Origin of the sequence: Cellulomonas sp. S1-8, from assembly GCF_026184235.1 — a bacterium.
Lineage (GTDB): Bacteria > Actinomycetota > Actinomycetes > Actinomycetales > Cellulomonadaceae > Cellulomonas.
Window position 1 is genome coordinate 4,011,743 of record NZ_CP110806.1, and the last position, 230,686, is coordinate 4,242,428.

Here is a 230,686-nt window from a genome sequence, read left to right on the forward strand (position 1 = left end):
CCGCGAGGTCGCGGGGCGTGCCGACGTGCTCGAGGACCGCGTAGTCGTCCTCGCCGCCGCTCGGCACGCCGTCCTCGATGACGTTGCCGATGCGCCGCGCGAGGGTGACCGCGTGCTCCTCGGCGTCGGCCGCGTCGGCCTGCAGCGCCTTGACCTGCGCGGCGAGGGCCTTGGTGTGCGCGAGCAGCGCGTGCTTCTCGTCGCCCGACGCGGTCGCGACCTGCTTGCCGAGCGACTTCTGCTCGGCCCGCAGCGTCTCGTAGCCCGTCTGCGCGGAGCGGCGGCGGGCGTCCGCGTCCAGCACCTCGTCGACGAGGTGCGGGTCCTCACCGCGCGCCACCTGGCTGGCGCGCACGACGTCCGGATCCTGACGGAGCAGCTGCAGATCGATCACCCCACGACCCTACCGACCCCGCAGAACCCTTTCCCGCGGGGCCCGCGACTCCCCACGAACTGCGGGGAACGCCCCGCACCCGTAGATTCGCCCGCATGTCATGGGTGGAATGGGTCGCGGTCGTCGCCGCTGTTCTGGCGCTGGTCGCCGTGTGTCTCGGGCTGTGGGTCTTCCAGCAGCAGCGCCGGCTGCGGGTGCACGTCAGCGACACCGCGGCCGCGGCGCCGCAGGCCGAGGAGCGCGCCAGCGGCAAGGTCGTCGCGTTCATCGCCAACCCCTCCAAGCCCGACGTGGTCGCCCTGCGCGCGCAGGTGCGCAAGGCCACGTCCGAGCAGTACCTGCCCGAGCCGATGTGGATCGAGACGTCCGTCGAGGACCCGGGCGTCGGGCAGGCGCGCAAGGCCGTCGAGGACGGCGCCGACCTGGTCGTCGCGGTCGGCGGCGACGGCACGGTCCGCGCGGTCGCCGAGGCCCTCGCCGGCACCGGCGTGCCGATGGGCCTGATGCCCCTGGGCACCGGCAACCTGCTGGCCCGCAACCTCGACATCCCGCTGAGCGACCCGCTCGCCGCGCTGCAGCTCGCCCTCGACGGGCGCGACATGCCCATGGACGTCGGCTGGTTGCACGTGGAGAAGTGGGAGGCGGGCACGGACGACGACGACCACCCCGCCGCGGACGACCAGGACGACGAGGACAAGCAGCGCGACCACCTCTTCCTCGTGATCGCCGGCCTCGGCTTCGACGCCGCGATGGTCGCCGACGCCGACGACCAGCTCAAGGCCAAGGTCGGCTGGATCGCCTACTTCGTCGCCGGCGTGAAGCACCTGCACGGACGACGCCTGCGCATCCGCCTCCACCTGGACGACCAGCCGGCGCGGGCGCTGCGCGCGCGCAGCCTGCTCGTCGGCAACTGCGGACGCCTGCCGGGCGGCATCACGCTGCTCCCCGACGCGGTCATCGACGACGGGGTGCTGGACATCGCGACGATCGACACCCGCGGCGGCATCGCCGGCTGGGCGCAGCTGATGGGCGAGGTCGCCCTGCAGGGCGTCGGCGTGCGCAGCGAGCTGCCCAACAAGATCGGCCGCATCGACCACGCCCGCGCGCGCACGGTCCGCATCGAGGTCCAGGGCGGCGAGCACGTGCAGGTCGACGGCGACATCGTGGGACGCGCGAGCGAGGTCACCGCGCGCGTCGACCCCGGTGCGCTCGTGGTGCGGGTCGCGCAGGCCTCTTCCTGACGCGTCGGACCGGACGTCAGTTCGTGTCGCCCTCGCGCAGCCGCACGAGCCACGCGCGCGCCTCGACGAAGTCGGCGTCGGCCGTGCCCACGTGCACCAGCGGCTCGACCGCGTCCGCGCGCGGGTAGGACCCCAGGAACCGCACGTACGGGCACCGGCGGTGCAGGCCCATGAGCACCTCGCCCATGCGCTCGTCCGTGACGTGCCCCTCGGCGTCGATCGAGAACGAGTAGCGACCCAGCGCGTCGCCGATGGGCCGGGACTCGATGCGCGACAGGTTCACGCCGCGCACGGCGAACTGCTCGAGCATCGCGAGCAGCGCACCGGCGTCGTTGTCCGGCAGGTGCACGACGAGCGTCGTCTTGTCCGCACCGGACGGCGCCGGGACGTCACCCGGGGGGCCGACGACGACGAAGCGGGTGAGCGCCGACGGGTTGTCCGCGACGCGCTCCGCCACCGGCTCGAGCCCGTACGTCGCGACGGCCGCGGGCGGCACCAGCGCCGCGTCGAACGCGAGCGCCCGCGCGTCCGACCCCGACCCGACGGCCTCCGCGAGCAGCGCCGCGGGTGCCGTGTTGCTCGTCGCCGGCACGTGCACCGCGGCCGGGACGTGCGCCGCGAGCCAGCGCCGGCACTGCACCCACGCGTGCGGGTGCGCCGCGACGCGCCGCACGTCCGCGAGGCGCGTGCCCGGTGCCGCGACGAGCGTGAACTGCACGGGCACCAGCACCTCGCGCAGCAGGACGAGGGGCGACCCCGACGCCAGCGAGTCGAGCGTGGCGGTCACGCCGCCCTCCGCGGTGGACTCGATCGCGACGACGGCACGGTCGGCCGTCCCCGCGCGGACCGCCGCGAGCGCCGAGCCGACGTCCGTCTGCGGCAGGTAGACGGCGTCCTCGGGGGACGCGACCTGGCGCAGGGCCTCCTCCGTGAACGTGCCCGCCGGCCCGAGGTACGCGTAGCGCAGCACGGTCATCGACCCTCCCACCCGCGGGCACTGCCGCCCGTCGGCTCGTCGCGCCGCACCCGTGCGCCAGGGGCGTCGGACGGGGCGGGGCCGCGCGCGCGGCCCCGCCGAGCGTAGTCCGCGCCCGTACGCTGGGGCAGTGCCCCGGTCCCTGCGCGCGCTCGCCGCTGCCCTGCTCGCCGCGCTCGCGGTGCTGCTGGGGGCCCCGGCGCAGGCCCTCGACCCCGCCGTCCCCGAACCGGTCCCCGGTCCCGTCGTGCTCGTCGGCGTCACCGGGCTGCGCTGGGACGACGTCGGCTCGCTGACGACGCCCGCGCTGTGGGAGCTGTCGCGGGCCGGGTCCGTGGGGGCCGTCGCGGCGCGGTCGGTGCGCGGGCGGGCGTGCCCCGCGGACGGGTGGCTCGCGGTGTCGTCGGGCAACCGCGCCGCCGACCTCGTCGCTGACGACGGCACGTGCCGCACGCTGCGCGACCCCGGGGAGTCGGGCGAGGTGCCCGGGTGGGACGACTACGTCGCCGCCGCGACCGCCGAGTCGTACGGCGCGCAGCCCGGCATGCTCGGCGACCTGCTCGCGGCCACGGGCACCCCCGCGACGGGCATCGGCCCCGGTGCGGCGGTCGCGCTCGCGACGTCCGACGGCCTGCCCGTGGGCACCCACCTGCGCGTGCCGGACGAGCAGCGCGCGCTGGCCCGCGCGGTGCGCGGCGCGGCCGGGACGTCGACCCTGCTCGTCGTCGACGCGGGCGTCATCCGCGACCCCGGGTACGCGACGGTCCCGCGTGCACCGTCCGCGACCCCCACAGCCGTCCCCGACACCGGCCTGCCCGGCCTGGGTGTCGGCCCCGACGACCTGCCGGGGTCCGAGGCGATCGTCGAGCCGACGCGCGCGCAGCAGGCCGTCACGGTCGACGCCCACATCGAGGCCGTCCTCGACGGGCTCGCCGGGTACGACGCGACCGTGCTCGTGGTGTCGCTCGCGGACTCGGGCCGCGTCGCGCTGCAGCTCGCGGTGGCGACCGGCCCGCGACCGCTCGGGGAGCCGTTCGGCCAGGACCAGCTGACGTCCGGCTCGACCCGGCAGCCCGGCGTCGTGCAGGTCACCGACGTCACGCCGACGCTGCTCTCGCTGCTGATGCTCGACGACGAGGCCCCGGCGCTGCCCGGGGCGCAGATCGTGCCCACCCCCGGTGCGGCCACCGGCGGTGCGCGCGTCGCCCGGCTCCTCGACGTGCAGCAGGAGGCCACGGAGATCACGCGCGTGTCCGGGGGGTTCTCGACCCGGCTCGTGCTCGCGCAGGCCGTGCTGTTCGTGGCCGCCGCCGCCCTGCTGGTCGCGCGCGGACGGGCAGACCGCGCACCGCTGCGCCCCGCGCTGCGCGCGTTGCAGGTCAGCGCCCTCGCCCTGGGCGCCGCCCCCGTCGCCTCGTTCCTCGTCGGGGTCGTCCCGTGGTGGCGCGCGGACCGGCCCGCGACCGCGTTCTGGCTCGTGCTGCTCGGCTGGGTCGCCCTGATCACCGCGGTCGCCCTCGCCGGCCCGTGGCGGCGGCACGTGCTGGGGCCGGCGGGCGTGGTCGCCGGCGTCACCGTCGTGACGCTCGCGCTCGACGCCGTCACCGGGTCGACGCTCGTCGTCGACTCCCCCATGGGCGCCCACCGCATCATGGCCGCGCGGTTCTACGGCATGAGCAACCAGGCGTTCGCGCTGATCACCGCCGCGGGTGTGCTGCTCGCGGTCGTCGTCGCGGACTGGCACCTGCGGGCCGGTCGGCGGCGGCTCGCGGTCGCGTCCGTCGTCGCGATCGGGGCGGTGCTCGTCGTCGTCGACGGCGCACCGGCGTGGGGGGCGGACTTCGGTGGCCCGCCGGCGATCATCCTCGCCTTCGCGATGCTCGCCGTCGCCGTCAGCGGTCGGCGCGTGTCGTGGCGGCTGGTGCTGCTCGTCGGGGCCGTCGGCGTGGCCGTCGTGCTGGGTTTCGCGGCCCTCGACTGGATGCGACCGCCGGCCGAGCGGACGCACCTGGGCCGGTTCCTCGACACCGTGATCGCCGGCGGGCTGTGGGACGTGGTGTGGCGCAAGCTGTCGGTGAACCTGCGCGTGCTCGGGTCGTGGCGCTACCTGGTCCCTGCTGTCGGCGGCGTCGCGCTGACGTGGCTCGTGCTCGCGGGGCCGCGCGCGCGTCGCGGCGGCCTGATGGGCGCCGGGTCGCCGCTAGCGGGGCTGCAGCGCGAGGTGCCGTTGCTGCGTCCCGCGGTCGCGGCGACGGGCGCCGCCCTGGGCGTCGGCTTCCTCATCAACGACTCGGGGATCGTCGTGCCCGCCACGGGGATCGCCCTCGCGGTGCCGTGCCTGGTCGCCGCCGCGGCGCAGTGGCGGCTGGACACGCGGGCCGACGGGGACGCGGGCCCGGACGACGTGGGCCCGGACGCCACGGGAGCCGACGAGGCGCCCGCCCCTCCGGACGACGTGGGTGTCAGCGCGCCGACGGGTCCCGCGGCGCCACCGTCTGCCTGACGTTCGACGCGGCCGCGCGCGCCCGTCGGGCGTTCACGGCGAGCTGCACGTCGCGGTACTGCGCCGCCCGGTGCAGCTGCCCCTTGAGGTCGGTGCCCGACGGCCGGTGCCGCAGGTCGCACGGCACCTCCAGGACGCGGAAGCCGAGGCGCAGCAGGTCGATCGTCATCCCGGCCTCGACACCCCAGCCGCGGGCCAGGGGCGTCGCGGCCTCGAAGGCCTCGCGGGTCAGGCAGCGCATGCCCGACAGCGGCTGCGTGGGCGTCCACCCCGTCAACGACGCGATCGCGCGGCGCGCGGCGCCGACGACGATGCCGCGACCCCCCGCACCCGGCTGCGGGGGCAGGAGCGCGATCGTCAGGTCCGCGATGCCCTCGAGCACCGGCGGCACGAGCGGCGCCGTGTTGACGGCCGTGTCGGCGAGGTCGCCGTCGACGAACAGCAGGTGGCGGGGCGGCCGGTCCGGCGCGTCGCGCATCGCGACGACCGCCGCGCCCGTCTCCATCGCGGCAGCCTTGCCGCGGTTGTGCGAGTGCCGCACCACCACGGCCCCGGCCTCGCGCGCGACGTGCTGCGTGTTGTCCTCCGACCCGTCGTCGACGACGAGCACGAGGTCGACGTGCGGGATCGCGCGCGCCGAGCGGACCGTCGCGGCGATCCGTCGGGACTCGTCCTTGGCGGGGATGATCACGGCGACGCGCTGGCGCTGCTTGTGCCCGCGGGCGACGCGGGCCTTGCGCTCGGCGGCCGCGTCGGAGGGTGCGTCGGACGTCGCGTCAGGGGTCGCGTCAGCCACCGGTCGGACGGCCTCGCTTCCCGTGCGTGTCACGGTCCCCACCCTATCGACCGCCGGTGACAGGTCGCCTCACGGGAGCACGGTCATCCGGGTGGTGTCCGCACCGCGGTCCTCGTCAGCGCAGCGTGACCTGGCGTGCGACGAGGCCCGCACGTGCGCGTCGTGCGTTCGCGTCGAGCGGCGAGGTGTCGGCCATCGCCGCCTCGAGGCGCGGCTTGAACTCGGCGACGGGCTTCTCCAGGTCCTCGGCCTCGGAGCCGCGGGCCAGCTCCCAGACGGGCACGACGATGCCGGCGGCGCGGAAGTAGCCGATGAACTTCGCGTCGTCGAAGCCGGACTCGCGACGCCCGTGCAGTCGCGCCAGGCCGTCGAGCACGACCTGCTCGTCGGCGGGCTGGGCCCACCGCAGGTACTCGCGGGCGCCCATGCGGCACCAGTACGCGGACTCCGCGGCGGCGAGGCGGTGCGTGTCGATGATGCCCGCGTCGGCCTCGTCCATCGCCGCCTGCAGGTCGGGCGTGACCTCGATGCTCGGGTCCAGCCAGTAGCGGAAGCTCTCGTGGACGGTGACCTCGAACGGCACCGACAGGTCCAGCACGTCCTGCAGGCGCGGGCCGGGGGTCGGCAGGCCGATCGTCTCGACCGCCGTGCCGGGCTCGCCGTCGAGGGCCAGGAGCAGCGCCATCGCCACGTCGCGGCTCGCGTCCCCCGAGTGGGTGCCCGTCTGCAGCGCGACGAGGATGACGCCGTCGCTGCGGTGCAGCGCGGCCCAGCTGTTGGGCAGCACGGTGGTCACCACGACGTCGCGGGCGCCGTGCTCGGCGGTCGTGCGGACCATCGCGGTCGCGGCAGGGACGAGCTCGCGCAGCGCGACCCAGTCGGGCTCACCGGGGAGCCCCTCGAACGGGCGCAGCACGAAGTCGGGCGTGTTCTTGGCCATGGGTGCACCCTACCGACAGGCCGCTCGAGGAGCCGCTCACGGCATGCTTCTTCCGCTGCGCCGCCCGCCGCAGCACAGAGGAGACCCCGTGGATGCACCGCGAGCAGTGCTCGTCGTCAACGCGCGCTCACGCCGTGCGGGGGCGGTGCACGACCGGCTCGCGCCCGCGCTCGAGCGGCGCGGTGTCGTGGTGGACGCCGTGCACGCGGTGCACGACCCGGCGCGCGACCTCGCAGCCGTCGTCACGCAGGTCCTCGCCGCCGAGCCCGCGATGCTCGTCGTCGCAGGTGGGGACGGCACGCTGGCGAGCGTCGTCGACCACCTCACGGGGCGGCGGACCGTGCTGGGCTACCTCCCGCTGGGGACGACGAACAACACAGGGCGCAGCCTCGGCATCCCGCTGCGGCTCGGCGCCGCGCTGGACGTCGACGCGCACGGGCGGACGGTGCAGGTCGACCTGGGCGACGCCAACGGCGACCTGTTCACCAACCTCGTCAGCGTCGGCGTGTCGTCGGTGGTCGCCGGGCGCACCCCGCACGCGCTGAAGCAGCACCTGGGCCGCGGTGCGTACGCGTTGACGGCCGCGCGCACGCTCCTGACGCACGAGCCGTTCGAGGCGCACGTCGATGTCGACGGGCAGCGCTGGACGGTGCGGACGCACCAGCTCAACATCGCGAACGGGCGCGTCCACGCGGGCGTGGCCGTCGCGTCCGACGCGACGATCGACGACCGGCTGCTCACGGCCTGGGCGCTCGGCGGCGCGTCGCGCACGTCGACCCTCGCGGCGACCGCGGCACAGGCGCTCACGCCGTGGCGCCCCGGGACGCGCAAGGGGCACCGGACCGGGGTCCGGGTGCGCGTCGTGACGGACCGGGTGCTGCGCCTCGACGTCGACGGCGAGCTGACCGGCGTCGTCGGCCCCGACACCCCGCTGGAGGTGCGCGTGTCGCCCGCCGCGCTGCGGGTGCGCGTGCCCGTGGTGAACACCGTGTGACGTGCGGCGCCACCGGGTGCGCGGCGGGGGCGGACTGCGGGAGGATCACCGGTATGGACCCGCGCGCCGGCACCCTCGCCCTGCCTTCCGACCTCGTCGACCTCGACGCCCTGCTCGCGGCGTACCACGACCGTGAGCCCGACCTCGACGACCCCGCCCAGCGGGTCGCGTTCGGCACGTCCGGCCACCGGGGCTCCGCGCTCGACGGCGCGTTCAACGAGGCCCACATCGTCGCCATCACCGCCGCGATCGTCGAGTACCGGCGCGGGCAGGGCACCGACGGCCCCCTGTTCATCGGCCGTGACACGCACGCGCTGTCCGAGCCGGCGTGGACGACGGCCCTCGAGGTGCTCGCCGCGGCCGAGGTCGAGGTGCACGTCGACGCCCGCGACTCCTGGACGCCGACGCCCGCGGTGTCGCTCGCGATCCTCACGCACAACGGCGCGGCCACCGCTGCCGGCGTCCGGACGCAGGGCCCCGGGCTGGCCGACGGGATCGTCGTGACCCCGTCGCACAACCCGCCGCGCGACGGTGGCTTCAAGTACAACCCGCCGCACGGCGGCCCCGCGGGGTCGGACGCGACGGGCTGGATCGCGGACCGCGCCAACGAGATCCTGCGCACCGGCTGGCGCCAGGTGCCCCGCGTCCCCGTCGAGCGCGCGCTGGCCGCGAGCACGACGCGCAAGCACGACTACCTGTCGTCGTACGTCGACGACCTGGCCAACGTCGTGGACCTGGAGGCGATCCGCGCCGCGGGCGTGCGCATCGGCGCCGACCCCCTGGGCGGTGCGTCGGTCGAGTACTGGGGCGCGATCGGCGAGCGGTACGGCCTGGACCTCACGGTCGTGAACCCCGTCGCCGACCCGCGGTGGGCGTTCATGACCCTGGACTGGGACGGCAAGATCCGCATGGACTGCTCGTCGCCGTACGCGATGGCGTCCCTGCTGGAGCGCATGCAGCCCGGACCGGACGGCCGCGCACCGTTCGACATCGCCACGGGCAACGACGCCGACGCCGACCGCCACGGCATCGTCACGCCCGACGCGGGCCTCATGAACCCCAACCACTACCTCGCCGTCGCGATCGCGTACCTGTACGGCGGCGCCCGGCCCGGCTGGCCCGCGGGCACGGCCATCGGCAAGACCCTCGTGTCGTCGTCGCTGATCGACCGCGTCGCCGCGTCGCTGGACCGGCGCCTGCTGGAGGTGCCCGTCGGGTTCAAGTGGTTCGTGCCCGGGCTCGTCGACGGGTCCGTCGGGTTCGGTGGCGAGGAGTCCGCCGGGGCGTCGTTCCTGCGGACCGACGGCACCGTGTGGACCACGGACAAGGACGGCCTGCTGCCCGCGCTGCTCGCCTCGGAGATCCTGGCGACCACCGGCAAGAGCCCGTCGCAGCACCACGCCGAGCTCGTCGACCGGTTCGGCGCGTCCTGGTACGCGCGCGTCGACGCGCCCGCCACCCGCGAGCAGAAGGCGACCCTCGGGGCGCTCTCCCCCGAGCAGGTCACCGCGACCGAGCTGGCCGGCGAGCCCATCACCGCCAAGCTCACGCGCGCGCCGGGCAACGACGCGTCGATCGGCGGGCTCAAGGTGACGACCGAGAACGCGTGGTTCGCTGCGCGCCCGTCCGGCACCGAGGACGTCTACAAGATCTACGCCGAGTCGTTCGTCTCCCCCGAGCACCTGGCGCAGGTGCAGGAGGCGGCGAAGGACGTGGTCGCCCAGGCCCTGCAGGCCTGACGAGCACCTACGCAGCCCTCCCCCTCCTCCCCTCCCCTCCTCCCCCGCGAGAGAGCAATCCAGTCCGACGCACGAGCTGGATTGCTCTCTCGCGCACGTCGGGGGCGGGCGGCTGCGGGCGCTCTCCGACTGGATTGCTCTCTCGCGCACCTGCGCTGGGGGCGGGACGGCGAAGCCGGGCCGGCCTCTCAGCGGGGGTGAGGGACCGGCCCGGCGGCTCGGGTGGGCGTCGCTCGGGGTGGGCGTCGCTCGGGTGGGCGTCAGGCCGCGAGGCGGCCCAGGCCCGTGAAGTGCCAGCCCGCGGCGCGCCAGTCGGCGGCCGGGAGCTTGCCGCGCGCGTCGATCACGCGCGGGGAGCGGGCCAGTCCAGCGAGGCGCTGCGGGTCGGCACCGACGAACTGGTCCCACTCGGTGAGGACGAGCAGCACGTCGCAGTCCTCCACGGCCTCGTCGACGCTCGTGCCGTAGCCCAGCGTCGGGAAGGCGCGCCGTGCGGTGTCGCCGGCCTCGGGGTCGAACACCGTGACCTGCGCACCGCGCAGGTGCAGCGCGGCCGCCACGTTGAGCGCGGGCGAGTCGCGCACGTCGTCGGTCAGCGGCTTGAACGCCGCCCCCAGCACGCCGACGCGCTTGTTGAGGACCGAGCCGCCGCACGCCTCGAGGGCGAGGTCGACGACGCGCTCACGCTGCCCCATGTTGATCTCGTCGACCTGCTGCAGCAGGCCCGCGGCCCGGTACGCACCGAGCTCGTTGGCGCGGTGCATGAGCGCCCGGATGTCCTTGGGCAGGCAGCCGCCACCGAAGCCGAGACCGGCGTCGAGGAACTGCCGGCCGATGCGCACGTCGTGCCCCAGCGCGTCGGCCAGGACCGTGACGTCGGCACCGGCGGCCTCGCAGACACCCGCGATCGCGTTGATGAACGAGATCTTGGTCGCGAGGAACGCGTTGGCGCTGACCTTGACGAGCTCCGCGGTGGGCAGGTCCGTCAGGACGACCGGCGAACCCTCCGCGATCGGGCTTGCGTAGACGGCGCGCAGGACGGCCTCGGTCTGCGGCGAGGCGCCGCCGATCACGATGCGGTCGGGGTGCAGCGTGTCGCCGACGGCCTTGCCCTCGCGCAGGAACTCGGGGTTCCAGACGAGCTCGACGTCCAGGCCGGCCGGCGCCGTCTCCGCGACGAGGTCGCGGAGCCGTGCAGCCGTGCCGACCGGGACGGTCGACTTGCCGACGATGACGGCGTCCTTCGTGAGGTGCTGCGCGATGACGCGCGTCGCGTCCTCGACGTACGCGAGGTTCGCGGCGTGCGACGTCCGCTGCTGCGGCGTCCCGACGCACACGAAGTGCACGTCCGCGCCGGCGACCGCCGAGGCGGCGTCCGTCGTGAACCGCAGGCGTCCGGTCTGCAGGTTCTTCTCCAGCAGCTCGGGCAGCCCGGGCTCGAAGAAGGGCACCTTGCCGGCGGCGAGGGCCTCGACCTTGGACGCGTCGACGTCCACGCCGACGACGTCGAAGCCGAGCTCGGCCATCGCGACGGCGTGCGTCGCACCGAGGTAGCCGGTGCCGAAGACGGTGATCCGCAGGTCCCGCGGGGTGGTGGCCGCGTCGGCGGCCGGGGTGGTGGTGCTGCGCTGGGTGCTCATGTGTCTCTTCTTTGCGTGAGTGCGGTTCAGGGACCGGGGACGAAGCCGGCGGACGGGTCGGTGATGCCGTCGACGAAGGCCTGCTGGGAGTCCTCCCGCGAGGTGATGCGCCAGTCGTTGGTCACGCGCTTGCCCTCGCTGACCGTCGTGACGGTGTGGTGGAACCAGGCGAACCCGATGACGTCGGCGTTCTGCGGCCGCGCGAGCCCGTCGAACAGGTCCGCCACCCAGGCCGCCTTGTTGCCGCCGGACTCGGACGCACCGATCTCCGCCAGGAAGATCGGCTTGTCCGTGATCGCGCGCAGCTGCTCCAGCGAGCTGTCGAACGTCCACGAGAACGTGGGCGTCTGGGCCGACTCGTACGGCGGCCGGTAGTAGCCGGACAGCCCGACCCAGTCGACGTACGCGTCACCGGGGTACAGGCTCTGCGTGTACTCCAGCGGCTGGTTGAGCTTGGGCAGCTTGTTGGCGATGTTCGGCGCCCAGACCCACACGGCGTACTCGTTGGCGCCCTCGGCCTCGAAGATGTCGTGGACGTGCCGCCACATCCTCACGAAGTCGCCGCGGTTGTTGCCGTTGACCTGCGCACCGTTGCTGCCCTGCTCGGACCACGGGTACCAGGACCCGTTCATCTCGTGGTTCAGCCGGATCGCGACGGGCAGGCCCAGCGTCGCGACGTCCCGCGCGTACTGCCGCAGGTAGTCGTCGAAGGCGCCGTCGATGATGCGCGGCAGAGAGTAGTCCGGCTCGGTCGGCTGACCGTTCGACGCCTCCATGGGACGCGACTCCCACGTGACCATGGGCAGGGCGCCCTTGGTCCACGCGCGCTCGACCGCGTCGGGACGGAACGGCGTGTCCCACCCCTGGAAGTAGCCCGCGACGTCCGGCTCGACGCCGACGGCGGCCGCGACCTGGTCGTACTCCGACCACGAGAACGGCGACTGGGCCGTGTACAGGCCGAAGTACCGGTCGGTGCGGTGCACGATCGCGTCCCGGGCGGGGGCGGTCGGCCGGACGGGCTGGGCGGCCTCGGCACGCGCGGCCGCGGCCGCCCGTGCGAACTCGACCTGGGCCTGCGCGGTCGCCTCACGGATCGCGGCGCCCTCGGCCGCGCCCTGCGCCGCGGCCAGCTCGCGCTCGAGGGCGGCCTTCGCCTGCGTCCGGGCCTCGGCTGCGGCGCGCTCGGCGGCGGCCTTCGCCTTGCCGCGCGCGGCGGCGGCGGCCTTCTCGGCGGCGGCCTTGGCCTGACCGCCCTGCTGTGCCGCGCCCTTGTCGGCGGCGGCCTTCTGCTGGGCGGCCGCCTTCTCGGCGGCGGACTTCGCCTGGCCCGACGCCGTACCGGCGGCGCGCTCGGCGGCCGCCTTCTCCTGCGAGCGCCGCAGGTCCGCGAGCTCGTCGTCGCGGTCCGCGAGGATCGCCTCGAGGTCGGCGTTCTCCTGCTGGAGCTGCTTCTCGGCCGCCGTCATGAGAGGGCCGGGGGTCGAGCCGGAGGGCGAGAGCCAGACGACGCCGGAGACGACGCCCAGCGTGAGTGCGAGCGTGAACGCGGCGAGCCTGCCGGCGAGTCCGAGGCGGCCGTCGAGCGTCCACCAGTGCTTTCCGGTGCGCTCAGACATACGCCACCGCCATGAGGGCGAACATGGTGATCCCGATCAGGTAGGGGACGGCGACGAGCAGGTTGCGCCGCCGGGGTGCGGGCGCGGTCTGCGCCGGGGTGCGGAGCCGGGTCGCGGCGCGCAGCGCGACGCGACCACCCGACCCGTGGGGGGTGGAGGCGCGCGGCTCGGACGGTCCGGCCTGCGTGGGCAGGACGGGCCGGTCGACGACGTCGACCGGTGCGGAACCCTGGGTGGTGCCTTCCAGCTCCGCCATGAGGTCCTCGTCGCCGGCGTCCTTCTGGCCGGCGACGTAGGCGCCGGAGCGCGTCCCCCAGCCGGCGACGTGCGCCATGCGGAAGAACCCGATGATCCGGATCGGCATGAGGAACAACGTCGAGACGATGATGAAGACCGGCAGCCGCAGGAAGTCCGAGGGCTTCTCCTGCAGGTGGCGGATCTGACGGATCGCCATGGACAGCACCGACGAGACGACCATGAGGCCGATGACCCAGGCCAGGCCCTGCATCCCCGTCGTGGTCTCCAGGATCGCCTGGTACAGGTTGATGCCCGTGCCGGAGACCGCGCGGTAGACCCACCCGGCGACGGTCCCGAACAGCAGGAACGGCAGGATGATGTCGACGAGGAAGAAGATCGCCAGCACGGGGGCGTGGCCGAGCATCCACGGCATCATGCGCAGGGTGTTGTACTGGCTGCCGCGCGACCAGCGCAGCTGCTGCTTGTAGAGCTTCTTGATCTCGAGCGGGGCGTCCGTGAGGACGAGGCTCGTGTGCTGGTAGACCGTGCGGTAGCCGGCCTTCAGCGTGAGGTTGGTCAGGGTGCGGTCGTCGGAGACCTCGAGGAACACGCCGAGGAACTTCTCCGTCATGAACTTGTCCATGACCTGCATGAGGATGTGCCGGCGGAACGCGATGGTGCGGCCCGGCAGGCAGCCGACCTGACCCAGCACGGACTGTGCGGGCATCGAGTACAGCGCGCGGGTGTTCTCGAGCCAGTCGGCCCAGCGCGTGATCCAGGACCGGTTCGGCTCGAGGATCCGCTGGCGCGTCGTCACGCCACCGACGGAGGCGTCGGCGAACGGCTTGACGAGCTCGGCGAGCGCACCGTCGGTCCACACGGTGTCCGAGTCGACGAGCACGGTGATGTCGCCGCGCGACATCTGGGTGCCGATCTTGACGGCGTTGCGCTTGCCCGGGATCGGCGTGTGGACACGCTGCACCACGGGGGCGAACTCGTCGCACACGGACTCGAGGCCCGGGTTGGGCGCGCCGTTGATGACGACGATGACCTCGTCGGGCTGCTGCTCGACGATGCGGCGCAGGACGTCGCGGAAGAGGTCGAGCGGTTCGTCGACGACGGGGACGACGACGCTCGTGCTGATGGCGTAGGGGGCGGTGACCGGTCGGTAGCGCCGCGAGAGCACGACCTTGAGGATCCAGAGCGCCCAGACGACGCTCGAGAACAGTGCGAAGAGGTAGATCTCGCTCTGGCCCTCGAACATGTGCCGGAGCTGAAGGATGAAGATGAACATGGGTCTCCTGTGCGGACCTGACGTCGGATGGTGGAGCGCAACGACGTCATCGGCGGTGCAGCAGGGGATTCCGGTCGGTGGCGCGAGGGCGGGGACGACCCGTCCTCGCGATACGCCGTCGTCGGGTGCCACGTGGTCGCGTCACTCGCCGGTGGCACCACCTTGCCCGGGGGATCACGGGAAAGAGAAGGGGTTCGGGCGAAGCGCTTGAAACGCTTCATTCGGACATTTGTCCAGATGGCGCCCGACAAATCGGGTCATGGAGCAGGTCAGGGTCAGCGAGGGCGTGCGCCACGACGGAGCGCCCTGATGACGGGGCTGTGACCAGCATCTCCTCGTCGGACGGGCCGCCGCGCGCCCGCGCCGCACCCGGTTCGTCCGCACGAGCGACGAACGTCCGGTGTGCCCCGACGTGCACCTCTCGCACCGTCTCGCCCGACCTTGGCAGGCCGGGTCCCGCGCGCCGGCGGCGCGGCGGGGCGGTCCCCCGTCAGCGGGTCTCGACGAGGCCGCCGCGACGGCGGATGTGCACGCCGGCACCCGCCGGACGCCGGCGTTCCGTCGTGTCGGGCCCGGGTGCGAGAGTGGGGCCATGCTCCAGACCTACCGGGACGTGCTCGTGCGCCCCGGCGCCGCCGCCTTCTCCGCCACCGGGGTGGTCGCGCGCCTCCCGATGTCGATGGTCGGCATCGGGACCGTCCTCATGGTGTCCGCCGTGTACGAGTCGTACGGCCTGGCGGGGCGGGTGGCCGCCGTCCTGGTGATCGCGCAGGCGATCTGCGGGCCGCGGCTGGCGCGGCTCGTCGACCGGCACGGGCAGGCGCGCGTCATGCGGCCGGCGCTGCTGGTGTCCGCGGGCAGCACCTCGGCCCTCGTCGTCGCGGCGACCCTGCAGGCACCGGCCGCGTGGCTGTACGTCACCGCCGCCCTGGCGGGCGCGACGATCGGCTCGTTCGGGTCGCTCGTGCGGGCGCGGTGGACGCACGTGCTGGGCGACGACCCGCGACGCGTGCACACCGCCTACTCCCTGGAGTCGGCGCTCGACGAGCTCGTGTTCATCATCGGGCCCGTCCTCGCGACCGTGCTGGCCACGAGCATCGCGCCCACCGCCGGGCTCGTCGTGCCCGTCGTGGCGATGGTCGTCGGCGGGCTCGCGTTCCTCTCCCTGCGGCGCACCGAGCCGCCACCCGCCCCGGCCCACGAGCCGCGCCCTCGCGGGTCCGTGCTGCGCCGTCCCGGCATGGTCGTCATCGTGCTGGTGTTCGTCGCGATCGGCTCGATCTTCGGCGCCACGGACGTGGCGACCGTGGCGTTCGCCGAGGAGTCGGGCAGCAAGGGCCTGGCCGGGGTGATCCTGGCGGTCTTCGCGCTCGGGTCGCTCATCTCCGGCCTGCTGTACGGCGCGCGGCACTGGGCCTCGCCGCTGCACCGGCGGTTCGCGATCGGCGTGGTCGCGCTGGCCGTGGGCGTGTGCGCGTTCTTCCTCGCGCAGTCGCTATGGGTGCTCGCGGCCGTCATGTTCGTCGTCGGGTTCGCGATCGCCCCGTCGATCATCACCGGCAACGCGCTGGTCGCCGCGCTCATGCCGCCGGGGCGGCTCACCGAGGGCCTGACCTGGGTCAGCACGGGTCTGGGCGTCGGGGTCGCCGTGGGGTCGTCCGTGGCGGGCGTCCGCATCGACGCCGCGGGGTCGCACGCCGGGTTCCTCGTCGTCGTGGTGTCGGGGGCGGGGGCGCTCGTCGCGACGCTCGTGGCGCTGCCGTCGATGCGCCGGCACGCGGCGAGCGAGCCCACCCGGGACGACGCTCCGACGGACCGTGACGCCCTGTCGTCCGAGGCCGAGCCGGTGAGCGCCACCGGCGGTGCCACGGTCGCGGCCTGCGAGCTCGCGACGGACCGCACGGCCGGCCGGCTCGACGACGCCTCGCGGTGAGCGTGGACGCACCGGACCTGCCGGACGACCTCCTCGACCGGCTCGTCCGGGTGCTCGCGCCCGTCGGCGTGCCCGTGGCGGTCGAGCCGCTGACCGGTGGGCTCTTCGGGACGACGTGGCGCGTCCGGCTGGCCGACGCGCGGGACGTCGTCGTGAAGGTCACGTCCACCGACCCGCGTCGGCTGCTGACGTACGAGCACGACACCGCGCGCGCCGAGGCGCTCGTGCTGCGGCTCGGTGCCGACCACCCCGACCTGCTGCTGCCGCGGCTGCTGCACCTCGACACGTCCGGCGACGTGCTCGACGGGGACGTCCTGGTCACCGCGTTCGTCGAGGGCACGCTCGCGGAGCAGGCGGACCTCGCCGGTCCGGACGACCCGCGCGCCGCCCGGTACTCGTCCGACCTGGGCCGGTGCCTGGCGCGGCTGCACCGCGTCCAGGGTCCGGCGTTCGGCCCCGTGCACGCCGTGCACGTCCGCGGCGGGGACGACGACCCGCCGGCCCGCCGCCTGCACGGCGCGACGTGGCCCGAGGCCTTCGGTGCGATGGTCGGCGCCGCGCTCGACGACGGGGTGCGCTGGGGCGTGGCCCTGCCCGCCGCCGACGTCCGCGACGCGCTGGCCCGCCACCACGACGCGCTCGCGCACGTGCGTCGTCCGGTGCTCGCGCACGCGGACCTGCGGCCCGGCAACGTGCTCGTCGAGCCCGCGTCGGGCGCCGTCGTCGCACTCCTGGACCCCGAGCGCGCCGTGTGGGCCGAGCCGCTGTACGACCTCGTCGCCACCGACCAGGACGGCGTCCACGACGTGCCGACCGGTGTGCTCGCCGGGTACGCCGCGCAGGCCGGCGCAGCGCCCGACCTCGACCGCCCCGACGCGCAGGCCCGGCTGTGGCTGTACCGGCTGCTGTTCGGGCTGCTCCTGCACGTCGAGCCGGAGCCGCGCGGCTACGAGGGCCCGGAGGCCGACGCCTTCCGCCACCGCACCCACACGCAGATCACGACGTCCCTCTCATCGCTGGCCGACCTCTAACCCCCGAGCCCCCCGGCGAACCACGGGTCCTGTCGCTCATCCGCGTCCGTGCGCCGCCTGATCCGTGGTTCGTCGGCCGAGACCGCGTCAGGGGGTCGGGTGCCGGGCGTCGTAGTGCCAGAACGCGCGCTGCGAACGGACCAGCACCCACAGCAGCACGACGCACACCACGCCGCCGATGACCGCGGCCCCGCCCTCGCCGACGCGCGTCGACAGCGCCCCGAGCGCCAGCTCCCCCAGCCGCGGTCCGCCCGCGACGACGACCACGAACACACCCTGCAGCCGCCCGCGCATGTCGTCGGGCGTGGCCGTCTGCAGGATCGTCTGACGGAACACCGACGACACCGCGTCGGACGCACCCGCCAGTGCGAGGGTCGCGACGGCCAGTGCCAGCGCGACGGGCAGCAGACCGTCCGGCGTCGTCGGGCCCGCGACGACGAGCACGACGCCGAACGCGACGATCGACACCCCCCACGCCGTGATGGCCCCGACGATGATCCGCCCCTGCCAGCGCACGCGCGCGAGCCCGCCGGAGAACAGCCCCGCGACGATCCCGCCGAGCGCGATCGCCGCGGTGAGGACGCCCGTCGTCGTCTCGCCCCCGCCCAGGTACAGGACGCCGACCGCGGGGAACAGCACGCGCGGCATCGCGGTGACCATGGCGACGATGTCGACGAGGAACGTCATGCGCACGTTGGGCTGCGTGCCCAGGTACCGCAGGCCGTCCACGACGGACCCCAGGCCCAGGCGGGCGCGACGGTGCGCGGACGGCTCGGGCGGCACCGGCGGCAGCCGCAGCAGCGCGGTGAGCGCGAACGTGAACAGCACCGCGTCGACCGCGTACGCCCACACGTACCCGATGCCCGCGACGAGCAGCGCACCCGTCAGCGGCCCGAGGGTCAGCGCGACGTTCCACCCCATGGTCTGCAGCGCGTTGGCCGCGGGCATCAGGCGCGGCTCGAGCAGCCGCGGGATGATCGCCGACCGCGCCGGGGCGTTGACCGCGCCCGCCGCCGACTGCACGGCGACCAGCGCGTACAGCAGCCCGACGTGCTCGTTGCCGACCGCGGCCTGCGCGACGAGCCCGAGCACCGCGACCCACGACACCACCGACGCGACGAGCGCGACCGTACGCCGGTCGTAGTGGTCGACGATCGCCCCGCCGTACAGCCCGAAGACGATCAGCGGCAGCAGCGCCGCGATGCCGAGGACCCCGACCGCCAGGGTCGATCCCGTCAGCGCGTAGACCTGCAGCCCGACCGCGACGACCGTGAGCTGCGCGCCGAGGTTCGCCACCGACAGGCCGAGCCACAGCCGCCGGAACGCCGGGTTGGTCCGCACCGGGGTCAGGTCGACGAGCAGCGAACGCACCGCAGCACCCTACGTTGCCTGGGTCAACCCGCCCGTTCCCGCTCGGGGCCGCACTGGATTGCTCTCTCGCGGGCACGAGGGGCGGGCTGATGACTGGATTGCTCTCTCGCGGGCACGAGGGGCGGGCTGATGACTGGATCGCTCTCTCGCGGGAGGGCGATCCAGCCCGTCAGGCCAGGGCGGCGAGGGCGTCGGCGATGACCTCGTCCGGGGGGCCCGTGACCAGCAGGATCGTCCCGTCCTCGTCGGCCTGCAGGGGTTCGAGCGTCGCGAGCTGGGACTCCAGCAGGCTGGGCGGCATCCAGTGGCCCGACCGGTGCACGATGCGGTCGCGCAGCGCACCGGGCGCCACGTCGAGCAGGACGAACCGCACGCGACCGTCGGCCTCGCGCAGCACATCGCGGTAGGGGCGTCGCAGCGCGGAGCAGGCGACGACGGTCGACGTGCCGTCCGCCGCGTGCCCGCTCATGGCGTCACGCACGGCCCGCAGCCAGGGCCACCGGTCGTCGTCGCCGAGCGGGACGCCGGCGCTCATCTTGGCGACGTTGGCCTCGGGGTGCAGCGCGTCACCCTCGAGGAACGGCCTGCCCAGCAGGTCGGCGAGCGCCTGCCCCACGGTCGACTTGCCCGTCCCGGAGACGCCCATGACCACCACGTGTTCGACTCGCACGGGCCCAGCCTGCCATCCCCGCCGCGTCCGGGACATCGGCGGGGCGGGGACGGCGGGGCGGTCAGGCGGGGCGGTCAGTGGCGGGGGGTGTCGGGGTTCGCGTCGTCGGCGTCGACCAGGGGGCCGTCGGTGGGCTCCCAGGTCGCCGAGGTGTCCTCGGAGCCGGTGCTGCTGAAGGTGGCCTTCGCGGTCGAGACCGCCTTGTCCTTCAGCGCGCCGCCCTGGGTCTTCGCGAAGTCGGTGGCCGCCTGCTCGGCCTCCTGCACGTACCCCTGCACGCGCGGGTCGTGCCACGTGTCCGACGCCCAGGTCTTGATCTTCTCGAACTGCTGACGGCCGGCACGGGTGCCGAGCAGGTAGCCGACTCCGGCGCCGGCGACGAACGCGAGCTTGCCCTTCATGGGGTGTCCTCCTTCGCACCGGCCGCTGCGGGCCGGTGGTCGTGTGGTGCGTACGCGGGCGGGCGAGCGGCTCGGAGCGGCGCGCGACGAGCGGCGCCTCACCGGGCCACGTCGCCGAGCAACCGAGCGTAGGACGGCCCGGGCGCGCCCGCGCGGCGAACCCGCGCGGGGTCGAGGTCGTAGGTTCGACCCGGGCCCCGCCGCCCTCCGACCTGCCCGTGAGGTGACCCATGGATCCGCTCGTCGCCGCGGTCCTCGCCGTGCTCCTCGTCGTGGTCGTGACGTCGATCGCGCCGCGCGTCGGCGTCGCCGCCCCGCTGCTGCTCGTCCTCGCTGGGATCGGCGTGAGCGTGCTGCCGTTCGTGCCACCCGTCGAGGTCCAGCCCGAGTGGGTGCTCGGCGTCGTGCTCCCCCCGCTGCTGTACTCGTCGGCGACGAACGTCCCGGCGATGGACTTCCGGCGGGACCTGCGCACGATCTCGGCGTTCTCGGTCGTGCTCGTCGTGGTCTCGGCCGTCGTCGTCGGGCTCGTGCTCGACGCCGTCGTGCCGGACCTCGGCCTCGCCACCGCCATCGCGATCGGTGCCGTCGTCAGCCCGACGGACGCCGTGGCCACGTCGATCGTCCGGCAGGCCGGGGTGTCCCCGCGGATCGTCACGGTCCTCGAGGGCGAGTCGCTGCTCAACGACGCCTCCGCGCTGGTCCTGCTGCGCTCCGCGATCGTCGCGGCCGCCGGGACGGTGTCGCTGTGGGGGGTGGCGGGCGACTTCGTGTTCGCGGTGGTCGTCGCGGTCGTCGTCGGCTACGTCGTGGGCCGGCTGCACGTCTGGGCCCGCGGCCACCTCACGCAGACGACGTCGAACGTGGCGTTGTCGTTCGTCGTGCCGTTCGTCGCGTTCCTGCCCGCCGAGCACCTGGGCGCGTCCGGGCTGGTCGCCGCCGTGACCGCCGGGCTCGTCACGGGCCACGCCGCGCCGCGCGCCCTGCGTGCCCAGGACCGGGTCACCGAGCAGGCCGTGTGGCGCACGATCGAGCTCCTGCTCGAGGGCGCGGTGTTCCTGCTGATGGGGCTCGAGGTGTTCGCGCTCGTCGAGGACGTGCGCGCCGCGCACGGCAGCGTGTGGGTCGCGCTGGGCCTCGGCGTGCTCACCGCGACGGTGGTGGTCGCGCTGCGCTCGGTGTTCGTCGCGTGGTCCGTCTGGGAGCTGGCGCGCCGCTCGCGCCGGGCACCGCAGGTGCGCGACTGGTTGACGCACGCGCAGGAGCGGCTCGACGCGGGCGGGTCGGTGCCACCCCCCGCGGGCCGGACCCGCGGGCCTGTCGGTCCGGACGTCGCCCACGGCGCGGAGGCCGCCGGGCGCCGCGTGCGTCGCAAGATCGCCGACATCGACTACCTGACGGCCGAGCGGTTCGGGCCGCGGGAGGGCGTCGTGCTCGTCTGGGCCGGCATGCGGGGCGTGGTGACGCTCGCCGCCGCGCAGTCGCTGCCGTCGGGCACGCCGCAGCGCTCGCTGCTCGTGCTCGTGGCGTTCGTCGTCGCTGCGGGCACGCTGCTCGTGCAGGGGTCCACCCTGCCGTGGGTCACGCGGCGCCTCGGCGTGACGGGCCGGGACGAGGACGACGCCGCGGCGTCGGTCGCGCTGCACGCCGAGCTGCACCGGGCGGCGCGCGCACGGCTCGACGACCCGACGCTGCGCCAGCCCGACGGGACCCCGTACCCGCCGACGGTCGTCGAGCGGGAGCGGGAGCGGATCGCGGCCCTCGACGTGTCGACGTCGGAGGACTCCGAGCTGCACGCCCGGGACCTCGCCGCCGACCTGCGGCTGCGCGTGGTCCTGCTGACGGCGCAGCGCAGGGAGCTGCTGCGCCTGCGGGACCTGGGGACGTACCCGTCGGGGACGCTGCGTCAGGCGCTGGCGGAGCTCGACGCGGCGCAGATCGGCATCGAGCTGCGGTCCTGACGCGCGGTCACGGCCACGGCAGGTCGGCCCACCACCCGCGTGCGACGGTCTGCCAGCCCTGCAGCAGCTCGATCAGCGCGGCGCGCGTCTCCGGGTCGAGGTGCAGCAGGCCCAGGACGACGGCCGCGGCGACCGCGAGCGTGAGGACAGCCAGGCCCAGGTCCCGCCAGACCTGCCCCCGATGACCGGCGGCATGCCGGACCGCGTGGGGGGCGTCGGTGTCGCGGGTGTGCTGCGGTGGGCGGGACCACGACCTGTCGCGGGCGTGGTGCGCCGTGCCGCGCGCTGCGCGGCCGGGTCCACGGCGGTCGACGATGGTCGCCATTCCGGCAAACTAGACATTTCGTGCGGCCGTGGCGACCACCGAACGGGTGTGTGGTGGTGAGATCACCTGGACGAGTGACCAGAGCGTTCGCGATCAGTCGAGGTCAGCGACCAGGAGTCTGCTTGCCAGCCTCTAGCCGCCTCTACCCCGCTCCGCGCCGGCCGCACTCTCCATCGATCTTGACCTGCCGCGCTCTTCGCATCGATGGCAACACCTGATGGAGGTCGGCCAACGACCGTCCGCACGCCGGAGCCGCGTCCCTATCTAGCCACCTCGGCCCGGCTCAACGGAAGGCGAGCCGGTCCGGTCAATGGACGACCACGTAGCGGTACCCTGCCCATCAAGACCAGTGGCAGCTCGCAGCACGTTGCTCCAGAAATGAGTACGCGGGGCGATTCGAGTCGTGAGCCATGTGTGCGCTGGTGGATGCGTGCCGTCGAGAGTAGGGCGTAACCATGACTAGACCGCGCTACGGCGATCTGTATTTCGGCCTGTCCGACTCGCGCAACGAGGCGAACCAGGATCGCGACTCGTTCCTCCAAACTTATGTCGACCTGAACGGCTCTACGAAGCGAGTAGTCCGAGGAGATAAATTTCTCGTCCTCGGACCGAAGGGCACCGGTAAGTCCGCGCTCGCCTGGTACCTACAGTTCGCAGAACCTGAGGGGGCTCATCTTGCCCTTGTGCGCGACGCTTCGAGTCTGCCTCTGGCCGAGGTTCCACGCCTTCAAACTGGCCAGGAGCCCGGACCAGAGCGCACTGTCGTTGCCTGGAAATTCATCCTTCTCTGCAACTATCTAGAGCTTCTGATGCGCGATCAGGGATGCTCAATCAATCGGAACCCAGAAGTGGTCCGAGTCGCCCGCCTGTTGCGGGATTTTGGATTCATGGGTGACGCGTCAGGGCGAGCCCTGCTCAAGTTCTCGACAACGACCGTAACTATACCGGTGCCGAAACTGGGAACTATTTACAAGCGCGAGAGCAGCTCGGCACTCAACATCTTTAACCTCATTCCCTATCTTGAGATGTGGGTTGCCGAGGCAGAGTCGGCGGTGCGACACATTCTACTCATTGATGGCCTCGACTCAATATTCCTAAATGACGCCAAGTACGACGAGAGCCTTTCCTCGCTCGTTCAGGCCGCATACACTCTCAACCAGAAACTAATGGAGAACCGGGCCACTGGTAGTGTTGTACTTCTTCTGAGAAACGATATATTTTCACGCATCGCCCTGTCGCTCCCTGACTCGCAGAAGATGCGTGACGACCTCGCGCTCGAACTAGACTGGCGTGTGCTATCGGGAAAAGCCGGCGTGGGAGCGCCTCTTATGCGCCTCGTCAATACCAAAGCGGGTCGCGCCCTGGGTGTGGACAACTTCGAGGTGCTCAAATACTTCCCCGATTCCATCGAGGTTGGCTCACGAGAACTCGGCGTCCGCAAGATACCAACCTTTCAGTACCTGCTGAATATGACGCGCCACACGCCTCGCGACATGCTGCGCCTATTCGAGGAGATCCGTCGGGTCGAAGCGTCAGGAATCTTTGAAGAGAGCGGGGACCGACTCCGTCAGGAGGTCATTCATGAAGGAGTGCTTCAATACTCGACGAAATACTTCGTCGGCGCGATCAGTAACGAGTTTGCTGGGTATGCGGGCGGGCCGGAAAGGGCGGCCGCTGCACTCACAGCACTCAAGGCGATAAACAAGCAGTCGTTCGACGGCGATGAGTTTCGAGAGAGCCTAGCAAGCGTGGCCTCTGGTATCGAGGTGGATCACCGTGATCTATTGCGTTTGCTATTTTACGCAGGAGCTATCGGCAACTCGATCGGCGGCTATCGAGAGAAGAGCTACATGCAGTTCTACCACCGACGAGACGAGTCAGAGATTTATCTCCAAGGCAACTTCATGCTCCACAACGCGCTGATCCACGCATGGGGCCTGCGTCGAACGCTCGGAAATGAGCCCGAGAGTCAAACTGGCGCTATTCCGCTCATCGATCGGGGCGCAGCGAGACCGCGGCGCCGGCGCCGAAAGTGGGAAGAGCGCAAAAAGTAAACCGCTCCGCGCGTGCCCCTTCTCAGGCCCCCACGTACGCCGCCAGGTGCTGCCCGGTGAGGGTGCTGCGGTCGGCGACGAGGGCCGCGGGCGTGCCCTCGAACACCACGCGCCCGCCGTCGTGCCCCGCTCCGGGGCCGAGGTCGATGATCCAGTCGGCATGCGCCATGACGGCCTGGTGGTGCTCGATCACGATGACGGACTTGCCCGCGTCGACGAGGCGGTCCAGCAGGGCGAGCAGGTTCGCGACGTCGGCGAGGTGCAGTCCGGTGGTCGGCTCGTCGAGGACGTAGGTGCCGCCCTTGTCACCGAGGTGGGTGGCGAGCTTGAGGCGCTGCCGCTCACCGCCGGACAGCGTCGTCAACGGCTGACCGAGGGTCACGTACCCCAGGCCGACGTCGACGAGCCGCTGCAGGATCGCGTGCGCGGCCGGGATGCGGGGCTCCCCGGCGGCGAAGAACTCCTCGGCGACGGTCGCGGGCATCGCGAGCACCTCGCTGATGTTCCGCCCGCCGAGCGTGTACTCGAGCACCGCGGCCTGGAACCGTCGGCCCTCGCACACCTCGCACGTGGTCGAGATGCCGGCCATCATGCCGAGGTCGGTGTAGACGACACCGGCACCGTTGCAGACCGGGCACGCACCCTCGGAGTTGGCGCTGAACAGGGCGGGCTTGACCCCGTTGGCCTTGGCGAAGGCCTTGCGGATCGGCTCGAGCAGGCCCGTGTACGTCGCGGGGTTGGAGCGGCGCGACCCGCGGATCGCCCCCTGGTCGATCGCGACGACGCCCTCACGCCCGGCGACGGACCCGTGGATCAACGAGCTCTTGCCCGAACCCGCGACGCCCGTGACGACGACGAGCACGCCCTGCGGCACGTCCACGTCGACGCCCTGCAGGTTGTGGGTGGCGGCGCCGCGCACCTCGAGCACCCCGGTCGGCGTCCGGACGTCCGGCTTGAGCGTCGCGCGGTCGTCGAGGTGGCGCCCGGTGAGCGTGCCGCTGGCCCGCAGCGCCTCGACGGTCCCCTCGAACACGACCTGGCCGCCCGCGGTGCCGGCACCGGGACCCAGGTCGACGACGTGGTCGGCGATCGCGATGGCCTCGGGCTTGTGCTCGACGACGAGCACCGTGTTGCCCTTGTCCCGCAGGCGCAGCAGCAGGTCGTTCATGCGCTCGATGTCGTGCGGGTGCAGCCCGACCGTCGGCTCGTCGAAGACGTAGGTGATGTCCGTGAGCGACGACCCGAGGTGCCGGATCATCTTGGTGCGCTGCGCCTCGCCGCCCGACAGCGTGCCCGAGGGGCGGTCGAGGGACAGGTACCCCAGCCCGATCTCGACGAAGGAGTCGAGCGCCGCGGACAGCACGGCGAGCAGCGGCGCGACGGACGGCTCGTCCAGGTCACGCACCCATGCGGCCAGGTCGGTGATCTGCATCGCGCACGCGTCGGCGATGTTGAGCCCGCCGATGCGGGACGCGCGGGCACCCTCGTTGATCCGGCTGCCCTCGCACTCGGGGCACGTCTGGAACGTGATGGCCCGCTCGACGAACGCCCGGATGTGCGGCTGCATCGCGTCGACGTCCTTGGCGAGGAACGACTTCTGGATCTTGGGGATCAGCCCCTCGTACGTGACGTTGATGCCCTCGACCTTGATCTTCGTCGGCTCCTTGTACAGGAGCGCGTGCAGCTCCTTGTCCGTGAAGTCGCGGATCGGCTTGCTCGCGTCGAAGAACCCGCAGCCGCGGAAGATCCGGCCGTACCACCCGTCCATCGTGTAGCCGGGGACGGTGAGCGCCCCCTCCTCGAGGGTCTTGCTGTCGTCGTAGAGCGCCGTGAGGTCGAAGTCGTTGACCTTGCCCATGCCCTCGCAGCGGGAGCACATGCCGCCGATCTGCTCGAACGACACCGTCTCGGCCCGGGAGTGGCCGCGGTCGACCGTGATCGCGCCGCTGGCGCGCACGGTGGGCACGTTGAAGGAGTACGCCTGGGGCGAGCCGATGTGCGGGTCGCCGAGCCGGCTGAACAGGATCCGCAGCATCGCGTTCGCGTCGGTGACGGTGCCGACGGTCGAGCGCGAGTTGGCGCCCATGCGCTCCTGGTCGACGATGATCGCGGTGGTCAGACCCTCGAGGACGTCGACGTCGGGGCGGGCGAGCGACGGCATGAAGCCCTGCACGAAGGCGCTGTAGGTCTCGTTGATGAGGCGCTGGGACTCGGCGGCGATGGTGCCGAACACGAGCGAGCTCTTGCCGGAGCCGGAGACCCCCGTGAAGACCGTCAGCCGGCGCTTCGGCAGCTCGACGCTGACGTCCTGGAGGTTGTTCTCGCGGGCGCCGTGCACGCGGATGAGGTCGTGGCTGTCGGCACGGCTGACGGGCGTGGGCGTGCTCATCTGACCTCCAGGGCGGGAGCGGGCAGAGCCAGCGTAGGACCGACCGCCGACAGGGCGACGCGGACGCTCGCCTCGCCTCAGGCCCACGCGCGTGGCACGCTCCGGTGCACGCACGCCTGCGAGGAGAGGAGAGCACATGCCCGCATCGGCGGACGACGCGAACGGCACCCTGCGACCGGTCGACGCGCAGACGGCCCGGCTGTCGCTGCTCGACTCGGCCGCGCAGGCGGCCGGTCTGGGCACGTTCCAGTGGAACCTCACCACCGGGGAGCTGACCTGGGACGCGACGCTCCTGGAGGTCTTCGGCTACGACGAGAGCACGTTCGGCGGCACGATCGAGTCCTTCGACGCGCGGCTGCACCCGGGCGACGTCGGGCCGGTCTCGGCCGCGCTGGAGTCCGCCGTCGCGACGTGCGGCGTCTACGAGGCCGAGTTCCGCGTGCTGCGGCCCGACGGCACGGTGCGCTGGCTGACGGCGCGCGGCCGCGCGCTCGCGGGCCCGTCCGGGCAGGCCGCGCACCTCATCGGCGTCACGACGGACACCACGGCGCTGCGGGAGCGGGACCTGCGCGTCCGGCAGATCCTCGAGGACATGTCGACCGCCTACTACTGGGTCGACGCGGGCTGGCGCTTCGGTTACGTCAACGCCGAGGCGGAGCGCCTCCTGGCCCGCACGCGCGAGGACCTGCTGGGCGTGGTGATCTGGGACCTCTTCCCGGGCGCCGTCGGCACCGCCTTCGAGGAGCGCTACCGCGCGGCCGCACGCACCGGCGAGCCCCAGGTCTTCGACGCCTACTACCCCGCGCCGCTGGACGGCTGGTACGAGGTCCGGGCCATCCCCGAGCGCGGCGGCGTCGCCGCGTACTTCACCGAGATCACCGAGCGCCGGCGCGCCCTCGACCTGGCGGAGCAGGAGCGCGCGCGGTCCGACCTGCGCGCCAGGGTCGCCGACGAGCTCGCCGACGCCGTCGACCCCGTGCGGGCCCTGGAGTCCGTGCTGGCGCACCTCGTGCCCGACGTGGCCGACTTCGCGATCGCGAGCATCCTCGACGAGGGCACGGGCTCGTGGCGCGCGCGCCTCCGCGACGTCGCCGCACGGCACTCCGAGGCGGACCTGCAGCCCGTCCTCGACGAGTACCGGTCGTTGCGGGTGCCGGCCCTGGCCCGCACGTCCCTCGTCGCGGAGGTGCTGGCGACGTCCCGGCCCGCGGTCCGGTACGGCTCGCCGCCGCTGCACGACATCGTGCAGGACGGCCCCGCACGCGACCTGCTCGAGCGGCTCGCACCCGAGACGCTCATGGTGCTGCCGCTGCGGGGGCGGGGGCGCACCCGGGGGCTGATCACGCTGGACCGCAGCGCCGCGCGCGGCGAGTTCACCGACGCCGAGGTGACCGCGCTGCGCGACGTGACGGCCCAGATCGGCCTCGCGCTCGACAACGCGCACCTGAACTCCGCGCAGCGCGACCTCGCCGAGGAGCTGCAGCGCAGCCTGCTCACCGAGCTGCCCGAGCCGGACCACCTGCACCTGGTCGCGCGGTACGTGCCCGCGTCGACCGGCACGCAGATCGGCGGTGACTGGTACGACGCGTTCCTGCTGCGCGACGGCTGCACCTGCCTGGTGATCGGCGACGTGACGGGTCACGACCTGCACGCGGCGGTCAAGATGGCGCAGATCCGCAACGTCCTGCGGGGCGGCGCGCACGCGGTCGCGCAGCCGCCGGCGGCGATCCTCTCCGCGTTCGACTGGGCCGCGCACGACCTCGCGATCGGGGCGTTCAGCACCGCGATCCTCGCGCGGATCGAGCAGCCCGACGAGCTGGGGGCGCGGGGCATGCGGCTGCTGCGCTGGTCGAACGCCGGCCACCCGCCGCCGCTGCTGGTGCACCCCGACGGGCGCGCGGAGCTGCTGCGCCGGCCGAGCGACCTGCTGCTCGGTCTGCGCAAGCACACCGTGCGCCAGGACCACACGCAGCTGATCGCGCCCGGGGCCACCGTGCTGCTCTACACCGACGGTCTCGTCGAGCGTCGCGGCGAGCGTCTGGAGGTCGGCCTGGAGCGGCTGCGCCGGTGCGCGGAGCGGCTGCACCACCTGCCGCTGGAGGAGTTCTGCGACGCGGTGGTCGAGGAGCTCGCGAGGACGAGCGAGGACGACGTCGCGCTGCTGGCGGTCCGCGCCTTCCCCGAGGACGAGCCGCGGCCGGCGGAGGCGGGCCCGGAGCAGGTCCCGGGGGACCACGCGCCGTCGGCCTCCTGAGACGCTCGCTTGAAGGATCAACCTTCTGGGCGTAGCCTTCAGTTGTAGTAACAACTTTCATCTGGAGGCCCCGTGCCCACCCCGACCTCGCCCACTGAGCTCATCGAGCCCGCCGACGAGCGCGTCCTGGCGCCCAGCACCGCGATGGACGCCGTCACGCTGCACGTCGGCGACCTCGAGGCCATGTCCACCTACTACGCGGCCGCCATCGCGCTCGAGCCGCTCGAGGAGCGCAGCCGAGGGCAGCAGGTGCACCGCGTCCTCGGCCGCGGCACCACCCCGATGCTGCGCCTCGTCCACACCCCCGGGCTGCCCGCCGTCGACCAGCGCCAGGCCGGCCTGTTCCACACCGCGTTCCTCTTCGACGACGCCCCGAGCCTCGCCGCGACCGTCTACCGCGCCGCGCAGGACCCGCGCAGCCGGTTCGTCGGCTCCAGCGACCACCTCGTCTCCGAGGCGTTCTACTTCACCGACCCCGAGGGCAACGGCATCGAGCTGTACACCGACCGCGACCGCGACCTGTGGCTGCACCGCGACGGCACCCTCGTCATGGGCACCGAGCCCCTCGACCCGAACGCCTACCTGCGCGCCCACGTCACGCAGGAGGCGCTCGACGCCGGCCCCGCGCTGGCCGGGCGCGTCGGCCACGTGCACCTGCAGGTCGGGGACATCGCCGTGGCCGAGGCGTTCTACCTCGACGCGCTCGGCTTCGAGGCCACCGTCCGCGGGTACCCCGGTGCGCTGTTCGCGTCCGCGGGCGGCTACCACCACCACGTCGCGATGAACGTGTGGAACAGCCGCGGCGCCGGCCCGCGCGCCTCGACGCTGGGCCTGGGCGACGTCGCCGTCACCGTCCCGGGCCGGGCCGACCTCGACGCCCTGGCCGGCCGCCTGCGCGCCCGGGCCCTGCCGTACGCCGACGACGGCCGCTCGATCACGCTGCGCGACCCGTGGGACACCCAGGTGACGGTCTCGGTCCCCGGCACGACGACGGCCGACCTCCTGACCCGCTGACCCGGTCGCCACCCCCTCAGCCCGCCGAGCTCCGGCCCGTCGGGGTCAGGCGCGGTTCGAGGCCGCCGTCAGCCGGAGCGCGAGGTTGCGCGGGATCGCGCGGCTCGCCCCGGCGATGAGGCGGTTGCGCCAGCCCGAGACCACGGCCGCGGGCGGGGCCGTGCGGTCCAGCGTGCGCAGCGTGACGTCGACGACGGCGGCCGCGTCCTGCACGCCCCCCGGCGAGTTCGACGGCCCGCCGTAGCCGGCGAAGAACTCGGTGCGCGTGACGCCCGGCGACAGCGCGAGCACCCGCAGCCCGCTGCCGGCCGACTCGAGCCACAGCGCCTCGGTGAGGTGCAGCACGTACGCCTTGGTGGCGGCGTAGACGGCGGACGACGGCAGGGGCAGGTACGCGACGATGCTCGCGACGTTGACCAGCACACCCGTGCCCGCGTCGCGCAGGCCCTCGATGAAGACGCGGGTGACGTCGGTCAGGGCGACGACGTTGAGCTGGACCATGTCGTTCACGCGCTGCGGGTCGGAGGTGTGGAAGTCGCCGTGCAGCCCGAAGCCGGCGTTGTTGAACAGGCTCGTGACCCGCAGCCCGCGACGCTCGACCTCGGCGGCGAGCCGGTCGGCTGCACCGGGCTCGACGAGGTCCGCGGTGACCACGTCGACCCGCACGCCGTGCGCCGTGCGGATCTCGGTCGCGAGCGCCTCGAGCAGGTCGGTGCGGCGGGCGACGAGGACGAGCGCGGAGCCCCGGGCGGCGAGCCGACGGGCCAGCTCGGCGCCGATGCCGGAGCTGGCGCCGGTGACGAGCGTGGTCTGGGTGCGGTAGTCGACGGCGGCCATGCGGGTCTCCTCGGTGCGTCGGGCGGTCGTGACACTGTAGGCCGCTCTGGCACCTGGTGCCACCTTGGCCTCCGGTGCCGCTCGCGGGTAGACTCACCTGCATGACCGACGCCCCTGCCACCCGGCTCGTCGAGCGCAGCCGCCAGGCCGCCCGCGCCGAGGTCGCCCGCACCGGCGTCGCGCTCTTCCTCACCCGCGGCTTCGACGCCACCACGATGGACGACGTCGCCGCGGCCGCCGGCGTCTCCCGACGCACCCTCTTCCGGTACTTCGGCTCCAAGGAGGAGGTCGCGCTCGGGCACCTGGGCGGCCTGGGCGACGAGCTCGCCGCCGCCGTCCGCGCGCAGCCCGCCGACGTCGACGTGTGGGTCGCCCTCGTCACGGCCTTCGAGCAGACGCTGCCCGGCGCGCTCGCCACCGACGACGGCGCCGCGCGCGCGCTCGCCCAGCTCGTCGAGACGACGGCGTCCCTGCGCGCCGCGCACGCCGAGAAGCACCGCCGCTGGACCGACGCGCTCACCCCCGCGGTCGCGGAGCGGCTCGGCGACGCACCTGACGCGGAGCTGGCCGCGCGGGCCGTCGTCGGCACCGTCCTGGCGTGCCTCGAGGCCGCGACCCACGCGTGGCTGTGCACGGACGACGACCGCGACGTCCACGCGCTCGCGCTCGCCGCCCTCGCCGCGGTCCGCAGCACCGTCTGACCACCCGACCGTCCCCACCCCCCGGGAGGCACCCGTGCCCCACCTGCGCACCGACGGCAGCCGCCTGACCTGGACGGGCGACGGCGAGACCCTCGTCGTCGAGCCCTGGGGCACCGACGCCGTCCGCGTCCGCTCGTCCGTCACCGGCGACGTCGTCGACACCGACTGGGCCCTGCTGCCCGCGCCGACGACCCAGCCCCCCGCCCTGCCCCCGACGATCGACGGCGACACGGCCACCCTCGTGCAGGGCCGGCTCACCGTCGAGCTCACGACGGGTCAGCACCGGGACTGGCAGGTCGGCCACCACGTCGCGTGGTGCCGCGTGACGTTCCGCGACCGCACCGGCCGGGTGCTGCTGCGCGAGCACGAGTCCGGCGGTGCGCTCAAGCTGCGAGCCCGCGACTTCCGCGCGCACGTCGGCGGCGACCACCGGCTCGTCGCACGCTTCGAGTCCGACCCCGACGAGCACCTGGCCGGGATGGGGCTCTACCAGCAGGAGCTCGTCGACCTCAAGGGCAGCACGTTCGAGCTGGCGCACCGCAACTCCCAGGCGTCCGTGCCGTTCGTCGTCTCCAGCGCCGGCTACGGCATGCTCTGGCACAACCCGGCCGTGGGGACGGCCACCTTCGGGCGCAACCGCACCGAGTGGGTCGCCGACAGCACCCGCCAGCTCGACTACTGGGTCACCGCAGGCGACACCCCCGCGCAGATCGCGTCGGCGTACGCGGACGCCACCGGGCACGTCCCGATGATGCCCGAGCACGGCCTGGGCCTGTGGCAGAGCCGGCTGCGCTACACCACGCAGGACGAGCTGCTCGACGTCGCGCGCGAGCACAGGCGTCGCGGGCTGCCGCTCGACGTCGTCGTCGCCGACTTCTTCCACTGGCCGCACCTGGGCGACTACCGGTTCGAGGACGAGTTCTGGCCCGACCCCGCGGCCATGACCGCCGAGCTGCGCGGGCTCGGCGTCGAGCTCATGGTGTCCGTCTGGCCGCAGGTCGGGGTCGACTCGGAGAACTTCCCGCAGCTCGCAGGCGAGAACCACCTGGTTCGCACCGACCGCGGCCTCGAGGTGCAGATGGCGTTCGGCGGGCCGAGCATGTTCGTCGACGTCACCCACCCCGGCGCCCGCGCCGCGCTGTGGGAGCTGTGCCGGCGCAGCTACCACGAGCACGGCGTGCGGATCTTCTGGCTGGACGAGGCCGAGCCGGAGTACGGGCGCTACGACCTCGACAACTACCGGTTCCACGCCGGCCCCGGCGCCCAGGTGAGCAACCTGTACCCCCAGCTGTTCTCGCGGGTCTTCCACGACGGGCTGACCGCCGCCGGCGAGCAGGACGTGGTCAACCTGGTGCGGTGCGCGTGGGCCGGCAGCCAGCGCTACGGCGCGCTCGTGTGGTCGGGCGACATCGCGTGCACGTGGCAGGCGCTGCGCCGTCAGCTCGTCGCCGGGGTGCACATGGGCGTCGCGGGCATCCCGTGGTTCACCACCGACATCGGCGGGTTCCACGGCGGCGACGTGCGTGACCCGGCGTTCCACGAGCTGCTGGTGCGCTGGTTCCAGGTCGGCACCTTCAGCCCCGTCCTGCGCATGCACGGCGACCGGCAGCCGAGTCGCTCGGTGACCGCAGCCGACGGGTCCGCGCGCATGGACGCCGGAGCCGACAACGAGCTGTGGAGCTACGGCGCGGACGTCGAGCGGGTGCTCGTCGGCCACCTGCGCGTGCGAGAGGCGCTGCGCCCGCGCCTGCGGGCTCTCATGCGCGAGGCGCACGAGGACGGGCAGCCGGTGCTGCGCGGCCTGTTCCACGAGTTCGGCGACGACCCGCGCGCGTGGCAGGTCACCGACCAGTACCTCCTGGGTGCCGACCTGCTCGTCGCCCCGGTGGTGCACCCCGGGGCGACGTCGCGCACCGTGCACCTGCCGGCCGGCGCGACGTGGACCGACCTGCGCACGGGCGAGCGGCACGCCGGCGGGGCGGACGTCGAGGTCGACGCGCCGCTGCACGTCGTGCCGGTCTTCGGACGCGACGGTGCCGGGGGCGAGCTGGGCGACGCGCTGCGCGCGATCGGCTGACGGGTCAGGCCGGGTCGTCGGGGGGTGCCGACGCCGCGAGCCGGCGGGCGAGCACCGCGCACACCACGATCTGCAGCTGGTGGAACGCGATGACCGGCAGCGCCACGCTCGCGGCCACCGCGGGCGCGAAGAGCACCGCCGCCATCGGCAGCCCCGTCGCGGCCGACTTCTTCGACCCGCACATCAGCAGCGCGATCCGGTCCCCGCGGTCGAGGCCCAGCGCCGCTCCCCCGCGCCACGTCACGACGAGCATCACGGTCAGGACGACGGCGCACACGACGAGCAGCACCGCGAGCGCCCCGACGGTCAGGTCGTCCCACGCGCCCTGGGCCTGCGCCTCGCTCACCGACGTGAACACCACCAGCAGGATGGTCGAGCGGTCGGTGACGCGCGTCAGCGGCCCGTGGCGGCGCAGCCACGCACCGATCCACGGCTGCACGCACTGCCCCACGACGAACGGCAGCAGCAGCTGCAGCAGGATGCCCGTCACCGCGCTCCCGTCGAGGCCCGCGCCCGTCGCGCCCAGCAGCACGGCGACCAGCAACGGTGTCAGCAGGACGCCGAGCACGTTGGAGATCGTCGCCCCCGTGATGGCCCCCGCGACGTTGCCGCGGGCGATCGACGTCATCACGACGGAGGACTGCACGGTCGACGGCAGCACCGACAGGTACAGCAGCCCGCGCTGCAGGTCGGGGGCGAGGACCGCGTCGGGCAGCAGCTGCACCGCCAGGCCCAGCAGCGGGAACAGCAGGAACGTGGCCGCGAGCATCGACCCCTGCAGCCGGAACCGCCGCAGCCCGTCGACGACCTCCCGGGTCGGCATCCGCGCGCCGTACAGGAAGAACAGCAGCACGATCGCGACGGTGCGCACGGTGTCGAGCAGCGCGCCGACGTCGTCGGACACGGGCACCAGCAGCCCGAGGACCAGGACGGCCACGATCATGACCGTCAGCGGGTCGAGCCACCGCAGCCAGGCCGGTGCCCTCATGCGGTCCGGCCCGAGGGCGAGGCGTGCGGCGTCACGGCCACATCCTCACCCACGAACGGCGCCCACCGCGGCGACATGGTCACGCAGACGCACCCGACGTCGGGTGACGAGCAGCACCTCCGGCGGCTCGACGGACCTCATGAGCCGCCGAAGGTGCTGCTCGATCGCGCCGTACCGGGGGCCCCTACGATCGGGGACGTGCAGGCACATCCAGCGGGGGTCGAGGGCGCGATGACGAGCGACGACGCGAGCCGGTCCGACGGCCGACCCGGGCGCCCGCGGCTCGCTCCCGAGCACGTCGTCGACGTGTTCGTCTACGTCGTCGTCCTCAACCTCGCGGTGCAGTACGCGCCGCAGGTCATCACGGAGTCGTTCTCGATGTCCCTGCTGGTCGCGGTGCTGCTCAAGCTCGTGCTCGAGGCCGTGCTGGCCGTCAAGACGTGGGCGCGTCGGCGGTTCGCCGCCGCGCAGACCGCGGTCGGCAAGGTCGTCGGGGCGCTGACGCTGCTCGTGGTCCTGCCGGGCTCGAAGCTCGTGGTGCTGGAGGCCACCGACCTGGTGTTCGGTGACGCGGTGAGCCTCGGCGGGTTCTTCCTGGTCACGGCCCTGATCGTCGTGCTGCTGCTGGCGCGGCTGGGGGTGCGCAGGCTGCTGCTCGCCCCGGCGTGACGCGAGCCGTCGGGTCAGTCGCGTCGCACCACCCAGTGGGCGGGGCCGGGCTCGGGGTCCGCGTCGACGGGGACGGGCTCCCCCGCCACGAGCGTCCGCACCAGGTACGGACGGGCGGCCTCGACGAGCTCCGCACCCGCCGGCGCGGACGTGGCGGCGGACGCGAGCACGACGTCCCACGCCAGCGGGTCCCGCAGGAACCGTCGTGCGTCGTCGCGCGTGGCGGGGTGCGCGAGGAGTGCCGCCACCAGCTCGCCGTCGGTCATCGCGGCGACGGCGGCCGCGTCCGGGACGCCGTCCCACCGGCGCACGAGCTGCCGGACGACGCCCACGGCCAGGACGTTCAGGGGCGAGCGGTGGTACGCGACCTCGGCTGCGACCAGCCGGTCGAGCACGCGGGCGCTCGCCGGCGTCGTGCGCACGGCCCCGTCGACGACCTCCAGGGTCCGCAGCAGCGCCGCGGGTGACGGCATCGGCCGGCCGTGCGCGCGTGCGCTGCGCACGTAGGAGTCGAGGTGGTCCAGCGTCATCAGCCCCGGCCGCGGCGCGATCACGCAGGCTCGTCGGCCGTCGAGGGTCGCCTGGACGTCGTCGACGTCCACGCCGTGCTCCCCCAGCACGTCCCGCAGCCCGTGCACCCGCTCGACGCCCAGCGCATGGTGGTCGATCCCGTCGATCCCCTCCAGCGTGTGGCTCAGCGGGGCGTGCCCGACGTCGTGCAGCAGGGCGGCCGCGCGGGCGACGGCGTCGTCCTCGGCCATCCGGGCCGCGAGCCCCAGGAGCCCCAGCGAGTGCTCGAGGCGGGAGTACGTCTGCGTCGTGACCGTCGCGACCGCGCCCGCGTGCGCGACGAGCCCGAGGCGACGCACCGGCCACGTCCGCAGCAGGGCGGCCTCGAGCGGACGCAGCACGGTGACCGTGCCCCACAGCGGGTCGACGTGCCGCCCGCCGAGCCCGACGGTGTCGGCGACGGCCGCGCGCCGTGCCCGCTCAGCCACGGCCGGCCGGGCACTGGAGGGCTGGACGTCCACGGCATGCCTCCGGGGATCAGGTCCCCCCGCGGGTCGGGGGTCGTGGTCGTGGGTCGTGGCGATGCTAGGCGCGAGCAGGGCGGGGGGCACGGCGACGCCCTCCGGTCGCCCGCCGGGACGCCCACCGCTAGCGTGTCGTGCCCGCGGACGACGACGCCGCGGCCGGCCGGGCGAGGGGGTGACGATGCCGCGACGCGATGCCGCGGACGTGGTGGGCGCGCACTCACCCGCGACCCCGAGCAATGCCCGGCAACCGCGCCGGAACCCCTCGCCACCGCCATTCCCCACTGGGCCGCGACCGTCGTTCCACGCCTTTCCCGGCGTCCCTTTCCTCGACGCCCCCGGACGGAGCCACGGATGACCACGACCGCGTCCCGGCGGGCGCCCGCACCGCGGCGGCCGACCGCTCTCGGCCGCGCATTCTCCGGTGCATTCCCGAGGGGGTGCCGGGTATGACGACGCCCCGGGTCGCGGTGTCGGTGATGGCCCATCCGCGGCGCGCCGCGGCCGCGGCCGACATCGCGCGCGCGTGCGGCACGCTGCCCGCGCGCGTCGTCCTCGACCCCGAGCCCCACGGGCCGCCGAGCACGGTCCGGACCGCGCGCCTCGCCTGGCTGCCCTGGCAGCGGGACGCGACGCACCACCTCGTGCTCCAGGACGACGTCCTGCTCCGCGCGGACTTCGACCGTCACGTCACCGCGGCCGTCGCGGCGCGGCCCGCCGCGGCCCTCAGCCTCTTCACGGAGTGGGGCTCGTTCACCTCGCACGCGCTGCGCATCGCCGCGTTCGGCGGCCACCCGTGGGCCCGGCAGCCCGACACCTACCTCGGCACGCAGGCGCTCGTCATGCCCGCCGGCCACGCGCGGGCGTTCGCCGAACGGCTGGCCGCGGTCGACCTCGCCGTCCCCGACGACCACGCCGTCCACGCGTACACCCACGAGGCCGGTCTGGAGCACCTCGTGAGCAACCCCAACCTGGTGCAGCACGAGGTCGGCACGAGCATGGTCGGCAACGTCGCGATGGGCGCCCGGCGCGCCACCGTCACCCTCCCCGACGACGTGCCGCTGCCCGCCGACTGGTGGCAGGGCGAGGCCCTGACGGAGCTGACGCGGATCCCCAGCGTCTTCTGGCGCGACGCGGGGCCGTCGTCCTACGAACGTCGCCCGACGCCCGGCGCGCCGTGGACGGTCGCGCCGGTCCGGCCGACGTTCGGCCACCGGCAGGACGAGGTCGAGGCGCGCGTGCGTGCCCTGCTGCGCGCGGACGACGCCGGGACCGGGGGCACCGCGGTGGGCGCCGCGCTCACCGGTGTCGCGGTGACGATGACCGCTCAGCTGGCGGTCGCGCGGTCGCTGCGCCGACGCCCGACCTCGGCCGCGGCGGAGGCGTGCGCGGCCGACGCGGCGCGCACGATCGCACCCGGTGGTCTGCGCACCCTCACCACCGCAGGCCCGCACCCCGTCGACTGGCCGCGCGTCTCCGACGCGTTCGCGCGCCTGGCGCGGCGTGTCGAGACCGAGCTGCTGCCCGGGCTCGACCTGGAGCACCTGGCCGCCGACCACACCGCGGGCGTCGCGGCGGCACGGGCCCGGTGAGCGGCCGCGCGCCGCGCGCGGGACCGCCGCTCAGCCGTCGGCCGCGGGCCCGTCGTCCTGGCCCAGGGTGACCACGAGCCGGTTGCCGTTCGCGGCGCGGACGTACGGCTCGGACCCCGGCCGCCAGGACAGCGCCCGCACGGTCCGGTCGACCAGCTCGACGTCGTCGAGCGAGGCCAGCTCCTGCATGCCGTCCAGCGCGTCACGCGTGTAGAGGACCGACCGGGACTGCTCGTACCCGGGCCACAGCGCCTGCGGCGTCGCCGTGATCTCCCCCGCGAGCGCGCGGGGGAACGCCTCCCGGAACAGCTCGTACGCCTCGTCGAGCAGCAGCGGCATCAGCTGGGCGACCGTGCGGTCGTGCGGCAGCGGGAAGTCGCGGCGGGCGAGGACGTCCCCGGTGTCGATGCCGGCGTCCATGCGGTGCAGGGTGACACCGAACTCGTCCTCGCCGCGCAGCACCGCGAACGACAGCGAGGTCAGCGCCCCCCGGTACCAGGGCAGGGGCGCGAGGTGCAGGTTCATCACGCCGGAGGCGAAGAGGTCCAGCGTCCGCTGCGGCAGGATGCGGGGGTACCCGATCGCCACCGCCGCGGCCTCGACGGGGCCGTCCAGGTCGTCGACGGCGATCACCGGGACGCCCGCCGCCTCCGCCGCGCGCACCAGGGCGGGGTCGACGTCGGGCTGCGCGGCCGACGGCGCCACCACGGCCTGCAGCTGCGCGCACCCGGTCGTCCGGACGAGGTCCACGCAGCGCGCCGTCAGCGCGGTCACCCCGAGCACGTACAGGCGGGTCGGGTCCGCCTCGGCGCTCATCGGCCGTGGCTCGCGGCGTCGCGAGGGGCGGGCGGGCGCGCACCCGCCGCGGCACCGGCCGGCACCGCCGCGAGCCGGTCGAGATGGGCGTCGACCTTCGCGAACGCGTCGAGGTACTGCTCGACAACCCCCCGGTCGTCCGGCCACCGGTAGAAGGTGGGCAGCGAGAGCGCGTTCGCCTCGAGGAAGCACCCGCGCGGGAAGCGCTCCGCGACCTCCTCGTCGGGCATCGGCGACGGCTCGTCCCCGGCGGCGGCACGCCAGGGGGCGTCGTCGGCGGCGAACAGCGGCAGCCGGGCCAGCAGGCGGCCCGACGGGGCGTCGACCTCCACACCCTCCGCGCGCAGCGCCTCGACGACACGGTCCCGACCGACCGCGACGCCCGCGTCGCTGAGGTACGGCTTGTACCCGTACCAGGCGCCCATGTCGCGCCGGTCGGGCACCTCGACAGGGACGACGGTCGACGACGCGACGAGCGCGTCGTTGAGGTGGCCGAGCGCGTCCTGACGCTGCCGGGCCAGGTCGTCGAAGCGGCGCAGCGACTCCAGGGCGACGATGGCGTTGAACGGCGACATCCGCAGCTTGAGCCCGTACCCGGACTCCCAGAACGCGCGCAGGCCCGCGTCGCGGACGTCCGCCCTGGCACGGTCCCGGTAGTGCCCGGCCAGGATCGCGCGGTCCGCGATCCCGTCGTCGTCGGTGACGAGGATCCCGCCCTCCCCCGCGTACACCGCCTTGTTCGCCTGCAACGAGAAGATCGCGACGTCGCCCCACGTGCCGACCGGACGTCCGTCGTAGCGGCTGCCGTGCGCGTGCGAGCAGTCCTCGATGACGGCCAGGCCGTGCTCGGCGGCGACGGCGAGGATCTCGCGCAGCGCCGCCGCGCGCCCCCACTGGTGCACCACGACGACCGCCCGCGTCCGCGGGGTGATCGCGGCGCGGACCGCCGCCGGGTCCAGGCACCGCGACCCCAGCTCGACGTCGGCGAAGCGGACGCCCGCCCCCAGCGCACGGGCCGGGCTCACGGCTGCGTGGTAGGTCAGGACCGGCGCGATGACCTCGTCGCCCGGTCCGACGCCGACGGCCATCATCGCCGCGAGCATCGCGGACGTCCCCGAGTTGTAGGCGATGCTGTGCGTCCTCCCGGGCGTCAGGTGGTCGCGGAACTCCCGCTCCAGCTCACCGATGGGCCCGGCGTTGCCGCGGATGCCGATGTCGTCGGTCCGCTGCCGGGCCAGGCGCTCCAGCTCCCCGGGCAGGGGCGCCGGCGGCCAGGGCTCGTGGGGGTGGGGCGTGGTGACGGCAGGCTCCCCGCCGACGAGGGCGAGCTCGTTGCTCCGCACGGCGTCTCCTTCTCTCAGCCGGGTCTCTCGGCCGGTTCGCTGGGCTGGTTCTCTGGGCTGGTTCGCTGGGCCGGTTCGCTGGGCCGGCTCTCTGGGCTGGTTCGCTACGCCGGGGCAACCGCGGACGGGGTGTGGGCCGCGGACTGGTAGATCTCCTCGCAGGTGCGCACGACGGCGATGTGGTGCCGCAGGTGCGACAACGCGCGCTCGGGGTCGCGGGCCACGTCGAGGAACGAGCTGAGGACGACGGCCGGCGAGTCGGTGCACCGCTCGGGGCCCTGGTACTCGTCGAGCAGACGGCCGTCCTCCGCGTGCACGGTGACGTGCGCGGCACGGACGTCGACCGTCGCGACACCGAGGGTGCCGTGCACCTCGAACGTCTCGCGCTTCTCGTGCGCGTGCCGGGCGACGAACAGGTGGCAGCCGACCTGGCCGTCCCCGAACTCCAGCGAGGCCGACACGAGGTCCTCGAGGTCCTGCTCGCGCGAGCCGGGGTAGCGGAAGTGCTTGCTGGCCCCCAGCACCTCGGCCGGCCCGAAGACGTCGGTGAGCACGTCGAGCGCGTGGTACCCCATGTCGAGGAGCACGCCACCCCGCGCGTGCTCCCACTCGGAGCGCCACCCGCTGGTCGGTGCGGCGAACGCCATGCTGTAGCACCACTCCGCCCAGTACGGCTCGCCGATCGTGTCCAGCACGTGGCGCAGGTAGCGGAACTCCGGGCGGATCGGCCGCTGCGTGAGCGTCACGATGCTCCTGCCGCTGCGCTCGGCGAGCTCCAGCAGGGACGTCGCGGACTCGACGTCGGGCACCAGCGGCTTCTCGATCAGCACGTGCGACCCGGCCTCGACGCACTGCCGGATCACCTCGTAGTGCTGCCCGTGCGGGAGCGTCACCAGGACGACGTCGGGCACGTGGTCGGCCAGCAGGTCGTCGACGCGGTCGAAGAGGCGGGGAGAGTGCCGCAGCAGGCGCGGCAGGCCCCCGTCCGCCGGGTCGACGAGACCGGTCAGGCGCACGCCCGTGAGCGTGTCGAGGGCCTGCACGTACTCGGAGCCCTGGTGACCCCGGTACCCGATGCAGGCCATCGTCGTCGGTGACGACAGCATTTTCGTGCCCCCTTTGCGGTCGTGCTCACCTGAAAGAGCGAGGCCGTCCACTCGCGTGTAACGTCCCTTTTGACCGATCGTCCAGGAGGCTAACACCATGGAAATACGGCAGCGACCCGAGAGCGTTCTCTTCGCACCGTGGGGCAATGGGATGGGACATCTGATGCGGATGGTCGTCCTCGCCGTCGAGGCGGAGAAGACGGGCTGCCGCGCGACCATTGCGGTGATGGACGACGAGCAGGAGGACGCGGTCCGCGCGCGCGGCGTGGACTGCGTGCGGTACCTCGACTGGTCCGAGGCGCTGGACCCGTGGCTCGTGTGGTCCGACCCCGGGTACTGGCTCACCGCGATCGGCAACGACCGCGTGACGCTGCGCGAGACGGGGGCGGACCTGGTCGTCGTCGACAGCCGCCTCAGCATGACCGTCGCCGCCGGGCTCGAGGACTGCCGGGCGGTCGCCGTGGTCCAGGACATGGACTTCCCCGACTACGTCTACCCGGGGCGGGGGCGCCGCGAGGACCTCTGGGACGGCGTGAGCGTGGCGCTGAGGGAGGCGCTGCGCGCGCACGGGATCGACTGGACCCACGACGACCCCCGTGAGGTCGTCGTCGACGCCGGTGTCGTGGTCCCCGGCACCCCCGAGTCGGACGACGTCCCCGCGCGGCACCGGGGGTCGGCGCGGTTCGTCGGTCCCCTCACGGGGTACGCCGACGCGCCGTCCGACGACGGGCTGCCGGAGCGCGGCGCCGTCCTGCTCTACAAGACGCTGTCCACCCGGAGCGACCTGGGTGCGTTCCGCGCGGCCTTCGAGGACCTCATGCCGCGGGTGCACGTGGCCACGGGGTCCGCGCGGGAGGCCCAGGCCCTCGCCGCGGCACCCGAGCTCGCAGGTGCTCACGTCGCCGAGTCGTGGAACGTGACGGGCCCCCACGCGGCACGTCTGGCCGCCGCGGTGATCCACGGCGGGCACGGCACGATGCTGCACATGGCCCAGGCCGGCGTGCCGTGCCTCGTCGTGCCGGACCTCAGCCCCGAGCGGTACGCCAACGCGTGCAAGGCCGGCCGGTTCGGGTCGATGCGCGCCGTGCTCGACGGCCTCGACCCCGCCGACCTGACGTGGTCGGCCCAGTCGTCCTCCGACGGCGCCGCGGACTTCGCCGCCGTCCGGCGCGAGCTCGACGCCCTCCTGCAGGACGCCGGGGCACACGCACGGGCCGCGCACCTCGCCACCGCCTACGCCGACCACACCGTCGAGCGCGCCTGGCGCGAGGTGCTCGACGTGGCCACGGTGCCCCGCACGGCGCGTCTGCCCGTCGACGCCACGGCCGCCGCAGGCCCCCGGGACGCCGGGTGACCGACGGCGTCACGCACGTCGCCGCCCTCGTGGTGATCGACGGCGCGCTGCTCATCCAACGACGGGCCGCGACCCGCCGCTTCCTGCCGTCCGCCTGGGACGTCGTCGGCGGTGCGGTCGAGCCGTCGGAGAGCCTGGAGGACGCCCTGCGGCGCGAGGTCCGGGAGGAGACGGGGCTGGAGGTCGTGGGCATCGGGCCGTGGGTGTGCGACGTGCGGTTCGACGAGGACGGGCTCGCGCGCCGCGAGCGCGGTGCGATCACCTACGTCGCCGCGGGCCTGCCCCGCCCCGAGCCGGGCAAGGCAGACGCGCTCGCCCTGGTCACGCGGTTGGAGGCGTTCGTCGAGGACAACCGGAGCCGCGGCTACGGGGACCACCTCGCGCGCACCGCCGGGGCCGGTCTCGCGTGGCTCGCGGCGGCGTCGAGCGGCTAGCACCGGGGGTCCCGGCCCGCCGGGGGGCCTTGCGCGGATCCGACGAAACGCTCATGGTGGAGGGCCAGGCGCGCGACGACGGGCGCCTGACGTCGCACAGCCCGGGGGGGCGGACATGGATCCAGCACGTGCACGCAAGGTCAAGGTCGGACTGGCGGGGCTGGCGGTGCTGGGGCTCGGCGCGGCCCTGACGAGCGCCCAGTGGACCGACCAGGTCTTCTTCCAGGCCGACGTGGCCACGGGCGTCTTCAACATCCAGGGCGCCGTCCCGGACGACCCGACGGCGCCGGCGCTCCCCGCCGACCCGGAGTGGCTCGAGTCGGCCACCTGGGGTCCGCCGCAGGACGCGACCACCGTCGCCGCCCTCGAGCTCGACCTGGGCACCCTGCAGATCGCGCCGGACGAGACGGTCACCTTCACCGGCTACGTCCGCAACGACCCGACGAGCACCTGGACGGCCGACGTCACGGACCTCACGGTGGCGGGGGACTTCCTGCCCGACGGGATCACGGCGGGCACGCCCGAGTACGCCGACCCGATCGGTGCGGCCGAGCTCGACCCGGGCGCCGTCGCGACGTTCACGGTGGACGTCACGGCCGGTCCCGCCGAGGTGACGCCCGGGGACGGCGGCGTGGTCCAGGGTGCAGCCGGGAGCATCGTCGTGCTCGTGAACGGCGAGTCCGTCGCGCCGTTCGTCGGCATCCCCTGACGCGCCGCACGACGACCGTGCCCCGCGTCGGCGGCAGGCTGCCGCGTGCGCTGATCGTGACCGGCCTGGCGCTCGCCGGGTCGGTCGCGGTCGCGCCCGCGGCGGGCGCCGCCGCCGTGGACGTCCAGCCGGCGCGGCTGACGTTCGCGGCCCTCGCCGCCGGCGAGGTCGCGTACGCCACGACGCAGCTGACGGCGGTCCCGGCGGACCGGGTCGTCGTGGTGCGGGCCACCGTCACCGGCACCGGGCCGCTCGCGTCGTCCGTCACGACGAGCGTCGAGTCCTGCGCCGCCGCCTGGACGGAGGCCGGGTGCGCCGCCGGTGCGGCGGTGCTGGTCGACGGCTGGGTACCGGCCGACGGCCGCAGCGAGGCGCTGGACGTGCCGGTCCCGGCGGGCGGCACCGCGTACCTGCGGGTGGGTGTGCGCGTCGCGGCGGACGCACCGCCGAGCACCGCGGGCGTGCTCACGTACGCCCTCGACCTCGTCGGGCCAGACGCCCCCGGCCCGTCGCCCGCCCCCCCGGGAGGGGCGGGAGGGGCGGGCGTGGGCGCGCTGCCCACGACCGGCACCGACGTGCTGGCCGCGGGGGTCGCGGCCGCCGCCCTGGTCGCGCTGGGGCGGGCGCTGCGTGCGGCCGCGCGCCGCCGTACGGGGGCGGCGCGGTGACGGGCGCGCGGACGACGACGCGTGCGCGGGCCGCTCTCGCGGCGGCGGTCACGCTCGGTGTCGCGCTCGCGCTGACCGCCCTGGCCACCGGTCCGACGTCCGCCCGCTGGACGGACGAGGTCCACGCCCGCGGCCTGGTGGCGGTCGTCATCCCCGTGGCCGCGGTCACGGAGGTGACCACGGGGGACTCCTACGCCTGCGCGGTCGTCGAGGGGCGGGGGTGGTGCTGGGGCAACGGCCAGGGCGGCGTGCTCGGCGACGGGACCGCCACGTCGCGCATGACGCCCGTCGCCGTGGGCGACGGGACCGACGCGATGGCGGGGCTCACGGTCACCGACATCGACGCGTCCACCCGGCTGACCTGCGCGGTCGCGGGCGCGCGTGCGTTCTGCTGGGGTGCGAGCAACCTCGGCGACTACGACACCTTCAGCCCGTGGATGGCCGGTCAGCAGAACGCCCCCGTCGCCGTGTACGACGGCACGCCCGCCACGGACCCCGGACCGTACGCCTACGACTCCCCGCTGGCCGGCGTGGCGGTGCAGGACATCGACGCCGGCGAGTGGCTGAGCTGCGCCGTGGGCCTGCCGGGCACGGGCGCCTGCTGGGGCGTGGTCACGGGACTCTCGTGGCCCGTGCCCGGCCCGAACCCGGCGTGGCGGGACAACGCGCCGATCCGCATCCCGACCGTCGGGCAGGACCCGCTCAGCCAGCTCCCGGACGGGTCGGCCCTCACCCGTGTGTCGGCCGACTTCGAGACCGGGTGCGTGCTCGCCGCCGGCACCGGGTACTGCTGGGGCATGAACGCCGAGGGCCAGGTCGGCAACGGGCTGACGGGCGTCCCGGAGCCGGCGCCGCACCTCGTCTCCGCCGGCCAGATGGGCCAGGGCGGCGTCACCGACATCGCGGTCGCGGTGTTCCACGCCTGCGCGGCGTCCGGCGGGTCCGCGTACTGCTGGGGGCTGCGCTCGTCCGGGGCGATCGGCGACGGCGGCGGGCCCAACGGGTCGCAGACCACCCCGTCCGCCGTCCTGCTGCCCGGCGGCACCACGGTCACGGACGTCTCCACGGGGGGCGGCTCCTCGTGCGCGCTGACGTCGGACGGCGAGATCTGGTGCTGGGGCTCCAACAGCGACGGGCAGCTCGGCTCGACGAGCGTCCCCCCGGGCACGACCAGCGAGCTGCCGGTGCTCGTCGACCGCGCCCTGATGCCCCCGGGTGTCACGTTCACCGCGGTGAGCATCGGCACCCGCCACACCTGCGCGATCGGCACCGACGACCAGGTGTACTGCTGGGGCCTCGGGACCGCGCTCGGGTACGTCGGGGCGTCGAGCACCAACCGCCCCCAGGTGCCCGTGACCGCGGCCTGGGCGCCGTGAGCGCGCTGCGCCGGCTCGGGGACGCGCTGCTGAGCGTCGCGGCCGCGGCGGGCGTCGTCGGGCTGGCCCTGTTCGTCGCGGTGCAGGCCGGCGCCGTGCAGTCGCTCGTGGTGACGTCGGGGTCGATGCGCCCCGCGTACGACGTGGGCGACGTGATCCTCGCGCGGGAGGTGCGGGCCACCGCGTTGGACGTCGGGGACGTAGCGACGCTCGACGACGGCACCGGGCGGCTCGTCACGCACCGGGTCGTGGCCGTCGAGCCGGGTGCGGGCCCCGGGGTCGTGACCGTGGGCATGCAGGGCGACGCCAACGCGTCCGCCGACGCCGCGCCGTACGTCGTGGACTCCGCCCTCGTGCCGCTGCTGCGGGTGCCGGCGGTCGGGCCGGTGGTGGCCGCCGTGCAGCGGCCCACGGTGTACGTGCCCGGGCTGGTCGCGGTCCTCGCGCTCGTCCTGGTCGCGCTGCTGCCGAGCGGCCGGCCCGACGCGGGTGACGGCACGGCGGAGGGCGCAGCGGTCGTCGGCGACCTGCAGCGCCTGGACGGGCGTCGGCCGTCCTGACCGGACGCGGCTACCGTCGGACCCCCCGCCACCTGGACGAAGGAGTGCCATGCGCGCGACGCCCCCGATGGGCTGGAACAGCTGGGACTGCTACGGCACCACGGTCACCGAGGCCGAGGTGCTGGCCAACGCCGCGTTCATGGCCGAGCACCTGCTGCCCTACGGCTGGGACACCGTGGTCGTCGACATCGACTGGTCCGACCCGACGGCCCGCTCGCACGGCTACAACGCCGACGCCCCGCTCGCGATGGACGCGCACGGCCGCCTGCTGCCGGACCCCGGGCGGTTCCCCAGCGCCGCCGACGGCGCCGGGTTCGGCCCGCTGGCCGCGCGCGTCCACGCCCTCGGCCTGCGCTTCGGCATCCACACGATGCGCGGCATCCCCCGCCGGGCCGTCGAGGCCGGCACCCCGGTGCTCGGGACGGACGTGCGCGCGGCCGACGTCGCCGACCGGGCCAACGTCTGCGAGTGGAACCCCGACATGGTCGGGCTCGACCACACCCACCCCGGTGCGCAGGCGTACTACGACTCGACGCTCGACCTGTACGCCGGCTGGGGCGTGGACTTCCTCAAGTCCGACGACATGCTCTGGCCGTACCAGGCGCAGGACATCGAGGCGTACGCCCGCGCGATCGCCCGCACCGGCCGGGACATCGAGCTGAGCCTGTCCCCCGGCCGCGACCTGTCCCTCACGCGCCTGGCGCACCTGCGGGAGCACGCGACGATGTGGCGCATCTGCGACGACCTGTGGGACGACTGGGACCAGGTCGTCGCCAACTTCGCGCGCTTCGCCCGCTGGGCGCCGCACGCGTCACCCGCCGGGTGGCCCGACGGGGACATGCTCCCGCTCGGCCGCATCGGCCTGCGCGCCGAGCGCGGCGAGCCCCGCGACGACCGCCTCACGCCCGCCGAGCGGGTGTCCCTCATGACGCTGTGGCTGATCGCCCGCTCCCCGCTCATGATCGGCGGGGACCTGCCCACGACCGACCCCGCGACGATCGCCCTGTTCACGCACGCCGACGCGCTCGCCGTGCTGCGGTCGTCGGGCAACCGCGAGGTGTTCCGCGAGGGCGGGCTGGTGGTGTGGTCGGCGCAGGGCGACGGCGGGGAGCAGTACGTCGCGGTGTTCAACCTCGACGACGCCCCGCGGTCCGTCACGCTCGACGCCGCGGACACCGGGCTGCCCGCGGTGCTCGACGGCGAGCTGCGCGAGGTCTGGACCGGGGAGGCCGTCGGGACGTTCCGGGCCCGGGCCGGGGACCCGGCCGCGCGCGGCGTGGCACCGGGCAGCACGGCCGTGCCGCTCACGCTCGCGCCGCACGGCGCCGCGCTCCTGCGGCACGTCGCGGACCGGCCCGGCCGCGCCGACGGCCTACGCTGAGACCACCTCCGAGGGAAGGACGCCGAGCGGCGGTGCCGCTCGTCCCCATGACGCAGACCCTGCTGGCCGTCGACGGCAACTCGCTCCTCCACCGGTCGTTCCACGCCCTGCTCGGGTCGCAGCTGCACACGCGCGACGGGCGCCCCACGTGGGCCGTCAAGGGTGCGCTGTCGCAGATCCTCGGGGCCGTGGACCGCGCGGGCGCCGACGCCGTCGTCATCGGGTTCGACGACGCGGGCAACAACCACCGCAAGCTCACGCACCCGCACTACAAGGCGCACCGCACCGCCAAGCCGGACGACCTGGTCACGCAGCTCGCGCTCGCGGTCGACGTGTTCTGGTCCGCCGGTCTGCACGTCGTGATCCCGGACGGCCTCGAGGCCGACGACGTCCTGGCGACCGCCGCCGCGACCGCGACCGCCGCCGGGTGGCACACCGTGGTCTGCACGTCGGACCGGGACGCGTTCGCGCTGGTCAACGACACCACGTCCGTGCTGCGGATCATCAACGGCGGCGTCGAGGCCTCCCCCGTCCTGACCCCCGAGCGGCTGCGCCTCATGCTCGGCATCGACCCGTGGCAGTACCGCCAGTACGCGGCCATGCGCGGCGACGCGTCCGACAACCTCACGGGTATCCGCGGGATCGGCCCGAAGACGGGCGTCGCGCTGCTCGCCGCATTCGGGTCCGTCGAGGCCGCGTTCGCGGACGTCGACACCAACGAGGGCCGCCGCGTCGCCGAGGTCATCGGCAAGGCGTGCGTGACCAAGCTCGCGGACCCCGACGGGCGGGCGGCGTTCTGGCAGAACGTCGAGCTCATGACGATGCGCACCGACGTGGACCTGGGGATGGACCTGGGCGCCGGGTCAGGGCCCGGGGTGCTGCCGATCGACGCGCGGCAGGTGCACGACGCGCTCGCCGCGGTGGAGTTCGGCTCGCTGCAGTGGTTGGCGGCGCGGATGCTCACGTCGGGGACGGCGAACGAGGCCGTGCAGCCGGCGGTGACGGCGCCGGATCGCACCGCAGTGCTGGCGGCGGCGGCCCCGGTGGCGGCCGTCGAGGAGGAGCTCACGCTCTTCTGAGCGACCGGAGCGACGGCGACTCAGCCCGGTCTCGCGGACGGCGAGTCCACAATCTGCGGACGCTGTGCTCCACAATCTGCGGACGCTGTGCTCCATAATCTGCGGATGCTACGCTCTATATTCTGCGGAAGTTGCGAGAACTCGCAGGTCAGGAGCATGGCATGGAGTACACACCCCGCGTCGCGGATGCGCAGCTCGCCGACGCCCTGCGCACTGCTGGGGCGGTCCTCGTCGAGGGCCCCAAGGCCTGCGGCAAGACGGAGACCGCGAAGCGGGTCGCCGCGACGGTGACGTACCTCGACACCGACTCCCAGGCGCGGGCCGCGATCGACATCGACCCCGAGCTGGTGCTGCAGGGACCCTCCCCGCACCTGCTCGACGAGTGGCAGGAGTACCCGCAGCTCTGGAACCACGTCCGTCGCGCCGTCGATGCGGCGGGCGAGCCCGGCCAGTTCGTCCTCACCGGTTCGTCCGTGCCCACCGACGACGTGCGCCGGCACTCGGGCGCCGGACGGTTCGCCCGGCTGCGGATGCGCCCCCTGTCCCTGTACGAGGCGGGCCACTCCACCGGCGGGGTGTCGCTCGCGGCGCTCCTGCACGGCGAGCCGGCACGGTCGCCCGCCGCCGACCTCCCGGTACCGCGCCTTGCCGAGCTCGCCGTCGCGGGCGGGTGGCCCGCGCGCCAGGGTGCGCGCGTCCAGGAGGCCGCGGCCTACGTCCGCGAGTACGTCGCATTCACCTGCGAGGTCGACGTGCCGCGGATCGGCGGACCCCGACGGGACCCTGCCCGGGTACGGCGACTGATGATGTCACTCGCCCGCAACGTGGCGACCGAGGCCCCGATCGCGACGCTGTCCGCCGACACCGCCGGGAAAGACGCGGCCATCGACCGCGAGACCGTCGCCGACTACCTCGACGTCCTCGGGAATCTCCTGCTCGTCGAGGACCAGCCGCCGTGGGCACCGCACCTGCGCTCGTCGTCCGTGCTCCGCAAGTCCGCGAAACGCCACTTCACCGACCCGTCCATCGCCCTCGCCGCACTCGGGGCAGGCCCGGAACGACTCCTCGCGGACCTCAACTACTTCGGCTTCGTCTTCGAGTCCCTCGTGGTGCGCGATCTGCGCGTCCTGTCCGGCCCGCTGCACGGCGAGGTGCTGCACTACCGAGACAGCTCCGGGCTCGAGGTCGACGCGATCGTCGTGCTGCCCGACGGCACGTGGGGCGCGTTCGAGGTCAAGCTCGGCGCCGGTCACGTGGAGAGCGCCGCCGCATCGCTGCGCAAGTTCGCCGCGACCGTCGACCAACGGAAGTCGGGGCCACCCGCGGTGCTGGGTGTCATCACGCCGGGTGGGTACGGGTACCGGCGTGAGGACGGGGTCGACGTGGTGCCGTTGGCGGCGCTGGGGCCGTGACTCCAGCGGACCTCAGTTCGCCTCGCACTTCCCCCGGCGCCAGTACCCCATGAACGCGACGGCCTTGCGGTCGACGCCGCACTCGCTGACCAGGTGGCGGCGCAGGGTCTTGATGACGCCGGCCTCGCCTGCGAGCCACGCGTACAGGTGGGCCTCGGCCGTGAGCGCGGCGCCGGTCGTGTAGTCGATCGGCACCTCCCACAGCATGTCGTGGTCGACGTCGACGTCCTCGAGCTGGACGTCGGGGGTCGGTGCCTGACCCGGCAGCAGGCGCGCGCACGCGGCCTGGACGGCCGGGACGAGCAGGTCGCCGTGGGCGCGGCCGTCGCGGCCGAGCCAATGCACGCGCACGCCGTCAGGGGCGTCGAGCGGGAGGCGGTCGTCGGACCAGGGCATCTCGATGAGGACCTCGCCGCGGGCGTCGCGCGGCAGGCGCTCGACGATGCCGGCGATGGCGGGCAGCGCGGTCTCGTCGCCCGCGATGAGCAGGCGGTCCGTGCGGGCCGGCGGGACGAAGTCGACGCCGCCGTGCGGGCCGTGGTGGTCGGCGTTGGGGCCCATGACGACCAGGTCGTCGCCGACCTGCGCGGTCGTCGCCCAGCGCGACGCGGGGCCGGTGTCGCCGTGCAGGACGATGTCGACGTCGAGCTCGCGGGGCGTGGGGCGCACGCCGCGGGCCGTGTAGGTGCGCATGGGGTGGCGGCGGTCGTCGGGCAGCGCGCGCCACGAGCCGTACCAGTCGCCGGTGCGGCCCATGTCGATGAGCTCGGTGTACGGCGAGCCGTGGACGGGCAGGAAGAACTTGATGCGCTGGTCGAACCCGTTGTCCGCGAAGCGGTCCAGGTCGTGACCCGTGAACGTCACGCGCAGGACGCTGGGGCAGAGCCGCTGCAGCGCGGCGACCTGCACGTGGAACATGCGGAACGGGGACGCCGCGGGTGCGGACGTCTCGACGGTCGTCGTGCTCTGCTCGGTCACGGCGTCAGCATAAGGTGAGGCTTACCTGATTCCGCAACCCCCTGGGCGCGTCAGGTGGCACACACTCCCGGCAGCACCTCGTCGCCGAGCGGGTCGACACCCGCGCCGGACCCTGCGCCCGACCCGGCGTCCGCCCCCGGTGCCGGGTCCGGCGGCGACTCGCCCTCGCCCGCCGGGGGCGTCCGCTCGGCCCCGTGGCCGGGCTCCCCCGTCCCGCCCGCGCCCGGGTCAGGCTCACCCGTCGTTGCGGGGGGCGGCACCAGCGCCGCGGGCGGCGTGTCCGACGCCAGCCGCTGCCAGATCTCGTCGGCGGCGGACGTCCACTCGACGCGGTTCTTGTCGCTCGCGGCGGTGGCCACGGGCACGTCCGTGAACACGACGCGCGAGCGGTCCAGCCCTCGCAGCGAGTACCCGAACGCGGCGAGCCGCACCGGGTCCGCGAGCAGCGGGTCCGCCCGGAGCGCCCCCAGCGTCGCGCGCGCGACGCCGTACAGCTCGTCGGCGTCCCCGAGGACGTCCTTGCCGAGCAGCTCGCGCACCGCGGCCTGCACGAACGCCTGCTGCCGGGTGATCCGCGTCAGGTCGCTGCCCAGCTCCAGGCCCATGCCGGTGCCGTGCCGCGCCCGCAGGAACCCGATGGCCTGCCACCCGTCGAGCCGCTGCTCACCCGCCGGCAGGTGCAGGTCGCCGTAGTCGGGGTCCTCGTCGACGGGCTCCGGCAGGCACATCCGCACGCCGTCGAGCGCGTCGACGACGTCGATCACACCCGTCATCCGCACCACCAGGTGGTGCGTCACCGTCACGCCCGTCAGCGCCTGGACGGTCCCGATGGTGCAGGCGGCGGCATGGTCGACGTCCTGCTCGGCACCGGCGCCGATCGAGAACGCCTCGTTGAACATCGTGGACCGCGGTCGCGACGTGCCGCCGTCCGGCAGCAGGCACTCCGGCACGTCGACCAGCGAGTCGCGCGGGATCGACACGACCTCCGCCCACGACCGGTCCCCCGCCACGTGCACGAGCATCGTGGAGTCGGACCGCATGCCGTCGGCGGCGCCGGCGAGCGCCGCGTTCTCGGCGTCGCGCAGGTCGGTGCCCATGACGAGGATGTTCATCGCGGCGCCCGCGAACGGGTCGTCGGGCGCGTGCGTGGTGGCTACGGGCTCCGGCGTGGCGAGCACCAGGCTGCCGGCGTCGCTGACGTCCAGCTGCGACCGCAGGTCCAGGTAGACGGCCCCGGCGACCGACGCGAACGTCACGACCACCGCGGTCAGGACGAGCGCGGGCCCGCGCGCGGCGGTCACCGGCACCCGCGCGTGGCGGGGGCCTGCCCGGTCGTCGTCGGTGCTCACGCTCGTGACGCTAGGGCTCCGGTCGGGGTGCGCGGGGCCGGTCGTGGGGCGGGTGCGTGAAGGTCTCGCGGAGGGCGGATGTGTCAGTCGCTCGGCGCCGCCGCGCGCAGCCGCTCCAGCAGCGGGCCGGCGGCCTCGTCGAGGAACCTCTGCTGCAGCGCGTCGCCCACCTGCACGACCGCGACGTCCGTGAAGCCCGCCTCCCAGTAGGCGCTGACGGCCTCCACGATCGCGTCGAGGTCCGGCCCGCACGGGATCGCCTCGGCGACGTCCTCGGGGCGCACGAACTGGCTGGCGGCGTCGAACGCCTCCGTGGTCGGCAGGTCGGCGTTGACCTTCCACCCGCCGCCGAACCACCGGAACTGCTCGTGCGCACGCGCGACGGCCTCGTCGCGGTCCGGACCCCACGAGATCGGGAGCTGCCCGATCTTTCGCGACGGCCCGATCGCCTTGATCGCCGGCTCCAGGCCCTCGCGCGCCTCGTCCCACCGCCGCACCAGGTCCGCGTCCGGCTCGACGGCGACCAGGTGGTCGGCCAGGCCGGAGAACCGCACCACGGACTGTGCGCCGGACACCGCGACGGCGATCGGCACGGGCACCTCCGGGATGTCCCAGAGCTTCGCGGAGTCGACGCGGAAGTGCGCGCCGTCGTAGGTGACGCGGTCGCCCGTGAGGAGCGCGTGGATGATCTCCAGCGCCTCCTCCAGCATGTCGTGCCGCTCGCCCACGGCCGGCCAGCGCTCGCCGACGACGTGCTCGTTGAGGTTCTCGCCCGAGCCGATCCCGAGCGTGAACCGGTCCTGCGAGAGCAGCGCCATCGTCGACGCCTTCTGCGCGACGACCGCCGGGTGGTACCGGATGGTCGGGCAGGTCACGTACGTCATGAGCTGGAGGTGCTCCGTCGCCTGCGCGACCGCACCGAGCACGCTCCACGCGTACGGCGAGTGGCCCTGCTCGTCGAGCCACGGGAAGAAGTGGTCCGACGACACGGCGAAGTCGAAGCCCAGCCGGTCGGCGTGCTGCGCGTACCGGACGAGCTCGCGGGGGCCGGACTGCTCGGTCATGAGGGTGTACCCGAATCGCGTCACCCCCCGAGCCTCACCCCGCGCCGCGGATCCGGCATCCGGAGGCCGGCGTGCCGGCCGCCGTCAGACCGCCGACGTGCCGAACGCGAGCCCCAGCAGGTACGTCACCGCGGCGGCGCCGAACCCGATGCCGAGCTGCCGCAGCGCCCGGCGCCCCGGCGACGCCCCGGACAGCAACCCGACGACCGACCCCGTCCCCAGCAGCGCGACGCCCACGAGCCCGGCCGACCACGCGACGGCCGTCACGCCCGACGCCCCCAGCAGGTACGGCAGGACGGGGACCAGCGCGCCGGAGGCGAAGAAGCAGAAGCTCGCGACCGCCGCCCCCCACGCCGTGCCGACGGACTCGTGCTCGTCGCGCTCGGGCGCCGGGCGGCGGTCGGCCGGCGGGTCGTCGACGCCGTCGACCGCGATCCCGTCGGCCGGCCCGTCGCCCGGCCCGTCGCCCGGCCGTGCGGGCAGCGTCGTCGACGTCCGCAGCAGGGAGGCGTCGAGCGCCTGCTGCGCGTCGTACTGCGCGAGGGACGCCAGCACGACGTCGGCGCGCGCGTGCGCGTCGGCGGCGCTCATGCCGCGCGCCCGGTAGACCAGCGCGAGCTCGTTGCCGGACACGTCGAGGTGGGTGAGCGCGGTCGCCGCGTCGGCGTCGGGCCGCGACGCCTCCAGCAGCTCGCGCTGCGAGCGCACCGACACGTACTCCCCGGCCCCCATCGACAGCGCCCCCGCGAGCAGCCCGGCGAGCCCCGTGAGCAGCACCGTGCCCGTCGCGACGCCGCTCGCACCGATGCCCAGGACGAGCGCCAGGTTCGACACGAGCCCGTCGTTCGCGCCGAACACGGCCGCGCGGAACGTCCCGGAGATCTGCTGCCGCCCGCGCATCGCCAGGCCGCGGACGACCTCCTCGTGGATCTGCTCGTCGGCGGCCATGCGCGCCGTCGCCTCGGCGTCCTGCCCGTACACCGACCGCGCCTCGGCGCGCTGCGCGAGCGCGTACACCCACACCGACCCGAAGCGGCGGGCGAACCAGCCGAGCAGCCGCGTGCGCCAGTCCCCGCGCAGCGGCTTGCCCGCGTCGTCGCCGAGCAGGTCCAGCCAGTGCGCCTCGTGCCGCCGCTCGGCCTCCGCGAGCGCGAGCAGGATCTCGCGCTCCTCGCCCGTGCGACGCGACGCGAGGTCCCGGTAGACGGCCGCCTCGGCACGCTCGTCGGCCAGGTTGCGGCGCCAGCGGCGCACCTGCGCGGCCGTGGGCGGCGCGTTCGCGGCGGGTGCGCCCGGCGCGGCGGGGACGGGGGTGGGCATGCGGCTCCGATGCGACGACGGGGAGGGGTGCAGCCGAACGCTAGAGGGCGGCGCGAGGTTGCGATAACGGGCGGCGCGGGAGTGCCGACGGCCCGCGCCGCACGTTTCGGGCGTCCGAACCGCGGGACGCCGACGGCTTCACCCGCGCGGCGCGAGCACACGGGGCGTCGGGCACCAGATACTGGCGGACATGACGGCCAGGGGGTCGCCGCCCGGGGACGACCGGCGCGGTGGCGGGGTGGTCGGCACGCCGGCGTGGGCGTTGCCGCAGGGGCCCGTGAACGCGGTCGTCCGCTCGCGCCTGCTCGACCGCCTCGACCGGCTCGAGCGGGTGGCGATCATCCGCGCTGCGACCGGCTACGGCCGCACCGTGCTGGCAGCGCAGTGGGCGTCCGCGCAGCGCGCCGCCGGCCGCCCCGTGGCGTGGACAGCCCGCCCGTGGCACCAGGACGATCCGTGGTCGGTGGTGCGCGACGCGCTGACCGTCGCGCTGCGGGCGCGGGGCGTCGACGTCCCCGACGCGGCGTCGCCGGGTGCGCTCGCGGCGGCGGTCGACGCGGCCGCCACGCTGGTGGTGCTCGTCGTCGACGACGCCGACGAGCTGGACGATCCCGCCGCCGTGACGGCGGTCGCCGAGCTGCTCGCGACGGCACCGGCGCTGCGCCTCGTCCTCGTCACCGGCCCGCGGTACCCGCTGCTCCCCGCCGGTGCGCAGCACCCGGTCCTGGCGGCCGTGGGCAGTCCGCTGCCCGTCGTCACCGTCACGGCGCGCGACCTGGCCTTCACGGCCGAGGAGCTGCGCGCGGCGGCCGCCTCGTGGGGCCATCCGGTGGACGACGCCCGCCTGGCGGGCCTGGTGGCCCTCGTCGGCGGTTGGCCGCGCCTGGCACGCGAGGTCCTCGACGACACCCGTCCGGACGACGACCAGCTCGCGACCGCAGGCGCGTACGCGTTCGCGCGGGACGTCGTCCTGCCGTCGCTCGGGGACGCGCCGCTGCTCGAGACGGCGATGCTCGTGGCCGCGGACGCCGACCCGACACCCGAGACCGTGCGCCTCACGCTCGACTCCGCGGGGCGTCGGTCGACCGACGACGCCGTCGCCGTCCTGCTGGAGCTCGAGAACGTCGGCTGCCTGCTGCGCGACCGCACCGCGGGCAGCCCCAGCCGGTGGCACTACCCGGTGCTGCTGCGCGAGGCCCTGCGGCAGGAGCTGGACCGGCGCGACCCCGCGCTCGTCGCCCGGGTGCACAGCGCGCTGGCCCGTACCGCGCTGACCGCGGACCCTCCCGACCCGCGCCGCGCGGTCGAGCACGCCGCCGGCGCCCGCGACTGGACCCTGCTCGAGACCTGCTGGCTCGACTACGGCCCGTACCTGGTCGCGGCGGGCGGCCCCACGGTCGACGCCGCGTACGCCGCGATCCCCGACGAGGTCGCCGAGACGTCGACCGTGCTGACCATGGCGCGGGCGATGGCGCGCCGCGGGCGGGACGGGCGCGACGACGTGCGCGCGGTGGTCCTGCGGCTCATGAAGGAGCTCGGGGTCCTCGCGCTCGACGGCGCCTGGCGCAGCCGCACGCCTGCGGGCCGCTGGATCGGTGCGGCGTCCGCGCTCGTCACGGCGCGCAGCCGCGGTGACATGGCACGCGCCATGGCCGTGCTGCGCGACACCGAGGTCGCCGCGGCGCGGGCGGGACGGGCAGGCGACACGGCGAGCCGGCCGTACTGGTGGTTCCTCGTGCAGGCCGCCCGCACGGCCCTGGTCGACGGTGACCCGGGCGGGTCGCTCGAGCTGGGGACGCGCGCGTACGAGCTGGCGAACCCGGCCCTCGCGCCGGACGTGCGCTCGGCGGCGGCCGCGCACGTCGCGCTGGCGCACGCCCTCGACGGCGCGCTCCTCGACGCGGACCGGTGGCTCGTGCGCTACGTCGAGGCGCTGGATCCCGACTGGGAGGAGGTCATGCGCGACGACGCCGCCGCCGTGGCCGAGGCGCTGCTCGCCGTCGACCAGCTCGACCTGGCGGCTGTGGACGCGGCCCTGTCCCGGCTCGACATCGAGGTGCACGCACCCGACCCGACGTGGCCGCTGGTGCTGCGCGCGCGCGCCCGCCGGGCCGTGCTGTTCGGTGACGCGGAGACCGCGCTCGCGCAGCTCGAGCACGTCGAGCGCACGCAGCCCGTCTGGGTGGAGCAGCCCGCGTGGGTGCGGGGGACGGTGCTGCGCATCCGGACCGAGCTGCTCCTCGCGCTCGGCGAGCTGCACCGGGCGTCGGACCTGCTGGACCAGGTCGACCCGTCGGCCGCGTGGGCCGACGTCCCGCGGACGCGGTGGCACCTGCTGACCGGGGACCCGCACGCGGCCGTGCGCCTGGCCGCGCGCGGCACACGCCGGCGCGGCAACAGCCTGGCCGACCGCAGGGACCTGCTGGTGCTCGAGGCCTGGGCTGCGCACGAGAGCGGGCAGCCGGATCGCGCCGTCACGGCCTTCCGCAGCGCGCGACGGCTCGCCGGCCCGCAGGGTGCGCTGAGCAGCTTCGCGCAGCTGCCGGGCGCGGTCCGCGAGTCGCTCGTCGACGCGACGGACCTGCCGTTCGACGACATCGCGCTGGCGCGGCTGGCCGCGACGGGTCGGGTTGGGGACGACCCGGTGCGCCTGGTCCCGCTGACCCCGCGCGAGCGCACCGTCCTGACGCTGCTGAACGACCACGGCACGACCCGCGACGTCGCGGACGCGCTGGGCGTGTCCGTCAACACCGTGCGCAAGCAGGTGCTGGCCACGTACGCGAAGCTCGGCGTCCACGACCGCGAGGCCGCGCTGCGTCGCGGGCACGACCTGGGGATCCTCGGCACGCACGACCCGCCGCGCTGAGCCGCCGACCCGGCGGGCTAGGGTCGACCGCGAGGACGAGGAGGTCCGCGTGACGCAGCAGCAACCGATCCGTTTCGGGGTCGTGGGGTCGGGGTGGCGGGCCGAGTTCTTCGTGCGGGTGGCACGCCTGATGCCGGAGCAGTTCCGGTGCGTGGGCGTCGTGACGCGCACCGCGGAGCGTGGGGCCCAGGTCGAGGCGGCGTGGGGCGTGCCGACGGTGCGGACCGTCGAGGAGCTCGTCACGGGCGCCCTGCCGGGTGCGGGCGCCGCGCCGGACCGCCCCGAGGTCGTCGTCACGGCGACGCCGTGGCCCGTGACGCCCGACGTGGTCCGGGAGGTCGTCGACGCGGCCGTCCCCGTGCTCGCCGAGACCCCGCCCGCCCCCGACGTCGCCGGGCTGCGCGCCCTGTGGGCCGATGTGGGTGCGACGGGGCTCGTGCAGGTGGCGGAGCACTCGCCGTCGATGCCGGCGCACCGCGCGCGGCGGGCCGTGGTCGAGGCCGGGACGATCGGCGAGCCGACGAGCGTGCAGATCTCGTCGACGCACCTCTACCACGCGGTCGGGCTGGGGCGGTACCTGCTCGGCGCGGGGCGCGGCCCGGTGACCGTGCGCGCGCAGGCGTTCACCGCACCGTTGCTCGACCCCGTCGGGCGCGACGGGTGGACGGGCGCGACGGCGGCCGCGCCGGTGCGCGCGATCCTCGCGACGCTCGACCTGGGCGACGGGCGCACGATCCTCTACGACTTCACCGACAACCAGTGGTACAACCCGCTGCGCACCAACCGGGTCCTGGTGCGCGGGTCCCACGGCGAGATCGTCGACGACGCCGTGACGCGCTGGGTCGACGAGCGGACCGTGCTGACGTCGCGGATCGTCCGCGGGCAGTCGGGGATCGAGCAGAACCTCGACGGGTTCGACCTCGAGCACCTGTCCCTCGACGGGCGGGTGCTGTACCGCAACCCGTTCGCCGGTGCGCGCCTGGCGGACGACGACCTCGCCGTCGCGCACCTGCTCGCCGACACCGGCGCGTGGCTCCGCGGCGACGCCCCGCCGCCGTACCCCCTGGCCGACGGTTGCCAGGACCACCTGCTGGGGCTCGCGATCGAGGAGTCCGCCCGCACGGGCGACCCGGTGACGACGGCGGCGGAGGCCTGGTCGGACGCGGTCTGACGCGGCGGGCCGCCGCCACCGGACGTCCGCGGCCGGACCAGCCCACCCCTCGAGACGCGGTTCCATCGAGACCGGGCTGAGTCGTCGTCCGGGACTCTGAGCACGACTCAGCCCGGTCTCGGTGCCGGCGCGTCCCGAGGAGCGGACGCCGACCGGCCGAGGCGTCAGGCCGAGGCCGACCAGGCGGCGGTCAGGCCGTCGACGAGGGGGGTCGTCGGGCGGCCGAGCAGCGTGCGCAGCGTGTCCGTCGCGTCGGCGAGCGCGCCCGTCGCGATGTTCCGGTCGAGCGCGACGACGAATCCGGCGGTGCCCTCGTCGAGCCCGGCCGCGAGCAGACCCGCGCGCTGCTCGTCGGGCGTGACGTCGCGGTAGACCACCGGCCGGCCCACGAGGTGGGACGCGACCAGCGCGAGCTCGTGGTGCGTCCACGCGTGGTCGCCGGTGAGCTCGTACGTGCGGCCGTCGTGCCCGCCACCCGTCAGCACCGCGACGGCACCCGCGGCGAGGTCCGCGCGCGTCGCCGACGCCACGCGCCCCAGCCCGACCGACCCGACGATCTCGCCCGTCGCGGCCGCCTGCTGCAGCGTCCGCACGTAGTTCTCGGTGTACCAGTTGTTGCGCAGCACGGTCGTGACCAGGCCCGATGCCGCGAGCAGGTCCTCCGTGGCCTTGTGCTCCGGGGCCAGGACCAGGTCCGTGGCGTCCGCGTGCGGCGCCGACGTGTAGACGACGCGTCGTACCCCTGCGGCCTTCGCGGCGTCGATCGCGGCACCGTGCTGCTCGACGCGCCGGCCGACCTCCGAGCCGGAGACGAGCATGAGCGTGTCCGCGCCCGCGAGCGCGTCCGCCAGCGTGCCGGGGCGGTCGTAGTCGATCTCGACGACGCGCGCACCGCGCCCGGCGAGGTCGGCGACCCGCTCCGTGCGGCGTCCGCCCGCGACCACGTCGACACCGGCGTCGAGCAGCCCCTCCGCGATGAGACGACCCAGGTGACCGGTGGCTCCGGTGACGACGACGGACATGCGTTCCTCCTGCGACGTAGGCGACGCCGACGGCACCGCTCCCGTGACGGAACCACCCGCCGCCCCGATCCCTTCCCACCAGGCGGGACACGCGCCGGACGAGGTCGACGGGGGTGGCGGGGGGTGGGGTGGGTCAGGGGCGGTGGTCGGACCTGAGGAGGGCCGGAGCCGGGGCGTCGTCGTGGTCGGGGACGGGGTCCGGGCCGTCGACGAACAGCTGCCACACCGGACCCGTGACCAGCCAGATCACCAGGACCACCGACGCGCGGCCGATCCACCCGAGCAGCACCGCGCGCTGCTCCGGCTCGGACGCGATGAGCATGAGGACCCCGAGGATCGCGACGGCCACCGCCCACGCGAGCAGCACGCGCAGCCACAGCTGCCACTCGTGCACCAGGCGGGCCCGCCCGTGCTTCGGTGCCCGCTCCGGCTGCGGGCCGTCGAACCAGCGCCACGCGACCCACGCGTCGACGTGGTGCACCGTCCACCTCCCGAACGCGACGGTGTAGCCGAGGTAGACGGCCGCCAGCCCGTGCGTCCACTGCGGCTCGGACCCGCGCAGCAGGTCGCCGACGGTGGCCACGAGCAGGACGACCTCGATGGCCGGCTCGCACAGCAGCAGCACGGTCGACAGGCGCCGGCGCCGCAGCACGTACCGGGCGACGATCGCGGCGGCGAGGAACACCCAGAACGCGATCTCGCACGCGAGCACGAGCGCGCCGACGGGGTTGTCGAGGATCCACGAGAGCGGTGACATGCCCCGAGCGTGGCGTCGCCCCCTGCGTCGCCGCGTCCGGCGGACGGACCGACCCGTCCGGCAGGCCTCCTCCGTCCGGACGAGAGCCGTGGGCGCGGCGCGTGCTGGGATGGGCACATGCTCACCGCCCTGCGCAGCCGCTTCGACGTGCAGGGCTGGCTGGCGCGCGAGTCCCCGCAGTCCGCGCGGTGGGACTCGGTCGGCCTGCTGCTGGTCGGGCTGTTCCTGCTGGTGGTCGACGTGCAGATGGTCGGGGCGGACACCTCGCTCGTGGAGCTGCCCGGCGGGGTCCGGCCGTGGCAGGCGTTGCTGCTGCTGCTCGGCACGTCCGTCCTGCTGGCCAAGCGCCGTCGCCCCGTCGCGGTGCTCGGGGCGGTCGCGGTCCTCACCGTCGCGGACGCGGCCCTGGGCGGCAGCCTCGGCATGTACCTCGTGCTGTTCGACGCCCTGTTCACGGTGGCGGTCCGGGCGACGCCGCGCGCGCGGTCCGCGGTGCTGCGGGTGCTGCTGGGGCTCGTCGGCGCCGTGCTGGTCGCGACGACCGCCGTGGGCATGCGCGCGCAGGACGTCGTGCAGCTCACGCTCGTCGCCGTCGCGCTGCTGCTGCCGCCGTGGTGGTGGGGTGCGGACGTGCGCCGCTCGAGCGAGCTGGCCGCCGAGCAGTCCCGCCGGGCGGACGCGGAGGGCGCGCGGGCCGACCTGGCGCGGGCGCACGCGGACGACGTCGCGCGCATCGCGGCCCTCGACCGGGAGCGGGCCGTGCAGGACGAGCGGGCGCGCGTGGCCCGGGACCTGCACGACGTCGTCGCGGGGCACCTGTCGGCCGTCGCGATCCACGCCGAGGCGGCGCTCGCTGGCCCGCCCGCGGAGGCCCGGGACCGCGCGGCGCTGGCCGCGGCACGCGCCGGGTCGCTCGACGCGCTGGCCGAGATGCGCTCGATGATCCTGGTGCTGCGTCAGGGTGCGGACGCCGACGCCGCGACGGCCCCGGCGGGTCTGGCGCGCGTCGCGGACCTCGACGTGGACGTCGTCGGGGACGTGCCCGCCGGGCTGCCCACCGCGGTGGACCAGGCGGCGTTCCGGATCCTGCAGGAGGCGGCGACCAACGCGCACAAGCACGGCGCCGGGCGGGCGACCGCGCGGTGCACGGCCGACGACGAGGCGCTGGAGCTCGTCGTCGAGAACGCGGTGGCGTCCGACGCCGCGACGGTGGACCCGGCCCTGACGTCGTCGACGGGCCTGCAGACGATGCGCGAGCGGGCGACCGCGCTGGGCGGGTCGTTCACCGCCGGACCCGACGGCGCGACGTGGCGCGTCCACGCCCGCCTTCCCCTGCAGCGCGAGAGTGTGGAGCCCTGATGACGCCCAGCGGCAACAACCCTTCACACTCTGTCGGCTCCGCGCGCGTGCGCGTGGTGGTGGCCGACGATCACGCTGCCATTCGGGCTGGGTTGCGGCTCATGCTCGAGCAGTCCGGGCGGGTCGAGGTGGTCGGGGAGGCCGCGGACGGCGACGTGGCCGTGCGGCAGGCGCGCGCCCTGCGGCCCGACGTCGTCCTCATGGACGTGCGGATGCCCGGCACGGACGGCATCACGGCGACCGCGACTGTCGTCGGCGAGCGGCTCGCCGAGGTCGTCGCGCTCACCACCTTCGACCTCGACGAGTACGTGCTCGGCATGGTGCGGGCGGGCGCCGCCGGGTTCCTCCTCAAGACGGTGGGGGCGCACGAGCTCGTCGACGCGGTCTGCCGGGTGGCGGCCGGCGAGGGCGTGCTGGCACCCGAGGTCACGCGTCGACTGCTCGACGCCGTCGCCGCCCACGTCCCCGACCCGGCCGCACCGACCCCGCCGCCCGTCGTCGACGAGCGCCTCGCCACGCTCACTGCCCGCGAGCGTGACGTCCTCGACGCCCTCGGCGACGGGCTGTCCAACGCGGACATCGCCGCGCGGCTCGTGGTGTCGGAGACGACCGTGAAGTCCCACGTCAGCCACCTGCTGGCCAAGCTGGGCGTGCGGACGCGGCTGCAGGCGGGGGTGCTGGCGAGGGACGCGCGGCCCTGACGCGACGCACGCCGGGCCGGCACCGGCGACCCGCTCGACGCGCGCCGCGCCCCTCCAACCGGTAGGAAAGGGCGACATGGTGCGCGTCGGATTCCACAACTCACACGAGCAGGTCCATCCCTCCGCGTTGCTCGCGGCGACCCAGCTGGCCGAGCAGCGCGGCTTCGACGCCGCGATGTGCTCGGACCACTGGGCCCCCTGGCAGTCGACGCAGGGGCACTCCGGGTTCGCGTGGACGTGGCTGGGGTCCGCCCTGGCGACCACGCAGCTGCCGTTCGGCGTGGTCAACGCGCCGGGCCAGCGCTACCACCCGGCGATCATCGCGCAGGCCGCGGCGACTCTCGCGGCGATGTACCCGGGGCGGTTCTGGGTGGCGCTCGGCTCGGGCGAGAACATGAACGAGCACATCACCGGTGACGGCTGGCTGCCCAAGCCCGTGCGCGACGCCCGCCTGGTCGAGTGCGTCGAGGTCATCCGCGCGCTGCTCGACGGCGAGGAGGTCACGCACGACGGCCTGGTGAAGGTCGACCGGGCCAAGCTCTGGACGCTCCCGGACGTGAAGCCGCTGCTCATCGGCCCGGCCGTCACCGAGGCGACCGCCGCCAACCACGCGCGCTGGGCCGACGGGCTCGTCACCGTCAACCAGCCGGACGAGAAGCTGAAGCGCGTCATCGGCGCGTACCGCGACGCGGGCGGCCGGGGCGACATCTCCCTGCAGGTCCACGTGTCGTACGCACCCACCGACGCCGACGCGCTGCGCCTGGCGCGCGAGCAGTGGGCAGGCAACGCGATCGGCCCGCCCGTCGCGTGGGACCTGGACACCCCCGAGGCGTTCGACCAGATCGCCGACAAGGTCAGCGACGACCTGCTGCGGTCGTCCGTGCTCGTCGAGCACGACCCGCACCGCCTGGCCGACCGGCTCGTCGCACTGGCCGAGCTCGGCTTCGACGCCGTCTACCTGCACCAGATCGCGACCGACGTGGTCCCGTCCGACGACAAGCACCCCGACGCGGAGGCCACGGCGACGCAGCCCGCGTCGTCGCTCGAGGCGTTCGTCGACATGGCCGCCGAGCACCTGATCCCCGCCCTGAAGGCGGTGCACGCGTGAAGATCCGCGACACCGGCGACCTGTGGTGGAAGTCCGCGGTCATCTACTGCCTCGACGTCGAGACGTACATGGACTGGGACGACGACGGCATCGGCGACCTGCCCGGCCTCGTGCAGCGCATCGACCACCTGGCGGAGCTGGGCGTCACGTGCCTGTGGCTCATGCCGTTCTACCCGACGGCCGACCTCGACGACGGCTACGACATCACCGACTACTACGGCGTGGACCCCCGCCTGGGCGACGCGGGCGACCTCGTCGAGCTGGTCCGCACCGCCAACGACCGCGGCATCCGGGTCATCGCCGACCTCGTCGTCAACCACACCTCCGACCGGCACCCGTGGTTCCGCAGCGCGCGCCGCTCGAAGGACAGCCCGTACCGCGACTGGTACGTGTGGCGCGAGGACGCCCCGCCGGACACGTCGGCCGAGGTGGTCTTCCCCGACCAGGAGAAGGGCATCTGGACGTTCGACGAGCAGGCGGGCGCCTGGTACCGGCACCGCTTCTACCGCCACCAGCCGGACCTCAACACCGCGAACCCGCAGGTCCGTGACGCGATCGCGAAGGTCGTGGGCTACTGGGCGCAGATGGGCCTGGACGGGTTCCGCGTCGACGCGGTGCCGTTCTTCCTGCTGGACGCCGCCAAGACCAAGGGCGACGAGGTCGACCACCCGCACGAGTTCCTGCAGCAGCTGCGCGCGTTCCTGTCCCGCCGCACGGGCGACTCGATCCTCATGGGCGAGGTCAACCTGCCGTACGACGAGCAGCGCCTGTTCTTCGGGGACCACTCGGGCGACGGCGAGGACGAGGGCAAGGAGCTGAACCTGCAGTTCGACTTCGTCCTCATGCAGCAGATGTACCTGGCCCTCGCGCGTCAGGACGCCGGCCCGATCGCGGCCACGCTGGAGTCCCGCCCCGAGATCCCGTCGGACGCCCAGTGGGCGACGTTCGTGCGCAACCACGACGAGCTGACGCTGGACAAGCTGTCCGACGACGAGCGGCAGGAGGTGTTCGACGCCTTCGGCCCGGACCCGGACATGCAGCTCTACGACCGCGGCCTGCGCCGCCGGCTGCCCCCGATGCTCGACGGGGACCCGCGCCGCGTCCGGATGGTCTACTCGCTGCTGTTCAGCCTGCCCGGCACGCCGGTGCTGTTCTACGGCGAGGAGATCGGCATGGGCGAGAACCTCGCCATCGAGGGCCGCATGGCGGTGCGGACGCCGATGCAGTGGACGTCCGGCAAGAACGGCGGGTACTCGAAGGCGGCACCGTCGAAGCTGTCGGGGCAGGTCACGGAGGGTGCGTTCGGACCGGACCACGTCAACGTGTCGGACCAGCGCCGCGACCCGGACTCGCTGCTCAACTTCGTCCAGAAGCTCGCACGCCGCTACCGCGAGAGCCCCGAGCTGGGCTGGACCAAGCGCGTCGAGATCCTCGACCAGCCGCACGCCGCGGTCCTCGCGCACCGCTCCACATGGCAGGACGGGTCCATGGTGGCGCTGCACAACCTGGGCCCCGACGCGGTCCGCGTGCCGCTGCACCTGCCCGACACCGACGACTCCTGCAGGCTCATCGACCTGCTGCAGGACGACGACCACGTGCCGGACGCGCGGGGGCGCCTCGAGATCGAGCTCGACGGGTACGGCTACCGCTGGCTGCGGGTCGTCCACCCGGACTCGCGGCGGCTGCTGTGAGCCCCACCCGGCGGCGCGCGGCGGCTGAAGCGTTTCGGCTCATGGTCCGTCCAGCAGGCGCTCAGGAAGGTCGCGTACCGTTCCGGAGGCCGTCCCCCGTTCCGGGCCGGTCTCCCGACCCCCGGAGGATCTCCGTGCGACGCCCCACCACCGCCCGCACCGCGCTGCGCGCCGCAGCCGCGACGCTGGCGCTCAGCCTCACGCTTGCCGCCTGCTCCGGCGGCGGCGGGAGCGACGACCCGACGACTCCGGCATCGGAGGACACCGCCGCGGCGTCCACCGATGCGCCCGAGGAGGCGCCCACCCCGACCGCCGAGGACATCGCCGCGCTCGAGGCCGTGACCGTCGACGGTGCCCCCGGCGCCCAGCCGACCGTGACGCTGGGTGCCACGCCGTTCAGCGTGACGGCCGCCGTGGCCCGCGTCCTCGACGAGGGCACGGGCGAGGAGATCGCCGACGGCGACCTCGTCGACCTGCACTCGCTGTGGATCAAGGGCCTCGACGGCAGCCAGCTCTCCTCGACGTGGGAGTCCAGCACCCCCGAGCAGATCGTCGTCAGCGAGGCCTCGCTCGCCCCCGTGCTCACCGACATCCTCGTCGGCGGCAAGGTGGGCACCCGCTTCGTGTTCGCGGTCCCGTCGGGCGAGGACGAGTCGTCCCTCGCCGTCGCCGAGGTCGTCTCCAAGCGCCCCGGCCGCGCCGACGGCACCGCCGTCGCCCCCGCGGACGGCCTGCCGACCGTGACGCTCGCCGACAACGGCGCGCCGTCGATCGAGACCGTCGCGGGTGACCCGCCCGCCGCCCTGACCGTGCAGCCGCTCATCGAGGGCGCCGGACCCGCGGTCACCGCCGGGCAGACCGTGCTCGTGCACTACACCGGCTGGCTGTGGGACGGCACGCAGTTCGACTCCTCATGGGAGCGCAGCACGCCCTACCCGGTCGAGAACATCGGCCAGGGCCAGGTCATCGCCGGTTGGAACGAGGGCCTCGTCGGCCAGAAGGTCGGCAGCCAGGTCCTGCTCGTCGTGCCGCCGGACAAGGGGTACGGCGCCGAGGGCTCGGGCGAGACGATCCCGCCCGACTCCACGCTCGTGTTCGTCGTCGACATCCTCGCGGCGTCCTGAGCACCCGCACCTGAACCACCCCTCGGGGTCCGCACCGCTCCGGTGCGGACCCCGAGGTCGTTCAGCGGAGGTAGTAGTTCAGCGTCGTCGTGCTCGTGTACGGCGTGTGGTTCGGGCCGTGCGTGTACAGGCCGGCCTGGCCCCACTTGGACGTGAGCGTCGTCGCCCCCGACTTGTAGGCCGAGTGGTCACCGTTGACGTAGCTGACGCGGTGGCCGATGACGAGCGGTGACAGCGCGTTGGTCGCCGTCGCGTAGGACTGGCTGGACGAGAAGCGGTAGCTGCCGTCCGTCCAGTACTTCGCGGTGTAGTTCATCCACCGGTTGTTCGACGTCGACTGGCTGTACCAGGCGTACGAGTGGCAGTTGTACTTGGCGGTCGCGCTGCGCACCCGCGTGGCCCGCGGGTACGAGCTCGCCATCTGGTTGTTGATCTGGGTGATCTGCGACGACGTGAGGTCGCCGCTGACCGTCAGGGTCGCGACCGTGCTGCCGTTGGGGGTCTTGACCGAGCTGTTGGTGTAGCTCGGGGCGTCGGGCGTGACGCCGCCGCCGACCGTGGGCAAGCGGGAGGTCGAGCCCGCCTCCAGCCGGTACGTGCGCTGCAGGTCGCCGTCGAGGCCCTGCAGCAGGTCCTTCCACTGCGACGGCGCGAGTGCGCTGACCAGACCGCCCTCGAGGAACGTCGCGACGCCGGCCGACTCACCCGACAGCCGGTCGAGCGCGGCCGGGTCGTCCTGCGCGAGCGCCCGCAGCGCGACGAGCGCCGACCCGGACGTGTCGTAGTGCGTGCCACCCGCGATGCGCTGCTTCTGGCGCCACTTCTCGACGACCACGCCGACGGCGTCCGCGCGCCGCTCGACGTCGCCCTGGCCGAGCACCTCGGGCTGCGCGAGCACCAGCTCGACGAAGCCGACGTGCAGGGTCGAGATCGCGTCGGTCGCCGCGACGGCGGCGAGGTCCGCGGAGCCGTACGTCGCCAGGACGACGTCGAGCACGTCGGGCCGTCGGATCAGCTCGTCGATGACCGGGCTCTTCGCCCGCAGCGCGTCGAGGCCCTGCTGCGGGGTCGAGTAGGCGACGTAGTCGCCCACGTACGGGTAGTCGAGCGCGGCCTCGAGCAGGGCCGCGGTCGTCATGCCCGCGACGTCGGCGTCGGGGACGTCGAGGGCCGCCACCAGGTCCGCCGGGGCGGCGTCCGCCCAGGCGTCGGGCGCGGTCTGCGGGGTGAGCGCGTACTCGATCCCCGCGTCGGTGGTGCCGTACCAGGACTCGCCTGTCGTCGCACCCTGTGCGGGTGCGGCGCCGACCAGCACGCTCGCTGCGAGGACGACGGCGGCCGCCGCCCCGCCGACGGTGCATCTCGTCTTGCCACTGCTCATGTCGGAACCCCCTGTGCCCGGACCTCGTCGTCCGTCCGGACCTCGTCGTCCGCGACCGCCGACCGGCGCCCGCCGGCCCCAGCGTAGAGGCGCGGTGACCTCAGTGAGGGTGGTTTGTGACTCCGACTTGCGGCCGTGGGGACGACGTGCCGCCGGCCCGTCCAGGGACGCACGTCCTGTTCCTCCCGGCCGCCTCGGCCTACGCTGGCCGGACGATCACCTCCAGCGCGGGAGGGTCCTCATGGACCAGGCATCGTCGGTCGCCGTCCGTACCGTCGCCCTGCTGGGCGCGTCGGGATCCGGCAAGACCACCCTCACCGAGGCCCTGCTGCTGCGGGCCGGCGCGATCCCCCGCGCCGGCCGCGTCGAGGACGGCAGCACGGTCACGGACCACGAGCCCGAGGAGATCGCCCGCGGCATCTCCCTGGCGCTCGGCGTCGCGCACCTGCCGTGGCAGGCCGACGACGGGCACACGTACGACCTCACCGTGCTCGACACCCCCGGCTTCCTCGACTTCGCCGGTGCCGTCGACGCGGCCCTGAGCGCCGCCGACCTGGCCGTCGTCGTCGTCAGCGCCGTCGACGGCGTGCAGGCGGGCACGCACCTGGCATGGCGGGCCGCGGCCGACGCGGGCGTGCCGCGCGTCGTCGTCGTCACCAAGGAGGACAAGGTGCGCGCCGACTTCCACCGCACCCTGGCCCAGCTGCGCGCGGCGTTCGGGGACACGCTCGTCCCGCTCGAGCTGCCGTTCGGCGACGAGGCCGCGTTCACCGGTGTCGCCGACGTGCTCTCCGAGGAGGGCTACGTCTACGACGCGGACGGCCACCACCACAGCGAGCCGCTGCCGTCGGGCGTCGCGGAGGAGGAGCACCGCCTGCACGAGGAGGTCACCGAGGAGATCGTCGCGCACGACGACGAGCAGCTCGAGCGGTACCTCGCGGGCGACGTGCCGTCCGCCGCGGACCTCGGCCGGACCCTCGCGCAGGAGGTCTGCGACGGCCGCGCCGTGCCGGTGCTGGTCGCGTCCGGGACGACGGGTGTCGGTGTCGACCGCCTCGCCGACCTGCTGTGCGCGCTGTGCCCCGGCCCCGACGCACGGGCCCGCACCGTGCTCGCGGGCGCCGTCGAGGTGCAGGTCGCGCCGGACCCGCACGGCCCGACGCTCGTGCACGTCTTCCGGACCGTGGCCGACCCGTTCGTCGGGCAGGTCACGGTGTTCCGCGTGCTGTCGGGGACGGTGCGGCCCGGCGACCGGCTGGTCAACACCACGACGCGCACCGAGGAGCGGGTGCCCGGGCTGTTCCGGCTGCGCGGCAAGGAGCACACGCCACTCGACGCGGCGGTCGCGGGGCAGGTCGCGGCGGTGGCGAAGCTCACCGGCACGCCGACGGGGTCGCTGCTCGCCGCCCGCGGCACGCCGGGCGTGGGCATGACCGCAGCACCCGCACCCGTGCGGCCCGGCGTGTACGCGCTCGCGCTGGACCCCGTCACGCAGTCCGACGACGACCGGCTGTCCGCCGCCCTCGCCCGCCTCTGCGCCGAGGACCCCACCCTGACCGTCGACCGGACGGGCGACCGCACCGTGCTGCGCGGCCTGGGCGACACGCACCTGGCGGTCGCGCTCGAGCGCCTCGCGCGCGTCTTCGGTGTGCACGTCACCACGGCGCCCGTCCCCGTCGGGTACCGCGAGACCGTCGCGCGGCCCGTCGCCGCCGAGGGCCGCGTCAAGAAGCAGTCCGGCGGCCACGGGCAGTACGCGGTCGTGCACCTGCGGGTCTCCCCGTTGCCCCCCGGGTCCGGCTTCGAGTTCGTCGACTCGGTCGTCGGCGGCGCGATCCCCCGGTCCTACCTGCCGGCCGTCGAGCGCGGCGTCCGCGAGGCGATGGCCGCGGGCGGCCCCCACGGCTACCCGGTCGTGGACCTGCGCGTCGAGGTTCACGACGGCCGCGCGCACGCCGTCGACTCCTCCGACATGGCGTTCCGCACGGCCGCGGCCGCGGGGCTCAAGGAGGCGCTGGCCACGGCCGGGACGGTCGTCCTCGAGCCCGTGTGCCGCGTGCAGATCACCGTGCCGACGGCCGCGCAGGGCGACGTCATGAGCGACCTGTCCGCACGCCGCGGCCGCATCACCGACACCATGTCGCTCGACGGCGGCGAGGTGGTCGTCGAGGCCGTCGTCCCCGAGGCCGAGCTGCGGCGCTACGTGCTCGACCTGCGCTCGCTCACCGGGGGCCGCGGCGGCCTGACCGTCGCACCCGACCACTACGCACCCTGCCCGGACCACCTCGCCCCGGTCTGAGGGCCGGCCGGATCGACCTCTCGCGGCGGGGTGGCGGCCCGACGCACCGGCGCGTGCCGGCGCGTGCCGGGCGTCAGCTCCCGGCGGGGCCGCTGCTCGCGCGGACGACGAGCTCGGGGACCAGGGTGGTGCCGACGACCGGGCCCTGCGCGACGACGAGCTGCGCGGTCAGGGCGGCGATCTCGGCGGTCGGCTGGCGCACCGTCGTCAGCGGCACCGCGGCCGTCCGGGCGAGGTCGACGTCGTCGTGCCCGACGATCGCGACGTCCTGCGGGACGCGCACCCCCGCCGCGAGCAGCTCCTGCAGGATGCCGACCGCGAGCACGTCGTTGCCCGCGAGCACACCGTCGGGCCGGCGCGAGGCGGGCTGCGCCGCGAGGTCCGCACCGATGCGCCGTCCCTCGTCGAGGTCCAGGCGCGCGACCTCCACGACGCGCAGCTCGACCCCGTGGGCCGTCGCGACGCCGCGCGCCCCCGCGAGCCGGTCGGCGACCTGCGTGACCCGTTCCGGGCCGGGCACGGCGACGAGCCGTCGGCGCCCGCCGTCGACGAGGTGCTGGGCCGCGAGCCGGCCGCCCGCGACGTGGTCGAGCGTCACCGAGGGCAGCACACCGGTGGGGTCCGCGGCGTCGACGAGGACGACGGCCGTGCCGCGGCGCTGCAGGTCGTGCAGGGTCGACAGGTCCGCGTCGCAGGGCGTGACGACGACGCCGTCGAGCCGCAGCTGCTCGAACAGGCCGAGGAGCGAGCGCTGGCGGTCCGCCGAGCCGTGGCTCGACGCGACCAGCGCGGTCATGCCCTGCGGGTCGAGGCGCTGCTCGACCGCCCGGACGACCGACGCGAGGAACGGGTCGGCGGCGTCGACGACGCACACGCCGACCAGCTGGGACCGGCCGCGGCGCAGCTGCTGCGCCGGCAGGTGCGGGACGTACCCGAGCTCGTCGACCGCGCGCTCGATGCGGGTGTGCAGCTCGCGGGACATGCGCTCGGGGCGGTTGAGGAAGTTGGAGACGCTCGCGGCGGAGGCGCGCGCGTGCCGGGCCACGTCCTGGATCGTCGCGCGCCCCACCCTGCCCACCCCCTCGAGCCACGTCGGCACAGCGGCACCGGACCCCTGCGGGCCGGCGCACCGCGGTTGACGTGCAGGAACGGCGGCGCGCCAGTCTGCCACCGGGTGCCGTCGGCCCGCGCGTCCAGTCCACGGCCCCCCGCGCATCCGGGGGAAGGAAATGGGCAGATACGCGCCCACTTCCCCGGGCGGTGTCGGATTTCTTCGCCCACTGTGCGGTTCACGCGCCGGGCGAGGGCGGGTACCGCGGGGCGGATGATGGGGGCGTGGCGGAGATCGCGGAGCTGGCGGCGGCGGTGCGGGAGTTCTCGCAGGAGCGCGACTGGGAGCAGTTCCACGACCCCAAGTCGCTCGTGCTCGCGCTCGTCGGGGAGGTCGGGGAGCTGGCCGAGCTCTTCCAGTGGGTGCCTGCCGACCAGGCCGTCGAGCGGTTCGCCGCCCCCGACCGGCGGGCCCGCGCGGCGCAGGAGATGGCCGACGTGCTCGTCTACCTGGTCCGCCTCGCGGACGTCCTCGGCGTCGACCTGGGCGCCGCGGCCCGCGCCAAGCTGGCGGACTCCCACACCCGCTTCCCCCCGGAGCACCACCGCGGCGTCGCCCCCCACAAACCCTGACCCCCGTCGTCGAGTGGCGGGTCAGTCGGGGGTGGCGATGGCGTCGAGGACGCGGAGGCGGGCCGCGCGGGCTGCCGGCCACGCCGCGGCCAGCACGCCCACCACGAGTGCCAGGGTCATCATCACGGCCAGGCCGTCCCACGGGACGACCAGCGTGTCCAGGCCCTCCTCGGCGTAGACGCGCGGCAGCACGGACGCCAGCCCCACCCCGACGACGAGCCCGACGACCGTGCCGAACACGGCCGTCAGCACCGACTCGACCGTCACCACCCCGGCGAGCTGCAGCCGCCCCAGCCCGACGGCCCGCAGCAGCCCGATCTCCCGGGTCCGCTCGATCACGGACAGCGCGAGCGTGTTGACGATCCCGAGCACGGCGATGACGAGCGAGAGCCCCAGCAGCGCGTAGAGGATGACGAGGAGCTGGTCGACCTGCGCGGCCATCTGGTCGACGAACTCGTCGCGGTCCTGCACGGACACCACGACGTACGGCGCGACGGCGGCCGCGACGGCCGTGCGCAGCTCCGCGGGCGTGACCCCGGACGCGGCGTCCACGAACACGGTGTCCGTGGTCTGCGCGAGCCCGGGCGCCATCGCGTCGAGGACGTCCTGCGTGACGACGACCGACCCGCTCATGACCCGCGTGTCGATGACGGCAGCCACCTCCAGGGTCCGCTCGGCGGTCGCGGTGGTCACGGTCAGCTCGTCGCCGACCGCCCAGCCGTCCCCGGCGACGCTCGCGTTGACGACGGCATGGGTGTCGTCGAGGTCGTCGACGTCGCCGTCCAGCACCTCGACGACGAGAGCCGAGCCCAGCACGTCGGGCCGCAGCCCCACGACGACCGCGCCGTCGCCGTCGCCCGGGGCGACGCCCGGCGCCGGCGACGCGCCGCCGAACGTGAACGCGATCGCGTCCGCGCGGCCGACCTCGGGCAGCGCGTCGACGTCGGTGACGGCACCCGCCGGGATCGCGGAGGTCGCGGACCGCAGCACGAGGTCCGCGTTCGTCGCGCTCTGGACGACCTGCACGAGCGAGGCCTGCGCGGTCGCGGCGATCACGGACACGGCGCCCACGAGCGCCATGCCGATGACCAGCGCACCCGCGGTCGCCGCGGTGCGCCGGGGGTTGCGCACGACGTTGCCCTGCGCGAGCCGGCCCACCGGCGGCAGCGTCCTCGCGAGCGGCACGGCGAGCACCCGCAGCACGGCGTGCGCCAGCGTCGGCGACGCGATCAGCACCCCGACCAGGACGACGGCCGCGCCGCCGCCCAGCAGCGTCTCGGCGGCCGCGGCGCCGGGACGCAGCGCCGCGTACGCGACCCCGGCGACGCCGAGCGCCACGACGACGCCACCGGCCAGCCCGCGGCGGTGCAGCGACCGCTCCGGCACGCTGGTCTCGCCGCGCATCGCCTCGACGGGGGCGACCAGCGCGGCCCGGCGCGCGGGGACGGCGGCGGCCACGGCCGACACCAGGGTGCCGAGCACGAGGCACGTGACCACGGTCGTCGCGTCGAGCGGGACGTCGCCGACGAGGTCCATGCCCACGCGCTCGAACACGACGCGCAGCACGCCGACCAGCGCGACGCCACCCGCGACGCCCAGCGCCGACCCGACGAGCCCGACGACGGCCGCCTGCCCCACGACGACGCCGAACACCTGCGCGGGTGACGCCCCGACGGCGCGCAGCAGCGCGAACTCGCGGACCCGCTGGCGCACCGACATCGCGAACGTGTTGGCGATGAGGAACCCGCCGACGAACAGCGAGACGACCGCGAAGATCAGCAGGAACGACGTGATGAACCCGAGGCTCTGGTCGATGTCGGCGCTCAGCTCGTCGCGCAGGGACTGCCCGGTGACGACCTGGGTGCCGGCCGCGTCCGCCACCGTGCCGTCGTCGAGCGCGGCGGCCACGCGGTCGGCCAGCGTCTGCTCGTCCACCCCGTCCTGCGCGTGGACGGCGATGCTCGCGACCGTGCCCTCGGGCGCGAAGGCGGCCGTGACCACGTCGACCGGCAGGTACACCAGCGTCGCGCCCGCCAGGGGGCCGCCCGCGTCGACCTCGCCGACGACGGTCACGTCGCGCACCTCGCCCGAGATCACCACCCGGGTCGCGTCCCCCAGCGCCAGCCCCGAGGACTCGAGCGTCGCCGACTCCACGGCGATCTCGTCGGCGGCGACGGGCCCGCGCCCGGCGCGCAGGTCGAGCCCCGGGTCGCGCTCGTCGAACGCGACGCCGAACGACGGCGCCTGCGTGGACTGCACGGCCGTGCCGTCGGCGCCGACGAGGACGATCGGCCCGGCCAGGTCCGGCAGCGCGACCCGCACACCGTCGAGGCCCGACAGCTCCGGGGCGAGCGCCGCCGGCACGGGCGTGCGCTGCTCCCCCAGGGTCGTGCCGCCGCCCGTGTCCCCGCCGCCGGGCAGGACCCCGTCGCCGCGGACGTACACGGCGGCGGGCGCCTGGGCGTCGACGATGCCGTGGAACGTGTCGGACAGCATGGTCCGCAGCGCGAACGTCCCGGCGACGAACGCGACACCGAGCGCCACGGCCAGCACGGACAGCGCGAACCGCACCGCGTGCGCGCGGACCCCGCGCAGCGTGACCCGCAGCATCAGCGCACCTCGGTGGGGGCGGAGCCGGCGGAGGCGCCGGCGGGGGCGGCGGACGGGCGCCGGGTCAGCGCCCCGAGCCGCTCGAGGACCGCCGCGGGCGTCGGGTCGGCGAGCTCGTCGACGATGCGGCCGTCGGCGAGGAACAGGACGCGGTCGGCGTACGACGCGGCCGTCGGGTCGTGCGTCACCATGACGACGGACTGCCCGAGCTCGTCGACGCTGCGCCGCAGGAACGACAGCACCTCGTGCGCGGACACCGAGTCCAGGTTGCCCGTCGGCTCGTCGGCGAAGACCACGGCGGGCCGGGTGACCAGCGCCCGCGCGCAGGCGACGCGCTGCTGCTGCCCGCCGGACAGCTCGCCCGGCTTGTGGTGCAGCCGGTCCGCGAGTCCGACGGCCTGCACGACGGCGTCGAGGTGGTCGCGGTCGACGGGCCGGCGCGCGATGTCCAGGGGCAGGGTGATGTTCTCGAGGGCCGTGAGCGTCGGCACCAGGTTGTACGCCTGGAACACGAAGCCGATGCGATCGCGTCGCAGCCGCGTGAGGCGCCGCTCCGACATCGACGACACCTCCTCGCCGTCGACGACGACCGTGCCCGCGGTGGGCCGGTCGAGACCCGCGAGACAGTGCATGAGGGTCGACTTGCCGGACCCGGAGGGGCCCATGGTCGCGGTCAGACGGCCGCGCTGGACGTCGAGGTCGACGCCCGCGAGCGCGTGCACCGCGGTCGGGCCGGAGCCGTACGTGCGGACGAGGCCCCGGGCCGTGGCGATGGGGGCGTCGAGCCGGGCGCTGTCGGTGGTGGTCACGTGGATCATCGTGCCGCCGCGGCGCCGGGCACGACACCCTGGACGCGCCCGGAACCGACCCTGAGCGTGCGGGCGTCCGCACTCAGGGTGCCCGGCCGGACGAAAGGCCTGGTCAGGGGGCTGTGACGCCGTGCTACCGCGACGCCGACACACCGAGGCGACCCCGGGTCCGGTAGGGCTACCTCCCGGGACGGACCGGGGGTCTCCCCGGTTCCGCCGGGTGCGGTGCACGCAGCAGGCTGGTCCCGACGGGCCGCACCGCGCGGCCCGCCGACCCGGAGGTCCCCATGTTCGTGCTCCGCCGCACCGCACGCGTCGCCGGCGCCGTCGTCCTCGGCGGGGGCCTGGCGTTCGCCGCGCAGCCGACGCTCCTCAGCGAGCTGGCCCGTCCGCTGGTCGCGACGCTGCTCGGGCTCGGCGGCTGAGCCGCTCGTCCGCGCCTGTTCCGCCCGACGTGAGCGCGAACGTCCCGCCCGGCGCGGACGCGAACGTCCCGACCGTCACCCCCACGACGGTGGCGCGCTGCTGCAGCAGCGGCACGGCGGGCGCCGCGCACGCGCGGGGGACGGTGGGTGGGGCGGGCCGGCCGAGGCCGAGCAGGTCGAGCGCGCCCCGCACCAGCGCCTCGAGGTCCGCGACGTCGGGACCGGGGCCCAGGGCGTTCATCGGGGCCGGCTCGACGGTCAGCGTGGGCGGTCCGCTCAGCAGGACGCCGACGACCTGCCCCAGGTCGCCCCCGTCGACCACCGAGCCGGGGGTGTACGCGGGGGGCGCGACGAACGCGTACCCCGACGACGTGCCGGCGCCGCGCGCGTACGCCTGGCCCACGGGGTCCGGCGCGTACCAGCCGCGCCCCGTCGTGGGCTGCCACGCGGACGGCGCGACGGGGACCATCGTGCAGCACGGGTAGGTGAGCGTGACGACGCTGCCGTACGGGCCGGCGACGCGGACGACGACCGTGCTGCCGCCGCCCTGCAGGGAGTCCGCGAGCGCCGCGAGCGCGGTGTTCACGGCGTAGGCCGGCACGGTGCCGGCGGGGATCGCGCCCGTCACGGGGTCGACGGTCCGCATGCCGCCCGCGCCGTCGGGCGGGTCCGCGAGGACGGCCCGCAGCCGCGCGAGCCCGGCCAGCGCCGCGGCGGCCTGCCGGGCGGCCGCGGGCGACCCGGCGTCGGCGGCCGCGACGGTCCACGTGAGGTCGGCCAGGAGCGCCGCGTACGCGTCGGGGAACCCGCCCGACGGCGTCAGCGCCACGAGCCCCGGGGCGTCGCCCGGCACGACCCGGGCGCTGACCCAGTCGTAGGTGGCGGCGTTGAACACCTGGTTCGGGTTCTGGTACCACCAGGCGAAGTCCCCCTGCGCCGGGTACTGCACGAGCTCGACCGCCGCGTGGTAGAGCAACCAGGTCTGGGCGTTGATCGCGTCCCGCACGTCGGTGTACGCGGGCAGACCGGACGCCCCGGCGCAGATCGTTGCCGACCTGCCCCGGGGCGCCGACCCGCGACCCGCGCCCGGGAGGGCACCCGGGCCGGTCGCGGCGTCCGTCACGACGACGGGGCCCCGGCGACGAGCCAGATGAACGGCGCGCCCACCTCCCAGGCGTCGAGGCTGCGGAACAGCGCGCTCTTGACGTTGCGGAGGATCTCCGTCTGCTGCGCGGTGCGCCGCGGACCGGGCGTGACGATCGCCTGCGCCGTCGGGTTGACCAGCACGGTGGACATCGTGCTCGGCGCCGGCACCCCGTTGCGCTGGATCTGCAGGTTCGCGTGGCCGGTGGCCGTGTACCCCTGCAGGTCGAGCCGGGTGGTCCCGATCGAGACGATCAGACCGACCGCACCCCAGACGTCCGCGTAGTCGAGCGCGTGGATGCACGCGCTGGCGTCGGCGTAGAGGGCGTTGCCGTGGGCCGGCGACGGACCTGCCATGACCGCGCCCTGTGCGATGTTGATGGGCATCGTCCTACCTCCTTCTAGCGGGTGACGCCGGGGTTGGCGACCGCAGCACCGATGACGTACGCGGTCTTCTGGGCCTGCGGGACGCTCGTGACCTCGGGCGAGGCGGAGAACGTGACCGTGAACGAGCTGTCGTCGGAGCCCTTCTCGAAGGAGCTGCCGTACGCGCCCTGGCTGAAGCTGCCGAGCTTGATGAACCCGAACAGCGTCAGGTTGCCGCTGACGTGCTCGTCCCACGACTGCTCGAAGCTCGAGAAGTCGGCCTTCTCGTAGTGGATGGTGATGGTCGGGTAGTTGGCGATCAGGACGTTCGTCAGCAGCCCGAACCCGCCGCCGTCGGCGACGGGACCCAGCGCGTACGGCGGCGGGTTGAGGAACGTGAAGCCCGTGACGTCCTTGCCCTCGTTGGCGACGGCCTGGGCGACGGGGTCCGGGGAGTAGAACCCGACGTTCGTCGCCTGCTGCCACGGCGTGGGCGCCACGCCGACCATCGAGTAGCCCGCGTAGCTGATCGTCACGGAGCACTCCGTGCTCGTCCCCGACGACTTCGCCATGTCGTAGCTCGCACCCGCCTCGGTGCTGAACTCCAGCCACGAGCCCACCGAGAACCCGACCTGCCCCTCGACGTCGACGTTGACGCTGCTGCCCGACGACTGGGTCGTCGTCATCGAGATGTCGATCGTGCGACCGGTGTTGCTGAGGTCGTTGTTGATCTGCGCGATCGACGAGGACACCGACCAGCCGACGTTCACGCCCGGCACCAGGGCACCGGTGTTCGGGTCGAACGTCGAGATGCCGCCCGTCGCGGCGCTCGGCGACTGCGTGTTGGCCTTGAGCTGCCGCAGCACCCACGCGCCGTTCTGGATCTGGTCGGTCAGCCCGAGGACCGGCTGCATGATGCTGAGGTACAGCGACACGTCCGTGAGCACCTGGTCGGCGCCTGCCGGAGCGGCCGGCAGCAGGGTGCGCAGGTTGCGGGCCTGCGACATCTGCGTGTACGTCACGGGGGTCGCCGTCCCGCTCCACAGGGTCCCCAGGACGTGACCGATGACGTAGTCGATGTTGGTGGTGACGTTGGCGGCGGTCCGCTGCGCGTCGGTGATGGTGCCGAACTGCGTCTGGTAGTCCGCGACGACGGTGCCGCCCTGGACGGACGCGTCGGACTGCGCCTTGGTCAGCCGTGCCTGATCCGCGGTGCTCAGCGTGAACACGAGGGCGTTCAGCACCGTGGAGTAGGCGTTCGCGAAGCTGCCGCCGGTCGACAGCGCGACCGTGCCGTCGATCTGCCCCGGCGTGACGAGCGCGTTGACGTACTGGTAGGTGGCGTCGTTGAGCACCTGGTTGCCGTTCTGCCAGTTCCACGAGAAGTCGCCCTGTGCCGGGAACTGCACCGGGTACAGCGTCGACTTGAACGTGTCCTGGACGGCGGCCATCGCCTTGGACTGGAGTGCGGAGTAGAACTGCGTTCCACCCGTGGTGTCGACCATGTCGGTCCCCCCTGCATCTGCCGGGACCCCCCCTGACGGCGACCCCGTGCACCTCCCACCGTCGTGACCGACGACGCGCGCGACATCGTCAAGACTGATGTGGCGTCGCCTCACAGGTCGTGCAGGTGCCGCCGGGCGGCGTCGATCGCCGGCACCGCGCCGAACGCGTGGGCGCGCGCGACCGCCGCGAGCTGCGAGGTGGTCCCCGTCTTGTCCAGGACCGCGCGGATGTGCGAGCGCACGGTCGGCAGCGCCACGTGGTCCGCACGGGCGATGTCCGCGGCCGACATCCCCCGCATGAGGGCGCCCAGCACGTCGAGCTCGCGCGGCGTGAGGGACGCGAGCGCCGCCGCGTGCGCGACACGGCGCCGCAGCCGCGCCAGCAGCCCACGCCGGTCCGGCCACGTCGCCGGGTCGCCGAGCAGACCGTCGAGCGCGCGCACGAGGTCCGGGAGCGGCTGGTCGCCGTCGAGGGCCGCGACCGCGCCCCGCTCGACCGCCGCGGTCAGCACCCGCAGGTCGGCGCGCCGCCCCACGACGACGACGGGTGCCTCCGCGCTGCGCAGCGACGCCGGCGGCGGACCCGGCGGCAGACGTCCGCGCGCGTCGACGACCAGCACCACCCCCGCCTCGTGGTCCTGCCGGACCTCGTCGTCGAGCAGCTCCCAGTGCTCCGTGCGCACCGCTCTCCAGCCCGTCGCCGCGAGCGCCGGTGCGAGCGCCGCACCCAGCACGACGTGCTCGGACACCACCACGACCGTTCTCGACCGGGCACGCGGTCCCCCCCTGCGTGTCACCCTGCGAACGTCTCGCGCTCCCCGGTCGATCCGTCCGAGGCGCGGCGCGGGAGCCGGCAGGGCCGTCCCCTCCTAGGCTGGTGCCATGGCCCGGTACCTCGACGTGCACCCCACGGACCCGCAGCCCCGGTCGATCGCGCAGGTCGTGGCGATGCTGCGCGACGACGCCGTCATCGCCTACCCGACCGACTCGATGTACGCGCTGGGGACGCGCCTGGAGAACCACGACGGGGCGGACCGCATCCGCCGCATCCGGCACCTCGACGACACCCACCACTTCACGCTGGTGTGCGCGGACTTCGCGCAGCTCGGGCAGCTCGTGCACCTCGACAACAGCGCGTTCCGTGCGATCAAGTCCGCGACGCCCGGGCCGTACACGTTCATCCTGCTGGCGACGCCCGAGGTGCCGCGGCGCCTCGCGCACGCGAAGAAGCGGTCCGTGGGCGTGCGCATCCCCGACGACCCGGTGGCCCTCGCGATCCTGCGGGAGCTGGGCGAGCCGCTGCTGTCGTCGTCGCTGCTGATGCCGGGCCACGACTGGCCGATGACGGAGGGCTGGCAGATCAAGGAGGAGCTCGACGACGTGCTCGACGCGGTCGTGGACGCGGGCGACCGCGGCACCGAGCCGACGACGGTCGTCGACTGGACGTCCGGTGCGCCGGAGGTCGTCCGCGTGGGCGCGGGCGACCCGTCACGGTTCTGACGCGGGAGGCGTGGTGACCCGGTCCGCGTCAGGACGCGCGTGGTGACCCCGGGCGGCGGCGCGGCACCCGGGCCCACGTCCCCCGCGGGCGTCGCGGCCGCGGCCACCGCCGCCCCCGACCTGGCGACCCTCGACCACGCGGTGACGACGTGCCGCGCGTGCCCGCGGCTCGTCGCGTGGCGCGAGGCGGTGGCGGCCGACCCACCGGCGCGGTACCGCGGGCAGACGTACTGGGCGCGCCCCGTCCCCGGGTTCGGTGACCCGCGGGCGCGCGTCGTCGTCGTCGGGCTGGCGCCCGCCGCGCACGGCGCCAACCGGACGGGCCGGATGTTCACGGGCGACCGGTCCGGGGACTTCCTGTTCGCAGGCCTGCACCGCGCGGGCCTGGCGTCGCAGCCCACGTCGACGGCCGCGGACGACGGCCTGACGCTGCACGACGTGCGCGTCACGGCACCCGTGCGCTGCGCTCCCCCCGCCAACGTCCCGACGCCCGACGAGCGCCGCACCTGCGGGCCGTGGCTGGCCCGCGAGCTCGCGCTCGTCGCGCCGCGGGTCGCGGTCGTGCTCGGCGGGTTCGGGTGGCAGGCGCTGCTGACGACGCTCGCCGAGCAGGGCTGGACGGTGCCGCGACCCCGCCCGGCCTTCGCGCACGGCGCCGAGGTGACGCTGCACCACGCGGCCCAGGCGCGGGATCTCACCCTCCTCGGGTGCTACCACGTGAGCCAGCAGAACACCTTCACGGGGCGGCTCACCCCCGCGATGCTCGATGCGGTGCTGCACCGCGCCCGGGAGGTCATCCCATGAGCGGACCCGGGTCCTCCTGAGGGGGGACCCGCCGCACGGCCCTCACGCTCTACGCTCGCGGCCGTGAACGTGCTGGTGACCGGAGGAGCCGGATACATCGGGGCGCACGTCGTCGACGCGCTGCTGCGCAGCGGCCGCGGCGTCGTGGTGGTCGACGACCTGTCGACGGGGCGCGCGGACCGGGTGCCCGGCCTGCCGCTCGTCCAGGTCGACCTCGCGACCCCCGGGTCGCCCGACGTGCTCGTCGAGACGATGGACACCTGGGACGTCACCGCCGTCGTGCACCTCGCCGGCCGCAAGAAGGTCGGCGAGTCGGTCGCGCGGCCCGCGTGGTACCACGAGCAGAACGTCGGCGGCACGGCGCACGTCCTGCGCGCGATGGCGTCCGCCGGCGTCCCGCACCTGGTGTTCTCGTCGTCCGCCGCCGTGTACGGCAGCCCCGCCGTGGCGCTCGTCGACGAGGACACGCCGACGCACCCCATCAGCCCCTACGGCGCGACCAAGCTCGCGTGCGAGGACCTCGCCGCGCGCGCCGTGACCGACGGCGTCGGGTCGTTCTCGCTGCGCTACTTCAACGTCGCCGGCGCCGGCTCGTGGTTGCTGCGCGACGACGAGGAGGCGAACCTCGTGACGACCGTGCTCGGCCGCCTGGCGCGGGGCGAGGCCCCGCAGGTCAACGGCGACGACTACCCGACGCCCGACGGCACGTGCGTGCGCGACCTGGTCGACGTGCGGGACGTCGCCGACGCGCACGTCGCTGCCCTGCGCGCGCTGGAGGGCGCGGCCACGCCCGCCGCGGAGGTCCTCAACGTGGGGACCGGGTCCGGGGTGTCGGTGCGCGAGGTCGTCGACCGGCTGTGCGCGCTCGACGGGCACGGCCTGCCGGTCGAGGTGCTGCCGCGGCGTGCCGGTGACCCCGCGACGGTCGTCGCCGCGGTGGGCCGCGCGCGCGACCGGCTGGGCTGGCAGGCGTCGTACGGCCTGGACGACGTGCTGCGCAGCGCCTGGTCGGCGGCCCGCGGCGAGCAGGCGGGCGCCGAGCAGGCGGGCGCCGAGCAGGCGGGCGCCGAGCAGGTCAGTCGTGCGCGCTGACCTGATCGGGCTCGGCGAGGGTGTCGGCGGCACCGAAGCGGGCGACCGTCAGCGCACCCCCCAGGACCAGCGCGAACGCGACGGCGGCCAGCACGCCGCGACCGGGCAGCGCGCGGTCGCCGACGAGCAGCAGCCCGAGCGCCGCGCCCAGGCACGTCTCGGTCGCGACGGTCGCCGCGGTCACGGGCACGACGGGGGCGCGCCGCAGCGCGAGCGCGGTCAGCGCGAGCGCCAGCACGCCGCCGAGGCCCCCGGCCCACAGCGCGGGGTCGAGCAGGAGCCGCGCGGGCCGGGACAGGTCGACGACGTGCGCGGCGAGCGCGAGCAGCGCGTACCCGCAGCCGGCGGCGACCGCGAGGACGAGGCCCGTGCGCGGCGACGGGGGGCGCGCGGCGACGCGCCACGCGACGACGCCCAGCATGAGCGCCGCGGCCAGCAGCCCGAGCGGCACCCCCGCCGCGGGCGCCGCCACGGGTGCGGGGGCGACGCTCAGGGCCAGGCCCACGAGCCCGACGCCCAGCGCGACCAGACCCCACGCGTCCCGTCGGCCGAACCGCGCACCGAGCACCAGGACCGCCAGGACCGCGGCCACGGCGAGCCCGGAGGCACGCCCGGCCTGCACGAGGAACAGCGGCAGGGTGCGCAGCGCCACGAACGACAGCCCGAACCCGAGGACCACCAGGGCCAGTGCCGCGAGGTACGCGGGCGACCCCAGCAGCCGACGCACCAGCGTCGCGCCGAGCCCCGCGTCGTGAGGCAGCCGCCGTGCGGCGACGGCCTGCAGCACGACCGCCGCCCCGGAGCACAGCGCGGCACCTCCCACGGCCAGCAGACCCGTCACCCGCAACCTCCGTCGTGTGGACCCGCGGCCACGATGTCACCCGGTCGGGGACCAACCTTCCGGGCCGCTGGGACGTCTCACCTTATGGGGGTCACGACCGCCGCCGGGCACACCCGGCACGAAGGGCAGGGGAACTGGTGGGAACGGTCATGACCAGGCAGGACACGCCACCGGAGGCGCCCGACCGGCGTGCGGGTCGGCGCGCGGCGTGGCGGTACGGGGGGGTGGTGGCGGCAGCCTTCACGGTCCTCGTGGTCGCGCTCTCGGTCGTCGTCGCGCTGTCGACGCGCGCCCAGCGCCGCCAGGACCCCGAGCTCCTCGGGCCGTCCTGGCTGGACGGGTGGTACCAGTACGACGCGGCCTGGTACCTCGGGATCGTGCGCGGGGGCTACTCCTACTCGCCCGGGCAGCAGTCGTCGGTCGCGTTCTTCCCCGCGTACCCGCTGAGCGTGGGCGCGCTGGGCGACGTCCTCGGCGACCACCAGGTGGCGGGGCAGCTGCTGACCGTCCTGTGCGGCCTGGTCGCCGTCGTCCTCTTCGCGCTGTGGGCGCGGCGGCGGCTGCCGCGGCGGTCGGCCGTCATGGCGGTCGCGGTCCTGCTGCTCTACCCGTACGCGTTCTTCCTGTACGGCCCGATGTACGCCGACGCGCTGTTCCTGCTCAGCGCCGTCCTGGCGTTCGTGCTGCTGGAGCGGCGCTGGTACCTGGCCGCGGGCCTCGTGGGCGCCGTCGCGACCGCGGGACGGCCCGTGGGCGTGGCGGTGGCCGTGGGGCTCGTCGTGCGGACGCTGGAGATCCTGGCGGAGGACCGCCGGGCCGCGCGGGAGGCCGCGTCGGAGGCCGGGTCCGAGGTCGCGTCGGTGCCCGCGTCCGAGGTCGTGTCCGAGGCCGGCGGCGCCGTCGAGGCGGTCGCACCGGGCGGCGTCGACGCGGCGCCGGTCCGCCCCGGGTGGCGCGACCTGGTCGCGGCCGTCCGGGACGTCCGCCTGCGGCACGTCGGCGTGCTCGTGTCCGGGCTGGGGCTCGTCGGGTGGTGCGTGTACCTGTGGCTGGCGTTCGGGCACCCGCTGGCGTTCGTCGAGGTCGAGTCCGCACCGGGCTGGAACCAGGGCGTCGGGCCGCGCACGTGGTTCAAGATCGTCTATGCGGGCACGCTCATCAAGGGCCCGTACGACGTCGCGCTGCTGCTGACCCTGCAGGCCCTGGCCTGCCTGTGCGCCGTGCTGCTGCTGCGCCGCGTGCAGCGGCTGTTCGGGTGGGGGTACGCGGCGTTCACCGCCGTGGTGCTCCTCATCCCCATCATCGGGACCAAGGACTTCATGGGCACGGGCCGGTACGTGCTGGTCGCGTTCCCCGTGCTTGCCGCGGCCGGGGACTTCCTCGCGACCCGCAGCCGGCGCTGGGTCGCACCCGTCACGCTGGTCGTCTGCGGCATCCTTCTCGTGGTGCTCACGTTCTTGTTCGGCAGAGGGGTGGCAGTGTCATGACGTCCACACGGGGGCCGGGGCCGCTGGCCCGCATCTCCGTCTTCTTCCCGATGTGGAACGAGGAGGAGTACATCGAGCGCGCCGTGACCGCGGCGTCGGTGACGTGCCGCGAGCTCGTCGAGAGCGGTCAGGTGATGGACTACGAGGTGATCGTCGTCGACGACGCCTCCACTGACCGCACGCCTCAGATCGCCGCCGCGCTGGCGGCGGACGACGAGCACGTGCGCGTCGTGACCCATCCCGTCAACCGCAAGCTGGGCGGCTCGATGCGCTCGGGGTTCGAGGCGGCCAAGGGCGACGTCGTGCTGTACACCGACGCGGACCTGCCGTTCGAGATGCGCGAGCTGGTCCGCGCGCTGCGCGTCCTGCAGACGTACGAGGTCGACATCGTCAGCGCCTACCGCCTGGACCGCACGGGCGAGGGCCCGCGCCGCGCCGTCTACTCGTTCCTGTACAACGGCCTGGTGCGCGCCATGTTCGGGACCCACGTGCGCGACGTGAACTTCGCGTTCAAGCTCGTCCGGCGTGAGGTGCTCGACCACGTCGCGCTGCGCAGCGAGGGGTCCTTCATCGACGCCGAGCTGCTGGTGCGCGCGCAGAAGGCCGGCTTCCAGGTGCTGCAGATCGGCGTGGACTACTTCCCGCGGACCCGCGGGGTGTCGACGCTGTCGTCGCTGGGCGTGATCCGCACGATGCTCTCCGAGATGTGGACGCTGCGGCGCGAGCTGCGCACCCTGCCGGCGCGGCCCACGAAGTGAGCCGGCTGCTCGTCGTCACCGCCGACGACCTCGGCCTCACGCCCGGGGTCAACGAGGCCGTGCGCCGGGGGCACGTCGACGGCGTCGTCACCGCGACGTCGCTGCTCGCGGTCGGCACGGCGTTCGACGACGCCGCCCGCCTGCTGCGCGACCACCCGACGCTCGAGCTCGGCGCGCACCTCGCGCTCGTCGGCGAGGACCCCCCGCTGCTGTCCGCACGCGAGGTCCCGACCCTCGTCGACCGCGACGGCCGGTTCCCCCTGAGCTACCGGACGGTCGTCGCGCGCGGGCTGGCGGGGCGCATCGACCCGGACGACGTCCGGCGCGAGCTCGGCGCCCAGCTCGAGCGCGTGCAGGGCGTCGGCGTGCCGGTCACGCACCTCGACACCCACCAGCACACGCACCTGTGGCCGCTCGTGGGCCGGGTCGTCACCGAGCTCGCGCTCGCGGCGGGCGTGCCGGCGGTGCGGCTGCCGCGCAGCCGGGCGGTCGGCGCGACGGGCGTCGGCGTCGGCGTCCTGAGCCACGGCCTGCGCCGCCGCCTGGCGCGCGCCGGCCTGACCACGACCGACGACTACGCGGGCCTCGACGAGGCGGGCGCGATGGACGAGACCCGGCTGGCCGCGACGCTGCGGGCCGCGGCCGCCCGCGGCGCGCGCACGCTCGAGGTCAACGCCCACCCGGGGGTCGCGGACGACCCGCAGGCCGCACGGTTCGCGTGGGGGTACCGGTGGGCGGACGAGCTCGCCGCGCTGACGTCGCCGGGCACGCGCGCCCTCCTCGACGCGTGCGGGTACCGCCTGACAGGCTTCGCCGGGCTGGGCGCGTCGGACGCCCACGACGCGGAGGGACGGGCATGACACGACGACCGGACGCTGCCGGGAGGAGCGCCCTCGCGCTGTACGCCGACGCCCCCTGGCAGGAGCGCGCGCACGTGCACGTGCGGTGGTGGAGCGCGCCGTTCCGCCGCCTCGAGCGCCTGCTGCCCGCCACCGGCCCCGTCCTGGAGATCGGTTGCGGGCACGGGCTGTTCAGCGCGTACGCCGCGCTGTCGGGGCCGGGCCGACGGGTCGTCGGTGTGGACATCGACGCCGACAAGATCGCCGCCGGGGCCGGGGCCGCCGCCCGCGTGCCGAACCTCGAGCTCGCCGTGGCGCCCGACGGCGCCGTCCCGCCCGGGCCGTGGGCCGCGGTCGTCGTCGTCGACGTGCTGTACCTGCTGCCGGCCGACGCCCAGCGCAGCCTGCTGGCCGCCGCCGCCGCGCAGGTCGCGCCCGGTGGGCGGCTCGTCGTCAAGGAGATGGGGGCCTCCCCCGCCTGGAAGGTCCGCTGGAACCGCTGGCAGGAGACGCTGTCGGTGCGGGTGCTGCGGATCACGGCGGGGTCGACGACGTTCACGTTCGTGCCCCCGGACGTCATGGCCGGGTGGCTGCGCGACGCGGGCCTGACGGTGACGGCCACCCGCCTGGACGCCGGGCGCGTGCACCCGCACCACGTGCTCGTCGGCGAGCGCGCGGCGGTCTGAGGGCGCGAGGGCGCAGGTCAATCGAGCAGCGCGGCCGCCACGACGTAGCCGTTGGCGAGCACGTGCAGCGCGACCGTCAGCCAGGCGTTGCGGTACCGGGACCACAGGTACCCCGCGACGACCCCGAGGGTCAGGCCCTGCACGACGACCGCGCCCGCGACCTCGACGAGCGGCCCCTGGCCGTGCCGCGAGCCCACGTGCATGAGCGCGAACACCAGCGCGGCCACCGCGATGCCGCCCCAGCGGCCCAGCAGCGCCTCGAGCCGGGTCTGCAGCCACACCCGGTACAGCAGCTCCTCGCCGACGCCGGCCGTCAGCGCCGTCGCGACCGCCGCCGCGACGAGCAGGTCGGTCGGGTAGGCGGAGTAGTCGGCGTGCCGCAACCAGGGCGCAGCCTGCGCGAGGGCGGTCCACACGAGCACGACGACCGCGGGCGCCCACCAGCGCCACGCGGCACGCGGCCACGCCGTGCGCAGCGACCCGCGCGTCGCCAGCACCACCAGCCCGGGCAGCGCGACCACGACCACGATCTTGACGAGGTGGTAGGCGGCGGACGCCGCGACGTCGGTCGCGGCGACGACCACGGGGAACGCCGCCGCGCAGGTCAGCAGCGCCGCGACGGCCACCACGACCCGGCGGGTGCCGGGTCCGCCCGGCGCGATCACCGGCGCGAGCGTCGGCGCCCGCGGCGGCAGCACGCGGACCAGCACGAGCGCGACCGCCGTCGGCAGCAGCAGGTGCCAGTACGGCACGGTCGGCGCCCCGGGGTCGGCCGAGCTCCGCAGCCCGTCGGGCGCGACGACGAGCAGGAGCACGAGCGCGGCACCGGCCACCGCCGCGAGGCCCGCCGCGAGCGCGGCCCCCGTGCGCGGCAGCAGAGGCCCTGCCGTGGGGACGGTGGCAGGTGTCGGGACGGTGCCGGGCGTCGGGACGGACGCGGAAGACGGTGCGGGCATGTCCCGCACGGTGACAGCGCCGGGGGCACCTGCGCGTCGTGCGAACCGACGAGGGACGTCGCGCGGCTCCTCCGGATGGACGAGCCGTCAGCCCGGCAGCGCCTTGCGCAGCAGCGCCGTGAGCTGCCGGCGTTCCGCGTCGGTGAGGTTCGCGGCGGCCGCCCTCGGGAACTCGAAGGACTCCTCGAAGACGCCGTACAGGTCGTCGCCGCTCGGGGTGCGCACGATCTGCCGGGAGCGCCGGTCCTGCGGGTGGGGTTCGCGGTGGACCAGCTCGCGGGCCTCGAGCCGGGAGACGATCTGGGTGATGTTGGACGCGTCGCAGCGCAGCTCCTCGGCGAGCTCGCCCATGCTGCGGCGGGTCTCGACGCGCCCGAGCACGCAGGCCTGGGCGGTGCTGAGGTCGTGCTCGCCCGCCGCGGCCTCCCATGCCTGGTTGTAGGCGTCGACGAACGCGAACATCGCCTGCTCGACGTCGGTCCCCGCGGTCGCGGGCACGGAGGGTACTGCCATGAGGCGATCGTAAGCCTGCACGCGAGTCACGCTCCGATCAAGTGCTTGATTCACTCAAGGAACTCTGCCACGCTCTCCATGAGTCAATCAAGTAAGTGGTGCCGGGCACGCGCGGCGCCCTGGTGAGGAGACCTCATGAGCACGCTGTTCGACCCGGTCACCGTGGGCAGGATCCCGCTGCCGTCCCGCCTGGTGATGGCCCCGATGACGCGCAACAGGGCGACCCCGCAGGGCGTCGTCACCCCGCTGACCGCCGAGTACTACGCCCAGCGCGCCGGCGCCGGCCTGATCGTCTCCGAGAGCATCCAGCCGAGCGTGCGGGGCCAGGGCTACATCCTGACCCCCGGCCTGCACAGCGCCGAGCAGGTGGCGGCCTGGCGCCTGGTCACCGACGCGGTGCACGCGAGGGGCGGCCGCATCGTCGCGCAGCTCACCCACTGCGGCCGGATCGGGCACCCGTCGCTGTACCCGGACGGCGAGCTGCCGATCGCGCCGTCCGCCGTGGCCTCCGGTGAGCAGCTGATCGGCTTCGAGGGCCCGCTGGACCACCCGACGCCGCGGGAGATGACACCCGCGGACGTCGCCACCGCCGTCCAGGAGTTCGCGCACAGCGCCCGCAACGCCGTCGAGGCCGGCTTCGACGGGGTCGAGGTGCACGGCGGCAACGGCTTCCTGGTGCACCAGTTCCTCGCCGACAACACCAACCTGCGCACCGACGCGTACGGCGGCTCCGCCACCCACCGCGCCCGCTTCGCCGTCGAGGTCGTGCGCGCGGTCGCCGACGTCGTCGGCGCCGACCGTGTCGGCATCCGCGTCTCGCCGGGCAGCCCGTACAACGGCATGGTCGAGGCCGACCCCGTCCCGGTCTACACCGCGCTGCTCGACGAGCTCGCGGGGCTCGGCATCGCGTACCTGCACGTCATCGAGATGGGCACGCGCGACCTGACCGAGCAGCTGCGGTCCGCCTGGCCCGGCACGCTGATCCTCAACCCGCACGTGACCATGGCGGTCTACCCCGCGACCGCCGAGGCGGCGCACGAGGCGATGGCCGCCGGCGTCGCCGACGCGGTGTCCCTGGCGGCCCTGTGGCTGGCCAACCCGGACCTCGACGCGCGCATCCGGGCCGGCGGTCCGTTCAACACGCCGGACCCCGCGACGTTCTACGGCGGCGACCACGTCGGGTACACCGACTACCCGGCGCTGGCGGACATCATCCCGGTGGGGCGCGCGTCGTCGGCGGGCGTACCGCTCGACCGCTGACCCGGCGCGCCGTCGCACCGGTCGCCGGAGAGGCCGTCCCTGACGTCCGGGGACGGCCTCTCGAGCGCCCGCCGCGGGAGGTCAGGCGGTCGCGCGGGTCAACGCCTCCGGGATCGGGGTGTCCCCCGCGACCAGCTCCCACTGGTGGCCGACGGCGCGGTCGTCGAGCAGCACGGCCGCGACGACCGCCGCGACGTCGGCCCGCGGGACGTCGCGGCGCGCGACCTCGTCGCCCAGCGTGACGCGCCCCGAGCCCGGCTGGTCGGTCAGGCCGCCCGGCCGCAGGATCGTCCAGCCCAGGTCGGTGGCGCGCAGCGCCTCGTCGGCGTCGCGCTTGGCGACGACGTACGCGGCCCACACGGCCGGCATGTCGTCCGTGATCGGCGCGTCGACGCCGATCGCGGACACCTGCACGAACCGCCGGACGCCCGCCAGGCGGGCACCGTCCTGCGCCTTCAGCGACCCCTCGAGGTCGACGCTGCGCTTGCGCCCCGCGTTCCCGTCCGGCCCGGCGCCGGCCGCGAACACGACCGCGTCGGCCCCGACCATCACCGACGCGAAGTCGTCCGCGTCCGACGCCTCGATGTCGAGGAGCGCGGGCTGCGTGCCCAGGGCCGCGAGCGCGTCGGCGTGCTCGGGGCGGCGGACCAGGGGCACGACCTCGTCGCCGCGGGCGACCAGCAGCGGGGCGAGCAGGCGGGCGATCTTGCCGTGGCCACCCACGACGACGACGCGCATCAGGACTTGCCGCCGGTGACGAGGATGCGGTCACCGGTGATGTACGACGACTCCTGCGACGCGAGGAAGACGTACGCGGGTGCGAGCTCGGCCGGCTGGCCCGCGCGGCCCATCGGGGTCTCGGCACCGAAGTCCTCGACCTTCTCGACGTCCATGGTCGCGGGGATCAGCGGCGTCCAGACGGGGCCGGGGCACACGGCGTTGACGCGGATGCCGTCCTCGGCGAGCTCCTGCGCGAGGCCCTTCGAGAAGTTGAGGATCGCGGCCTTGGTCGAGGCGTAGTCGAGCAGCGCGGGGCTGGGATCGAACGCCTGGATCGAGGACGTGTTGATGATCGACGCGCCCGCGCCCAGGTGCGGCAGCGCGGCCTGGGTGATCCAGAACATCGCGTAGACGTTGGTCTTCAGGACGCGGTCGAGCTGCTCGGTGGTGACGTCGGCGAGCCCGCCCGGCTGCCCCATCTGGTACGCCGCGTTGTTGACGAGGACGTCGAGCCCGCCGAGCGCCTCGGCGGCGCGGCCCGGCAGCGAGCGCGCGAGCTCCTCGTCGCGGATGTCGCCCGGCAGCGCCACGCCGCGGCGGCCCGCCTTCTCGACCCAGCCGAGCGTGACGCGGGCGTCCTCCTCCTCCTCGGGGAGGTAGGAGATCGCGACGTCGGCACCCTCGCGGGCGAACGCGATGGCGACGGCGCGGCCGATGCCGGAGTCCCCGCCGGTGATCAGGGCACGACGCCCTTCGAGGCGCCCGGAGCCGCGGTACGACTCCTCGCCGTGGTCCGGCTCGGTGTCCATGTCGTCGGTCAGCCCGGGGTGCGCGATCTGCTCGGCGCCGTGGCTGCTGGGGTCGGGCTGCTGGGTGGTGGGGTCCTGGGGGGTCGTCTGGTCGGCCATCTCTCCATCGTGCGGTCGGGGAGCGCGACCGGCATCCGGAAAAGGGGTGAGGGGCTGGTCGACCCCGGTATAATCGAGTTATACTCGCGTGATGAAGACGGCCATCTCGCTTCCCGACCACGTCGCGGCCCGCATCGACGCCAGCGCGCGGCGGCACGGGATGACGCGTTCCGAGTTCTACCGCCGCGCCGCCGAGCGGTACGCCACCGAGCTCGAGCGCTCCGACGTGACGGCGCGCATCGATGCGGCCATCAGGACCGGCGGCCAGCCCGCCGCCGACTCCGCACCCTTCCGCAGCCACGCAGCCGACGTCATCACCCAGGACGAGTGGTGATCGACCGTGGCTCCGTCTGCTGGGTCGACTTCGGCGAACCCCGGGGCAGCGAACCCGGCAAGCAGCGCCCGGCGGTCGTGGTCCAGGCCGACGACTTCAACCGTTCGGCCATCGGCACCGTCGTGGTGGTCCCTCTGACCTCGAACACGTCGCTCGCAGCGGTGCCGGGCAACGTGTTCGTCCCGCGCGTCGCCTCGGGACTCGCCAAGGACTCCGTCGCGAACGTCTCCCAGGTCACCGTGGCGTCGCGCGAGTACGTCACGTACCCCGTCGCCTCCTTGCCTGCGGACCTCGTCGCGGCGATCGACGACGGCCTGCGCCTGGTGCTCGCGCTGTGACGTCGCGGCACGGCTCGGCGGTGTCGGTGGGTCGCCGTAGCCTGCCGGTGTGATCCTGCTCGACGACGGCACCGCGACCAGCTCGACCCTGACGTACTCGGCCAGCGACCTGACGGCCGCGGCGCAGTGCGAGTACGCGGTGCTGCGCGCGCTCGACGCGCTGCTCGGACGCGGGCCTGCGGCGGAGCCGGACACCGACGTCGTCCTCGCGCGCGTCGCGCACCTCGGCGACGAGCACGAGCAGCGCGTGCTGCGAGGGCTGGTGGCGCAGTACGGCGTGTGGAAACCGGGGGCGCGCGGCGGGCTCGCGCAGGTGCCGGCGACGCGGGACCCGGGGTCGCGCACCCACCTGGCGGCCGCGCACGCGGCGACGCTGGACCGGCTCGCGTCGGCGGACGTCGTGCACCAGGCCGCGTTCTTCGACGGCCGGTTCGTCGGACGCGCCGACTTCGTGGTGCGCGACGACGACGGCGCGTGGTCCGTGCGGGACGCCAAGCTCGCGCGCAACGCCCGGCCGACGGCCCTGCTGCAGGTCGCCGCGTACGCCGACCAGCTCGCGCTCGCCGGGCTGCCGGTGGCGCGGCAGGTCGAGCTGGTGCTCGGTGACGGCGTCGTCACGCGGCACGCCGTCGCTGACCTCGTCCCCGTGTACCTGGAGCGGCGGGCACGCCTGCAGGAGATGCTCGACGCCCACCGCGCGCAGGACGCGCCCGTCGTGTGGGACGACGACCGCTGGGCGTCGTGCGGCCGGTGCGGCGTGTGCACGGCCCAGCTCGAGGCGCAGCGGGACGTCGCGCTCGTCGCCGGCGTGTACGAGCGGCAGCGGCCGCTGCTCGTCGCCGCGGGCTACCCGACGATCGACGCGCTCGCAGCCGCACCCGACGGCCTCGAGGTCGACGGGCTGAGCCCCGAGGTCGTCGAGAAGGTGCTGCTGCAGGCGCGCCTGCAGGTCGAGCAGGAGGCGCGCAACCCCGACCCGACGCACCCGACCGACGTCCCGTGGGCCGTCCCGCACCCCGACCGGATCGCCGCGCTGCTGCCGCCCGCGGACCCGGGCGACATCTTCTTCGACTTCGAGGGCGACCCCCTGTGGTTCGACGCCGCGATGGCGGGCGAGCCCGACGCCTGGGGCCTGGAGTACCTGTTCGGCGTCGTCGAGAACCCTCCCGCAACCGGTGCCGAGGCGCCGTTCGTCGCGTTCTGGGCGCACGACCGCGCCGCCGAGCGCGTCGCCCTGCGCGACTTCCTCGCCTACCTCGCGCGGCGCCGCGCACAGCACCCCGGGATGCACGTCTACCACTACGCCGCGTACGAGAAGACGACGCTGCGCAAGCTCGCCGGGCGGCACGGCGAGGGCGAGGCGCAGGTCGACGCGCTGCTGCGCGAGGGCCTGCTCGTCGACCTGTACGCCGCCGTCAAGGCGGGCGTCCGCACCGGGCAGCGGTCGGCCTCGCTGAAGAAGCTCGAGCCCCTGTACATGGCGACGGGCCGCGGCGACGGCGTGACGAACGCGGCCGACTCGATCGTCGAGTACGCCGAGGCGGTCGCCGCGCGCGACGCCGGACGCCTCGACGACTGGACCGACCGCATCAAGGCCATCGAGGTCTACAACCACTACGACTGCGACTCGACGCTCGGGCTGCGCGACTGGCTGCTCGCCCGCCTGGACGAGGCCGGGCTCGCCCCGACGCGCGCCGTCGTGCTCGACCCCGAGGCGCAGGCCCGCGCCGCCGAGCTCGCCGCCCCGGACCCGCTCGAGGACGAGCTGCTGGCGCTCGCCGGGCTCGGGCCGGGCGAGGGCGTCGTGCGCACGCCCGCGCGGCAGGCCGTCGCGCTCGTCGCCGGGGCGCTGCGGTACCACCAGCGCGAGGACAAGCCCTACTGGTGGGGTCACTTCGACCGCCTCGGCGCGCACCCGTCGGACTGGGCCGAGCGCCGCAACGTGCTGCTCGCGGACCGCCCCGGAGCGGTGGAGGTCGTCACCGACTGGCACCTGCCGGCGGGCAAGCAGGTCGAGCGGCGCGTCCTGCGGCTCACGGGCAGGCTCGAGCCCGGCAGCGACCTGCGACCGGGCGCCCAGGCCGTCGGCCTGTACGACCCTCCCCTGCCGGAGTGCGTCAAGACGTCGCTCGACGCGCCGCGCGGCTGGTGCGAGCGCATGACGGTGCTCGAGGTCACCGCCGAGGTCGACGGGACCCGACCGCGCGACGTGCTGCTGGTCGAGGAGACCCGGCCGCGCGGATCGGCGGCGTTCACCGAGCTGCCGATGGCGCTGGCACCCGCCGGGCCGATCGCGACCGCGCCGCTGCGCGAGGCGATCCGCGGGCTCGCGCAGCGGGTGCACGACGCGGCGACGTCCGGCGGCTCGGCGGCGGACGACGACGTGCCGCTGCCGCGGGCCGCGGTCCTCGACCTGGCGCGCCGCACACCGCCCCGCACCCGCTCCGGCGGGCCCCTGCCGGCGGCCGGCGGCGACCTGGTCGACGTGCTCACGCGCGCCGTGCTCGACCTCGACGACTCCTACCTCGCCGTCCAGGGACCGCCCGGGACCGGCAAGACGTACACGGGCGCCCGCGTGATCGCCGCGCTCGTCGCGCGCGGGTGGCGCGTCGGGGTGGTCGCGCAGTCGCACGCCGTCGTCGAGAACATGCTGCGGGGCGTGGCCGGCGCGGGCGTCCCCGCGGGTGCGATCGCCAAGAAGGCGCCCGCGGCATCCGACGGGCGCGCCGCCGACCCGGCGGCGCCGTGGACCTGGGTGCCGGACGCGGGCTTCGGGGCCTTCTGGGCCGCGCACCCCGGCGGTGCGCCCGGGGCCGGGGCCGTGCTCGGTGGGACGGCGTGGGACCTCGTCAACGCCAAGCGCCGTCCCACCGAGCCGCTGGACCTGCTCGTCGTCGACGAGGCCGGGCAGTTCGCGCTCGCGACGACGTTCGCGGTGGCCGGGGCGGCCCGCAACCTGCTGCTGCTGGGCGACCCGCAGCAGCTCCCGCAGGTCAGCCAGGGCACGCACCCCGAGCCGGTCGACCGCAGCGCGCTGGGCTGGCTGACGGACGGTTCCGACACGCTGCCCGCAGACCTCGGGTACTTCCTGCCCGTGACCTACCGGATGCACCCCGACCTGTGCGCGGCGGTCTCGACGCTCGCCTACGAGGGCCGGCTCGTCGCCTCACCCGGCGCGGCCGCGCGCTCGCTCGACGGCGTGCCCCCCGGTGTGCACGGCGTGCTCGTCGACCACGATGGCAACGCCGTCGCGTCGCCCGAGGAGGCCGACGTGGTCGTGCGGCTCGTCGCGGACCTCGTCGGCCGCACCTGGCGCGACCCCGGGGCGACGCCGGCGGAGCGCCCGCTGACCGCGGCGGACGTGCTGGTCGTCGCCGCCTACAACGCGCAGGTGTGGACGGTCCGGCGCGCGCTCGACGCGGCCGGGTTCACCGCGACCCGCGTCGGGACCGTCGACCGGTTCCAGGGGCAGGAGGCGCCCGTCGTGCTCGTGACGACCGCTGCGTCCTCCCCCGCGCAGGTGCCGCGCGGCCTGGACTTCCTGCTCGACCGCAACCGGATCAACGTCGCGGTGTCCCGTGGGCAGTGGGCGGCGTTCGTCGTCCGCTCGGCGCACCTGACGCGGACCCTGCCGTCCCGCCCCGAGTCCCTCGAGCGGCTGGGGGCGTTCGTCGGGCTGACGACGCGATCGGTCGTGCCGGCGCCCCCGGGCACGTAGCGTCGGGTCCCACGACGGCAGATCCGGCGACGACGACGACGAGGCGGAGGAACGATGAGCGTGGACGAGGAGTTCGAGCGCGTGCGCACGGCGCTGCGCACCGAGGAGCAGGCGCTCGCGCGGGAGTTCGAGCGGATCGACGCCGAGGCGCGGGCCGCCGTCGACGCGAGCGTCGAGCACGTGCGCGAGGAGCTGGCCACGCAGGCCGACCGCATCCGCGAGGCCCTCGAGCAGCAGCGCCAGGAGGTCGAGGCGCGCAACGAGCAGGTCCGCGCAGGCATCGAGGCCGAGGCGCACGCGCACGACGAGGTGGACGCGGACGGTTCGTCGACCGAGGACGTCGAACCGACGACGCACGTCGAGGAGACGACGCACGTCGAGCAGCCGAGCGGGGACGAGGGGGCGACGCACGTGGAGGAGACGCACGTGGAGCGGACGACCGACGTCGAGCACAGCCACCACGAGCAGCACGGTCAGCACGACGACGACGCGCACCTCACGCACGTGGACGGGCCCGAGCACGTCGAGGTGGACCACGTGACGCACGGCGGGGACTCGCCGGTCGAGACGATCGGGGACGTCGAGCGCGGGGACTGACGCGGGTCAGCGCGGGTCGCGCAGGACCAGCGCGTGCGAGAGCTTGTCGGTGAACGTCTGGCGCCGCGCGTCCCACAGCGGCCACAGCCACCCGAGGTAGAGCGGCACGCTGTTGACGAACTGCGCCATGTCCCGCACGAACGCCCACCACATGCCCAGCGGCTCGTCGGTGTCCTCGTGCACCAACCGCAGCCCGACGATCCGCTTGCCCCACGACTGCCCGGTGCGGCCCTGCAGCGCGATGCGGTTGACGAACCACAGCACGAGCGTGATCAGCGCGCCCACGCCGAAGGCCGTCACCCCGGTCTCGGTCGGCACGGTGGTGGGCCGACCGGTCACGTCCACCCCGAAGGTCGTCGTGGACTGCATGTACAGGAGGCCGACGAGGTACGGCGGGATCACGAAGAGCTGGTCGAGGGTGGACGCGAGCACGCGCCACCCCCAGTGGGCGGGGTCCCCGGTCGGCGCCCACGCGGCGGCCGGCAGGCCGGTCCCGCCGAACACGGCGGCCGACCCGAGCCGCGGCAGGTCGCCACCACCCCACGGGGACGCCACGCCCCCCGCCGTCGAGGTCAGGGCGGGAGCGTCCACGGGCTCGAGACCGGGGATCGGCTCCCCCGGCAGCCACGGGCTGGTCGCCGCGGGCGCCCACGAGCCGCCCCCCGCGCTGCCCCCGGCCGTCGCGGTGGCACTGCCACCCGACCCGGCGGACGCACCGACGGCCGTCGGGCGCGGGCGCAGGGCGGACTCCGGCAGCGGACGGGTGTGCTCGGTCCAGTCGTGCCCGTCGAACCATCGCTCCACGTCGGCGGTCACGCCGTCGTCGTACCACCCGGGGGCCGGAGCCTGTGCTGTCGTCACGTCCTGGAGCATCGGCACGTTCACCCGTGAGCGTGAGCCTGCCCGCCCACGCCGTCCCGGACGTCGCCCCGTCCCGCGGGACCCGGGTCGCACCGGCAGACTGGGGGCAGGTCGCCGCCCGACGGCGCCACGGACACGGACGGAGGGGACCGATGGGTCTCGACGACCTGGTGAACAAGGCGAAGGGTGCACTGTCCGGCCGCGAGGAGCAGGCCAAGGACGCCCTCGACAAGGCGGCCGCGGCCGTGAAGGCCCGCACCGACGACGGCACCGACTCGAAGGTCGACGAGATCGTCGACAAGGCCAAGACCTACCTGGACGACCAGAAGAAGCCCTGACCCCGGCACCCCACCGAGCGGGCGCCCCGCCCCACGCCCCGCCGAGCGCGGCACTCGACGGCCGAGCGCGGTACTCGTTCGTGCCGCGGTCGGCCGTCCTCTACCGCGCTCGGCGGGGTGGGGCCGGGGGTGGGGCCGGAGGGCGGGGCGTCAGGTGAGGGACTCGCCCGTGTGGTCGGGGAGGGCCGTGGCACCCAGCGCCGCGACGACGAACACCGCGGCGAACACCGTGAACAGCAGGGTCGTGCCGCCCAGCTCGCGCAGCTGCGGGACCGCGAGCGGTGCGAGGACGGACGCGGTGCGACCGATCCCCGCGGCCCAGCCCGCGCCGGTGGTGCGCACCCGCGTCGGGTAGAGCTCGGGGGTGACCGCGTAGAGGGCGCCCCACGCCCCCAGGTTGAAGAACGACAGCAGCAGCCCTGCGCCGACGATCTGCACGTCGCCGGACGCGGCAGCGAAGAGCCCGGCGGCGACCGCCGACCCGGCGAGGAACGCGGCGAGCGTGTTCCGCCGTCCCCACGTCTCGACGAGCACCGCCGCGGCCGCGTACCCCGGAAGCTGCCCGAGCGTGATGATCAGGGTGTACCCGAACGACCGCACGAGCGTGTGCCCGTCGGCCGCGAGCAGCGACGGCAGCCAGATGAACGCCCCGTAGTACGAGAAGTTCACGGCGAACCACACGACCCACAGTGCGGTGGTGCGACGGCGCAGCGCGGGCGCCCACAGGTCGGCGACGCGCGCCCGGGCAGGCGGCGCGGCGACAGGTGCGGCGGCGGGGTCGGCAGCGGCGAGGTCGGCAGCGGCGGGGTCGGCAGCGTCGACGGCGGGCGCAGGTGTGTGGCCGTGCGACGCCGGTGCCGCGGGCCGGCCGGCCGGGACGTCCGCGTCCACGCCCGGCAGCCCCCCGGCGCCGTCCCGCACCTGCGCGCCCGTGAGCCCCCCGTGGCCGAGGGCCGGGGACGCCTCGAGGTCGGCGACGACACGGTCGGCCTCGTCGTGCCGGCCCTGCGCCTGCAGGAAGCGCACGGACTCGGGCAGCCCGCGGCGTACGACGACCGCGTACAGCGCGGGCAGGGCGCCGAGCGCGAGCGCCCACCGCCAGCCGTCGTCGCCGACCGGGACGACGAGGTACCCGATGACGGCGGCGAGGATCCAGCCGACGGCCCAGAACGACTCGAGCAGCACGACGGCCCGGCCGCGGATGCGCGGCGGCGCGAACTCGCTGACGAGGGTGGACGCGACGGGCAGCTCGGCACCCAGGCCGAGCCCGACGACGAACCGCAGCGCCATGAGCACGGCGATGCTGCCCGCGAGCGCCGACGCCCCCGTCGCGACCCCGTAGACGAGCAGCGTGAGCGCGAACACCTGGCGGCGGCCGATCCGGTCGGCGAGCAGCCCGCCGAGCGCGGCGCCGACCGCCATGCCGACGAACCCCGCGGACGCGACCCAGCCCAGGGACGTCGCGTCGGTGCCCCACACGACGGCGAGCTGCGCGATGACGAACGAGATGAGCCCGACGTCCATCGCGTCGAACATCCACCCCACGCCGGACCCGACGAGCAGCCGGACGTGCCGCCGCGTGACGGGCAGCCCGTCGAGGCGGACGGCCGGGTCGCCGGCGTGCGCGGACGGGTCGCCTGCGCGCGGGGCGACGGGGACGTCGGGTCCGGTCACGGGACCTCCAGGGGCGCGGGCATCGAGCCGGGGGGCTCGGCGCCGTCGGGCGCGACCGGTCGGTCGCGCGGCGTCGTCGTCGGCACCGCTGGGCGATCGTCCACCCGGCGGCGCCGTCACGCCAGGCCACGCCGACGCCCACCTCCGCCTCACGACCCCGATGGATCGGAGACTGGATTGCTCTCTCGCGGGCACAGGGTGGGGCTGGGTCGACTCTCGCGGGCACAGGGTGGGGCTGGGTCGACCCTCGCGCGCACGGGGTGGGGCTGGATCGCTCTCTCGCAGGCAGGGGGTGGCCTGGCGGGGACGGGGTGGGTCAGGGGCGGGACGGGAAGATGCCCTGGAGGGCGATGCAGACGTTGATCCGCAGGTAGGGCGGCATGTTCTCGTGCGGCTGGCCGCCGCCGGTGGGGACGACCGCGCTGGGGGACATCGCGACGAGCGCCGCGGCCGGGCCGTACAGCCGCTCGCTCGCGCGGCCGCGGCGCGACTGCGCCCAGGCGGCACCGGACGGGTTGGCCCTGGTGCCGGGCGCGTCGACGGCGGGGACCGGGTGGGTGTGGGCGGGCATCTGGGCGTTCGTCAGCGTGACGCTCGCCGCGCCGGCGCGTCCCCCGAGGGCGAACGCCTGCAGGCCCGGGCCTGCGCCCGTGGCGACGGGGCTGTGGTCGACCAGGTTGGGCAGCGCGAACGTGACGCGGCCGTCGCCGCCGTAGTAGGTACCCAGCAGCGAGAACAGGGCGGTGTTCTGCTGGATCGGCAGCAGCTGCCCCTGGCAGAACGCCCAGTTCCGCGGTGCGAAGTTGCCCGCGAAGATCCGCAGCTCACCGAGGTACGGCTCGTACACGTCGTCGCCTCCTAGTCCCGGCTCGGGTAGACGCCCTGCGTCGCGATGACGAACGACAGCACCGTGTACGGGGGCATGTTGGGGTGCGGCTGCGAGCCGCCGGCCGTGCCGGTGGGCGCGGCGGCGACCTGCGGGCTCGGGGCGTACTGCGCGCGGTCGGCCGCGGCCCACGTCGCGCCCACGGGCGACGGCGTGGTGGCGGCCGACGACGTCGCGAGGGCCTGGTGCGTGTGGGGGGGCAGCTGCGAGGGCAGGAGCGTGACGTTCTCGGCTCCGCCCGTCTCGCCCACCGGCCGGGAGTACCCGGCGTGCACGGGGGCGCGGCCCCGCAGGTCCGGGAGGGCGAACGTGGTCTGCCCGTTGCCGCCGTACTGCGTGCCGAGGATGGAGAACAGCGCCTGGTGGGTGGCGATGGGCAGCAGCGCACCGTCGCAGACCCGCCAGTACGGGGGCAGCTGGGTGCCGGCCCACAGCCGGACCTCGCCCATCGTGGTGTCGTCGTCCCCCCCGGTCGGGTAGATGCCCCAGACGCAGAAGCCGAACGTGAACGCCACCACGGGCGAGCGGTTCTCGTGCGCGTTCCCGTCGCCCGCGCTGCCGAGCGCCTGCGGGGCGAGGGCGGCGGACCCCTGCGGTGCGGCGTAGGGCGCGGCGTCGGCGGCCACGGCCGCGACGCCGCCGTCGGGTGCGGTCGCCGTGGCCTGCGCGCCGGACGCGAGCAGCCCGTGCTGGTGCGCGGGCAGCTGCTGGCTCGTCAGCGTGACGGTCTCCTGCCCACCGACCTGCCCGAGCACGCGCGGCTCGCGGCCCGGGCCGGCACCGGCACCCAGCGGTGTGCGGCCGCGCAGGTCGGGCACGGCGAACGTCTGGACGCCGTCGCCGCCGTACGTGGTGCCGACGATCGTGTAGGCGACGTCGTACTCGGCGATCGAGAGCAGACGCCCGTCGCACGGCACCCAGCCCTCGGGCACGTACGCCGCACCGAACATCCGGACCTCGCCGACGAACCCGGTCACGCGGCACCTCCTGCGCGGTTGACGACGGCCTCGAGCGTGCGGCCGTCGGCCGTCACGGGGCCGAGGTAGACCCGCAGGTCGCCGTCGGGGTGACGCAGCGTGCGGGTCGCGGCGGGCAGGGCCTCGCCGTCCGAGACGAGGACGAGAGCGAACTGGCTCGCGGTCGCGGCCCGGCCGGCGAAGCCGTCGACGGCGTCGAGGACGAGCCGCGTGCCGGTCTGCGTGTCGACGAAGGTCTGGCCGACCATGCGGCCGAGCAGGTCCGCGTCGAGCGGCAGCTCGGGGAACAGCACCTGCACGCCAGCCGCGGCGCCGAGCGAGACGGCACCGGCGACGCCGGCACCGGCGGCGAGCACGGTCCGCCGGGTCACCCCCGTGGCCGCAGCCGTCCGGTTCGTGGTCACCGCTCACACCTCTTCCGGGGGGGTTCGCCGCACGGGGGCGCCCCGGCCGGTCGGCGTGAGCCTAGGAGTTTCACCCTGCCCATGGGACCTCCGACCCGGGTGAAAGTCCCTACAGTTCGCAACATGTTCCCAGGTCAGAGGGCCTTTTTCCGTCCGGTTGCTGCTGGTGTGGGGGTGTTCGTGGTGGTCACCACGGGCGCTCTGGCCGTGCCCGCGCAGGCCGCGGCGACCGTCGTCGCGGTCACGACGACCCTCGACGCGCCGGTCGGACCCGGGTGCGACGACGGCGTTCCCCTGACGACGCTGCGGGAGGCCCTGTGCTCGGCGGGTGACGACGCCGAGGCGGTCGTCGAGCTGCCCGCGGGCACCTACACGCTCACGGCGGGCGCGCTGGGCCTCGATCCCGGTGACCCGCTGGACGTGACGCTGCGCGGGGCGGGGGCGGCCACGACGGTCGTCGACGCGGCCGGTGCGTCGCGCGTCCTGGACGTCGACCCGTCGTTCGCCGGCGGCGTCGACCTGACGGTCGAGGGCGTGACCCTGCGCAACGGCGTGGGCCAGGCCGGCACCGGCGGTGGCGGCGCGATCATCGCGGGCACCGGCGACCCGGGCGCGGTCGACTCCCTGACGCTGCGCGACTGCGCCGTCACGGGCAGCCGCAACGCCCCGGGCGCCACGGGGACGTCCGTCGACGTGGGCGGTGCGGTCTCGATGACGGGCGGCACCCTGCTCGTCGAGCGCTGCACGTTCACGGACAACGTGGCGGTCGGCGCCGCGGGCGGCGCGATCGGCTTCACGGGCGTGGGCGGCACCGAGTCCGTCACGGTCGTCGACTCGGTCCTGGCGGACAACGAGGTGGACGCGACGACGGCGGCCGCCACGGTCGGCGGCGGTGCGCTGGACGTCGCCTGGGGCAGCCCGACGACGACGATCAGCGGCACGCGCCTCGCGACCAACACGGTGCGCGTCGGCGGCTCCCCGGTCGCCGGCTCCGCGGTGCGCGTCGCGGCCGGGACCGCCACGCTCACCGGCGTGGCCGTCACCGGCAACCAGGCCGTCGACGCGCCGGGCGCGATCGCGGCCGTGCACCTGGCAGACGGCACGGTCAGCGACTCGCGCTTCGTCGGCAACGTCGCGACCGTCGCGGGCGTCCCGACGCGCGTCGGTCTGAGCGGCGCGTCCAGCGCCGTGCGCACGTGGTGGGGCTGCACCGACCTCGCGGCGGACTGCGACGCGGCCGGCGGCGCGGTCACCGCGCCCCACGCGACCGTCGCGACCACCGTCGACCCGTCGTCCGCGACGGCCGGCCAGTCGGTCACGGCGACCGTCGGCGTGCAGCTCTCCGACGCCTCGGCGCCGAGCGCCGCGCTGCAGGGCGCGATGGCGGGCGCGCCCGTGACCTGGGCCGGCGCGACGTTCGCGACGACCGACGACGTCCTGGGCGCGGACGGCACCGCCGCGGCGACGTTCACGGCCACCGGCGCGACCACGATCACCTCGACCGTCGACGGCGTGGGGTCCGACGCCGCGCTGGCCGTGTCGGTGCCGCCCGCGATCACGGGCGGCCCGACGGACGCCACGGTCCCCGAGGGCGGGACCGCGACCTTCTCGGCCTCCGCGAGCGGCACCCCGACCCCGACCGTGCAGTGGCAGCGGCGCGCCGACCCGTCGTCCGACTGGGCGGCGGTCACCGGCGCGACGGGGACGGTCCTCGTCCTGACGGACCGGGCCCGCGCCGACCACGGCAGCCAGGTGCGCGCGGTCTTCACCAACACGGTGAGCACGGCCACGACGTCGCCCGCGACGCTGTCCGTCACGCACGGTCCCGTCGACGTCGTCGGTCCGGACCACGTCGCCGGGGGGATCGGCGACGTGGTGACGTTCACGGCGAGCGCGTCGGGTCACCCCGCACCGACCGTGCAGTGGCAGACGTCGCCCGACGGCACGTCGTGGACCGACGTCGACGGCGCGACGTCCTGGACCCACACCCGCACCCTGGGGGCGGACGACCACGGTCTGCACGTGCGGGCCGTCGCGAGCGGCACCGACGGCGACGTCCCCACCGCTGCGGCGCGGGTGACGCTGCAGGTCGCCCCCGCGGTCACGACCCCGCCCGCCGACTCGACGGTGGACGTCGGGGCGACCGCGACGTTCACGGTGGAGGGCACGGGGACGCCCGCCCCGACGGTCCGCTGGGAGCGGCTCGCGCCCGGCGCGAGCACCTGGGCGACGTTCGGCGGCGCCACCACGACCGTCACGCTCGACGACGTCACGGCGGCCCAGGACGGCACGCAGGTGCGGGCCGTCCTGACCAACCCGCACGGCACGGCGACGAGCGACCCGGCGACCCTGCGCGTCTCGTACGGCCCGACGTACACGCTGCAGCCGCAGCCCGTGACGGGCGCGGTCGGGGACGTCGCGACGTTCACGGCAGCCGCCGCCGGGTACCCGACGCCGAGCGTGCAGTGGCAGACGTCGGCCGACGGCCTGGGGTGGTCCGACGTCGTCGGCGCGACGTCGTGGACGTACACGCGCACGCTGACCGAGGCGGACGACGGCCTGCGGGTCCGGGCGCTGGCGTCCGGGTGGTCCGGGTCGGCGGCGTCGACCGCCGTCCTCGTGACCGTCCGCTACGCACCGACGGTCACGGACCCGGCCGACACCACCGTCGACGCGGGCGGTGACGCGACGTTCACCGTCGCCGTCACGGGCTCCCCCGCGCCGACGGTCGCCTGGCAGCGCCGCGCCGCGGGTGCGACCGCGTGGACCGACGCGGGCGGGTCGGGCACGTCGCTGCAGCTCGACGACGTGACGGCCGCCGACGACGGCACGCAGGTGCGCGCGGTGGTCACCAGCACGCTCGGCACGGCGACCAGCGCGGCCGCGACCCTGACGGTCCGCTACGCCCCGACGTTCACCGCGCAGCCGCAGGCCGTCACGGGCCTGGCGGGCGACGCGGCGACGTTCACCGCGGCCGCGTCGGCCAACCCGGCCGCGACGCCGACGTGGGAGACGTCGAGCGACGGGGTGACGTGGACGCCCGTCGCCGACGCGACCGCGTGGACGTACACGCGCACGCTGACCGACGAGGACCACGGCCTGCTCGTGCGGGCCGTCGCGACGAACACGCTGGGGGTCGCCGCCTCGGCGGCGGCGCTCGTCACGGTCGAGGCCGTGCCCGCCGTCACCGCGCAGCCCGCCGACGCGACCGTCGACCTCGGTGGGTCGGCGACCTTCGAGGTGCAGGTCAGCGGGCGTCCGACGCCCGACGTGACCTGGCAGACGGAGGTCGACGGCGACTGGGTCGACGTCCCGGACGCGACCGGCACGACGCTCGTCGTGGCCGGCACGGACGCCGCGCACGGCACCCGCTACCGCGCCGTCGCGACCAGCACCCGCGGCACCGCGACGTCCGACCCCGCCACGCTGCAGGTGCTCGTCGCACCGACCGTGACGGACCCGCAGGACGTCGCGACCGCCCCGGGCGAGGAGGTCACGTTCACCGTGGACGTCACCGGCCGTCCGCTGCCGGACGTCACGTGGGAGGCGTCGTCCGACGGCGCCGCGTGGGCGCCCGTCGGCACCGGCACGACGCTGCGGTTCACGGCCACGCCCGCCGACGACGGGCTGCTGCTGCGGGCCGTCGCCACCGCCACTCTGGCGGGCGGCCCGGTCACCGTGACGAGCGCCCCGGCCGAGCTGGTCGTCGCCGCCGTGCCCGTGTTCCTCGCGGGCCCCGGCGCCCTGACGACCGTCACCGCGGGCGTCCCGACGACGCTGGAGTGGACGGTCCTCGCGGCCGACGCGACCGCGGCGTGGGACGTCTCGCGCGACGGCGGTGCGACGTGGGCGCCCGTCCCGGTCGGCTGGACCGCCGGCACGCGGGCGCCGCTCGGGGCACGCGCCGCCGGACCGGCCGTGACGACCGTGCACACGCTCGCGCTCACACCCACGGTCGCGGACGAGGGCGCGCTCGTGCGGCTCACCGTCACCTCGCCCGGTGGTGCGGCACGCGCGAGCACCGTGCTCGACATCGCGGCCGTGCCCGACCCGGGCACGGGCGGCGGGACGGGCGGCACCGGTGGGACCGGTGGGACCGGCGGCACGGGCGGGACCGGCGGCGGGGCGGGCACCGGCGCGACCGGCGGCGCGACCGGCTCGACCGGCGCGGCCGGGACCGGCGCCACCGGCGCCGACGCGGCCTCGCTGTCCGCCACCGGCACCGACGCGCTGCGCCTGCTGGCGCTCGGCGCCCTGCTCGCCGCGGCGGGCGTCGTCGTCCTCGTCGCCACGACCCGGCGCCGCGAGCAGCGCGCCTGACGGACGTCGGCCGGCGCGTCGTGCCGCTACGACGCGTCGGCCGGCAGCACCTGGAAGACGGGGTGGTCGGCGGCGACGGCCTCGAACGCCTCGACCGGCTCGTGCCGGTCGACGCCCACGTGCGGGCGGGTGCCGGGTGCGACCTGGACGATCCGGCGGATGACCGGGGCGCGCTCCTCGACCGGCACCTCGACGAGCCTGACCCGGCGCGCCCGACCGTGCCGCAGCACGGCGTGGCCGTCGGCGGCGCGGACGTTCCACACCCAGGCGCACTCGCCGAGCATCGACACCAGGTACCAGCGTCCGTCGACGTCGGCCATGCCGAGCGGGAAGCGCGTGGGCTTGCCGCTGCGTCGGCCCGGCACCTCGAGGGTCACCCAGCGGGCGGGGGTCAGCCACGTCCCGTGGAGCGCGGAGTAGAACCGCGCCGCCCGCCGCGCGAACGCGTCGCCGCGGCCGCCCGCGTAGTGCCGGCGCAGCCGTTCCGCGCGCGCCTGCTCGAACCACCCCATCGCAGCCCCCTGCTCGTGTCGTCGTCGTCGACGCCGTCGTCGATCCTCGCGTGCCGCGGTGCGCCGGTCGAGGGGCGCAGGTCCCGGCGGGCGGGACGCGTCGCAGTCAGCCCAGCAGGCGGGCGACGAGGCGCGTCGCGGTCACCCCAGCAGGCGGGCGACGAGGCGCGCGCCGGCGGCGGGCGTGTCGTGCGCGGCGCCCAGCAGGCGGGAGCCGAGGGGCGCGACGTTGAGGACGGCGACGATGCCGAGGGTCGTGTCGCGGTCGTCCTGCGTGGTGCCAGGGTCGGGCTCGCGGCCGTCGCGGGCGTCGCGGGCGCGCCGCAGGTCGGCGACGTGGTCGGTGAGCGCGTCGAAGGCGCGGGCGTGGACGGCGGCCAGCTCGCCGGACTCGTCGGGGTGGCGCAGCGCGTAGGCGAGCAGCTCCAGGGACAGCAGCAGGCGCGGGTCGTCGGCGCTGCGGGCGAGGGCGGCGGTGAGCGCGTCGACGTCGACGCCGTCGGGTCCGACGCCGGGGACCGTGTGGGTGGCCGGGTCGCCGGCGGCGGCGAGGTGGGCGCGCGCGACGGCGAGGAACAGCTCGCGCTTGGAGCCGAAGTGCGCGTAGACGGCGCCCTTGGTGTAGCCGGCCTGCGCGGCGACGTCGTCGACGGACGCACCCTCGTAGCCCTGGGCGGCGAAGACGCGCGCAGCGGAGTCGAGCAGGTCGGCGCGGGTGCGGTCGACCTTGCGGCGGCGGCGGTCGTCGGTCGCGGCCGCGGCGCCGGTGAGGGACTCGGAGACGTCGGCGAGCTCGCGGGCGACCTCGCGCAGGCCCTGCGCGACGGCGTCGCCGACGTCGGGGACGCTCTGGCGGGCCTGGGCCCCGAGCGCGCGCGTGAGCTGGGTGGCCGCGTCGGCGAGGGCGCGGCTGGCGGCGGTGAGGCGGTCGCGGTCGTCGGCCATGGCGCCAGCGTACGCGACGACATACCGCTGGGTTGATACCGATTGGAACCCGGAGTACCGTCCGTCACGTACCAGTGAGTATGACGAGGAGGCGGACATGGGCGGGACGGACGTGCTGCGGGTCCGCGGACTGCGCAAGCGGTACCGCGGACGTCGCGGCGTGCAGGCGAACGACGGCATCGACCTCGACGTGCCGGCCGGCCAGGTCGTCGGCCTGCTCGGCCACAACGGCGCCGGCAAGACGACGCTCGTGCACCAGGTCGTGGGGCTCGTCCGGCCCGACGCGGGCACGATCACCGTCACCGGCGTCGACGCGGTGGCCCACCCCGACCAGGCGCGCCGCCTCGTGTCGATCCAGGCGCAGGCCAACGTCCCGATCAGCGGCCTGACGCCACGGCGCGCCGTCGAGCTCGTCGGCCGCATCCGCGGCGCCACGCCCGCCGACGTGCGCACCCGCACCGCCGAACTGCTCGACGCCCTCGACCTGCGCCCCTGGGCCGACACCCCGGCCGAGAAGATCTCCGGCGGGATCGCCCGCCTCACCGCGTTCGCCATGACGGCCGTCGTCCCGGGCCGGCTCGTCGTGCTCGACGAGCCCACCAACGACGTCGACCCCGTGCGCCGCCGCATGCTCTGGGAGCAGATCCGCGGGCTCGCCGACGCCGGCCACGGCGTCCTGCTCGTCACGCACAACGTGCGCGAGGCCGAGCGCGTCGTCGACCACCTCGCGATCCTCGACCACGGCGTCGTCCTGGCCACCGACACCCCCGCCGGCCTCACCGCGCGCCTGCGCGGCACCCTCACCCTCGAGGTCGACGCCCCGGCCGGACCGGTGCGCTGGCACCCCGCCGCCACCGACGCCACGTCCGGCCACCTGCGCTCGACCGCGACCGTCCCGGCCGACGCCGCCGCGGACGTCGTGCGCTGGGCGCAGGACGAGGTCGATGCCGGACGCCTCGAGCGCTACGCCCTGACCCCGGCGTCCCTCGAGGACGTCTACGTGAAGCTCGTGGGAGCGGGCGCCGACGAGCAGGAGGTGAAGGTCGCATGACCACGCTCACCGACGGAGGGCGCACCGCGCTCCGCGAGGGAGGTCGCACCGCGCTCCGCGAGGGCACGCGCCAGACGCTGCTGCTCGCGCAGTGGCAGCTGCGCCGGCAGCAGCAGTTCCTGCCGCTGATGGTCGTCGTGCAGGTGTTCATGGCCGTCGCCACCGTCGTGGGCTACGGGCTGCTCGTCGGCGACCCCGACCCCCTGACCGCCCTGTACCTGGCCACCGGCGCGCCGACGGTCACGCTCATCACCGTCGGCCTGGTCATGACGCCGCAGATGGTCGCGCAGGCCCGCACCGAGGGGTCGCTCGACTGGATGCGCACGCTGCCCGTGCCGCGCGTCGCGTTCCTGCTGTCCGACCTGCTGGTCTGGACGCTGATCGCGCTGCCCGGCATGGCGATCGGCATCGTCGCCGGGGCGCTGCGGTACGACATCGCGCTGTCCCTCGCGCCGTGGTTCCTGCCCGCGACCGTGCTCGTGTCGCTGACCGCCGCCGCCGTCGGGTATGCCATGGCCACGGTGCTGCCGCCGCAGATCGCGATGCTGGTGACGCAGATGCTCGTGTTCGTCGTCCTGCTGTTCTCGCCCGTCTCCTACCCCGCCGAGCGCATGCCCGCGTGGCTGGCGAGCGCGCACGAGTGGCTGCCCATCGAGCCCATGGCGCAGCTCGTCCGTGCCGGCCTCGCGCAGGACGTGTTCGCGATGCCCACGCGATCCCTCGTCGTGCTGATCGCGTGGGCCGTCGCGTCGCTCGTCGCGGCGTCGGTGGCGCTGCAGCGGCGCGCCTGAGTCGCCAGGCTGCCGCTGACAGGCTGCCGCTGACAGGCTGCCGCTTACAGGCTCCCGCTGCTGCTGCCCATCGGGCGGACCGGCGGCACGACCAGCACGGGGCGGTCCTCCGCCGAGACGTCGGCGCCCGTGTCACCGGGCACGTCGTCGGGCGCGGGGTCGGCGGTCGGCTCGGTCGCGCTGACGGGGTCCGGGACCTCGTCGGGCATCGGGGTGACGGTGTCGTCGGGGACGGACATCGGTGGCCTCCCTGGGCGTCGGTGACCTCGATCGTGGCACGCGTCGCGTCCGGTGTCGCCCGGGAGCACGGAGCACCTGTCACGTGCTGAGCCGACAGCCCTTCCTGCCGTGCTCCGCGTCGGCGGGGCGACCACCCCGCCGACGCGGATCTCCGACCTCACATGCTCGGATACACCTCGTACGTCGTGTCGGCCGGGAGCGGCGCGAGGAACGTCACCTCAAAGCGAGCCTGACCGCCGACGGGCAACCGATCGACGAACGTGAGCTCGGAGCCGACGATCTGACCCTGCGCATTGCGGGCGATCACGTCGACCTGCACGGAGGCCTGCTCCTCCACGAAGGACCCGGAGAGGTTGCCACCGACCTTCGTCGACCACTCGTCGCTGGCAGCCGCCACATCGGCGACCGCGAAGGCTCCGAGCTCCGACTCGTGCAGCGCGTCCGCGACCTCGGGCCCCCGGACGTCCAGGTGGTCCAGCACGTTGGAACCGACGTCGAAGAAGCTGCCGGTCAACGCGACCCGACCCGGCAGCAGGTTCACGTAGCTCGACCCGGTGTCGAGGATCGTCCCGTCGGCACCCACCGCCTCCACATCGAAGCCCGCCAAGGGGTAGACGTGTTCCGGGTTCGGGTTGTCGATGATGACCACGTACCACCAGATGGTGGGGTCGTAGGTGTTCTGGCCGAAGGCCACCTCGACCACCGAGACGTCGCCGACCGCCGGTGCAGCAGGTGCGTCCGCGACCTCGTCCTCCTCGTCGACCGTCGCCTCCTGCGTCGTGGTGCCTCCGAGCTGCTCCGTCGCCGTGCCGTCGAGGTCATCGACGAACTCGTCGATCGCGCGGCCGTAGGCGTTCTGCGTGACGATCACGAGCACGAGCGACACGAGCGAGATGATGACTGACGCAATGGCCATGCCCTTGCCCGGACGGCCCTTGCGCGCGGCGCCGACCAGGCCGACGATGCCGAGGACGAGGCCTCCGACAGCGAGCAAGGCGGCGAAGTTGTTGATGATCGGCACCCAGCTCAGCAGGAGCGCCACGAGCGAGACGACCAGTGCGGTGATCACCAGACCCTTGCCCCCAGGCGGCGGACCTGCCGGGTTCACCGCGTAGGCCAGGCCCGGCGGCGGCGCGGCGACCGGAGGCGTGCCGTACGGCGGCGGCGGGGGAGGGCCCTGCGGGACCTGCGGCGATGCCATCCCGGAGTCGTTCGTGCTCATGCTCTTCGTCACCTCTGCACATCGTGGGAAACAGAACGTCACCTGGTGCATCGGCCGCCCCGGCAGCTCAGGTGAGGCGCTGCGACCTGGGCTCTCGTCACACCTCCCTGGGGGGACGGCGTCATCCTCACGGCGTACTCGCGCCGACGCCACGGATGGTCCTCGCGGGCGTCCCGGGGGGCAGGGGTGCGTCCGTACGTTCGAGTCACACCCGAACGAGGAGGACGCATGATCCAGGCCGATGGTCTGACCAAGCGGTACGACACCAAGACCGTGGTCGACGGCATGACCTTCACGGTCCAGCCCGGCAAGGTCACGGGCTTCCTGGGCCCCAACGGCGCCGGCAAGTCGACGACGATGCGCATGGTGGTGGGGCTCGACCGCCCCAGCGCCGGCCGCGTCACCGTCAACGGCAAGCCGTACGCGCAGCACCGCGCGCCGCTCGGCGAGGTCGGCGCGCTGCTCGACGCGAAGGCCGTGCACGGCGGGCGGTCCGCCCGCGCGCACCTGCTCGCCCTGGCCACGACGCACGGCATCGCGCCGCGGCGCGTCGACGAGGTCATCGAGCTCACCGGCCTGACGTCCGTCGCCCGGCAGCGCGCCGGCCGGTTCTCGCTCGGCATGGGGCAGCGCCTCGGCATCGCCGCCGCGCTGCTCGGCGACCCGCAGACGCTCATCCTCGACGAGCCCGTCAACGGCCTCGACCCCGAGGGCGTCCTGTGGGTCCGCACCCTGCTGCGCGGGCTCGCCGCCGAGGGCCGGACCGTGTTCCTGTCCTCGCACCTCATGTCCGAGATGGCGCTCACGGCGGACCACCTGATCGTCATCGGACGCGGGCGGATCGTCGCCGACGCGCCCGTCTCCGAGGTCGTCGCCCGCGCCGGCACGTCGACCGTGCGCGTGCGCACCCCCGACGCCGCGCGCCTCGCCGCGCTCCTCAGCCGCGACCCGGGCCTCGAGGTCCGGTCCACCGGCGCCGACCTGCTCGACGTCACCGGCAGCACACCCCCCGCCATCGCGGCCCTCGCCGCCGGGGCGGGGATCGTCCTGCACGAGCTCGCGCCCGTGCAGGCGTCCCTCGAGGACGCCTACCTGCAGCTCACCGGCGGTGAGGTCGAGTACCGCTCCGCCCCGACCGACGCGACCACGCACCCCCGACACACCGCAGGAGCCCCCCGATGACCACCGCCTCCTCCCCCGCCACCGTGCCCGCCGTCCGCGCCCGGACCCGGACCGTCGTGCAGCCCGTCACGTTCCCCCGGCTTCTCGCCGCCGAGTGGGTCAAGCTCCGCTCGTTGCGCTCCACGTGGTGGGCGCTCGCGCTGGCCCTCGCGTTCTTCCCGCTCCTCGGCGCCATGCGCAGCGCGAGCATCGCCACGATCGCCGACGACGCCCCCGCCGGCTCCTTCGTCGGTCCCGTGTACGTGACGTCCGGGGTCAGCCTCGCGCTCCTCGTCCTGTGCGGGCTCGCGGTCGTCGTCATCACCGCGGAGTACCGCACCGGACAGATCCGCTCGACGCTCACCGCCGCCCCCGCGCGCCTCCCGGTGCTGTGGGCCAAGCTCCTCGTGGTCGTCGGGGTGGCCTTCGCGACGGCCGTCGTCGGCACCGTCATCGGCTGGGCCGCGTCCGCGCCCTGGTTCGAGGACGCCGGCATGACCGTCGACCTCCTCGACCCCGAGCACGCGCGCATCATGCTCGGCGTGCCGCTGTACCTCGCCGCGATGACGGCCCTCGCGTACGCCATCGGTGCGATCGTCCGCAGCTCCGCCGCCGGCATCGCGTCGGTGCTGGGCCTCGTGTTCGTCGTCGAGCCCGCGTTCGCCTACATCCCGTTCGAGCCGCTGCAGCAGTTCGCCGCCTACCTGCCCACGGCCGCCGGTGCACGGCTCATCACCTCGGACTCCCTCGGTTCCATCGTCACCGGGTCGCAGGTCACCACCCTGAGCCCGTGGGCCGGGTTCGGTGTCCTGCTGGTCTGGGTGACCGTGCTCCTGGTCGTGGCCTCCGTGCTGCTGCGCCGCCGGGACGCCTGACGTGACCTGCGAGGATGCGACGGTGACGACGAACCAGGGCGGGACGTCCGCCGATCCCGCGGCGCCGGGTGGCGCCGCGGGGGACGTGCCGGGCGTCGGGGCCGTCGACGGGCGCGTCGAGCCGGGCGTCGAGCCGGGCCTCGAGCCGGGCGACGGGCCGGGCGTCGAGCCGGGCGTCGAGCCGGCCCGCGGGCTGGCCGGCGGGCCGGTCGACCCGACGGTCGACGGGCCGGCCGTCGGGCCGGCCGCGCGCATCCTCGTCGTGGCGCGGGGGGTGCTGCAGCGGCTCGTGCCGCCGCCGGCCGTCGTGACCGCGCTCCTCGTCGTCGCGTTCCTCGGGTACGGGTTGCTGACGGGGCTCGGTGCCGAGTCGATGTACTACCTCACCGACTACCTCAGCGACACCCAGGTCAGCCGCATGGCCACGGCGTCGGTCGTCCTGACGCTCGCCGGGGCGACCGCCCTGGTGTGGCGGCACCGGCGGCCGGTGACGGTCGCGGGGGTCGTCGGTGCGCTGGCCGTCGTGTCGCTGCTCGCAGCCGGCGGCACCAACGGGTTCGAGCTGGCCATCGCGTGCGCCCTGTTCGCGGTGGCCGCCGCCCGGCCGCCGCGGGTCGCCTGGCTCGTGGCCGTCGCCGTCGTCCTGCCCGTCGTGGTCACGGCGCGGCTCGCGCCGCTCGTCGCCGTCGTCGGGACCCGCGTCCTGGGCGGTGATCCCACCGACCCGGCCGCGCGCCGCACCGCGGTCCTCCCGGACTTCCTCGCCGAGCTGCTGCCGCCGTCGTGGCTGGTCACGGCCCTGCCGGTGATCGTGCTCGCGCTGCTCGGCATGGCGTTCGGGTCGCTCGCACGCACGCGACGGCTGCGGCTCGCGGCCGACGCCGAGGCCGCCGCGGCCCGCGCCGCCGAGGAGGCGCAGCGGGCCCGCCTCACGCAGGCCGACGAGCGCGCCCGCGTCGCGCGCGAGATGCACGACGTCGTGGCGCACTCCATCACCGTCATGGTCGCGCTCGGCGCGGGCGCCGCCGCGGCACTCGACCGCGCACCCGATCAGGCGCGCATCGCACTCGACGAGCTCGTCGAGACCGGGCGCACCGCGCTGGACGACGTCCGTCGGATCCTGGGGGTGCTGCACGCGGCGGAGGACGAGGCGCTCGGTGCTGGCGCGGGCGTCGGGGGTACGAGCCTCGCGGGCGCGTCGGGGTCGTCCCGGGGGACCTCGGGCGGGGGTCCGGGCGCGACGTCGCACGGGGCCGTGCCGATGGAGCCGCAGCCGGGCGTCGCGGACCTCGCGCGGCTCGTCGAGCGGTTCCGCACCGCGGGCCTGCCCGTGCGGACCGGCGGACTGGCCGTGACCGGCCTCGACGGCCTGGGCAGCACCGTCCAGCTCGCCGTCTACCGGATCGTGCAGGAGTCGCTCACCAACGCGCTGCGTCATGCGCCGGGCACGCCCCAGGTCGACGTGGACGTGCGCCGTCGGCCGGACGCCGTCGAGGTCGTCGTCACCGACCAGGGGCCGGGCGAGGCCGTCGCGCCGTCGCCCGGGACCCGCCGCGGGATCGTCGGGATGGGCGAGCGGGTCGCCGCGTTCGGCGGGACGATCGAGGCCGGCCCGTACGGTCAGGGGTGGCGCGTGCGCGCGCTGCTGCCGCAGCCGAGCGGCGGACCGTTGCCGAGCGAGGCACCGTTGCCGAGCGAGGACGCGTCGTCGAGCGAGGCGCCGCAGTCGACCGAGGGAGAGGCATGATCCGCGTCCTGCTGGTCGACGACCAGGCGCTCATCCGCATGGGGTTCCGGCTGCTGCTGGAGAGTGCGGGCGACCTCGACGTCGTGGGCGAGGCGCAGGACGGTCAGTCGGCGATCGAGCAGGCCGCGGCGCTGCGTCCGGACGTCGTCCTCATGGACGTGCGCATGCCCGGCGTCAACGGCATCGACGCGACCCGCCGCATCGTCGAGGCCCACCCCGACGCGCGCGTCCTGGTGCTGACGACGTTCGACCTCGACGAGTACGCGTTCGCCGCGCTGCGTGCGGGCGCGAGCGGGTTCCTGCTCAAGGACGCCGCACCGGCCGAGCTCGTGACCGCCGTGCGCACCGTCGCGTCGGGCGAGGCGGTCGTGTCCGCGCGCATCACCCGCCGCATGCTCGAGCTGTTCGCCGGGCACCTGCCCGCCCCGGGTGAGAACGTCGACCCCGACGCCCCGCACCCCCGCCTCGCCGACCTCACCCCCCGCGAGGTCGAGGTGCTGCGGTCCGTCGCCGACGGTCTGTCGAACGCCGAGATCGCTAGGCGCCTGTTCCTGTCCGAGGCGACCGTCAAGACGCACGTCGGTCGCATCCTCGCGAAGCTCGGGGTGCGCGACCGCGTGCAGGCGGTGGTGGTCGCGTACGAGACGGGGCTGGTGCGGGCGGGCGAGTGAGGGGTGACCTTCACCGTCAGGTCGATCGCCGCGAGCCCGTCGCGCAGGGCGTCGTCGGGGTGGTCGGCCGCAGCCGGTCGCGGCCAGACGGGCCGGACTGTCCCTCGTCGCAGACCTCGTGCTGGGTGCGTCGCAGCGTTCGGGACACCTGAGGTCCCGAACGCTGCACCTCAGTACCCGTACGGCGACCGCGGCGGCGGCACCTTGTCGTACCTCGCGCCCTCGGGTGTGCTCGGGATCATCGCGAGGCCCATCATCACCAGGCTCCCGATGCTCGGGATCAGGCAGACGAGCTGCAACCAGCCCGAGAGGTTCGCGTCGTGCAGGCGACGGGCGTTGAGCGCGAGCGAGGGCACGATGCTCGCGATCAGGACGCCGGCGATGATGACGCCGACCATCACCGCGAACGGTCCCGGGTCGTCCGACGCGGCCCCCCGCTCCGTCGTCGCAGTCCCGAGGACCGCCGCGAGCAGCCCGCCACCGAAGAGCACGATCGTGAAGAAGAGGGCGACCCACCAGTACTCGCTGCGGCTCGCGCGGCCGCTGAACGTCGCGTAGCGGCCGTAGAAACGGCCGACGGCCTGGCCGAACGTGGCGCCGGGCAGCGGGGCGTCGTCGGCTGTGGCGGGGGCCGTGGCGAAGGGCATCTGCGTCATGGGAGCGACGGTAGAGCAGCAGACAGCCGCCGCCCGGGCCGTCGGCACATCTGTGGACAACCCTCCGCGAGGGGCGTCACCCTGCCGATCGGACCGGACGTCGCTCGCCCGTCACCCGGCCACCGGCTCCCGCGTGGCCGCCCGACGGGCGAGGTCCCCCAGCCCGTCCGCGTCGAGCCCCGGCCAGCCGTGCAGGATCCGCCGCCACGCGTCCGGGACCGCGCCGGCCCCGTGCACCGCACCGGCGACGGCACCCGCGATCGCCGCCACCGTGTCGGTGTCGCGCCCGCCGCGCACGGAACGCTCGAGGACGTCGACGAGCCCGTCCCCGTGGTGGATCGCCGACCACGCACCCTGCAGCGCGTGCACGACCCACCCGTTCTTGTCGAAGTCGGACGGCTGCGACGCCTCCGCCTCGGCGATCCGCGCCGCCCAGACGTCACGGCGCTGGGCGGGCAGCGCATCGAGCTGCCCACCCAGGTCGAGCGCGCCCCCGCGAACCGCGTGCCGGACCGTCAGCGACCAGAGCACGCACGCGTCCCCGGTGTCCGGGTCGGCGTGCGTGAGGTCGGAGACGGCGCGCGCCGCGCGGGCGAGCGCGTCCTCGCGACCGTCGTCGAGATACCCGAGCGCGACCGGACCCGTCCGCATGAGGCTGCCGTTGCCCGCCGCGCCGCGCGGGTCGGCGGCGAAGTGCGCGGCGGCGGCATCGCGCGCGGCGGACGCCGTCAGGGTCGGCAACGACGACAGCAGCGCACGGGTCTGCACGCCCACGTCCTTCGCCGTCCGCGCCCAGCCGGCCCACGCCGCGACGACGGCGTCGAGCGACGCCTCGTCCTCCAGCGCCCCGCCGTCGGCGAGCACGCGCGCGATCGGGACGGCCATCGACGTGTCGTCGGTCCACTCCCCGGGCGCCCAGTCGAAGCTGCCGCCGCCCGCCATGTGCACGGGCTGGTCGTCGGGCAGCGGCGGGCCGAACTCGTAGCCCGCGCCGAGCGCGTCGCCGGCCGCTGAGCCCAGGACGGCGCCGACGGCCCGGTCGAGCTGGGCGGGGGTGAGGGTCACGGGGGGCCTCCGGTGGGCGGGTAGGAAGAGCAGAGTCCATGGTCGACCCTCTCTCGTCTCGGGACGCGAACTAGGCACCAACGATGGGCGGGCGGCAGACGCGCTCGCCGTTATCCACAGGAACGGGACGACCCCGCCGCCGAACCGCTTCGAACCGGTACGTTCCGGGCATGCGCATGCGTGGACGAACTGTCGTGGTCGTTGTCGCGGCCGGACTGATGACCGGGTGCACGGCCGACGCCGCGCCCGTGGCCACGGCATCGGCGGAGCCGAGCGTGACGGCGTCGGAGTCGCCCACGGCTACTCCGACGCCCACGCCGACAGTGGACGTGACCGTGCCGCCCGAGCGGCCGGAGGCGATGGGGACGGCGAGTGCGGACGGGGCGGCGGCCGCGGCGAGCTACTTCATCTCGCTCTTCCCCTACATCAACGCGACCGGAGACCTCACGGAGTGGGACGCTCTGGCATCGCCGGAGTGTGACTTCTGCGCCGGCGTGCGTGCGAACGTCACGGACCTTCACAGCCGCGGGCACCGCAACATCGGCGACGCGGAGATCCTGGCCTCCACCGGCACAGAAGTCGACGCAGGTCGGTGGTACTCCGCTCGCTTGCACGTCGTTATCGCCGCGTCCGTCGATCTCGACCGCGATGGAGCGATCGTCGATGAGCACCCTGAGGAGAACCGCGAGATCGACGTCGTGATGACGTGGTCGGACGGCTGGACGATCGACGAAGTCGGCCCGGCCGCGACGCCGACAACGTGAACGCCGCGCGAGAGCGGCCCGCTCTGCGAACGATCCTGTTCACGTCAATTCTGGTGCTGGTCGGCATCATCGTCGCCTCACCCTCGTCGGCTGGCGACAAGCCAATATTCGGGGGCGAGCTTTCCGATGACGCGGCCCACATCTCAGCTGGTCGCTCAGAGGAGCTCGCCCGGCGGAATCTCGTCGTCCCGCCAGAAGAGCGCCTGGTCGACTACGAGCGGGCGCCCTACTGCCGCGAAGCCGCCGGGATGTGGGTCAAGGGCTTCGCTGACGGGAGCTGCCCTGATGGCGCCGACCTGGCGCGCACGTCGGTGCAGTGCGAGGAGGGCGACACCCTCGTCATGCCCATGTGGAGACACGAGCGAGCCACGCCTACCTCGCCGTGGGGTCCGTGGGACGACATCGATCCCGGAGGGTGCGGTGTCGATCTGCTCCCCGTCCTGACCGAGGCGGACTTCCGCCGCCTCCCTCTGCCCGCCCCGGTTCTGACCATGCAGCCTGACCGCGGCTGGGTTCTGATCAACATCGAGACCATCGTCTACACCGACCCCACCCCCGTCACCCTGCGCACCGACCTGCTCGGCATCGGCGTCACCGTCGAAGCCACCCCCACCCGCTGGACCTACGACTTCGGCGACGGCCACGACCTGGTCACCCGCAACCCCGGCCAACCCCACCCCGACCACGACGTCTTCCACGAGTACGAATCCCCCGGCACCACCACCATCACCCTGACCGCCGAATGGACCGGCCGCTACCAGATCGACGGCTCCCCCATCTGGCGCGACATCAACGGCACCGCCACCACCACCGCCACCACCGCCCCCTTCACCATCGAAGAACGCACCAGCCGCCTGGTCTCCGGCCTGTGCACCGACAAGCCCAAGCCCCCCGACTGCTGACGGCGCCATGTCCGGGATCTGGATCGGTGGCGATTGCCCGACAAGCGCGCCCGTCTATCGAATTGTTCACTGGTACAGTGAACAACTATGGGAACGACCACCTCGCGCGCAGCACACGCACTCGTGCGTTCACTCCGCGCCGCCGGTGGCAGGCACCTCGGCATCTCGGTCGTGGACCGGACGGCAGGACCCGTCGTGAGCGTGACCCACCCCGGCGGAGTCCAGGACCTCACGCCGCTGTGGGCAGGCGAAGGGTTCCCTGCCGACGTCCGGACCGCTCTGCAGACCACGACGGACGTCGCCACCCACTCCACCCCCGTGGTCGTAGCCCGGCGGGTCTCCCCGGGTGCCCGTGCCCTGCTGTCGGAGAGCGGAGTGAGCTGGGCCGACGAGGCCGGCGCGCTCGAGCTCACCGCGGGCACGATCTTCATCCGGACGCCGGGCAACCCCTCCGATGCACGGATGACCCCGCCGCAACGCTTCACCGCGGCAGCCGGGGCGATGGCGGAGATCCTCCTGCAGCGAGCAGCCGAGGGCGACCAGCGCGTCCCCACCGTCGCCGAGCTCGCCGACGCTGTCGGTGCGTCCCGCGGGGCCGCGTCCCGCGCACTCACGTTCTTCGACATGCAGGGGTGGACGTCGAACCTCGGGCCGCAGCGCGGTCCGACGGCTCGGCGCGAGCTGACCGAGCGCGGAGCGATGCTCGACGCGTGGGGCGCCTGGCACGCCGCGGGCGACGACACGGTGGTGCACGCCCATGCGGTGATCCGTGACGCGGACGTCTGGCTCAGCGATGTCGTCGCGCGCCACTGGCCGGCCGGGGCCTGGGCCGCGACGGGACTCGTCGGGCTCGAGCGACGCGCCCCGTTCGCCACCACGACCAACCCCATCGACGTCTACCTCGACGCCACCGCCTACGACGACGACCTCGACGCGCTGTTGCAGGTCGCCGGCCTCACACGTACCGACAGCGGGATCCGCGTCCGGATCCTGCGCGGCGACCGCTACGTCCTGCGACAGGCCTCCACGACGTCCACCGACTCCCCCTACCCCCTGGTGAGCGACGTCCGCCTCTACGGCGACCTGCTCAGACGAGGCGGCGTCCGGGCCGACGAGTTCGCGATGCACCTGCGCGAGATCCGGATCGGCTTCTAGTGCGCTCGCGGCAGACGCGGGAGCGCGCCGAGCGGGCCCTGGTCCGGTTCGCGCTCCGTCTCGGCGCCAGGCGGGACTCGCTGGTCGTCGTCGGCGGACTGAACCCCGAGCTGCTCGCTCCGGTTCCCGACGCCCCGCACCAGGGAACCGCGGACATCGACCTCGTGATCCAGATCGGCATGGTGTACGACCGCGACGAGCTCGACTTCGGGTGGCTGGAAGCAGCGCTCCTCGCCGCTGAGTTCCTGCCCCTGAGTGACGGGCAGGCCTGGCAGTGGGTGACGACGGTGGACACGGCCCCCGTGCGCGTCGACCTGCTGACCGATGCTCTCGATCACCGGGGGCAGCAGCTCGCCCTGCCCGGCTGTGATCGGACGACCGTCATGAACGTCGCCGGACCCGGCCCGGCCCTCCGGGACCCGGTGCTGCGTCGGCTCCCCGTGGCGCCGTCGGACGCCGACGTGCGCGACACCCCGTTCGTCGACGTGCCGTTCGCGAACCTGGGCGGGTACCTGCTCGCCAAGTCTGCCGCCGTGCTGGGACGCACAGCGGACCGCGACCCGTACGACCTCGCGTTCGTCGTCGCCCACAACAGTGCAGGCGGCCCGCAGGCGGCAGCCCGCGCGGCACACGCCGCGCTGCCACCCAGACGGGATCGCGAGTTCAGTGCGGGGTTCCGTGCCGCGCTCGCTCGGTTGACCGACCCGCTCGGCGCGGCCGCGCGGACCTATGCCGAGCAACGCGTGCTCGACGGGGACGGGCTGCCGGTCGACGTGCTCGCCGCCGACGCTGCAGCTGCCGCGTCGCAGTGCCTCCGGGAGTTCGATCGTCTCAGTGGGACGACATGACGACGTCGACGTCGCCGGCCTGGAGCACGAGCTGCTGGCCGTGACGTTCGAGCCGCACCGGGCTCGGGTGTAGGTGCACGCCGGACCGCAGCTCGTCGCACGACTCCCTTGCTTATCCACAGGAGCGAAAGGCCGCGCGCCGCCGAACCGCTTCGAACCGGTACGTTCCGGGCATGCGGATACGTGGACGGATTGTCGTGGTGGTGGTCGCGGTCGGGCTTGTGACCGGGTGCACGGCCGACGCCGAGCCCGTGGCCACGGCTTCGGCGGAGCCGACCGTGACGGCGACGGAGTCGCCCACGCCTACTCCGACGCCCACGCCGACGATGGATGTGACTGTGCCGCCCGAGCGGCCGGAGGCGATGGGGACGGCGAGTGCGGACGGGGCGGCGGCCGCGGCGCGCTACTTCATTTCGTTGTATCCCTACGCGTACGCAACCGGTGATCTCGCAGCATGGAACGAGTTGGCCGCCACGGGTTGCGCCTTCTGCGACAGCACTCGCGACGGCGTGACGAGGGTTCACCAGGGAGGTGGTCGCGTCGAGGGCGGAACCATCACCGTCGAATCTGCCGACGGAACGGAGGTCGACGCCGGACGGTGGTACTCCGCCACCGTCGTCGCGACAGAAGCCCCCTCCGCCGAGCATGACGTCAACGGGACCATCCTCAGCGAGTCCCCAGGTGGTGTGTACGAGTTCGCGGTCGCCCTCACTTTCGCCTCCGGCTCCTGGATTGTCGACGCCGTTGATGTCACGCCAGTCCAGTGATCCGCTCTCTCACCGCGGCGTTTCTCACAATCGTCATGCTGGCGGCCCCTATGGGAGTCGTCGCACCCGGACGCGGCGTCGGCGGCGAGGCGCAGGGTGGTGCCGTCCGCATCACGGCCGGCCGATCCGAGCAGCTCGCTCGGGAGAACATCTCCGTCCCTCCCGAGCTGCGGTTGTTCAACTACGAGCGCGCCCCGCGCTGCCGCGAGGTCGCCGGCCGGTGGACGAGGGGCTCAGCCGACGGCACCTGCCCTGATCTTGCAGACACCGCAGGCGTAATGCGCGAGTGCGAGGACGGCGACAGCATCGTCTGGCCCATGTGGCGCCAGTACCGCCCGACGCCCGCCGCTGCGTGGGGTGACTGGGAGCAGATCGACGAAGGCGGCTGCGGTGTGGACCTGCTTCCTGAACTCACCGAGGCGGACTTCCGTCTCCTCCCCCTGCCCGCTCCCGCTCTGACCATGCAGCCCGACCGCGGGTGGGTCCTGATCAACATCGAGACCATCGTCTACACCGACCCCACGCCGGTCACCCTGCGCACCGAGCTGCTCGGGATCGGCGTCACCGTCGAAGCCACCCCGACCCGCTGGACCTACGACTTCGGCGACGGCCACGACCTGGTCACCCGCGACCCCGGCCAGCCCCACCCGAACCACGACGTCTTCCACGAGTACGAGGCCCCGGGCACCACCACCATCACCCTGACCGCCGAGTGGACCGGCCGCTACCAGATCGACGGCACCCCCGTGTGGCGCGACATCAACGGCACCGCCACCACCACCGCGAGCACGGCCCCCTTCACCATCGAAGAACGCACCAGCCGCCTCGTCTCCGGCCTGTGCACCGACAAACCCAAGCCCCCCGACTGCTGACAGCGTGAAGACGCCGGCTGAGCTCGCCGCACGGACGTCGGCGGTCTCAGGTGCCGTCCGTCACCGCAGCAGCGCGCGCAGTGCCGGTTCCGCGAGGGCGAAGTCCGGGCGGCGGCCGGCGAGCATCGGCCCGTAGAGCACCGACTCCAGGACGCGGATGTAGAGGAAGGCGCGGTCAGCGAGCGGGTCGCCCTGTGCGACAGGGACCCGCGGCACCGGCGCTTCGAGGGATCTCGGCAACCGCCGGTCGGTCAGGCCGGATGCCGAGCCGTGCGGCGACGACGGCGTCGGCTCGCGCCCACAGATCTCCGGACCACCGATCCGGACGAACAGCTCACGCTGCACGTCGACCGCCCGCGCGTGGACACAGCCGTGGGGCGCCAGGAGGATGCGATGGGCCGCCTCCGGCTCCTGCTGGGCGAACCAGCGCAACGCCTCGGCGTCCTGGAGCCGCCGCGCGAAGCGTCGGGACACCTCGATGACGCCGTCGACACCCGCTGGGTAGCGCTCGGCCAGAGCGAGATCGACGCTGCGCCGACCGAGCGAGATCAGCACGTCGCCGAGGAGAGCGTCGCGGCTGCGCACGGTGCGGTAGAGCGTCGCGCGGCTGACGGCGAGCTCGCGGGCGAGCATGTTCATGTCGAGCATGCCCCGACTCAGGAAGTGCCGGATGCCGCCGTGCACGGCAGTCGCGTGGCTGAGGACGCGGACGGTGCTCACGGGGGCGGATGGTTCTCGGTCATCTGCGACGGCGGTCTCACGATCCTCACCGGACCTTCCGCGGGCGATGCGGCTGTGGCGATGATGCCGGTACGCCAGGTGTATCAGATGTGCATGACTCGGTTCCAGCACGTTCTGACGCACGCGGCGGCGACGCCTGTCGCACCCACCGGAGGTGATGACGATGTCCCGCAGAAACCACGTCGACCCCGTTCCGCCGACCCGTCCCACGTCGTCCCGTCGCCGACGCGCGCTCCTGCTCGCGACGGTGCTGCTGACCTGGGCCGCCACCCTGAGCCCGGCCTCACCCGCGCTGGCGGCGGGCTACGAGCGCGGCCCTGCGCCGACGACGGCCACGCTCGATGCCGCGCGCGGCCCGTTCGCCGTCTCCCAGGAGCGTGTGTACTCCTGGCGGGCGTCCGGCTTCGGCGGTGGCGACATCTACTACCCGACGGCGACCGACCAGGGGACGTTCGGCGTCGTCGCGATCGCGCCCGGCTACACCGCCGGTCGGTCCACCATGGCGTGGCTCGCGTCGCGCATCGCGTCGCACGGGTTCGTCGTCATCAACATCGACACGACCACCCGCTCCGACCAGCCCACGAGCCGCGGGCGCCAGCTCCTCGCCGCGCTCGACCACGTCACGGGCGCGAGTGCCGTCCGCGACCGCGCCGACGCCAGTCGCCAGGCCGTCGTCGGCCACTCCATGGGCGGCGGCGGGGCCCTCGTGGCCGCGACCAGCCGTCCGACGCTGCAGGCCGCGGTCCCGCTGACGCCGTGGAACCTCACCAAGAGCTGGTCGAGCCTGCAGGTGCCCACGCTCGTCGTCGGGGCCGAGCGCGACTCCGTGGCGTCGGTGCGTACGCATGCCGAACCGTTCTACGAGAGCATGCCGGCGGCGCTCCCCAAGGGGTACCTCGAGCTCAACAACGCCAGCCACTTCGCCCCCGTCACGACCAACTCGACCATCGGTCGGTACACGGTCGCGTGGCTCAAGCGGTACGTGGACGACGACCTGCGCTACCACCCGTTCCTCTGCCCGGCGCCCGCACCGAGCTCGGCGATCGAGGAGTTCCGCGCGACCTGCTGAGGAGGGCCAAGCCGAGGGCGAGCAGGGTGCGGCCCTACTACGCTCGCTCCCACATGTCCTCCACCGACCCCAACCGCCTCATCGCCTGGGACCGCGAGCTCCGCGCGGTCCACCACCGCCTCCGCGACAGCCTGCAGATCGCCCGGGACGCCGTCGATGACGCCGGCCCCCTGTCGGCCGACCTGCGCCTGTTCTGCACCGGCTTCTGTGCCGCGCTCGACGGCCATCACCGCCGCGAGGACGACACGATGTTCCCCGAGCTCCTCGCCGCCCACCCCGAGCTCCGGGACGTCCTGTCCCAGCTGACGCGCGACCACCACATGCTGTCCCACCTGCTCGGCGAGCTGCAGCGGGCCGTCGACGCCGGGCACGACGCGGCCACGCTGCACCAGCACCTCGACGGCATCGAGGCCGTCATGGAGACGCACTTCCGGTACGAGGAGAAGCGCCTGCTCGCACCGCTCGCGGACCTCGTCGTCGAGCACGAGCCGCGGGCGATGCTGGGGCCCCTGGCCTGAGGCCGAGGCAGGCGGCCCGCGTCGGGCCATCCAACAACGCCGCCCCTACCGCCCCGGCGTTCTCGTGTACGTGAGGAACTCGCCGTCCTGCCCGGCGTCGGCGGCGAGGCCGAAGCCGAGCCGCTCGTACAGGGCACGTGCACGCGTGTTCGTGCGCTGCGTCTCGAGCCGCACCTCGTCCGCGCCCGCGTCGGACGCCTCCGCGAGGACCTGTCGCACGAGCGTGGCGCCCGCCCCGCCGCCCCGGACGTCCGGGGCGACGAACAGGTCGTTGAGCTGCCACGTCGTCGACAGCCGCAGGGACGAGTGACCCGGGTACACCTGCGTGAACGCGACCGCGCGGCCGTCCTCCACGACGGCCCACACGAGTGAGTCGGCGCGCTCCACGCGGGCCCTCAGGAAGGCGCGGGCGGCATCCGCGTCGCCCTGACGTCCGTAGAAGGCGCGGTACGCGACGAACAGCTCGGCAACCTGCGCCACCGTGGCGGCGTCCGTCTGCGCCGTCACCCGGACGACGCCCTCCGGCATCGCCTCGCTCGCGACCCGCGGGCTGGGCTCCCACGTCGGCAGCCCCGGCACCACGATGTACCCCTCGGTCGACGACCCCAGCACGACCATCCGCTCGGGCTCGGTCTCCCACAGCCACGCCAGGTACGCGCACACGATCGCGTCGACCTCGTCCTCGAGCCGCTCGAGGACGGCCGCACGCTCGGCGGCGACGACCTCCGCACGCACCTCGGCCCAGCGCACGTTCCCACCCAGGCCCAGCACGTCGCCCGCGACGCGTTCGACGTGGTCCAGCAGCGCGACCCACGCCGCGCGCCGGACGTCGAGCCCGCGCCGGTGCTTGCCCTTGTACGGCAGCACGCGCCCCAGGCCGAAGAGCACGACCATCGCCGGGTGCGGGTACACCTCGATCGCGACGGACACCCCCGGCGCGGGCCGCACGGCCGGGTCGACGTCCCACCCGTGCCGGTCCGCGAGGGTCTGCGCGCGCGGCGGGTCGAAGTGCGGGTGGCTGCGGTTCGAGGAGTGCGCACCGGCGTCGAACCGGCCGAAGTGCCGGGTCACCAGCACCTCCCCCACGCGCCGGCCGGTGAGGTTCGGGACGACGAGCGGCGCGTCGATCGCCGCGACCACGCGCTGCCCCGCGGTGTGCTGCTCCAGGACGTCGGCGATCTCGTCGTCGGTGCGCACGGACGACGAGTGGACCAGGCGCCCGGCGTCGTCGAGGACGGCGATGCCCGTGCGAGCCGTCCGGCCCCAGGCGAGGTCGAGCCCGACGTAACGCACCATGGGACCAGTGTCGTCGGGGACCTGTGGATGACGCGCACGCGCGTCCGGTCTGCCCCGATATGTTGCCCGCCATGGGGCACCTGCGGCTGGACACCGACGCGCTGATCTCGGCGGGCGCGGACCTGCGCCTCGTCGCGCGGGAGCTCGACCACGCGACGACGCGGAGCGACGTCGTCGCCGACGCCGTCGGGCACGACGGCCTCGCGGCCAAGGTCCGGGACTTCGCGCAGGGGTGGGACGGGCGACGTGCCGAGATGCTGGAGGAGATCGCCCGCCTCGCGGACGCGTGCACCGGCATCGGCGAGAACTTCGAGCGGCTCGACACCGAGTTCGCCGCCGCGCTGCGGGGCGACGCGTGAGCCGCCCGTACTCCTGGTACCCGCTCGCGACGAGCGACCCTGTCCCTGGCGAGCCGATCGTCGTCCGCGCGGGCGGTCGGCACTACAAGGAGGTCGCGACCGCCATCGCCGACGCCGAACGGGTGCTGCGCGCGCTGGTCGACGCACAGGACGCGGTGTCCCAGGCTGTCGAGTCGATCCGCGACCGGACGCACGCCGTCGCCGACCACATCAAGAAGGCCTATGCCCGGTACGACGCCGTCGGGTCGGCGTTGGTCGCGTACGCCGACGAGCTCGACGGCGCCCAGTCCGACTCGCTGGACGCACTGCGCACCGCTCAGTCGGCGCAGCAGTCCCTCGACATCGCCGACGACGCCGTCCGCCGCTGGACGATCCTCCTCGACGACGCGGCCGACCTGGGCGAGGACAGCACGACGCAGCGACGCGCGCTCATCGCTGCACGTGCCGACCGCTCCGACGCCGACAGCACCCTCACCCGCGCCCGCGCTGCCCTCGAGGAGGCGATCGCGCGGCGGGACGCGGCCGCTGACGTGGCGATGACCGACATCGACACCGGGACCGAGGACTCGCTGCACGACACCTGGTGGGAGGACTGGGGAGCCGACGTCGCGGGGGTGGTCTCGACGTGGGCGGGGCGGATCGCGACGGCCGCCGGGCTGCTGTCGCTGGTCCTCGGCTGGGTGCCGTTCCTTGGGCAGATCTTCATGGTGGTGGCTGTCGTCGCGGGGGCAGCAGCGCTGGTCGCGGACTTCGCGCTCGCTCTGCGACGGGGCGACGGGGAGGACTGGTTCAACGTCGTCGTCGGACTCATCGGGATCGTGTCGTTCAGTGCGAGCCGCGTCCTTGCCAAGATGGTCAGGGGGTTCGACGTGAGGGCGCGCGCGGCCTTGGTGCAGGCAGGTCGGCAGACCTACCGCTCTCTCCTCAGCCGACTGGGACGGATCTTCTCGCGTCCGCAGAACGCCTCCACCGGTGAGAGATCGGCGGAGCTGCTCTGGGCCAGTGCAGGACCTCGGATGACGGGCGGCGCCTGGAACGACGTCATGGCGCTGCGAGGGACAGATCGGGCGCTCGCCCTCGCAGGACACGGTCGTCTGGTGGGGCTGAACCAGGTCCTACGGGCACAGCTCTGGGACGCGTTCCCCTTCCACCCTCGCGCATTCTTCACGCTTCTCGGCCCCACGATCCGGGGCACCGCCCTCGAGACCGGAGCAGCGGTGTTGTACGCCGGGGACGGGGTCATGGCCATGACCTCCGTGACCAAGGAGGTCGTGAGCCACGTCACCGGCCCACCGCGGCCGGCTGCAGAGCGGCTCGAGCTGTGAGGCGGGCCCACTCGAGAGGAGACGTCAGGTGAATGACCGACGCGTGGCCGCGTTGCGCTGGGGTCTGCCCACCGAGTGGGTCGGCTGGGTTCACGGAGACGCCGCGAGCGCCGGCGTCGATGTGGACGGACTCCGCGAGGAACCTCGCATCGCGGCGGCGGTCCTGGCTGCAGTGGGCGAGTTCGAGTCGATCGCCTCCGAGGATCTTCCCGGTACGACGTTCGCTGCACTGTGGGTACCGGGAGAAGGCATCCGCAGACCGCTTGCCACGGCCGCTCTCGGAGTTGCCGCGCCACCCCTGACCGGGCGCCCCGACATCGAGGCTCTGCTCGAGTCCGCTCGCAGCGAGGTCACCGTGCCCACCTGGACCAAACTGCTCGATGTGGCGGCCTTGCCGTCCCGCGTGACGGCAGGTGAAGCAATCCTCCGGATCGTCGACAAGGCACCCCGCCTCACCCGCCGCCTGTACCGCGAGTGGACCTGGGTCATCCTCCCGCCGGACACCGGCCGCATGGTGCTGTGCCAGGTCGGGTCATCGTCCATCGCCCACTTCGACCAGATCGCCGACATGACGACCGACATCGCCAACTCCGTCGAGGTCACCCTGGAGCCGGCATGAGCGTGCCCGTCGACGGGACCGTCGCCGTCCTCCTGCCCGACGACTGGGCGGTGCTCGACCTCGAGGACGACGAGGCGCGGGTGGGTGCTGTCGAGGAGCTGGTCCGACGCCAGCTCGGCGCCGCACCCGACCTCGTCCCGCTGCGTGTCGCCATGCGGCAGGAGCTGCTCCGCAGCACCGAGCGGGCCGCGCGCGCCGGCGGCGTGCTGATGGCGCTGGCGGTCGGGTCCGGTGGTGCCCCGCCCGTGCCCGCGTCGCTGACCGTGTACCGGGTGCCCGGCAGCCTCGATGCGCGCGGGCGCGTCGCGATGACGAGCGTCCTGGCGAGCGACGAACCAGGTCACACCCTCGACCTCGGCGAAGGTCCGGCGGGCACGGTCCTGCGCCGCGTCCGCCCGACGGGCGCGGCCCTGGGCCTGACGGGCGACCGCGAGCTCCCCGCGCTCGTCGCGGACTACTGGGTCGAGCCGACCCCCGGCGCGCAGCTCGTGTACCTCGTCTTCTCCAGCCCGCTCGTCGACGTGCGCGACGAGCTGCTCGGCCTGTTCGACACCGTCGTGTCGTCGGTCCGCGTGCTCGTACCCGCCGGGCGCGACCCTCGCGCCGGCATCCCCGAGGAGGACCTGTGAACCAGCAGTCGACCAGCCGAGCCCTGCGCGTCGTGGGTGTGCTGATCCTGGCGGGGCTCGCGTGGCGCAAGAGCCTCACGTCCGACGAGCCGTGGTGGCCGGCGGTGCTTGCCACGCTCGTACTCGTCGCGGTCATCACCGCCGGGGTGTGGTGGTGGTCCCGGCGCGACGACGGCGTGCGCAAGGTGGCGGTGGGCGCGCGACCCGGTTGGCGGACCCAGGCGGTGTGGTCCGACACGACCCTCGGCACGGCGCTCACGCAGCTCGGGGCATCGGCCGGGAAGGTCCGCAGCGGGACTCGACTGACGTTCGCGTGGTCCGCGTCGGACGTCGAGCTGTGGCGCGGCCAGGCCGTCGTCGCGACGCTGCCGTGGGACCAGGTGTGGACGATCACCCGCACCACCGGGTACGCGGCGTCGACGGGCAACCCGGCCGTCGAGATCGTCACCCGCGAGACGGTGCGGATCGTCCTCGTGCCCACGCGTCGACCCGACGGGGGCATGCTGCCCGCGAGCGCCGCGCAGGTCGAGGCGCTGGTCGCGGAGCTGCAGAGCGCCCGGGAGGCCGCCGAGCACGCGACGCCGACGCAGCCGGGGAGCGCATGACGCGGCACCCGGCGGGCGTCGCATCGCCCCCGGGCGACCGACGTCGCGGGGGCCCGGAACAGCTGTGCGCCGCACCGACGTCCCACCGTCGACCTCAACACACGCGCCGGACCTGCCGATCTGTAACCCTGTGACCATGTCCAGCGACGAGCTCCCTCGCGCGCCCTCCGGGCGCGTCCCGCGGTGGGTCGTCGACGAGGCCGCCGGGCAGGTGCCGTCGTCGAACGGGTGGGCCTCGCCTGTCGTCGTCGAACCCGTTCCCGCACCGCGCCGCCGCAGCCTGTGGGTGCGGCTCGGCGTCGTCGCGGTGGTCGCCGGTCTGGGGTGGTGGTTGGCCACCGCCGTGCTGCCGGGCATGCTGCAGGAGGCCGACGCGCCGTGGCTCGACGGGATCGTCGTCGGCCGCGTCCCGGAGCCGACGCCCGAGGTCGCCGCGCTGGCCGACGAGATGTTCCTCACCGACGAGGGTCGCGACCTGCTCTACTCGTCGCGGCCGGAGCTGCTGGGCGCCGAGGAGTTCGCCGGGCGGTGCGCCCGGGAGGGCGACGACGCCGCCGCTCCGACGGGCGGCGCGGTGGGCTGCTACCACAGCACCGCCGGCGGCCTGCAGGTCGGCGGACGCATCGTCATCTACCAGCCCGCCGACGCGCGCCTGCGGGGGTTCGTCGTCGAGACCGCCGCGCACGAGCTGCTGCACGCCGCGTGGAACGAGCTCAGCCCCACCGAGCGCACCACGGTGACGGCGGCGCTCGAGGGCGTCGTGGCCGGCATCGACCCCGCCGACGACCTGCACGCGCAGCTCGACGGGTCCGTCGGCATCCACGCGGGCAACCGCGCGACCGAGCTGTTCTCGTACGTCGGCACCCAGGTGTGGGCGCCCGGCGGTCTGGACCCGGCGCTGGAGGCGCAGTACGCGCGGTTCGTCACCGACCGGGAGGCGCTGGTCGGCGTGCACACCGCCTTCCAGCAGCAGATCGACACGCTGACGTCCGACGTCAACACCGCGCAGGAGGCCCTGAGCCAGCGGCTCTTCGACCAGCAGGTCGCCACCGCCCAGCTCGACGCTGACACCACACGGCTCGCGCAGTACCGCAGCACCATCGAGCAGGAGGAGGCCCGGCTCGCCGCACTGCCCGCGTCCGAGCGCGCGCGCTCGCTGCTCGCGTGGACGTGGCTCGACGGCACCCCGCTGCCCGAGGCTCCCGCGTCCGAGCTCATCGCCTCCGCCCGCGCGCTGCTCGCCCGCGACGAGGCGGCGCTCGCCGCACGCGCCGAGGCGCTGCGCGTCAGCGGCGAGGAGATCACGGCGGAGGAGACGCGGGTGGCAGGGCTGCGGGCCGACGCGGAGGCGTTGTTCGCGCAGCTGGCCCCTGCGTGAGCTGCGCGGGGGCTCGTGAGCGGTCCGCCGACCTGTACTTCGACGCGACGTACTCCTCCACCCACGCGCGACTGCTGCGCCACTGCCCGCTCTCGGTCCGTTGCGCCTTGAGGCGCCCTCGCTGCGCAGCGTTACGCAGGGCCACGTGGCTGAGCTGGGGCGTCGCGAGCGACGCGAGGGGCACCAGGCGCTCCGGGCCGGCAAGGGCGGGGACGACGAAGCGCAGGATGTTGTCGAGCACGGCGCGGGCGATCTGCTCGGCGAGAGGCCCGTGGTTGCCGGCGTCCGCCTGGCGCAACGCCCGCAGGTACCGGTCGCGCTCGCGCTTCTGGATGATCGCCGGCGCGTATCCCAAGCGGCACAGGACGAGGTTCATCAGCAGTCGTCCCGTCCGGCCGTTCCCGTCGATGAACGGGTGGACCTGCTCGAAGCCGACGTGAGCCGCGGCGATCGCCTCCATCGGGTGCGACGCGGACTCTCGCACCGCCTCGACGCTGTCGAGCCAGTCGCGCAGACGCGGTTCGACCAGGGCGTGGGACGGCGGTGTCATCCCGCCGGGGAACGCGTGGGTGTCGTGGCGCCGGAAGCTGCCCGGTCCCTCGTCCGGTCCGGCGTCGGGGTGCGGTGCGACGTCCCAGACGGGCGTCAACGCCATGCGGTGGACGTGGCGCACCTCGGTCAACGTCACCAGCTCGCCGTCACCGAGCCGATCCGGCGCGACCGCCTGTCCGTAGACCCACCGCGCGGCATCGGCGTAGCCCTTGACCTCCATGTACTCGGCGAGCCGGCGGTCCCCCACGGCGCGGCCTTCGTGGAGGAGCAGCTCCACCTCCCGCAGCACCAGCGTGTTGCCCTCGATGGCGGTGGAGTTGTGGGCGTCGTGGACCCACAGCTCGTCCCAGATCGCGCGGGCGTCCGCAGGAGAGGGCAGACCACCGAGGCGATCGCGGACCTCGGAGATCGCCTCGTCGAGCGAGCGGTACACGGCCTCGCGGCTCATCCGGCCGGGCCCACCGCGGCGAGCAACCATCGGCCTCCTTGGTTACTACGTTCGGGTCTCTTGAACGAAAGCACTGCAACCGAGAGTTTGCAACGTTCAGCTCGATTGAATCGAAGCAGAGCAAACGGTCGTCGGGTGACCCACACGGCTGACGGCTGACGTCGGACCCCCTCGCTACAGTGCGGATGGCCTCGGTGGTCCCGCTCCAGGACGGACCGATGCGTGCCGACACCCCAGGTGTCGGGATGCGGATGCGCCCCGACACACCGAGAGGACGCCTGTGACCGACCGGGATCACCACAGCGACGTGGGCGAGGCGCTGACGCTGCTCGTGGAGGGCCTCGCCCCGTACGTCACGGCGGGTCTGACCGTCCTGCTCCCCGAGGGCGCGAGCTGGACCGAGCTCCTGCGTCGCAAGGACGCCATCGCGGGCCGTCGTGACCGGGAGTACCACGAGCGGGACCTCGCCCTGCTGCTGCGGGCGATGACGGAGCGGCTCGGTGAGCTGGGCTACCCGTTCAGCCGCACGCTCTCGCGGCAGGGCCAGGCGTACGCGAGCGAGCTGCGTGACGTCCGCAACCGGTGGGCGCACCACGAGCCGTTCACCGCCGCCACCGCCTTCCGCGCGCTGGACTCCGCGGAGCTCCTGCTCCGGGAGATCGGCGCGGACCAGGCCGACGCCGTCGGTGCGCTCAAGTCCGGCCTGCTCCCGCCCCCGGACGCCGCGGCGACGACGACTCCCCTCGACACCGCCGACGACGACGGACCCGCGGCTCCCTCCGGCGGCACGACGATCCAGATCACGGCCCTGCCCGTCCTCAGCTACGCGATGGCGCACAGCCGCATCGGCGTCATCGACGAGATCACGGTGACCGGCGTCGCGGCCGAGGCGCGCGGGGCGTCGCTCGAGGTCGACGTCGTGTGCGCGACGGGGTCGCTCGGCGGGCCCAAGGTGCACCTCCTCGACCTCGCCGCGGGGCAGCCCACGATGCTGCGCTCCGTCGACCTCGTCCTCGACCCCGCGCGCATGCTCGCGGTCGACGAGCAGCAGCCGGGGCAGATCCGCACGGTGCTGCGCGACGCGGCCGGCACCGTCCTCGCGACCGGGTCCGTCGACGTGCAGATCCTCGCGTCGAACCAGTGGATGGCGCGCCCCCCGCACCTCGCGCTGGAGATGCTCGCCGCGCACGTGCAGCCGAACGCCGCGGCGATCGCGCCCCTGATGGTCGAGGCGTCGGACCTGCTGCGCGCTGCCACGGGGCGTTCCGCGCTCGACGGCTACCAGTCGGAGGACCCGGAGCGCGTCGACGCGACGGCCGCGGCGATCTACGACGCGATCCGGGCGCGCGACGTCCGGTACGCGGAGCCGCCCGCGTCGTGGGGCGACGTCGGGCAGAAGGTCCGGACGCCCGCCGAGGTGCTCGAGGGGCGCCTGGGCACCTGCCTGGACACGACCGTGACGTACGCGGCGGCGCTCGAGCAGGCCGGGATCAACCCGACGCTGTGGCTCTTCGCAGGGCACGTCCTCGTCGGCTACTGGCGGCAGGAGTCGACCCTCGGCATGGTCGCGACGCCCGACGTGGCGGACATCGTCAACCTCGTCGACCTGGGCCTCATCGGCCTCGTCGAGACGACGGCCCTCGCCGGAGGCGTCGAGTCGAAGACGTTCGACGTGGCACGTCGTGCGGGCAAGAACCGGCTCGCGGGCGACCTGTCGCAGGCCGTCGGCGTGACCGACGTCCGGCAGGCACGCCTCGCCCGGATCTTCCCGCTGCCCAGCCGCTCGGTCGGGGCGGACGGGCAGGTGGTGGTGCACGAGTACGCCGCCGGCGCCGGTCCGACGATCGAGGCGTACCGCGGTGCGCCGTCGCAGGGCACGGCCGACGACCGCCGGGACGTGCCCGCGCGCGTCAGCCGGTGGAAGAACTCCCTGCTCGACCTGAGCCTGCGCAACAGGCTCATCCACTACACGGACCGGGCCGGCTTCCGCCTCGAGGTGCCCGGGCAGGCGCTCGCGCGCCTGGAGGACCAGATCAGCGCGGGCGTGACGATCACGCTCGTCTCGTCGGACGCCGTCGCGGAGATCGACGCGGCGCGCGGCATCCGGTTCGGCCGGGACCTCCCCGAGGACACCCGCGAGGTCCTGCTGGCCGACAAGCGCGCCGCGTACATCGACATCACGTCGGCGTCGTACACGAGCAAGCTGCGGTACCTGACGTACAAGGCGAAGACGATCGTGGAGGAGACGGGCTCGAACAACCTGTACCTCGCGTTCGGGATGCTCAGCTGGCGGTTCAACGACCGCGACCTGCGCTCGCCTCTCGTGCTGGTGCCGGTGCAGCTCTCGACGACGAGCCGCGGCCAGACGTACCGCATCAAGCTCGACGAGGCGGGCGCGTCGACGCCCAACTACTGCCTGCTGGAGAAGCTGCGCGTCTCGTTCGGGCTCGAGATCCCGGGGCTGGCCGAGCCGGGTGAGGACTCGTCGGGCATCGACCTGCCGGCGGCGTTCGACGCGGTCCGGCGGGCCATCGCCGTGGCGGGCCTGCCGTTCCGCGTCGAGGAGACGGTCGACCTGGCGATCCTGCAGTTCGCCAAGTTCCCGCTGTGGAAGGACCTGGACCAGCACTGGGAGACGCTGACCGAGAACGCCCTGGTGCACCACCTCGTGCACACCCCGCTCGACGCCTTCATCGACCCCACGCCCCCGCCGCAGGACGTCGACCTCGACCTGCTCGGCGCCGCCGTCCCCGTCCCGGCCGACAGCTCGCAGCTCGAGGCTGTCGCCGACGCCGTCGCGGGGCGGACGTTCGTGCTCGAGGGTCCGCCCGGGACGGGCAAGTCGCAGACGATCACGAACCTGCTGGCGCGCGCGCTGGCCGAGGGGCGTCGCGTGCTGTTCGTCGCCGAGAAGCGCGCGGCGCTCGACGTCGTCAAGAAGCGGCTCGAGGCCGTGGGGCTGAGCCACCTGTCGCTCGACCTGCACGACAAGGGCGCGCGGCCCGCGGCGGTCCGGGCGCAGCTCCGCGCCGCGCTCGAGCTGCGCGCCACGCCCGACGTCGACGCGCTGCGGGCCGGTTCCGAGACCGCAGCCGCCGCCCGCCGACGCCTCGCCACGTACGCGGCGCGGCTGCACGAGCAGAACGCCGCCGGGCACTCCCTGTACTCGGCGCGCAGCTTCGAGCTCGCGTCCGAGCAGGCGATCACGCCGCTGGACGTCCCCGCCGCGCTCGTCGCCGCGGGCACTCCGGAGCAGCTCGACGAGGTCCGCAGCCTGCTGCGTGACCTGCCCGAGGTGGCCGATCTCGCGCGGCCCCGGCCGCGGCACCCGTGGCGGTTCGTCGACGTGCGGCCGGACGCACCGTTCGACGTCGCCGCCGTGCACGCCGCGGCGCTGCGCCTGGACGCCGCGATCGGTGGTGCGCTGGACGGCGGCCTGGAGCTGCCTCGGCTCGGTCGGCTGCGGTCAGCGGACGACGCGACGGCGTGGCTCCGGCTCGCCGACACGCCCCGGTACCCGCTCACGAGCATCGCCACGGTGCTCGACTCGACCTGGCGCCCGTACCTGCAGCGCGTGCGCGCGGGGGCCGACGCGTTGGCGGGCGGGACGGGCGCGTGGCGGCAGGTCGTCGCGCCGGCCGTCATGCAGCGTGACGTGGCCGCCATCCACGCGGCGGCGCTCGCGGCTGACGCGTCCGGGTTCTTCGGGCGCAAGAAGCGGCGCCGGGCGGTGCTCGCGCAGTTCGCAGACACGCTCGTCGTGCCGCCGTCGGAGGTGCCGCTCAAGCAGCTGTCGGACCTGACCGCGGACCTGGCGACGACGTACGCCCAGGTCACGGAGCTGCGCGCGCTCGTCACGCAGACCCCGCTCCCCTTCGCCGCCGACGGCTGGAACCCCGGCGACCCAGCGGCTGCGGCCTGGATGCGCGACAACGTCGACACGCTGACGTGGCTCGGTGAGGTGCTGGCCGTCGACGGCTCGGCGCTGCGCGACGACCTGCGCGCGTACTACTCGGGGACGCCGCAGGGGACGTCCGCCGCGGTGATCGCTGAGCTGGCTGACGCCTGGTCGGCGTTCGACGCCGCGGTGGCGGTGGACCGCTCGACGCTCGAGCGGTGGGCCGGGGACGACGGGTTCCTCACGGTCTGGTGGGTCACGCGCACCGACCGCCGTCTGGAGTCCGCCGCGACCCTCGAGCGGTGGGCGGACCTGGTCCGGCACGTCGAGCCGCTGCGCCGGCACGGCATGGACGCCGCCCGCACCGAGATCCTCGACGGCCGCGTCGCCCCTGACGACGCCGTCCTCGCCTTCGACCGCGGCGCCGCCCGCACGTCGCTGGCCGAGCGCGCCGAGGCGACCGCGCTCGGCGACTTCGACGTCGCCGCCCACAACCGGACGATCGAGCGCTTCACGCAGGCGACGCGCGCCGTGCGGGCCGAGCTGCCGCAGGCGATCCCCGACCAGGTCCTGGCGCTGCGCCGGTTCGATGTCACCTCCGGCGCCGGGCAGATCGGGGGGCTCGTCCGGCAGCTCAAGCGCGAGCGCGGCGGCATGACGGTGCGCGCGCTCATGGAGCACTACGGCGAGCTGATCACCGAGATCATGCCGTGCACGCTCATGAGCCCGGAGTCGGTCGCGCGGTTCTTCCCCGCGCGGCCCGGTCTGTTCGACGTCGTCGTGTTCGACGAGGCCTCGCAGATCCGCGTCGCCGACGCGATCGGGGCGATGGGGCGGGCGTCGTCCGTGGTCGTCGTCGGCGACAGCAAGCAGATGCCGCCCACGCAGGTCGCCGAGACGAGCGCGAGCGTCGAGGACGAGGAGGACGTCACGGTCGAGACCGTGGTCGACGAGGAGTCGATCCTCTCCGAGTGCGTCCAGTCGCGGGTGCCGAGCAAGTGGCTGTCGTGGCACTACCGCAGCCAGGACGAGTCGCTCATCGCGTTCAGCAACCGGCTGTACTACGAGGACCGCCTCTCGTCGTTCCCCGCACCTCTGCCCGGCGACACCCGGCAGCACCCCGCCGGGTACGGGATCTCGCTGGTCCGCGTCGACGGGAAGTTCGAGCGCTCCGGCAAGGGCAAGGCGCTGCGGACCAACCCCGTCGAGGCCGACGCGATCGTCGCGGACGTGCGGGCACGCTTCGCGGCGTCACCGGGCCGCGCGCCGTCGCTGGGTGTGATCACGTTCAACGCCCAGCAGCGCGACCTCATCGACAACCTGCTGCGCGACAGCGGCGACGACCGGATCGTCGCCGCGCTCGACGAGGCCGACGGCCTGTTCGTCAAGAACCTCGAGAACGTCCAGGGCGACGAGCGCGACTGCATCCTGTTCTCCGTCGCGTTCAGCGCGAACGACCGCGGTGTGGTGCCGCTGAACTTCGGGCCGCTGTCGAAGCCCGGTGGGGAGCGGCGGCTCAACGTCGCCGTCACGCGCGCCCGGCGGCAGGTGGTGCTGTACGCGAGCTTCGCGCCCGAGGCGCTGCGCGCGGAGGAGTCGACGCAGGTCGGCACCAAGCACCTGCGCGCGTACCTGGAGATGGCGGCACACGGCGTCGAGGTCGCGGCGGCGGACGGCCGACGACGCGGGATCGTGGACCACCACCGAGACGACCTGGCCGCCAAGCTGCGGCTCGCCGGGTACGCCGTGCGGACCGATGTCGGGCTGTCGGACTTCCGCGTCGACGTGTCGATCGCTGCTGCCGACGACCCCGACCAGCCGCTGGTCGCCGTCCTGCTCGACGGGCCGACGTGGCACGCGCGGCGGACCGTGGCCGACCGGGACGGGCTGCCGGTGGAGGTGCTGCAGGGGATCATGCGGTGGCCCGGGGTGGAGCGGGTGTGGCTGCCGGAGTGGGTGCAGCAGCGCGAGGAGACGCTGGCGCGGTTGGCGGGGGCGGTGGAGAGGGCGCGGGAGGTGGTGCGTGCGGCTGCGGCGGCGGTGGAGGGCGCGGACTTCGGGACGCCCGAGGTCGATGACCTGCAGGTCGGGACGGCGGACGCCGAGCCCTGGGGCGACGTCGTGGACGGGGTGATCGACGATGTGGTCGACGACGACGCGCCCATCACGGCCCTCGACGCCCCGGCGCCCGGCCCTCGCCGCCATCCCGCGGTGCGCGACCACGTGGAGTGGGCACCGGGTCGACTGGGGACGGTCGCGACGCTCGACGGGCTCGCGTCGGGCCGGACCGCGGCGGAGGTGCGCGCCGCGATCGTCGACGCCATCGCCGTCGAGGGGCCGATCCACCCCGACCGCCTGACGAAGATCGTGGCGGGCGCGTACGGGCTGGGGCGCGTCGGGGAGGAGCGGAAGGCGGCGATCACGCGGCTCGTGCCGGTGGAGAACCGGACTGCCGGGGACGACTTCTACTGGCCGGCGGGGGTCTCGCCCCAGGCATGGCTCGACGTGCGGCGTGCGGCTTCCGGGGTGAGCCGGCCCGTCGAGGAGGTGTCGCTCGTGGAGATCGCGAACGCCATGCGCGTGGCCGCCGAGGAGACCGGTGGGGCGTCGGCGGACGAGCTCAAGCGCCGGGCGCTGCTGATGTTCGGTGGGAAGCGGGTGACCGAGGCGATCGGGAAGCGGCTGGATGCGGGGCTCGAGGTCGCGGTGGAGTGGGGGCGAGTGCAGGTGCGGGGGGCGGGGATGTACGTGAGCGGGGGGTGAACGCGTGCGCGCCATGAGGTCCCTCCTGCGTGCAACCGCTGGTCCATCTGGGTGGCCTGTGGATGCCCGGTCTCGGGCCGGATCCGATTGCGGCTACGGTGCGGGCGTCCGTTTTGTCCGATCGGCAGGGGGCCGTAGTGACGTCTGCTGTCGTCGAGGAGCGCCCGGCGGGTGCTGCGCCGCCGCGTGAATGGTGGCAGGTCTGGGCGCAGCGTCGCGCGCAGTGGTGGGCGGGGCGTCCGGTGCTGGCGGCGCGGTGGGTCAAGGTCCGGGCGGTCGGGCTGTGGGTCGCTCTGGTGTGGGTGCTGGGGCTGTTCGTGTTCGTGCCGGAGGTCCGGTTCGGGCTGCGGGCGTGGCTGGGGTGCGTGTGGGTCGTGGTCGCGTGGTACTTCCTGGCGCGCACGAAGTCGTTGACGTGGACCGGGTACCTGCGTTTCTTCACGGCGTGCGTGGTGTGGTCCTTCGTGGTCGGGCTGGTCTCGAGGTGGTTGACCACGGTGGTCCTCGATCTGCACGTCTCGCAGGACGGTCCGTCCGTGATGATCGCCGCGATCACCGAGGAGACCCTCAAGCTGGTGCCGTTGGCAGTGGTGGCGCTGCTCGCCCCGCGGCGGGCCGCGCGATTCGCGGTGGTGGACTGGTTGCTGCTGGGGCTGGCCGGCGGGACGGCGTTCCTGCTGGTCGAGGAGTCCCTACGGCGTCTGGCCCTGGCGATCGGCAAGGCAGGCATCGGGTTCTCCTCCCAGCGTCTGCCCGAGGATTTCGACCAGTTCGGGCTGTGGCCAGTCCCGGTCGCGGTCAACGACCGGGTCCAGGAGTTCGCCGGGCACGGGATCGTGACCGCGGTCGTGGCCGCGTGGGTCGGGCTGGGCATCGCAGCGGTGCGCGCGGTGCGAGGACGCGACGATCGCGTGGCGCTGGGGGTGCGGGTCGGTGCGGTCCTCGTGCCGGTGATCGCGTTGCTGGTGGCGGTCGCGGACCACGCGGCCTACAACGGCGGTGACCGGGCCGGGCGGTGGCTGGACCCCCAGCTGACGCACGTGCCGTGGTTGCTGCGTGCGACCTGGTCGGCGTTCGGGCACGGGAACCACCGACCGGCGCTGCTGGTGGTGCTGCTGGTCCTCGCGCTGGTCGTCGACGCCGGCCGGCTGGCCCGGCTGCCTGCCGCGGCGCTGGTCGTCGTGCCGCGCCCTGGGTGGGTCGATGCGTGCGCCACGCGGGTCGGGCAGTGGACGCGCACGTGGCCCGATCCCCTGCGCGCCTGGGCGCACGCGGTCGGGTTCGCGGTCCCCGGCGCGCTGTGGGTGATCGCACGTGACCTGCGCACCGCCGTGGCCGGCTTCGCCAAGGGACCAGCCCAGTCCCGACGCGCGGCGGCACAGCAGGGCGCCACAGCGCTGGCAGCCCAGCGCGCGGCACGTGAGCTGGGCTACGAGACCATGGCCCACCCCGTGGACCCGTCGCGGCGCCGGACCCTGGCTGCTGGGGCGCTGCTCGCGCTGCTCGCAGCCGGCCTGGTCCTGGCACCGCTCGCCGCGTCCCGGATGGAGAGGGTCTACGAGCTCGGGTTCTGGCTGGCGGGGATCCTGGGCCGCGTCGATGACTGGTGGCACGGCCAACCCCTATGGATGCAGGTCGCCATCGGCGTGGGCATCGCCGCGCTGATCGCGCTGTCCGGGGGGTCCCTGGCCCTGGCCATGGGCATCTCCGGGGTCCTGACCTGGGGACTGGACAAGTCCGCCGGCATCGCGACGTTCGTCCGCGACCCCGACCAGGCCACCCGCGACTACCTCCTGACGGCCACGCCCACCCAGCTCGCCCTCGACACCCTCGGGTTTGTCCTGACATTCGGTCCCGGAGCCTTCGGCGGCGCGGTCCTGGGCAGGGGTGTGCGTACCGTCGCCGACGACGTCGTCGCCGACCCCGCCGCGTGGCTCGCGTGGCAGCGTGCCTTGCTGCGTGAGGCCCCCGAGGCTGGGGAAGTGAGCGTCGAGGCGGTGCTCGGAATGCGAGCCGCTGTCGGAGATACAGCGGGTCTTGCGGCTGACCCCAGCGCGGCTCGAGCGTGGGTTCGTCACAGGGCGGATGCCGTCAGCAGCCTGGAGCGAGCCACTGGCACTACTCCTGCCAAGGCGCCGACACTGCGCCAGTTCGCTGATCAGGATCTCGCGACCCCGACGCCTGGGGATGGCCCGGTCGTCTTCGCGGCACGACCGGACCTCACCGCCGACGAGCTAGCGCAGCTGACGAGTTACGTGGACGGCGCCAACGCTGCGCGTCTCGAGGGGATGCTCTCCCCATCTGGCCGCGTCAGCACTCAGGGCGCTTTGCGCGTTGAGGCGTCCGCTGCGGCTGCGGCTGAGCGCGCCAGGGCAGTTGCCTCGGGCACTCCGTACGCAGGGCAAGTCGGACATGTGCCGGACACGACGTGGACGGGCACGGCTGTCGGTCGTGAGTGGCACGATCAGCTCCAGCGCGTCAATGCGAGCCTGGGAGGATCGTCGCGGGGATACCCGCTCGGCTATCGCCCCACGATCTTCCAGGTCAAGTTCATCGACGGGCGCTTGCACCCGCAGATCATCGGAGGCTGAGACGTGGATGAGATCCGCTGGAATGTGCTGCTAGGGCAGTTGGGGATCGTGACAACCCAGCTTGCTCAGGTTGCGCCCGCGGTCTACCCGCTGTCCGCCCCGGGCATGGGCGCCAATGACGAAACTCTCGCCGGCGCGGAGCGCCGCCTCGGGCACCCCCTCGACCCGCAGTACCGCCAGCTGCTGGGCTACGGAGACGGTTGGCCGGCAGCGTTCCTCGACGGGGACATGCTGGGGACTCGAGACCTCGGGCATGGCCCGCTGTGGGATCGCGGCGTGACGGCACTCGATCTGTTCTACGAGTCCGGTCCTGTCGACGAGCTGCCTGACCGAGCTCAGCTCTACCCAATATTTGTGGCGCCGTACCAGCAGGACGTGATGGCGCTGCGACTTGATGGGCCGCTGACGAACGGTGGTCACGAGGTTCTGTGGTTCGCGAACGAGCTCGTCGACCGCTGGCCGAACGTCCACGAGTGGTGGCTCGGCTGCACCGAGATCGCCCGCCAGACGCTCGCGTACGTGGTTCGCCAGCAGCAGCAGTAGCGGGTACGCCACCACGCGGATCCGGCGGTGTGATTGCGGGTCGCCGCGGGGGTGGCATCCACGGGGCCCGCTGCTCGCTCTGGCTGAGGACGAAGACGACGACGTCCGGGCGGCTGGCACGGCGGCGCTCAGGGCGCCGCGGGAGGCTTCGAAACGAGAGCGGTCTGGGCCAGACTGCGGAGATGCTGCAGCGACGCGCAGCGGACCGCCAATGATCGACGAGGATCTCGCGGACACCGTGTCGAGCGCGCTCGCGAACGGGCTCATCGGACTCGTGAGTTCGCAACGAAGGGACCGTGATGTCCGAGGTCTTGTACACGACCCGCTGGAACGACCTGACGCGTCGACCTGTCGCGGGGCACGGCTGGCTCACCCCCGACGAGGCGCGACGCCGGTACACCGACGAGGCGCTGGGTCTGGAGATCGTCGACGCGAGCGCCCGTGACGAGGAAGGCACACCACGGCCGCTGTGGGTCATCGGGGCCTACGGACGGTTCCGCGTCCAACTGTTCACGCCCGGTGGTGCGGTGGCCCGCTCCGTCGACTGGGACCTCGTCGACGGGCGCCTGTGGCGTTGGGTCACGGTGGAGTACGTCTACCCCGACGACCACACCCCGTACCTGGAGTCCCACGCGACACTGGAGCTCACGACGACAGCACGCCCTGACGGTGCCGCCTCGTTCTCCGTTCGCGACGAGGCGTCGGGCGAGACGCATGTGACGCAGTTCGCCGACGTCGCCACGGACGGCTACTGGCTCGACGTGCCCGTGTTCGGGGAGTGGGGGCCGATCGTCAACGCCACCCTCGGGGCGACCCCGGGCGCACCGTCGTGACCAGCGCTGTCTAACGCTCGTCGGCACCAGCTCCGCGGTCACCTGTCCAGCCCGGGAGCGTCGAGCTCGAGGGGCGCTCCAGACCCTTTGCCGTCGCTGGGCGAAAGCCCGCAATGGGTTTTCGGCTACGACGCCGACGCCGGCGTCATCGTCAGGGAGAGCGTTCCGCACAACCCGCCCGGAGGGCTTTGATGCAGCAGGTGCTGTACACCACGCGGTGGAACCGTCTGACGCGCAAGCCGACGTTGGGCCATTCGTGGCTCACGGAGGAGGACGCGCGGCGCCGCTACGACAACGGGGAAGGGCTCGAGATCGTCGACGCGGCCGTACGGGACGCCGACGGAACGCCGCGGCCCGTCTGGTTCGTCGGTGCCTACGGTCGGTTCCGGGTGCAGCTGTTCCTTCCCGGCGGGTCTGTCGCTCGGAACGTGGACTGGGACCTCGTCGAAGGTCGGCTGTGGCGGTGGGTCACAACCGAGTACCTCTACCCCGACGAGGACACGCAGCACCCGATGTCGGAAGCCACCACTGTCGTCGAGACGACGACCCGACACGACGGCACCGCCTCCGTGACAGTCAGCGACGAGTCGGGGCAGACGCACGCCACGCAGTTCGCCGACGTCGCCACAGACGGCTACTGGCTCGACGTGCCCGTCTTTGGAGAGTGGGGGCCGATCGTGAACGCCACCCTCGGGGCGACCCCGGGAGCACCGGCGTGACAGCGTGACGAGCGCTGTTGAACGCTCGTCGGCACCACCCCCGCGGCCACCTGTTCAGCCCCGGGAGCGTTGATGATGTACTGGCTTCACCCGGTCGTAGAAGGCGACCTCGGCCCTGTCGACTACGACATCACCCGCGAGCGGCAGTTGCTTGCCGAGCTCGTCTACGAGTTCGATGACTGGTGCGGCGATGACATCGTCCAGACGTCGGGGCCTCAGATCCCACAAGGTCGGTGCTGTCCTGGGCCCTGACGCGGTCATGGAGCACGTGACGAGCAATGCGAGGGCTGCACGATTCCTGGAGTCACGGACGATCGAGCTGGGTATCCGCGGTGACGTTCGACTGGTCCCGTGAACGGAGGGGATCCGACATGCTCGACCTGACCGTCGCCATCCCGGCCGGGGCGTACCGGATCCCCGAGAGCCGTCTCTCGGCGGCGCTGCGGGCGCAGTGGCCGCACACCGTCGTCGTCCGCGCGACAGGGCGCGTGGCCACCTACAACACCGGACAGTGGCAGGTCTTCCCGGAGGTCGGCGCGCCTGTGCTCGCGCTCCTGCGGCTGCACACCGCAGGTGACGCCGTGGACATCGAGGTCGCGGACCGACACGTGGCGGCGCAGCTCGTGTCGATGCTGACGTGCTTACCCGGCTTCCCCTCCAGTGGTGAGGCACTCCTCTTCGAGTGGGCACCGTCCGGTCCGGCGGCGCTGACGGCCGCGATGAGCCCCGAGGAGGTGCTTGCCCTTCGATGAGGGCCGAACCGCTCCTGCTGCGGTTGCTCGAGTTCGTCGTCGGGCGCGCTCACCGCAGGTGACCGGAGGCTGACGCCCCGAAGGCTGCAGCTCGCTGGTGATCAGGTCATCGGAGGAAGGGCGTCGTCGAGCTCACGACCAACAGCCGGGCCGCTGCCGAGTTCGTCGAGGCTCGCACGACGGCGATCGGCGTTCGTGGATATGTCCGCTCACCGGATAGGCGACGAGGAGTACGTGATGGCTGATGTTCTCGTAGCGATTCTCGAAGGGCCGGTGTTCGATGTCGCCGATCTGGAGAGCGGAGCACGCCAAGAATGGCGCACCGTCGATTTCACGGCCTCGACAGGCGAGAGGCGGAGTTCTTCGACAGGTCAGCTGGAGGTCGAGAAGGAAGGCCGGAGCGCGCGCATCGTCATGCTCGTCGGTGGCGAAGGCCTGGGCATCGAGGGTGATGACGACCTTGTTGCCGACGTCCTCGCGTGGCTCGCGCAACGCGTCCCGGTCCTGGACGGTGCTCTCGTCGTCGTCACGGACTGGGCTGCCGAGCCGCTAGAGCTCACCCCTGGCACAGAGGTCGACGAACTACGATCCTGGCGCCTCTGAGTGATCTCGCGCGAGCGCGCACAGCCGGCCAGGAGGGCGACGAGCGCGACTCGTCACGTCCCGACCCTTGTGACGACCGCGTCACGCGTTCAATCTCTCGTGATCGATTGACGAGTGTTAACATGCGTCATATGCGAACTGAGGCTCCGGCACTGGTACCGATCTTCCGGTCGGCTCTGCAGGCACGTCTCCTCCTGCACATCTTGACCAGCGACAAGCCCGCCACCGCCGCGGACCTGGCGCGCGTCCTCGACGCACCCGAGCCCACGGTCTCCCGCGAGGTGCGTCGCCTGCTCGACTCCGGTCTGATCGCCGGTGTGCGGATCGGCCGCGCGACCGTGGTAAGCCCCGCCGTGGACAACCCCGCCACCGCGCCCCTGCGTCAGCTGCTGATCGTGACCTATGGCCCCGCCCGGTTGATCGAGCAGGCTCTGGCGGGCGTCGACGGCATCGAGGCCGCCTACGTGCACGGGTCCTGGGCCGCGCGGTACCAGGGCGAGGCGGGCAAGGCGCCCGGCGACGTCGATGTCCTCATCGTCGGCCAGCCCTCCCGCGCTCAGGTCGATGTCGCTCTCGACGGCCTCGAGCACCGGCTGGCACGCGAGGTCAATGTCACCTACGTGAGCCCGCAGCGCTGGCGCGACGCGGACGAGCCATTCATCGCGGCCGTCCGTGAACGTCCCCTTGTCGAGCTGCACGTGGGCCGCCACGAACAGGCGGCCGCCTCGTGAACCCGTGGGCTCAGGGCCGCGCGACGGTCGACCAGCTGATTGCCGCCGGCACCGTCGAGCGAGTCCCAGCCGATCTCGAGGCGGCGCGAGCGCTCGTGAACAAGTCGCGGGTGCACCTGCAGTCGGCCGCGCTGCTCGCCGACGCCGATGTCGATCTCGCGTACGACGCCCTGCACGCAGCGAACCGCAAAGCACTGACCGCTGTCCTGCTCGCCCAGGGCCTGCGCCCCACCCGGGCAGGAGGACACATCGCGGTGTACGACGCTGTCCGGGCCCAGCTCGATCCGCCGATGGGCAACACTCTGGCGCCGTACTCGAGGATCCGTCGCGCACGCAACGCCGGCGACTACCTCGACCAGCTTCCGGCCACGGGTGACGACGTGCGAGGCGATCTGCCGCTGTGCGAGGCGATCGTCGACGCCGCCGACAGGGTCCTGGGGAAGATGCCGCCCTACTGAACGGCTCGCGGCGGCGGCTCCCGCGGGCGCCTGACTACCGGTCAGGGGTGCGAGGACGCTGCGAGCAGCGTGCGGGCTCGCTCGTACTTCGCCACCAGACGCCGGCGCGTGTCCTCGTCGAGCACGGCAAGGCGCGCCGGGTCGGTGTTGTCGGCCAGGTCCGCGTGCTTGACGGCGATCGCGATCGGGTCGCGGTTCACGCCGGCGAAGTAGTCCTCGACGCTCTGCCCGGGCACCTTGCTGAGGGCGACGACCGCCGCGACGACGTCGTCGGGAATGCCCGCGGCACGTAGGTGGTCGGGCGTGATGCCGGCGTCCTCGACGACGTCGTGCAACCACGCCGCGGCGATGACGCGCTCGTCGCCGCCTGCGGCCGCTGCGTGCGCGGCGACGCGGGTCGGGTGACCGATGTACGGGGCGCCGACCTTGTCGACCTGGCCGCGGTGGGCGTCGGTGGCGATCTCGCGGGCGGTGGTGACGAGGTCCGTCATGGCGTCGTCCTCTCTGCGGTATGCCGCGTGCGTGCGGGGCCCCGGCGGCCGGCGGTGACGCCGACCGGAGGTCAGGCCGGCAGCACGTACCAATACATGAGCAAGTAGTGCAGGGCTGCGGCGACCACGACCATCAGGTGCCAGATCTCGTGGAAGCCGAACACCCCGGGCACCGGGTTGGGCCGCTCGACGACGAAGATCACGAAACCGACGCTGTAGATCACCCCACCGGCGGCCATCAGCGCGTAGGCGCCCCACGGCAGGGAGACCCCCGCGCCCACGAGCAGCACCGGCATCCAGCCCAGCACGATGTACAGGGTGTTGGTCAGGTGCTTGGGCAGGTCGCGGCGCAGCGAGCGCAGGACGATCCCCGCGGCCGCGACGAGCCACACCGCCCCCAGCACCGTCCACCCGTAGGTGTTGCGGAACAGCACCAGCACCAGCGGCGTGACGGACCCGGCGATCAGCAGGAACACCGAGTCGTAGTCGAGCGTGCGCAGCACCTCGTCGACCCGCGGGCTGCGGTCCAGGCCGTGGTGCAGGGTGCTCGACGCGAAGAGCATGAGCACCGAGAAGCCGTAGACGCCGAAGCCCACGATCTTCCACGGGTCCCCCTGGGCGCCTGCCTGCGTGATCAGCAGCGCCGACCCGACCAGCGCGAAGCACGTCGCGGCCAGGTGGGAGACGGTGTTGATCCGCTCGTCGGTGACGTGGACGCTGCCGTCCTTGCTCAGTGCCCTCGTCTCCACCCGGCCAGCGTAGGTGTCGGCCTGACGGCGCACCTGGGACCGGTCCCGTCACGACCACACGCGATAGCAGTCGCGCTATCGTCACACCATGAGCGACTTCCACGGCGCCGAGCTGCGAGCCCGTCGGACGCGCCTCGGGCTCACCCAACGTGAGCTCGCGGCTCGGTCCGGGGTCGCTCAGCCCGCCATCGCGGCCGCCGAGACCGGACGTCGCGGCATCGGCCCCGAGGGGTGGGCCAGGCTCGAGGCGGCACTGCGCGTCCGCCCGTCCACCGTGCTCGACCGCCACCGCGCGGCGGTCCGCGCGGCCGTCGCCCGGCACCACGGTCACGACGCGCTGGTCATCGGCTCGGTCGCCCGAGGTGAGGACACCCCGGACTCCGACGTCGACCTCATGATCACCTTCGACGACGGAACCGACCTCGTCGACGTCCTCGACCTCACCGACGAGCTCGAGCAGCTGCTGGGGACGAAGGTGGACGTCGTCTCCGGCCGCGTGGTCGGGGCAGTCAGCGCACATGCCCGTCGCGACGCGGTTCCTCTGTGATGACGTCGGACAAGGTCGCTCGTCTTCTGGGCGACCTCGTGACCATGGGTGAGGACGCAGCACACGTCGTGAGCCTCGGCCAGGACGCCTACCTCGCGGACGACGCCCAGGGTCGGCTGCTGCGCAACGCGGGAGAACGCATCGTCATCAAGGTCTCGACGGTCGTCGAGAGACTGCCCGACGACTTCAAGGTGGACCACCCGCACGTCGAATGGGTCAAGATCCAACGGATGCGCAATCTCATCGCGCACCACTACGACAGGGTGCAGGCAGACTTCGTGTGGGCGACGCTCGCGCACCGCATCCCCGGGCTCATCGAGAACGTGGTGGGACGCCGGAGCTGACGGCCGCTTGCGGACCGCTGTGCCGCCGTCACCTTGATCGGACTGGGCCTCACAGGCCAGATCGACGCTGAGCGTCCGGTGTTCGGTGTTTCTCCGAACAACGAACGGGCACCCTCGGAGCGATGCGGCGACAGCTGCCTATCAGCCGGAAGCACGAGAAGAGGACCGTGCTTCCGGTCAGGTCACACCGGCCCGCGCGGCCGATGTGCGCGCCCTGAGGCGGCCGCGATCGTGGTGAATCACCATTCCACCGCCACCACGGAGCACATCATGACGATCCCCGCGGTCAACGCGATGCCGCACGGCCGGCACCCCACCACCCGACGCGAGGTGCGCGCCCTGCCGGAACCCCGGGCCGTGCGCCGGACTGTGCGGACCGTCCAGTGAGCGCGCCGCCGATCACCTCGTCCCCCGGCGCGTCGGCCGGACCGGTCGCGGCGGGCGTCTCGACGGGCCTCGCCGCCCCCATCGCCCGCATCGAGCGCTCGCTCGCCCCCGACATCGCCCGGGGCGCGATGCTCCTGTTCATCGCGCTCGCCAACGTGCCGCTCTACCTCTGGAACCGGCCGCTGGACGCGTACGGCCACATCGCCGACGGCACCGTCGTCGACCGCGCCCTGCACGTGGCCGAGCAGCTGCTCGTCGCCGACCGCGCCCGGCCGATGTTCGCGATCCTGTACGGCTTCGGGATCGCGGTCATGGCCGACAACCTGGCACGCCGGGGCGTGGCTCCCGCGGGCGCTCGCCGCGTCCTCGCCCGCCGCAGCCTCGCCCTCATCTGCCTCGGCGTCTTGCACGCGCTGCTGCTGTTCTTCGGCGACATCCTCAGTGCCTACGGCGCGACCGGACTCGTCGCGCTCGCCGTGGTCCACCGTTCTGACCGGGTGCTGCGCCGGTGGCTCTGGGTCACCGGCACCTACGTGCTCCTGGTGCAGGCCCCGGTGCTCGCCCTGCTCACCTCCGGGGTCATCCCGTTCCCCGCCCCACCGCCTGGTGAGCCGCTCTACGGCAACACCTACCTGGAGCACCTGGTCATGGGCGTCACGAGCGCCGCGGTCCAGATCGGCATGGCAGCCCTGCTCCTGACGTTCGTGCCGCTCGTCGTCGCCGGCATGCTCGTGCACCGCCTGGGCTGGTTGTCCCGACCCGCCGAGCACCTCCCCCGCCTGCGCCGGACGCTGGCGATCGCGATGACGGTCAACGTCCTCAGCGCGACGCCCGTCGCGCTGATCGCGCTGGGCGCGTGGCACCCTGACGCCCTCGGCCGGGCGGGGGCCGTCTACCTCACGATCGCCGGCGGCATGGTCGGCGGGCTCGGCTACGTGTGCGGCTTCGCCCTGCTGGCGCACCGGTGGGCTGCGCGGGGTCGACGAGGCTTCCCCGGAGCCCTCGCGGCGCTCGGAGAGCGGTCGCTGAGCGGGTACCTCGCGCAGTCGTTCCTCATGGCGCCGCTGCTCGCTGCCTGGGGCCTCGGCCTCGGTGAGGGGCTGGGCTACGCCGGGGCGTACGCGGTGGCGACGGCGGCTTGGGGTGTGACCCTGCTCGGGGCGGTGGCTCTGGACCGGGCAGGGCGGCGGGGGCCGTTCGACGCGCTCCTGCGACGCGTCACGTACGGGCGGGGGCGCCAGTAGGCAGTCGACGCGTCGGCATGCGCACGTGGTTGCTGTTGTTGCAGATAGACCTACCATGGGACGCATGGCGACACACGCGCTCTCCACGACTCTCGACCCTGCGGATCCCGCCGTCCGTTCCGATGCCAGGAACCTGGCGGATCGGCTCGTGAGCGACACCCCGGTCGAGGCCGCCGTGCGCGCGATGCTCGACGACGTGGCACACGGCGCCCGGGTCGTGGTGCTGCGCGCCGAGGACGAGGTCACTCCAGCCAAGGCGGCAGAGATCCTCGGCGTGACGCGGCAGTTCGTCGACCGTCTGTGCGAGGGCGGCGTGCTCCCCTTCCGCCGCCTGCCGGGCAGTCGCCACCGCCGCATCCGGGTGCAGGACGTCGTGGACGTCGCCGCCGAGCGCGAACAGCGCCGGGCCGGCGCTGACGCGATCCGCGCAGCTCTCGAGGCGTAGGTAGGTGGCCCGGCTGCCACGGGTCTTCATCGACACGAGCGAGCTGTTCCCGTTCACGATCATGGACGTCCTTCTCACGCCGGCCGAAGACATCCTGTTCACCTGGGTGTGGACCGACGAGGTCCTCACCCAATGGGAGGACGTCATCGTCCGCGAGGCCCGGCACACCGGGCTCATCGAGGAGGTCGTAGGCCGGCGGTGCTGACGGGTCTTCCGCGTGCGGCGGCAGCGAGGCATGCGGCCTAGCGTCACCGCACGCTGCTGGGTTTCGCCCGGGTGCTCCCTTGCCCGAGGCGATCTTTGCTGGTGAGCTCCGAGCGTGGAGAAAACGGCGCGTCTCGCATGATGCCCACCGCGGACGACGTCCAGTTCCGCCTGGACGAGTACGACGAGTTAGGCGAGGGCGAGCACCTGCGACGACATCCTCCGAGAGCACCCGGGCACGTCATCATCGCCCGCGGCCGCAGGTACGACGCAGGCAGCATCGAAGCCGCACTGAGCGGCGCCCAACAGAGTCTTCTGTCGGCGCGACCGAGCACGAGGCTCCCGCTCCTCGAGGCCGCGGGCTTCACGGTGCTGACCCTCGCCGGGTGGACTCTCGAGGATGAGCGCCGCTGGCGCGCCAGCGTCTGGCAGGAGCTGCAGAAGACCAGCGGCGTGGTGTCCACGCGCTGGCTCAAGGAGAGGAACGTCCGCACAGGTGGTCGCGGCATCTCGATGGACAAGAGCAGGACGTCCGCGCTCACGCCGACCGGTCTAGCCGTCAGCGTCCGATCGACGGGCAAGCATTACTCGGATATCAGCGACGAGCACGCCATGGTCTACAGCTACCCGCGGACCCAGCGACCTGGTCGTGACCGGTCGGAGATCGAGGCGGTCGCCGCTCTCATCGGTGCGGAACTGCCGCTGTTTGTGATTGAGAGTGCCGGGGCGAATCGACGCGTTCGGCTGGGATGGGTGACGGCTGCGGACGACGCGGCGCAGAGCTTTCTCTTCGAGTTCACGGAATTGGCGCCGCCTCGCCTGCAGGTCGAACTAGACCCTGACCGACCATTCCAGACCGACCGTTCGCGTAGCCGCCGTGACACAGTGGCGTCCCGCTGGGAACGTGACCCGCACTTCGCGTTTCGCGTACTGCATCGCTACAGCGGGCGATGCGCCATCACTGGCGTCCCGGTGAAGCAGGTCCTCGATGCGGCCCATGTCATGCCGGTCGCGAAGGGCGGACCAGACGATGATCGCAACGGCCTGCTACTGACCGCGACGCTGCACCGTGCCTTCGACGCGGGGCTGTGGGCCCTGCACCCCTCGAAGCTCAGGATGGAGTTCGGAACCGGCACCAGCGCCGCGGATCTCCGCCTGACGTCAGTTCACCTGCGCGCGGATGTCCCGCCTCCGCACGAGGAAGCCCTCGAGTGGCGCTACGAGTGGTTCTGTCGGCAGAACAAGATGCAGTCAAGCGACACGCAGCCGTAGCCCGGAGACATGGGCACCGCTCACAGCCAAGGCGCTTGGCCAGATCGGAGCTCAGGTCACGGACCGTGGCACGACTCGGGGAGGCGTCCGTCTTCACCTGCCACCCGTCGGATCGACGGCTACGGCGCGACTAGCATCCCTGAGAGCGCCCGCGTCGTCAGTCGGCCAGCGGGGGCCACTGATGCATGGCGAAGGGGCACGATGTCGCAGCCGCAGGGCTTTCAGGACAAGGTCGCGTTCATCTGGAAGGTCGCCGACAAGCTGCGCGGCAGCTTCAAGCAGCACGAGTACGGATCGATCATGCTGCCGCTCCTCGTCCTGCGACGCCTCGACGCCGTCCTCGAGCCCACCAAGCAGCAGGTCTTGCGCCACGCCGCGAGCTTCGGCGACAAGAAGCTCGGCCCGGGTGAGGACCTCATCCTCCAGGGCATCGCGGGCGCGGCGTTCTACAACACCTCGCCGCTGACGTTCCGCACGATCCTGGCCGACGACAAGAACGTTGCCGACAACCTCCACGCCTACGTGTCCGGCTTGTCGCCCGCCGCGTACGAGGTCATCGAGCGGTACGACTTCGCAGGCAAGGTCGCCCGCATGGAGGCCGCCGGGATCCTCTACGGCGTGCTGTCGGACTTCGCCGACCTGCGCATCGGCCCGGACGCCGTGTCGAACGAGGCGATGGGACACATCTTCGAGGAGCTGCTGCGCAAATTCTCCGAAATGAGCAACGAGACCGCCGGCGAGCACTACACGCCGCGCGAGGTCATCCGGCTCGTCGTGGACCTGCTCCTGTCGGGGCAGTCGGCCGAGGCGATCGAAGGCGTGACGATGCCCGTGCGGACGGTGTACGACCCCGCCGCCGGGACCGGCGGCATGCTCACGGCCGCCATGGATCGAATCCGTGCGCTCAACGACACCGCGCGGGTGCAGGTCTACGGGCAAGAGCTCAACCCCGAGACGTGGGCGATCGCCCGTTCCGACCTGCTGATCCAGGACGTCGGCGCGGACAACATGGCGTTCGGCAACTCGCTGACGCAGGACGCCTACCCGAACGTAAAGTTCGACTACATGCTCGCCAACCCGCCGTACGGCGTGGACTGGAAGAGCTATGCCAAGCCGATCCAGGACGAGGCCGCCGCTCTGGGCTTCGCCGGGAGGTTCGGCGCGGGCCTGCCCCGCGTCTCGGACGGGTCGTTCCTCTTCCTGCAGCACATGCTGTCGAAGATGAAGTCCGGCTCCCGGGTCGGCATCGTGCTGTCCGGCTCGCCGCTGTTCTCCGGCGCGGCGGGCTCCGGGGAGTCGGAGATCCGACGGTGGATCATCGAGAACGACTGGCTCGAGGGCATCGTCGCCCTGCCGGACCAGATGTTCTACAACACCGGCATCTCGACGTACGTGTGGATCCTCACCAACGCCAAGCCCGCGCACCGTGCTGGCAAGGTCGCGCTCGTCGACGGCCGCGCGATGTTCACGAAGATGCGCAAGTCGCTCGGCGACAAGCGCAAGTTCCTCTCCGAGGAGTCGATCGACGAGCTCGTCCGCCTCTACGACGAGCTGCCCGAGGACTCCCGGGTCAAGGTGCTGCCGAACGAGACATTCGGGTTCCAACGCATCACCGTCGAGCGGCCGATGCGTCGCCGCTGGGAGGTCACCGACGAGGTCCTCTCCCTCCTGCCCGACGACGCGCGCGACGCCATGGGGGCGCACGCCGGGACGTCGGCCGCGACCGAGAAGGAGTTCGCAGGGTGGCTCACGGGACTTGAACCCGCGACCCCTGCACTCGACGGCAAGATGCTCCGCGCGGTGCTCAAGGCCGCGGCGGTATACGACGAGGACGCGCCGCCCATCCTCAAGAAGGGAGAGCCGGAACCCGACCCCGACCTGCGCGACTTCGAGAACATCCCGCTGCCGGCCGGGTACATCACCATGAGGGACGAGCAGCGGGCGAAGGCGCTCTACGAGGCGGCCGAGACGCACCTGCAGGAGGCGATCCACCCCTACGTTCCGGACGCGTGGATCGACCACAGCAAGACGAAGATCGGTTACGAGATCCCCTTCACACGGCAATTCTACGTGTACACGCCGCCGCGACCCGTCGAGGAGATCGGCGGCGAGATTCGTGCGCTCGAGACCCAAATCCAGGACTGGATGAGGGGCCTGGGTCTGTGAGACTAATGGCGTCCCAGGCCGCCGAGATCCGCCTCGGCAGACAGCGGGCACCCCAGTACGAAGCGGGAGATCATCTCGTCCCGTACCTGAGATCCGCCAACATCGCGGACGGAACCGTCTACGCGGACGACGTGAAGTCGATGAACTTCTCACCGGCGGAGCAGGCGATCTTCAGCCTGTGCGACGGCGACGTCCTCGTGACGGAGGGTAGTGGGAGTCGCGACGCCGTTGGAGCCTCGGCGGTCTGGCAGTCCCAGGTGCGGGGTGTTGTGTGCTTCCAGAACACGCTGCTTCGGATGCGCCCGCGGCCCAGCATCGCCGACGGACGATTCATCGCATGGTGGGCACGCCACGCTCACGCGTCCGGTCAGATGGCTGCTGTGGCCAACGGTGCCAACATCCTGCATCTCGGCTCCGACGGACTGCGTCGTCTGCAGATTGATGTGCCGCCCATCGATGAGCAGCGGCGGATCGCGGACTTCCTCGACGACCAGGTCTCCCGAATCGACCGTGTGATTGAAGCGAGGCGCAGGCAACTGCATCTCGTTCGGGAGTCTCGGCGCTCAGAACTCGAGGCATTGCTTGGAGCGGCAGGCGAGGGCAGGACTCTTGCGACGCTCACCGATCCAGCGCGGCCGATCCAATACGGGATCGTGCTGCCTGGCCCCGACTTTCCAGGTGGAGTTCCCATCATCAAGGGTGGAGACATCGGTGCGCAGAGGCTACATCCGGAACTCTTGCGACGTACGGCCCCGGAGATCGACCGTGCCTACTCGCGCAGTCGAGTTCGTGAAGGCGACGTCGTCATAGCGATCCGCGGGAGCGTCGGCGAGGTTGCCACTGTCCCGGACACTCTCGCGGGAGCAAACCTGACACAGGACTCAGCACGGATCGCCCCTCAGGGGGTATGTGGCACCTGGCTTCTTCACGTACTCCAGACGCCAACCGTGCAGGCCCGCATCGCTCGGATGATCGTTGGTGCGACGGTCAAGGGCATCAATATCGCCGACCTACGAAGGGTCATAGTTCCTACGCCAAATCTCGATGAACAAGCCCAACTCGCGAAGGCGGCTCAGTCAATCGACGCGAGAGGGTTGTCAGCGGCGACTTCTCTTGAGAGTTCGGCGGGTCTTCTCAATGAGTACAAGCAGGCGCTCATCACTGCCGCGGTCACCGGTCATTTCGACGTCCCGACAGCCTCGGGCAGGAGCCTCCCCGCATGAGCGTCCACACCGAGCAGGCGTTCGAGTCGAGCATCGAGAACCACCTGCTGGATAACGGCTGGGCGAAGGTCCCCCCTCTCGGCTACGACCGCGACCTCGGCCTGTTCCCCGACGAGCTCCTCACCTTCATCGAGCAGTCCCAGCCCAAGGCGTGGAAGCAGCTCGTCACCCGACTCGGCGGCGACGGCATCGCCCGCTCGAAGGTCGTTCAGCACGTCGCCGCACAGATCGACCACCGCGGCACCATCAGCGTCCTGCGCGACGCGATCAAGCTCAACGGCGTCACCTTCCACACCTGCTTCTTCAAGCCGGCCAACACCCTCACCGAGGCACTTACTACCCGGTACGAGGCGAACCGCACCGCGATCGTCCGGCAGCTCCACCACAGCGAGTCGACGACGGCGGACTCCCTCGACGTCGTCCTCGTTGTCAACGGCATCCCCACGGCGACCGCCGAGCTGAAGAACACGCTCACCCAGCAGGGCGTGCAGCACGCGATGCAGCAGTACCGCACCGACCGCAATCCGGCCGATCTGATCTTCCGTGCGCGGGCGTTCGTGCACTTCGCCGTCGACCCGCACCGCGCCTACATGACGACGAGGCTGGAGCGGGACAAGACGCGCTTCCTACCGTTCAACCAGGGCACGGGTGGCCCCGGCGAGCAGGGCGGCGACGGCAACCCCACCAACCCGGAGGGCTACGACAGCGCGTACCTGTGGGAGCAGGTCTGGCAGCGGGACGCGTGGCTCGACATTATCGGGTCGTTCGTCCACGCCGAGGACGGCAAGATCCTCTTCCCGCGCTACCACCAGTGGCACGCGGTCCGCTCGATCATCGACGCGACCCTGCGCGACGGCGCCGGCACCAACCGGCTCATCCAGCACTCGGCCGGCTCGGGTAAGTCGAACACCATCGCCTGGACCGCTCACGCGCTCTCGCGTCTGCACGCCGAGTCCAACCAGCCGATCTTCGACAAGGTCGTAGTCATCACCGACCGTGTGGTCCTCGACCGTCAGCTGCAGGACACGGTGGCAGGGCTCGAGCACACGCCGGGCACGATCGTGCGGATCGACAAGCACTCTGATCAGCTCAAGGAGGCGCTGCAGGGTCACGCTGCCCGCGTCATCATCACGACGCTGCAGAAGTTCCCTGTCGTGGCCGCGATGGCCGCAGACGTCGTCGGCAAGTCGTTCGCGTTGCTTGTCGACGAGGCGCACTCGTCGACGTCGGGCGAGTCGATCAAGCAGCTGCAGGCTGTGCTATCCGCCGGCGAGATCGCGGAGCTGGAAGCGGAGGAGGCCGACGAGGACGAGGGCGTCGACCTGGGCACCGACGTGATTGCGCACTCCGCGGCTGCGCGCCGTGCGAGCAAGAACCTCACGTACGTCGCGTTCACGGCGACGCCGAAGCCGAAGACGCTCAACCTCTTCGGCCAGCGTGTTCCGGGCCAGGACGGCAAGGACATGTTCGTGCCGTTCCACCTGTACTCGATGCGGCAGGCGATCGAGGAGCGGTTCATCCTCGACGTGCTCGCCAACTACTCGACGTACTCCACCTACTTCAAGCTCGCCACAACTGCCCCGGACGACCCCGAGGTGCCGGTCGACAAGGCACGTGCCGAGCTCGCACGGTTCGTGTCGCTGCACCCGACGAACCTGCGCGCCAAGGCGGAGATCGTCGTCGAGCACTTCCGCGCCAAGACCCGAGGCAAGGTGAACGGCCAGGCCAAAGCCATGGTCGTCACCCGCTCGCGGCTGCACGCGGTGCGCTACAAGCAGGAGATCGACCGGTACATCAAGGAGAAGGGCTACGACACGGGTCCGCGCCCTCTTCGGGCTCTCGTCGCCTTCTCCGGGACGCTCGCCGACCCGGACGTCCCTGAGGTCGCCTACACCGAGCCGATGATGAACGGCTTTGGAGAGGCCGAGCTGCCGACTAGGTTCGGCGGCAAGGACTACCACCTGCTGGTCGTCGCCGAGAAGTACCAGACCGGCTTCGACCAGCCGCTGCTGCACACGATGTACGTCGACAAGAAGCTCGCCGGGGTCAGGGCCGTGCAGACGCTCTCCCGGCTCAACCGTACGCACGCCGGCAAGGACGACACGTTCGTCCTCGACTTCGCCAACAGCGTCGAGGAGATCCAGGACGCGTTCGCACCGTTCTTCGAGTCCTCCACCGCCTTCGCGGCGGAGCCGAACGACATCTACAACCTGCAGCACACCCTCATGGCCGCTCACGTCCTCGACGTCGACGAGATGGAGCTCGCCGTCGAGGCCCTCCTGTCCGGTCAGCAGTCCAAGCAGCAGGTTGTCTACGCCCAGCTCGGCAAGACCGTCGGTCGCTTCCTGGAGCTCGACGGAGACGACCAGGATGCCTTCCGTGACGCCCTGACCGCGTACCTCCGCGCGTACGCATTCCTCGCGCAGATCATGACGTGGACGGACCGCGAGCTCGAGCGGCTCTACCTGTTCGGCAAGGCGCTGATGACTCAGCTCCCCCGTTCCGAGTCCGACCCCATGCCACTCGTGTCCGACCAGGTGCAGCTCACGCACCTCCGCACGGCACTGACAGCCGAGGAGGAGAACGCGGCGCTCGCCGAGGGCTCCGACGACCCTGGCGAGGTGCTGCCCGGGGGCGGGATGGGCGGCCAGGATCCGATCCTCGACAAGCTCTCCGAGCTTGTCGAGCAGCTCAACGACAAGTTCGGCGTCGGCACCACGGACGCCGACAAGGTGTGGTTCAACCAGCAGCGCCTGGAGGTCCTGGCCGACGACGAGCTGCGCGTGGTCGCGCTGAACAACGACCGCGACCACTTCGATCTTGTCCTGCGCGACAAGCTCCCGCACCACGTCGCCGCCCGCCACGGTGAGAACGCCAAGATGTTCGACCTGTTCTTCAACAAGCCGGGCTTTCAGAAGATGGTGATCGAGTACCTCGGCGGCGTGTACGAGGAGTTCCGCGAGACGTCCGCCTGATCCCTCCCGGGCTCGAACGCGAGGTATCAGGCGATGCCCTGCACTCTGACGCCTCCTGCCGGACGCACACCGCCGTGCGAGCAGTTCGGTCTCTCCGACGCATCCCACGACCGATGTCTGACCCTCGAGGTTCGATCGTGACATGACCTCCTGCCAGCCGCTCCGGGCCATGCCATGACAGGCCATTTGAACGGACCCCTGCTCGCCGCCATACGCACCCTCCTCGACCACATCGGACTGCGCGCCGCGCACCAGAGGTCACCATGACCCGGCGTCGTAGTCGCGGTCCGAACGACCCCACCCATCAGGTCCGGGACGCGCGTCGGCGCTTCCGGATCTCGATCGCATACACGGTCGCTCTCGCGGCAGGCCTCACAGCGGGAATCGCCGTCCTCATCTCGACGGTCCCCTCCCGGAACGTAGACACGTCGTGGTCTTCCGCACTCCCGCGCTTGGGGCTGAACGAGGCCGTCACGCTCATCACTGTGTTCCTCGTGGTCTACGGCCTCGGAGTCGTACGGGGTCCGGCGCACATCCGAATGAACGACATCGGTGACACCGCCACCTCGATGACCGACCAGCAGCTCCGCGAGATCGCCGTCGTCGCAGGGTGGGGCGGCACGACGGTCGCCCTCTGGGCGGCGGTGGACGCGCTCGCGGGATGGGAGGCAGAAGGTCTCACCGCGGGCGATTCCGTCGGGCGGCTCTTAGCAGCGGTGATGGCAGGCTCGTTGATGGCGTCGCTCGCTGCGCTCGTGCCCGCCCGGTACCCGCCGCGCATCCAAGCCTTAGTGGACACGGGTAAGCGCATGAACGAAGTGGAGATCCTCCACCAGCTGCGCGAATGGGATCTCGCGGACGAGGAGATCGCTGAGGTGCGTTGGAGCTCCCGGTCTAGGACCACCAAGCTTGTACTTCCCGTCGTAGGGCAGACGCTTGCGGTGTGCGCGATCGTCATCGGACTCCTCGCCGCGCGACATCCCGCCGCGGCGCCGAACATCATTGCTCTGGGGCTCCTTTCGTTCGCCTTTGCCGTGATCGGTGCGGTCACCCTGATGGCCCCGTTCGCGTTTTTCCGCGCGGTCCCACGGGCACCTATCCTCGGCACGTTCTCAGTCCTCTACCTTCTCCTCAACGTCCTGCTCTCCGTCGCGTACATCGCCGTTCAGTGGGGTCGACCGGTGTCGCTGACGCTCTGGTGCACCCCGATCGTCGTCGTCGGGCTGCGCCTCGGGCTCAGCCTCCTCGTCCGTCGATCGGCGCCCTATGTCGCCCATGGCGGCTGGTCGGTTCTCGACCGCCGCTGGTGGGTGGCCGCGTTCCTCGAGACCTCGCAGCCTGCGCGCGTCGCGGCTGCTGGGCACGACGCCGACGATCAGCCGGTCCGCGGCTACATGTGACCCACGGTCCGCGTGAAGCGTCTTGCTCACTGCGACGGCGTGCGGCCATGCCGTCCTCGTCTCCCACCCTGACGCCCTTACGCGCCGCCGACTGCTGACTGCTGACTGCTGACTGCTGACGAACCTCGTGTCATTGACCACTGCTCGAGCGCGGAAGGGCCGAGCGCGACGGCAACCCTGCCAGCCAGAGATAGATGCTGAGCCCGGTTATCTATCCCTATACCCTGATCGATGCATAAGATCGCGTCGTGCACACCGCTGCAGACACACATCGACCAGCCCCCAGGGACGGCCGGTGGCCTCCGCTCACCTGGGAGGAGCGACCGTGGCGCTCCACCCTGCCGCCAGACCTGCTCTCCCAGTCCGCGCGCGACGTCGTCCGACAGCCGTACCGGGCAGCGGTGACACCCGTCGTCGCCGACCTCGACGTCCGTCTGCCGCGTGCGGCAGCTGCCGCCGCCGAGGACGCGTCTGCGGTGATCCGCGACTTCGACGCCGACGCGGCCGGTGACGTCGCACCGTTCGCCGCCATCCTGCTGCGGTCCGAGTCCGCGTCCAGCTCCCAGATCGAGAACCTGACGTCCGGCGCGAAGCAGATCGCCCTCGCGGAGATCGGCGAGGAGTCCCGCCGCAACGCCGCGCAGATCGTCGGGAACGTGCGGGCGATGCAGGCGGCGATCGCACTGTCGCGGACGATCGACGGTGAGGCGATCCTGGCGATGCACCGGGCGCTGCTCGAGGACGCCGAGCCGCAGACGGCCGGCCGCTGGCGCACCGACCAGGTGTGGATCGGCGGCACGGGCTACTCGCCTCACGGTGCCGCGTTCGTCGCCCCGCACCCCGACCGCGTCCCCGCAGCGGTCGACGACCTGGTGGCCTTCGCCGAGCGCGACGACATCCCCCCGCTCGTGCACGCCGCCCTCACGCACGCGCAGTTCGAGACCATCCACCCCTTCCCCGACGGCAACGGCCGCACCGGGCGCGCCCTGATCCACGCCCTCCTGCGGCGTCGCGGCCTGACGAGGTCCGTCACCGTCCCCGTCTCCGCCGGCCTGCTCGTCGACACGTCCGCCTACTTCGACGCACTCACCGCCTACCGGCAGGGCGAGCCGGCGGCGATCGTCCTCGAGCTCGCTCGCGCGACCCACGACGCCGTGGCGAACGGCCGCGTCCTCCTGGCGGACCTGCGAGCGGCGCGTGACGAGTGGCGGACGAGGATCAGAGCGAGATCGGACTCGTCCGCGTGGCCCCTGGTCGAGCTCGTGCTCCGTCAGCCGGTCCTCAACACCGCGACCGTCCAGCACGAGCTCGGCATCTCCCACACCAACGCGATGCGGGCGATCGAGCGGCTCGTGACGGCAGGCGCACTGGCGGAGGTCGGCGGGCGCCGCCGGTCGGTGCTGTGGCAGTCGACGCAGGTGCTCACCGCCCTGGACGGGTTCGCGGCCCGGGCGGGGCGGCGGGGGCTGGGGCAGCCATGAGCTCGCTGCCCTCACGACGGCGGCGCGCACCTCGCACCTCGTCACCCGGCAAGTTTCTCCGGAGTATTGCGCGTCACCCTTGTAGTGCAGGGCAGTCCAAAACTAGCGAGGAACCTCCCACGCCCACGCGTCCCGCATCCGGACCAGCGCCGCCTCCCCACCGACCTCCTCGACGTACCCGAGCGGCCCGACCACCACCAGCAGCCCCCGCGCCCGCGACAGCCCCGTCTAGGGCATCGTCCGCGCTCGCGCGACGTTTTCGCGGACTGCACCTGACCACCGGGTCGATCTCGTGCCGTCCCGCGCCTGACCCCTGCCACCACGTCCCGTAGGCGCGCGTGACGTGCCCGCCCTTGACCTCGACGGCCGCAACCCCCAGCCCCGGCCGGACGACGAGCAGGTCGACCTCCCGCTCCGTCGCTCCGTCCTGCAACGCGGTGCCCGCCAGCAGGACCGCGTCGTCGGGGAGGTGGTCGCGCAGGCCTCCCACACGCGCTGCTCGGCGCCGTCGTCGTCGGGGAAGGCGGCGTGCTCGGGGTACGTGCGCGGCACGGGGGTGGCCTCGTCGGTGAGCGGTCCCCCTCGCATCGACAGGTCGGGCGGGGGAATGAACCTCGGGGTGAGGTGCGGGGCATTCGCCGACGACGGTGCGGGCGGTTGTCCACAGATCGGGCCGCCCATCACCGCGCGATGCTGTGAACCGGTACTTTCCCGACATGCCCACACGTGGATCGCGACGACGCTCACTCGCTGTGCCGGCAGTGATGCTGGCGCTGGGGATGGCGTTGGCGGGGTGCACGGACGGCGGGAACGCCAGTCCGACGACGACGCCGACGGCCACTGCTTCGCCAACACCGAGCCCGACGCCGTCGCCGACACCGGAGGCACCGGCGCTTCCGGAGCGGCCGACGGCGATGGCGACGCCGAGCGCCGATGGTGCCACCGCGGCAGCCGAGTACTTCCTGGGCGACCTCTACCCGTACACGTACGAGAGCACGAACCTCACCGCATGGGACGAGCTATCCGCGGACACATGCGAGTTCTGCATATCGGTTCGGGATGACGTCGCGGAAATCGCCCGCACGGGCGCGAAGTCTCAGCAGGGCGAAGTCACGATCGATCAGTCGTTCGGAACCGAGGTGTCACCCCGAGAGTTCTACCGCGTCGAACTCCGCTTCACCCAGGGAGCATCCGTCCGCACAGACCGCAATGGCGCGATCCTCGCCGAGAGCGAAAGGTCAGTGGTTGACGCGCTTGTCGTCATGACATGGGCGGAAGGCTGGCAGATCGATGCAGTGGATGTCTCGGCGGTCGCAGGATGATGCCTCGAGCGCTCGTAGCGGTCGCGCTCGGCGTGCTGATCGCCGGCGCGGCGCCCCCGTCGGAGGGATTCATCCGACAGTCCGGTCTGTCCGGCCAGGCGGCCCATCTTGACGCCGCTCGCGGAGAAGACGAGCGACGTGATCATGAGAACCTCCGAGGGACACCGGCCTATGAGCTCAAGCAGTACCGCCGTGCACCACGCTGCAACGTCGCCGGGCCGGTTGCCACGACACCGCTGAACGGCCCGTGCCCCCCGGCCGACGGCGCTGTCGGAGTGAACAACTGTGGCGAGGACGCCCCCCTCGACCCGCTGTGGATGCGCGAACGCGCCCAACACACCGACGCCTGGCCCGAGGGCAACTGGCGACTCGTCGACAACGGCGGCTGCGCCGCCGACATCCTCCCGGTCATGACCGAGGAAGACTTCCGCCGCCTGCCCCTGCCGGCACCGGTTCTGACGATGCAGCCCGACCGCGGCTGGGTCCTGATCAACATCGAGACCATCGTCTACACCGACCCCACCCCCGTCACCCTGCGCACCGACCTGCTCGGAATCGGGGTCACCGTCGAGGCCACCCCCACCCGCTGGACCTACGACTTCGGCGACGGCCACGACCTGGTCACCCGCAACCCCGGCCAACCCCACCCCGACCACGACGTCTTCCACGAGTACGAGGCCCCGGGCACCACCACCATCACCCTGACCGCCGAATGGACCGGCCGCTACCAAATCGACGGCTCCCCCGCCTGGCGCGACATCAACGGCACCGCGATCACCACGGCCGCCACCGACCCCTTCACCATCGAAGAACGCACCAGCCGCCTCGTCTCCGGCCTGTGCACCGACCGGCCCAAGCCCCCCGACTGCTGACGACCGACGACATCACGGGTGCGCGGCGTCAGTTGCTCGGAATGCGGATCGCGGAGCGCACCAGCGCGACGCCGGCGACGATGCCCATCACCACGACGGCGAGCACCGAGACCGCCAGGGACACCGTCGGGTTGACGAGTGCGAGCACGAGCGCGGCCAGGCCGAGGGCAACGACGACCGCCCCCGCGCGACGCTGTCCGCGACGCGCGGCCATGAGGGCCCGGTCGAGCGCGGGACGCTCGTCCAGCCGCAAGCACGCGCCTGCGCGGCGTCCGGCACAGGCGTTTGGGCAGGCCGTTGCCGATCAGCGTGACGACCAGAGCGACGGCCACCGCCAGGACCAACAGCAAGCCCGTTACGCCCGGGCAGGACATCCGCAGGCCGATTCCGACTTCGTGCGCGCGCCTCCACATACAGAGGGCATGCGGCTTCCCCTCGCTACACCCGGCCGTCTTGCTTGCTGGCATGTCAAGCCTGACCACCGTGAGGATGCCTCGCGCTCTGCGCGACCGGCTTGCGATACGCGCCCGCGCCAACGACACCACGCTCGCCGGCACACTGGAGCAGCTACTGGACGCGACGGAGGAGCAAGAATTCTGGGCCGCGGTTCGCGTCAGCAACGCTCGGGTCGAGCACGTCCCCGGGGCCCCGGATGCGCTGCGCGACGGACTCGACAACGCGGACGACGACGCCCTCGGCGCGAACGGCTGGTGAGGCGCGCGACATTCTGCCGTGCGCGCACTACTCAAGCGCCTGTTCGGCAGAACAGGCTGCTCACATCTACTGCATCGCCATGCCGGTGTCCGTCGTGACCCACACCTCGACGCTCGATCGAGCGTCACGCGCCAGCTCGCTGGCTCCACCGGCCAGCGCCTGGTCCAGCACCGTCAGCACCAGCGACACGTTGCCCAGGGCGTCCTGAACGCGCCCTGAGCCCAGCACCTGCGCTGTCGCGACGCACTCGGCCCCCACCACAGTGGTCGATTCCGACGTCATCAACACGAAATCCTCGACAGCGGACCGGTCGACCTTTAGATCAGACATCGCCGACTCCTCCTTGCCACCATCACGGCGCGTCCGACGGGCTCTGCTCAGGCACGAGAACGTCGTCGCTGTCGAGCGCCAACAGATCCTCCAGGCGGGGCGCCGGATCGAACAGTGCCCGCGCGATCGTGACACCTCCACAGGACTCGTCGGTCACCTCATCTCCCGAGGGCAGAGTGAACGCCTCCTGCGGACTCCCGACCCCGACGATGCGCCGATGGTCGTCGTCTCCCAGTTCGAGCTCGTAGACGTACGCCTGCGGCCAACGTGCGGACTCTTCCTCAGCCGACTCTGGCGCCACGGCAAGCGGACCCACGCAGCCGACGACCTTGGCACTGCGCCCACCCGCGTTGACGTCGACAGCCAGAGGAGCGAACGGCTGCGGCCCGAGCACGACTTGCGCCGTGCCGTCTTCCAGCCATCCACGGGCGAGCTGCCCGAACCACCCCAGGTAGTACGAGCTCCACGTGCTGGTCATCGAGCTGTCCGAGTAGTTCGCACTGTTGGCAGCTGCGGCATACGCCAGCTCACCGGCGCGCACGGCTCGGACCCATGGGTCGGCTTCGATCTCCCCGCTGGGTGGCCCGGTGTCCCACACGATGTCCGGCGTCGGCACGGGCCGCGGGCCGCGGTCGGTGCACCCGCCGACCAGCAGCACGACGACGAGCGGCAAGGTCACGTTTCGCTGAGGGCGCTGGCTCCCCCGGACCCGGTGCTCCGCCGGTGACATCACCCTTGCTCCCTCACATGGTCCATAGCGTTCGCTCGCATCGCGTCAACCGTCAGGTTGTACCGGTGGACGTACTCGCGGGCAATGCGGTGGGCATCCGTCGACGAGGTATCCCCCGCGTGGACGCCCTCCTTGTCCCACGAACCGGCTTGCCTGAAGTCGTGGATCGACTGCTCGAAGAAGTCATCGAGAGACTCGACGCCCGCAGGGATGTTTGACCGCGTGGCCGACTCAGGCAGGGGCTGGTTGGTGAGCGCCGCCTCGGTCAACTGATGCAGCTGGTTCAAGGCCTGGTCCACACCGATCGAGGCCATCGGCCGCACCGGCGAGAGAGCGACCCCGGCGTCGATTGCGTTCCGGGCAGCATCCAGGCGAGCCCGCGTCTCGGCGTCGCGCTCGAAGCGCTGAACCTCGGCCGCGGACACGGTGGCTCCATCGACAGCACCCCAGACGGTCGCCAGGCGATCAAGCACGGTTCCAGGCGAAGCCCTTCCGGCGTGCGCGGCTTCGAGTGCCTGTTCCTGGAAGGAGAGAACCGAGTCGCTGATGATCTCCCGGCCTGCCGACTCACTCACAGCGCTCCGAAGAACTGGGCCCACCCAATCATGCTGGAGGACCGCCGTCGCCACGTCGCCATCGAGATAGGGCACGTCGACCTCCTCCCAGAGCGTCTTGGCCACGACGCCGCTCGGGACGCTGCTGGCGATCCCGACTTCGACGATCCCCGGGAACTGCGCACTGATCGCGCGCGCAAGGTTCTCCGCACCGGCCGGCGAGACATGCCCTGGCCCGAGGGTGGGGTTCTGACTGAGTGCCTGGAAGACGAGGGTGTTGATAGCCGCAACCTGCTTGGCTTCGGCGCTCACGTCAGCGCACGGGCTTTGCACGTCGACCCAGAGCGCACCGAGCGCCGAGAACCCGTCGGAGGCGCTCACCGACCAGTCCCTTTCCCCGAACCAGTGCCCGACTCGTGTGGTGCCGAACATGACACCCAACGTCGAACGCTGCTGATCGCCGCCCGTCAGCCAGTCTCGCGCTGCCTGCGGGTACGTCCCGAGCGTCGCCAGCACGTGCACCGCCGGATCGTGGACGGGGACGCCGGTGGTGATGTTCCCGTGGCTCGCCAACCCGTCACCGAGCGAGCCTGGCCCTTCCCGCCAGGCCCCGCCGAGCTCTCGTTCGACAGCGTCGAGCTGGTCAGCCATCGCGACGGTGAAGGACTCGCCCATGCGGGCACCGGACGGGTCCGCGAACAGGTACCCGATCACGCTGAGGGCGCCCCTCGTCGACTTCGCCACGCTGACCATCTCGACGGCGAAGGCTTGCGCGGCGGCCGTCGTCCACGCCTTCGACGCGGTCGCGAGGCCCGATCGCACGGCGGCGGCCGAGTCGACGACGGCAAAGTTGCGCTGGCCTGCGCCTACCAGTCGCGCGTGCCCGAGGGCCACCAGCAAACGCGCGACGCCGGCTCCACCCACGGCTGCGAACACTGTGGACATCGCCTCGGCGTCGTCGTTCCACGCCTCGAGAAAGCCGGTCAGCAGGGCTGCCGCTGCCGCGTCGTGTGGGTCGTCCGCCACCGTCTCGACGGCATCGACGAACCATCCCGCCAACACCCGCCGCTGCTCCGCGGTCACCGTGCCCGCCCCGGCCGCCGCCAACGCCTGCACAAGCGGCACGTCGACCACCGCGTCCACACCGGTCCCCGGCGCGTAAGCGGCCATCACGTCTACCCCCACCAGCCGCGTCGCAGTGTCCCGGTCCAGGTCCTCCCGCTCATCGCAGCACACCGTGAACGCCCGCAACCCGGACGTAGCCTGCCCGACCGCGTCCCGCCACACCCGCAGCTCAGCGGCAGCCTCCGGCACGGCCGCATGCGTCGGTGCGTCCATCCAGGACCACGGCACCACCGCCACACCACCAGCCAACGCAGCCGCCGCGTACCGCTCGCGGGCGGCCACCGCCCGGATCCGCGCCGTAGCGACCTCGTGCCGGGCGACCATCACCCGCCGCTCCAACGCCCGCAACGCCGCCGCATACCCCGCCAGCACCTGCGCCACCTGCCGGCACCCACCCGCAGCGTCGTCCATCCCCGACGCCACCCGCACCGACCGCTCCCCTAGAGCCGACGCCCAGCTCCCGACCGACGCCCCGACCAGCGCGTCCCCGGCAGCCCGCACGCTCACAGCACGCGAGGTGAACCTCTCGGCGCGCGCCACGTACCCGGCCACGAGCCCGTCGACAGCCCCGACGTCACCCGCCTCCGGCAGGCGCTCCAGCACCCCGAGATCCACACGCACCCCCTGCGACAACCGGACGAACAGGGCACACCGTACCGACCAGCACCGCCCGCCCGCTGGCGTCGTCCACAGGCCCGTCCAGGCCCCGACGCCAGCTCCCGGCGTCCTCCAGCCCGCGTCCCCACGCCCGCCATGAGAACGGACCTGCGCACACGAGCACGTGCAGGTACGTGCAGACCCACACCACCTCCGCCGACCTCGCGCGGTCGACTACACCCCTCGACGATCGGCCCGCGTCACGCCGGCGCGAGCACCGCGATCCCGTACGCGGACGCGGCCACTGCGAGCCGGTCGTCGTACGTCACCAGCCCCTCGAGGTCGTCGCCCAGCTCGAGCGCCGCCGCGACGTGGATCGCGTCGAGGGACCGCAGCGTGGTGGGCTCCAGGCGCCCGGCGACCTCGAACACGCGCGACGTGACGGACAGCAGCACCAGTGCGTCGAGCACGCGGTGGGCCTGCACGGCCGCGTGCGGCGCGGCGCGGCGGACGGCACGCATCAGCTCGGTCCGGACCAGGTCGCACGCGACCGGTGTCGAACCGTGCGACCGCCACCATGTGCGCAGCGCGGCCGTCTCCGACTCCTCGACGACCAGCTTCACGAGCGCGGAGGTGTCCAGGTAGTGCGCCACCGTCAGCGCTCGTCGTCGCGCAGGTCGGCAAGCGTCTCGGAGAGCGACGGTTCACCGGGCTCCGGAGCCAGCGGGGTGGGCGCGTCTGCGAGGTCGGTGCGGGCGGGGCGAGCGGCACCGCTCTGGAGCAGGCGCGCCAGAGGCGACGTCGGCAGGGGCGACAGCTGCGCCGTCGGGCGGCCGCGATCTGTCACCGTCAACGTCTCCCCCGCGGCCACGCGGGCGACCACGGCGGAGGCGTTCTGCTTGAGCTCCCGGATCCCGATCATCGTCATGTGCTACATGGTAGCTCTTGCGTCTTCGCCCGCACCTCGCGGACACCGCTCTCGTAGGGCTGAGCGGCAGGGTGGACCGTGATCGGCGTCATGCCGCAGGACGCTAAGGGCGGCCGGGCACCCTTTCGTCCGGTTCGCCCACATCTGTGGATAACCCTGTGCTTGACGTCGAACCTTCCCCAGCTTCAACCCTGGGGAAAACACCCGACACGCGCCCGGCCCCCACCACCCGGTGCGCCAGCAGCGTCGCCCCGGCCACCGCCGCCGGCATCGTCGCGACCGCCCCACCCGGCACCAGGAAGCACAGCTGCGTCGCAGCCCCGAACCCGATGGCCTCGCGTCGGTGCGCCCGCAGCAGCCGGTTCCGCTCCGCCCGCGTCAGCCCCCGCGACACCAGCGCGCGCGAGGTGAGCTCGTGCGCCAGCACCCACCCGGTCAGCGTCAGCCCGGCCAGCCACCCGAGCACCGTCCCGACCAGCGGCACCAGCCCGAGCCCTCCGGCGACGACGGCGACGAGCAGGCCGCGCGTCAGCAGCGCGAACCCGTCGACGGCCCCGCGCCAGAATCCCGTGTCCCCGGCGGGCACCGTCCCGGTCTCGGTGACCTCGACCGCCTTCCAGATCCGGTCGTAGAACGGCTCGCCGACCGTCAGGGTCAGCGCCGTGAACGTCACGACGACGAGCACGACGGCGGCCGCCAGCACCACCGCCTGCGCGGCGAGCAGGGCGGCACGCTCCCAGACCGGCGTCCAGTCGTCGGCGAACGGCGTCAGCCACTCCGCGATCGGGCCGAGGTTGAGCACGAGCACCCCGATGACCACGACCATCCCGAGGCCCACGATCGCCGCCGGCACCAGCCCGAGCGCCATCGCCCGCGGTCGCAGCCGCCAGTACCCCCACCCGCGCAGCAGCAGCCGCGCACCATCCAGGACCTCACGCATGAGGCCGCAGCGTAGGCCCCGCAGCGCTCACCCGCGCGTCGCGTCCCCGTCCGACGCCCCGCCCGACGCACCCTCGTCCGCCCCGTCCGCCCCGGCGTCCGCCACCACACCCCGCCGCCCCGACACCCCCCGCGTCACCAGGTACAGCACCACCCCCACCGCCATCAGCACCCCGGCGAGCGCCCAGTGCTGCCCCTCCTGCCGCGTCAGCAGCACCAGGCACGACGCCACGGCGAGCACGGGCAGGAAGGTCGGCGCACGGAAGTGGTCGTGCTCGACGCGGTCGCGGCGCAGCACCAGGACGGCGATGTTCGTCGACAAGAACACGAAGAGCAGCAGCAGCACGACGGTCGACGCGAGGTCGACGAGCTCCCCGGTGACGGCCAGGACGATCGCGACGAGCGTCGTCACGACGATGGCCACGCCGGGCGTCCGGCGCTTCGGCAGCACCCGTCCCAGCGCTGAGGGCAGCAGCCCGCGCTGCGCCATGCCGTACGCGAGGCGGCTGGCCATGATCATCGTCAGCAGCGCACCGTTGGCCACGGCGATGAGCGCGATGACGGCGAACAGCCCTGGCGGCACGACCCCGGCGACGCGGACGACCTCGAGCAGCGGTCCGGAGGACTCCGCCAGCTGGTCCGGCGCGACGACGGCCGGCGCGACGAACCCGAGCAGCAGGTACACGACGCCGGCGGTGAGCAGCGCCCCGAACAGCGCCTTCGGGTAGACGCGGGTGACGTCGGTGATCTCCTCGGCGAGGTTCGCGGACGTCTCGAAGCCGACGAACGAGTAGAACGCGATGAGCGCGGACCCCAGCACGGCGACCCACACACCGGTCTCGGCGGGCGGCTCGAACGCCCCGCCCAGGTCGGCGTCGCCGCGCCCGATCACCCAGGCGCCCAGCACGATGACGGCGACGAGCCCGGTGGTCTCGATGATCGTCATGACGACGTTGGCGCGCAGCGACTCCTTGATGCCCCACGCGTTGAGCAGCGCGACGAGGACGAGGAAGACGACGGCGGCGGGCACCTGCGGGACGTCGAGGAACGCCGCCAGGTACTCACCGGTGAACGCCAGCGACAGCCCGGCGACGCTGACGACGCCCGCGGACAGCATGCAGAACCCGACGAGGAACGCGACGAGCGGGCTGCGGTACGCCTTCTCGGCGTACACCGCGGAGCCCCCGGCCTGCGGGTACTTGGTGACCAGCTCGGCGTACGAGAACGCGGTGAGCAGCGCCAGGACGAGCGCGATCCCGAACGCCAGCCACACCAGCCCTCCGGCCTGCCCCGCCATCTCCCCGATCAGCGCGTAGACGCCCGCACCGAGCACGTCCCCGAGGATGAACAGGAACAGCAGCGGCCCGGTGACGGCCCGCCGCAGCGTGGGCTTCCCGCCCGGCGCCGTCCCGGTCCCGGTCGCATCGCCAGCCCCGCCCGTGGTCTCGCTCGTCACGCGCCGATTCTGCGACAGGCCGGTCAGACGTGCGCGGCGAGCGCGTCGTCGTCCGCCGACGCCCCTCGTCGGCGCCTGCCGTCCCACCCACCGGGACGCCCCGCGATCGAGACCGGCCTGGGTCGTCGTCCGGGGCCCTGACAACGAGTCAGCCCGGTCTCGACGACCCCCCGTCCCACCCCCTGGGACGACCCGCACCCGGGGCCGCCGACCCAGCACCGAGGCACCCGAACCGGCTGTTCCGCCCGGAACGCCCCGACCCTAGGGTGACAAGTGCCACCCCGACGGGGGTGCGACGCCGGGGGGTGTGCATGGCGGTCACGGGCGCGACCCTCGGCATCGCCGCCCGCGCGCACGCGCCGGACGCGATCCCCTGCCGGCCCGGCCCGGCGCCGAGCGTCCGGTACGGCTCCACCGGTTCCCGCATCGAGACGACGTCACCCGCGCCGACGCTGGAGGACGCATGAGGACGCACGACCCGGAAGCCCCGGCCGCCGCGCCGGCGAGGATGAGCCTGCCGACCCTCACCGCGATGGTCGTCGGCGGCATGGTCGGCGCGGGGGTGTTCTCTCTGCCCGCCCGCTTCGGCGTCGCGACGGGCGTGCTGGGCGCCCTCATCGCGTGGGCCCTCGCGGGCACCGGCATGCTCATGCTCGCGTTCGTCTTCCAGAACCTCGCGGTGCGCAAGCCGGACCTCGACTCCGGTGTCTTCATCTACGCCAAGGCCGGGTTCGGGGACTACGCGGGCTTCGCGTCCGCGATCGGGTTCTGGGCGTCGGCCGTCGCGGGCAACGCCTTCTACTGGGTGTTCATCACCGCGACCCTGGGCACGTTCGTCGACGCGTTCGGCGACGGGGACACGCTGCCGGCCGTCGCCGTCTCGACCGTCGGGGTGTGGCTGTTCCACTACCTCATCGCGCGCGGCGTGCGGGACGCGGCCGTCATCAACCGCATCGTCACGGTCTTCAAGGTCCTGCCGATCCTCACGTTCGTCGTCGTCCTGCTGTTCGCGTTCGACGCGGGCGTGCTCGCCGACAACGTCTTCGCGTACGACGACCTGGGTGGCCTGACCGAGCAGGTCAAGAACACCATGATCATCACGACGTTCGTCTTCCTCGGCATCGAGGGCGCGAGCGTGTACTCCCGGTACGCCAGGCGCCGCGAGGACGTCGGCCGCGCGACCGTCCTGGGTTTCCTGTCAGTGCTGTCGGTGTTCGCGCTCGTCACGCTGTCGTCGTACGCGGTGCTGCCGCGCGACCAGATCGCCGCGACCCGGCAGCCGTCGATGATCGGGGTGTTCGAGTCCGTCGTCGGGTCGTGGGGCGCGACGTTCATCTCGGTGGCCGTCGTCGTCTCCGTGCTCGGCGCGTACCTGGCGTGGACGCTCATGGCCGCCGAGGTGATGTACCAGCCGGCGCGCAACGAGGACCTGCCCGAGGTGCTGGGCCGCGAGAACGCGGTCGGCACGCCCATCACGGCGCTCGTCGTCACGTCGATCGCCGTGCAGGGGCTGCTGGTCCTCACGCTGTTCGTGCGCGACGCGCTGAACTTCCTGCTCGACCTGTGCACGAGCCTCGCGATCATCCCGCTCTTCCTCGCCGCCGCGTACGCGCTGAAGATCGCCCTGACGGGCGAGGGCTACGAGGGCGTCGACCCGCGCACACGACGACGGCAGGCGATCGGCGCCGGCATCGCGACGGGGTACACGCTCGTGCTGTTCGTCGCAGCCGGGCTGCAGTTCCTGCTGCTGTCGACCGTGATCCTCGCGCCGCTGACCCTGCTGTACGTCAGGGCCCGCCGCGAGCGCGGCAGACGCCTGTTCACCCCGGCGGAGGCGGTGCTGTGCGCGGTCGTCGTCGTCGCGGCCGTCGTCGGGGTCCTCGGCCTGGCGACGGGCCGGATCGCACTGTGACGGCCACCTCGCGTCACTCGACGGAAGGACCAGCATGACCCCGAACGTCTCGGCAGGCTACGGCGTCCACTCGGAGGTCGGCAGGCTGCGCAAGGTGATGGTGTGCCGCCCCGGGCTGGCGCACCGCCGGCTCACCCCGACCAACAGCGACGCGCTGCTGTTCGACGACGTCCTGTGGGTCGAGAACGCGCAGCGCGACCACGCGGACTTCGTCGACAAGCTGACGTCCCGGGGCGTCGACGTCGTCGAGCTGCACGACGTCCTCGCCGCGACCCTGCAGGTCCCCGGTGCCCGCGACTGGCTGCTGGACCGCAAGATCGTCCCCGAGGAGGTCGGGCTCGGGCTGGTCGAGACCACCCGCGCGTACCTGGAGTCCCTGCCGCCCGCGCGGCTCGCCGAGCTGCTCATCGGCGGCCTGGCGACCACGGACCTGCCCGAGGACTTCCGTACCCCCGCCATCGGGCTGGCCCGCGAGTCCACCGGCGCCCGCGAGTACCTCATGCCCCCGCTGCCCAACACCCTCTACACGCGCGACACCACGTGCTGGCTGTACGGCGGCGTCACGCTCAACCCCCTGTACTGGCCGGCGCGCCACGACGAGACGCTGATCTACCAGGCGATCTACCTGCACCACCCCGACTACGTCGGCTCGACGGTGTGGTGGGGAGACCCCGGCAAGGAGTGGGGGCAGTCGACGTTCGAGGGCGGCGACATCATGCCCGTCGGCAACGGCGTCGTCCTCATGGGCATGAGCGAGCGGACGTCGAGGCAGGCGATCACGCAGGTCAGCGCCGCGCTGTTCGCCCAGGGGGCAGCAGAGAAGGTCGTCGTGGCGGGCATGCCGAAGCTCCGCGCGGCCATGCACCTCGACACGGTGCTCACGTTCGTCGACCGGGACGTCGTCACGCTCTACCCGACGATCATGGACGCGGTCCACACGTTCACGCTGCTGCCGTCCGACACGGCCCCGGGCTTCGAGGTCGTCGACGAGGGGTCGGCGCGGTTCACCGACGTCGTCGCGCGCTCGCTCGGTCTGGACTCGCTGCGCGAGATCGACACCGGCGGCGACGTGTACGAGTCCGAGCGCCAGCAGTGGGACTCCGGCAACAACGCCGTCGCCCTGGAACCGGGCGTGGTGTTCACGTACGACCGCAACACCGTGACCAACACGCTGCTGCGCAAGGCCGGCATCGAGGTCGTCACGATCGTCGGGGCCGAGCTGGGCCGCGGCCGCGGCGGCGGTCACTGCATGACGTGCCCGATCATCCGCGACCCGCTGGACTGGTAGCCGGGGGTCGCGTGCCGTCCGCAGGGTCCTGATGTTCGTGCTGGTCACCGGTTCGCCGGAAATGTACGGTGACCAGAGAGGCGACACCCGCAGGGGTGCGCAGGTCGGGGGCTCGGCCATGGCAGTCGGAGAGCACACCAGCACCGCCACGGGAGTCGCCTCGCGGCGCCCCGACCGCAACGAGATCGTCCGCGCGCGCTGCGTCCGCGCGCTCGACGTCGGGATCACGACGAGCCTCGTGACGGCCGTCGTGGCACCCGCCGGGTACGGCAAGACGACGCTCCTGCAGCACTGGTCGGCCCGGCACGACGCGCCGACCGTCGTCGTCAACGGCGCGTCGGACCTGCGGGCCGCCGTCGTCACCGCCCTGACGGGCGAGGCGTCCGACCGCCCCTGCGACCTCACGGACGCGCTCCGGGCAGCGGATCCCCGCACCGTCCTGGTGGTGGACGACCTCCACGAGCAGCCGACCGACGCCGCGCGCGAGCTGGTCCGCGAGATCGCGACCGACGGCCCGCTCCCGCTCGTGCTCGCCTCCCGCTACGACCTGCCGATCGCGGCGCACCGCCTGCGCCTGTCCGGCGACCTGACGGACGTGCGCGCGTCGCAGCTCGCCTTCACGCCGCAGGAGGTGCAGGACCTGGCGCGGGCGACCGGCCTGCCGGAGCTCGACACGGACGCGGCGGAGCGCCTGGTCACGGTCACGGACGGCTGGGCGGTCGCCGTCCGGCTCGCGCTGATGTCGGTGGACACGGACCGGGACGTGTCCGCGCAGCTGCGCACGCTGCACCCGTCCGACCTGGACATCGGCGGTTACGTCGTCGAGGAGGTCGTCGCGCGGCTCGAGCCCGACGTCCGCGACTTCGTGCTGCGGGCGACCACGGACGACGTGATCGAGCCGGCCCTCGCCGACGAGCTGGCGGCCGGCGGCGCGGCCCTGCTTGACGACTGCGTGGCACGCGGGCTCTTCCTCACCCCCGAGCACCGGCGCGGGCGGACGGCGTACCGCTGGAACCCCCTGTTCGCTGCGCACTGCCGCGCGCTGGCCGCCCGGCGGCAGCCGTCGGTCGCCCTGCTGCTGCACCGCCGCGTCGCGCTGCACCGCGCGCAGGACGACCCCGCGGTGTCGGTCGAGCACGCGCTGCAGGCGCGGGACCGCGAGCTGGCGCGTGCCGTCCTGACCAACCGCTGGCCCGAGCTCGTGCTCAGCGACCGCGGGCAGGACGTCCTCGCGCTCACCGAGCAGACGGGCGCGCTGCACGACCTCGGGCTGGAGTTCGCGCACGACGTCGTCCAGGCGCTGCTGCGGGGCGCGCCCCCCGCGCCGCCGGGGTCCGCGGGGCCGGTGCCGCTCGCGGTCGCCGCCCTCCTGACGGAGACGGACGCCGCCCGGGCGGCGAGCGCCGCCGACGCCGTGCGCACCCATCTGCCGACCGTGCCGGCCTCGCAGGCCGCGACGCGCGCCCTCCTGCTGTTCGCGCTCGCCGCGTCCGGGTTGGAGCGCACCGACGACCCGGTAGCCGTCGGCGCGCTGCTCGGCGAGGCCGCCGCCCTGCGCGACGCCCAGCGGCTCCCCGTGCTGGTGGCGGCGTGCCGCGCGCACCGCGCGCTCCTGCTGGTCGCTGGGGGTGCGGTGCGGGAGGCGGACGCCGTCGCATCGGCCGCCCTGCGCGCGGCCGAGGAGGTGGGCGCGGCGCGTGCGTCCGCGCTCGTGCCGGCGCACCTGACCCGGGCCCTCGTGGCCCTGTGGCAGGCCCGGCTGCCCGACGTGGGTGTCCACGTCGAGGCCGCGCTCACCGGTCCGCGGTGCGCCCGGCACGCGGCGGTCTGCCGGGTGGCGGCCGCGCTGCACGCCGACGCCGACCTGGCCGCCGACGTGCCCGGTGCGGCACGGCGGCTGCACGACGCCCGGTTCGTCGGCGGCGACGTCCCCCCGCTGTGGGCCGACCTGCTCGACGTCGCGGGCGCCGTCGCGGACGCGCTGACCGGGATCGACACCGGTGCGCAGGGCACGCGCGAGGGGCACGAGGCACGGACGGCCCCGTCCGTCGGGGGCGACCTGCGTGCCGCGTGGGAGGCGGCGCGCCTCGCGGACGCGGGGCTGCGCGTGCCGGCGCGCGCCCTGCTCGACGACCTCTCCGAGCGCGCGCCGGTCGGCGTGGTGCGTGCCCGGGTGGCGCTCGCCGAGGCCGTGCTCGACCGGCACCACGGTGAGCCGACGCGCGCGCACGCGCGCCTCGAGGAGGCGCTGACGGACGCGGTGCCGGACGCGCTGGTCCTGCCCTTCCTGCCGTCGGGCACCACCGGACGGGACCTGCTCGTCGCGCACCTCGCGTGGGGCACGCAGCACGGTGCGACGATCCGGCTCGCTCTGCGGCTCGCTGCCGCCCGGGAGCGCGTGCCTGCCGAGCACCTGACCTCCCGCGAGCGCGAGGTGCTCCTCTGCCTGCGCGCCGGCATGTCGAGCCGGGAGATCGCCGACGCGCTCGTCGTCTCCGTCAACACCGTCAAGACGCACCAGCGCGGCGTCTACCGCAAGCTCGACGTCCCCGGCCGCCGCGAGGCCGTGCGCGAGGCGACGGCCCGCGGCCTCCTCGACTGACCCCGACTCAGCCGAAGAGCGCGTCGCCCCTGCCGGACGCGTCCCCGGAGCCCGGCTCCTCGACGGCCTGCAGGTCGACGACGTGCAGGCCCAGGTCGTGCAGGTACGCGACGACGGACGTCAGCGCGGAGCTGTCGACGACCCGGCAGGACAGCAGGTGCAGGTCGCCCTCCTCCACGACCACCACGTCCTGGAGGGCGAAGGCCGATGCGGCGGGCACCGGGCCGCGAATGCGGATGTGGTACAGCACCGGCCCTCCCCCGAGTCGCCCTTGACGCCGCCCCCGGCGGGACGGTCAGCCTGCGACGTTCTCGACGTCGTCGCCGTGCACCGTGAGCGCCCACAGGACCGCGAACGACAGGGCGATCGCGACGACGGACCACCAGGGGGTGGCGGGCAGCGAGACGAACTGCGCGAGCACGTTGAGCCCGATCAGCACGATCGCCGTCACGCGCGCCCACGTGGCGCCGTTCATGAGCGCGAAGCCGGTCAGCGCCAGCGCGGCGCCGAGCAGCAGGTGCACCCAGCCCCACGTCGAGACGTCGACGACCGCGACGCCCTCGGCGCTCCACGACACGACGACGTCGCTGGAGAAGGCGGCGACCGCTCCCGCGATGACGTTCGTGAAGCCGACGACGATGAGTGCGAATGCTCCGAACCATGCCCAGCCCACCCAGGCGCTCGGACCTCGTGCCGCCATGTCGGTCTCCCCCCGGCGTCGCGTCTCCCTCGACCGCGGCGGTCGCTGCCGCGTGGACCCACGCTCCCGGAGATCGCCGCGCCGTGCCTCACCCGCCGCGGGTGACCGCCGCAGGGTCGTCGGGCCCGCCGGGTGAGCTGCATGCATTCTGCATGCACTGTCGGTAGACTGCAGGCATGAGCGTGTCACTCACCGTGCGGGACGTCCCCGACGAGGTCCGGGACGAGCTGGCCGCGCGCGCCGCGCGCAGCGGCCGGTCGCTCCAGGAGTACCTGCGGGCGACGCTCACCGACCTCGCCTCGCGTCCGACGGCGTCCGACGCCGTCGCGCAGGCACGCGGGCGCGCGCTCGCCTACCCCGAGGTCAGCGCGCAGCAGATCCTCGACGACCTCGACGCCGGCCGGCGGTGACGGGACTCCTCGTCGTCGACGCCTCGGCCGTCCTGGCGACCCTGATCGATCCGGGAGACCGCGGCGAGCAGGCCGCCGCGCACCTCGCCGGTGCGCAGCTCGCCGCACCCGACCTGCTCGGCTACGAGGTGCTGAACGTCCTGCGTCGGCGTCGCGCGTCCGGCCACCTCACGCCCCACCAGGCGACGCTCGCCGTCCGGACGTGGTCCGAGCTGCCGGTCGACCTGTGGCCCTTGGCGTCGATCCAGCCCGCCGTGTGGCGGCTGGCGCACAACCTCTCGGCGTACGACGCCGCGTACGTCGCACTCGCGACGCACCTCGACGCGCCGCTGCTCACGGGCGACCACCGGCTCGCGGCGGCCCCCGGCGTGACCTGCGACGTCCTCACCATCTGACACCGCACGACCCACCACCCGGGGCCGGGCACCCGCACAGGCCACCTGCGCTCGCCGGGGTACGCCAGTGGCCGGCAACACCCTCCTCCCGCGACGATCCTTCATCGCCGGTGCGGCTCGTTGAAGGCTCCAGCCAGAGTCTTCAATCGGGCTGCCTTGAGTTGAAGACTGTTACCCTAGGCTTCAACTGAGCCCGAGGGTGGTGAAGCATGGAGCACGACGCCCGCGGAGCCCGGACGCAGGCCTGGCCGGCCGTGGCCACCGAGGAGCTCGCGTGGACGGTCACGAACCCCCACCTCGACCCGTTCCAGCGACGACGAGTCGCCCGCCCGTACCGTGCCGCGGTGGTGCCGCGCATCGCCGACGCCGTGCCCGTCGTCGACCCCGCGGTCCTCCGGATCGCCGAGGAGGCAACCCTCGACGTCGCGCGGTTCGACGCCGAGATGGCCTTGCTGCCCGTGCCGATGCCCGCGGTGCTCCTGCGCACCGAGTCGGCGTCGAGCTCCCAGATCGAGCACCTGACGACCAACGCACGCAACCTCGCACTGGCAGCCCTCGGAGCACCGTCGCGGCAGAACGCCGACCTCGTCGCAGCCAATGTGCGGGCGATGTCGAGCGCACTCGCCGGCGGTGACGACATCACAGCCGCCGGGATCCTCGAGGCGCACCGCGCGCTGCTCGTCCGGTCCGATCCGGACGTCGCCGGGCACTGGCGCACCGAGCAGGTGTGGATCGGTGCGTCCTCGATCAGCCCGCACGGGGCCGACTTCGTGCCCCCGCACCACTCACGCGTGCCCGCAGCAATCGACGACCTCGTGGCGTTCGCAGCACGTGACGACCTGCCCGCGCTCGTCCACGCCGCCCTCGTGCATGCCCACCTGGAGACGATCCACCCGTTCGTCGACGGGAACGGTCGCACCGGCCGCGTCCTGCTGCACACGGTCCTGCGACGCCGCGGCCTCGCCCTGCACACCACGGTGCCCGTCTCTGCCGGGCTGCTGCGCGACCCCGAGGCGTACTTCCGCGCCCTCCAGGCGAGCCGCACGGGCGACCCGAACCCGATCGTCGAGCAGGTCGCGTGGGCCGCGACCGCAGCCACTGCCAACGGCCGCGAGCTCGCGGCCGACGTCACGCGGATCCGCGAGGAGTGGCGCGGACGCCTCGGTGCACGGTCCGACTCGGCGGCCTGGCGGCTCACCGACCACCTGGTCGCTCAGCCGGTCGTCACGGCCGGGCACGTCGCGACGACCCTGGGCGTGTCGGACCGCGGCGCGCGCAACGCGATCCAGGTCCTGGAGACCGCCGGCGTCCTGCACTCCCCCTCGGCGGGTCACCGGGCCCGCACCTGGCAGGCCGACGACGTCCTGCGCGCGATGGACGCGTTCGCCGCTCGCGCGGGCCGGCGCCGCTGACCCCTGCCGCGTGCGGTCGACCCAGCCTCTGGACGCGCCGGCACCGCAGCCCGGGACGTCAGCGGAACCGTGCCGCGAACTGCCCCGGCGTCAGCCCCGTGACCCGGCGGAAGTCGCGCGTGAAGTGCGGCTGGTCGGCGTAACCGAGCTGCGCCGCGACCTGCGCCAGCGACACCTCCTCGTCGCGCAGGCGCTCGGCGGCCTCGTGGAGCCGGCGGCGCTGGATCAGCCACTTCGGGCTCAGGCCGGTCCGGCGGCGGAGCAGCCGCTGCAGCGCGCGCTCGCCGATCCCGAACCGGTCGCCCAGGTCGTCGACGCGCAGCAGGTCGGGGTCGTCCTCGACCTGCGCGACGACCCGGTTGACCAGCAGGCCCTCCTCGTCGACGGGGAGGAACGTGCGCAGCAGGTCGGCGTACGCGTCCATGGCCGCGCGCTGCGCGTCCGGCAGGTCCGCGCCCGCGGACATGGCGGCCCGCACCCGCGTCGTCAGGCGCTCCCCGGGCGCGCCGAGGACCGTCCCGAGCTCCTCGGCACGGTCGGTCCACCGGTGCACGGGGTCGCCCGTCAGCAGCGCACCGGCCGCGGGTTGCAGCATCAGGCCGACCGCCCAGCCCACCCCGGTGAGCGTCGTGGTGGACAGCCCCGACACCACGCCGTAGAAGCGCGCGTAGTCCCGGGCGACGACCATCAGGCACACCGGGTACTGCAGGACCTGCTGCCGCGACTCCGCACCGGCCGGGACGTCCCAGACGGGGATCCAGAATCGCCGGGCCAGGTCCGCCAGGTCGGGCGGGACCTCGTGCCGGTCGATGCGCCACGTGCGGTCCGCGGGGTCGACGAGGTGGGCGCGCTCGATCGCGTCGAGCCGTCTGACGGCTTTCATCAATCCCGCCTCCTCCCCCGGCGCCTACGGTCGGTGGATGGACACCATCGTGACGGACACGCCTGACATCCCGCGCCTGACCACGGCCTTCGGCGCCGTCTGCGACCGGCTCCCGGCGACCGCCTGGGAGCAGCCGTCCCCGTGCGAGGGCTGGACGGCGCGCGACGTCCTGCGGCACGTCGTCGACACCGAGCGCGACTTCCTCGACCAGCGCGGCGTGCCGCTGCCGGCGATCGACCTGGACGGTGACCCGGCCGCCGTGTGGCGGACGCACGCGGCGGCACTCACGCGGGCCGCCGCCGACCCGGCCGTCGGCGGGCTGGAGTACGACGGCCACTTCGGCCGCACGACCGTCGGCGACAGCCTGCTGCGGTTCTACGGCTTCGACCTCGTCGTGCACCGCTGGGACATCGCCACCGCGGCGGGTCTCGACGAGCGGTTCACCGACGCGGAGCTGGCCTTCGCGGAGGAGTGCGCCGCCGGCTTCGGGGAGTCGCTGCACGCCGAGGGCATCTGCCGCCCGGGCGTCGAGGCCCCGGCGGACGCCGACCGCCAGACGCGCCTCCTCGCCCTCCTGGGCCGCACACCCCCGCGCTGACCCCCACCCGCACCGCACCCCCTCCGCGAGAGAGCAATCCAGTTCCGGAGGGCGGACGTCAGGGGGTCGGGTCGTCGCCGGTGGGGTCGGACGGGTAGATGCGGCGGGCGCCGGTGTCCTGGTTGTCGCCGGGCGTCGGCTGCCCCTCCGGGCCCTGGGCGCCGGGCAGCGGCTGGTTCTCCGGGTCGTTCGTCTCGGGTCGCTGGGACGCCGGGTGGACGGTCTCCTCGCTCATGGACCCACCCTCACCCCGGCGCACCGGACCCGCCAGTCAGCAGGTGGCGCACGACCGGCCCGGCGCACACCGGCGTCGCGCGAGGCGCGGCACCTCCTGCAGCGCCCGCGCGACCACCGGGACCACCGGGACCCGCCACCGGGCGCGTGGTCCCGGTGGCGGGCGCCGTCACCCGGCGACGACCCCGCACGCGACGCGGTCCCCTGCGTCGCCCGTCTTGCGCGTCGCCTCGTCAGGACCCCCGGCCGCGTACCGCTCCGGGATGTGCGCGACGTTGTCCGGGTCGGCGTGGACCATGACCGCGGTGCCGTCCTCGTCCTGCAGGTCGGCGAGCGTCACCGCGTCGGTGCGGACCGTCAGCGTGCCGGACCCGGACGAGTCGACGAGCAGCGGCGGCAGGTCGCCGTGGTGCGCTCCGTGGTCCGCGGCGTCGGCGCCCACGTGCCCACCCGCGGACAGGAAGTCGCCGACCTTCGCCGGGTCCGCGGGATCCGGGCTGTCCGGCTCGCACACGCCGACGGCGTGCAGGTGGAACCCGTGGAAGCCCGGCGGCATGTCGCTGACCTCCACCTCGATCTCGACCCCGCCCGCCTCCTCGTCGACCGACGCGGTCCCGACCTGCGCGCCCGTCGCGTCGAGCAGCGCGAGCTCGGTGTCGTCGTCCTGGCCGTCGGAGCCGGACGTCGCCGTCGCGGCCGTGCCTGGGTCGTCATCGTTGTCGTCCGCGTCGCCCTGGTCGCTGCAGGCCGTGAGTGCCGCGGCCAGCGCGACGGCGACAAGGGTCGCCCTGAGAGTGCCTCGCATCGTGCCCCCTGGTGTCGGTGCTCGGTCGTCGTCCACCGTACGAAAGGTCCGGTGGGCGTGCCCGCCGAGGGCGGGCCGGGCGACCGACCCGGTTCCTGCGGCACTGCCCGCGGCCGGGGTGGCGGCCATCCGGTCGTCGTAGGTCAGCGCCGTGCTGACGTCGAGCCGCACGACTACCCTGCCCGCACGCGCACGCACCGCCACGTCAGGAGGGGGACCACCATGCCCGTACCCCCCGACGAGGTCCCGCTCACGCCCGACGTCGTCGCCGCCCTGCTCGCCGCCCAGCACCCCGACCTGGCCGGGCTCCCGATCGGGCGCCGGTACGCGGGGTGGGACATGGTGATGTTCCCGCTCGGCGACGACCTCGCGGTGCGGCTGCCGCGGCACGCCGCAGCCGTCGGGTCGATGGCGTCCGAGCTGCGGTGGGTGCGGCAGCTGGGGGCGGGGTGGACGTTCCCGACGCAGCAGGTGGTGCGGGTCGGCGAGCCGGGCGACGCGTACCCGTGGCCGTGGGCCGTCGTGACGTGGCTGCCGGGGGTCACCGCCGCGGAGGTGCCGCTCGACGCGTCCGCGGGACCGGAGCTGGGCCGTGCGCTCGCGCAGGTCCACGTGCCCGCGGCGCCCGACGCGCCGCACAACGGCGAGCAGTCGATCCCCCTGGCCGCGCGCACGGACGGCGTCGTCGCGGCCCTCGCGCACGTCGAGCGGACCGCCGGCGCGTGGGGGCTGCGTCTGGACCGCGAGCGCGCTGAACGCCTGTGGGCGGACGCGCTCGCCGCGCCCGTCGACCTGCCGCGCTCCTGGATCCACGCCGACCTGCACCCGCACAACCTGCTGAGCGTCGACGGGCGGTTCGGCGGCATCCTCGACTGGGCGGACATCGCCGGCGGTGACCCTGCCACCGACCTGGGCTTCCTGTGGCTGGCGCTGCCCGCGGCGGGCGTCGCGGCGGCGCTCGACGCGTACGGCGGGGTGTCGTCCGCGACGGCGGCGCGCGCCCGCGGCGTCGGCCTGGCGCTCGCCGCGACGTGGACGCAGTGGGACGACGCGTCGCGCGACATCGGGTGTCGGGCGCTGATCGAGCTGGGAGTGGTGCGGACGGTCACCCTGTGAGCGTCGGCATGCCTCGAGCACATCGCCGCACGCCGGTCAGGGTGGGCTCGCCGCCCCTCCCGACGGGTGCGGGAAGAGCTCGGGAAAGTGTGTGGGGTTGATGCCGGTATGCGGCACGAAGGCTTCACACTTTCTGCCATGACGACCGACGGCTGTGTCTTCTGCCGCATCGTCGAGCGCAGCCTCGACGCCTCGATCGTGCACGAGTCCGCGACGGTCGTGGCCATCATGGACATCGACCCGGTGACCCCGGGCCACGTCCTCGTGCTGCCCCGGGAGCACCTGCCGGGTCTGGCGGACCTCGACGACGAGGTCGCGAGCGAGATGCTCGCCGTGGCGCGCTCGGTCGCCGCCGCGCTCCGACGCTCGCCGCTGCGGTGCGAGGGCGTGAACCTGTTCTACGCCGACGGCGAGGCCGCGTTCCAGGAGGTCTTCCACTCCCACCTGCACGTCTTCCCGCGGTACGCCGACGACGGCTTCACGATCGGCGCGCGGTGGGGCTCGAACCCGGCGCGCGCGGAGCTCGACGCGAACGCCGCCGCGATCCGCGCCGAGCTCGGCCAGGAAGGCCGGCCGGACGAAGCGTGACCTGCGCGCAACACGCCTGACACACGCGGCTCGTACCGTCGCCGCACCGACCCGTGGACACGGGGCGCGCACCGCGCGATTCTGGGTCCACCCGGCTCACGAGGCCGCGCGAGCAGGCCGTGCGGACCACCGCGCACCACCGAGGCGACGCAGCGAGGCAGGAGGGCCGGGATGTTCGACCACGTCGACCCGTTCATCGGCACCGACGCGACCGACCTGCCCGCGCCCAGCGGCCTCGCGGCCACCTGGTGGTGGCCCAAGCCGCAGGTCGGCAACACGCACCCCGGGGCGACGTACCCGTTCGGCATGGTGTCGGCGTGCGCGTACTCCGGGGCGTACCCGACGGGGTACGGGCGCTACGACCTGTCGACCGAGGGCCTGCCGCCGGTGCTGCACGACCGGCTCGTCGCCAGCGGGTTCACGCACTTCCAGCAGTCCGGGACGGGCGCGATCCGCAAGTACTACAACTACTTCCGCGTGACCCCGATGCTCAGCCCGCTCGACGACCTGGGCCGCACCTGGGAGATCGTCGAGGAGGAGGCGCAGCCGGGGTACTACGCGGCGACGCTCGCGTCGGGCATCCGCGCCGAGATCACCGTCGGCCCCAAGTCCGCGGTGCACCGGTACACGTTCCCCGCGCACCACGACGCGCGCCTCGTCATCGACTTCTCGCTCGGCGGCCTGGACATCCCGTACGGCCGGACGATCCCGCTGCGCGCGCACCTGGGGTCCGTCGGCGCGGGCTGCGCCGAGGGTGAGATCGTCGTCGAGGGCGCGCCGCTGGCCGTGCGCGTCGAGTGCGACGCGCAGCAGTGGCGGCAGATGCTCTGGTACGACCGGCGCCTCATGCCCGGCGGCACGCGCCTCGACTTCGACCGCATCCGCCCCACGACGCTGCGGCCCTTCGGCCTGATGTGGGCCGGGCCGACGGAGCCGGGGCAGGTCGTCGAGCTGCGGTTCGGGTTCTCGCTGCGGGGCGTCGACCAGGCCGCGCGGACGCTCGAGGAGGAGTGCGGGGCGGACCCGCGGCACTCGTTCCAGCGGCGGCGGGACACGACGCAGGCGGTGTGGCGCGAGCAGCTCGGCAAGGTGCAGGTCGACACGCCGTCGTCGGACAAGGCCACGGTCTTCGGCACCGCGCTCTACCACTCGCTGATCAAGCCGTGCATCGCGATCGACGAGTCCCCGTTCTGGCCCACGCCCGGGCCGTTCGCGTTCGACCTGTCGACCATGTGGGACATCTACCGCACGCACCTGCCGCTGATGACGGCGCTGGCCCCGGGCAGGTCCGTCGAGCTCGCGAACGCGCTCCTGCAGATCGCCGAGGAGGAGGGCAACCTGCCGATCGGGTACCGCATGGCGCGCGGCGCGGACCGGTTCAGCCGGCAGGGCTCGGCCCTCGCGCACACGTTCCTCGCGGACCTGTGCGCGCTGGGCCTGCCGGGCGTCGACTGGGACTGGGCGCTGGTGCACATGCACGACGACCTGCGCCGCACGTACGGCGAGGAGTTCCTGCTGCACGGCAGCACCCACCCCATCAGCCACACCCTCGACATCGCGTTCGGGTACTGGTGCACGGCGATCGTCGCGGGGCGCGTCGGCGACCTGACGCTCGTCGACCAGTTCGGCCCCCTGGCCGCGCGCTGGACCAACGCGTACGACCGCGAGACCGGCCTGCTCGTCGACTCCACGTACTACGAGGGCGGGCGCTGGAACTACTCGTTCCGCCTCATGCACGACATGGCGTCCCGCATCGCGCTGGCCGGCGGCGACGACGCGTTCACGAGGATGCTCGACCGCTTCTTCGGCTTCGGCGCCGACCCCGTCAAGCAGCCCGGCCTGCGTCCCGACGTCGAGGAGATGGCCGCCGGGTACGCGCTGCACCGGTTCGAGGGCCTGAACAACGAGCCCGACATGGAGGCCCCCTGGTCCTACATGTACGCGGGCCGTCCGGACCGCACCGCGCAGGTCGTCCACGACGTCGTCCAGCAGCAGTTCGGCACCGGGCGTGGCGGGCTGCCCGGCAACGACGACTCCGGCGGGTTGTCGTCCTGGTACGTGTGGGCGACCCTGGGACTCTTCCCCGTCGCCGGGCAGAACCTGTTCCTGCTCAACGCGCCCGCGTGGCGCGAGGCACGGCTCGACGTGGGCGGTCGGCCGTTCACGGTCGAGACCACCGGATTCGTCGAGCCCGAGCCCGGCGGACCCGTCCAGCACGTGCAGTCGGTCCACCTCGACGGCGCCCCGCTCGAGCGCCCGTTCCTCACGGGCGGCGAGCTGCACTCGGGGGGTCGGCTGCTCATCGGCCTCGGCCCGGAGCCCTCAGGCTGGGGCACCCGGCACCGACCGCCCAGCGCGCGCGCCCCGCACGTCGACGTCCCGCTCCCCCGCCTGCCCCTCCGGTAGACCCCCACCCATCCCCGCGAGCGGGCGACCCAGCCCCGACCTGACCCGAGAGGACGACGCCGTGGACCCCACCGCCGCCCGCCCCGACCGCCGCCTCGTCATCGTCGTGCGCGCCGACCCGGTGATCTGCGGTCACTCGGGCGAGGCCCGCAACCTCGCCGAGGCCGCGCTCGCCCGCGGGTTCGACGACGTCCGCATCGTCACCTGGCCGATCGACCGGCTGCAGGAGGCGGGCCTGCCGCTCAAGCCCCTGGACGGCGTCATGCCGTACTCCCCGGGGATCGTCGTCGAGCGCCCCGGGCCCGTCGGCGACTACAAGGTCCCCGACGGCCGCTACCTGGCCGGCCTGACGGGCCGCCTCGTCGAGCTGTTCACCGACGGCGTCCCCACGGTCGCGATGTCCCTGTACCTGTCGCCGCACGCCACGGCCGTCGCCGACGCCGTCTCGGTCGCGCGCCGCACGGGCCTGCCCGTGAACGTCGTGACGGTCGCGGAGGCCGTCGGGTCCGACGTCACCAACGTCGTGCGTGCGTGCGTCGAGCAGGACCGGTTCGGTGCCGCCGCGCACGTCCTCGCGCAGTACCTCTCGCACGACGTCGCGCTCGCGGTGTCCCAGTACACCCGCGACCTCATCATCAGCGAGGCCACCCTGCTCGACGCCCGCTACGGCACGCACTTCGCCGAGGCGTGCCGCGCCCGCGTCCACGTCTCCTACCCCGCGATCGACGTCGGCACGTACCTGGCCCGCGACGAGGGCGAGACGGACCGCGTCCTGGCGGAGCGTGGCCTGACGCGCGACGGGTACGTGCTGTTCCTGTCGCGGCTCGCGCACGCCAAGGGCGTCGACGACCTCATCGACGGGTACGTGCGCTCGGGTGCACCCGCCGCAGGGCGCCGCCTGGTCGTCGCGGGCAGCGGCCCGCAGGCCGCCGAGCTGCGCGCCCACGCCGCCGGGACGCCCGTCGCGGACCTCATCACGTTCCTCGACGACGTCACCGACGACCAGAAGGGCCACCTCATGGCCGGCTGCACGGCCTTCGTGCTGCCGTCCAAGCCGCGCCCCGAGTTCGTCGAGACGTTCGGCATCGCCCTGGTCGAGAAGATGCTGTCCGGCGGCGGACCCGTCGTCACCACCGTCACCGGAGGCATCGGCGAGGCCGTCGGCGACACCGCGATCATCGTCCCCGTCGACTCCCCCGACGCGATCGCCGCGGCGATCGACGACGTCCTGGCCATGGACCGCGCCGAGCGCGCGGCCTGGTCCGAGCGTGCGCGGGAGTACGCGCTGCAGTTCGACCGGGGCGTCGTGCTGGACCGGATCCTCGACCAGGTCGCGGCGGTGACGCGGGAGCCGGTGCCGGCGTGAGACGGGTGAGCATCGACGACGCCACGACGCACCTGTCGCGGCTCGTCGCGCGCGCCGAGCGCGGCGAGGAGACGGTGATCACCCGCCACGGTCGGCCGGTCGCACGCATCGTGCCGATGCCGCCCCGTCCGCTCGTCCGCACCCGGCGCGCTGCGCGGCCGCCTCACCATCGCCGCCGACTTCGACGACTTCACCGACGAGGACGCCCGGGACTGGTACGGCGCGTGAGGCTCCTCGCCGACACCCACGTGCTCCTGTGGTGGTGGGCGAACGACCCCCGCCTGCCGGCCCGGCACCGCGACGTCCTGGCCGACGGCGGCACCGAGGTGCTGTTCTCGTCCGTGAGCATCGCGGAGATCGCCATCGAGGCGTCGCTCGGCAAGCTCGACTCCCCTCCCGACGTCGCCGCGGTGCACGTGCAGGGCGGCTTCGTCGAGCTGGCCTTCACCGCCCGACACGCCGCCCTGCTGGGCACGCTGCCGTGGCACCACCGCGACCCGTTCGACCGGACGCTCGTCGCGCAGGCCGTCGTCGAGGGGCTGACCATCGCGAGCGTCGACGCGCGGGTGGCGCAGTACGACGTGGCGGTGCTCTGACCAGTCTCGGCGACACGGTCGTCCACAGGCCCCACCGTTGTCCACAGGCCCACCCACGGGGATGTGCCCGATCTGCCAGGCTCCTCCCGGTCGTAGGTGAGCGACGAGCCGACCGGCTCGGCCGCCCGGCCGGTCACCGGAGGTCCCTGCCGTGCTGTCGCGCCGTCACGCTCGTCTCGCCCCTGCCCTCGTCCTGCTGCTGGGCGCCCTGACCGCCTGCGCGGGTGGTGCGACCGCCGACGCGGGCACCAGCCCTGTGCCGCTCGCGCCCGCGCCGGACGCGGTGCTCGCCAGCCCCGAGGTGACCGGCCCCGCCACGCTGACGGCCGACGACTTCATCCGCACGGTCGTCGACGCGCAGGTGACCGCGCAGAGCTACGACTTCACGCTGTCCCTGGGCAGCGGGGACGAGCTCATGGCGATGAACGGCTCCATGCACCTCGGCGGCGGCTCACCCTCGTTCGCGATGTTCGTGCTGATGCCCGACGCCCCGCCGATGACGATCCGGTCGGTCGCCGGCATGAACTACGTCAGCCTCGGCGACGTCACCGGCGGCAAGTTCCTCGCGGTCGACCCGCAGGACACGTCGCACCCGCTCACCGCCGTCTTCGCCGACTCGATGAGCCAGGTCGACCCCACGATGGGCCTCGGGGAGCAGGAGGCCGCCGTCGTCAGCGTGACGCCGGACGGCGGGCCCGTCGACCTCGACGGCACGCAGGTGCAGAGGTACGAGGTCGTGGTCGACCCCTCGAAGATGCCGGAGAAGCTCGCCCAGCTCGAGGCCGGCCTGCCGCCCGGCATGGAGGTCCCCGAGACGCTCACCTACACCTACGTGGTCGACACCGAGGGCCGCATCCAGATGGTGACCTTCGACGTCCTCGGGATCCGCGGGCGGATGGGCTTCTCGAACTGGGGCAGCGGGACCCCCGTCGAGGCGCCGACCGCCGAGGAGATCACGACCGAGGACCCGTTCACCGGCTGAGTGCCGGGGCGCGCCGGTCGCCACGCACCCAGCACCAGCACGCGTCGCATGCGTCCAGTCAACCGTGCCGACGGGCCGGGGCCGCCCCGGTGCTCACCGCACCCGGGCGAGCTCCTCCAGCGCGGCAACCGGGTCCGGGCCCGTCGGGAACAGCACGCAGGTCGTCGCACCTGCCGCACCGCGGGCGTCGATCCGCTCGCGGACACCCTCCGGAGTCCCCGCGAGCGCGAGCTCCCGGACCCACGCGTCGGGCAGGGCGGCGGCGAACTCGTCCGGCGACGCGCACCCCCGGCGCAGCGCGGCCAGGTCGGCGGCGAACGGCAGCGGTGCGACGTGCGGCGCCCAGTCGGGCTCCCCGATCCACGCCAGTCCGGGACGGGCACGGTCGAGGGCGCGGGCCTCGTCGTCGTCGACGGCCGCGACGTCGTACGTCACGACGCGCGACGGGCGGGTCGCCGCGACCTGCGCCACCGCGGCGCGCACGTAGGCCGGCGCGCACGGCTCGGCCAGGACGACCCCGTCGGCCACCCGACCGGCCGCCGCGAGCGACCGCGGCCCGCGCACGCCGAGCAGCACGTCCGGCACGACGTCGGGCACGGACGACGGGTCGAGCGCGACCCCGTCGAGCAGGACGGGAGCGCGCGGCCCGGTCGTGACGGTCTCGCCGCGCAGCAGCGCCCGCAGCGCGACCGTGTACGCCTCGAGGTACGTCAGCGGGCGCGCGGGCCACCGCCCCACCGACCGCATCCAGTCCGGCATGCCGTGCCCGACGCCGTACGTCACCCGCCCCGGGAACAGCCGGGCGAGCGTCGCGGCGTCCATCGCGGCGAACGCGACGTCGCGCGCCGCGGCGGGCACGATCCCCACGCCGACGTGGATCCTCTCGGTCGCTGCCAGGACGGCCGCGGCCTGCGCGGCACCGCCCCGGAACCCCAGGTCCTCGACGACCCACAGCTCGTCGAACCCGAGCGCCTCGGCGCGGCGGGCGTGCGCGAGCACACGGTCGGCGGGCAGGTCACGCGGCAGGAGCACCCCGAGGGACGGCGTCGTCATGGGGACATCCTCCCCTCGGAACGTCCGCGCCGTGACCGCGGCGCGGTGCGCACTGCACGGCGCGCGACCGGACCTTCCAAGGCAATCCGGTCACCGGGAGACCGAGGTCCCTTGATCTCCTCGGCTGTGACGGTCCGATCCTCGATCCTGGGCGGCGACGCCCATGCGCGGGCGCCACCACCCCCCCAGGAGTCGACGCCCATGCGCGTGCACACGAAGATCGCCTCGACCACGACCGTGATCGCCCTGGTGGCGGGAGGGACCCTCTGGTCGGCCGTCCCGGCGTCGGCGGCGACGGCACCCGACCTGGCGTCCGCGATCTTCGCGACGCCCTCGGTGGTGACGGCGTCGAGCCTGAGCGCCCCGTCGGCCGCCACGACGGCCGTCCGCACCGACCCGGTCGCGGGATTCCCGAGCCGGGCCGGGGGCTCCTACGCCGTGCTCTCGTCGGGGGCGGCCGCGTCCCTCACCGCAGGCCCGCAGAGCTCGGGGGCGGACACGAGCTACGTGACCACCTCCTCACGGGGCGGCGCCTACGACGTGACGACGCTCGAGGTCACGCTCGACGTCCCGGCGGGGATCAACTGCCTCCTGGGTGTCACCTTCCGCTTCCTCACGGACGAGTCCCCCAACGGCACCACCTTCCAGTTCAACGACTCCTTCGTCGCCGAGGTCGGCGCCAGCACCTGGACGGTCAACCCCGACCGGTCGATCACCGCGCCCAACAACTTCGCCTTCGACACGTCGGGCCGCCCCATCAGCGTCAAGGCGGGTCTGTTCTCCGTCGCCGGCGCTGCGGGCGAGGCCGCCGGGACGATCTTCAACGGCGCGACTCCCCAGCTCACCGCCCAGGTCCCGCTCACCGGGGGCGAGGAGCAGAAGCTGTTCTTCTCGATCTTCGACGTGGGCGACTCCGTGGTGGACTCGGCGGTCCTGATCGACAACCTGCGCATCGGCACGGTCGACGACCCGGCGACGCAGTGCCAGAAGGGCGCGACGACGAACCCGACGGAGATCCGCGTCTCGGCGACCGCACCGACGCAGGTCGACGCGTTCGGCACCGCCGACGACACGTACACGATCCCGGCCACCGACGGCGTCGACTACGCGATCGAGGGCACCACCGTCGCTGCTGGGGAGTACCCCGCGACGGGGACCGTCGTCGTCGACGCGACCGCCAAGGCCGGGTACGAGCTGTCCGGTCCGACGCAGTTCACGCTGGTGTTCACCGACATCCTCGAGGCCACCGCCACCGAGCCCACCTGGGACGACACCTGGGGCACCGCGGACGACACGTACACGATCCCGTCGGTGACGGGCGTGGAGTACTCCGTCGACGGCACCCCCGTCGCCGCGGGCAGCTACCCCGCCACGGGCACCGTCACGGTCGAGGCCGCGGCGACCACCGGCTACGGCCTGACCGGTCCCAGCGCGTTCACGCACACCTTCACCGACATCCGTCAGGTCAGCGCCACCGAGCCCACCTGGGACGACACCTACGGCACGGCCGACGACCGCTATACGGTCCCCGCGGTCACGGGCGTGGAGTACACGGTCGACGGTGCGGTCGTGGACCCGGGCACCTACCCCGCCACCGGCACCGTCACCGTCGACGCCACCGCGACCGCCGGGTACGTCCTGACCGGGCCCTCGCAGTTCACGCACACCTTCACCGACATCCGTCAGGTCAGCGCCACCGAGCCCACGTCCGTGGACGCGTACGGCACGGCCGACGACACCTACACGATCCCCGAGGTCACCGGCGTCGAGTACGCGGTCGACGGCGCGCCCGTCACCGCCGGCGACTACCCCGGCGCCGGCACCATCGTCGTCACGGCGACCGCCACCGCCGGGTACGAGCTCACCGGCCCGGCAGAGTTCACGTTCACCTTCACCGACATCCGCCTGGCGACCGCCGTCGAGCCCACCTGGGACGACACCTACGGCACGGAGGACGACACGTTCACCGTCCCGTCGGTGACGGGCGTGCAGTACGCGGTCGACGGCACCCCCGTCGCCCCCGGTGAGCACCCCGCGAGCGGCCCCGTCGTGGTGACGGCCACCGCGACCACCGGGTACGAGCTCACCGGCCCGTCGGAGTTCACGTTCACCTTCACCGACATCCGCCTGGCCACCGCCGTCGAGCCCACCTGGGACGACACCTACGGCACCGCCGACGACACCTACACGATCCCCACGGTCACCGGCGTGCAGTACGCGGTCGACGGCACCCCCGTCGCCCCCGGCGAGCACCCCGCGAGCGGCACGGTCGTCGTCACCGCGAGCGCCACGACCGGCTACGAGCTCACCGGTGCCTCGGAGTTCACGCGCACCTTCACCGACATCCGCCTGGTCACGGCGCAGGCGCCGACGCAGGACGACCCGTACGGCACGGCAGCAGACACCTACACGATCCCGTCGGTGACGGGCGTGGAGTACCGGGTCGACGGGGACGTCGTCGACGCCGGCACCTACCCGGGCACCGGGACGGTCGTCGTGACGGCGACGGCGACGCCGGGTCACGAGCTGACCGGGCCCTCCGAGTTCACGCTCGTGTTCACGGACATCACCCTCACCGAGGTCGTCGCGCCCACGTGGCACGACGTCGACGGCACCGCGGACGACACGTTCACGCTGCCGGCGGTCGACGGTGTCGTGTGGACGCGGGACGGCGGCGTCCTCGCGCCCGGCACGCACCCCGGCAGCGGCACGGTGACCCTCGTCGCGACCGCGGCCCCCGGTCACGAGCTCACGGGGACCACGACGCACTCCTTCACGTTCACCGACCTCGAGCACGTGACGCCGACGGCGCCGACCGCGACCGACAACCCGGGGACGGCGCTCGACGTCGTCACGATCCCCGCGGTCACGGGCGTGACCTACCTGCACGACGGGACCGCGCTCGCGCCCGGCGACCACGCCCTCACGGGTGACGTCGTCATCACGGCCGTCCCGGCCGCACCGCGCTACGTGCTCGTCGGGACCACGACGTTCACGCTCCACCTGTCCGACGTGGACGTCCCCGGTGCGCCGACGATCACCGCCGTCACCGTCGGCAGCCGCAGCCTGACCGTCGCGTTCGCGGCCCCGACCGCGACCGGCGGCATCCCCGTCACGGGGTACGCGTACTCGCTCGACGGCGGCAGCACGTGGGTCGAGGCCGACGGCTCGCCGGTGGTGGTGACGGGCCTCGTCAACGGGACGGAGTACCGCGTCGCCGTGCGGGCGCACAACGCCCAGGGCCCGGGCAGCGCCACCGCGGTCGTCACGGCGACCCCCGTGCCCGCCCCCTACGAGCAGCGGGGTGTCGACGGGACGCTCGCCCTGCCCGCACCGGCGCCCGACCAGGCCGAGGCCTGGGTCGACGGCGCTCGCGTGCCGAGCACGGTGACGACCGACGCCGGCACGCGCACCGTCACCGCGGGCAGCGTCCGCGTGACGCTGACCGGGCTCGACGCCTCCGGCCGGCCCGCCGGGGCCGACGGCCGGCTCGTCGTCACGCCCGACGGCTCGGTGACGGTCACGGGCTCCGGGTTCGCGCCCGGGGAGCTGGTCGACCTGTGGCTGTTCTCGACGCCCGTGCTCCTCGGGACGGCGCACGTCGGGTCCGACGGCACCTTCGCGGCGCGGTTCGCGCTGCCCACCGGGGTGCCGGCGGGGCAGCACACGCTGCAGCTCAACGGGACGGCCGCCGACGGCACGCTCGTGAGCATCGCCTCGGGCGTCCTCGTCGAGGCCGCGCCGGTCGCGGCACCGGCGTCGCCCGCTCCCCGCAGCGCGGCGCTCGCCGTCACCGGCGGGTCCGTCGCCGCGGGCGTGGTGCTCGCGACGTCGCTGCTGGCCGCCGGCGGTCTCGCCCTCGCGTTCGCCGGCCGCAGGCGGCGCGACGCCTGACCGGCGCAGCACCCGACCGGCGCGACGGCGACGGGCTCCCGCGACAGCGCGGGGGCCCGTCGCCGTCAGAGCGTGTCGGGGTCTGCCCCACCGGTCCGGTCGTCGACGGCGGCGAGCGGCACCGAGAACGTCCACCCCGCGGCGCGCATCGTCGGTATGACCCGTGCGACCGCCTCGACCGTCTGGCTACGGTCCCCGCCGCCGTCGTGCAGCAGGATCACGCCCCCCGGCTCCACGCCACCGAGGCGCCGGACCAGCTCGTCGACGCCCGGCGGGTCCCAGTCCCCGACGACGAGCTGCATGTCCAGGGCCTGCATCCCCAGATCCGCGGCGACGGGGATCGTCCGCCCCCAGTGGCCGTACGGCGCCCGGAAGAACGGCACGGGCGCGTCGGGGACGACCGCGTGGATCGCGTCGAGCGTGCGCTGCAGGTCCGCGCGGACGGCGTCGGGCTCCCAGTCCTCGAGGTCGTCGTGCCGGTACGAGTGGTTCGCCAGCACGTGCCCGTCGGCGACGATGCGCCGCACGACGTCCGGGTGCGCCTCGACCTGCTCCCCGACCAGGCAGAACACCGCGGGCACCCCCTCGCGTGCCAGCAGGTCGAGGAGAGTGAGGGTGTCGGGCGGGTTCGGCCCGTCGTCGAACGTGAGGACCGCACGGGGTGCCGCGGGGTCCGAGGGGACGTACCGGATGACGTCGGCGAGGCCGGGGGCGTGGGGGTCCATCCCGGCATCCTGCCGCACCGGGTCGGCGCCGCTACTGCGCCAGCCGCGGGTCCGTCGTCAGCTCGACGTTCGCCCACAGCTCGTACCCCAGGGGCTCGAGGCGGTCGAGCACAGCCCGCCGCACGCGGTCCTCGCCGCTGACGTCCCACGTGCCGGGCTCGACGACGAAGTCGACCTCGACGTACAGCCGCTCGCCCAGCTTGGTGGCCCGCACGAGCGGCTCCCCCAGGCCGTGCTCTGCGCGGACGTGCGCGACCGCGTCGGCGAGCGCCTGCGCGACGTGCGCGGGGGGTGCGGCCTCCAGCAGCTCGAGGGCCGCGGCCCGCAGCAGGCGCAGCGGCACGGGCAGCAGGGCCAGGCACGCGAGCAGCACCAGGCCGGGGTCGAGGTAGCGGACGACGTCGTCCCACCGCAGCGCCGACAGCAGCAACGCCACCCCCGCGCCGGCCGCGTACACGAGGCTGAGGACCGCGCCGGCGCGCCACTGCGCGGCCTCGGCGGCCACCAGGTCCGAGTCCGGCGCGAGCCGACGCACCCGCCGCTCGATGAGCAGCGACGCGACCAACGACGCCAGCCCGTACGCGACGACGACACCCGCGGCCACGTCGGCGCCCCCGGCGACGATGACGATCACCGCGTCGGCCGCCGCGTACACGAGCGTGCCGAGCAGCGCGGCACCCTGCACCGCGATGGCCAGCGGCGTCACCGCCTGCTTGCCGAACGGGAAGCGGGCGCTCGGCGCGGCGGCCGCGGCGCGCGACGCCACCAACGACATCGCGGACAGCACGATCCCCAGCACGACGAACGCGCCGTCGAAGATCAGCACGCGGGACTGCACGAGCACGCCCCCGACGAGCGCCCCGGTCCCGATGACACCCGCACCGACGATCGACTCGACGATCGCCCGCCGCTCCCGCGCCTTCCCGTCGACCGGCTTGCCGTCGACTGGCGTCCCGTCGGTCGCGGTCATCTCCGGCCTCCCCCGTCACCCGAAGGCCCCCGCTCGCGAGCCTAGCGACGCCGTCCGGGCCGCGGCACCCACGTCGCGTGATGCTGCACCGAAGCCCGGTCTCGCGAGACCGACAGATCCGGGCTCACCGGTCCCGGAAAGCTCGGTCTCGCGAGACCGACGAGGCCCGGGTCAGGCGGGGGTGGCGGTGGCGGTGTCCGTGTCGGTGAGGAACGGCTGCTCGCCTTCCGGGCCCGTCGCGTGGACCTGGAAGGTGCCGTCGGACACGTCGAACGTCAGGGTCGCGCGCGCCTCGCCGGAGACCCACGCGAAGCAGCCACGCGTGCCGTCGACGTCCCACTCGAACTCCCCGTCGAACGCCGGGTGCGACGACCGCAGCCGCAGCGCGGCGAGCTGGCCGCGCACCGCGGGACGCGTGAGCGCGTCGGCGACCTCGTCCGGCGTAAAGTGGTGACGGTTGACGTCCCGGCCGACGCCGGTGGCCGCGAGCAGGTCCATGTCGTTGGACCCGGCGAGCAGGCCCACGTAGTAGACCTGCGGGATCCCGGGGACGAACAGCTGCATCAGCCGTGCCAGGAGGTAGCGGCGGTCGTCGCGTGCGAGGGCGTCGTAGAACGTGCAGTTGACCTGGTACAGGTCGAGGTTCGACGCGGCCGCGCCCGTGGCCTGCCGCGACGTGCCGCCGGAGTTCGCGTGGATGTGCTCGACGAGCGCGTCGATCTTCTCGGGAGCGAGCAGGCCGGGCTCGCCGGGGCGCAGGTCGGAGGGGCCGACGTCGACGATGCCGATGCCGTCGTGCGTGTCCAGGACGGTCACCGCGTTGCCGGGCCGGATGGCCAGCCACCCGGCGAGCGGGTCGAGGTCGTGCGCGGTCAGGGCGTGCAGCACCAGCGGCGGCAGCGCGAAGTCGTAGACGAGGTCGACCTTGCGGGCGATCTCGATCTGCTGGGTGTGGTGCCCGTGCACCTCGACGAGCACCTGCGCGCCGCGGGCGTGCGCCTGCTCGACGATCCGCTCGGTGTACGCGTCGGTCGCGGGCGTCATGAAGCAGTCCGTGCCGGCCTCCTTGCCGGTGTACCCGACGGCGTCGAGCCGCAGCACCGTGACGCCGCCGGCGGTCAGCGCGTCGACGACGGACGTCAGGTAGTCCCAGGCCTGCGGCGTGCGCAGGTCGAGGTCGACCTGGTCGGGCGTGAACGTCGTCCACACCACGCGTCGTCGCCCGCCGAGCGTCATGACCGTGAACGGCAGGCCGGGGCGCGGGCGGTAGACCCGCGCCAGGTCCTCCTCGGTCGCGCCGTCGGGGAACACGGACCCGAGCGTGAGGAACATGGGCGCGTGCGGGGACGCGTCGCCGCGCTCGCGCACGTCGCGGAAGCGCTCGGAGTCCGCGGAGACGTGGTTGACGATGACGTCGGCCATGACGGTGCGGCCCTCGGCGAGGCCCCGGACGTCGTCCCAGGTGCCCAGGCGCGGGTCGACCTGCGTGTGGTCGCGCGGGTCGAAGCCCGCGTCGGCGCCGTCGTACGGCGGGTAGAACGGCAGCACGTGCACGCCGGTGAACGCACCCGCGAGCGCCCCGTCGAGCAGCGCGCGCAGGCCGGGCAGGTCGCCGGCGAGGCGGTCGGCGTAGGTGATGAGCTGCGGGCCGTGGTGGGTCACGCGTCGGGCTCCGTCGTCGTCGGCGACCGGTGTCCGGTCGGGGTGGGGGCGTAGGTCCGGGCGAGCAGGCGCGCGAGCCAGCGGGCGCGGGCCGTGCGGGCGTCGCGCGACACGGGTGCGTCGGGGACGAGCCCGTCGAACCCGTGGCAGCCGCCGGGCCACACGTGCAGCTCGGCGTCGCCGCCGTCGGTCCAGATCCGCGCGGCGTAGCGCACGCACTCGTCGCGGAACGTCTCGGCGGAGCCGACGTCGACGTACGCGGGCGGCAGGCCGTCGAGCTGCGCGGCGCGGGCCGCCGACGCGTACGCCGGGGTGCTCGGTCCGCCGGCGGCGTCGCCGAGGTACGCGGCCCAGCCGGTCGCGTTGGCGGTGCGGTCCCACGACCCGACGCCGGCCATCTGCTCACCGGACGCGCTGTCGTTGCGGTCGTCGAGCATGGGGCACACCAGCAGCTGACCCGCGAGCGTCGGCCCGCCGCGGTCGCGGGCGAGCAGCGCGAGCGCCGCCGCGACCCCGGCACCGGCGCTGACGCCGGTCACGACGACGCGCGCGGCGTCCAGCCCGAGCGAGTCGGCCTGCCCGACGAGCCACACGAGGGCCGCGTACGCGTCCTCGACGGCCGCCGGGTAGGGGTGCTCGGGCGCGAGCCGGTAGTCGACGGACGCGACCGCCCACCCGGGACCGGTCGCGGCGGTCGCGGCGACGTCGTCGGAGACGGTCCCGGCGACGAGCCCGCCGCCGTGCAGGTGCAGCAGCACGGGCACGGGACCGTCGGACGCGGGCCGCAGCAGCGCCACGCGGACCTCGCCGTCCGGCCCGGGCGCGTGGTGCCACGTCAGGGTGCGGCGGGCGAGCACGGCGACGTCGTCGAGGTCCGGCGGCTGCGCACGGGCGCGCAGCGCGGCGATCTCGTCGGGGGCGAGGGTCGTGACGACGTCCCCGGGCCGGTCCGCCAGGGCGGACGCGACCGCCGGGTCGAACGGTGGCCGGGTGGTCCCCTCGCCGCTCATCCCTTCAACGCCCCCTGCATGAGAGCGGTGACGAACTGGCGCTGGAACGCGAGGAACACGATGAGCGTCGGCGTGAGGATGAGCAGGGACCCGGCGCACAGCAGCGGGACGTTGGTGCCCCACTGACCCTGGAACGCCCCGAGGGCACCGGCCATGGTGCGCTTGGTCGGGTCGGACACCAGCACCACGGCGAGCAGGAACTGGTTCCACGTCCACAGGAACATGAGGATCCCGAGCGAGGACAGCGCCGGCTTCGACAGCGGCAGGTGGATCCGCGTGAACAGCTTCCACGTGCCGGCACCGTCGATGCGCGCGGCCTCGGACAGGTCCTCCGGCATGTTGACGAAGTGCGCGCGCATCCACATGACCGCGAACGGCATGTACAGGCCGATGAGCGGCAGGATGATCGCCCACCGGGTGTTCAGCAGGCCCATGTCACGCATCTGGTAGTACAGCGGGACGATGACGGCCTGGAACGGCAGCGTGAGCCCGAGCAGGAACGTCAGGAAGATGACGCGGTGCCCCGGGGGGCGCAGGTGGCCCAGTGCGAACCCGGCGAGGGTCGCGATGAGCAGGGCGACCGGGACGACGCCGATCTCGATGAGGACGCTCGACCACAGCAGCGCGCCCATGTCGGCGACCCGGAAGGCGTCGACGAAGTTCGACCAGTACGGCGTCTCGGGCCAGGCGAGGCCCGACGGGTACGTCCCGGGCTCGTGCAGGGCGGTGACGAAGAGGCTGACGAACGGCACGACCGTCACCAGCATGAGGACGACGAGCAGGACGCGGCCCACCCACGTCTCGCGGCGCGACACGATCATCGGGCGTCCTCCCGGGTGAAGCGCTGGATCGGCAGGACGACCGCGAGCACCAGCGCCATGAAGACGACGGCGAGCGCGGAGGCCTGACCGACCTCGCGGCTGAAGAAGCCGAGGTAGTAGATCTCCAGGCCGGGCACCATCGTGGAGTTGGCGGGCCCGCCCTGCGTGGAGATGTAGACGATGTCGAAGGCCGCCAGCGCGGAGATCACCGTGACGGTGACGGCGACGCCGACCTCCTGACGGACGCCCGGGAGCGTGATCGAGAAGAACTCGCGCACGGCGCCGGCGCCGTCGATGCGGGCCGCCTCGTACAGCGCGGGGTCGATCTTGGACATGCCGGCCAGGAGCAGGATCAGGCACAGGCCGAGCGCGACCCACGCGCCGATGACGCCGACGGCGGGCAGTGCGGTGTTCGTGTCACCGAGCCAGGCCCGCGTGAGGCCGCCGAGGCCGAGGGCTCGCATGACCTCGTTGATCAGGCCGTCGGTGGCCAGCAGCCAGGTCCACATGATGCCGGCGGCCACGAGCGGGATCACCTGCGGCAGGAACAGGACGGTCCGGGACACCAGCGCGAGCCGGCTGGTCGCGAACTTGCGGATGACGGCCGCGGCGAGCAGCCCCAGGATCACGGGGACGAAGCTGAAGTAGATGATCAGCTGCAGGGCGTTGCCGATCGACCCGAGCATCCGGGAGTCGCTCAGCAGGCGGGAGTAGTTCTCGAGCCCCACCCAGGTGGACTCGGTGACGCCGTTCCACTCGTAGAACGAGTACTGGATGGTGAGCGCCAAGGGCTGCAGCACGAACAGTGCGTAGGCCACCGCGGCCGGGACCACGAGGCCGAGGGCCACCCAGCCTCGGCGCAGGCGCCGCGCCCGCAGGGCGCGGCGCCTGGCCTCGTGGCTGTGCGGGGTGATCCCCACGGCCTCGCGGACGCCGCTGGTACCGGTCGTCCGCGAGGTGGCCATCAGCTGCCGATCTCGGACTCGTAGTCGGCCTGGACCGAGGCGAGCAGGGCCGCGGCGTCGATCTCACCGGCGACGAGCCTCTGCAGGTTGGGGGTCCAGCTGGTGGCGTAGATCGCACCGGTCGCGTTGGCGATGAACTCCATCGAACCGTTGTCCTCGGCGATCGTGGCGCCGGCCGCGAGGGTCTGGGCGGTCACGGAGTCCGCGTCGACCTCGGGCATGAAGGCGTCCGACGGGCCCATCGGGTGCGAGCCGCCGATCTCGACGGCGATGGTGCGGGCCTCGTCGTTCGTGGCGATCCAGTCGAGGAAGAACGCCGCACACTCGGGGTTCTCGGCCTTGGCGGAGATGCCGTACGTCAGCGGCGCCGACATCGCGCCGACGGTGCCGCCCTCCTCGAGCGGGGGCATGAGGAAGAACCCGACGTTGCCGGGCATCTGGGTGTCGAGGTTCCCCGACTCCCAGTCGCCGTTGAAGATGAACAGGCTCTCGCCGTCGATGAAGCGGCCCATCATCATCGAGTAGTCGAGGGAGTTGATGTCCTCGGCGAAGTAGCCGGCCTCGATCCACTTCTGCAGGTGCGCGGCGGCCTCGACGTTGCTCTCGGTGTCGATCGTCGAGCCGGGCTGCTGGAAGGTCCAGTCGTTGATCGCCGACACGTCGCCGTAGGAGGCCATGAGCGCCTGCAGCGGGAACGCGAGGCCGCCGGTGGCGCCACCGTTGAACTGCGTCGACGGCGTGATGCCGGCGTCCTTGGCCGCCTGCATGAAGCCGTCGAGCTCGGCGAGCGTCGCCGGCGCCTCGGTCATGCCGATCTGGGCGGCGAGCTCCTTGTTGTAGAACACGCCGGTCATCGAGTAGTTCAGACCCTGGGCGTACAGGGGGCCGTCGCCGCGGCGTCCCTCGTCGTCGACGCGCATCTGCTGGAGCTGCGACGCGGGCCACTCGTCCCAGCCGAGCGCCGTGGCGGCCTCGTCGAGGTTGTAGAGCAGGCCGTCGGCGGCCAGGTCGGACACCTGCGGCAGACGCATGAGGTCGGGCGGGTCGTCGGCCAGGACGCGGGGGGCGTTCTGGGTGATGACCGCGAACTGGTCCTCGCGGACGTCGAACGTCACGTTCGGGTACTGGGCCTCGAACTCGTCGAAGAGCGCGGCGGAGAGCGGGAACCCGGTCTCGATGTACGCGTCGAGCGTGACGTCGTCGGTACCGCAGGTCCAGTCGCCGTCGGCGGCGACCGTGTCACCGTCGGCGGTGGCCTGGTCGTCGGTGGTGCCGCCGCCGGGTGCGCTGCACGCCGTCAGGGCGAGGATGCTTGCCAGGAAAACGGACGAGGCTGCGGCCGCGTTCCGTGACCTTCCAGTCGATCGAGACACCGGTGTCTCCCTTCATCGGGTCGGCCTCCGGGGGGGCTCCGGTGACCGTTGCTAAATCGTCTTAGCGCTGCCATGCTCGCCACTGTTCCGCAGGCGTGTCAAGCGGTGGCAGGTCACGGATCGATGACGCCGCCGCGGCGACCCGGGAGAAGTCGGACAGTCGTCCGGATGGGAGCGCGACCGGCGCCGGGCGCCCTGACGCCACCTCTAGGATCGCTGCGACGAAAGGACCGACGTGACCCGACGCGTGACGCTCGCCGACGTCGCCCGCACCGCCGGGGTGTCGTCCACGACGGCCTCGCTCGTGCTGTCCGGGCGGGGCTCGGAGCTGCGCATCTCACCGGCCGTGCAGGAGCGCGTCCGCGACGCCTCCGCCGACCTCGGCTACCGCCCGAACATCGTGTCCGTCGGGCTGCGCAAGGGCACCACCCGCACGCTCGGCCTCGTCTCCGACACCGTCGCGACCGGCCAGATGGCCGGCGACATGATCAAGGGCGCCATCGAGGCCGCCCGCGACCACGGCTACATGCTGTTCATCGGCGAGACCGAGGGCGACCCCGCCATCGAGAGCGCCCTCATCGACGCCATGCTGGACCGCCGCGTCGACGGGATCATGCTCACCTCGATGTTCACGCGCACCCGCGCCGTGCCCGCCGCCCTCGAGCGCCTGCCCACCGTGCTGCTCAACACCCTGCCCAGCGGTCCGACGCGCGCGCCGGCCGTCGTCCCCGACGAGGTCGAGGCCGGCCGTGCCGCCGCACGCCTGCTGCTCGACGCCGGGCACCGCGACCTCCACCTCGTCGGCGCCGGCCCTGGCCCCGACGACGTGCCGCCCGACACCGTCGCCGGCCACGAGCGCCTCACCGGCATCCTCGAGGTCCTGCACGCCGCCGGCCTCGAGCCCGCGTCGGGGCACCTGTGCGACGACTGGGTGCCGCCGCAGGGCTGGGCCGCCACGCACGACCTGCTCGAGCAGCACCCGCGCCCGCGCGCCGTCATCTGCTTCAACGACCGCCTCGCGTTCGGCACCTACCAGGCGCTGCAGGAGGCGGGCCTGCGCATCCCCGACGACGTGTCCGTCGTGTCGTTCGACAACTACGAGATGGCCGGGTGGCTGCGGCCCGGCGTGTCGTCCTTCGCGATCCCGCACGAGGCCCTCGGCCGGCGCGCCGTGGAGCTGCTCATCGGGCAGGTCACGCGCGGTGCGGACGGTGACGCGCAAGGCGCTGCCGACGGCGCCGGGGCGGTGCACCGCCTGCCCCTGCCGCTGTGGTCGCGCGGCTCCGTCACCCCGGCCTGACGGCGGGACCGTCCTGACGGCGGGACCTTCCTGACGGCGCACCGGACCGCCCCCGTCGCGAGGACGAGGGCGGCCCGGCGTGGGGTCACCCGCCCCGGGTGCCGCGCAGACGCTGTCGCACGAGGAACGTCCCCGTGGCCATGACGCCGAGCGCGAGGGCGAGCAGGAGCACGAGCTGCCCCGGCCCGGTCACGGCCAGCTGGCCGCCCGCGGCCGACGGGGTGCCGCCGGCCGGGCTCGCGCCGACGCCCGAGCCGCCGCCGCCCTCGTTCCCGTCGGTCCCGCCCGGGACCTCCGGGTCGCCCGGCCCGTCCGGGTCGTCGACGTCGGCGTCCCGGACCTGGGCGAGCAGCCACTGCAGCGTCGCCGGGTCCTCGTACGTCGGCGCGGACGCGAGGTGGTGGTCGGGCAGCGAGAACGCGTCGTCCCCGTACTCGGTCCACAGCACCAGCTCGGCGATGCGCTCCGGGGAGAGGCCACGGTCGGTGTACGCGGCGACGAGCGCCTCGTACGACGCCCGGGCCTCGGCGACCGGCAGCAGGTGGTCGTTCGTGCCGTGCGTGATCCACAGCGGCACCTCGCCCGCCGCGATGCGCGCGAACTCGTCCTCGTCGCCGGGGAACCCGCCCGTGAGCAGGCCACCCGCGAACAGGTCGGGCCGCTCGGAGAACATCTCCCACATCAGCTGCGAGCCGTAGGACACCGACGTCGCGTAGACGCGGTCCTCGTCGACGGCGAACCGCTCGAGGAACGCCTCGACGAGCTCGAGCGTCTGCGCGCCCTCGAGCTCCTTGCCCGTCCGCACGTTCTGCGGGGCCAGGACGATGACGTCCTCGTCGGTGCCCGTCCACGACTCCTGGAACCAGGCGGTGGTGAGCATGTCGGAGGCGAGCTGCACGCCGCGGTTCTGGCCGTCGTACCCCATGCCGTGGCCGGGCAGCGCGATCACGAGCGGGTACGCCCGTGCCGGGTCGTAGCCGTCGGGCAGCCGGTAGGCGTACTCGAGCGGGCCCGTGGTGGACGCGTACGTCTCCAGCTCGAACTGGTCGACCTCGCGGTCGATCGGGTCCGCGGTGATCCGGTACGCCTGCTCCGGGTCGCCCGCGGCGACCAGGGTGCCGTCGGCGTCGCGCACGTCGCCGAGCTGGGTGACCTGGGTGAGCTGGTCCGGGTTGACGCGGACCGAGCACAGGAAGGTCGGGCACAGCGAGACGATGACGGTCCAGCCGCCCTCGGGGGAGTCCTCGAGGTCCAGGACGACGAACCGTCCCGGTGCCTCGGGACGCTCCTCGGTGAGCAGCCGGGCGGGGTCGTCGGTCGTCCAGACCGACGCGACGGCGCGGTCGACGAGGTCGGGGAGCGTCTCGATGCCGTCGAACCGGAAGTTGTACCCGGAGTCCTCGACGCGGAAGTCGGCGGCCGTCAGCGCGGCGGCGTCGACCTCGGAGGCGTACTCCACGACGACCTTCGTGACCTGCTGGCCGAAGGAGCCGACCTCGGTCACCGGGGTGACGCCGAGCACCGCACCGGGCGCCGCGGCCCGCCGCTGCGCGAGCACCCACTGCAGGATGCCCTGGTCGGAGTAGGTCGGTGCGGTCGCGGCGCGGTAGTCCGGGATGACGAACGCGTCGTCGCCGTACTCGATGTGCCGCACCGTGTCCGCGGCCTGGGCCTCGTCCATGCCGGCGGCGACGTACGCCGCCCGCAGGACGTCGCGGCTCGTGCTGGAGAAGGCGGCCGGGAGCACCGGGTCGCTGGTGGCGTGCGTGAGGAGCACCGGGACGGGCTGCTGGGCGATCGCCTGCGCCTGCTCGTCGCTGATCGGGAAGCCGGAGACGACGAGCGCGGCGTCGAACAGGTCCGGGTCCGCGGCCATCGCGGCCCAGGCGAGCGTCGAGCCCCACGAGAACGTGGCCGCGTACACGCGGTCGGTGTCGACCGCGTGGTCCGCGACGAACGACGCGACGAGGGCGGCCATGGCGTTCGCCTCGAGAGGGTTGCCGACGCGCTCGTTCTGCGGGGCGAGGACGATCACGTCCTGGTCGACCCCGGTCCACGCGGAGTCGTTCCACGCGGGCACCATGATGTCGACGGCGACGTTGACCCCGGGGTTCTCGCCGTCGTAGCCGGAGCCGTAGCCGTGCAGCGCGACCACCAGCGGGTAGCGGCGCGACGGGTCGTAGTCCGCGGGAAGCTGGTAGGAGTAGGGCAGCGCGTGCCCCTCGAAGTCGAAGACCTCGGAGACGAAGTCGTCCGCGACGACGTTCACGGCGGGATCGGTGACACGCACGGGCGCGTCCGTCGGCGGCGCGAGCAGGCTCCCGTCGGTGGCGTGGACGTCGCCCAGCTGACTGACCTGGGTCCGCAGGTCGGTGTTGATCTTCTCGAAGCACAGGTCCGGGCACGTCGAGCGGATGACGGTGTTGCCGCCCGCGTCGGCCGGGTCCAGCTCGAGGATGACGAAGCGGCCGGGGGCGGACTCGCCGGCGCCCAGCAGCGCGACGGAGTCGTTGGTGTACGCCCGGGTGATCGTGCGCTCCGCGAGGACGTCGAGCTCCTCGAGCCCGGCGCTGAACCGGAAGTTGTAGGTGCTGTCCTCCACCACGTACGCGTCCGGGGCGACGTCGGCGGCGTCGACGACGTCGCCGTACTCGACGGCGACGGCCGCGACCTTCTGGCCGGAGAGGTAGATCGCGGTCACGGGCGTGACCGAGACGATCCCCTCAGGCGCGGGCGCCGCGGCGGCGGGTGCCGCGGCCAGGACGGTCGCCGCGACCATGGCGGCGAGGGTGGTGACCGCGGTCGTCGCGACGCCCCGAGGGCGTCGGGACTGCGCGGCGTCCCTGGGTAGGGATCTCCACATGCGTGTCTCCTTCGACAGTGCTGATCCGGTGCAGCGGCGTTGCTACACCGATTTAGCACCCTAAGCGGGAGCCCCGAAGACGACAATCAGTACGGCCCATCGGTGCGCAGCGTGCGTCGCCGCGATCACGCCACCCGACGCGCCCGCGCCCGCAGCACCCACCACACGACGCCGCCGACGAGCACCCCGAACCCCACGGCCGCCAGCCCCAGCGTGACGAACACCCCCATCACGGTGCCCCAGACCGCGCCGAAGAACGGCGCGAACGGCTTGTCCGGGGCGAGGGCGACCCACGCGCCCGGCACGCCCGCGTCCGGCACCGCCACCTCGTACGTCCCCGTCTCAGGTGCCTGGAACGCGCCGACCGTCGCGGCGACGTGGTCCTGCACACCGGACGTCATGTTCACGCCCGGTGCGTCGTCGGCCTCGAGCACCGCGCCCGACGGCGTCAGCAGCAGCACGTCCTCGGCCAGGTCGGGTCGCTCGTCGTCACCCAGGGAGTCGCGCGGCACGACGAGGTACACGGCGTACCGCTCACCGGCCGTGAGCTCGACGCGGGTCGACCCCGGTGCGTCCGCCCACGCCAGCACGGCCGGGCCCGGGCCGCCGTCGGCCCGCAGGACGTCGCTGCGCACCGCGCCGACGAACCCGCCGGCCGTCGCCACCGCCGCGATCACCGCACCGACGAGCAGCAGCACCCCGAGGACGGTCAGGACGACCGGCCCGACGAGCGACGTGCGGCGCGGTGGCACGGGCGCGGCTCCGGGCGCAGGGGCAGGCACTGGCGCAGGTCCGGGCACGGGGGCGGCAGGGGTGCTCACACCGCGAACCTACCGGCAGGTCGTCCCGCCGGCGCGGGTCCTCCCGCCCGTCAGATCGACGCGACCCACAGCCCGTCGCGGGCGCGCGTCATGGCGACGTACAGCTCGCGCAGGCGGTACTCGCGGCGCTCGCGGTGCACGTCGTCGAGGCCCTCGCCCTTCTCGGTGAACCACGACGCGTACGGGTCGACGACGAGCACCTGCTTGAACTCCAGGCCCTTCGCACGCTTGACGGTGCCGACCTTGACGCGGTTGACGGGCACGCCGTCGTACCGCTCGAGGTTGACGACCGGGACACCGGCGCGCTTGAGCGCCGCCGTGGCGTCCTCGACGCCGCGGCGCGACAACGACAGGACGCCCACGTCACCGAAGTTGACGCCGACCTCGGCGACCACCTCGTGGACCCGCTGCACCATGCGCCGCTGCCGGTCCTCCTCGCTCGCGCACCGCAGGTACACGGGCTTGGACCCCGTGCGCGGCACCGCGACGGGACGGTCCCCGCGCGCCGTCGCCCCCTCGATGTCCGCGAACTCGTCGTCGCGCACGAGCATCGACGCGAACTGCAGGATCTCGCGGGTGTTGCGGTAGTTGACGTCGAGGACCGTGCCGCGCCCGGCGACGGACACGCCCGCCTCGGCGAGCGTGAACCCGCCGGGGTAGATGGTCTGCTGGCCGTCGCCGACGAGCGTCAGGCCGTCGGGCACGTCGCCGACGAGCGCGTGCAGCATGCGGATCATCACGCACGTGAGGTCCTGCGCCTCGTCGACGACGACCGCGGTGTACTGCTCGGCGAGGGGCTCGCGCCGCAGCTCCGCCGCCGCCATCGCGATCTGGTCGGCGAAGTCGTGGACGCCGCGCGCCCGCAGCTCGGCCTCGTAGGCCTGGTAGAGCTCCCACACGACGCGCCGCTGCTGCGGGCCCAGCCGGTGCCGGCGGCCGAGCCGCGGCAGGTCCGCGTACTGCTCCCAGCGGGTCAGGCCGCGCCCCTTGATGACGTAGCTGACCTCGTCGTGCCAGTAGTCCTGCTCGTGCAGGTCGGTGTCGATGATGCTGCCGCCCGCGGCCTTGCCCCACGCGGCGGTCCACGCCGACGCGATCTGCTTGCCGTCGATGCGGCACGTCACGCCGCGCTCGTCGAGGATGCGCTTGGCGGTCTCGTGGACACCGGCGAGCTCGACGCGGCCGACGACGTCGGGCGCGAGGCGCGTGAGCTGCTGGCGCAGCACGTCGGGCAGCGTGCGGATGTACGTCGTGACCAGGACCTTGCCCTGCCGGGTGCGCGCCAGGTACGCCGCGCGGTGCAGCCCGACGACGGTCTTGCCGGTGCCCGCGGCGCCGCGGATGCGCGCCGGCCCGTTGTACGAGCGCCGCACGAGCCGCGCCTGCGCGGGGTGCAGGAACGCCATCCACTCCTCGACGGGCGCGGCCATGAGGCCCTGCAGCATCACCTGCTGCACCTCGGCGTCCGAGATCAGCGCGGCGGGCTCCTCGGCTGACGCGCGCTGGACGGGCACGGCGTCGGCCGCCCACGCGGCGGGCGCGTCCGGGTCGTCCTCGACGAGCAGCACGGGACCCCGGGGCTCGGGCAGGACGGGCTCGGGCAGGGTCGTGCTCACCGGTGCGGGGGCGCCGACCTGACGGAACCACTCGAGGCAGCGTGCGAGGACCGTGTCGACCTGCTGCGGCCCGAGGCGCGCACCGCGCCGGGCGATGTACGACAGCACGTCCCGCTCCCCCACGACGCGCACCGGCCCGACGCGCTCGTCCACGCCCGTGCGCCCGGCCAGGACCGCGATCGCGTGCACCTCACCCGGGGCGAGGCCGACCTCGGCGAGCTCGCCCTCGGTGCGGTACGCCAGGTCCGCGAGCGCCATGAGCTCGTCGGTGACGTCCAGCTGCCCGCGGTGGATCCGGTCGGCCGCGATCGTCACGTCGGCCCACGCCTTGGTGTCGACGACGAACACGCCGCCGGGCCCGACGACGACCATGTCGACCTGGGCGCGTCGACTGCCCGGCCACTGCCGGTCGGCGAGCAGGTGGTGGCCCGCGGCGGCGAGCGGGGCGAGGGCACGGGCGGTGCGCTGCTCGGTCGCGGCCGCGACGCCGTAGCGCGACGCCGTGGCGCGGGCGTCGACGGCGGCCTTCTCGTGCGCGGCGGCGAGCGCGAGCTGCCGGCTCGCCTCGTGCGCTGCGGAGTCTCCTGCAGGCATGCTCGTGATCCTCCCCTCGTCGAGGGTGCATCGGTCGCGACGGCGACCGTCATGAGGCCGTGGGTGCGCGACCACCCCGTTGCCGGACAGCCGTCCGGGTCGCGGGGGTGCGGATCGGGGGGGTACGGGTCAGGTCGTCCGGATGTGGTCGCGACCGAACCGCGGGACGACCGCCAGGGCCGGCAGCAGCAGGACGGCGGGCACGAGGAACGCCGGCCCGAGGCCCGTGACGTCGGACAGCAGCCCGATGACGACGGCGCCGACGAGCGCACCCGCGTAGTTGAAGAGGTTGATGCGCGCGACGACGTCGTCGCGGCGGTCGGGGGCCAGCTCCGCGGCGGCGGAGAACGCCAGCGGCAGGAGCGTCCCGGCGCCGATGCCCGCGAGCGCGAACCCGGCGATCGCGGCGGCGGGGCTGGGCACGAGCCCGACGACGAACAGCCCGACGGCGGCGACGGCGACGGTGGGCGCGGCCACGCGGGCCCGACCGAAGCGCCGGACGAGCGGGTCGCCCGCGAGCCGTGCGACGAGCACCGCGCCCTGGTAGGCGGCGTAGCCGAGCGGCGCGATGGTCGCGGACGTCCCGAGCACGTCGTGCAGGTAGACGGTGCTCCAGCTGCTGACGGCGGAGTCGACCACGAACGCGACCGCGACCATGGCACCGAACAGCCAGATGCCGGCGCGGGGCAGCGGCCGGCGGGGCGGTGCGGCGACGTCCGGGGAGTCGGGTGCGTCGACGCCGGCGCGGGCGCTGACCACGGGGGCGTCGGCGCCGTCCACGCCGTGGGGGGCGTCGGCCAGCGCGGACGCGGTGCCGTGCAGGAGCGCGGACCGGACGGCGAGGGCGACGCCCGCCGCGACGACGGCCGCGACGAGCAGGGCCGTGATCGCGCCCGGCATGGTGCCCAGGCGTGCGAGCCCCGACTGGGCGAGCGCCGCGGCGACCGCGGCACCCGTGAGGCACGCGAACAGCGACGCCATGATCGAGCGGCCGATGCGGTCCTGCAGCGCGACGCCCTGCATGTTGGCGGACGCGTCGACCATGCCCAGCCCGAGCGCGAACACGACGAACGCGCCGACCAGCGGCGGGACGGACGTCGCGGCGGCCACCAGGACGAGCCCCACCGCCTGCGCGAGCAGCCCGACGACGACGGGCACGCGGCTGGACCAGCGGCGCGCGAGGCGCTCGGCGCCCACCGAGCCGACGGCCGCGAGGACCGCGCCCATGAGCAGGACGACCGAGATCATCGTGTCGTCGATGCCGCTGCGGGCCTTGAGCCCCGGCAGCGCGGTCACGACGGTCGCGTACCCGAAACCCTGCGCGGCGTAGGTGGCGCCGACCGCCACCCGCGTCCGCAGATCGGCCCCCTGCTGCATGCTGCCCCCTGTTGCTCCGGGCGCGTGCGACAGCGCCGAGGGCGACCCTACGGCCTGCGCCGCGCGACCGGGAGATCTGCGGCGGGCGACGTCGGCGCAGGTCGCCGCGGCGGGTCAGCCGGGGACGCGCTCGCGGAGCTCGTGACGCCCGACGTGGTCCTCGTCGCGGTCGCCCGCGCCGTGACGCGGCTGCGGCACGACGGCGTCGACGACCATCGACCCGTCGGACGGCCCCTCGAGCACGACGGGCTCCGGGGTCGCCTCGACGCGCGCGAGCGGTGCGACGGGCTCGAGCGCGAGGCGGCGGTGCGCGCGGAGGTACGCGGGGATCAGCAGCGCGACGGCCCCGAGCCACGCCAGCGGGTTGCCCCACACGACGCCCTCGAACCCGTAGGCCGCGCCCAGCACGATCGCCGCGCCGACGCGCATGACCAGCTCGACCAGGCCCGTGACGGTCGGCACGAGCGTCTGGCCCAGGCCCTGCAGCGCACCGCGCAGCACCATCAGCACGCCCAGCACCACGTACAGCGCGCCGTTGACGAGCAGGAGGTACGCGGCCAGGTCGACCACGCGCTGCTCGCCCTCGCCGACGAACAGCCCGACGAGGTGGCTGCCGGCGGCGACCAGGACGGCCCCGAGCACGACCGAGGCACCGACGGCCATCCACACGCCCTGCACGACGCCGGCGCGGATGCGGTCGGGCCGTCCGCCGCCGAGGTTCTGCGCGACGAACATCGACATCGCCAGCCCCAGCGACGCGAGCAGCGTGACCGCGAGCAGGTCGACGCGGGCGGCCGTGGTGTAGGCGGCGACCGCGTCGGCACCGAGCGAGTTGAGGCGCACCTGCACGGCGAGCGCCCCGATCGCGATGATCGAGGCCTGGAACCCCATCGGCAGGCCGAGGTGCAGGTGGCGGGCCAGGTCGGCGCGCGACACGCGCCAGTCCTCGCGGCGCACGTGCAGCACGGGCACGCGCCGCCAGACGTACAGCAGGCACAGCGCGACGGCCGTGCCCTGCGACGCGACGGTCGCGAGGGCGGCACCGCCGACGCCGGTCCCGAGCACGCCGACGAGCGTGACGACCAGGCCGATGTTGAGCACGCAGCTGACGGTGAGGAACACCAGGGGGGTGCGGGAGTCGCCGATGGCCCGGATGATCGAGGCCAGGAAGTTGAAGAACATCGTCGTCGCGGCGCCGAGGAAGCTGATGACGGCGAACGTCGTCGCCTCGGGCAGCAGCTCCTCCGGGGTGCGCAGCAGGCGCAGCGCGGGCTCGGCGAGCAGCGGCGCGCCGACAGTGAGCACGAGGGTGATGACGGCGGTCAGCAGCGCGCCGGTCGCGACCGAGCGGCGGACGGCCGCGTGGTCGCCCGCGCCGAAGGCCTGGGCCGTCGGGATCGCGAAGCCGGACGTCGTGCCCCAGGCGAACCCGATGAGCAGGAAGAGCAGGCTGCCGGTGGCACCGACGGCGGCGAGCGACTCGACGCCGAGGACGCGGCCGACGACGATCGCGTCGGCGAAGTGGTAGAGCTGCTGGACGACGTTGCCGATGAGCAGCGGCACGGCGAACGTCGCGATGACGCGCCAGGGGCTGCCGACGGTGAGGACCTTGGACATGACGGGGTGACTCCGCACTGCTGGGACTGGGGGTGCTGGTGCGCGGTGGTCGGTGCCGTGTCGCGTCAGGACCTCATCGTATCGATACGATCGCGCCTGAGCACCGTGATATCGACGACCGCCACCCGGATGGGTGCGGTCACGCCCGCGTCAGGGCACGGGCGCCCCACGGGGACCCCAACACCGTGCCGCACCTTGATGGGCGGCTGTCCAAGAACGGCCGGGGTCGACCCGGGCGGCGGGCCGCGCCCGGCCCCCGGCAGGGGCCCGCTTGACCGATGTGACCTCCGCGACGATGCCGCCGCGACCCGCCCCCGCCGGCCCGTCTGCCGGCCGGGGGCGAGGGCTCACGCGCGGACGACGGACCCGTCGGGCGTGATCTCGTCGGCGTCGGCGTCGTCGAACCAACGGCCGTGCTGGCCCAGGTAGCGGAACCGGACGGTCGAGCCCGCAGGCACCACGACCGACGTGCTCACGGTGCCGTTGGAACGACGCCGCAGCGGATGCACGCCGGGCGTCCAGTCGTTGAACGTCCCGACGACGCTGACCGGACCGTCGAGCGTGGTCGACGGCAGCGCGAACGTCAGGGTGCAGGTGGCGGAGGAGACGGAACGGGACTTCTTGACCACAGGCGGATCTACTCTCTCGGTCGGGTGACACGGACGGGTGAATCGTGTCGTGGTCATGTTTCGCGGACCGCGCGACACGACGACCTGCGTGTGACGCGTCGGTGTCCAGCGGCGTGTCGCCTGCCGCGCGGGTCGTGTCAGCCCTTCCACACCTGCACGACGCTCGGGCGCGGACCGCCCCACCGGCCACGGTCGAGGGCACCGGGCGCCACGTAGTCGGGGAAGAACGACACCTGCGCGTCCCACGACCCGTCCTCGCCCGGGTGCTGCACCGCGACGTAGACCATGCCGTCGGCGTCCCGGATCACCGGCCCGCACGTCTCGGCCCCGGTCGGCACGGCCAGGAACTGCTGGACCCGGCCCCGCTCGCGTCCCGTGAGCGGCACCTTGAACAGCCCGTCGCAGTAGCCGATGACGCCCGGCTGCCCGTCCGTCGAGATCCACAGGTTCCCCGCCGAGTCGAACGCGAGGTTGTCCGGGCAGGAGATCGGCGAGACCTTCTCCGGCGGGAACCCCGCGAAGTACGTCGACGTGTTCGTGGCCGGGTCGCCGCACAGCAGCAGGATGCTCCAGCCGAACGTCGTGGCCGTCACGTCGTCGCCGGCCTCGGTCAGCTCCACGACGTGCCCGTCGCGGTTGGCGTGACGCGGGTTCGGCTCCGTCGCGCCCTCCTTGCCGACCGCGCCGCGGTCGGTGTTGTTGGTGCACGCGATGTACACGCGCCCCGTCGTCGGGTGCGGCTCGACGTCCTCGGGTCGGTCCATCTTGGTGGCGCCGACGGCGTCCGCGGCCAGACGCGTGTTGACCAGCACCTCGTCGGTCGTGAACCCCGGGACCTGGCTGACGCCGTCGACGACGAGCGGCAGCCACACGCCGGTGCCGTCGAACGCGCCGTCCGACGGCAGCGCGCCCGTGCCCGTGAGCTCGTCGGTCGGGGAGTCGCCGTCGAACCGCGCGACGTACAGGGTCCCGGCGCTCAGCAGGGCCTTGTTCTGCTCGCGGTGCCGGTCCCCCCGGCGGTAGCGGTCGCGGGAGACGAACTTGTAGACGTAGTCGAACCGCTCGTCGTCGCCCATGTACGCCGCGACGTGCCCCGAGCGCCCGACGCGCACGTTCGCGCCCTCGTGCTTGAACCGCCCCATCGCCGTGTGCTTCACGGGCGGCGCCGTCGGGTCCGACGGGTCGACCTCGACGATCCAGCCGAACCGGTTGGGCTCGTTCTCGTACCCCGGGGTGCGCGCGTCGAAGCGCGGGTCGACGTGCTCCCAGCCGCGGCTCGTCTCCTTGTCCGTGAAGCCGTACCGCCGCTCCGCCGCGCTGGTGCCCACGGCGCGGAAGTACTGGTTGACGTTCTCCTCGCCCGACAGCACCGTGCCCCACGGGGTGGTCCCGCCGGCGCAGTTGTTGAGGGTGCCCAGCGGGGTCGTTCCGGCGGGGTCCGCGACCGTCTGCAGCAGCGGCGAGCCGGCGGCGGGGCCGTCGAAGGTGCACGGGGTGGTCGCGGTGATCCGGCGGTTCTGCGGCGCCCCCACCCGGTACGTCCACGGGCGTCCGGCCTTGTGGCGCTGCAGCGCGACGACGGACATGCCGTGCGACGCCATCGCGACCCGCCGCTGACGGTCCAGGTCCTCCGGGGTCGCGGCGGGCGGGAACATGATCCCCTCGTTCGTGTACTCGTGGTTCACCACGAGCAGCGCGTCACGCCCGCGCCGGTCCTCGAGAAGGTCGACGTAGTCGCAGTTGTAGCCCAGCAGTCGCTCGGCGACCTCCGGCGTGATCGTCGCCGGGTCGAACGTGTCCGCCTTCGAGAAGAGCGGGTCGCCCCACCGCACGATGGGCGACCAGCGGTAGCCGGGCGGCACGGTGAAGGCGTCCGTCGCGGCCGGCACCGGGGCGATGGGACGGAACGGCAGCCGACCACGGCCCGGCCCGTCGTGCGCTGCCGCGGGTGCGGACCCGAGCACGTCGGGCCCGATGGTGATCGCGGCCCCGGCGGCGAGCGCGCCGGCCAGCACCGACCGGCGGCTCAGCGCCCTGTCCGCGACGTCGCGGAAGTAGGTGTTGTCGCTGGTGTTGGGCACGGGCTGGGCGCACGCGTCGCCGCACCGCAGGTGGCACGTCACGGGCGACCGCCGGCCGGCCGTGCGGCCCGCCATCGGCAGGAAGGGGAGCAGGGCGCGACGGTCGGGCCCGGGGCGGTCGTGAGAGGTCGTCGTCATCGCAGGTCCTCGTCGTCTCGCGGCGGCAGGCTGGGGTGGACCCAGCGTGGCAACCGGCACGAACCCGGCACAGGCCCGGGCGGTGACGGGTGGGCGACGGGTGGGCGACGCGCAGGCGAACTCCGCGGTCGTGCGCCCACCCGGACGCGGTCAGCGAGCGTCGTCGGCCGCGTCGCGTCGCGCCATACGCGCGAGCATCTGATTGTACTCGTCCATCTCGACGTCCCCGTCGCGGTCCGTGCGGCGGTCCCGACGACGTGCCGTGCGCTCGTCGTCGCGCGTCCACTGCACGGCGATGCCGATGGCCAGCGCCAGCATGGGGATCTCCCCGATGCCCCACGCGATGGACCCGCCGACCTGCTGGTCGCGGATCGCCGACGCCCCCCACGGGCGGCCCGTCAGACCGAACCAGTCCGCCACCAGCAGCGCCTCGGCGCTCACCAGGGCGACCCCGAAGAACGCGTGGAACGCCATGGTCGAGAAGAGCAGCAGCAGCCGCATCGGGTACGCCGGGCGCGCGGGGCCGGGGTCGATGCCCGCGAGCGCGTTGACGAACAGGTACCCCGCGAGCGTGAAGTGCACGACCATCGCCAGGTGCCCCACCGAGGAGCGCAACGACCACTCGAACAGCCCCGAGTAGTAGAACAGCACCATCGACCCGGCGAAGTTCACGGCCGCGACCACGGGGTGCGCGACGAACCGCCCGACGTGGCTGTGCACCAGCACCAGGACCCACTCGCGCGGCCCGCGTGACGCGTCCTCGCGCAGCGCCGCGCGCGACGGCACGGCCCGCAGCAGCAGCGTCACCGGCGCCGACAGCACCAGGAACAGCGGCACCACCATGACGAGCACCATGTGCTGGATCATGTGCGCGCTGAACAGCACGTGCCCGTAGACGGCCGGCCCCCCGGACGTCGTCCACGCGAACACCAGCATGCCGACGACCCACGACACCGTCCGCAGCCACGGCCACGCGTCGCCGCGGCGGTGCAGCCGGCGCACCCAGCGCAGGTACACGACGATGCCCGCGGCCGCCGCGCACGCCAGCAGCACGTCCCACCGCCACTCGGTGAGCCAGCGCAGGCCCGTCGGCTCCGGGGGTAGCGGGTGACCCGTCAGCAGGTACGCGGGCGACGTGTCCGCGACGGGTGCGTCGTCGGGCACGGGCGGCGGCGACGAGCCCAGCGCGACCGCGACCCCCGAGACCGCACCCATGACGACGAGCTCGACGAGCACGACCCGCCAGAACAGCAGCCCGCCGCGCGGACCGTCCAGGCGCGGGATGGTCGTGCGGCGGTGGGCCAGGCCGAGCAGCGCCAGCGCGGCGAACAGCAGGATCTTCACGACGAGCAGCACGCCGTACCGCGTCGACAGGCCGTCCCACCCGCCCAGGCGCACCACGCCGTTCACGACGCCCGAGATCGCGACCCCCGCGACGCACCAGCCCGCGACCACGGAGTACCGCGCGACCGCAGGCACGACGTCGCGGCCGAGCCGGCCCGCCAGCACCGCCAGCGCCGCGAGCCCGCCGATCCACACCGCCGCGCTGACCAGGTGCAGCACCATCGACGACGTCGCGACGTCGTGGCTCACGGCACCCGCCGCGTGACCCGTCTGCCCGACCTGCCACAGCGCGACCAGGGACAGCGCACCCGTCCAGGCCGCACCCGTGGGCGTCGCGACGACCAGCGCGAGGGCCGTGACCACGGCCGCGACCGTCGTCACCGACAGCAGCGTGCGACCCAGGTCGATCTGCGTGACGAACAGGGCGAGCTCGTCGCCGAACGACGGCGCCGTCAGCGACGCGCCCGCGACCGAGGCGTACGCGAGCACCAGGTGCACCACCGACAGCACCGTCCACGCACCCGCCGCGACGCCCGCGAGGACGAGGCTGCGGGGGTAGGCGGCACCGTCGGCGACCGGGCGTGCGGACGTGGGGGTGCGGGGGGACGTGGGGGTGCGGGGGGACGTGGGGGTGCGGGGGGACGTGGGGGTGCGGGGGGACGTGGTCGTCGGGGCGGTCGCGCGGCGCGGGAGCACGCACACCGCGAGCAGCAGCGCGCCGATCGTGAGCGACGCGGCCAGCTCGGTGAGGGTCTCCACGACGGGCAGACCCCACCGCACGAGCGGCCCCGGGTCCCCGACCAGCACCGCCGCCGCACTGCCCGTGAACGCGACCCCGGCGAGGGCCGCGACCACACCCGCCGCACCGAGGGCCCCCAGCGCGCCACGGCGCACCAGGGTCACGGGCTCGTCCACCCGGACAGCGTAGGCGTCCGGACCGCACTCCTCTCCTCGCCGAGCGCGGCACCCGACGGTCGAGCGCGGGGGAAACGAGTACCGCGCTCGGCGGTCGAGTGCCGCGCTCGGCGGGGGGTGCGGCCGTGGACTCGTGCGATCACGGCGCGCGCGTCGGCCCCGGGTCGTCGGGGGTGGGCGGGGGTGTGGCCGGCGGGGGTGTGGCCGGCGGGGGTGTGGCCGGCGGGGGTGTGGCGGGCGGGGGTGTGGCCGGCGGGGGTGTCGGGTCGACGGGGAACGTCAGGTCCGGCGGGAGCGTCGGGTCGGCGGCGGTCGGGTCGGGCCGGAGCGTCGGGTCGGCGGCGGTCGGGTCGGAGGTGACCGGGCGGGCGGCGTCGGCGGCGTCCGCGGCGTCGGCCCGGCGGCGCGCCGCCGCGAGCGCGGCACCCCCGCCGACGAGCGCGGCGAGGACACCTGCGCCGAGGGCGAGCCACACCGCGACGGGCACCCCCCCGTCACCGGGCTCCGCGGCGTCCTCGTCGAGGGGCGCTGCCGTGACGCCGTCGTCGGGGTCGTCCGCCGGCTCCTGCGCGTCGTCGGTGGGCGCGGCCGTGGCGGTCGGCTCGTCGGGCGTCGGCTCCGGGGCCGCCGTCGGCTCGGGCGACGGGGCGGCACCGACCGCCTCGGTGGCCGTGAACGTGAACGTCCCCGTCAGCGGGTGCCCGTCGGACGACGTCACGCGCCACGCGACGGTGTACGCGCCGGCGGGCAACGTCGCGACGAGGGGCTGCACGACGGACACGTCGGCCAGCTGCGCGGGCCCGTCGCTGACGAGCGCACCGTCCGGGCCCGTGACGAGGATCTCCGTGCCCAGCTCGAGCGCCGCCTGGTCGAACGTCAGCGTCACCTGCGCGGGCGCCGTCGCGACCGTCGAGGCGTCAGCGGGGTCCGTGGACCGCAGCGCGTTGTGCGCGGCAGCGGGCGACGCACCGAGCACGGCGAGTGCGAGAGCGAGGGCGGCGAGCACTCCGGTCCGCCGCACGACGCGGGCGCGGACGGCCGGGACGACGGACGACACGATGACCACCTGTTCCTGAGGGGACGACGGTTCGATCCCATCACGCGCACGCGTCCCCGGGCGAACCGCGCCACCGGCGCACGACGGCCGGACGAGCACGCTGCCGACGGACCACGGTCCGACCGGCGCACCGCGGGGTCACCCCGGACGGACCGGCGCACCGCGGACGGACCGCGGACGGACCGGCACACCGCAGGCGCACCGCGGTCGGACGTGCCTGCTGCAGGCGCACCGCGGACGGACCTGCACACCGCAGGCGCACCGCGGTCGGACCGGCACACCGCAGGCGCACCGCGGACGGACCTGCCCGCAGCGGGCTCACGCGACGGCGAGGCGCGGCGCCGCCGGTCGGCGGCCGCGACCCGGGAGGGTCAGGACGGCGGCCGCCAGCAGCGCCGTGACGAGCACGGTGACCGCGACCGCCGCCTGCCGCACAAGGTCGGCGGGGATCACGGCGGCGACACCGGACGCGGGTGCCGGAGCAGCGGCATCGGGTGCGGCAGCGGGAGCAGCGGCATCGGGTGCGGCAGCGGGAGCAGCGGCATCGGGTGCGGCGGCGGGAGCAGCGGCATCGGGTGCGGCTGCGTCGGGCGCCGCGCTGCCCGTCCCTGCTGCCGTCGACGCAGCGGCGCGGTCGGCTGCCGCGACGAGGGCCGCGAGGGTGTGCGGGGCATGGGGGTCGGCGGGGTCGAGACCGGCAGCGGTGAGCGTCGGGGCGTCGAGCCCGGCCGCGACGAGCGCGTCGAGGTCCGTGCCGGCGGCGCGGACGGCGGCGAGGTCCACGCCGGCGGCGGTGAAGGCCGCCAGGTCGACGGCGGCCGCAGCAGCGCCCGTCGTCGCGGTGTCGTCGGTGACCCGGCCCGTCATCCCGGCGTCCGCGGCCCCCGTCCCCGCCGCGGCGGTCGTGCCGTGGGCGGCGTGGGAGCCGGCGGCGAGGCCGACCACGGGGGTGGACGCGAGCATCGCGAGCACCGGGTGCAGGGCGACGGCCAGGCCCGCGGCGGCGAACGCGGCGGCGACCCGTGTCGACCGGCCGGACGCGACCCGTGCACCCAGCACCCCGGCGACCAGCACCAGCGCGCCGATCGCCCCGAGGACCGCTGGTCCGGGCACGTGCCCGCCCGCGAGGCAGTGGCCGGCGACGGCGCCCGCGAGCACCGCTGCGGTCAGGCCGACCCCGCGCGCGAGCACCACCGGGGCCGGGCCCGAGGTCCTCGTCGTCCTCGCGTCGGCCGGCACCCGCCGAACATCGCCCCCGCACGCTCCACGGTCCAGCCACCGAAACGCTTCAGGCCGGCCGGTACCCCCGTGTGACCGGCATGGGACGCCACGCCCCCGGTCACCACCGCCCCGTCGTCCCGATCACCGTCGTCCCGATCACCGTCGCCGCAGGCCGCGGGCTGGTCTCCCCCGGTCAGGTCCCACGTCGTGAGATGCCCCGTCGTCGAGACCGGCCTGAGTCGTCTTGTGGGCCGCTGTCGACGACTCAGCCCGGTCTCGACGACGGCACGTCTCACCTACCGGACGCGACCCACGGAGCCGGGCGGAGCACGCCGCACCGGCCTCCCGTCCCGACCGCGAGGCCGGGCTGAGGTGGCTGATCGCGGCAGACGGACCACCGGGGGCCGGTCTCGATGTCGGCACGTCCGTCGGCACCCCCGGAACCGTCGGGGCACCAGAACGACGAGGCGTCGCCGCCGACCCTCCGGGGCGTCAGCCCCAGACCAGACCCTGGGCCGGGTCGGCGAGGACCGCGGCGATGTCGGCGAGGACCCGGCTGCCGAGCTCGCCGTCGACGAGGCGGTGGTCGAAGCTCAGCGCGAGCTGCGTGACGTGGCGGACCTTGATCTTGCCCTTGTGCACCCACGGCTGCTGCCGGACGGCGCCGAACGCGAGGATCGCCGCCTCCCCCGGGTTGAGGATCGGGGTGCCGGTGTCGATGCCGAAGACCCCGACGTTGGTGACGGTGATCGTGCCGTCGGACATGTCGGCGGGCGACGTGCGTCCGGCGCGGGCCGTCGCCGTCAGCTCCCCCAGGCCGCGCGCGAGGCTCAGCAGGTCCAGCCGGTGCGCGTCCTTGATGTTCGGTACGACGAGCCCGCGCGGCGTCGCGGCCGCGATGCCGAGGTTCACGTAGTGCTTGTAGACGATCTCCTGCGTCGCCTCGTCCCACGACGCGTTGATCTCGGGGCGGCGGTCGACGGCGAGCAGCAGCGCCTTGGCGGCGATGAGCAGCGGCGTCACGCGGACGTCGGCGAACTCGCGATCGGCGCGCAGCCGCTCGACGAGCTTCATGGTGCGGGTCACGTCGACCGTGTGGAAGACCGTGACGTGCGGGGCGCTGAACGCGGACGACACCATCGCCTCGGCGGTCCGCTTGCGCACCGACTTCACCGGCACGCGCGTCTGGCGCCCGTCGGGGCTGACGGTGCCGCCGGCCGCCCACGGGCGGTCGTCGCCGGGGTACGTCGCCAGGGCCCGCCCGTCGCCGCGGACCGACTGCGCGAGGACGTCCTCCCGGGTGACGATGCCGCCGGGGCCCGTCGGCGTCACGGCGTCGAGGTCGACGCCCAGGTCACGCGCGAGCTTGCGCACGGGCGGCTTGGCCAGCGCGTGCGGGGTGCCGCCGCGCGCGGGGGCGGTCGGCGACGCGTCGCGGGCCGGCTCGGCCTCGGCGGCGGACGTGGTCGCGCGCGGCCGTCGCGCGCTGCCCGCGTCGGCCACGCCGTAGCCGACGAGCACCGCACCGGACCCGGACGCACCGGCCGCCTCGATCTCGTCGGCGCCGCCCGGCTCGGTCGACGACCGGCTGGGGCGCGGGTGCCGGGCGCGCACGCCGTGGTCGACCGGCCCGGTGGCGTCGCCGGGCGCCGCGCCGGGCGCCGGCGAGGCGCCGTCCGGGTCGACGTCGACCTCGATGATCGGGGTGCCGACCTCGACGGTCGCGCCGGCGGCGACGAGCAGCCGGGAGACCACACCCGCCCACGGGCACGGCAGCTCGACCAGCGACTTGGCGGTCTCGATCTCGACGATCGTCTGGTTGACCTCGACACGGTCGCCGACGGCGACGTGCCAGGTGACGATGTCGGCCTCGGTGAGGCCTTCGCCGGCGTCGGGCAGGGGGAACTGCTGGTACGTGGGCACGCGTGGCTCTCCGGTGGTGCGATGGGTCAGAACGCGACAGCTCAGAACGCGAGGGCGCGGTCGACGGCGTCGAGCAGCCGGTCGAGCCCGGGCAGGTAGTCGTGCTCGATCTTGGCGACGGGGTACGGGGTGTGGAAGCCCCCGACCCGCAGCACGGGTGCCTGCAGGTGGAAGAAGCACTCCTCGGTGATGCGGGCCGCGATCTCGGCGCCCGTCCCGTAGAGCACGGGCGCCTCGTGGACCACGATGCACCGGCCGGTGCGCTGCACGGACGCGGCGACCGTCGCGGTGTCGAGCGGGGAGATCGTGCGCAGGTCGACGACCTCGATGCTCGTCCCCTCGGCTGCGGCGGCGTCGGCGGCCTTGAGCGCGGTGGCGACCGTCGGGCCGTACGCGACGACCGTGACGTCGGTGCCGCGGCGCAGGACGCGCGCGTGGTCGAGGCCCGTGGGGCCGCCGTGCGGTGCGGGCAGGGGGGCGTCGAGGTCGACGTCGCCCTTCTCCCAGTACCGGCCCTTCGGCTCGAGGAAGATCACGGGGTCCGGCGAGGCGATGGCCTGCTGGATCATCGTGAAGGCGTCGGCCGGGGTCGACGGGGACACGACGCGCAGGCCCGCGGTGTGCGCGAACAGCGCCTCCGGGGACTCGCTGTGGTGCTCGACCGCCCCGATGCCGCCGCCGAAGGGGATGCGGATGACGACCGGCAGGCTCAGGCGCCCCTGCGAGCGGTAGTGCATCTTGGCGAGCTGCGTGGTGATCTGGTCGAACGCGGGGAACACGAACCCGTCGAACTGGATCTCGCACACCGGTCGGTACCCGCGCAGCGCGAGGCCGATGGCGGTGCCGACGATGCCGGACTCGGCGAGCGGGGTGTCGACGACGCGGTCCTCGCCGAACTCGGCGAACAGGCCGTCGGTCACGCGGAACACCCCGCCGAGGCGCCCGATGTCCTCACCCATGAGCAGCACGCGCGGGTCGTTCCCCAGCGCGCGGCGCATGCCCAGGTTGAGGGCCTTGGCCATGGGCAGCTTCTGCGTGCCCGTCGGGAACGGCGCCGGCGCGGGGGCCGGCGGCAGGTCGGTGGTGCGCTCGGTCGTGAGGGTCATCGGTGACCTCCTGCCGTTCCGTGGGCGTCGTGGTCGCTGAAGGACTGCTCGTACTGGCGGAACCAGGCCCGCTCGGCGTCGACGACGGCGTGCGGGGTGGCGTAGACGTGGTCGAACATGCTGTGCGCCGACGGGTGGCCCATCGCGCGCACCGTGGTGCGGATGTGCTCGCCGAGGGCGTCGGACTCGGCGGCGAGCTGCACCTGGAAGACCTCCGGCAGCTCGCCCGTCCGCTCGAGGTGCACGCGCACCCGCTCGATCGGGTCGCGGCGGCGCCAGTGCTCCTCCTGCTCCGACGTGCGGTAGCGGCTCGGGTCGTCCGACGTCGTGTGCGCGCCCATGCGGTAGGTGTACGCCTCGATGAACGTCGGGCCGCCGCCGCTGCGGGCACGCTCGAGCGCCTGGCGCGTCACGGCGTACGTCGCCAGGACGTCGTTGCCGTCGACGCGCACGGCGGGGATGCCGAAGCCGGGGGCGCGGTCCGCGAGCGGCACGCGCGACTGCCGCGACGTCGGCTCGGAGATCGCGAACTGGTTGTTCTGGCAGAACAGCACCACGGGCGCCTGGTTGACGGACGCGAAGACGAGGGCCTCGCTGACGTCGCCCTGCGCGGTCGCGCCGTCACCGAAGTACGTGACGACGGCGGTGTCGCGCGTCGGGTCGCCCGTGCCGACGAGCCCGTCACGCTGGACGCCCATCGCGTAGCCGGTGGCGTGCAGCGTGTGCGAGCCGATGACCAGGGTGAACAGGTGGAAGCCGTGGTCGGCCGGGTCCCAGCCGCCGTGGTCGACACCGCGGAACAGCCGCAGCAGGTCGGTCATCTCCAGGCCGCGCACCTGCGCGACGCCGTGCTCGCGGTAGGACGGGAACACGTGGTCCTGCGGGGCGAGCGCGTGACCGGACCCGATCTGCGCGGCCTCCTGGCCGAGGCACTGGGCGTACAGGGCGAGCTCGCCCTGGCGCTGCAGGGACGTGGCCTCGGAGTCGAAGCGGCGCGTGAGGACCATGTCGCGGTACATCGCGCGCAGCCGGTCGGGGTCGACGTCGGCGGCCCACGCGTCGTACTCGGGGTGCGCGACGCGCTCGCCGGCCGGGGTGAGCAGCTGGACGAGACCGTCGTCGTTCAGGGGACCGTCAGCCGCGGGTGCGGACGTGCTCACGCGGTTCTCCTTCACCTCGGGATGCGAACCTACGTCAGCGTAGGCTACGGATGCGTAGGTTAGAAGGACCGACGTCCGACAACCGCACCGCGGCGACGTTGTCGAGGGTCCACAGCCGCCGCCGGCACGGCACGCAGCCCCGATCCGCAGTCCGCCACCGGCCGTCCAGGATCAGCACGACCAGATCCGCGCGGGGCACGATGGACCCATGACCGACGACGGGAAGGGCGACATGACGAGCAGCACCGCACCCTGGACCGACCCGCGCGACGAGATCGAGGTCGTCGTCATGCTCGCGAACGGGCGCCTCGCGGGCCGGTCGTTCGCGTCGCTCGAGGAGGCCCGGGCGTGGGCGCGACCCGAGGACGGCGAGCAGGTCCTCAAGCAGAACATGGTCTGCTCCTGCGACCGGTAGGCACCGCCGGACCGCGGCGACCATCGTGGCCGGCCAGAGCACCACGGCAGACCCGCACCCCTCACACCGCCGCCGGCGCCAACCCCTCCAGCTGCGCGAGCACCTCGTCCGCCGACGGCCCGCCGTCGTGCTCGACCCACTGCAGCGTGCCGACGACCGCGTCGAACATCGCGACGACGGCCCGCACGGGCACCGCCTCGGTGTCGCCGTCCGTGAGCACGGTGAACGTCAGCAGGCCCCAGACGCCCGGCTCCTGCGGGTGCGCGACGTAGTACACGACGCGGAGCGAGGGGTGGGTGCGGCCGATGCGCGAGCTGTCGACGACGGTCTCGACGCGTGCCGCCGGGCCGCCACCGACGTCCAGGAGCACCCCGTCGTCGCCGGCGTCCGCGAGCACGTCGTCGAGCAGGTCCTGGGCGGCGACCGTCGGGTCGTCCTCCAGCACCGTGACCAGCAGGGACCCGGGCAGACGCATGCCGCCGTACTCGGTCAGGGGCAGCAGCACCGAGTGCGCGCCGGCACCCTCGGCGTCCTCGACCGCCGCGGAGAGCTGCTTGCGCAGCTCCTTGCGCCACGGCCCGGCCTTGTCGCGGGGCAGCGACTCGGGGACGAACCGGCGGACCACGTCCTCGACGACCCGGGTGCGGACTCGCTGCGTCCCAGGTGTCGTGGGCACGCGCAGCCACCCCTCGGGCAGCAGCACCTCGACGTCGATCACGGCATGCTCCTCTCCGCGGGCGCCAGCACGATGCCGGTCGTCCCGTCCGGGCCGGGCAGGAACTGCTCGGCGACCAGGTGCATGAGCTCCTCGACGCCCGGCCCGACGACACCGGCCAGGCCCAGGTCCTGCACGCGGGTGGCGAGCAGGACGTCCACGGCGGTCGCACCCGAGTCGTCGTGCGCCGGGACGTCGATGCGCACCGCGGCGTCGACGCGGAAGGCGGCCGCACCGTACGGCTCGCGGACCAGCGCGCCGACCCGCAGCCCGTCGCCGGCGGCGGTCGTGACGTAGTCCACGACGGCCGGGCGGGCGTCGTCGTCGGCGCCCCGCGCCCCGACGTCGTCCATGAGGTACGACGGGTCGTCCGCGAGGGGCACCCGGAACTCCACCGTGACGAGCACGGGCGCCCACCGGGGACGATCGGCGGACGTGAACGCGGCACCCCAGACGAGCCGCGCGCCGGGCGGGCACTCCCCCGCCCGGCCCCACAACCACAGGGCGACGACGCGGCCGACGCCCTCGGGCGTGACCTCGGCGCGCACCTCGGGCGGCAACGCCGTGGCGTCCGTCAGACCGTCGCGGGCCCAGCCGGTGAACACGTCGGCCGTCGACGTCAGCCAGGCCGCGGCGTCCGCCTCCGGTGCGTCGGACGCCGGCACCCACTGCCACCGCCACGCGACGGCGGGCAGCGTGAGAGCGGCGCTCACTCGTCACCCCCGACCGTGCCGTAGGTGGGGATCCACGAATCCTCGGGCTTGCGCCACTCGGTGCGGCCACCGGTCCAGATCAGCCCTGTGCCGATCGTGAAGATCGAGTTGCCCACGCCCCACGCCCACCACACGGGGTTGGTCGCCTGCCCGGTGATCTGCTGCAGGCCCGCGATGCTGCGGTACCCGCCCCAGCCACCGACGACGCCGGCCCACTCCTTGAAGAACGCCCCCGGCGACGTCCACAGCTTCGGCCACATCTTCATCGCCGTGCTCATCTGCTCGATCGACGAACGCCAGAACCCCACCTCGGGGACGAGTCCGCCGCGGCCGCCCGCCCGCATGAGCCACGACGTCAGCGGGTTGTCGAACCAGTCCGACTGCTTGCGCCACTGCGCGGCGTTGCGGCCGATCACCGGCATGATCCGCCCGCCGGGACCGAACGAGTTCATCGCGATCCCGCCGAGGGTGTCCCCGATGTTGGTGCGTGCCGCGCGCGCCGCGTTGCCGATGCTGCGCCCGACGAGCGTCGCGACGGTCGCACCACCGAGCAGCAGCACCCCGAAGATCGCGAACAGCAGGTCCGGCAGCCCCTCCTCACCCTTGGCGTACAGGATCCCCGCGACGGCGACGGCCGCCAACGCGACGATCACGCTCGCCGCCAGGAGCAGCGCCACCCCCGGGAAGAGGAAGCAGAGGATCGCCAGTGCCATGGCGATGATCGCCAGGACCTTGCTGACGATCTTCAGCACCGCGAGGACCTTGTCCCAGGTCGAGTCGGTCAGCCCGTCGTCGTAGTTCTTGCAGTTCACGGCGTCGCCCAGGCGCTTGCCGGCGACCTGCAGCCGGTCGAACGCCGTCTGGACGCGGCGCTTCGCGGCCGAGACCGCGTCCCCCGCGGTGGCGATGCGGTCGCGCTTCTGCGCGTCCTTCGCGGTCTCGTCGGGGTCCAGCACGCCCTCCTCGTCGGGCTTGCCGTCGGGCAGCCCCTCCGCTGCCACGAGGGCGTCGGCGCCGGCCTGGGCGTCGGCCAGCCCGGCGCGCGTCTCGGTGAGCGCGTGGTCGAGCTCGGGCTCGTACGTCGTGACCTCGCGCGCGACGTCCCCGTAGCGCACGGCGGCCTTGGACAGCTGCTCACGCACCTTGCCGGCGTCCTCGCGCAGCCCCTCGGCGTACTGGCCCGCGAGCCCCTCGCTCCCCTGGGACACGACGCGGTCGAGCCGCCCGACGGCGCTGTCGAGGGTCTCGGAGATCCCGACGTACCGCCGGCGGAACTCGGTGACCTTCTCGAGGTCACCGCCGCGCACCGGGTCGTCGGACCACCCGACGACGGTCCACTCGCTGGGCGCGGGGGTCGGGAAGTACAGGCCCTGCTGCCCGATGCTCACTGGTCGTCCCCGAGCGACGCCGTGAGGTCCGCCTCGGCCTGCGCCCACGCGTCGGCGGCGGCACGTACCTTGTCACGCAGCTTCTTCATGTCCTCGACCATCTTGTCGCGGTGCACGGTCCAGTTGTCCGCGAAGTCGCCCATCGACAGGTTCGCGTTGAGCTGCCCCCACGTGCCCTTGCTGTCGTCCTGCAGGTCCAGGGCCCCCTCGAACTCCCCGATCAGCCGGTCGAGCTCGTGCGCGAGCTCGCCGAGGTCGTCCCTGACGACGAGGTCGGCCATCAGACCATCTCCTTCGGTGCGGTGACGGGTGCCGCGGGCACCTGGGTGGTGACGTACGTGCCGTCGCCGAGGTGCACGAGCGCCGCCCCGGGGACGATCCGTGCCGCGAGCTGCGACCGGGTCAGTCGCGCGCCGACGAGGTCGCCGTCGGCGAGGTTCTGCGGCGAGAGCAGCGCCCCGCGCCGGTTCTTCTTGACGTCGGCCTGCCAGCCGGTGAAACCGGAGGCGACGGCCCCGAGCTCCCCGCCGATGACGAGGCCGCGGCGGTCCTGCTGGGCACGGCGCACGAGGCGGCGCAGCCACTCGCGGGCGGGTGCGTCGCGCCACACCTCGGCGTCGTCGACGAGCAGCACGACGGGCCCGTCGCCCGCGTCCACGAGCGGCGCGAGCGTCGCCTCGTCGGGGGCGTCGTCGAGGAGGACGGCACGCACGCCCGGACGCCCCGCGAGGTCCCGCAGGGGTGACCGCAGGGGTGCACCGATGACGAGCTCGGTGCCCTGCCGCAGCAGGGACTCGGCCATGACGGCCAGCAGCGTGCTGCGTCCGGAGCGCCCCGGCCCGGCGACGAGGAACGTCGGCACGTCGGCCGCGAGGTCCGCACCGACGGGCTCGAGCTCGTCCCCACCCAGGCCCAGCAGCGCCCACGCCGGGGACGGGTCGACGAGCGGCCACGCGTCCTCGAACGTCAGGCGCGCCGGCATCGCGGCGATGCGCGGCGGGCGGGCCGCGCGGGGGACGTGCGCCTCGCGTGCCGTGAGCCGCTCGCCGAGCGCGTGCAGGGCGGCGACCTGCGCCGGGCCGGACGGGTCGACGTCGAGCAGCGCCACGTGCGTCTCGACCGCACCGGGCACCTGCAGCCCGCGGCCGTGGGGCAGGTTCTCGGGGAACGACCGGGCGTTCAGCCCGGCGAGGGCCGCGTCGGTGCGGTCGGCGAGCCGCAGCACCAGCTTGTCCTCGCACAGCGTCCCGATGCGCCCGCCCAGCAGCGTGTGGTCCCCCGCGACGACGACGTGCACACCCGCGCTCGCGCCCTCGCGCAGCAGGTTGTAGACCGCGTCGGTGAGCGCCCCGCCGTCGTGCTCGCCGAGCGTGCCGGTGAAGCCCTCCCACCGGTCGATCAGCAGCAGCACGTGCGCGAGCCGGTCCTGCGGCGCTGCCGCGGCACGCTGCTCGGTGACGTCGGCGAACCCGCCCTCGCCCAGCACCCGCTGCCGGCGCTGCACCTCGGCGTGCAGGCGGGCGAGCAGCCGGGCGGCGCGTTCGGTCTCGGTGCGCTGCACGACGGCACCGCAGTGCGGCAGCCGGGCCAGCGCGAGCAGCGCGCCGTTGCCGCAGTCGATGCCGTAGACGTGCAGGTCGGCGACGCTCGCGGCGGCGCACGCGGCCGCGGCGAAGGTCCGCAGCGTCTGCGAGCGGCCCGACCGCGGCGCACCTGCGACGTGCAGGTGCCCGAACGTCGCCAGGTCCGCGACCACGTCCTCCTGCCGCTGGCGGCGCGGCAGGTCCGACCGCGCCCACACGAAGCGCGGCTCACCCGGGGTCGGGTCGGCCGCGAGGTCCGCGACGTGCGACGTGGGCAGCGCCGGCAGCCACGGCCGGCGCTGCTGCGCGACACCGAGCATGTCGGCGGCCTGGCCGATCGCCCGGACCAGCACCGACAGGTCCGTCGCCTCGCCCTCGGACTGCTCGCCGCGCGGACGCTCCGGCACGGGCCGGCCCAGGTCGGACCACGACACGGTCCGCAGGAACGGCGCGGGCACCTCGGCGCGCCGCAGCGGCCGACGCCCCCCGACGCGCGCGGCCTGGAACGGGATGAGCGCGCTGTGCCCGAGCCGCGCGAACGCCCGGCCGGGCTGGTTGGGCGAGATGCCCGCGGCCTCCCGGGAGTCGATGACGTCGGTGCTGTCGCCCGCGTCGGTCACGCGCAGCGCGATCCGCAGGTTCGTGTTGGCGCGGATCTCCGCCGAGACGACGCCCGACGGCCGCTGCGTCGCGAGCAGCAGGTGGATGCCCAGCGAGCGTCCCCGCTGCGCGATGTTCACCAGGCCCGTGACGAAGTCGGGGAGCTCGCGCGCCACGGACGCGAACTCGTCGATGACGATGAGCAGCCGCGGCAGCGGGTCGAGCTCCGTGCGGCGGGCGCGCGCCCCGAGGTAGTCCTCGAGGTCCTTCACGCCGGCGGCGGCCAGGATGCGCTCGCGGTGCGCGAGCTCGGCCCCCAGCGACGCCAGCGCGCGCTGCACCAGGTGCGGGTCGAGGTCGGTGACCATGCCGACGGTGTGCGGCAGGTCGACGCAGTCCTTGAACGCGGCGCCGCCCTTGTAGTCGACGAGGACGAAGTTCATGGCGTCGGGCCGGTTCGCCACCGCGAGCGACGCGACGACCGTCTGCAGCAGCTCCGACTTGCCCGAGCCCGTGGTGCCCGCCACCAGGCCGTGGGGCCCGTGCTCGACGAGGTCGAGCGCGAACGGCCCGTCGAGCGACACCCCCACGACGGCCCGCGTGGTGCTGCCGCCGCCGCTCCAGCGGGCGGCGATCGCGGCCGGTCCCGGGTCGGTCAGGTCGAGGATCTCCAGCAGGCGCGCGGCGGACGGCAGCGCGGCCTCCCCGACGGCCTTGCTGGTGTCGCGCAGCGGCGCGAGGCTGCGCCCGACCGCGGTGAACCAGTCGTCGCCGACCTCGTCGACGCGGATCGCGTCGACCCGCTCCGCGCGCTGCGCCCGCAGCGTCGCGCGCCTGCCGGGCCCGCCGACGACGACGGCCGTGCACTCCTCCGGCAGGGTCCGCTCGTCGGCGTCGACGCACACGCAGAAGACCCCGACCGCCGGTCCCTCCTGCAGGATCGAGACGACACCCGGCAGCGCGCGCAGCCGCAGCGCACCGTCGAGCACGACGACGACGTCCGGGTCCGGCAGCGACGCGCGCGCCCCCGCCGCCAGCCGCGCCCGCTGCCTGCCCTGGACGAGGTCCAGCAGCTCGGCGACGCGCCGCGCCAGGGTCTCCGCGTCGGAGCCGACGAGCGCCAGCGACTGCTGCCCGAGCATCGGCCGCACGTGCGGCAGCCACGCGGCCCACCGCCACCAGCGGTCCCCCTCGGCGTCCGTCAGGATGTACAGCTGCACGTCGCGGGGGCTCTGCAGCACGGCGAGCTGCGCGACGAACCACCGCGCGACGCGCCGCGGCCACTCGTCCGGCCCCGCGAGCCCGACGACGCCGGCCTGCGCGATCGACAGCGCCGCGGGGACGTCGCTCGACGTGCGCGGCTCCTGCTTGCGGCTGATCCCCTCGCCCTCGGTGACGACGAGGGTGCTCGGCAGGTCCGCGGTGCCGACGCGCACCAGCAGGTGGTCGGGGTCGGTGCGCCGGCGCTCCCACAGCCGGGCGCGCGGCGCTGTCGCGACGAGCAGCAGCTCGGCCGGGTCCGGGCTGGCGATGCGGCGGTCCGCGCGCTCGGTCTCCAGCGCCGTCAGCACCTCGGCCTCGACGCGCTCGAGGTCCGCGCGGTGCTCCGCGAGGCGGCGGCGGTGGCCGATCTTGCCGCCACGCCGGTTCGACAGCCAGCTCCCCAGCACCATGACCGGCGACATCGCCGCGAACATCAGGTACATCGGGTTGCGCATGACGAGCGAGATCGCGACGGCGCCGACCGCGGGCAGCAGCGCGGTCAGCCACGGCATCACCGCGGGCTGCTGGGCGCGCGGCTCGGGCGGCAGCTGGAACTCGGTGCGCCGCTGCGGCGGCAGCAGGCGCGGCGGGCGGTTGTAGTCGAGGTGCTCGCCGTCGGGCGAGGGCTCGAGGACCGCGTCGGGCACGGTCGCCGGGTGCACCTCGAGCAGCTGCTCGCCGACGTGCAGCAGGGCGGTCTGCGGCCACGGCGCGCCGTCGACGGGGAGCGGGTTGCCGTCGAGCAGCGCGGCGGGCGCTGCGACGGTGCCCGGGCCCGCGTCGACCGGCCACGGCTCGACGTGCACGCGCGCGTCGAACGTCACCCGGACCGTCGCGACGACCGCCGGTGCCAGGCCCACGACCACCCGCCCCGCCGCGTCGACGCCCAGGTCGTGGTGCCCGGCCGTCAGGTGCCACACCGTGCCGGCCTCCCGCCCGGCGACGACGCGCAGCGTCACGAGTGCCGGCGGCGGCACGGGCGTGGGGTCCGGCCCGCCGAGCCACAGCACCGATCCGTCGCGGACGCCGCTCGCGGCCAGCGGCAGCGCGGCGTCCACGACGGAGCGGTCCACGTGCAGCGTCGTCAGGTCGAGCCCGTCGCACGGGTGGCGCGAGGGGTCCAGACCGTCGACGGCGTTCTTCACGACGTCCCGGACGCAGGTCAGCGGGTCGGCGTCCACGACGACGTCGGCCACCCAGGCACCCGGCCTGGCCAGCGTGATCATGAGGCGCATCGAGGCTCTTCCTGCGCAGGCGGCGTGCACGGGGGTAGGACGCCCGCGCCGGGGAGGGGTCGGCGCGGGCGGGTCTGTGCTCAGCCCTGCCGGAGCGAGCTCGCCATCTGCGTGTCCACGTCCTGCAGCGCGGTCACGGCCTGGTCGAGCCACTGCGACAGCGTCTCCAGGTTCGTCATCAGCTCGTTGGCGGCGGTGACGAACTGCGTGTTGACCTCGTCGAACCGCCCCGACGCCTGGTCGGTGACGAAGCCGGAGGCCACGAGGGAGTTCACGAGCGACTTGCTGTCCGACAGGCGTGCGTCGATCTCGGCCTTGTTCGCGCGCAGCCGGCTCGCGCTGTCCGACATCTCGGCGTAGGTGATGTTCAGGTTCGGCATCGGTGGTCCCTTCGGGTCGTGCCGTGTGCCCGGACGGGCGGCGGCGACGTGCCAGCGACCTCGACGCTAGGAAGCCGCGGGCGACGCGGTCCACCCGCCGCCGGGGCGGTTGGGCCTGCAGGCCTATGCCAGGTTTGTCACCCTCCTGCGGCCGCGCCCACGATCGGCTCGGAGACCCGGCCGGTGCACGCCGCCGGCCGGTCGGCGACGAGCACGAGGAGGCACCATGGGGGCGCGCACGCTGGG

The 230,686-nt window shown here is 73.8% G+C and carries 201 protein-coding genes and 1 pseudogene (2 of these 202 cut by a window edge); 109 read left to right on the top strand and 93 right to left on the bottom strand.

Annotated elements, in window-relative coordinates; all coding sequences use genetic code 11:
- Positions 1 to 394, bottom strand: the start of a protein-coding gene (gene serS / locus OKX07_RS18080) for a serine--tRNA ligase (RefSeq protein WP_265629387.1). It extends 887 nt beyond the left edge of the window; 394 of the gene's 1,281 nt are visible here — the first part of the coding sequence; it begins with the start codon at positions 392 to 394; its stop codon lies beyond the left edge, outside the window.
- A 95-nt stretch (positions 395 to 489) separates the two neighbouring features.
- Here serS and OKX07_RS18085 point away from each other — a divergent pair, with 95 nt between their 5' ends.
- Positions 490 to 1,635 (top strand): diacylglycerol/lipid kinase family protein, encoded by a 1,146-nt coding sequence (locus OKX07_RS18085; protein ID WP_265629388.1) that lies wholly within the window; start codon positions 490 to 492, stop codon positions 1,633 to 1,635.
- 16 nt (positions 1,636 to 1,651) lie between these two features.
- On the opposite strand, the gene pheA is transcribed toward OKX07_RS18085, so the two are convergent.
- A complete protein-coding gene (gene pheA / locus OKX07_RS18090; protein WP_265629389.1) occupies positions 1,652 to 2,611 on the bottom strand; it encodes a prephenate dehydratase in 960 nt (319 codons plus the stop codon).
- A gap of 130 nt (positions 2,612 to 2,741) precedes the next feature.
- On the opposite strand from pheA, the gene OKX07_RS18095 reads away from it, so the two are divergent.
- A complete protein-coding gene (locus tag OKX07_RS18095; RefSeq protein WP_265629390.1) occupies positions 2,742 to 5,114 on the top strand; it encodes a hypothetical protein in 2,373 nt (790 codons plus the stop codon).
- On the opposite strand, the gene OKX07_RS18100 is transcribed toward OKX07_RS18095, so the two are convergent.
- Positions 5,074 to 5,943 carry a glycosyltransferase family 2 protein gene (locus tag OKX07_RS18100; RefSeq protein ID WP_265629391.1) on the bottom strand — a complete coding sequence of 290 codons (870 nt, stop codon included), beginning with the start codon at positions 5,941 to 5,943 and terminating at the stop codon, positions 5,074 to 5,076. The genes OKX07_RS18095 and OKX07_RS18100 overlap by 41 nt on opposite strands.
- An 82-nt stretch (positions 5,944 to 6,025) precedes the next feature.
- Positions 6,026 to 6,850 (bottom strand): DUF5926 family protein, encoded by an 825-nt coding sequence (locus OKX07_RS18105; protein ID WP_265629392.1) that lies wholly within the window; start codon positions 6,848 to 6,850, stop codon positions 6,026 to 6,028.
- An 88-nt stretch (positions 6,851 to 6,938) separates the two neighbouring features.
- On the opposite strand from OKX07_RS18105, the gene OKX07_RS18110 reads away from it, so the two are divergent.
- Entirely contained in the window at positions 6,939 to 7,844 is a 906-nt protein-coding gene (locus OKX07_RS18110; RefSeq protein WP_265629393.1) for a diacylglycerol/lipid kinase family protein, read from the top strand.
- 53 nt (positions 7,845 to 7,897) lie between these two features.
- On the top strand, positions 7,898 to 9,583 hold the full coding sequence (gene pgm / locus OKX07_RS18115) for a phosphoglucomutase (alpha-D-glucose-1,6-bisphosphate-dependent) (RefSeq protein WP_265629394.1): 1,686 nt from the start codon (positions 7,898 to 7,900) through the stop codon (positions 9,581 to 9,583).
- A 260-nt stretch (positions 9,584 to 9,843) separates the two neighbouring features.
- On the opposite strand, the gene OKX07_RS18120 is transcribed toward pgm, so the two are convergent.
- The 3 genes from OKX07_RS18120 to OKX07_RS18130 are packed head-to-tail and all read right to left on the bottom strand — an operon-like array spanning position 9,844 to position 14,370.
- Entirely contained in the window at positions 9,844 to 11,223 is a 1,380-nt protein-coding gene (locus OKX07_RS18120) for a UDP-glucose dehydrogenase family protein (protein ID WP_265629395.1), read from the bottom strand.
- A 26-nt stretch (positions 11,224 to 11,249) separates the two neighbouring features.
- A complete protein-coding gene (locus OKX07_RS18125) occupies positions 11,250 to 12,839 on the bottom strand; it encodes a glycoside hydrolase family 26 protein (protein WP_265629396.1) in 1,590 nt (529 codons plus the stop codon).
- Positions 12,832 to 14,370: a glycosyltransferase family 2 protein gene (locus OKX07_RS18130; RefSeq protein ID WP_265629397.1), complete on the bottom strand. Its 1,539-nt coding sequence runs from the start codon at positions 14,368 to 14,370 to the stop codon at positions 12,832 to 12,834. Before OKX07_RS18130 ends, OKX07_RS18125 begins: the two co-directional genes overlap by 8 nt.
- 592 nt (positions 14,371 to 14,962) lie before the next feature.
- Between OKX07_RS18130 and OKX07_RS18135 the strand changes: the two genes are divergently transcribed.
- Together OKX07_RS18135 and OKX07_RS18140 are read left to right on the top strand one after the other, a co-directional pair.
- Complete coding sequence (locus tag OKX07_RS18135; RefSeq protein ID WP_265629398.1) at positions 14,963 to 16,303, top strand: MFS transporter; 1,341 nt, start codon at positions 14,963 to 14,965, stop codon at positions 16,301 to 16,303.
- Entirely contained in the window at positions 16,300 to 17,334 is a 1,035-nt protein-coding gene (locus tag OKX07_RS18140; protein ID WP_265629399.1) for a phosphotransferase family protein, read from the top strand. The genes OKX07_RS18135 and OKX07_RS18140 overlap by 4 nt, the downstream gene beginning before the upstream one ends.
- An 87-nt stretch (positions 17,335 to 17,421) precedes the next feature.
- On the opposite strand, the gene OKX07_RS18145 is transcribed toward OKX07_RS18140, so the two are convergent.
- The 3 genes from OKX07_RS18145 to OKX07_RS18155 form a co-directional block, all read right to left on the bottom strand.
- Positions 17,422 to 18,705 (bottom strand): MFS transporter, encoded by a 1,284-nt coding sequence (locus tag OKX07_RS18145; RefSeq protein ID WP_265629400.1) that lies wholly within the window; start codon positions 18,703 to 18,705, stop codon positions 17,422 to 17,424.
- Between the two features lie 169 nt (positions 18,706 to 18,874).
- Positions 18,875 to 19,375, bottom strand: a complete 501-nt coding sequence (locus tag OKX07_RS18150) for a gluconokinase (RefSeq protein WP_265629401.1) — start codon at positions 19,373 to 19,375, stop codon at positions 18,875 to 18,877.
- 74 nt (positions 19,376 to 19,449) lie between these two features.
- On the bottom strand, positions 19,450 to 19,776 hold the full coding sequence (locus OKX07_RS18155) for a YtxH domain-containing protein (RefSeq protein WP_265629402.1): 327 nt from the start codon (positions 19,774 to 19,776) through the stop codon (positions 19,450 to 19,452).
- 230 nt (positions 19,777 to 20,006) lie between these two features.
- Here OKX07_RS18155 and OKX07_RS18160 point away from each other — a divergent pair, with 230 nt between their 5' ends.
- On the top strand, positions 20,007 to 21,737 hold the full coding sequence (locus OKX07_RS18160; RefSeq protein ID WP_265629403.1) for a cation:proton antiporter: 1,731 nt from the start codon (positions 20,007 to 20,009) through the stop codon (positions 21,735 to 21,737).
- Positions 21,738 to 21,744: 7 nt separating this feature from the next.
- On the opposite strand, the gene OKX07_RS18165 is transcribed toward OKX07_RS18160, so the two are convergent.
- Entirely contained in the window at positions 21,745 to 22,062 is a 318-nt protein-coding gene (locus OKX07_RS18165; RefSeq protein WP_265629404.1) for a hypothetical protein, read from the bottom strand.
- A gap of 455 nt (positions 22,063 to 22,517) precedes the next feature.
- On the opposite strand from OKX07_RS18165, the gene OKX07_RS18170 reads away from it, so the two are divergent.
- Positions 22,518 to 24,116, top strand: coding sequence for a P-loop ATPase, Sll1717 family (locus OKX07_RS18170; RefSeq protein WP_265629405.1), 1,599 nt, complete (start codon positions 22,518 to 22,520; stop codon positions 24,114 to 24,116).
- Between the two features lie 22 nt (positions 24,117 to 24,138).
- Here OKX07_RS18170 and OKX07_RS18175 read toward each other — a convergent pair whose 3' ends face one another.
- Complete coding sequence (locus OKX07_RS18175) at positions 24,139 to 26,505, bottom strand: excinuclease ABC subunit UvrA (RefSeq protein ID WP_265629406.1); 2,367 nt, start codon at positions 26,503 to 26,505, stop codon at positions 24,139 to 24,141.
- A 136-nt stretch (positions 26,506 to 26,641) separates the two neighbouring features.
- On the opposite strand from OKX07_RS18175, the gene OKX07_RS18180 reads away from it, so the two are divergent.
- Positions 26,642 to 28,759, top strand: coding sequence for a SpoIIE family protein phosphatase (locus OKX07_RS18180; RefSeq protein ID WP_265629407.1), 2,118 nt, complete (start codon positions 26,642 to 26,644; stop codon positions 28,757 to 28,759).
- 72 nt (positions 28,760 to 28,831) lie between these two features.
- Positions 28,832 to 29,773 (top strand): VOC family protein, encoded by a 942-nt coding sequence (locus OKX07_RS18185; protein ID WP_416220798.1) that lies wholly within the window; start codon positions 28,832 to 28,834, stop codon positions 29,771 to 29,773.
- Positions 29,774 to 29,818: 45 nt separating this feature from the next.
- Here OKX07_RS18185 and OKX07_RS18190 read toward each other — a convergent pair whose 3' ends face one another.
- Positions 29,819 to 30,610, bottom strand: a complete 792-nt coding sequence (locus tag OKX07_RS18190; protein ID WP_265629408.1) for an SDR family NAD(P)-dependent oxidoreductase — start codon at positions 30,608 to 30,610, stop codon at positions 29,819 to 29,821.
- Between the two features lie 101 nt (positions 30,611 to 30,711).
- Here OKX07_RS18190 and OKX07_RS18195 point away from each other — a divergent pair, with 101 nt between their 5' ends.
- Together OKX07_RS18195 and OKX07_RS18200 are read left to right on the top strand one after the other, a co-directional pair.
- The gene (locus tag OKX07_RS18195) at positions 30,712 to 31,311 is read left to right on the top strand and encodes a TetR family transcriptional regulator (RefSeq protein WP_265629409.1); all 600 of its coding nucleotides are present in this window, start codon (positions 30,712 to 30,714) and stop codon (positions 31,309 to 31,311) included.
- Between the two features lie 34 nt (positions 31,312 to 31,345).
- Positions 31,346 to 33,388 carry a TIM-barrel domain-containing protein gene (locus OKX07_RS18200; protein WP_265629410.1) on the top strand — a complete coding sequence of 681 codons (2,043 nt, stop codon included), beginning with the start codon at positions 31,346 to 31,348 and terminating at the stop codon, positions 33,386 to 33,388.
- A 4-nt stretch (positions 33,389 to 33,392) separates the two neighbouring features.
- Here OKX07_RS18200 and OKX07_RS18205 read toward each other — a convergent pair whose 3' ends face one another.
- The gene (locus OKX07_RS18205) at positions 33,393 to 34,376 is read right to left on the bottom strand and encodes a bile acid:sodium symporter family protein (RefSeq protein ID WP_265629411.1); all 984 of its coding nucleotides are present in this window, start codon (positions 34,374 to 34,376) and stop codon (positions 33,393 to 33,395) included.
- A gap of 198 nt (positions 34,377 to 34,574) precedes the next feature.
- Between OKX07_RS18205 and OKX07_RS18210 the strand changes: the two genes are divergently transcribed.
- Complete coding sequence (locus OKX07_RS18210) at positions 34,575 to 35,045, top strand: hypothetical protein (RefSeq protein WP_265629412.1); 471 nt, start codon at positions 34,575 to 34,577, stop codon at positions 35,043 to 35,045.
- Between the two features lie 14 nt (positions 35,046 to 35,059).
- Here the strand turns inward: OKX07_RS18210 and OKX07_RS18215 are convergent, their stop codons facing one another.
- Entirely contained in the window at positions 35,060 to 36,043 is a 984-nt protein-coding gene (locus tag OKX07_RS18215; protein WP_265629413.1) for an HD domain-containing protein, read from the bottom strand.
- 485 nt (positions 36,044 to 36,528) lie between these two features.
- Between OKX07_RS18215 and OKX07_RS18220 the strand changes: the two genes are divergently transcribed.
- The gene (locus OKX07_RS18220) at positions 36,529 to 37,671 is read left to right on the top strand and encodes a hypothetical protein (protein ID WP_265629414.1); all 1,143 of its coding nucleotides are present in this window, start codon (positions 36,529 to 36,531) and stop codon (positions 37,669 to 37,671) included.
- Positions 37,672 to 37,701: 30 nt separating this feature from the next.
- Here OKX07_RS18220 and OKX07_RS18225 read toward each other — a convergent pair whose 3' ends face one another.
- The 3 genes from OKX07_RS18225 to OKX07_RS18235 all read right to left on the bottom strand — a co-directional run bounded on the left by OKX07_RS18225 (position 37,702) and on the right by OKX07_RS18235 (position 40,936).
- Positions 37,702 to 38,487: a formyltransferase family protein gene (locus tag OKX07_RS18225; protein WP_265629415.1), complete on the bottom strand. Its 786-nt coding sequence runs from the start codon at positions 38,485 to 38,487 to the stop codon at positions 37,702 to 37,704.
- Positions 38,484 to 39,830 (bottom strand): aminotransferase class I/II-fold pyridoxal phosphate-dependent enzyme, encoded by a 1,347-nt coding sequence (locus OKX07_RS18230; RefSeq protein ID WP_265629416.1) that lies wholly within the window; start codon positions 39,828 to 39,830, stop codon positions 38,484 to 38,486. Before OKX07_RS18230 ends, OKX07_RS18225 begins: the two co-directional genes overlap by 4 nt.
- 104 nt (positions 39,831 to 39,934) lie before the next feature.
- Positions 39,935 to 40,936: a Gfo/Idh/MocA family protein gene (locus tag OKX07_RS18235; protein WP_265629417.1), complete on the bottom strand. Its 1,002-nt coding sequence runs from the start codon at positions 40,934 to 40,936 to the stop codon at positions 39,935 to 39,937.
- Positions 40,937 to 41,099: 163 nt separating this feature from the next.
- Here OKX07_RS18235 and OKX07_RS18240 point away from each other — a divergent pair, with 163 nt between their 5' ends.
- The 9 genes from OKX07_RS18240 (at position 41,100) to OKX07_RS18280 (ending at position 49,909) form a co-directional block, all read left to right on the top strand.
- Positions 41,100 to 42,290 (top strand): hypothetical protein, encoded by a 1,191-nt coding sequence (locus OKX07_RS18240; protein WP_265629418.1) that lies wholly within the window; start codon positions 41,100 to 41,102, stop codon positions 42,288 to 42,290.
- A complete protein-coding gene (locus OKX07_RS18245) occupies positions 42,287 to 42,724 on the top strand; it encodes an NUDIX domain-containing protein (protein ID WP_265629419.1) in 438 nt (145 codons plus the stop codon). The genes OKX07_RS18240 and OKX07_RS18245 overlap by 4 nt, the downstream gene beginning before the upstream one ends.
- Positions 42,725 to 42,839: 115 nt before the next feature.
- The gene (locus OKX07_RS18250; RefSeq protein ID WP_265629420.1) at positions 42,840 to 43,433 is read left to right on the top strand and encodes a hypothetical protein; all 594 of its coding nucleotides are present in this window, start codon (positions 42,840 to 42,842) and stop codon (positions 43,431 to 43,433) included.
- A gap of 17 nt (positions 43,434 to 43,450) precedes the next feature.
- Positions 43,451 to 44,101: a hypothetical protein gene (locus tag OKX07_RS18255; RefSeq protein ID WP_265629421.1), complete on the top strand. Its 651-nt coding sequence runs from the start codon at positions 43,451 to 43,453 to the stop codon at positions 44,099 to 44,101.
- The gene (locus tag OKX07_RS18260) at positions 44,098 to 45,477 is read left to right on the top strand and encodes an RCC1 domain-containing protein (RefSeq protein ID WP_265629422.1); all 1,380 of its coding nucleotides are present in this window, start codon (positions 44,098 to 44,100) and stop codon (positions 45,475 to 45,477) included. The genes OKX07_RS18255 and OKX07_RS18260 overlap by 4 nt, the downstream gene beginning before the upstream one ends.
- Positions 45,474 to 46,037 carry a signal peptidase I gene (locus tag OKX07_RS18265; protein ID WP_265629423.1) on the top strand — a complete coding sequence of 188 codons (564 nt, stop codon included), beginning with the start codon at positions 45,474 to 45,476 and terminating at the stop codon, positions 46,035 to 46,037. Before OKX07_RS18260 ends, OKX07_RS18265 begins: the two co-directional genes overlap by 4 nt.
- 49 nt (positions 46,038 to 46,086) lie before the next feature.
- Complete coding sequence (locus OKX07_RS18270; protein WP_265629424.1) at positions 46,087 to 47,418, top strand: glycoside hydrolase family 27 protein; 1,332 nt, start codon at positions 46,087 to 46,089, stop codon at positions 47,416 to 47,418.
- Between the two features lie 32 nt (positions 47,419 to 47,450).
- Positions 47,451 to 48,497: a 5'-3' exonuclease gene (locus OKX07_RS18275; protein ID WP_265629425.1), complete on the top strand. Its 1,047-nt coding sequence runs from the start codon at positions 47,451 to 47,453 to the stop codon at positions 48,495 to 48,497.
- Positions 48,498 to 48,658: 161 nt separating this feature from the next.
- On the top strand, positions 48,659 to 49,909 hold the full coding sequence (locus OKX07_RS18280) for an ATP-binding protein (protein ID WP_265629426.1): 1,251 nt from the start codon (positions 48,659 to 48,661) through the stop codon (positions 49,907 to 49,909).
- Positions 49,910 to 49,921: 12 nt separating this feature from the next.
- Here OKX07_RS18280 and OKX07_RS18285 read toward each other — a convergent pair whose 3' ends face one another.
- The 4 genes from OKX07_RS18285 to OKX07_RS18300 all read right to left on the bottom strand — a co-directional run bounded on the left by OKX07_RS18285 (position 49,922) and on the right by OKX07_RS18300 (position 54,620).
- The gene (locus OKX07_RS18285) at positions 49,922 to 50,827 is read right to left on the bottom strand and encodes a siderophore-interacting protein (protein ID WP_265631957.1); all 906 of its coding nucleotides are present in this window, start codon (positions 50,825 to 50,827) and stop codon (positions 49,922 to 49,924) included.
- Positions 50,828 to 50,937: 110 nt separating this feature from the next.
- A complete protein-coding gene (locus OKX07_RS18290; RefSeq protein ID WP_265629427.1) occupies positions 50,938 to 52,236 on the bottom strand; it encodes an LCP family protein in 1,299 nt (432 codons plus the stop codon).
- 83 nt (positions 52,237 to 52,319) lie between these two features.
- Positions 52,320 to 53,324, bottom strand: a complete 1,005-nt coding sequence (locus OKX07_RS18295) for a TIGR03557 family F420-dependent LLM class oxidoreductase (protein WP_265629428.1) — start codon at positions 53,322 to 53,324, stop codon at positions 52,320 to 52,322.
- 60 nt (positions 53,325 to 53,384) lie between these two features.
- A complete protein-coding gene (locus tag OKX07_RS18300) occupies positions 53,385 to 54,620 on the bottom strand; it encodes a VIT1/CCC1 transporter family protein (RefSeq protein WP_265629429.1) in 1,236 nt (411 codons plus the stop codon).
- A gap of 190 nt (positions 54,621 to 54,810) precedes the next feature.
- On the opposite strand from OKX07_RS18300, the gene OKX07_RS18305 reads away from it, so the two are divergent.
- Both OKX07_RS18305 and OKX07_RS18310 read left to right on the top strand, forming a co-directional pair.
- On the top strand, positions 54,811 to 57,486 hold the full coding sequence (locus OKX07_RS18305) for a LuxR C-terminal-related transcriptional regulator (RefSeq protein WP_265629430.1): 2,676 nt from the start codon (positions 54,811 to 54,813) through the stop codon (positions 57,484 to 57,486).
- A gap of 49 nt (positions 57,487 to 57,535) precedes the next feature.
- A complete protein-coding gene (locus tag OKX07_RS18310) occupies positions 57,536 to 58,657 on the top strand; it encodes a Gfo/Idh/MocA family protein (RefSeq protein ID WP_265629431.1) in 1,122 nt (373 codons plus the stop codon).
- Positions 58,658 to 58,821: 164 nt separating this feature from the next.
- Here OKX07_RS18310 and OKX07_RS18315 read toward each other — a convergent pair whose 3' ends face one another.
- Together OKX07_RS18315 and OKX07_RS18320 are read right to left on the bottom strand one after the other, a co-directional pair.
- A complete protein-coding gene (locus OKX07_RS18315; RefSeq protein ID WP_265629432.1) occupies positions 58,822 to 59,679 on the bottom strand; it encodes an SDR family oxidoreductase in 858 nt (285 codons plus the stop codon).
- A gap of 133 nt (positions 59,680 to 59,812) precedes the next feature.
- A complete protein-coding gene (locus OKX07_RS18320; RefSeq protein ID WP_265629433.1) occupies positions 59,813 to 60,436 on the bottom strand; it encodes a hypothetical protein in 624 nt (207 codons plus the stop codon).
- A gap of 117 nt (positions 60,437 to 60,553) precedes the next feature.
- Here OKX07_RS18320 and OKX07_RS18325 point away from each other — a divergent pair, with 117 nt between their 5' ends.
- From OKX07_RS18325 to OKX07_RS18345, 5 genes are all read left to right on the top strand, one after another.
- Positions 60,554 to 61,795, top strand: coding sequence for a sensor histidine kinase (locus OKX07_RS18325; RefSeq protein ID WP_265629434.1), 1,242 nt, complete (start codon positions 60,554 to 60,556; stop codon positions 61,793 to 61,795).
- On the top strand, positions 61,795 to 62,496 hold the full coding sequence (locus tag OKX07_RS18330) for a response regulator (RefSeq protein ID WP_265629435.1): 702 nt from the start codon (positions 61,795 to 61,797) through the stop codon (positions 62,494 to 62,496). The genes OKX07_RS18325 and OKX07_RS18330 overlap by 1 nt, the downstream gene beginning before the upstream one ends.
- Positions 62,497 to 62,572: 76 nt before the next feature.
- Positions 62,573 to 63,604: a TIGR03885 family FMN-dependent LLM class oxidoreductase gene (locus tag OKX07_RS18335; protein ID WP_265629436.1), complete on the top strand. Its 1,032-nt coding sequence runs from the start codon at positions 62,573 to 62,575 to the stop codon at positions 63,602 to 63,604.
- Positions 63,601 to 65,295 carry an alpha-amylase family protein gene (locus tag OKX07_RS18340; RefSeq protein WP_265629437.1) on the top strand — a complete coding sequence of 565 codons (1,695 nt, stop codon included), beginning with the start codon at positions 63,601 to 63,603 and terminating at the stop codon, positions 65,293 to 65,295. Before OKX07_RS18335 ends, OKX07_RS18340 begins: the two co-directional genes overlap by 4 nt.
- Positions 65,296 to 65,429: 134 nt before the next feature.
- Positions 65,430 to 66,419 carry an FKBP-type peptidyl-prolyl cis-trans isomerase gene (locus OKX07_RS18345; RefSeq protein WP_265629438.1) on the top strand — a complete coding sequence of 330 codons (990 nt, stop codon included), beginning with the start codon at positions 65,430 to 65,432 and terminating at the stop codon, positions 66,417 to 66,419.
- Positions 66,420 to 66,480: 61 nt separating this feature from the next.
- Here OKX07_RS18345 and OKX07_RS18350 read toward each other — a convergent pair whose 3' ends face one another.
- The gene (locus OKX07_RS18350; RefSeq protein WP_265629439.1) at positions 66,481 to 67,800 is read right to left on the bottom strand and encodes a hypothetical protein; all 1,320 of its coding nucleotides are present in this window, start codon (positions 67,798 to 67,800) and stop codon (positions 66,481 to 66,483) included.
- Positions 67,801 to 68,041: 241 nt separating this feature from the next.
- Here OKX07_RS18350 and OKX07_RS18355 point away from each other — a divergent pair, with 241 nt between their 5' ends.
- Positions 68,042 to 70,099: an elongation factor G gene (locus OKX07_RS18355; RefSeq protein WP_265629440.1), complete on the top strand. Its 2,058-nt coding sequence runs from the start codon at positions 68,042 to 68,044 to the stop codon at positions 70,097 to 70,099.
- A gap of 73 nt (positions 70,100 to 70,172) precedes the next feature.
- Here the strand turns inward: OKX07_RS18355 and OKX07_RS18360 are convergent, their stop codons facing one another.
- Positions 70,173 to 71,168, bottom strand: coding sequence for a LacI family DNA-binding transcriptional regulator (locus OKX07_RS18360; RefSeq protein WP_265629441.1), 996 nt, complete (start codon positions 71,166 to 71,168; stop codon positions 70,173 to 70,175).
- Positions 71,169 to 71,434: 266 nt separating this feature from the next.
- Between OKX07_RS18360 and OKX07_RS18365 the strand changes: the two genes are divergently transcribed.
- The gene (locus OKX07_RS18365) at positions 71,435 to 71,782 is read left to right on the top strand and encodes a nucleotide pyrophosphohydrolase (RefSeq protein WP_265629442.1); all 348 of its coding nucleotides are present in this window, start codon (positions 71,435 to 71,437) and stop codon (positions 71,780 to 71,782) included.
- A gap of 21 nt (positions 71,783 to 71,803) precedes the next feature.
- On the opposite strand, the gene OKX07_RS18370 is transcribed toward OKX07_RS18365, so the two are convergent.
- On the bottom strand, positions 71,804 to 74,392 hold the full coding sequence (locus OKX07_RS18370) for an ABC transporter permease (protein WP_265629443.1): 2,589 nt from the start codon (positions 74,390 to 74,392) through the stop codon (positions 71,804 to 71,806).
- Positions 74,392 to 75,210 carry an ABC transporter ATP-binding protein gene (locus tag OKX07_RS18375; RefSeq protein WP_265629444.1) on the bottom strand — a complete coding sequence of 273 codons (819 nt, stop codon included), beginning with the start codon at positions 75,208 to 75,210 and terminating at the stop codon, positions 74,392 to 74,394. The genes OKX07_RS18370 and OKX07_RS18375 overlap by 1 nt, the downstream gene beginning before the upstream one ends.
- 278 nt (positions 75,211 to 75,488) lie before the next feature.
- On the opposite strand from OKX07_RS18375, the gene OKX07_RS18380 reads away from it, so the two are divergent.
- On the top strand, positions 75,489 to 75,626 hold the full coding sequence (locus tag OKX07_RS18380) for a hypothetical protein (RefSeq protein ID WP_265629445.1): 138 nt from the start codon (positions 75,489 to 75,491) through the stop codon (positions 75,624 to 75,626).
- On the opposite strand, the gene OKX07_RS18385 is transcribed toward OKX07_RS18380, so the two are convergent.
- The 4 genes from OKX07_RS18385 to OKX07_RS18400 form a co-directional block, all read right to left on the bottom strand.
- Positions 75,574 to 76,632, bottom strand: a complete 1,059-nt coding sequence (locus OKX07_RS18385; RefSeq protein WP_265629446.1) for a hypothetical protein — start codon at positions 76,630 to 76,632, stop codon at positions 75,574 to 75,576. The two genes, OKX07_RS18380 and OKX07_RS18385, sit on opposite strands and share 53 nt — an antisense overlap.
- Before the next feature lie 113 nt (positions 76,633 to 76,745).
- Entirely contained in the window at positions 76,746 to 77,156 is a 411-nt protein-coding gene (locus OKX07_RS18390; protein ID WP_265629447.1) for a hypothetical protein, read from the bottom strand.
- A 14-nt stretch (positions 77,157 to 77,170) separates the two neighbouring features.
- Entirely contained in the window at positions 77,171 to 78,640 is a 1,470-nt protein-coding gene (locus tag OKX07_RS18395; RefSeq protein ID WP_265629448.1) for a hypothetical protein, read from the bottom strand.
- A gap of 110 nt (positions 78,641 to 78,750) precedes the next feature.
- Positions 78,751 to 79,389: a helix-turn-helix transcriptional regulator gene (locus OKX07_RS18400; protein ID WP_265629449.1), complete on the bottom strand. Its 639-nt coding sequence runs from the start codon at positions 79,387 to 79,389 to the stop codon at positions 78,751 to 78,753.
- 133 nt (positions 79,390 to 79,522) lie between these two features.
- Here OKX07_RS18400 and OKX07_RS18405 point away from each other — a divergent pair, with 133 nt between their 5' ends.
- From OKX07_RS18405 to galE, 3 genes are all read left to right on the top strand, one after another.
- Complete coding sequence (locus OKX07_RS18405; RefSeq protein WP_265629450.1) at positions 79,523 to 80,140, top strand: L-threonylcarbamoyladenylate synthase; 618 nt, start codon at positions 79,523 to 79,525, stop codon at positions 80,138 to 80,140.
- 39 nt (positions 80,141 to 80,179) lie between these two features.
- Positions 80,180 to 80,944 (top strand): uracil-DNA glycosylase, encoded by a 765-nt coding sequence (locus OKX07_RS18410; RefSeq protein WP_416220799.1) that lies wholly within the window; start codon positions 80,180 to 80,182, stop codon positions 80,942 to 80,944.
- A 63-nt stretch (positions 80,945 to 81,007) separates the two neighbouring features.
- Positions 81,008 to 82,036, top strand: a complete 1,029-nt coding sequence (galE, locus tag OKX07_RS18415; RefSeq protein WP_265629451.1) for a UDP-glucose 4-epimerase GalE — start codon at positions 81,008 to 81,010, stop codon at positions 82,034 to 82,036.
- Here the strand turns inward: galE and OKX07_RS18420 are convergent.
- Positions 82,020 to 82,877 carry a hypothetical protein gene (locus OKX07_RS18420; RefSeq protein WP_265629452.1) on the bottom strand — a complete coding sequence of 286 codons (858 nt, stop codon included), beginning with the start codon at positions 82,875 to 82,877 and terminating at the stop codon, positions 82,020 to 82,022. The two genes, galE and OKX07_RS18420, sit on opposite strands and share 17 nt — an antisense overlap.
- A gap of 149 nt (positions 82,878 to 83,026) precedes the next feature.
- Between OKX07_RS18420 and OKX07_RS18425 the strand changes: the two genes are divergently transcribed.
- The 4 genes from OKX07_RS18425 to OKX07_RS18440 are packed head-to-tail and all read left to right on the top strand — an operon-like array spanning position 83,027 to position 86,647.
- On the top strand, positions 83,027 to 84,364 hold the full coding sequence (locus tag OKX07_RS18425) for a glycosyltransferase family 39 protein (RefSeq protein ID WP_265629453.1): 1,338 nt from the start codon (positions 83,027 to 83,029) through the stop codon (positions 84,362 to 84,364).
- On the top strand, positions 84,361 to 85,122 hold the full coding sequence (locus OKX07_RS18430) for a glycosyltransferase family 2 protein (protein ID WP_265629454.1): 762 nt from the start codon (positions 84,361 to 84,363) through the stop codon (positions 85,120 to 85,122). The genes OKX07_RS18425 and OKX07_RS18430 overlap by 4 nt, the downstream gene beginning before the upstream one ends.
- On the top strand, positions 85,119 to 85,982 hold the full coding sequence (locus OKX07_RS18435) for a ChbG/HpnK family deacetylase (protein ID WP_265629455.1): 864 nt from the start codon (positions 85,119 to 85,121) through the stop codon (positions 85,980 to 85,982). Before OKX07_RS18430 ends, OKX07_RS18435 begins: the two co-directional genes overlap by 4 nt.
- Positions 85,979 to 86,647 carry a class I SAM-dependent methyltransferase gene (locus OKX07_RS18440; protein ID WP_265629456.1) on the top strand — a complete coding sequence of 223 codons (669 nt, stop codon included), beginning with the start codon at positions 85,979 to 85,981 and terminating at the stop codon, positions 86,645 to 86,647. The genes OKX07_RS18435 and OKX07_RS18440 overlap by 4 nt, the downstream gene beginning before the upstream one ends.
- Positions 86,648 to 86,664: 17 nt before the next feature.
- Here OKX07_RS18440 and OKX07_RS18445 read toward each other — a convergent pair whose 3' ends face one another.
- Both OKX07_RS18445 and OKX07_RS18450 read right to left on the bottom strand, forming a co-directional pair.
- The gene (locus tag OKX07_RS18445; RefSeq protein ID WP_265629457.1) at positions 86,665 to 87,603 is read right to left on the bottom strand and encodes a CPBP family intramembrane glutamic endopeptidase; all 939 of its coding nucleotides are present in this window, start codon (positions 87,601 to 87,603) and stop codon (positions 86,665 to 86,667) included.
- A gap of 87 nt (positions 87,604 to 87,690) precedes the next feature.
- The gene (locus tag OKX07_RS18450; protein ID WP_265629458.1) at positions 87,691 to 88,116 is read right to left on the bottom strand and encodes a MarR family winged helix-turn-helix transcriptional regulator; all 426 of its coding nucleotides are present in this window, start codon (positions 88,114 to 88,116) and stop codon (positions 87,691 to 87,693) included.
- A 135-nt stretch (positions 88,117 to 88,251) separates the two neighbouring features.
- Here OKX07_RS18450 and OKX07_RS18455 point away from each other — a divergent pair, with 135 nt between their 5' ends.
- Positions 88,252 to 89,376 (top strand): alkene reductase, encoded by a 1,125-nt coding sequence (locus OKX07_RS18455; protein ID WP_265629459.1) that lies wholly within the window; start codon positions 88,252 to 88,254, stop codon positions 89,374 to 89,376.
- An 81-nt stretch (positions 89,377 to 89,457) separates the two neighbouring features.
- On the opposite strand, the gene OKX07_RS18460 is transcribed toward OKX07_RS18455, so the two are convergent.
- Both OKX07_RS18460 and OKX07_RS18465 read right to left on the bottom strand, forming a co-directional pair.
- Complete coding sequence (locus tag OKX07_RS18460; RefSeq protein WP_265629460.1) at positions 89,458 to 90,114, bottom strand: SDR family oxidoreductase; 657 nt, start codon at positions 90,112 to 90,114, stop codon at positions 89,458 to 89,460.
- On the bottom strand, positions 90,114 to 91,004 hold the full coding sequence (locus OKX07_RS18465) for an SDR family oxidoreductase (RefSeq protein ID WP_322746800.1): 891 nt from the start codon (positions 91,002 to 91,004) through the stop codon (positions 90,114 to 90,116). The genes OKX07_RS18460 and OKX07_RS18465 overlap by 1 nt, the downstream gene beginning before the upstream one ends.
- A gap of 91 nt (positions 91,005 to 91,095) precedes the next feature.
- Here OKX07_RS18465 and OKX07_RS18470 point away from each other — a divergent pair, with 91 nt between their 5' ends.
- The 4 genes from OKX07_RS18470 to OKX07_RS18485 are packed head-to-tail and all read left to right on the top strand — an operon-like array spanning position 91,096 to position 95,991.
- On the top strand, positions 91,096 to 91,338 hold the full coding sequence (locus OKX07_RS18470; protein ID WP_265629461.1) for a ribbon-helix-helix protein, CopG family: 243 nt from the start codon (positions 91,096 to 91,098) through the stop codon (positions 91,336 to 91,338).
- On the top strand, positions 91,335 to 91,676 hold the full coding sequence (locus OKX07_RS18475) for a type II toxin-antitoxin system PemK/MazF family toxin (RefSeq protein ID WP_265629462.1): 342 nt from the start codon (positions 91,335 to 91,337) through the stop codon (positions 91,674 to 91,676). The genes OKX07_RS18470 and OKX07_RS18475 overlap by 4 nt, the downstream gene beginning before the upstream one ends.
- Positions 91,677 to 91,725: 49 nt before the next feature.
- Positions 91,726 to 95,394 (top strand): TM0106 family RecB-like putative nuclease, encoded by a 3,669-nt coding sequence (locus OKX07_RS18480; protein WP_265629463.1) that lies wholly within the window; start codon positions 91,726 to 91,728, stop codon positions 95,392 to 95,394.
- A 54-nt stretch (positions 95,395 to 95,448) separates the two neighbouring features.
- Positions 95,449 to 95,991 carry a hypothetical protein gene (locus tag OKX07_RS18485; protein WP_265629464.1) on the top strand — a complete coding sequence of 181 codons (543 nt, stop codon included), beginning with the start codon at positions 95,449 to 95,451 and terminating at the stop codon, positions 95,989 to 95,991.
- Between the two features lie 6 nt (positions 95,992 to 95,997).
- On the opposite strand, the gene OKX07_RS18490 is transcribed toward OKX07_RS18485, so the two are convergent.
- The gene (locus tag OKX07_RS18490) at positions 95,998 to 96,852 is read right to left on the bottom strand and encodes an RDD family protein (protein ID WP_265629465.1); all 855 of its coding nucleotides are present in this window, start codon (positions 96,850 to 96,852) and stop codon (positions 95,998 to 96,000) included.
- Between the two features lie 152 nt (positions 96,853 to 97,004).
- On the opposite strand from OKX07_RS18490, the gene OKX07_RS18495 reads away from it, so the two are divergent.
- Positions 97,005 to 97,190, top strand: a complete 186-nt coding sequence (locus OKX07_RS18495) for an Rv0909 family putative TA system antitoxin (RefSeq protein ID WP_265629466.1) — start codon at positions 97,005 to 97,007, stop codon at positions 97,188 to 97,190.
- A gap of 150 nt (positions 97,191 to 97,340) precedes the next feature.
- On the opposite strand, the gene OKX07_RS18500 is transcribed toward OKX07_RS18495, so the two are convergent.
- From OKX07_RS18500 to OKX07_RS18515, 4 genes are all read right to left on the bottom strand, one after another.
- Positions 97,341 to 98,864 carry an MFS transporter gene (locus OKX07_RS18500; protein ID WP_265629467.1) on the bottom strand — a complete coding sequence of 508 codons (1,524 nt, stop codon included), beginning with the start codon at positions 98,862 to 98,864 and terminating at the stop codon, positions 97,341 to 97,343.
- A gap of 316 nt (positions 98,865 to 99,180) precedes the next feature.
- The gene (locus OKX07_RS18505; protein ID WP_265629468.1) at positions 99,181 to 99,711 is read right to left on the bottom strand and encodes a phage tail protein; all 531 of its coding nucleotides are present in this window, start codon (positions 99,709 to 99,711) and stop codon (positions 99,181 to 99,183) included.
- Positions 99,712 to 99,722: 11 nt separating this feature from the next.
- The gene (locus OKX07_RS18510; protein WP_265629469.1) at positions 99,723 to 100,727 is read right to left on the bottom strand and encodes a phage tail protein; all 1,005 of its coding nucleotides are present in this window, start codon (positions 100,725 to 100,727) and stop codon (positions 99,723 to 99,725) included.
- Complete coding sequence (locus tag OKX07_RS18515) at positions 100,724 to 101,131, bottom strand: hypothetical protein (RefSeq protein ID WP_265629470.1); 408 nt, start codon at positions 101,129 to 101,131, stop codon at positions 100,724 to 100,726. Before OKX07_RS18515 ends, OKX07_RS18510 begins: the two co-directional genes overlap by 4 nt.
- 174 nt (positions 101,132 to 101,305) lie before the next feature.
- Here OKX07_RS18515 and OKX07_RS18520 point away from each other — a divergent pair, with 174 nt between their 5' ends.
- The gene (locus OKX07_RS18520) at positions 101,306 to 105,451 is read left to right on the top strand and encodes a hypothetical protein (protein WP_265629471.1); all 4,146 of its coding nucleotides are present in this window, start codon (positions 101,306 to 101,308) and stop codon (positions 105,449 to 105,451) included.
- A 26-nt stretch (positions 105,452 to 105,477) separates the two neighbouring features.
- On the opposite strand, the gene OKX07_RS18525 is transcribed toward OKX07_RS18520, so the two are convergent.
- Together OKX07_RS18525 and OKX07_RS18530 are read right to left on the bottom strand one after the other, a co-directional pair.
- Positions 105,478 to 105,963, bottom strand: a complete 486-nt coding sequence (locus tag OKX07_RS18525) for a nitroreductase/quinone reductase family protein (protein ID WP_265629472.1) — start codon at positions 105,961 to 105,963, stop codon at positions 105,478 to 105,480.
- A 141-nt stretch (positions 105,964 to 106,104) separates the two neighbouring features.
- A complete protein-coding gene (locus tag OKX07_RS18530) occupies positions 106,105 to 106,908 on the bottom strand; it encodes a TetR/AcrR family transcriptional regulator (RefSeq protein WP_265629473.1) in 804 nt (267 codons plus the stop codon).
- 97 nt (positions 106,909 to 107,005) lie between these two features.
- Between OKX07_RS18530 and OKX07_RS18535 the strand changes: the two genes are divergently transcribed.
- Together OKX07_RS18535 and OKX07_RS18540 are read left to right on the top strand one after the other, a co-directional pair.
- Complete coding sequence (locus OKX07_RS18535) at positions 107,006 to 107,959, top strand: ABC transporter ATP-binding protein (RefSeq protein ID WP_265629474.1); 954 nt, start codon at positions 107,006 to 107,008, stop codon at positions 107,957 to 107,959.
- Entirely contained in the window at positions 107,956 to 108,750 is a 795-nt protein-coding gene (locus OKX07_RS18540) for an ABC transporter permease (RefSeq protein ID WP_265629475.1), read from the top strand. The genes OKX07_RS18535 and OKX07_RS18540 overlap by 4 nt, the downstream gene beginning before the upstream one ends.
- A gap of 44 nt (positions 108,751 to 108,794) precedes the next feature.
- Here the strand turns inward: OKX07_RS18540 and OKX07_RS18545 are convergent, their stop codons facing one another.
- Both OKX07_RS18545 and OKX07_RS18550 read right to left on the bottom strand, forming a co-directional pair.
- Positions 108,795 to 108,989, bottom strand: a complete 195-nt coding sequence (locus OKX07_RS18545; RefSeq protein WP_265629476.1) for a hypothetical protein — start codon at positions 108,987 to 108,989, stop codon at positions 108,795 to 108,797.
- A gap of 158 nt (positions 108,990 to 109,147) precedes the next feature.
- Positions 109,148 to 110,263 carry a DUF4190 domain-containing protein gene (locus tag OKX07_RS18550; RefSeq protein ID WP_265629477.1) on the bottom strand — a complete coding sequence of 372 codons (1,116 nt, stop codon included), beginning with the start codon at positions 110,261 to 110,263 and terminating at the stop codon, positions 109,148 to 109,150.
- A gap of 177 nt (positions 110,264 to 110,440) precedes the next feature.
- Between OKX07_RS18550 and OKX07_RS18555 the strand changes: the two genes are divergently transcribed.
- The 4 genes from OKX07_RS18555 to OKX07_RS18570 are packed head-to-tail and all read left to right on the top strand — an operon-like array spanning position 110,441 to position 114,666.
- Positions 110,441 to 111,394, top strand: a complete 954-nt coding sequence (locus OKX07_RS18555) for an ABC transporter ATP-binding protein (RefSeq protein WP_265629478.1) — start codon at positions 110,441 to 110,443, stop codon at positions 111,392 to 111,394.
- The gene (locus tag OKX07_RS18560; RefSeq protein ID WP_265629479.1) at positions 111,391 to 112,248 is read left to right on the top strand and encodes an ABC transporter permease; all 858 of its coding nucleotides are present in this window, start codon (positions 111,391 to 111,393) and stop codon (positions 112,246 to 112,248) included. The genes OKX07_RS18555 and OKX07_RS18560 overlap by 4 nt, the downstream gene beginning before the upstream one ends.
- Positions 112,249 to 112,270: 22 nt before the next feature.
- Positions 112,271 to 113,995, top strand: a complete 1,725-nt coding sequence (locus OKX07_RS18565; protein WP_265629480.1) for a sensor histidine kinase — start codon at positions 112,271 to 112,273, stop codon at positions 113,993 to 113,995.
- Positions 113,992 to 114,666 carry a response regulator gene (locus tag OKX07_RS18570; protein ID WP_265629481.1) on the top strand — a complete coding sequence of 225 codons (675 nt, stop codon included), beginning with the start codon at positions 113,992 to 113,994 and terminating at the stop codon, positions 114,664 to 114,666. The genes OKX07_RS18565 and OKX07_RS18570 overlap by 4 nt, the downstream gene beginning before the upstream one ends.
- 170 nt (positions 114,667 to 114,836) lie before the next feature.
- Here OKX07_RS18570 and OKX07_RS18575 read toward each other — a convergent pair whose 3' ends face one another.
- Both OKX07_RS18575 and OKX07_RS18580 read right to left on the bottom strand, forming a co-directional pair.
- Positions 114,837 to 115,322 carry a DUF805 domain-containing protein gene (locus OKX07_RS18575; protein WP_265629482.1) on the bottom strand — a complete coding sequence of 162 codons (486 nt, stop codon included), beginning with the start codon at positions 115,320 to 115,322 and terminating at the stop codon, positions 114,837 to 114,839.
- A gap of 111 nt (positions 115,323 to 115,433) precedes the next feature.
- Positions 115,434 to 116,387 (bottom strand): ADP-ribosylglycohydrolase family protein, encoded by a 954-nt coding sequence (locus OKX07_RS18580; protein ID WP_265629483.1) that lies wholly within the window; start codon positions 116,385 to 116,387, stop codon positions 115,434 to 115,436.
- Between the two features lie 170 nt (positions 116,388 to 116,557).
- Here OKX07_RS18580 and OKX07_RS18585 point away from each other — a divergent pair, with 170 nt between their 5' ends.
- From OKX07_RS18585 to OKX07_RS18610, 6 genes are all read left to right on the top strand, one after another.
- A complete protein-coding gene (locus tag OKX07_RS18585) occupies positions 116,558 to 117,151 on the top strand; it encodes a DUF6318 family protein (protein ID WP_265629484.1) in 594 nt (197 codons plus the stop codon).
- Positions 117,094 to 118,053: a hypothetical protein gene (locus OKX07_RS18590; RefSeq protein WP_265629485.1), complete on the top strand. Its 960-nt coding sequence runs from the start codon at positions 117,094 to 117,096 to the stop codon at positions 118,051 to 118,053. The genes OKX07_RS18585 and OKX07_RS18590 overlap by 58 nt, the downstream gene beginning before the upstream one ends.
- A 195-nt stretch (positions 118,054 to 118,248) precedes the next feature.
- Positions 118,249 to 119,208, top strand: a complete 960-nt coding sequence (locus tag OKX07_RS18595; protein WP_265629486.1) for a hypothetical protein — start codon at positions 118,249 to 118,251, stop codon at positions 119,206 to 119,208.
- The gene (locus OKX07_RS18600) at positions 119,208 to 120,056 is read left to right on the top strand and encodes a hypothetical protein (protein ID WP_265629487.1); all 849 of its coding nucleotides are present in this window, start codon (positions 119,208 to 119,210) and stop codon (positions 120,054 to 120,056) included. The genes OKX07_RS18595 and OKX07_RS18600 overlap by 1 nt, the downstream gene beginning before the upstream one ends.
- A gap of 173 nt (positions 120,057 to 120,229) precedes the next feature.
- Entirely contained in the window at positions 120,230 to 120,823 is a 594-nt protein-coding gene (locus OKX07_RS18605; protein ID WP_265629488.1) for a DUF6318 family protein, read from the top strand.
- Complete coding sequence (locus OKX07_RS18610) at positions 120,820 to 121,695, top strand: hypothetical protein (protein WP_265629489.1); 876 nt, start codon at positions 120,820 to 120,822, stop codon at positions 121,693 to 121,695. Before OKX07_RS18605 ends, OKX07_RS18610 begins: the two co-directional genes overlap by 4 nt.
- Before the next feature lie 60 nt (positions 121,696 to 121,755).
- Here the strand turns inward: OKX07_RS18610 and OKX07_RS18615 are convergent, their stop codons facing one another.
- On the bottom strand, positions 121,756 to 122,559 hold the full coding sequence (locus OKX07_RS18615; RefSeq protein WP_265629490.1) for a QsdR family transcriptional regulator: 804 nt from the start codon (positions 122,557 to 122,559) through the stop codon (positions 121,756 to 121,758).
- A 40-nt stretch (positions 122,560 to 122,599) separates the two neighbouring features.
- Here OKX07_RS18615 and OKX07_RS18620 point away from each other — a divergent pair, with 40 nt between their 5' ends.
- Together OKX07_RS18620 and OKX07_RS18625 are read left to right on the top strand one after the other, a co-directional pair.
- The gene (locus OKX07_RS18620; RefSeq protein ID WP_265629491.1) at positions 122,600 to 123,505 is read left to right on the top strand and encodes an alpha/beta hydrolase family protein; all 906 of its coding nucleotides are present in this window, start codon (positions 122,600 to 122,602) and stop codon (positions 123,503 to 123,505) included.
- Positions 123,506 to 123,558: 53 nt separating this feature from the next.
- The gene (locus OKX07_RS18625; protein WP_265629492.1) at positions 123,559 to 124,023 is read left to right on the top strand and encodes a hemerythrin domain-containing protein; all 465 of its coding nucleotides are present in this window, start codon (positions 123,559 to 123,561) and stop codon (positions 124,021 to 124,023) included.
- A 45-nt stretch (positions 124,024 to 124,068) separates the two neighbouring features.
- Here the strand turns inward: OKX07_RS18625 and OKX07_RS18630 are convergent, their stop codons facing one another.
- Complete coding sequence (locus OKX07_RS18630; RefSeq protein WP_265629493.1) at positions 124,069 to 125,319, bottom strand: GNAT family N-acetyltransferase; 1,251 nt, start codon at positions 125,317 to 125,319, stop codon at positions 124,069 to 124,071.
- A 71-nt stretch (positions 125,320 to 125,390) separates the two neighbouring features.
- Here OKX07_RS18630 and OKX07_RS18635 point away from each other — a divergent pair, with 71 nt between their 5' ends.
- From OKX07_RS18635 to OKX07_RS18660, 6 genes are all read left to right on the top strand, one after another.
- Positions 125,391 to 125,678 carry a hypothetical protein gene (locus OKX07_RS18635; RefSeq protein ID WP_265629494.1) on the top strand — a complete coding sequence of 96 codons (288 nt, stop codon included), beginning with the start codon at positions 125,391 to 125,393 and terminating at the stop codon, positions 125,676 to 125,678.
- Entirely contained in the window at positions 125,675 to 127,003 is a 1,329-nt protein-coding gene (locus OKX07_RS18640) for a hypothetical protein (RefSeq protein ID WP_265629495.1), read from the top strand. The genes OKX07_RS18635 and OKX07_RS18640 overlap by 4 nt, the downstream gene beginning before the upstream one ends.
- 28 nt (positions 127,004 to 127,031) lie before the next feature.
- Entirely contained in the window at positions 127,032 to 127,622 is a 591-nt protein-coding gene (locus tag OKX07_RS18645) for a hypothetical protein (RefSeq protein ID WP_265629496.1), read from the top strand.
- Complete coding sequence (locus tag OKX07_RS18650; protein ID WP_265629497.1) at positions 127,619 to 128,251, top strand: hypothetical protein; 633 nt, start codon at positions 127,619 to 127,621, stop codon at positions 128,249 to 128,251. Before OKX07_RS18645 ends, OKX07_RS18650 begins: the two co-directional genes overlap by 4 nt.
- Entirely contained in the window at positions 128,248 to 128,856 is a 609-nt protein-coding gene (locus OKX07_RS18655) for a hypothetical protein (RefSeq protein WP_265629498.1), read from the top strand. Before OKX07_RS18650 ends, OKX07_RS18655 begins: the two co-directional genes overlap by 4 nt.
- Before the next feature lie 136 nt (positions 128,857 to 128,992).
- Positions 128,993 to 130,234, top strand: coding sequence for a hypothetical protein (locus OKX07_RS18660; protein ID WP_265629499.1), 1,242 nt, complete (start codon positions 128,993 to 128,995; stop codon positions 130,232 to 130,234).
- Here the strand turns inward: OKX07_RS18660 and OKX07_RS18665 are convergent.
- Positions 130,158 to 131,264 carry a Fic family protein gene (locus OKX07_RS18665; protein ID WP_265629500.1) on the bottom strand — a complete coding sequence of 369 codons (1,107 nt, stop codon included), beginning with the start codon at positions 131,262 to 131,264 and terminating at the stop codon, positions 130,158 to 130,160. The genes OKX07_RS18660 and OKX07_RS18665 overlap by 77 nt on opposite strands.
- A 250-nt stretch (positions 131,265 to 131,514) precedes the next feature.
- Between OKX07_RS18665 and OKX07_RS18670 the strand changes: the two genes are divergently transcribed.
- The 9 genes from OKX07_RS18670 to OKX07_RS18710 all read left to right on the top strand — a co-directional run bounded on the left by OKX07_RS18670 (position 131,515) and on the right by OKX07_RS18710 (position 145,125).
- Positions 131,515 to 137,895, top strand: coding sequence for a DUF3320 domain-containing protein (locus OKX07_RS18670; protein ID WP_265629501.1), 6,381 nt, complete (start codon positions 131,515 to 131,517; stop codon positions 137,893 to 137,895).
- A 29-nt stretch (positions 137,896 to 137,924) separates the two neighbouring features.
- Positions 137,925 to 140,486 (top strand): hypothetical protein, encoded by a 2,562-nt coding sequence (locus tag OKX07_RS18675; RefSeq protein ID WP_265629502.1) that lies wholly within the window; start codon positions 137,925 to 137,927, stop codon positions 140,484 to 140,486.
- Positions 140,487 to 140,489: 3 nt separating this feature from the next.
- The gene (locus OKX07_RS18680) at positions 140,490 to 141,029 is read left to right on the top strand and encodes a hypothetical protein (RefSeq protein WP_265629503.1); all 540 of its coding nucleotides are present in this window, start codon (positions 140,490 to 140,492) and stop codon (positions 141,027 to 141,029) included.
- A 299-nt stretch (positions 141,030 to 141,328) separates the two neighbouring features.
- Positions 141,329 to 141,862 (top strand): hypothetical protein, encoded by a 534-nt coding sequence (locus OKX07_RS18685; protein WP_265629504.1) that lies wholly within the window; start codon positions 141,329 to 141,331, stop codon positions 141,860 to 141,862.
- A gap of 191 nt (positions 141,863 to 142,053) precedes the next feature.
- The gene (locus OKX07_RS18690) at positions 142,054 to 142,581 is read left to right on the top strand and encodes a hypothetical protein (protein WP_265629505.1); all 528 of its coding nucleotides are present in this window, start codon (positions 142,054 to 142,056) and stop codon (positions 142,579 to 142,581) included.
- 371 nt (positions 142,582 to 142,952) lie between these two features.
- Positions 142,953 to 143,333, top strand: a complete 381-nt coding sequence (locus OKX07_RS18695; protein ID WP_265629506.1) for a hypothetical protein — start codon at positions 142,953 to 142,955, stop codon at positions 143,331 to 143,333.
- A gap of 237 nt (positions 143,334 to 143,570) precedes the next feature.
- Complete coding sequence (locus tag OKX07_RS18700) at positions 143,571 to 143,936, top strand: hypothetical protein (protein WP_265629507.1); 366 nt, start codon at positions 143,571 to 143,573, stop codon at positions 143,934 to 143,936.
- 122 nt (positions 143,937 to 144,058) lie between these two features.
- Positions 144,059 to 144,667, top strand: coding sequence for a winged helix-turn-helix domain-containing protein (locus tag OKX07_RS18705; protein ID WP_265629508.1), 609 nt, complete (start codon positions 144,059 to 144,061; stop codon positions 144,665 to 144,667).
- A complete protein-coding gene (locus tag OKX07_RS18710) occupies positions 144,664 to 145,125 on the top strand; it encodes a hypothetical protein (RefSeq protein WP_265629509.1) in 462 nt (153 codons plus the stop codon). The genes OKX07_RS18705 and OKX07_RS18710 overlap by 4 nt, the downstream gene beginning before the upstream one ends.
- Before the next feature lie 41 nt (positions 145,126 to 145,166).
- Here OKX07_RS18710 and OKX07_RS18715 read toward each other — a convergent pair whose 3' ends face one another.
- Both OKX07_RS18715 and trhA read right to left on the bottom strand, forming a co-directional pair.
- A complete protein-coding gene (locus tag OKX07_RS18715) occupies positions 145,167 to 145,616 on the bottom strand; it encodes an HD domain-containing protein (protein WP_265629510.1) in 450 nt (149 codons plus the stop codon).
- A 71-nt stretch (positions 145,617 to 145,687) separates the two neighbouring features.
- Positions 145,688 to 146,365 carry a PAQR family membrane homeostasis protein TrhA gene (gene trhA / locus OKX07_RS18720; RefSeq protein WP_265629511.1) on the bottom strand — a complete coding sequence of 226 codons (678 nt, stop codon included), beginning with the start codon at positions 146,363 to 146,365 and terminating at the stop codon, positions 145,688 to 145,690.
- 88 nt (positions 146,366 to 146,453) lie between these two features.
- Here trhA and OKX07_RS18725 point away from each other — a divergent pair, with 88 nt between their 5' ends.
- The 13 genes from OKX07_RS18725 (at position 146,454) to OKX07_RS18785 (ending at position 162,247) form a co-directional block, all read left to right on the top strand.
- Positions 146,454 to 146,912 carry a helix-turn-helix domain-containing protein gene (locus OKX07_RS18725; RefSeq protein WP_265629512.1) on the top strand — a complete coding sequence of 153 codons (459 nt, stop codon included), beginning with the start codon at positions 146,454 to 146,456 and terminating at the stop codon, positions 146,910 to 146,912.
- A 68-nt stretch (positions 146,913 to 146,980) separates the two neighbouring features.
- Positions 146,981 to 147,256, top strand: a complete 276-nt coding sequence (locus OKX07_RS18730; RefSeq protein ID WP_265629513.1) for a DUF86 domain-containing protein — start codon at positions 146,981 to 146,983, stop codon at positions 147,254 to 147,256.
- A gap of 383 nt (positions 147,257 to 147,639) precedes the next feature.
- Complete coding sequence (locus tag OKX07_RS18735) at positions 147,640 to 148,887, top strand: DUF418 domain-containing protein (protein ID WP_265629514.1); 1,248 nt, start codon at positions 147,640 to 147,642, stop codon at positions 148,885 to 148,887.
- A 55-nt stretch (positions 148,888 to 148,942) separates the two neighbouring features.
- On the top strand, positions 148,943 to 149,332 hold the full coding sequence (locus tag OKX07_RS18740) for a helix-turn-helix domain-containing protein (RefSeq protein ID WP_265629515.1): 390 nt from the start codon (positions 148,943 to 148,945) through the stop codon (positions 149,330 to 149,332).
- 4 nt (positions 149,333 to 149,336) lie between these two features.
- Positions 149,337 to 149,537: a hypothetical protein gene (locus tag OKX07_RS18745; RefSeq protein WP_265629516.1), complete on the top strand. Its 201-nt coding sequence runs from the start codon at positions 149,337 to 149,339 to the stop codon at positions 149,535 to 149,537.
- Positions 149,538 to 149,638: 101 nt separating this feature from the next.
- Complete coding sequence (locus OKX07_RS18750) at positions 149,639 to 150,808, top strand: HNH endonuclease (RefSeq protein WP_265629517.1); 1,170 nt, start codon at positions 149,639 to 149,641, stop codon at positions 150,806 to 150,808.
- A 201-nt stretch (positions 150,809 to 151,009) separates the two neighbouring features.
- The gene (locus OKX07_RS18755) at positions 151,010 to 152,974 is read left to right on the top strand and encodes a type I restriction-modification system subunit M (RefSeq protein WP_265629518.1); all 1,965 of its coding nucleotides are present in this window, start codon (positions 151,010 to 151,012) and stop codon (positions 152,972 to 152,974) included.
- A 140-nt stretch (positions 152,975 to 153,114) separates the two neighbouring features.
- The gene (locus tag OKX07_RS18760; protein WP_265631960.1) at positions 153,115 to 154,197 is read left to right on the top strand and encodes a restriction endonuclease subunit S; all 1,083 of its coding nucleotides are present in this window, start codon (positions 153,115 to 153,117) and stop codon (positions 154,195 to 154,197) included.
- Positions 154,194 to 157,172, top strand: a complete 2,979-nt coding sequence (locus OKX07_RS18765; protein ID WP_265629519.1) for a type I restriction endonuclease subunit R — start codon at positions 154,194 to 154,196, stop codon at positions 157,170 to 157,172. Before OKX07_RS18760 ends, OKX07_RS18765 begins: the two co-directional genes overlap by 4 nt.
- Before the next feature lie 485 nt (positions 157,173 to 157,657).
- Positions 157,658 to 158,572, top strand: a complete 915-nt coding sequence (locus tag OKX07_RS18770; RefSeq protein ID WP_265629520.1) for a hypothetical protein — start codon at positions 157,658 to 157,660, stop codon at positions 158,570 to 158,572.
- Positions 158,573 to 158,973: 401 nt separating this feature from the next.
- Entirely contained in the window at positions 158,974 to 160,053 is a 1,080-nt protein-coding gene (locus tag OKX07_RS18775) for a Fic family protein (RefSeq protein WP_265629521.1), read from the top strand.
- A 716-nt stretch (positions 160,054 to 160,769) separates the two neighbouring features.
- Positions 160,770 to 161,375, top strand: coding sequence for a DUF6318 family protein (locus OKX07_RS18780; RefSeq protein ID WP_265629522.1), 606 nt, complete (start codon positions 160,770 to 160,772; stop codon positions 161,373 to 161,375).
- Positions 161,372 to 162,247, top strand: a complete 876-nt coding sequence (locus tag OKX07_RS18785) for a hypothetical protein (RefSeq protein ID WP_265629523.1) — start codon at positions 161,372 to 161,374, stop codon at positions 162,245 to 162,247. The genes OKX07_RS18780 and OKX07_RS18785 overlap by 4 nt, the downstream gene beginning before the upstream one ends.
- 28 nt (positions 162,248 to 162,275) lie before the next feature.
- Here OKX07_RS18785 and OKX07_RS18790 read toward each other — a convergent pair whose 3' ends face one another.
- Positions 162,276 to 162,500 (bottom strand): hypothetical protein, encoded by a 225-nt coding sequence (locus OKX07_RS18790; RefSeq protein WP_265629524.1) that lies wholly within the window; start codon positions 162,498 to 162,500, stop codon positions 162,276 to 162,278.
- Between the two features lie 212 nt (positions 162,501 to 162,712).
- Here OKX07_RS18790 and OKX07_RS18795 point away from each other — a divergent pair, with 212 nt between their 5' ends.
- A complete protein-coding gene (locus OKX07_RS18795; RefSeq protein ID WP_265629525.1) occupies positions 162,713 to 162,961 on the top strand; it encodes a hypothetical protein in 249 nt (82 codons plus the stop codon).
- Between the two features lie 66 nt (positions 162,962 to 163,027).
- Here OKX07_RS18795 and OKX07_RS18800 read toward each other — a convergent pair whose 3' ends face one another.
- The 7 genes from OKX07_RS18800 to OKX07_RS18830 form a co-directional block, all read right to left on the bottom strand.
- Complete coding sequence (locus OKX07_RS18800) at positions 163,028 to 163,291, bottom strand: alpha-mannosidase (protein ID WP_265629526.1); 264 nt, start codon at positions 163,289 to 163,291, stop codon at positions 163,028 to 163,030.
- A gap of 22 nt (positions 163,292 to 163,313) precedes the next feature.
- Positions 163,314 to 163,970 (bottom strand): hypothetical protein, encoded by a 657-nt coding sequence (locus OKX07_RS18805; RefSeq protein WP_265629527.1) that lies wholly within the window; start codon positions 163,968 to 163,970, stop codon positions 163,314 to 163,316.
- 50 nt (positions 163,971 to 164,020) lie between these two features.
- Complete coding sequence (locus OKX07_RS18810) at positions 164,021 to 166,315, bottom strand: hypothetical protein (RefSeq protein ID WP_265629528.1); 2,295 nt, start codon at positions 166,313 to 166,315, stop codon at positions 164,021 to 164,023.
- A gap of 242 nt (positions 166,316 to 166,557) precedes the next feature.
- Positions 166,558 to 166,950 carry a type II toxin-antitoxin system VapC family toxin gene (locus tag OKX07_RS18815; RefSeq protein WP_265629529.1) on the bottom strand — a complete coding sequence of 131 codons (393 nt, stop codon included), beginning with the start codon at positions 166,948 to 166,950 and terminating at the stop codon, positions 166,558 to 166,560.
- Positions 166,951 to 166,952: 2 nt separating this feature from the next.
- On the bottom strand, positions 166,953 to 167,225 hold the full coding sequence (locus OKX07_RS18820; protein ID WP_265629530.1) for a type II toxin-antitoxin system Phd/YefM family antitoxin: 273 nt from the start codon (positions 167,223 to 167,225) through the stop codon (positions 166,953 to 166,955).
- Positions 167,226 to 167,328: 103 nt separating this feature from the next.
- Complete coding sequence (locus OKX07_RS18825) at positions 167,329 to 168,165, bottom strand: EI24 domain-containing protein (protein ID WP_265629531.1); 837 nt, start codon at positions 168,163 to 168,165, stop codon at positions 167,329 to 167,331.
- Positions 168,166 to 168,192: 27 nt separating this feature from the next.
- Entirely contained in the window at positions 168,193 to 169,620 is a 1,428-nt protein-coding gene (locus tag OKX07_RS18830) for an APC family permease (protein WP_416220800.1), read from the bottom strand.
- A gap of 311 nt (positions 169,621 to 169,931) precedes the next feature.
- Here OKX07_RS18830 and OKX07_RS18835 point away from each other — a divergent pair, with 311 nt between their 5' ends.
- The 4 genes from OKX07_RS18835 to OKX07_RS18850 all read left to right on the top strand — a co-directional run bounded on the left by OKX07_RS18835 (position 169,932) and on the right by OKX07_RS18850 (position 175,422).
- Entirely contained in the window at positions 169,932 to 170,087 is a 156-nt protein-coding gene (locus tag OKX07_RS18835; RefSeq protein ID WP_265629532.1) for a hypothetical protein, read from the top strand.
- On the top strand, positions 170,084 to 171,532 hold the full coding sequence (locus tag OKX07_RS18840; protein WP_265629533.1) for a basic amino acid/polyamine antiporter: 1,449 nt from the start codon (positions 170,084 to 170,086) through the stop codon (positions 171,530 to 171,532). Before OKX07_RS18835 ends, OKX07_RS18840 begins: the two co-directional genes overlap by 4 nt.
- Positions 171,533 to 171,566: 34 nt before the next feature.
- Complete coding sequence (locus tag OKX07_RS18845; protein WP_265629534.1) at positions 171,567 to 172,820, top strand: arginine deiminase; 1,254 nt, start codon at positions 171,567 to 171,569, stop codon at positions 172,818 to 172,820.
- A gap of 118 nt (positions 172,821 to 172,938) precedes the next feature.
- A complete protein-coding gene (locus tag OKX07_RS18850) occupies positions 172,939 to 175,422 on the top strand; it encodes a helix-turn-helix transcriptional regulator (RefSeq protein WP_265629535.1) in 2,484 nt (827 codons plus the stop codon).
- A gap of 7 nt (positions 175,423 to 175,429) precedes the next feature.
- On the opposite strand, the gene OKX07_RS18855 is transcribed toward OKX07_RS18850, so the two are convergent.
- Positions 175,430 to 175,672: a hypothetical protein gene (locus OKX07_RS18855; RefSeq protein WP_265629536.1), complete on the bottom strand. Its 243-nt coding sequence runs from the start codon at positions 175,670 to 175,672 to the stop codon at positions 175,430 to 175,432.
- 45 nt (positions 175,673 to 175,717) lie between these two features.
- Positions 175,718 to 176,122: a hypothetical protein gene (locus OKX07_RS18860; protein WP_265629537.1), complete on the bottom strand. Its 405-nt coding sequence runs from the start codon at positions 176,120 to 176,122 to the stop codon at positions 175,718 to 175,720.
- A gap of 176 nt (positions 176,123 to 176,298) precedes the next feature.
- On the opposite strand from OKX07_RS18860, the gene OKX07_RS18865 reads away from it, so the two are divergent.
- The 3 genes from OKX07_RS18865 to OKX07_RS18875 all read left to right on the top strand — a co-directional run bounded on the left by OKX07_RS18865 (position 176,299) and on the right by OKX07_RS18875 (position 178,339).
- Positions 176,299 to 176,532 carry a FitA-like ribbon-helix-helix domain-containing protein gene (locus OKX07_RS18865; protein ID WP_265629538.1) on the top strand — a complete coding sequence of 78 codons (234 nt, stop codon included), beginning with the start codon at positions 176,299 to 176,301 and terminating at the stop codon, positions 176,530 to 176,532.
- A complete protein-coding gene (locus tag OKX07_RS18870; protein WP_265629539.1) occupies positions 176,529 to 176,927 on the top strand; it encodes a type II toxin-antitoxin system VapC family toxin in 399 nt (132 codons plus the stop codon). Before OKX07_RS18865 ends, OKX07_RS18870 begins: the two co-directional genes overlap by 4 nt.
- Before the next feature lie 209 nt (positions 176,928 to 177,136).
- Positions 177,137 to 178,339: a Fic family protein gene (locus tag OKX07_RS18875; protein WP_265629540.1), complete on the top strand. Its 1,203-nt coding sequence runs from the start codon at positions 177,137 to 177,139 to the stop codon at positions 178,337 to 178,339.
- A 58-nt stretch (positions 178,340 to 178,397) separates the two neighbouring features.
- Here OKX07_RS18875 and OKX07_RS18880 read toward each other — a convergent pair whose 3' ends face one another.
- Positions 178,398 to 179,222, bottom strand: a complete 825-nt coding sequence (locus OKX07_RS18880; RefSeq protein ID WP_265629541.1) for a helix-turn-helix domain-containing protein — start codon at positions 179,220 to 179,222, stop codon at positions 178,398 to 178,400.
- Positions 179,223 to 179,259: 37 nt separating this feature from the next.
- Here OKX07_RS18880 and OKX07_RS18885 point away from each other — a divergent pair, with 37 nt between their 5' ends.
- Positions 179,260 to 179,820 (top strand): TIGR03086 family metal-binding protein, encoded by a 561-nt coding sequence (locus tag OKX07_RS18885; RefSeq protein WP_265629542.1) that lies wholly within the window; start codon positions 179,260 to 179,262, stop codon positions 179,818 to 179,820.
- 58 nt (positions 179,821 to 179,878) lie between these two features.
- On the opposite strand, the gene OKX07_RS18890 is transcribed toward OKX07_RS18885, so the two are convergent.
- Together OKX07_RS18890 and OKX07_RS18895 are read right to left on the bottom strand one after the other, a co-directional pair.
- Positions 179,879 to 180,055, bottom strand: a complete 177-nt coding sequence (locus tag OKX07_RS18890) for a hypothetical protein (RefSeq protein WP_265629543.1) — start codon at positions 180,053 to 180,055, stop codon at positions 179,879 to 179,881.
- Between the two features lie 168 nt (positions 180,056 to 180,223).
- Positions 180,224 to 180,859, bottom strand: coding sequence for a superoxide dismutase family protein (locus OKX07_RS18895; RefSeq protein ID WP_265629544.1), 636 nt, complete (start codon positions 180,857 to 180,859; stop codon positions 180,224 to 180,226).
- Between the two features lie 222 nt (positions 180,860 to 181,081).
- Here OKX07_RS18895 and OKX07_RS18900 point away from each other — a divergent pair, with 222 nt between their 5' ends.
- From OKX07_RS18900 to OKX07_RS18925, 7 genes and pseudogenes are all read left to right on the top strand, one after another.
- A complete protein-coding gene (locus OKX07_RS18900; protein WP_265629545.1) occupies positions 181,082 to 181,975 on the top strand; it encodes a phosphotransferase in 894 nt (297 codons plus the stop codon).
- A gap of 138 nt (positions 181,976 to 182,113) precedes the next feature.
- Entirely contained in the window at positions 182,114 to 182,563 is a 450-nt protein-coding gene (locus tag OKX07_RS18905) for an HIT family protein (RefSeq protein WP_265629546.1), read from the top strand.
- 171 nt (positions 182,564 to 182,734) lie between these two features.
- Positions 182,735 to 184,969 carry a glycoside hydrolase domain-containing protein gene (locus tag OKX07_RS18910; protein WP_265629547.1) on the top strand — a complete coding sequence of 745 codons (2,235 nt, stop codon included), beginning with the start codon at positions 182,735 to 182,737 and terminating at the stop codon, positions 184,967 to 184,969.
- A gap of 61 nt (positions 184,970 to 185,030) precedes the next feature.
- Entirely contained in the window at positions 185,031 to 186,335 is a 1,305-nt protein-coding gene (locus OKX07_RS18915) for a glycosyltransferase (protein ID WP_265629548.1), read from the top strand.
- Positions 186,336 to 186,340: 5 nt separating this feature from the next.
- Positions 186,341 to 186,442, top strand: a pseudogene (locus tag OKX07_RS20485) (type II toxin-antitoxin system Phd/YefM family antitoxin); the annotation flags it as partial.
- A 117-nt stretch (positions 186,443 to 186,559) separates the two neighbouring features.
- Entirely contained in the window at positions 186,560 to 186,931 is a 372-nt protein-coding gene (locus tag OKX07_RS18920; protein WP_265629549.1) for a type II toxin-antitoxin system VapC family toxin, read from the top strand.
- Positions 186,932 to 187,082: 151 nt separating this feature from the next.
- A complete protein-coding gene (locus tag OKX07_RS18925) occupies positions 187,083 to 187,913 on the top strand; it encodes a hypothetical protein (RefSeq protein ID WP_265629550.1) in 831 nt (276 codons plus the stop codon).
- 93 nt (positions 187,914 to 188,006) lie between these two features.
- Here OKX07_RS18925 and OKX07_RS18930 read toward each other — a convergent pair whose 3' ends face one another.
- Positions 188,007 to 188,966 carry an LLM class flavin-dependent oxidoreductase gene (locus OKX07_RS18930; protein ID WP_265629551.1) on the bottom strand — a complete coding sequence of 320 codons (960 nt, stop codon included), beginning with the start codon at positions 188,964 to 188,966 and terminating at the stop codon, positions 188,007 to 188,009.
- Positions 188,967 to 189,167: 201 nt separating this feature from the next.
- On the opposite strand from OKX07_RS18930, the gene OKX07_RS18935 reads away from it, so the two are divergent.
- Positions 189,168 to 192,860 carry an RHS repeat domain-containing protein gene (locus tag OKX07_RS18935; RefSeq protein WP_265629552.1) on the top strand — a complete coding sequence of 1,231 codons (3,693 nt, stop codon included), beginning with the start codon at positions 189,168 to 189,170 and terminating at the stop codon, positions 192,858 to 192,860.
- Positions 192,861 to 192,925: 65 nt separating this feature from the next.
- Here the strand turns inward: OKX07_RS18935 and OKX07_RS18940 are convergent, their stop codons facing one another.
- From OKX07_RS18940 to OKX07_RS18970, 7 genes are all read right to left on the bottom strand, one after another.
- Entirely contained in the window at positions 192,926 to 193,585 is a 660-nt protein-coding gene (locus OKX07_RS18940; RefSeq protein WP_265629553.1) for a polysaccharide deacetylase family protein, read from the bottom strand.
- 31 nt (positions 193,586 to 193,616) lie between these two features.
- Entirely contained in the window at positions 193,617 to 194,555 is a 939-nt protein-coding gene (locus OKX07_RS18945; protein WP_265629554.1) for a cation transporter, read from the bottom strand.
- A 171-nt stretch (positions 194,556 to 194,726) separates the two neighbouring features.
- A complete protein-coding gene (gene gtfA, locus OKX07_RS18950) occupies positions 194,727 to 196,217 on the bottom strand; it encodes a sucrose phosphorylase (protein WP_265629555.1) in 1,491 nt (496 codons plus the stop codon).
- Positions 196,214 to 197,227, bottom strand: a complete 1,014-nt coding sequence (locus OKX07_RS18955; RefSeq protein ID WP_265629556.1) for an alpha/beta hydrolase — start codon at positions 197,225 to 197,227, stop codon at positions 196,214 to 196,216. Before OKX07_RS18955 ends, gtfA begins: the two co-directional genes overlap by 4 nt.
- Entirely contained in the window at positions 197,224 to 198,048 is an 825-nt protein-coding gene (locus tag OKX07_RS18960) for a carbohydrate ABC transporter permease (protein WP_265629557.1), read from the bottom strand. The genes OKX07_RS18955 and OKX07_RS18960 overlap by 4 nt, the downstream gene beginning before the upstream one ends.
- On the bottom strand, positions 198,045 to 199,013 hold the full coding sequence (locus tag OKX07_RS18965) for a carbohydrate ABC transporter permease (protein ID WP_265629558.1): 969 nt from the start codon (positions 199,011 to 199,013) through the stop codon (positions 198,045 to 198,047). Before OKX07_RS18965 ends, OKX07_RS18960 begins: the two co-directional genes overlap by 4 nt.
- Positions 199,013 to 200,386, bottom strand: a complete 1,374-nt coding sequence (locus OKX07_RS18970) for an ABC transporter substrate-binding protein (RefSeq protein WP_265629559.1) — start codon at positions 200,384 to 200,386, stop codon at positions 199,013 to 199,015. Before OKX07_RS18970 ends, OKX07_RS18965 begins: the two co-directional genes overlap by 1 nt.
- 235 nt (positions 200,387 to 200,621) lie before the next feature.
- Between OKX07_RS18970 and OKX07_RS18975 the strand changes: the two genes are divergently transcribed.
- Complete coding sequence (locus tag OKX07_RS18975; protein ID WP_265629560.1) at positions 200,622 to 201,686, top strand: LacI family DNA-binding transcriptional regulator; 1,065 nt, start codon at positions 200,622 to 200,624, stop codon at positions 201,684 to 201,686.
- Between the two features lie 85 nt (positions 201,687 to 201,771).
- Here the strand turns inward: OKX07_RS18975 and OKX07_RS18980 are convergent, their stop codons facing one another.
- From OKX07_RS18980 to pdhA, 13 genes are all read right to left on the bottom strand, one after another.
- On the bottom strand, positions 201,772 to 204,465 hold the full coding sequence (locus tag OKX07_RS18980) for a dienelactone hydrolase family protein (RefSeq protein ID WP_265629561.1): 2,694 nt from the start codon (positions 204,463 to 204,465) through the stop codon (positions 201,772 to 201,774).
- A 209-nt stretch (positions 204,466 to 204,674) separates the two neighbouring features.
- Positions 204,675 to 205,301, bottom strand: coding sequence for a hypothetical protein (locus OKX07_RS18985; RefSeq protein WP_265629562.1), 627 nt, complete (start codon positions 205,299 to 205,301; stop codon positions 204,675 to 204,677).
- 119 nt (positions 205,302 to 205,420) lie between these two features.
- Positions 205,421 to 207,580 (bottom strand): UvrD-helicase domain-containing protein, encoded by a 2,160-nt coding sequence (locus OKX07_RS18990; protein WP_265629563.1) that lies wholly within the window; start codon positions 207,578 to 207,580, stop codon positions 205,421 to 205,423.
- A 129-nt stretch (positions 207,581 to 207,709) separates the two neighbouring features.
- A complete protein-coding gene (locus OKX07_RS18995; protein ID WP_265629564.1) occupies positions 207,710 to 208,957 on the bottom strand; it encodes an MFS transporter in 1,248 nt (415 codons plus the stop codon).
- Between the two features lie 114 nt (positions 208,958 to 209,071).
- Positions 209,072 to 210,574 (bottom strand): MATE family efflux transporter, encoded by a 1,503-nt coding sequence (locus tag OKX07_RS19000; RefSeq protein WP_265629565.1) that lies wholly within the window; start codon positions 210,572 to 210,574, stop codon positions 209,072 to 209,074.
- A 347-nt stretch (positions 210,575 to 210,921) separates the two neighbouring features.
- Positions 210,922 to 211,203, bottom strand: a complete 282-nt coding sequence (locus OKX07_RS19005) for an isoamylase early set domain-containing protein (protein WP_265629566.1) — start codon at positions 211,201 to 211,203, stop codon at positions 210,922 to 210,924.
- 137 nt (positions 211,204 to 211,340) lie between these two features.
- Positions 211,341 to 213,422, bottom strand: a complete 2,082-nt coding sequence (locus tag OKX07_RS19010) for a PhoX family protein (protein ID WP_265629567.1) — start codon at positions 213,420 to 213,422, stop codon at positions 211,341 to 211,343.
- Between the two features lie 150 nt (positions 213,423 to 213,572).
- A complete protein-coding gene (locus OKX07_RS19015) occupies positions 213,573 to 215,681 on the bottom strand; it encodes a cytochrome c oxidase assembly protein (RefSeq protein WP_265629568.1) in 2,109 nt (702 codons plus the stop codon).
- A gap of 139 nt (positions 215,682 to 215,820) precedes the next feature.
- Positions 215,821 to 216,738, bottom strand: a complete 918-nt coding sequence (locus OKX07_RS19020) for a copper resistance CopC family protein (RefSeq protein WP_265629569.1) — start codon at positions 216,736 to 216,738, stop codon at positions 215,821 to 215,823.
- Positions 216,739 to 217,056: 318 nt separating this feature from the next.
- Entirely contained in the window at positions 217,057 to 217,977 is a 921-nt protein-coding gene (locus tag OKX07_RS19025) for a hypothetical protein (protein ID WP_265629570.1), read from the bottom strand.
- Between the two features lie 474 nt (positions 217,978 to 218,451).
- Positions 218,452 to 219,882, bottom strand: a complete 1,431-nt coding sequence (locus OKX07_RS19030; protein WP_265629571.1) for a dihydrolipoamide acetyltransferase family protein — start codon at positions 219,880 to 219,882, stop codon at positions 218,452 to 218,454.
- 41 nt (positions 219,883 to 219,923) lie between these two features.
- Positions 219,924 to 220,988, bottom strand: coding sequence for an alpha-ketoacid dehydrogenase subunit beta (locus OKX07_RS19035; RefSeq protein ID WP_416220801.1), 1,065 nt, complete (start codon positions 220,986 to 220,988; stop codon positions 219,924 to 219,926).
- Positions 220,985 to 222,148, bottom strand: a complete 1,164-nt coding sequence (gene pdhA, locus OKX07_RS19040; RefSeq protein WP_265629572.1) for a pyruvate dehydrogenase (acetyl-transferring) E1 component subunit alpha — start codon at positions 222,146 to 222,148, stop codon at positions 220,985 to 220,987. Before pdhA ends, OKX07_RS19035 begins: the two co-directional genes overlap by 4 nt.
- 208 nt (positions 222,149 to 222,356) lie before the next feature.
- Between pdhA and OKX07_RS19045 the strand changes: the two genes are divergently transcribed.
- Positions 222,357 to 222,563: a hypothetical protein gene (locus tag OKX07_RS19045; protein WP_265629573.1), complete on the top strand. Its 207-nt coding sequence runs from the start codon at positions 222,357 to 222,359 to the stop codon at positions 222,561 to 222,563.
- 61 nt (positions 222,564 to 222,624) lie between these two features.
- Here OKX07_RS19045 and OKX07_RS19050 read toward each other — a convergent pair whose 3' ends face one another.
- From OKX07_RS19050 to OKX07_RS19075, 6 genes are all read right to left on the bottom strand, one after another.
- Positions 222,625 to 223,281: a hypothetical protein gene (locus OKX07_RS19050; RefSeq protein ID WP_265629574.1), complete on the bottom strand. Its 657-nt coding sequence runs from the start codon at positions 223,279 to 223,281 to the stop codon at positions 222,625 to 222,627.
- Positions 223,278 to 223,991, bottom strand: coding sequence for a hypothetical protein (locus tag OKX07_RS19055; RefSeq protein WP_265629575.1), 714 nt, complete (start codon positions 223,989 to 223,991; stop codon positions 223,278 to 223,280). The genes OKX07_RS19050 and OKX07_RS19055 overlap by 4 nt, the downstream gene beginning before the upstream one ends.
- Positions 223,988 to 225,379, bottom strand: a complete 1,392-nt coding sequence (locus tag OKX07_RS19060) for a hypothetical protein (protein ID WP_265629576.1) — start codon at positions 225,377 to 225,379, stop codon at positions 223,988 to 223,990. The genes OKX07_RS19055 and OKX07_RS19060 overlap by 4 nt, the downstream gene beginning before the upstream one ends.
- On the bottom strand, positions 225,376 to 225,660 hold the full coding sequence (locus OKX07_RS19065) for a type VII secretion target (protein ID WP_265629577.1): 285 nt from the start codon (positions 225,658 to 225,660) through the stop codon (positions 225,376 to 225,378). Before OKX07_RS19065 ends, OKX07_RS19060 begins: the two co-directional genes overlap by 4 nt.
- Positions 225,660 to 230,060: an FtsK/SpoIIIE domain-containing protein gene (locus OKX07_RS19070; protein WP_265629578.1), complete on the bottom strand. Its 4,401-nt coding sequence runs from the start codon at positions 230,058 to 230,060 to the stop codon at positions 225,660 to 225,662. Before OKX07_RS19070 ends, OKX07_RS19065 begins: the two co-directional genes overlap by 1 nt.
- An 80-nt stretch (positions 230,061 to 230,140) precedes the next feature.
- On the bottom strand, positions 230,141 to 230,440 hold the full coding sequence (locus OKX07_RS19075; protein WP_265629579.1) for a WXG100 family type VII secretion target: 300 nt from the start codon (positions 230,438 to 230,440) through the stop codon (positions 230,141 to 230,143).
- 226 nt (positions 230,441 to 230,666) lie between these two features.
- Here OKX07_RS19075 and OKX07_RS19080 point away from each other — a divergent pair, with 226 nt between their 5' ends.
- Positions 230,667 to 230,686, top strand: partial view of a hypothetical protein gene (locus tag OKX07_RS19080; RefSeq protein ID WP_265629580.1) — the 5' portion only. 1,399 nt of this gene lie beyond the right edge of the window; 20 of the gene's 1,419 nt are visible here — the first part of the coding sequence; it begins with the start codon at positions 230,667 to 230,669; its stop codon lies off the right edge, out of view.

What these genes read in the sequence shown, in the direction of transcription:
- OKX07_RS18700 (WP_265629507.1), top strand. Translation starts at nt 143,571, where the DNA reads ATGGCTGATGTTCTCGTAGCGATTCTCGAAGGGCCGGTGTTCGATGTC.
- OKX07_RS18450 (WP_265629458.1), bottom strand. Translation starts at nt 88,116, where the DNA reads ATGGCAGTACCCTCCGTGCCCGCGACCGCGGGGACCGACGTCGAGCAG.
- OKX07_RS18910 (WP_265629547.1), top strand. Translation starts at nt 182,735, where the DNA reads ATGTTCGACCACGTCGACCCGTTCATCGGCACCGACGCGACCGACCTG.
- OKX07_RS18900 (WP_265629545.1), top strand. Translation starts at nt 181,082, where the DNA reads ATGCCCGTACCCCCCGACGAGGTCCCGCTCACGCCCGACGTCGTCGCC.
- OKX07_RS18585 (WP_265629484.1), top strand. Translation starts at nt 116,558, where the DNA reads ATGCGCATGCGTGGACGAACTGTCGTGGTCGTTGTCGCGGCCGGACTG.
- OKX07_RS18355 (WP_265629440.1), top strand. Translation starts at nt 68,042, where the DNA reads ATGGACCAGGCATCGTCGGTCGCCGTCCGTACCGTCGCCCTGCTGGGC.
- OKX07_RS18780 (WP_265629522.1), top strand. Translation starts at nt 160,770, where the DNA reads ATGCCCACACGTGGATCGCGACGACGCTCACTCGCTGTGCCGGCAGTG.
- OKX07_RS18625 (WP_265629492.1), top strand. Translation starts at nt 123,559, where the DNA reads ATGTCCTCCACCGACCCCAACCGCCTCATCGCCTGGGACCGCGAGCTC.
- OKX07_RS18485 (WP_265629464.1), top strand. Translation starts at nt 95,449, where the DNA reads ATGAGCGTGGACGAGGAGTTCGAGCGCGTGCGCACGGCGCTGCGCACC.
- OKX07_RS18120 (WP_265629395.1), bottom strand. Translation starts at nt 11,223, where the DNA reads ATGAGCACCCAGCGCAGCACCACCACCCCGGCCGCCGACGCGGCCACC.
- OKX07_RS18395 (WP_265629448.1), bottom strand. Translation starts at nt 78,640, where the DNA reads ATGGTCGACACCACGGGTGGAACGCAGTTCTACTCCGCACTCCAGTCC.
- OKX07_RS18320 (WP_265629433.1), bottom strand. Translation starts at nt 60,436, where the DNA reads ATGTCACCGCTCTCGTGGATCCTCGACAACCCCGTCGGCGCGCTCGTG.
- OKX07_RS18105 (WP_265629392.1), bottom strand. Translation starts at nt 6,850, where the DNA reads ATGGCCAAGAACACGCCCGACTTCGTGCTGCGCCCGTTCGAGGGGCTC.
- OKX07_RS18685 (WP_265629504.1), top strand. Translation starts at nt 141,329, where the DNA reads ATGTCCGAGGTCTTGTACACGACCCGCTGGAACGACCTGACGCGTCGA.
- OKX07_RS18850 (WP_265629535.1), top strand. Translation starts at nt 172,939, where the DNA reads ATGGCAGTCGGAGAGCACACCAGCACCGCCACGGGAGTCGCCTCGCGG.
- OKX07_RS18425 (WP_265629453.1), top strand. Translation starts at nt 83,027, where the DNA reads ATGACCAGGCAGGACACGCCACCGGAGGCGCCCGACCGGCGTGCGGGT.
- OKX07_RS18380 (WP_265629445.1), top strand. Translation starts at nt 75,489, where the DNA reads ATGTTCGTGCTCCGCCGCACCGCACGCGTCGCCGGCGCCGTCGTCCTC.
- OKX07_RS18195 (WP_265629409.1), top strand. Translation starts at nt 30,712, where the DNA reads ATGACCGACGCCCCTGCCACCCGGCTCGTCGAGCGCAGCCGCCAGGCC.
- OKX07_RS18765 (WP_265629519.1), top strand. Translation starts at nt 154,194, where the DNA reads ATGAGCGTCCACACCGAGCAGGCGTTCGAGTCGAGCATCGAGAACCAC.
- OKX07_RS18170 (WP_265629405.1), top strand. Translation starts at nt 22,518, where the DNA reads ATGACTAGACCGCGCTACGGCGATCTGTATTTCGGCCTGTCCGACTCG.
- OKX07_RS18300 (WP_265629429.1), bottom strand. Translation starts at nt 54,620, where the DNA reads ATGCCCACCCCCGTCCCCGCCGCGCCGGGCGCACCCGCCGCGAACGCG.
- OKX07_RS18650 (WP_265629497.1), top strand. Translation starts at nt 127,619, where the DNA reads ATGAGCGTGCCCGTCGACGGGACCGTCGCCGTCCTCCTGCCCGACGAC.
- OKX07_RS18820 (WP_265629530.1), bottom strand. Translation starts at nt 167,225, where the DNA reads ATGACGATGATCGGGATCCGGGAGCTCAAGCAGAACGCCTCCGCCGTG.
- OKX07_RS18835 (WP_265629532.1), top strand. Translation starts at nt 169,932, where the DNA reads ATGGCGGTCACGGGCGCGACCCTCGGCATCGCCGCCCGCGCGCACGCG.
- OKX07_RS18895 (WP_265629544.1), bottom strand. Translation starts at nt 180,859, where the DNA reads ATGCGAGGCACTCTCAGGGCGACCCTTGTCGCCGTCGCGCTGGCCGCG.
- OKX07_RS19045 (WP_265629573.1), top strand. Translation starts at nt 222,357, where the DNA reads ATGACCGACGACGGGAAGGGCGACATGACGAGCAGCACCGCACCCTGG.
- OKX07_RS18760 (WP_265631960.1), top strand. Translation starts at nt 153,115, where the DNA reads ATGAACTTCTCACCGGCGGAGCAGGCGATCTTCAGCCTGTGCGACGGC.
- OKX07_RS18630 (WP_265629493.1), bottom strand. Translation starts at nt 125,319, where the DNA reads ATGGTGCGTTACGTCGGGCTCGACCTCGCCTGGGGCCGGACGGCTCGC.
- OKX07_RS18270 (WP_265629424.1), top strand. Translation starts at nt 46,087, where the DNA reads ATGCGCGCGACGCCCCCGATGGGCTGGAACAGCTGGGACTGCTACGGC.
- OKX07_RS18940 (WP_265629553.1), bottom strand. Translation starts at nt 193,585, where the DNA reads ATGGACCCCCACGCCCCCGGCCTCGCCGACGTCATCCGGTACGTCCCC.
- OKX07_RS18280 (WP_265629426.1), top strand. Translation starts at nt 48,659, where the DNA reads ATGGAGTACACACCCCGCGTCGCGGATGCGCAGCTCGCCGACGCCCTG.
- OKX07_RS18660 (WP_265629499.1), top strand. Translation starts at nt 128,993, where the DNA reads ATGTCCAGCGACGAGCTCCCTCGCGCGCCCTCCGGGCGCGTCCCGCGG.
- OKX07_RS18135 (WP_265629398.1), top strand. Translation starts at nt 14,963, where the DNA reads ATGCTCCAGACCTACCGGGACGTGCTCGTGCGCCCCGGCGCCGCCGCC.
- OKX07_RS18705 (WP_265629508.1), top strand. Translation starts at nt 144,059, where the DNA reads ATGCGTCATATGCGAACTGAGGCTCCGGCACTGGTACCGATCTTCCGG.
- OKX07_RS18180 (WP_265629407.1), top strand. Translation starts at nt 26,642, where the DNA reads ATGCCCGCATCGGCGGACGACGCGAACGGCACCCTGCGACCGGTCGAC.
- OKX07_RS18935 (WP_265629552.1), top strand. Translation starts at nt 189,168, where the DNA reads ATGCGCGTGCACACGAAGATCGCCTCGACCACGACCGTGATCGCCCTG.
- OKX07_RS18535 (WP_265629474.1), top strand. Translation starts at nt 107,006, where the DNA reads ATGGGCGGGACGGACGTGCTGCGGGTCCGCGGACTGCGCAAGCGGTAC.
- OKX07_RS19010 (WP_265629567.1), bottom strand. Translation starts at nt 213,422, where the DNA reads ATGACGACGACCTCTCACGACCGCCCCGGGCCCGACCGTCGCGCCCTG.
- OKX07_RS18160 (WP_265629403.1), top strand. Translation starts at nt 20,007, where the DNA reads ATGGATCCGCTCGTCGCCGCGGTCCTCGCCGTGCTCCTCGTCGTGGTC.
- OKX07_RS18960 (WP_265629557.1), bottom strand. Translation starts at nt 198,048, where the DNA reads ATGATCGTGTCGCGCCGCGAGACGTGGGTGGGCCGCGTCCTGCTCGTC.
- OKX07_RS18840 (WP_265629533.1), top strand. Translation starts at nt 170,084, where the DNA reads ATGAGGACGCACGACCCGGAAGCCCCGGCCGCCGCGCCGGCGAGGATG.
- OKX07_RS18390 (WP_265629447.1), bottom strand. Translation starts at nt 77,156, where the DNA reads ATGCCCATCAACATCGCACAGGGCGCGGTCATGGCAGGTCCGTCGCCG.
- OKX07_RS18955 (WP_265629556.1), bottom strand. Translation starts at nt 197,227, where the DNA reads ATGAGCGGCGAGGGGACCACCCGGCCACCGTTCGACCCGGCGGTCGCG.
- OKX07_RS18665 (WP_265629500.1), bottom strand. Translation starts at nt 131,264, where the DNA reads ATGGTTGCTCGCCGCGGTGGGCCCGGCCGGATGAGCCGCGAGGCCGTG.
- OKX07_RS18555 (WP_265629478.1), top strand. Translation starts at nt 110,441, where the DNA reads ATGATCCAGGCCGATGGTCTGACCAAGCGGTACGACACCAAGACCGTG.
- OKX07_RS18155 (WP_265629402.1), bottom strand. Translation starts at nt 19,776, where the DNA reads ATGAAGGGCAAGCTCGCGTTCGTCGCCGGCGCCGGAGTCGGCTACCTG.
- OKX07_RS18335 (WP_265629436.1), top strand. Translation starts at nt 62,573, where the DNA reads ATGGTGCGCGTCGGATTCCACAACTCACACGAGCAGGTCCATCCCTCC.
- OKX07_RS18125 (WP_265629396.1), bottom strand. Translation starts at nt 12,839, where the DNA reads ATGTCTGAGCGCACCGGAAAGCACTGGTGGACGCTCGACGGCCGCCTC.
- OKX07_RS18225 (WP_265629415.1), bottom strand. Translation starts at nt 38,487, where the DNA reads ATGAGCGCCGAGGCGGACCCGACCCGCCTGTACGTGCTCGGGGTGACC.
- OKX07_RS19065 (WP_265629577.1), bottom strand. Translation starts at nt 225,660, where the DNA reads ATGGCCGACCTCGTCGTCAGGGACGACCTCGGCGAGCTCGCGCACGAG.
- pheA (WP_265629389.1), bottom strand. Translation starts at nt 2,611, where the DNA reads ATGACCGTGCTGCGCTACGCGTACCTCGGGCCGGCGGGCACGTTCACG.
- OKX07_RS18725 (WP_265629512.1), top strand. Translation starts at nt 146,454, where the DNA reads ATGAGCGACTTCCACGGCGCCGAGCTGCGAGCCCGTCGGACGCGCCTC.
- OKX07_RS18220 (WP_265629414.1), top strand. Translation starts at nt 36,529, where the DNA reads ATGACGACGCCCCGGGTCGCGGTGTCGGTGATGGCCCATCCGCGGCGC.
- OKX07_RS18405 (WP_265629450.1), top strand. Translation starts at nt 79,523, where the DNA reads ATGGCCCGGTACCTCGACGTGCACCCCACGGACCCGCAGCCCCGGTCG.
- OKX07_RS18540 (WP_265629475.1), top strand. Translation starts at nt 107,956, where the DNA reads ATGACCACGCTCACCGACGGAGGGCGCACCGCGCTCCGCGAGGGAGGT.
- OKX07_RS18190 (WP_265629408.1), bottom strand. Translation starts at nt 30,610, where the DNA reads ATGGCCGCCGTCGACTACCGCACCCAGACCACGCTCGTCACCGGCGCC.
- OKX07_RS18800 (WP_265629526.1), bottom strand. Translation starts at nt 163,291, where the DNA reads ATGTCTGATCTAAAGGTCGACCGGTCCGCTGTCGAGGATTTCGTGTTG.
- OKX07_RS18165 (WP_265629404.1), bottom strand. Translation starts at nt 22,062, where the DNA reads ATGGCGACCATCGTCGACCGCCGTGGACCCGGCCGCGCAGCGCGCGGC.
- OKX07_RS18315 (WP_265629432.1), bottom strand. Translation starts at nt 59,679, where the DNA reads ATGTCCGTCGTCGTCACCGGAGCCACCGGTCACCTGGGTCGTCTCATC.
- OKX07_RS18370 (WP_265629443.1), bottom strand. Translation starts at nt 74,392, where the DNA reads ATGCTGCGGGTCACGCTGCGCGGGGTCCGCGCGCACGCGGTGCGGTTC.
- OKX07_RS18695 (WP_265629506.1), top strand. Translation starts at nt 142,953, where the DNA reads ATGCTCGACCTGACCGTCGCCATCCCGGCCGGGGCGTACCGGATCCCC.
- OKX07_RS18875 (WP_265629540.1), top strand. Translation starts at nt 177,137, where the DNA reads ATGGAGCACGACGCCCGCGGAGCCCGGACGCAGGCCTGGCCGGCCGTG.
- OKX07_RS18885 (WP_265629542.1), top strand. Translation starts at nt 179,260, where the DNA reads ATGGACACCATCGTGACGGACACGCCTGACATCCCGCGCCTGACCACG.
- OKX07_RS18460 (WP_265629460.1), bottom strand. Translation starts at nt 90,114, where the DNA reads ATGCGCGTCGTCGTCGTGGGTGGCCACGGCAAGATCGCCCGCCTGCTC.
- OKX07_RS18690 (WP_265629505.1), top strand. Translation starts at nt 142,054, where the DNA reads ATGCAGCAGGTGCTGTACACCACGCGGTGGAACCGTCTGACGCGCAAG.
- OKX07_RS18905 (WP_265629546.1), top strand. Translation starts at nt 182,114, where the DNA reads ATGACGACCGACGGCTGTGTCTTCTGCCGCATCGTCGAGCGCAGCCTC.
- OKX07_RS18250 (WP_265629420.1), top strand. Translation starts at nt 42,840, where the DNA reads ATGGATCCAGCACGTGCACGCAAGGTCAAGGTCGGACTGGCGGGGCTG.
- OKX07_RS18350 (WP_265629439.1), bottom strand. Translation starts at nt 67,800, where the DNA reads ATGAGCAGTGGCAAGACGAGATGCACCGTCGGCGGGGCGGCGGCCGCC.
- OKX07_RS18240 (WP_265629418.1), top strand. Translation starts at nt 41,100, where the DNA reads ATGCGGATGGTCGTCCTCGCCGTCGAGGCGGAGAAGACGGGCTGCCGC.
- OKX07_RS18465 (WP_322746800.1), bottom strand. Translation starts at nt 91,004, where the DNA reads ATGGCCGACCAGACGACCCCCCAGGACCCCACCACCCAGCAGCCCGAC.
- OKX07_RS18990 (WP_265629563.1), bottom strand. Translation starts at nt 207,580, where the DNA reads ATGCCTGCAGGAGACTCCGCAGCGCACGAGGCGAGCCGGCAGCTCGCG.
- OKX07_RS18845 (WP_265629534.1), top strand. Translation starts at nt 171,567, where the DNA reads ATGACCCCGAACGTCTCGGCAGGCTACGGCGTCCACTCGGAGGTCGGC.
- OKX07_RS18605 (WP_265629488.1), top strand. Translation starts at nt 120,230, where the DNA reads ATGCGGATACGTGGACGGATTGTCGTGGTGGTGGTCGCGGTCGGGCTT.
- OKX07_RS18525 (WP_265629472.1), bottom strand. Translation starts at nt 105,963, where the DNA reads ATGGGGTGGTTCGAGCAGGCGCGCGCGGAACGGCTGCGCCGGCACTAC.
- OKX07_RS18330 (WP_265629435.1), top strand. Translation starts at nt 61,795, where the DNA reads ATGACGCCCAGCGGCAACAACCCTTCACACTCTGTCGGCTCCGCGCGC.
- OKX07_RS18785 (WP_265629523.1), top strand. Translation starts at nt 161,372, where the DNA reads ATGATGCCTCGAGCGCTCGTAGCGGTCGCGCTCGGCGTGCTGATCGCC.
- OKX07_RS19035 (WP_416220801.1), bottom strand. Translation starts at nt 220,988, where the DNA reads ATGACCCTCACGACCGAGCGCACCACCGACCTGCCGCCGGCCCCCGCG.
- OKX07_RS18445 (WP_265629457.1), bottom strand. Translation starts at nt 87,603, where the DNA reads ATGCCCGCACCGTCTTCCGCGTCCGTCCCGACGCCCGGCACCGTCCCG.
- OKX07_RS18530 (WP_265629473.1), bottom strand. Translation starts at nt 106,908, where the DNA reads ATGGCCGACGACCGCGACCGCCTCACCGCCGCCAGCCGCGCCCTCGCC.
- OKX07_RS18325 (WP_265629434.1), top strand. Translation starts at nt 60,554, where the DNA reads ATGCTCACCGCCCTGCGCAGCCGCTTCGACGTGCAGGGCTGGCTGGCG.
- OKX07_RS18470 (WP_265629461.1), top strand. Translation starts at nt 91,096, where the DNA reads ATGAAGACGGCCATCTCGCTTCCCGACCACGTCGCGGCCCGCATCGAC.
- OKX07_RS18495 (WP_265629466.1), top strand. Translation starts at nt 97,005, where the DNA reads ATGGGTCTCGACGACCTGGTGAACAAGGCGAAGGGTGCACTGTCCGGC.
- OKX07_RS18880 (WP_265629541.1), bottom strand. Translation starts at nt 179,222, where the DNA reads ATGAAAGCCGTCAGACGGCTCGACGCGATCGAGCGCGCCCACCTCGTC.
- OKX07_RS18570 (WP_265629481.1), top strand. Translation starts at nt 113,992, where the DNA reads ATGATCCGCGTCCTGCTGGTCGACGACCAGGCGCTCATCCGCATGGGG.
- OKX07_RS18715 (WP_265629510.1), bottom strand. Translation starts at nt 145,616, where the DNA reads ATGACGGACCTCGTCACCACCGCCCGCGAGATCGCCACCGACGCCCAC.
- OKX07_RS18130 (WP_265629397.1), bottom strand. Translation starts at nt 14,370, where the DNA reads ATGTTCATCTTCATCCTTCAGCTCCGGCACATGTTCGAGGGCCAGAGC.
- OKX07_RS18945 (WP_265629554.1), bottom strand. Translation starts at nt 194,555, where the DNA reads ATGACCGCGACCGACGGGACGCCAGTCGACGGCAAGCCGGTCGACGGG.
- OKX07_RS18795 (WP_265629525.1), top strand. Translation starts at nt 162,713, where the DNA reads ATGTCAAGCCTGACCACCGTGAGGATGCCTCGCGCTCTGCGCGACCGG.
- pgm (WP_265629394.1), top strand. Translation starts at nt 7,898, where the DNA reads ATGGACCCGCGCGCCGGCACCCTCGCCCTGCCTTCCGACCTCGTCGAC.
- OKX07_RS18440 (WP_265629456.1), top strand. Translation starts at nt 85,979, where the DNA reads ATGACACGACGACCGGACGCTGCCGGGAGGAGCGCCCTCGCGCTGTAC.
- OKX07_RS18825 (WP_265629531.1), bottom strand. Translation starts at nt 168,165, where the DNA reads ATGCGTGAGGTCCTGGATGGTGCGCGGCTGCTGCTGCGCGGGTGGGGG.
- OKX07_RS18545 (WP_265629476.1), bottom strand. Translation starts at nt 108,989, where the DNA reads ATGTCCGTCCCCGACGACACCGTCACCCCGATGCCCGACGAGGTCCCG.
- OKX07_RS18890 (WP_265629543.1), bottom strand. Translation starts at nt 180,055, where the DNA reads ATGAGCGAGGAGACCGTCCACCCGGCGTCCCAGCGACCCGAGACGAAC.
- OKX07_RS18560 (WP_265629479.1), top strand. Translation starts at nt 111,391, where the DNA reads ATGACCACCGCCTCCTCCCCCGCCACCGTGCCCGCCGTCCGCGCCCGG.
- OKX07_RS18235 (WP_265629417.1), bottom strand. Translation starts at nt 40,936, where the DNA reads ATGCTGTCGTCACCGACGACGATGGCCTGCATCGGGTACCGGGGTCAC.
- OKX07_RS18930 (WP_265629551.1), bottom strand. Translation starts at nt 188,966, where the DNA reads ATGACGACGCCGTCCCTCGGGGTGCTCCTGCCGCGTGACCTGCCCGCC.
- OKX07_RS18205 (WP_265629411.1), bottom strand. Translation starts at nt 34,376, where the DNA reads ATGAGGGCACCGGCCTGGCTGCGGTGGCTCGACCCGCTGACGGTCATG.
- OKX07_RS18755 (WP_265629518.1), top strand. Translation starts at nt 151,010, where the DNA reads ATGTCGCAGCCGCAGGGCTTTCAGGACAAGGTCGCGTTCATCTGGAAG.
- OKX07_RS18860 (WP_265629537.1), bottom strand. Translation starts at nt 176,122, where the DNA reads ATGGCGGCACGAGGTCCGAGCGCCTGGGTGGGCTGGGCATGGTTCGGA.
- OKX07_RS18285 (WP_265631957.1), bottom strand. Translation starts at nt 50,827, where the DNA reads ATGTTCCACGTGCAGGTCGCCGCGCTGCAGCGGCTCTGCCCCAGCGTC.
- OKX07_RS18865 (WP_265629538.1), top strand. Translation starts at nt 176,299, where the DNA reads ATGAGCGTGTCACTCACCGTGCGGGACGTCCCCGACGAGGTCCGGGAC.
- OKX07_RS19070 (WP_265629578.1), bottom strand. Translation starts at nt 230,060, where the DNA reads ATGCGCCTCATGATCACGCTGGCCAGGCCGGGTGCCTGGGTGGCCGAC.
- OKX07_RS18175 (WP_265629406.1), bottom strand. Translation starts at nt 26,505, where the DNA reads ATGAGCACGCCCACGCCCGTCAGCCGTGCCGACAGCCACGACCTCATC.
- OKX07_RS18740 (WP_265629515.1), top strand. Translation starts at nt 148,943, where the DNA reads ATGGGACGCATGGCGACACACGCGCTCTCCACGACTCTCGACCCTGCG.
- OKX07_RS18980 (WP_265629561.1), bottom strand. Translation starts at nt 204,465, where the DNA reads ATGGTCGCGGCGACCGTCCTGGCCGCGGCACCCGCCGCCGCGGCGCCC.
- OKX07_RS18995 (WP_265629564.1), bottom strand. Translation starts at nt 208,957, where the DNA reads ATGCAGCAGGGGGCCGATCTGCGGACGCGGGTGGCGGTCGGCGCCACC.
- OKX07_RS18635 (WP_265629494.1), top strand. Translation starts at nt 125,391, where the DNA reads ATGGGGCACCTGCGGCTGGACACCGACGCGCTGATCTCGGCGGGCGCG.
- OKX07_RS18085 (WP_265629388.1), top strand. Translation starts at nt 490, where the DNA reads ATGTCATGGGTGGAATGGGTCGCGGTCGTCGCCGCTGTTCTGGCGCTG.
- OKX07_RS18455 (WP_265629459.1), top strand. Translation starts at nt 88,252, where the DNA reads ATGAGCACGCTGTTCGACCCGGTCACCGTGGGCAGGATCCCGCTGCCG.
- OKX07_RS18305 (WP_265629430.1), top strand. Translation starts at nt 54,811, where the DNA reads ATGACGGCCAGGGGGTCGCCGCCCGGGGACGACCGGCGCGGTGGCGGG.
- OKX07_RS18965 (WP_265629558.1), bottom strand. Translation starts at nt 199,013, where the DNA reads ATGGCCACCTCGCGGACGACCGGTACCAGCGGCGTCCGCGAGGCCGTG.
- OKX07_RS18430 (WP_265629454.1), top strand. Translation starts at nt 84,361, where the DNA reads ATGACGTCCACACGGGGGCCGGGGCCGCTGGCCCGCATCTCCGTCTTC.
- OKX07_RS19075 (WP_265629579.1), bottom strand. Translation starts at nt 230,440, where the DNA reads ATGCCGAACCTGAACATCACCTACGCCGAGATGTCGGACAGCGCGAGC.
- OKX07_RS18375 (WP_265629444.1), bottom strand. Translation starts at nt 75,210, where the DNA reads ATGATCCACGTGACCACCACCGACAGCGCCCGGCTCGACGCCCCCATC.
- OKX07_RS18620 (WP_265629491.1), top strand. Translation starts at nt 122,600, where the DNA reads ATGTCCCGCAGAAACCACGTCGACCCCGTTCCGCCGACCCGTCCCACG.
- OKX07_RS18550 (WP_265629477.1), bottom strand. Translation starts at nt 110,263, where the DNA reads ATGCACCAGGTGACGTTCTGTTTCCCACGATGTGCAGAGGTGACGAAG.
- OKX07_RS18575 (WP_265629482.1), bottom strand. Translation starts at nt 115,322, where the DNA reads ATGACGCAGATGCCCTTCGCCACGGCCCCCGCCACAGCCGACGACGCC.
- OKX07_RS19000 (WP_265629565.1), bottom strand. Translation starts at nt 210,574, where the DNA reads ATGTCCAAGGTCCTCACCGTCGGCAGCCCCTGGCGCGTCATCGCGACG.